Source organism: Brachybacterium avium (assembly GCF_002216795.1).
In the GTDB taxonomy this organism is placed as follows: Bacteria; Actinomycetota; Actinomycetes; order Actinomycetales; family Dermabacteraceae; genus Brachybacterium; species Brachybacterium avium.
On sequence record NZ_CP022316.1, the window covers coordinates 1540548 to 1767394 of the forward strand.

General features: G+C 71.1%; 199 protein-coding genes and 11 pseudogenes (2 of these 210 cut by a window edge). 100 read left to right on the forward strand and 110 right to left on the reverse strand.

Annotation, left to right across the window (positions count from 1 at the left end; translation table 11 throughout):
* Positions 1–679, reverse strand: the 5' portion of a protein-coding gene (locus CFK39_RS06980) for a sulfatase family protein (RefSeq protein ID WP_089064862.1). It extends 773 nt beyond the left edge of the window; the window shows 679 of its 1452 coding nt (coding positions 1–679); it begins with the start codon at positions 677–679; its stop codon lies off the left edge, out of view.
* 222 nt (positions 680–901) lie between these two features.
* Between CFK39_RS06980 and CFK39_RS16540 the strand changes: the two genes are divergently transcribed.
* Both CFK39_RS16540 and CFK39_RS16545 read left to right on the forward strand, forming a co-directional pair.
* On the forward strand, positions 902–1426 hold the full coding sequence (locus tag CFK39_RS16540; RefSeq protein WP_218192271.1) for a Rossmann-fold NAD(P)-binding domain-containing protein: 525 nt from the start codon (positions 902–904) through the stop codon (positions 1424–1426).
* Positions 1399–1890: an NAD(P)-dependent oxidoreductase gene (locus CFK39_RS16545; RefSeq protein WP_245822961.1), complete on the forward strand. Its 492-nt coding sequence runs from the start codon at positions 1399–1401 to the stop codon at positions 1888–1890. Before CFK39_RS16540 ends, CFK39_RS16545 begins: the two co-directional genes overlap by 28 nt.
* Before the next feature lie 11 nt (positions 1891–1901).
* On the opposite strand, the gene CFK39_RS06990 is transcribed toward CFK39_RS16545, so the two are convergent.
* On the reverse strand, positions 1902–3041 hold the full coding sequence (locus CFK39_RS06990) for a GntR family transcriptional regulator (RefSeq protein WP_089064863.1): 1140 nt from the start codon (positions 3039–3041) through the stop codon (positions 1902–1904).
* Positions 3042–3293: 252 nt separating this feature from the next.
* Here CFK39_RS06990 and CFK39_RS06995 point away from each other — a divergent pair, with 252 nt between their 5' ends.
* Genes CFK39_RS06995 through CFK39_RS07015 form a run of 5 tightly spaced genes read left to right on the forward strand, consistent with a single transcriptional unit; the run spans position 3294 to position 9175 of the window.
* Positions 3294–4601 carry an ABC transporter substrate-binding protein gene (locus CFK39_RS06995; protein ID WP_245822962.1) on the forward strand — a complete coding sequence of 436 codons (1308 nt, stop codon included), beginning with the start codon at positions 3294–3296 and terminating at the stop codon, positions 4599–4601.
* 1 nt (position 4602) lies between these two features.
* On the forward strand, positions 4603–5541 hold the full coding sequence (locus CFK39_RS07000; protein ID WP_089064864.1) for a carbohydrate ABC transporter permease: 939 nt from the start codon (positions 4603–4605) through the stop codon (positions 5539–5541).
* A 17-nt stretch (positions 5542–5558) separates the two neighbouring features.
* Positions 5559–6494 (forward strand): carbohydrate ABC transporter permease, encoded by a 936-nt coding sequence (locus tag CFK39_RS07005; protein ID WP_245822963.1) that lies wholly within the window; start codon positions 5559–5561, stop codon positions 6492–6494.
* Positions 6491–7855 carry a sulfatase family protein gene (locus tag CFK39_RS07010; protein WP_089064865.1) on the forward strand — a complete coding sequence of 455 codons (1365 nt, stop codon included), beginning with the start codon at positions 6491–6493 and terminating at the stop codon, positions 7853–7855. The genes CFK39_RS07005 and CFK39_RS07010 overlap by 4 nt, the downstream gene beginning before the upstream one ends.
* A gap of 3 nt (positions 7856–7858) precedes the next feature.
* Positions 7859–9175 carry a sulfatase family protein gene (locus CFK39_RS07015; RefSeq protein ID WP_089064866.1) on the forward strand — a complete coding sequence of 439 codons (1317 nt, stop codon included), beginning with the start codon at positions 7859–7861 and terminating at the stop codon, positions 9173–9175.
* A gap of 6 nt (positions 9176–9181) precedes the next feature.
* Here the strand turns inward: CFK39_RS07015 and CFK39_RS07020 are convergent, their stop codons facing one another.
* On the reverse strand, positions 9182–10669 hold the full coding sequence (locus tag CFK39_RS07020; protein ID WP_089064867.1) for a sulfatase family protein: 1488 nt from the start codon (positions 10667–10669) through the stop codon (positions 9182–9184).
* Between the two features lie 191 nt (positions 10670–10860).
* On the opposite strand from CFK39_RS07020, the gene CFK39_RS07025 reads away from it, so the two are divergent.
* The 5 genes from CFK39_RS07025 (at position 10861) to CFK39_RS16200 (ending at position 16051) form a co-directional block, all read left to right on the forward strand.
* Positions 10861–11643, forward strand: a complete 783-nt coding sequence (locus CFK39_RS07025) for a sugar phosphate isomerase/epimerase family protein (protein WP_089064868.1) — start codon at positions 10861–10863, stop codon at positions 11641–11643.
* On the forward strand, positions 11640–12632 hold the full coding sequence (locus CFK39_RS07030) for a hydroxyacid dehydrogenase (RefSeq protein WP_089064869.1): 993 nt from the start codon (positions 11640–11642) through the stop codon (positions 12630–12632). Before CFK39_RS07025 ends, CFK39_RS07030 begins: the two co-directional genes overlap by 4 nt.
* Before the next feature lie 120 nt (positions 12633–12752).
* Entirely contained in the window at positions 12753–13847 is a 1095-nt protein-coding gene (locus CFK39_RS07035) for a LacI family DNA-binding transcriptional regulator (protein WP_089064870.1), read from the forward strand.
* 344 nt (positions 13848–14191) lie between these two features.
* Entirely contained in the window at positions 14192–15415 is a 1224-nt protein-coding gene (locus CFK39_RS07040; RefSeq protein ID WP_089064871.1) for an IS110 family RNA-guided transposase, read from the forward strand.
* Positions 15416–15592: 177 nt separating this feature from the next.
* Positions 15593–16051 (forward strand): hypothetical protein, encoded by a 459-nt coding sequence (locus CFK39_RS16200; RefSeq protein ID WP_157697096.1) that lies wholly within the window; start codon positions 15593–15595, stop codon positions 16049–16051.
* Between the two features lie 395 nt (positions 16052–16446).
* Here CFK39_RS16200 and CFK39_RS07045 read toward each other — a convergent pair whose 3' ends face one another.
* From CFK39_RS07045 to CFK39_RS07055, 3 genes are read right to left on the reverse strand one after another with little or no spacing between them, the layout of a single operon-like run.
* Entirely contained in the window at positions 16447–17331 is an 885-nt protein-coding gene (locus tag CFK39_RS07045; protein WP_089064872.1) for a sugar phosphate isomerase/epimerase family protein, read from the reverse strand.
* Positions 17328–18620, reverse strand: a complete 1293-nt coding sequence (locus CFK39_RS07050) for a DUF993 family protein (RefSeq protein ID WP_089064873.1) — start codon at positions 18618–18620, stop codon at positions 17328–17330. Before CFK39_RS07050 ends, CFK39_RS07045 begins: the two co-directional genes overlap by 4 nt.
* 2 nt (positions 18621–18622) lie before the next feature.
* The gene (locus tag CFK39_RS07055) at positions 18623–19786 is read right to left on the reverse strand and encodes a Gfo/Idh/MocA family protein (protein WP_089064874.1); all 1164 of its coding nucleotides are present in this window, start codon (positions 19784–19786) and stop codon (positions 18623–18625) included.
* A 267-nt stretch (positions 19787–20053) separates the two neighbouring features.
* Between CFK39_RS07055 and CFK39_RS07060 the strand changes: the two genes are divergently transcribed.
* The 5 genes from CFK39_RS07060 to CFK39_RS07080 all read left to right on the forward strand — a co-directional run bounded on the left by CFK39_RS07060 (position 20054) and on the right by CFK39_RS07080 (position 26776).
* Complete coding sequence (locus tag CFK39_RS07060) at positions 20054–22351, forward strand: glycosyl hydrolase family 95 catalytic domain-containing protein (RefSeq protein ID WP_089064875.1); 2298 nt, start codon at positions 20054–20056, stop codon at positions 22349–22351.
* Positions 22348–23334, forward strand: a complete 987-nt coding sequence (locus CFK39_RS07065; protein WP_089064876.1) for a hydroxyacid dehydrogenase — start codon at positions 22348–22350, stop codon at positions 23332–23334. Before CFK39_RS07060 ends, CFK39_RS07065 begins: the two co-directional genes overlap by 4 nt.
* A gap of 64 nt (positions 23335–23398) precedes the next feature.
* Positions 23399–24583, forward strand: a complete 1185-nt coding sequence (locus tag CFK39_RS07070) for a mandelate racemase/muconate lactonizing enzyme family protein (RefSeq protein WP_089064877.1) — start codon at positions 23399–23401, stop codon at positions 24581–24583.
* A gap of 118 nt (positions 24584–24701) precedes the next feature.
* On the forward strand, positions 24702–26303 hold the full coding sequence (locus tag CFK39_RS07075; RefSeq protein ID WP_245822964.1) for a hypothetical protein: 1602 nt from the start codon (positions 24702–24704) through the stop codon (positions 26301–26303).
* A 20-nt stretch (positions 26304–26323) separates the two neighbouring features.
* Positions 26324–26776 (forward strand): glutaredoxin family protein, encoded by a 453-nt coding sequence (locus CFK39_RS07080; protein ID WP_089064878.1) that lies wholly within the window; start codon positions 26324–26326, stop codon positions 26774–26776.
* On the opposite strand, the gene CFK39_RS07085 is transcribed toward CFK39_RS07080, so the two are convergent.
* Positions 26764–27273 (reverse strand): hypothetical protein, encoded by a 510-nt coding sequence (locus tag CFK39_RS07085; protein WP_089064879.1) that lies wholly within the window; start codon positions 27271–27273, stop codon positions 26764–26766. The two genes, CFK39_RS07080 and CFK39_RS07085, sit on opposite strands and share 13 nt — an antisense overlap.
* A gap of 80 nt (positions 27274–27353) precedes the next feature.
* On the opposite strand from CFK39_RS07085, the gene CFK39_RS07090 reads away from it, so the two are divergent.
* The gene (locus tag CFK39_RS07090; protein WP_089064880.1) at positions 27354–27887 is read left to right on the forward strand and encodes a P-loop NTPase family protein; all 534 of its coding nucleotides are present in this window, start codon (positions 27354–27356) and stop codon (positions 27885–27887) included.
* 106 nt (positions 27888–27993) lie between these two features.
* Here CFK39_RS07090 and CFK39_RS07095 read toward each other — a convergent pair whose 3' ends face one another.
* The 4 genes from CFK39_RS07095 to CFK39_RS16205 all read right to left on the reverse strand — a co-directional run bounded on the left by CFK39_RS07095 (position 27994) and on the right by CFK39_RS16205 (position 31652).
* Entirely contained in the window at positions 27994–28485 is a 492-nt protein-coding gene (locus CFK39_RS07095; protein WP_089064881.1) for a hypothetical protein, read from the reverse strand.
* 166 nt (positions 28486–28651) lie between these two features.
* On the reverse strand, positions 28652–28834 hold the full coding sequence (locus tag CFK39_RS07100; RefSeq protein WP_089064882.1) for a hypothetical protein: 183 nt from the start codon (positions 28832–28834) through the stop codon (positions 28652–28654).
* A 358-nt stretch (positions 28835–29192) separates the two neighbouring features.
* On the reverse strand, positions 29193–30878 hold the full coding sequence (locus tag CFK39_RS07105) for a ribonuclease J (RefSeq protein ID WP_089064883.1): 1686 nt from the start codon (positions 30876–30878) through the stop codon (positions 29193–29195).
* Positions 30879–31157: 279 nt separating this feature from the next.
* Positions 31158–31652 (reverse strand): MarR family transcriptional regulator, encoded by a 495-nt coding sequence (locus CFK39_RS16205; protein WP_157697097.1) that lies wholly within the window; start codon positions 31650–31652, stop codon positions 31158–31160.
* Positions 31653–31776: 124 nt separating this feature from the next.
* On the opposite strand from CFK39_RS16205, the gene CFK39_RS07115 reads away from it, so the two are divergent.
* Positions 31777–33300, forward strand: coding sequence for an MFS transporter (locus CFK39_RS07115; protein ID WP_218192273.1), 1524 nt, complete (start codon positions 31777–31779; stop codon positions 33298–33300).
* 144 nt (positions 33301–33444) lie between these two features.
* Here CFK39_RS07115 and arfA read toward each other — a convergent pair whose 3' ends face one another.
* A complete protein-coding gene (gene arfA / locus CFK39_RS07120) occupies positions 33445–34971 on the reverse strand; it encodes an arabinosylfuranosidase ArfA (protein ID WP_089064885.1) in 1527 nt (508 codons plus the stop codon).
* Between the two features lie 258 nt (positions 34972–35229).
* Here arfA and CFK39_RS07125 point away from each other — a divergent pair, with 258 nt between their 5' ends.
* The 3 genes and pseudogenes from CFK39_RS07125 (at position 35230) to CFK39_RS07135 (ending at position 37850) form a co-directional block, all read left to right on the forward strand.
* On the forward strand, positions 35230–36354 hold the full coding sequence (locus CFK39_RS07125) for a LacI family DNA-binding transcriptional regulator (RefSeq protein ID WP_089064886.1): 1125 nt from the start codon (positions 35230–35232) through the stop codon (positions 36352–36354).
* A 4-nt stretch (positions 36355–36358) separates the two neighbouring features.
* A pseudogene (locus CFK39_RS07130) lies at positions 36359–37161 on the forward strand (thymidylate synthase).
* Positions 37158–37850 (forward strand): dihydrofolate reductase, encoded by a 693-nt coding sequence (locus tag CFK39_RS07135; protein ID WP_089064887.1) that lies wholly within the window; start codon positions 37158–37160, stop codon positions 37848–37850. Before CFK39_RS07130 ends, CFK39_RS07135 begins: the two are co-directional and overlap by 4 nt.
* A gap of 129 nt (positions 37851–37979) precedes the next feature.
* Here CFK39_RS07135 and CFK39_RS07140 read toward each other — a convergent pair whose 3' ends face one another.
* The 6 genes from CFK39_RS07140 to chvE form a co-directional block, all read right to left on the reverse strand.
* Positions 37980–38876, reverse strand: a complete 897-nt coding sequence (locus CFK39_RS07140) for a carbohydrate ABC transporter permease (protein ID WP_089064888.1) — start codon at positions 38874–38876, stop codon at positions 37980–37982.
* A 1-nt stretch (position 38877) separates the two neighbouring features.
* The gene (locus CFK39_RS07145; protein ID WP_089064889.1) at positions 38878–39834 is read right to left on the reverse strand and encodes a carbohydrate ABC transporter permease; all 957 of its coding nucleotides are present in this window, start codon (positions 39832–39834) and stop codon (positions 38878–38880) included.
* A 17-nt stretch (positions 39835–39851) separates the two neighbouring features.
* A complete protein-coding gene (locus tag CFK39_RS07150; RefSeq protein ID WP_089064890.1) occupies positions 39852–41222 on the reverse strand; it encodes an extracellular solute-binding protein in 1371 nt (456 codons plus the stop codon).
* A gap of 347 nt (positions 41223–41569) precedes the next feature.
* Positions 41570–42751: a multiple monosaccharide ABC transporter permease gene (gene mmsB, locus CFK39_RS07155; RefSeq protein ID WP_089064891.1), complete on the reverse strand. Its 1182-nt coding sequence runs from the start codon at positions 42749–42751 to the stop codon at positions 41570–41572.
* Positions 42752–42760: 9 nt separating this feature from the next.
* On the reverse strand, positions 42761–44302 hold the full coding sequence (mmsA, locus tag CFK39_RS07160) for a multiple monosaccharide ABC transporter ATP-binding protein (protein WP_089064892.1): 1542 nt from the start codon (positions 44300–44302) through the stop codon (positions 42761–42763).
* Between the two features lie 80 nt (positions 44303–44382).
* Positions 44383–45534 (reverse strand): multiple monosaccharide ABC transporter substrate-binding protein, encoded by a 1152-nt coding sequence (gene chvE / locus CFK39_RS07165; protein ID WP_089064893.1) that lies wholly within the window; start codon positions 45532–45534, stop codon positions 44383–44385.
* 360 nt (positions 45535–45894) lie between these two features.
* Here chvE and CFK39_RS07170 point away from each other — a divergent pair, with 360 nt between their 5' ends.
* The 5 genes and pseudogenes from CFK39_RS07170 to CFK39_RS17570 all read left to right on the forward strand — a co-directional run bounded on the left by CFK39_RS07170 (position 45895) and on the right by CFK39_RS17570 (position 52737).
* On the forward strand, positions 45895–46917 hold the full coding sequence (locus tag CFK39_RS07170) for a LacI family DNA-binding transcriptional regulator (protein WP_089064894.1): 1023 nt from the start codon (positions 45895–45897) through the stop codon (positions 46915–46917).
* A 154-nt stretch (positions 46918–47071) separates the two neighbouring features.
* Complete coding sequence (locus CFK39_RS07175; RefSeq protein ID WP_089064895.1) at positions 47072–48712, forward strand: xylulokinase; 1641 nt, start codon at positions 47072–47074, stop codon at positions 48710–48712.
* 122 nt (positions 48713–48834) lie between these two features.
* A pseudogene (locus CFK39_RS07180) lies at positions 48835–49553 on the forward strand (L-ribulose-5-phosphate 4-epimerase).
* Between the two features lie 105 nt (positions 49554–49658).
* Positions 49659–51167, forward strand: a complete 1509-nt coding sequence (araA, locus tag CFK39_RS07185; protein ID WP_089064896.1) for an L-arabinose isomerase — start codon at positions 49659–49661, stop codon at positions 51165–51167.
* A 178-nt stretch (positions 51168–51345) separates the two neighbouring features.
* Positions 51346–52737 carry an FAD-binding protein gene (locus CFK39_RS17570; RefSeq protein WP_476727192.1) on the forward strand — a complete coding sequence of 464 codons (1392 nt, stop codon included), beginning with the start codon at positions 51346–51348 and terminating at the stop codon, positions 52735–52737.
* Here the strand turns inward: CFK39_RS17570 and CFK39_RS07195 are convergent.
* On the reverse strand, positions 52730–53575 hold the full coding sequence (locus tag CFK39_RS07195; protein WP_089064897.1) for a DUF1206 domain-containing protein: 846 nt from the start codon (positions 53573–53575) through the stop codon (positions 52730–52732). The two genes, CFK39_RS17570 and CFK39_RS07195, sit on opposite strands and share 8 nt — an antisense overlap.
* A 230-nt stretch (positions 53576–53805) precedes the next feature.
* Here CFK39_RS07195 and mvk point away from each other — a divergent pair, with 230 nt between their 5' ends.
* Genes mvk through CFK39_RS07225 form a run of 6 tightly spaced genes read left to right on the forward strand, consistent with a single transcriptional unit; the run spans position 53806 to position 60241 of the window.
* The gene (mvk, locus tag CFK39_RS07200) at positions 53806–54771 is read left to right on the forward strand and encodes a mevalonate kinase (protein WP_218192274.1); all 966 of its coding nucleotides are present in this window, start codon (positions 53806–53808) and stop codon (positions 54769–54771) included.
* Entirely contained in the window at positions 54768–55739 is a 972-nt protein-coding gene (gene mvaD, locus CFK39_RS07205; protein WP_089066327.1) for a diphosphomevalonate decarboxylase, read from the forward strand. The genes mvk and mvaD overlap by 4 nt, the downstream gene beginning before the upstream one ends.
* The gene (locus CFK39_RS07210) at positions 55736–56878 is read left to right on the forward strand and encodes a phosphomevalonate kinase (RefSeq protein WP_089064899.1); all 1143 of its coding nucleotides are present in this window, start codon (positions 55736–55738) and stop codon (positions 56876–56878) included. The genes mvaD and CFK39_RS07210 overlap by 4 nt, the downstream gene beginning before the upstream one ends.
* Positions 56875–58008, forward strand: coding sequence for a type 2 isopentenyl-diphosphate Delta-isomerase (gene fni / locus CFK39_RS07215; RefSeq protein WP_089064900.1), 1134 nt, complete (start codon positions 56875–56877; stop codon positions 58006–58008). The genes CFK39_RS07210 and fni overlap by 4 nt, the downstream gene beginning before the upstream one ends.
* Positions 58005–59066 (forward strand): hydroxymethylglutaryl-CoA reductase, encoded by a 1062-nt coding sequence (locus CFK39_RS07220; RefSeq protein ID WP_089064901.1) that lies wholly within the window; start codon positions 58005–58007, stop codon positions 59064–59066. Before fni ends, CFK39_RS07220 begins: the two co-directional genes overlap by 4 nt.
* Positions 59063–60241 carry a hydroxymethylglutaryl-CoA synthase gene (locus CFK39_RS07225; RefSeq protein ID WP_089064902.1) on the forward strand — a complete coding sequence of 393 codons (1179 nt, stop codon included), beginning with the start codon at positions 59063–59065 and terminating at the stop codon, positions 60239–60241. Before CFK39_RS07220 ends, CFK39_RS07225 begins: the two co-directional genes overlap by 4 nt.
* An 85-nt stretch (positions 60242–60326) precedes the next feature.
* Here CFK39_RS07225 and CFK39_RS07230 read toward each other — a convergent pair whose 3' ends face one another.
* Positions 60327–60992, reverse strand: coding sequence for a DUF1961 family protein (locus tag CFK39_RS07230; protein ID WP_089064903.1), 666 nt, complete (start codon positions 60990–60992; stop codon positions 60327–60329).
* Positions 60993–61162: 170 nt separating this feature from the next.
* Between CFK39_RS07230 and CFK39_RS07235 the strand changes: the two genes are divergently transcribed.
* The 5 genes and pseudogenes from CFK39_RS07235 (at position 61163) to CFK39_RS07255 (ending at position 66952) form a co-directional block, all read left to right on the forward strand.
* Positions 61163–62161 carry a Sir2 family NAD-dependent protein deacetylase gene (locus CFK39_RS07235; RefSeq protein WP_089064904.1) on the forward strand — a complete coding sequence of 333 codons (999 nt, stop codon included), beginning with the start codon at positions 61163–61165 and terminating at the stop codon, positions 62159–62161.
* A 119-nt stretch (positions 62162–62280) separates the two neighbouring features.
* Positions 62281–63047: pseudogene (locus CFK39_RS07240) on the forward strand (LamB/YcsF family protein).
* On the forward strand, positions 63044–64840 hold the full coding sequence (locus CFK39_RS07245) for a 5-oxoprolinase subunit B/C family protein (protein ID WP_089064905.1): 1797 nt from the start codon (positions 63044–63046) through the stop codon (positions 64838–64840). Before CFK39_RS07240 ends, CFK39_RS07245 begins: the two are co-directional and overlap by 4 nt.
* A 12-nt stretch (positions 64841–64852) precedes the next feature.
* Positions 64853–65344, forward strand: coding sequence for an NUDIX domain-containing protein (locus tag CFK39_RS07250; RefSeq protein WP_089064906.1), 492 nt, complete (start codon positions 64853–64855; stop codon positions 65342–65344).
* Positions 65345–65530: 186 nt separating this feature from the next.
* Positions 65531–66952 (forward strand): MFS transporter, encoded by a 1422-nt coding sequence (locus CFK39_RS07255; RefSeq protein WP_218192275.1) that lies wholly within the window; start codon positions 65531–65533, stop codon positions 66950–66952.
* A gap of 62 nt (positions 66953–67014) precedes the next feature.
* On the opposite strand, the gene CFK39_RS07260 is transcribed toward CFK39_RS07255, so the two are convergent.
* From CFK39_RS07260 to CFK39_RS07285, 6 genes and pseudogenes are all read right to left on the reverse strand, one after another.
* On the reverse strand, positions 67015–67485 hold the full coding sequence (locus CFK39_RS07260) for a ribose-5-phosphate isomerase (protein WP_089064908.1): 471 nt from the start codon (positions 67483–67485) through the stop codon (positions 67015–67017).
* Between the two features lie 87 nt (positions 67486–67572).
* A pseudogene (locus CFK39_RS07265) lies at positions 67573–69308 on the reverse strand (dihydroxyacetone kinase family protein).
* A 63-nt stretch (positions 69309–69371) separates the two neighbouring features.
* A complete protein-coding gene (locus tag CFK39_RS07270) occupies positions 69372–70157 on the reverse strand; it encodes an SDR family oxidoreductase (protein ID WP_089064909.1) in 786 nt (261 codons plus the stop codon).
* 96 nt (positions 70158–70253) lie between these two features.
* Complete coding sequence (locus tag CFK39_RS07275) at positions 70254–71609, reverse strand: RbtT/DalT/CsbX family MFS transporter (RefSeq protein WP_089064910.1); 1356 nt, start codon at positions 71607–71609, stop codon at positions 70254–70256.
* A 141-nt stretch (positions 71610–71750) separates the two neighbouring features.
* A complete protein-coding gene (locus CFK39_RS07280; protein ID WP_089064911.1) occupies positions 71751–72839 on the reverse strand; it encodes a zinc-binding dehydrogenase in 1089 nt (362 codons plus the stop codon).
* A 365-nt stretch (positions 72840–73204) separates the two neighbouring features.
* A complete protein-coding gene (locus tag CFK39_RS07285; RefSeq protein WP_089064912.1) occupies positions 73205–74158 on the reverse strand; it encodes a sugar-binding transcriptional regulator in 954 nt (317 codons plus the stop codon).
* A gap of 331 nt (positions 74159–74489) precedes the next feature.
* Between CFK39_RS07285 and CFK39_RS07290 the strand changes: the two genes are divergently transcribed.
* Positions 74490–75977 carry an FGGY-family carbohydrate kinase gene (locus CFK39_RS07290; protein WP_089064913.1) on the forward strand — a complete coding sequence of 496 codons (1488 nt, stop codon included), beginning with the start codon at positions 74490–74492 and terminating at the stop codon, positions 75975–75977.
* Positions 75978–76130: 153 nt separating this feature from the next.
* Positions 76131–77038, forward strand: a pseudogene (locus CFK39_RS07295) (SMP-30/gluconolactonase/LRE family protein).
* Between the two features lie 102 nt (positions 77039–77140).
* On the opposite strand, the pseudogene putP reads toward CFK39_RS07295, so the two are convergent.
* From putP to CFK39_RS07315, 4 genes and pseudogenes are all read right to left on the reverse strand, one after another.
* Positions 77141–78702 (reverse strand): annotated as a pseudogene (gene putP / locus CFK39_RS07300) (sodium/proline symporter PutP).
* A gap of 878 nt (positions 78703–79580) precedes the next feature.
* Positions 79581–81040, reverse strand: a pseudogene (glpK, locus tag CFK39_RS07305) (glycerol kinase GlpK); the annotation flags it as partial.
* A gap of 51 nt (positions 81041–81091) precedes the next feature.
* A complete protein-coding gene (locus tag CFK39_RS07310) occupies positions 81092–81811 on the reverse strand; it encodes an MIP/aquaporin family protein (RefSeq protein WP_089064914.1) in 720 nt (239 codons plus the stop codon).
* A 152-nt stretch (positions 81812–81963) separates the two neighbouring features.
* Positions 81964–83726 (reverse strand): annotated as a pseudogene (locus CFK39_RS07315) (glycerol-3-phosphate dehydrogenase/oxidase).
* Between the two features lie 135 nt (positions 83727–83861).
* On the opposite strand from CFK39_RS07315, the gene CFK39_RS07320 reads away from it, so the two are divergent.
* Positions 83862–84821, forward strand: a complete 960-nt coding sequence (locus CFK39_RS07320) for a sugar-binding transcriptional regulator (protein WP_089064915.1) — start codon at positions 83862–83864, stop codon at positions 84819–84821.
* A 281-nt stretch (positions 84822–85102) separates the two neighbouring features.
* Here the strand turns inward: CFK39_RS07320 and CFK39_RS07325 are convergent, their stop codons facing one another.
* The 4 genes from CFK39_RS07325 to CFK39_RS07340 form a co-directional block, all read right to left on the reverse strand.
* Complete coding sequence (locus CFK39_RS07325; RefSeq protein WP_089064916.1) at positions 85103–85573, reverse strand: ASCH domain-containing protein; 471 nt, start codon at positions 85571–85573, stop codon at positions 85103–85105.
* Between the two features lie 119 nt (positions 85574–85692).
* Entirely contained in the window at positions 85693–86775 is a 1083-nt protein-coding gene (locus tag CFK39_RS07330; RefSeq protein WP_089064917.1) for a hypothetical protein, read from the reverse strand.
* Between the two features lie 328 nt (positions 86776–87103).
* Entirely contained in the window at positions 87104–87976 is an 873-nt protein-coding gene (fdhD, locus tag CFK39_RS07335) for a formate dehydrogenase accessory sulfurtransferase FdhD (protein WP_089064918.1), read from the reverse strand.
* A 100-nt stretch (positions 87977–88076) separates the two neighbouring features.
* Positions 88077–88559 carry an SRPBCC family protein gene (locus CFK39_RS07340; protein ID WP_089064919.1) on the reverse strand — a complete coding sequence of 161 codons (483 nt, stop codon included), beginning with the start codon at positions 88557–88559 and terminating at the stop codon, positions 88077–88079.
* A 177-nt stretch (positions 88560–88736) separates the two neighbouring features.
* On the opposite strand from CFK39_RS07340, the pseudogene CFK39_RS17155 reads away from it, so the two are divergent.
* Together CFK39_RS17155 and CFK39_RS17160 are read left to right on the forward strand one after the other, a co-directional pair.
* Positions 88737–88913, forward strand: a pseudogene (locus CFK39_RS17155) (dihydrofolate reductase family protein); the annotation flags it as partial.
* Positions 88914–89023: 110 nt separating this feature from the next.
* Entirely contained in the window at positions 89024–89302 is a 279-nt protein-coding gene (locus CFK39_RS17160) for a dihydrofolate reductase family protein (RefSeq protein ID WP_275094139.1), read from the forward strand.
* Between the two features lie 82 nt (positions 89303–89384).
* On the opposite strand, the gene CFK39_RS07350 is transcribed toward CFK39_RS17160, so the two are convergent.
* The 11 genes from CFK39_RS07350 to CFK39_RS07400 form a co-directional block, all read right to left on the reverse strand.
* On the reverse strand, positions 89385–89873 hold the full coding sequence (locus CFK39_RS07350) for an SRPBCC family protein (RefSeq protein WP_089064920.1): 489 nt from the start codon (positions 89871–89873) through the stop codon (positions 89385–89387).
* 137 nt (positions 89874–90010) lie between these two features.
* Positions 90011–90955: an ABC transporter substrate-binding protein gene (locus CFK39_RS07355; protein ID WP_089064921.1), complete on the reverse strand. Its 945-nt coding sequence runs from the start codon at positions 90953–90955 to the stop codon at positions 90011–90013.
* A gap of 40 nt (positions 90956–90995) precedes the next feature.
* Complete coding sequence (locus CFK39_RS07360) at positions 90996–91667, reverse strand: ABC transporter permease (protein WP_089064922.1); 672 nt, start codon at positions 91665–91667, stop codon at positions 90996–90998.
* A complete protein-coding gene (locus tag CFK39_RS07365; RefSeq protein WP_089064923.1) occupies positions 91664–92314 on the reverse strand; it encodes an ABC transporter permease in 651 nt (216 codons plus the stop codon). Before CFK39_RS07365 ends, CFK39_RS07360 begins: the two co-directional genes overlap by 4 nt.
* On the reverse strand, positions 92311–93177 hold the full coding sequence (locus tag CFK39_RS07370) for an ABC transporter ATP-binding protein (protein ID WP_089064924.1): 867 nt from the start codon (positions 93175–93177) through the stop codon (positions 92311–92313). Before CFK39_RS07370 ends, CFK39_RS07365 begins: the two co-directional genes overlap by 4 nt.
* A 144-nt stretch (positions 93178–93321) precedes the next feature.
* Positions 93322–94038 (reverse strand): class II glutamine amidotransferase, encoded by a 717-nt coding sequence (locus CFK39_RS07375; protein ID WP_245822966.1) that lies wholly within the window; start codon positions 94036–94038, stop codon positions 93322–93324.
* Positions 94039–94217: 179 nt separating this feature from the next.
* Complete coding sequence (locus CFK39_RS07380) at positions 94218–95051, reverse strand: amino acid ABC transporter permease (RefSeq protein WP_089064925.1); 834 nt, start codon at positions 95049–95051, stop codon at positions 94218–94220.
* A complete protein-coding gene (locus tag CFK39_RS07385; RefSeq protein ID WP_089064926.1) occupies positions 95048–95746 on the reverse strand; it encodes an amino acid ABC transporter permease in 699 nt (232 codons plus the stop codon). Before CFK39_RS07385 ends, CFK39_RS07380 begins: the two co-directional genes overlap by 4 nt.
* A gap of 85 nt (positions 95747–95831) precedes the next feature.
* Positions 95832–96815, reverse strand: coding sequence for a glutamate ABC transporter substrate-binding protein (locus CFK39_RS07390; protein ID WP_089064927.1), 984 nt, complete (start codon positions 96813–96815; stop codon positions 95832–95834).
* Between the two features lie 117 nt (positions 96816–96932).
* Complete coding sequence (locus tag CFK39_RS07395) at positions 96933–97718, reverse strand: amino acid ABC transporter ATP-binding protein (protein ID WP_089064928.1); 786 nt, start codon at positions 97716–97718, stop codon at positions 96933–96935.
* A 138-nt stretch (positions 97719–97856) separates the two neighbouring features.
* Complete coding sequence (locus tag CFK39_RS07400; protein WP_089064929.1) at positions 97857–98657, reverse strand: hydroxymethylpyrimidine/phosphomethylpyrimidine kinase; 801 nt, start codon at positions 98655–98657, stop codon at positions 97857–97859.
* 236 nt (positions 98658–98893) lie between these two features.
* On the opposite strand from CFK39_RS07400, the gene CFK39_RS07405 reads away from it, so the two are divergent.
* Positions 98894–99415, forward strand: coding sequence for a GtrA family protein (locus CFK39_RS07405; RefSeq protein WP_245822967.1), 522 nt, complete (start codon positions 98894–98896; stop codon positions 99413–99415).
* A gap of 207 nt (positions 99416–99622) precedes the next feature.
* The gene (locus CFK39_RS07410; RefSeq protein ID WP_089064931.1) at positions 99623–100849 is read left to right on the forward strand and encodes an aminotransferase class I/II-fold pyridoxal phosphate-dependent enzyme; all 1227 of its coding nucleotides are present in this window, start codon (positions 99623–99625) and stop codon (positions 100847–100849) included.
* A gap of 91 nt (positions 100850–100940) precedes the next feature.
* Here CFK39_RS07410 and CFK39_RS07415 read toward each other — a convergent pair whose 3' ends face one another.
* From CFK39_RS07415 to CFK39_RS07435, 5 genes are all read right to left on the reverse strand, one after another.
* A complete protein-coding gene (locus CFK39_RS07415) occupies positions 100941–101894 on the reverse strand; it encodes a PT domain-containing protein (protein ID WP_089064932.1) in 954 nt (317 codons plus the stop codon).
* 212 nt (positions 101895–102106) lie between these two features.
* Complete coding sequence (locus CFK39_RS07420) at positions 102107–104308, reverse strand: 3-hydroxyacyl-CoA dehydrogenase NAD-binding domain-containing protein (RefSeq protein WP_089064933.1); 2202 nt, start codon at positions 104306–104308, stop codon at positions 102107–102109.
* Positions 104309–104476: 168 nt separating this feature from the next.
* Positions 104477–105181, reverse strand: coding sequence for a hypothetical protein (locus CFK39_RS07425; RefSeq protein WP_089064934.1), 705 nt, complete (start codon positions 105179–105181; stop codon positions 104477–104479).
* A 123-nt stretch (positions 105182–105304) separates the two neighbouring features.
* Positions 105305–106285 (reverse strand): hypothetical protein, encoded by a 981-nt coding sequence (locus CFK39_RS07430; RefSeq protein WP_089064935.1) that lies wholly within the window; start codon positions 106283–106285, stop codon positions 105305–105307.
* 400 nt (positions 106286–106685) lie between these two features.
* Entirely contained in the window at positions 106686–107138 is a 453-nt protein-coding gene (locus CFK39_RS07435; RefSeq protein WP_157697099.1) for a hypothetical protein, read from the reverse strand.
* Between the two features lie 270 nt (positions 107139–107408).
* Between CFK39_RS07435 and CFK39_RS07440 the strand changes: the two genes are divergently transcribed.
* From CFK39_RS07440 to CFK39_RS07455, 4 genes are all read left to right on the forward strand, one after another.
* Positions 107409–108572 carry a C2 family cysteine protease gene (locus CFK39_RS07440; protein WP_089064936.1) on the forward strand — a complete coding sequence of 388 codons (1164 nt, stop codon included), beginning with the start codon at positions 107409–107411 and terminating at the stop codon, positions 108570–108572.
* Positions 108569–108895: a hypothetical protein gene (locus CFK39_RS07445; protein WP_089064937.1), complete on the forward strand. Its 327-nt coding sequence runs from the start codon at positions 108569–108571 to the stop codon at positions 108893–108895. Before CFK39_RS07440 ends, CFK39_RS07445 begins: the two co-directional genes overlap by 4 nt.
* A 31-nt stretch (positions 108896–108926) precedes the next feature.
* The gene (locus CFK39_RS07450) at positions 108927–110042 is read left to right on the forward strand and encodes a PLP-dependent cysteine synthase family protein (protein WP_089064938.1); all 1116 of its coding nucleotides are present in this window, start codon (positions 108927–108929) and stop codon (positions 110040–110042) included.
* A gap of 120 nt (positions 110043–110162) precedes the next feature.
* Entirely contained in the window at positions 110163–111095 is a 933-nt protein-coding gene (locus CFK39_RS07455; RefSeq protein ID WP_089064939.1) for a hypothetical protein, read from the forward strand.
* A 44-nt stretch (positions 111096–111139) separates the two neighbouring features.
* Here the strand turns inward: CFK39_RS07455 and CFK39_RS07460 are convergent, their stop codons facing one another.
* A complete protein-coding gene (locus tag CFK39_RS07460; protein ID WP_245822968.1) occupies positions 111140–112414 on the reverse strand; it encodes a DUF2254 domain-containing protein in 1275 nt (424 codons plus the stop codon).
* A gap of 265 nt (positions 112415–112679) precedes the next feature.
* On the opposite strand from CFK39_RS07460, the gene CFK39_RS07465 reads away from it, so the two are divergent.
* Entirely contained in the window at positions 112680–113444 is a 765-nt protein-coding gene (locus tag CFK39_RS07465; protein WP_245822969.1) for a CDP-alcohol phosphatidyltransferase family protein, read from the forward strand.
* 83 nt (positions 113445–113527) lie between these two features.
* Here the strand turns inward: CFK39_RS07465 and CFK39_RS07470 are convergent, their stop codons facing one another.
* Positions 113528–114007: a hypothetical protein gene (locus CFK39_RS07470; RefSeq protein ID WP_089064942.1), complete on the reverse strand. Its 480-nt coding sequence runs from the start codon at positions 114005–114007 to the stop codon at positions 113528–113530.
* The gene (locus CFK39_RS07475) at positions 114004–115026 is read right to left on the reverse strand and encodes a DUF6973 domain-containing protein (RefSeq protein ID WP_089064943.1); all 1023 of its coding nucleotides are present in this window, start codon (positions 115024–115026) and stop codon (positions 114004–114006) included. Before CFK39_RS07475 ends, CFK39_RS07470 begins: the two co-directional genes overlap by 4 nt.
* Before the next feature lie 98 nt (positions 115027–115124).
* Between CFK39_RS07475 and CFK39_RS16210 the strand changes: the two genes are divergently transcribed.
* Positions 115125–115559, forward strand: a complete 435-nt coding sequence (locus CFK39_RS16210; RefSeq protein WP_157697100.1) for a hypothetical protein — start codon at positions 115125–115127, stop codon at positions 115557–115559.
* A 315-nt stretch (positions 115560–115874) separates the two neighbouring features.
* Here the strand turns inward: CFK39_RS16210 and CFK39_RS07485 are convergent, their stop codons facing one another.
* A complete protein-coding gene (locus CFK39_RS07485) occupies positions 115875–116282 on the reverse strand; it encodes a hypothetical protein (protein ID WP_157697101.1) in 408 nt (135 codons plus the stop codon).
* Between the two features lie 239 nt (positions 116283–116521).
* Here CFK39_RS07485 and CFK39_RS07490 point away from each other — a divergent pair, with 239 nt between their 5' ends.
* Together CFK39_RS07490 and CFK39_RS07495 are read left to right on the forward strand one after the other, a co-directional pair.
* Positions 116522–117427, forward strand: a complete 906-nt coding sequence (locus CFK39_RS07490) for a C2 family cysteine protease (protein ID WP_089064946.1) — start codon at positions 116522–116524, stop codon at positions 117425–117427.
* 33 nt (positions 117428–117460) lie between these two features.
* Complete coding sequence (locus tag CFK39_RS07495; protein WP_089064947.1) at positions 117461–117652, forward strand: hypothetical protein; 192 nt, start codon at positions 117461–117463, stop codon at positions 117650–117652.
* An 81-nt stretch (positions 117653–117733) separates the two neighbouring features.
* Here the strand turns inward: CFK39_RS07495 and CFK39_RS07500 are convergent, their stop codons facing one another.
* Together CFK39_RS07500 and CFK39_RS07505 are read right to left on the reverse strand one after the other, a co-directional pair.
* Positions 117734–119077, reverse strand: a complete 1344-nt coding sequence (locus CFK39_RS07500) for an acyl-CoA dehydrogenase family protein (protein WP_089064948.1) — start codon at positions 119075–119077, stop codon at positions 117734–117736.
* On the reverse strand, positions 119077–120294 hold the full coding sequence (locus CFK39_RS07505; protein ID WP_089064949.1) for an acetyl-CoA C-acetyltransferase: 1218 nt from the start codon (positions 120292–120294) through the stop codon (positions 119077–119079). The genes CFK39_RS07500 and CFK39_RS07505 overlap by 1 nt, the downstream gene beginning before the upstream one ends.
* Before the next feature lie 145 nt (positions 120295–120439).
* Here CFK39_RS07505 and CFK39_RS07510 point away from each other — a divergent pair, with 145 nt between their 5' ends.
* The 7 genes from CFK39_RS07510 to pdxH all read left to right on the forward strand — a co-directional run bounded on the left by CFK39_RS07510 (position 120440) and on the right by pdxH (position 125106).
* The gene (locus CFK39_RS07510) at positions 120440–121189 is read left to right on the forward strand and encodes a DsbA family protein (protein ID WP_089064950.1); all 750 of its coding nucleotides are present in this window, start codon (positions 120440–120442) and stop codon (positions 121187–121189) included.
* Positions 121190–121280: 91 nt separating this feature from the next.
* Positions 121281–122432, forward strand: a complete 1152-nt coding sequence (locus tag CFK39_RS07515; protein ID WP_089064951.1) for a PucR family transcriptional regulator — start codon at positions 121281–121283, stop codon at positions 122430–122432.
* On the forward strand, positions 122429–122962 hold the full coding sequence (locus CFK39_RS07520; RefSeq protein WP_089064952.1) for a GNAT family N-acetyltransferase: 534 nt from the start codon (positions 122429–122431) through the stop codon (positions 122960–122962). Before CFK39_RS07515 ends, CFK39_RS07520 begins: the two co-directional genes overlap by 4 nt.
* A 122-nt stretch (positions 122963–123084) precedes the next feature.
* Positions 123085–123396, forward strand: a complete 312-nt coding sequence (locus CFK39_RS07525) for a hypothetical protein (RefSeq protein WP_089064953.1) — start codon at positions 123085–123087, stop codon at positions 123394–123396.
* Between the two features lie 22 nt (positions 123397–123418).
* A complete protein-coding gene (locus CFK39_RS07530) occupies positions 123419–123916 on the forward strand; it encodes a hypothetical protein (protein WP_089064954.1) in 498 nt (165 codons plus the stop codon).
* Positions 123913–124263: a transcriptional regulator gene (locus CFK39_RS07535; protein ID WP_089064955.1), complete on the forward strand. Its 351-nt coding sequence runs from the start codon at positions 123913–123915 to the stop codon at positions 124261–124263. Before CFK39_RS07530 ends, CFK39_RS07535 begins: the two co-directional genes overlap by 4 nt.
* A 132-nt stretch (positions 124264–124395) precedes the next feature.
* The gene (pdxH, locus tag CFK39_RS07540) at positions 124396–125106 is read left to right on the forward strand and encodes a pyridoxamine 5'-phosphate oxidase (protein ID WP_245822970.1); all 711 of its coding nucleotides are present in this window, start codon (positions 124396–124398) and stop codon (positions 125104–125106) included.
* A 37-nt stretch (positions 125107–125143) separates the two neighbouring features.
* Here the strand turns inward: pdxH and CFK39_RS07545 are convergent, their stop codons facing one another.
* From CFK39_RS07545 to CFK39_RS07555, 3 genes are all read right to left on the reverse strand, one after another.
* A complete protein-coding gene (locus CFK39_RS07545; RefSeq protein ID WP_089064956.1) occupies positions 125144–126028 on the reverse strand; it encodes a glycoside hydrolase family 25 protein in 885 nt (294 codons plus the stop codon).
* Between the two features lie 72 nt (positions 126029–126100).
* Positions 126101–126838, reverse strand: a complete 738-nt coding sequence (locus CFK39_RS07550; RefSeq protein ID WP_089064957.1) for a glutamine amidotransferase — start codon at positions 126836–126838, stop codon at positions 126101–126103.
* A 54-nt stretch (positions 126839–126892) separates the two neighbouring features.
* Complete coding sequence (locus CFK39_RS07555; RefSeq protein ID WP_089064958.1) at positions 126893–128422, reverse strand: HNH endonuclease; 1530 nt, start codon at positions 128420–128422, stop codon at positions 126893–126895.
* A gap of 134 nt (positions 128423–128556) precedes the next feature.
* Between CFK39_RS07555 and CFK39_RS07560 the strand changes: the two genes are divergently transcribed.
* Entirely contained in the window at positions 128557–129048 is a 492-nt protein-coding gene (locus CFK39_RS07560) for a glutathione peroxidase (RefSeq protein WP_089064959.1), read from the forward strand.
* 23 nt (positions 129049–129071) lie between these two features.
* Here CFK39_RS07560 and CFK39_RS16780 read toward each other — a convergent pair whose 3' ends face one another.
* From CFK39_RS16780 to CFK39_RS07580, 6 genes are all read right to left on the reverse strand, one after another.
* A complete protein-coding gene (locus tag CFK39_RS16780) occupies positions 129072–129665 on the reverse strand; it encodes a M6 family metallopeptidase (RefSeq protein ID WP_245822971.1) in 594 nt (197 codons plus the stop codon).
* A gap of 95 nt (positions 129666–129760) precedes the next feature.
* Positions 129761–130813, reverse strand: a complete 1053-nt coding sequence (locus CFK39_RS16785) for a serine hydrolase domain-containing protein (RefSeq protein WP_245822972.1) — start codon at positions 130811–130813, stop codon at positions 129761–129763.
* Positions 130810–131361: a hypothetical protein gene (locus tag CFK39_RS07570; protein ID WP_089064960.1), complete on the reverse strand. Its 552-nt coding sequence runs from the start codon at positions 131359–131361 to the stop codon at positions 130810–130812. The genes CFK39_RS16785 and CFK39_RS07570 overlap by 4 nt, the downstream gene beginning before the upstream one ends.
* Positions 131362–131405: 44 nt before the next feature.
* Complete coding sequence (locus CFK39_RS07575; protein ID WP_089064961.1) at positions 131406–133523, reverse strand: S9 family peptidase; 2118 nt, start codon at positions 133521–133523, stop codon at positions 131406–131408.
* A gap of 14 nt (positions 133524–133537) precedes the next feature.
* Entirely contained in the window at positions 133538–133915 is a 378-nt protein-coding gene (locus tag CFK39_RS16790; RefSeq protein WP_338027717.1) for a transposase, read from the reverse strand.
* A complete protein-coding gene (locus CFK39_RS07580; protein WP_245823004.1) occupies positions 133798–134628 on the reverse strand; it encodes an IS110 family transposase in 831 nt (276 codons plus the stop codon). Before CFK39_RS07580 ends, CFK39_RS16790 begins: the two co-directional genes overlap by 118 nt.
* Positions 134629–135267: 639 nt before the next feature.
* Here CFK39_RS07580 and CFK39_RS07585 point away from each other — a divergent pair.
* Positions 135268–136701 carry a sodium:proton antiporter gene (locus tag CFK39_RS07585; RefSeq protein ID WP_089064962.1) on the forward strand — a complete coding sequence of 478 codons (1434 nt, stop codon included), beginning with the start codon at positions 135268–135270 and terminating at the stop codon, positions 136699–136701.
* 58 nt (positions 136702–136759) lie between these two features.
* On the forward strand, positions 136760–138082 hold the full coding sequence (gene nhaA, locus CFK39_RS07590; protein WP_089064963.1) for a Na+/H+ antiporter NhaA: 1323 nt from the start codon (positions 136760–136762) through the stop codon (positions 138080–138082).
* Positions 138083–138112: 30 nt separating this feature from the next.
* Here nhaA and CFK39_RS07595 read toward each other — a convergent pair whose 3' ends face one another.
* The 4 genes from CFK39_RS07595 to CFK39_RS07610 all read right to left on the reverse strand — a co-directional run bounded on the left by CFK39_RS07595 (position 138113) and on the right by CFK39_RS07610 (position 143491).
* On the reverse strand, positions 138113–138526 hold the full coding sequence (locus CFK39_RS07595; RefSeq protein ID WP_089064964.1) for a universal stress protein: 414 nt from the start codon (positions 138524–138526) through the stop codon (positions 138113–138115).
* 79 nt (positions 138527–138605) lie between these two features.
* Positions 138606–140063, reverse strand: coding sequence for an APC family permease (locus tag CFK39_RS07600; RefSeq protein ID WP_089064965.1), 1458 nt, complete (start codon positions 140061–140063; stop codon positions 138606–138608).
* A gap of 120 nt (positions 140064–140183) precedes the next feature.
* On the reverse strand, positions 140184–141764 hold the full coding sequence (locus tag CFK39_RS07605; protein WP_089064966.1) for an LssY C-terminal domain-containing protein: 1581 nt from the start codon (positions 141762–141764) through the stop codon (positions 140184–140186).
* A gap of 83 nt (positions 141765–141847) precedes the next feature.
* A complete protein-coding gene (locus CFK39_RS07610; protein ID WP_089064967.1) occupies positions 141848–143491 on the reverse strand; it encodes an MFS transporter in 1644 nt (547 codons plus the stop codon).
* Between the two features lie 114 nt (positions 143492–143605).
* Here CFK39_RS07610 and CFK39_RS07615 point away from each other — a divergent pair, with 114 nt between their 5' ends.
* The 3 genes from CFK39_RS07615 to CFK39_RS16220 all read left to right on the forward strand — a co-directional run bounded on the left by CFK39_RS07615 (position 143606) and on the right by CFK39_RS16220 (position 148136).
* The gene (locus tag CFK39_RS07615) at positions 143606–144454 is read left to right on the forward strand and encodes an aldo/keto reductase (RefSeq protein WP_089064968.1); all 849 of its coding nucleotides are present in this window, start codon (positions 143606–143608) and stop codon (positions 144452–144454) included.
* 368 nt (positions 144455–144822) lie between these two features.
* Entirely contained in the window at positions 144823–146667 is a 1845-nt protein-coding gene (locus tag CFK39_RS16215; RefSeq protein WP_157697103.1) for a hypothetical protein, read from the forward strand.
* Entirely contained in the window at positions 146664–148136 is a 1473-nt protein-coding gene (locus CFK39_RS16220; RefSeq protein ID WP_157697104.1) for a hypothetical protein, read from the forward strand. Before CFK39_RS16215 ends, CFK39_RS16220 begins: the two co-directional genes overlap by 4 nt.
* A gap of 89 nt (positions 148137–148225) precedes the next feature.
* On the opposite strand, the gene CFK39_RS07625 is transcribed toward CFK39_RS16220, so the two are convergent.
* The 7 genes from CFK39_RS07625 to CFK39_RS07655 form a co-directional block, all read right to left on the reverse strand.
* Positions 148226–148981: an iron ABC transporter ATP-binding protein gene (locus CFK39_RS07625; RefSeq protein ID WP_089064969.1), complete on the reverse strand. Its 756-nt coding sequence runs from the start codon at positions 148979–148981 to the stop codon at positions 148226–148228.
* Entirely contained in the window at positions 148978–150165 is a 1188-nt protein-coding gene (locus CFK39_RS07630; protein WP_089064970.1) for an iron chelate uptake ABC transporter family permease subunit, read from the reverse strand. Before CFK39_RS07630 ends, CFK39_RS07625 begins: the two co-directional genes overlap by 4 nt.
* Complete coding sequence (locus CFK39_RS07635; RefSeq protein ID WP_089064971.1) at positions 150158–151159, reverse strand: ABC transporter permease; 1002 nt, start codon at positions 151157–151159, stop codon at positions 150158–150160. Before CFK39_RS07635 ends, CFK39_RS07630 begins: the two co-directional genes overlap by 8 nt.
* Positions 151160–151290: 131 nt before the next feature.
* Positions 151291–152295, reverse strand: a complete 1005-nt coding sequence (locus tag CFK39_RS07640; protein ID WP_089064972.1) for a siderophore ABC transporter substrate-binding protein — start codon at positions 152293–152295, stop codon at positions 151291–151293.
* A gap of 404 nt (positions 152296–152699) precedes the next feature.
* Positions 152700–153011, reverse strand: a complete 312-nt coding sequence (locus tag CFK39_RS07645; protein WP_157697105.1) for a 2TM domain-containing protein — start codon at positions 153009–153011, stop codon at positions 152700–152702.
* A gap of 129 nt (positions 153012–153140) precedes the next feature.
* Positions 153141–153980 (reverse strand): methyltransferase domain-containing protein, encoded by an 840-nt coding sequence (locus tag CFK39_RS07650; RefSeq protein ID WP_089064974.1) that lies wholly within the window; start codon positions 153978–153980, stop codon positions 153141–153143.
* A 66-nt stretch (positions 153981–154046) separates the two neighbouring features.
* Positions 154047–155153, reverse strand: coding sequence for an FUSC family protein (locus CFK39_RS07655; protein WP_089064975.1), 1107 nt, complete (start codon positions 155151–155153; stop codon positions 154047–154049).
* A gap of 161 nt (positions 155154–155314) precedes the next feature.
* Here CFK39_RS07655 and CFK39_RS07660 point away from each other — a divergent pair, with 161 nt between their 5' ends.
* The 5 genes from CFK39_RS07660 to CFK39_RS07685 all read left to right on the forward strand — a co-directional run bounded on the left by CFK39_RS07660 (position 155315) and on the right by CFK39_RS07685 (position 160135).
* Positions 155315–156823, forward strand: a complete 1509-nt coding sequence (locus CFK39_RS07660; RefSeq protein ID WP_089064976.1) for a purine-cytosine permease family protein — start codon at positions 155315–155317, stop codon at positions 156821–156823.
* Positions 156824–156935: 112 nt separating this feature from the next.
* Entirely contained in the window at positions 156936–158504 is a 1569-nt protein-coding gene (locus CFK39_RS17315; protein WP_338027709.1) for an isochorismatase family protein, read from the forward strand.
* Positions 158491–158721: a hypothetical protein gene (locus CFK39_RS07675; RefSeq protein ID WP_089064977.1), complete on the forward strand. Its 231-nt coding sequence runs from the start codon at positions 158491–158493 to the stop codon at positions 158719–158721. The genes CFK39_RS17315 and CFK39_RS07675 overlap by 14 nt, the downstream gene beginning before the upstream one ends.
* The gene (locus CFK39_RS07680; protein ID WP_089064978.1) at positions 158718–159281 is read left to right on the forward strand and encodes a DUF488 domain-containing protein; all 564 of its coding nucleotides are present in this window, start codon (positions 158718–158720) and stop codon (positions 159279–159281) included. Before CFK39_RS07675 ends, CFK39_RS07680 begins: the two co-directional genes overlap by 4 nt.
* Positions 159282–159340: 59 nt before the next feature.
* Positions 159341–160135 (forward strand): SDR family oxidoreductase, encoded by a 795-nt coding sequence (locus CFK39_RS07685; RefSeq protein ID WP_089064979.1) that lies wholly within the window; start codon positions 159341–159343, stop codon positions 160133–160135.
* Positions 160136–160390: 255 nt separating this feature from the next.
* On the opposite strand, the gene CFK39_RS16225 is transcribed toward CFK39_RS07685, so the two are convergent.
* The 9 genes and pseudogenes from CFK39_RS16225 to CFK39_RS07725 form a co-directional block, all read right to left on the reverse strand.
* The gene (locus CFK39_RS16225; protein ID WP_157697106.1) at positions 160391–160564 is read right to left on the reverse strand and encodes a hypothetical protein; all 174 of its coding nucleotides are present in this window, start codon (positions 160562–160564) and stop codon (positions 160391–160393) included.
* A gap of 107 nt (positions 160565–160671) precedes the next feature.
* Complete coding sequence (locus CFK39_RS07690; protein ID WP_089064980.1) at positions 160672–161691, reverse strand: TerC family protein; 1020 nt, start codon at positions 161689–161691, stop codon at positions 160672–160674.
* A 147-nt stretch (positions 161692–161838) separates the two neighbouring features.
* Positions 161839–162975 (reverse strand): M4 family metallopeptidase, encoded by a 1137-nt coding sequence (locus CFK39_RS07695; RefSeq protein WP_157697107.1) that lies wholly within the window; start codon positions 162973–162975, stop codon positions 161839–161841.
* A gap of 99 nt (positions 162976–163074) precedes the next feature.
* Positions 163075–164616, reverse strand: a complete 1542-nt coding sequence (hutH, locus tag CFK39_RS07700; RefSeq protein ID WP_089064981.1) for a histidine ammonia-lyase — start codon at positions 164614–164616, stop codon at positions 163075–163077.
* A gap of 54 nt (positions 164617–164670) precedes the next feature.
* Positions 164671–166044, reverse strand: a complete 1374-nt coding sequence (locus tag CFK39_RS07705; protein WP_089064982.1) for a YjiH family protein — start codon at positions 166042–166044, stop codon at positions 164671–164673.
* A gap of 57 nt (positions 166045–166101) precedes the next feature.
* The gene (locus tag CFK39_RS07710; protein ID WP_089064983.1) at positions 166102–167379 is read right to left on the reverse strand and encodes an amidohydrolase family protein; all 1278 of its coding nucleotides are present in this window, start codon (positions 167377–167379) and stop codon (positions 166102–166104) included.
* Positions 167380–167460: 81 nt separating this feature from the next.
* A pseudogene (hutU, locus tag CFK39_RS07715) lies at positions 167461–169141 on the reverse strand (urocanate hydratase).
* A gap of 148 nt (positions 169142–169289) precedes the next feature.
* On the reverse strand, positions 169290–170252 hold the full coding sequence (locus CFK39_RS07720; protein ID WP_089064984.1) for an aldo/keto reductase: 963 nt from the start codon (positions 170250–170252) through the stop codon (positions 169290–169292).
* A gap of 156 nt (positions 170253–170408) precedes the next feature.
* Entirely contained in the window at positions 170409–171203 is a 795-nt protein-coding gene (locus CFK39_RS07725; protein ID WP_089064985.1) for an IclR family transcriptional regulator, read from the reverse strand.
* Between the two features lie 116 nt (positions 171204–171319).
* Between CFK39_RS07725 and CFK39_RS17320 the strand changes: the two genes are divergently transcribed.
* Positions 171320–171808 carry an arginase family protein gene (locus CFK39_RS17320; RefSeq protein WP_338027710.1) on the forward strand — a complete coding sequence of 163 codons (489 nt, stop codon included), beginning with the start codon at positions 171320–171322 and terminating at the stop codon, positions 171806–171808.
* Positions 171802–172320, forward strand: a complete 519-nt coding sequence (locus CFK39_RS17325) for an arginase family protein (protein WP_338027711.1) — start codon at positions 171802–171804, stop codon at positions 172318–172320. The genes CFK39_RS17320 and CFK39_RS17325 overlap by 7 nt, the downstream gene beginning before the upstream one ends.
* Before the next feature lie 41 nt (positions 172321–172361).
* Here CFK39_RS17325 and CFK39_RS17330 read toward each other — a convergent pair whose 3' ends face one another.
* Together CFK39_RS17330 and CFK39_RS07740 are read right to left on the reverse strand one after the other, a co-directional pair.
* Positions 172362–173387 carry a GNAT family N-acetyltransferase gene (locus CFK39_RS17330; protein WP_338027718.1) on the reverse strand — a complete coding sequence of 342 codons (1026 nt, stop codon included), beginning with the start codon at positions 173385–173387 and terminating at the stop codon, positions 172362–172364.
* Between the two features lies 1 nt (position 173388).
* Positions 173389–174306, reverse strand: a complete 918-nt coding sequence (locus CFK39_RS07740; protein WP_089064987.1) for a sulfite exporter TauE/SafE family protein — start codon at positions 174304–174306, stop codon at positions 173389–173391.
* Between the two features lie 162 nt (positions 174307–174468).
* On the opposite strand from CFK39_RS07740, the gene CFK39_RS07745 reads away from it, so the two are divergent.
* From CFK39_RS07745 to CFK39_RS07760, 4 genes are all read left to right on the forward strand, one after another.
* Positions 174469–175560, forward strand: coding sequence for a phosphotransferase family protein (locus CFK39_RS07745; RefSeq protein WP_089064988.1), 1092 nt, complete (start codon positions 174469–174471; stop codon positions 175558–175560).
* 92 nt (positions 175561–175652) lie between these two features.
* Entirely contained in the window at positions 175653–176441 is a 789-nt protein-coding gene (locus CFK39_RS07750; RefSeq protein WP_089064989.1) for a fructosamine kinase family protein, read from the forward strand.
* Between the two features lie 42 nt (positions 176442–176483).
* Positions 176484–177734, forward strand: coding sequence for a M48 family metalloprotease (locus tag CFK39_RS07755; RefSeq protein WP_089064990.1), 1251 nt, complete (start codon positions 176484–176486; stop codon positions 177732–177734).
* Positions 177735–177970: 236 nt separating this feature from the next.
* Positions 177971–179503 (forward strand): DUF4232 domain-containing protein, encoded by a 1533-nt coding sequence (locus CFK39_RS07760; protein WP_089064991.1) that lies wholly within the window; start codon positions 177971–177973, stop codon positions 179501–179503.
* 11 nt (positions 179504–179514) lie between these two features.
* Here CFK39_RS07760 and CFK39_RS07765 read toward each other — a convergent pair whose 3' ends face one another.
* The 7 genes from CFK39_RS07765 to CFK39_RS07790 form a co-directional block, all read right to left on the reverse strand.
* Positions 179515–180885 (reverse strand): hypothetical protein, encoded by a 1371-nt coding sequence (locus CFK39_RS07765; RefSeq protein ID WP_245822973.1) that lies wholly within the window; start codon positions 180883–180885, stop codon positions 179515–179517.
* Positions 180886–181048: 163 nt separating this feature from the next.
* Positions 181049–182392 (reverse strand): NADP-specific glutamate dehydrogenase, encoded by a 1344-nt coding sequence (gdhA, locus tag CFK39_RS07770; protein ID WP_089064993.1) that lies wholly within the window; start codon positions 182390–182392, stop codon positions 181049–181051.
* A gap of 302 nt (positions 182393–182694) precedes the next feature.
* Positions 182695–182907 (reverse strand): helix-turn-helix transcriptional regulator, encoded by a 213-nt coding sequence (locus tag CFK39_RS07775; RefSeq protein ID WP_089066330.1) that lies wholly within the window; start codon positions 182905–182907, stop codon positions 182695–182697.
* Between the two features lie 12 nt (positions 182908–182919).
* Positions 182920–183306: a hypothetical protein gene (locus CFK39_RS07780; protein ID WP_089064994.1), complete on the reverse strand. Its 387-nt coding sequence runs from the start codon at positions 183304–183306 to the stop codon at positions 182920–182922.
* Between the two features lie 46 nt (positions 183307–183352).
* Positions 183353–184126: a CPBP family intramembrane glutamic endopeptidase gene (locus CFK39_RS07785; protein WP_157697108.1), complete on the reverse strand. Its 774-nt coding sequence runs from the start codon at positions 184124–184126 to the stop codon at positions 183353–183355.
* A 140-nt stretch (positions 184127–184266) separates the two neighbouring features.
* Positions 184267–184455, reverse strand: coding sequence for a glycerophosphodiester phosphodiesterase family protein (locus CFK39_RS17165; RefSeq protein WP_338027712.1), 189 nt, complete (start codon positions 184453–184455; stop codon positions 184267–184269).
* Positions 184392–185006: a glycerophosphodiester phosphodiesterase gene (locus CFK39_RS07790; RefSeq protein ID WP_245822974.1), complete on the reverse strand. Its 615-nt coding sequence runs from the start codon at positions 185004–185006 to the stop codon at positions 184392–184394. The genes CFK39_RS17165 and CFK39_RS07790 overlap by 64 nt, the downstream gene beginning before the upstream one ends.
* A gap of 196 nt (positions 185007–185202) precedes the next feature.
* On the opposite strand from CFK39_RS07790, the gene CFK39_RS07795 reads away from it, so the two are divergent.
* Both CFK39_RS07795 and CFK39_RS07800 read left to right on the forward strand, forming a co-directional pair.
* The gene (locus tag CFK39_RS07795) at positions 185203–185817 is read left to right on the forward strand and encodes a hypothetical protein (protein ID WP_089064996.1); all 615 of its coding nucleotides are present in this window, start codon (positions 185203–185205) and stop codon (positions 185815–185817) included.
* A 140-nt stretch (positions 185818–185957) separates the two neighbouring features.
* A complete protein-coding gene (locus CFK39_RS07800) occupies positions 185958–186479 on the forward strand; it encodes a ferritin (protein ID WP_089064997.1) in 522 nt (173 codons plus the stop codon).
* Between the two features lie 109 nt (positions 186480–186588).
* Here CFK39_RS07800 and CFK39_RS07805 read toward each other — a convergent pair whose 3' ends face one another.
* Positions 186589–188277 (reverse strand): BCCT family transporter, encoded by a 1689-nt coding sequence (locus CFK39_RS07805; protein ID WP_245822975.1) that lies wholly within the window; start codon positions 188275–188277, stop codon positions 186589–186591.
* 276 nt (positions 188278–188553) lie between these two features.
* Here CFK39_RS07805 and CFK39_RS07810 point away from each other — a divergent pair, with 276 nt between their 5' ends.
* The 7 genes and pseudogenes from CFK39_RS07810 to CFK39_RS07835 all read left to right on the forward strand — a co-directional run bounded on the left by CFK39_RS07810 (position 188554) and on the right by CFK39_RS07835 (position 197025).
* Complete coding sequence (locus CFK39_RS07810; protein WP_089064999.1) at positions 188554–189621, forward strand: LLM class flavin-dependent oxidoreductase; 1068 nt, start codon at positions 188554–188556, stop codon at positions 189619–189621.
* A 40-nt stretch (positions 189622–189661) separates the two neighbouring features.
* A pseudogene (locus tag CFK39_RS17460) lies at positions 189662–189970 on the forward strand (endonuclease/exonuclease/phosphatase family protein); the annotation flags it as partial.
* Between the two features lie 182 nt (positions 189971–190152).
* The gene (locus CFK39_RS17465; RefSeq protein ID WP_420836201.1) at positions 190153–190623 is read left to right on the forward strand and encodes an exodeoxyribonuclease III; all 471 of its coding nucleotides are present in this window, start codon (positions 190153–190155) and stop codon (positions 190621–190623) included.
* A gap of 779 nt (positions 190624–191402) precedes the next feature.
* Positions 191403–191669 carry a hypothetical protein gene (locus tag CFK39_RS16795; protein ID WP_245822354.1) on the forward strand — a complete coding sequence of 89 codons (267 nt, stop codon included), beginning with the start codon at positions 191403–191405 and terminating at the stop codon, positions 191667–191669.
* A gap of 40 nt (positions 191670–191709) precedes the next feature.
* Entirely contained in the window at positions 191710–192531 is an 822-nt protein-coding gene (locus CFK39_RS07825; protein ID WP_157697109.1) for an S-layer homology domain-containing protein, read from the forward strand.
* A gap of 61 nt (positions 192532–192592) precedes the next feature.
* Entirely contained in the window at positions 192593–196141 is a 3549-nt protein-coding gene (locus CFK39_RS07830; RefSeq protein ID WP_089065000.1) for a S41 family peptidase, read from the forward strand.
* Positions 196142–196488: 347 nt separating this feature from the next.
* Positions 196489–197025 carry an SRPBCC family protein gene (locus CFK39_RS07835; RefSeq protein ID WP_245822356.1) on the forward strand — a complete coding sequence of 179 codons (537 nt, stop codon included), beginning with the start codon at positions 196489–196491 and terminating at the stop codon, positions 197023–197025.
* Between the two features lie 37 nt (positions 197026–197062).
* Here CFK39_RS07835 and CFK39_RS07840 read toward each other — a convergent pair whose 3' ends face one another.
* On the reverse strand, positions 197063–197353 hold the full coding sequence (locus CFK39_RS07840; protein ID WP_089065001.1) for a DUF1905 domain-containing protein: 291 nt from the start codon (positions 197351–197353) through the stop codon (positions 197063–197065).
* Positions 197354–197605: 252 nt separating this feature from the next.
* Between CFK39_RS07840 and CFK39_RS07845 the strand changes: the two genes are divergently transcribed.
* From CFK39_RS07845 to CFK39_RS07870, 6 genes are all read left to right on the forward strand, one after another.
* Positions 197606–198523 (forward strand): universal stress protein, encoded by a 918-nt coding sequence (locus tag CFK39_RS07845; RefSeq protein ID WP_245822358.1) that lies wholly within the window; start codon positions 197606–197608, stop codon positions 198521–198523.
* Between the two features lie 38 nt (positions 198524–198561).
* Positions 198562–199242 (forward strand): hypothetical protein, encoded by a 681-nt coding sequence (locus tag CFK39_RS07850; protein ID WP_089065002.1) that lies wholly within the window; start codon positions 198562–198564, stop codon positions 199240–199242.
* 236 nt (positions 199243–199478) lie between these two features.
* The gene (locus CFK39_RS07855) at positions 199479–200075 is read left to right on the forward strand and encodes a copper chaperone PCu(A)C (RefSeq protein WP_089065003.1); all 597 of its coding nucleotides are present in this window, start codon (positions 199479–199481) and stop codon (positions 200073–200075) included.
* Positions 200072–201325 carry a Dyp-type peroxidase gene (locus CFK39_RS07860; RefSeq protein WP_089065004.1) on the forward strand — a complete coding sequence of 418 codons (1254 nt, stop codon included), beginning with the start codon at positions 200072–200074 and terminating at the stop codon, positions 201323–201325. Before CFK39_RS07855 ends, CFK39_RS07860 begins: the two co-directional genes overlap by 4 nt.
* A gap of 197 nt (positions 201326–201522) precedes the next feature.
* On the forward strand, positions 201523–203013 hold the full coding sequence (locus tag CFK39_RS07865) for a gluconokinase (RefSeq protein WP_089065005.1): 1491 nt from the start codon (positions 201523–201525) through the stop codon (positions 203011–203013).
* Positions 203014–203560: 547 nt separating this feature from the next.
* Positions 203561–203962, forward strand: a complete 402-nt coding sequence (locus tag CFK39_RS07870) for a hypothetical protein (protein WP_089065006.1) — start codon at positions 203561–203563, stop codon at positions 203960–203962.
* Between the two features lie 171 nt (positions 203963–204133).
* On the opposite strand, the gene CFK39_RS07875 is transcribed toward CFK39_RS07870, so the two are convergent.
* The 6 genes from CFK39_RS07875 to CFK39_RS07900 all read right to left on the reverse strand — a co-directional run bounded on the left by CFK39_RS07875 (position 204134) and on the right by CFK39_RS07900 (position 211127).
* Positions 204134–205405 (reverse strand): mannitol dehydrogenase family protein, encoded by a 1272-nt coding sequence (locus CFK39_RS07875; RefSeq protein ID WP_089065007.1) that lies wholly within the window; start codon positions 205403–205405, stop codon positions 204134–204136.
* Entirely contained in the window at positions 205402–206841 is a 1440-nt protein-coding gene (uxaC, locus tag CFK39_RS07880) for a glucuronate isomerase (protein WP_089065008.1), read from the reverse strand. The genes CFK39_RS07875 and uxaC overlap by 4 nt, the downstream gene beginning before the upstream one ends.
* A gap of 87 nt (positions 206842–206928) precedes the next feature.
* Complete coding sequence (locus CFK39_RS07885; RefSeq protein WP_089065009.1) at positions 206929–207933, reverse strand: LacI family DNA-binding transcriptional regulator; 1005 nt, start codon at positions 207931–207933, stop codon at positions 206929–206931.
* A 182-nt stretch (positions 207934–208115) separates the two neighbouring features.
* On the reverse strand, positions 208116–208832 hold the full coding sequence (gene larB, locus CFK39_RS07890) for a nickel pincer cofactor biosynthesis protein LarB (RefSeq protein ID WP_089065010.1): 717 nt from the start codon (positions 208830–208832) through the stop codon (positions 208116–208118).
* Complete coding sequence (gene larE / locus CFK39_RS07895) at positions 208825–209685, reverse strand: ATP-dependent sacrificial sulfur transferase LarE (RefSeq protein WP_172805698.1); 861 nt, start codon at positions 209683–209685, stop codon at positions 208825–208827. Before larE ends, larB begins: the two co-directional genes overlap by 8 nt.
* A gap of 101 nt (positions 209686–209786) precedes the next feature.
* Positions 209787–211127, reverse strand: coding sequence for a lactate racemase domain-containing protein (locus CFK39_RS07900; protein ID WP_089065012.1), 1341 nt, complete (start codon positions 211125–211127; stop codon positions 209787–209789).
* Positions 211128–211253: 126 nt separating this feature from the next.
* On the opposite strand from CFK39_RS07900, the gene CFK39_RS07905 reads away from it, so the two are divergent.
* The 3 genes from CFK39_RS07905 (at position 211254) to CFK39_RS07915 (ending at position 213972) form a co-directional block, all read left to right on the forward strand.
* On the forward strand, positions 211254–211817 hold the full coding sequence (locus CFK39_RS07905; RefSeq protein ID WP_089065013.1) for a DUF421 domain-containing protein: 564 nt from the start codon (positions 211254–211256) through the stop codon (positions 211815–211817).
* A gap of 41 nt (positions 211818–211858) precedes the next feature.
* Positions 211859–212284 carry a MerR family transcriptional regulator gene (locus CFK39_RS07910; RefSeq protein WP_089065014.1) on the forward strand — a complete coding sequence of 142 codons (426 nt, stop codon included), beginning with the start codon at positions 211859–211861 and terminating at the stop codon, positions 212282–212284.
* A 95-nt stretch (positions 212285–212379) separates the two neighbouring features.
* The gene (locus CFK39_RS07915; RefSeq protein WP_089065015.1) at positions 212380–213972 is read left to right on the forward strand and encodes a SulP family inorganic anion transporter; all 1593 of its coding nucleotides are present in this window, start codon (positions 212380–212382) and stop codon (positions 213970–213972) included.
* 158 nt (positions 213973–214130) lie between these two features.
* Here the strand turns inward: CFK39_RS07915 and CFK39_RS07920 are convergent, their stop codons facing one another.
* The 3 genes from CFK39_RS07920 to CFK39_RS07930 all read right to left on the reverse strand — a co-directional run bounded on the left by CFK39_RS07920 (position 214131) and on the right by CFK39_RS07930 (position 217339).
* Entirely contained in the window at positions 214131–214922 is a 792-nt protein-coding gene (locus tag CFK39_RS07920) for an SDR family oxidoreductase (RefSeq protein ID WP_089065016.1), read from the reverse strand.
* 182 nt (positions 214923–215104) lie between these two features.
* Complete coding sequence (locus tag CFK39_RS07925; RefSeq protein WP_245822360.1) at positions 215105–216277, reverse strand: LCP family protein; 1173 nt, start codon at positions 216275–216277, stop codon at positions 215105–215107.
* A 132-nt stretch (positions 216278–216409) separates the two neighbouring features.
* Positions 216410–217339: a LysR family transcriptional regulator gene (locus CFK39_RS07930; protein WP_089065017.1), complete on the reverse strand. Its 930-nt coding sequence runs from the start codon at positions 217337–217339 to the stop codon at positions 216410–216412.
* A gap of 205 nt (positions 217340–217544) precedes the next feature.
* Between CFK39_RS07930 and CFK39_RS07935 the strand changes: the two genes are divergently transcribed.
* Both CFK39_RS07935 and CFK39_RS07940 read left to right on the forward strand, forming a co-directional pair.
* Positions 217545–218507: an aldo/keto reductase gene (locus CFK39_RS07935; protein ID WP_089065018.1), complete on the forward strand. Its 963-nt coding sequence runs from the start codon at positions 217545–217547 to the stop codon at positions 218505–218507.
* A 108-nt stretch (positions 218508–218615) separates the two neighbouring features.
* Positions 218616–219221, forward strand: a complete 606-nt coding sequence (locus CFK39_RS07940) for a CueP family metal-binding protein (protein ID WP_089065019.1) — start codon at positions 218616–218618, stop codon at positions 219219–219221.
* A gap of 25 nt (positions 219222–219246) precedes the next feature.
* Here the strand turns inward: CFK39_RS07940 and CFK39_RS07945 are convergent, their stop codons facing one another.
* Entirely contained in the window at positions 219247–221322 is a 2076-nt protein-coding gene (locus CFK39_RS07945; RefSeq protein WP_089065020.1) for a heavy metal translocating P-type ATPase, read from the reverse strand.
* Between the two features lie 362 nt (positions 221323–221684).
* Here CFK39_RS07945 and CFK39_RS07950 point away from each other — a divergent pair, with 362 nt between their 5' ends.
* A complete protein-coding gene (locus CFK39_RS07950; RefSeq protein ID WP_089065021.1) occupies positions 221685–222347 on the forward strand; it encodes a carbonic anhydrase in 663 nt (220 codons plus the stop codon).
* Here the strand turns inward: CFK39_RS07950 and CFK39_RS07955 are convergent.
* Entirely contained in the window at positions 222337–223038 is a 702-nt protein-coding gene (locus CFK39_RS07955; protein ID WP_089065022.1) for a helix-turn-helix domain-containing protein, read from the reverse strand. The two genes, CFK39_RS07950 and CFK39_RS07955, sit on opposite strands and share 11 nt — an antisense overlap.
* A 108-nt stretch (positions 223039–223146) precedes the next feature.
* On the opposite strand from CFK39_RS07955, the gene CFK39_RS07960 reads away from it, so the two are divergent.
* Together CFK39_RS07960 and folE are read left to right on the forward strand one after the other, a co-directional pair.
* Complete coding sequence (locus CFK39_RS07960; protein WP_089065023.1) at positions 223147–223587, forward strand: DoxX family membrane protein; 441 nt, start codon at positions 223147–223149, stop codon at positions 223585–223587.
* Positions 223584–224159: a GTP cyclohydrolase I FolE gene (folE, locus tag CFK39_RS07965; RefSeq protein WP_089065024.1), complete on the forward strand. Its 576-nt coding sequence runs from the start codon at positions 223584–223586 to the stop codon at positions 224157–224159. The genes CFK39_RS07960 and folE overlap by 4 nt, the downstream gene beginning before the upstream one ends.
* 11 nt (positions 224160–224170) lie before the next feature.
* Here folE and CFK39_RS07970 read toward each other — a convergent pair whose 3' ends face one another.
* The 3 genes in view from CFK39_RS07970 to CFK39_RS07980 are tightly spaced (at most 38 nt apart) and all read right to left on the reverse strand, a layout consistent with a single transcriptional unit that may run on beyond the window.
* Positions 224171–224995, reverse strand: a complete 825-nt coding sequence (locus CFK39_RS07970; RefSeq protein ID WP_089065025.1) for a sugar phosphate isomerase/epimerase family protein — start codon at positions 224993–224995, stop codon at positions 224171–224173.
* A 29-nt stretch (positions 224996–225024) separates the two neighbouring features.
* The gene (locus CFK39_RS07975) at positions 225025–225459 is read right to left on the reverse strand and encodes a hypothetical protein (RefSeq protein WP_245822361.1); all 435 of its coding nucleotides are present in this window, start codon (positions 225457–225459) and stop codon (positions 225025–225027) included.
* A gap of 38 nt (positions 225460–225497) precedes the next feature.
* Positions 225498–226847, reverse strand: the 3' portion of a protein-coding gene (locus CFK39_RS07980; protein WP_089065027.1) for an alpha/beta hydrolase family protein. It continues 36 nt past the right edge of the window; 1350 of the gene's 1386 nt are visible here — the last part of the coding sequence; its start codon lies beyond the right edge, outside the window — the gene reads right to left on this strand; the stop codon is at positions 225498–225500.

Consider the following 226847-nt stretch of genomic DNA (forward strand, 5'->3'; position numbering starts at 1 on the left):
CGAAGTTGTGCACCGCGTTGAAGGCGACCATGCAGAAGAACGGGTCCTGCGCCTCGTCGGCGTCTCCGCTCGCGGTCTCGTCGGTGTCCCCGCTCGCACCCGTACCCATGAAATCGATCGCGCGATCGGTGAACTCGACCGTCAGGTGCTCCTCGCAGTCCACCTCGCGGCCGTTCTCGTACAGCGGGCTGACCCCGTGCGCGTCGGCGGCCTCCCCGTAGTCCCGGGCCGCCTCGCGGGAGTGGTGGAGGTAGTGCAGGCGGCCCATGCTGAGCCCGGCCAGGCCGTAGAGGCTCTGGTCGAAGCCGTGGTTCTCGGGGCACGCCCGGTCCCCTGGGCGCTCGGGTCCGTAGTGGACCTTCCCGAAGTAGCCGGTGCGGTACCCGGCCTCCCCCAGCACCTCGGGCATGACCTGCCGCGGGGCGGGCGGGAAGGCGGAGGTGTCGAACCAGCGGGCACCCCAGCGCTGCTGATGGGCGCCGGCGATGAGACCGGCCCGGGAGGGGGAGCAGATCGGGGCGGTGACGTAGCCCTGATCGAAGACCGTCCCCTCGGCTGCGAGGCGGTCCAGCTGCGGGGTGCGGGCGTCGGCGCTGCCGCGCGAGGAGCGGTCGGCATACCCGTGATCATCCGAGATGATCAGCAGGATGTTCGGTTGATCTGGGGTCGGGGTGGGCATGGCGGGGTCTCCTCCTGCGGTGGCGGTCGCGACCAGCGTAGCGAGGGCCCCATGGATCACGGGTACTCATTAAGGGTCTTTTCGAGGTGCAGCGCCCCGTAACTCATTGATTGCTTCGCTCGCGTGCTGATTGGCTCCGGAACAAGCCATCTCGCCCCACCGACCGCGCATCCGGGGGCGACTCCCGATGACAAGCATCGCCCCAGTGAAGGACAGCATCCGATGAAGACGATCCTCGCCATGCCGCAGGACCAGCAGCACCTGATGTTCGGACCCGGCCAGCTGCAGGAGCTGAGCGACCTCGTCGAGATCGACGTGGACCGGACCGTCCCGGAACTGCAGGCGGCGGCCGACGAGCAGCTGGCGGACGTCGAGGTGCTGATCACGGGCTGGGGATCACCGCACCTCGATGCCGCGACGCTGCAGCGCCTGCCCGCCCTGCGCGCGGTGGTGCACACCGCGGGGACCTTGCGCCACATCGCGTCACCCGCCCTGTGGGAGCGGGACGACATCCTGGTCACCACCGCCGCCGAGGCCAACGCGGTGCCGGTCGCCGAGTTCAGCGTGGCCCAGATCCTCCTGGCCGGGAAGCAGAGCCTGAGCCGAGAGGCCGCACATCGACGCTGCCGGGGCAGGAGCACACCTCGGCGCTCGCCCACGGAGGCAACTTCGGAGCAGTGGTGGGCCTCATCGGGGCCTCCAGGGTCGGGCGCGCGGTCATGGAGCTGCTGCAGAGCTTCGACCTGACGATCCTGCTCAGCGACCCGTACGTGAGCGAGGAGGAGGCGCGAGCCCTGGGAACGGAGCTCGTGACCCTGGAGGAGCTGTTCCGCCGTAGCGACGTCGTCAGCCTGCACGCCCCGGATGTCCCGTCCACGCAGGGGATGGTGACCGGGGCGCTGCTGGCCTCGATGCGCGAGGGCACCACCTTCATCAACACCGCGCGCCCGGCCCTCGTCGACCTCGACGCCCTGCGGGAGCAGGTGGTCTCCGGGCGCCTCAGCGCAGTCCTCGACGTGAACGACGACCTCGCCCCCGACGATCCCCTGTGGGAGGCGCCGTCGGTCTCGATCACCCCGCACATCGCCGGCTCCCTGGGGAACGAGCTGCACCGGCTCGGCGAGAGCGCCCTCGAGGAGATCCGGCGGCTGTGCGCAGGACGGCCCGCCTTCGCCCCCGTGGACCCCGGCGCCCTGGCGATCATCGCCTGAGGGGCCGGATCTCAGGCCCCGGCGGGCCCGCCGATGCTCGAGGCGCCGCAGGACTCGCGGATGACGAGATGAGGGCGCAGCCTGACCTGGAGCACCGGTGAGCTGGGACCGTTCTCGATCCGGCGCAGCATCACCTCCGCCGCCGTCGAGCCGAGGTGGTACTTCGCCGGGGACATCGCGGTCAGCGGCACCTCGGCCAGCTCGGTGAGCTCATCGTCGTACGAGACCAGGGCGAGGTCGCGGGGGACGACGATGCCCCGGCGCGAGGCCGCACCCTCCAGGAGCGCCGCCTCCCGGTCCCCGAACACCAGCGCGGCGGTGCAGCCGTGCTCGAGCAGCTCGGCGAGAGCACGGTCGGCACGTTCGGCGTTCCACGCCCCCATCTCGTCCGCGATCACGACCTCCTGGAGGCCATCGACTTCGCAGGCGGTACGGTATCCGGCACGTATGCCGGGAGCCGTGTACGGAACGCGGCGAAGCACCAGGCCGATGCGCTCGTGCCCGAGACCGAGAAGGTGCTGCATGGCGTCGAACCCACCTCCCGCATGATCGGAGACCACGTGCTCCGACGGGTCTGCGGCGCCGAGCTCGGGCAGTGAGCGCTCCAACAGCACGACGGGGATCTTGAGATTCTGCAGCGCCTCGATCCTCCGCAGGTTCTCCTGCGCCCGCCCGGCACTGAAGGTCGGCACCACGATGATCCCCCGCACCCCATCGGCAAGGATCGACTGCAGCGCTTCCCTCTCCTGCTCGACCTTGTAGTTGCTGGTCGCGAGGGTGAGGGAGACACGTCGGGCGGCGAGCGTGGTCTCCAGCCCCTGGAGCACCTTCGCGTAGTACAGCGCGGTCTCGGGGATCAGAATCCCGACCCGCCCCTGCCTAGTCTCGCGCTGCGGCCTGCGGTCGCTGACGAAGGTGCCCGCTCCCCGCCGCCGGGTCACCAGCCCCTCGTCCACGAGCGACTCATAGGCGCGTCGCACGGTCGTGAGGGAGAACCCCGATTCCTGGATCAGCTCGTTCTCCGTGGGCAGCTTCGTCCCCGGGGTCCAGGCACCGGAGCGGATCCGACTGCGCAGCTGCGAGGCGAGCTCCTCGAACTTCAGGCTGCGGCGCCCGCTGCGGCTCCACACCGATTCCGTCGGGGTCTCCATCGCCGCATCGCCTCCAGGTGAGTCACCATTACTGTCCTAGCACTATCTTCGCGGAAGATTACCAGGTGACCCACCATCCGCCCGACGGGCCGACGTCACCGCAGGCCAAACGGACAATGAGAGCGCCGTCACCCCCATATTTCGTCGCCTCGAGGTAGGGCGTCCGGGATAAAGGTCCCGAGCACTCATTGATTACTACCTTGTCCCGCTGGTCCGATAGTTGCACTTACTCTGAAAGGCCAGGTGAGTCGCGTGCTGCATTCTGCAACTCCGACACGACGTCAACTCTTCGCACTGGGCGCCGGCGGTGCCGCCGCGGTTTCCCTCGCCGCCTGTGGCGGCTCCTCCTCCGGCTCGGGCTCCGGTGATTCGATCACGTACTGGTCGAACTGGAAGGAGGGAGAATCCCAGCAGGCCGTCATGAAGGAGGCCGTCGCTGCCTTCGAGGAGGAGAGCGGCATCACGGTCAACGTGGAATGGCAGGGCCGCCAGGTCACGCAGAAGATCGTCCCGGCGCTGAACACACCGCAGGTCCCGGACATCATCGACGGCGCCTTCGCCAAGCTCGCTCCGGTCCTCGCCGCGACCGGGCAGGTCCTTCCGCTCGATGACCTGTTCGCCTCCGAGGTGGAGGGTGAGGCGATCACGGACATCATCCCCGAGAAGTTCCGCAACGAGTCGACGATGATCGACGGCAGCCCGTGGCTGCTGCCGACCTTCCTCACCTCCGAGGCGATCTGGTACGACGCGGGAGAGCACCCCGAGATCAGCGAGGCTCCGCCGGCGGACTGGGAGGAGTTCATCGCCCTGCTCGACGACCTGAAGAGCCAGGGCAAGACCCCCCTCGCCGCGGACGGCGACGTCGGTGGCTACAACGTCCTCTGGTTCCAGTCGCTCTACCTGCGCCTGACCGGTGTCGGCGGCCTGAACGAGCTGGTCTCCGACAAGAGCGGGGCTCTCTGGGACGGCGATGCAGCGCTCGAGGCGGCCCGCTGCGTGGAGCAGATCGTCCAGGGCGGCTATCTCATCCCCGGCTATGACGCCTCCAAGTGGCCTGCCCAGCAGCAGGCCTGGGCCACGAACGACGCCGCCCTGCTGCTGAACGGCTCGTGGATCCCGACGGAGACCGCCCCGTACGCCACCAAGGACTTCGAGTACGCTTCCTTCCCGATGCCCTCACCGGACCCGTCGGGGGAGACGATCATGCGGGCGGAGCCCACCGGCTTCGTCATCCCGTTGCAGGCGAAGAACCCCGAGGCCGCAGCCGAGTTCGCGAAGTTCCTGCTGCGTATGGACTTCCAGGAGAAGATCGCCTCCGAGGCCGGTCAGATCCCGATCCGAGAGGGCATCGAGACCATCCCCGAGCTGGCAGACATCTCTGCCGCGATCGACGCGGCGGACAGCACCTACCTGGCCGCGGACGGCATCACCCACTCGGGATATATGGAGACGGTGATGCAGCCGATCAACGACGAGCTGTTCCTCGGCAAGATCAGCGCCGAGGAGTTCATCTCGTCGGCGAAGGAAGCACAGATCTCCTACTGGGAAGCGCAGCTCTGAGATGACGGCCCAGACCGCTCAGCGCCCCGTGCGCCACTCCAAGGGAGTCAGCCTCATCGAGGCCCAGAAGCGGAAGCTCTTCCTCCCCCTGGTCGGCCCCGCCTTCCTGTTCTACACGCTGCTGGTGGTGGTCCCCACGGCCGCCGCCCTCTGGATCAGCTTCCATCGCTGGCCCGGAGCCGGGCCGATGGAGTTCGTCGGGCTGCGCAACTATCCCCGGGTGGCCAAGGACCCGCTGTTCCAGCAGGCGTTCCTCAACACCATGCTGATCCTGGTGGTCGTGGGCGTGACGATCTTCATCCTCGCCTTCGCGATGAGCCTGGTGCTGCGCAACATGTGGGGCAAGGGCACCGTCCGCGCGGTGATCTTCTTCCCCCACCTGGTCAATGCGCTCGTCTTCGGCGCGTTGGCAGGGTTCATCTTCAACCCGGGCGGCCTGGTGAACACACTGCTGCGTCCGTTCGGGGTCACCGAGCCCCCGGCCTGGTTGGCCCAGGACAACATCTTCGTGCTCATCATGGTCACGCTGGTGCTGACGCACACCGGGTACTTCACCACGATCCTGATGGCGGGCGTGGACCGGATCCCGCCGGACTACTTCGAAGTGGCATCGCTGGCCGGATGCAATGCGATCCAGCGCCTGCGGTACGTGATCATCCCGCTGACCTGGGAGGTGTTCGCGACCTGTGCGGTGCTGTGGACGATCAGCTCGGTGAAGATCTTCGAGCTCATCTGGGTCTTCGGCGGGTCCAGCGGTGTCGGCATCCCGCCCACCTCCAGCTGGACCGCCGCCGTGTACACCTACGTCACGGCGTTCTCCGGGCAGTCAGTCCCGGCCTACGGGGCGGCCACCGCCTCCGCGATCATCTCGCTGGTCGCGGTGTCGATCATCGTCCTGCTCATGCGGCGGGTCATGCGTCGCGACGCCATCCAGTACTGAACGACAAGGACAACGACGTGACTTCTCCGATCCCCGCCCTGGCCGCTGCCGAACCGGGCACCGTCCTGCAGAGCCCGCGCCCGCCCCGCCGACGCCGCAGTCGCGGCAGCCCCGCCTCCCGCGCGGAGCGCAACCCGCTGCGCATGGTCCTGGTGGGCGTGCTGTGGCTGGCCGTCGCGCTCGGGATCGCGCTGCTCTTCTGGATCATCGTGCAGTCCCTCCGGGACACCCGCGAGATCCTCGCCGAACCCTTCGGGATGCCGACCTCGCTCGAGTTCGAGAACTGGTCGCGCGCCTGGACCGTCGGCGACTTCGGTCGAGCCGCCTGGAACAGCGCCTGGGTGACCCTGGTGAGCTCCGGGCTCACGGTCGTCGTCGCCGCCCCGGCGGCGTACTATCTCGGCCGGGTCGACACTCCCGTGACCCGATTCCTCAGCAACTACTTCGTGCTCGGGCTCGGCATCCCTGCGCAGGTCATCATGATCCCGCTGTTCGTGATGCTCTCCCGCCTGTACCTCACCAACAGCCTGATCGGGCTAAACCTGGTGTACATCGGGATCTCGATGCCGTTCACGGTGTTCCTGCTGATCTCCTTCTTCCGCACCCTGCCGGTGGAGCTCGAAGAGGCGGCCGCGATCGACGGCACCTCGCCGCTGGGCACGATGATGCGCATCATCATGCCGCTGGCCAAGGGCGGCATCATGACCGCGTTCATCCTGCAGGTGATCTCGCACTGGAACGAGACGCTGATGGCGATGACGCTGCTCAGCTCGACGGACAAGTACACGCTGCCGGTCGCGCTGATCGGCTTCGTGCAGCAGCAGACCTATTCCGGGGCGGACTGGGGCGGTCTCTTCGCCGGCATCTGCATCGTGGTGCTGCCGATGCTGATCATGTTCCTGTTCGTCAGCCGCCGCCTCACCGAGGGGCTCACGGTCGGGATGGGCAAATGACGAACCTGGTGCTGCTGATCGCGGACCAGTTCCGGGCGCAGTGCGTGGAGCCGGACGGCGATCCCGTGCCGACGCCGCACCTCGATGCGCTCGCCTCCCGCGGGGTGCGGTGCGAGTCGGCGCTGAGCTCCTATCCGGTGTGCAGCCCGCACCGCGCGATGCTCATCTCCGGGCAGACCCCGCAGGAGAACGGCGTGCACCTCAACGTCAACTCCGCCACTGCCGCTTCCGGCGTCGGCCTGCGCTCGGACGCCGAGAGCTGGGCCGCGGTGATGGCCGCGCACGGCATGGCCACCGGATGGATCGGCAAGTGGCATCTCGAGCCGCCCACCGCGGAGGACGAGATCTGGGGCGAGGGCCGACGGGACGACGGCAAGGTGTGGGATGCGTTCTCCCCGCCGGAGCGTCGCTTCGGCTTCTCCAGCTGGTACTCCTACGGCTGCTGCGACGACCATCTGCGCCCGCACTACTGGGCGACCGACAGCGGCCGCGAGGACCGGATCGACGTGGAGCAGTGGTCCGCAGAGCACGAGACGGACCGGGCGATCGAGTTCCTCGACGAGCACGGAGAGGGACCCTTCGCGCTCGCGGTCTCCTGGAACCCGCCCCACCCCCCGTTCGAGCAGCTCCCCCACGGCATCCACGAGCAGTTCGCGGGCCGCGGCGAGGAGCTCCTGGTGCGCCCGAACGTCACCGAGGAGATCCGCGCCGAGGCCGCACAGGTCGCACCGCAGTACTTCACCGCAGTCCACGAGATCGATCAGCAGGTGGGGCGGATCGTCGAGGCGCTCTCGCAGCGGGGCCTCACTGAGAACACCCTGGTCGTGTTCACCTCCGACCACGGCACCCAGCTGGGCAGCCACGGCCGGCTCGACAAGAACGTGCCGTTCGAGGAGTCCATGCGCATCCCGCTGATCATCGGCGGACCCTCGCACCTCGCCCCGGGCCGGTGCTCGGCGCTGATCGGCTCCCTCGATATGGCCCCGACCCTGCTGGGCCTGGTGGGCCTGGCGGAGTCGATCCCCGCCCGGATGGTGGGCGAGGACCTCAGCCCGGAGATCCTCTCCCACGCCGCGGCTGATCCGGGCTCCGTGGTCCCGTTCTTCCATGACGAGGCCGCACCGGACGGGCTGCAGCAGCGCGGTCTGCGCACGCCCACCCATCTGTGGGTGCTCTCGGCGCGGCGCGGCGAGGTGTGGTCCACCTGCCACGACCTCGTCGCCGACCCGTTCCAGCTGCATCCGCTCAAGGATCCCGCGCTGGATCGCGCGCTGACCGCCCGGGCTCGTGAGCTCTTCTCACGGCTGGAGATGCCGTGGCCGGTGCTGGACAACTATTCCCCGTCCCCCGTGGAGGTCTGAGACGTGGCCAAGAACCTGCTGTTCCTGATGGCCGACCAGCTCGGGGCGCATGCGCTGGACGGCGAGTCCCAGGAGTTCCTCGCCGCCCCGCACCTGGCCCGGCTGCGCGAGGAGGGCGCCGCCTTCACCCGCGCCTACACCCCGTTCCCGCTGTGCGTCCCGGGTCGCAGCTCCCTGATCTCGGGCAGGGCCCCGCACGAGATAGGCATCGACCGCAACCGTCCGTCGGAGGAGGTCGTCGAGGAGTTCCGTGCCGGCCCGACGCTGCCGCGGACATTGCAGGAGCACGGCTTCCGCACCGAGTGGGGCGGGAAATGGCATGCCCCGCGGGTCGAGGTCTCCGAGGCCGACGGCTTCGCGCTGACCCGCCCGTTCGGTGACGCGGGGCTCGCGGACTGGGCCGCGGAGCGGCTGGACGAGTTGAGCGCCGCCGAGCAGCCCTTCGCCCTCTTCGTCTCCTTCGACGACCCGCACACGATCTGCGAGTACGCCCGCGGCCAGCCGATGCCGTACGGCGATGTCGAGCCGGCGCCCATCGCGAAGACGCCCCCGCTGCCGCTGAACCATGGGCCGCTTCCCTACGAGCCCGAGGCGCTCGCGCATGAGCGGGCGGTGGGACAGAACGTCCACGGCACCGGCACCTGGGGCCCGGACGAGTGGCGGCAGTACCGCTGGACCTATGCACGCCTGGTGGAACGGGTGGATCACCAGATCGGGACCGTGCTCGCGGCGCTCGAGCGCTCCGGAGCGGCGGAGGACACCCTGGTGGTCTTCACCTCCGACCACGGGGACGGGGACGGCGCCCACCAGTGGTCGCAGAAGAGCGCGCTGTACGAGGAGTGCATCCGGGTGCCGCTGCTGCTGCGGGCCCCGGGCAAGCCGGCCGGCCGCACCGTCTCCACGCCGGTCACCACCGCCGAGCTGGTGCCGACCCTGTGCGCCGAGCTCGGCATCGCCCCGCCGCCGGGGGTGCGGCCCGGGAACCTGCTCGAGGACGCCCCTGCCGAAGACGTGGTCGTGGAGACCCGGATCGACCATCCCGCCTCGACGACGGTGGGTCGCTCCCTGCTGCACGGGGACTGGAAGTACACGGTCTACTCGTGGGGGCGGAACCGGGAGCAGCTGCACCACCTGGGCGAGGACCCGCTGGAGATGCGGAACCTGGCGGTTCAGAGCCGCCACGGCGAGATGCTCGCCGCCCTGCGGAGCCGCCTGCTCGAGCGCTGCCTGCGCGACGGGGACCCCTTCGCCCGGCGCATCCCGCTGCCGCCGGACCTGCCGGCGGAGATCCGCGAGCAGATCTTCACCCCGCCCTACTGAGCCGCCTCAGCCGACGGGAGCGGTCTGCCCGTTGCCGTCGACCGTGGAGTCCCAGCCGCTCAGCGCCGGGGTGCTGCGCCGCGCGAACCAGTCCTCCAGCGCGCCGCTGAGCTCGTCGAGGACGGCGGCATGCGCCGGATCCGCCGAGAGGTCGCGCTCCTCACCGGGGTCCTCCTGCAGGTCGTAGAGCTCCGTCGGCCCCTCGCGCCGCAGGACGAGCTTCCATCGCTCGGTGCGCAGCATCCGGTTCGCGCCGTACTCGTCGTGGATCACGACGGCGTCCTCCGGCGCGTCGGCCGCCCCCGCGGCCTCCGGCGACTCCTCCGGGGTCGCCGGTGCACCGCCGAGCAGCCGGGGCGCCAGCGAGCGGCCGGCCCGCAGGGGATCCTCGAGCGGCGTCGCCCCGGTGAGCTCGGCGATCGTCTCGAAGAGGTCGACGGCAGAGGCGGGGCGCTCGTCCACCGCTGCGGCGGCGATCCGCTCGGGCCAGCGCACGATGAACGGGACGGTGATCGACGGCTCCCAGAAGTTCAGCGGGAAGGTCCCGTTGCCCTTGCCCCAGATGCCGTGGTGGCCGCAGGAGAAGCCGTTGTCCGCGGTGAAGACCACGATCGTGTCCTCGAGCAGCCCGCGGCGCTCGAGGTCCTCCAGCAGGGCGGAGATGCTGCGATCCACGCCGCTGATCGCCGCGCAGTAGCCGGCCAGGCCGCTGTGCCGATCGGCCACGGACCGCGCGAAGGCCTCGGCCTTGAACCACGGGTGGAGCTCGGGATCGGGCACGGAGGGGAAGTCGGTGTCGTCGTAGAGGGCCAGGAGGTCCTCCGGATGGTTCCCGTCGAACCAGGGATCGTGCGGCGCGGTCCAATTGACCTGGAGGAAGAACGGGCTGTCCGCATCGTCGGCGCCCACGCGGTCCAGGAAGTCGAGGCTCTGGCGCGTGATCGCGTCGGTCAGGTACTCCGGTTCCGTCGTCGGCTCCGCCGGAACCGCGGGTCGGCCGCTGACCTCGTCGTGCGCCCAGGTCGGCGCTCCGTAGTAGGGGCCGCCGCCGAGCTGATGGGCCCACCAGTAGTCGAAGCCCGGTGCGGGGGTGTCGGAGGAGCCGATATGCCATTTGCCGACCATCCCGCAGCGATACCCGTCCCGCGAGAGCATCTGGGCGATCGAGTCCGCGCCGACGGCCCGCTCGAGGAAGTCGGGGTCGAAGGGCCGCTCCGGCGTGCCCGTGCGGGCCAGCGCCTCGGGACGGATCCAGTCGTGCACCCCGTGGGCGGAGGGCATCCGCCCGGTGGTGAGGCTGGCCCGCGCCGGGGAGCAGACCGGGGAGGCGCAGAAGAAGCGCTCCAGGGTGGTCCCCTCCCGCTGCAGGCGGTCGAGGGTCGGGGTGTGCAGCTCGGGCATCTTCGAGCCGAGCGCCCAGGCTCCCTGATCGTCCGTGACCAGCAGCAGCACATTGGGTCGGCGCTGTGCGGGGGTCGGGCTCGGCGTGGACACGATGGCCTCCTGGGTGCTGCGGCGGGTGTGAGCTTGCGCGCTGAGGGGTCTCTTCGCCGAACTATGCCGGCGCGGCTCGGGCACGGACCCGTCGGCAGGCGGATCGAAGGCCCGCACGCGTACGGGTTCTCACGATACCCTGTGGTAAACGCTTGCCCTCCATGCGGCGTCCCCCGTTCCCAGGAGTTGCCATGATCCGTCCCGGGCTCTGTTCCGTGACCTTCCGTGAGCTCGACGTCGCGCGCATCGTCGAGCTCTCCGCCGACGCCGGCCTGGCCTGCGTGGAATGGGCGGGCGACGCCCATGTCCCGCCGGGCGACGTCGCCGCCGCCGAGCACGCGCGCACCCTCACCGAAGGTGCGGGTCTCGCCGTCGCCTCCTACGGCTCCTACCTCCGCTTCGAGGGCTCCGACGAGGAGTTCGCCGCGCAGGCGGCGGGCGTGCTGACCGCAGCCCGGGCGCTCGGCGCACCACGGATCCGGGTCTGGGCCGGGCGCACCGGCTCGGCCGAGGCCTCCGCCGCCGAGCGGGCACAGATCATCGCGCGGATCCGCCGGTTCGCCGACGACACCGCCGCGCACGGCATCGACCTCGGCCTGGAGTTCCACGGCCGCACGCTCACCGACGAGATCACCTCGACCCTGCGCCTGCTCCAGGAGATCGATCACGACCGCGTGCTCAGCTACTGGCAACCGCACCAGGGCATGTCGGATGGCGACGCGCTGGAGACCCTGCGGCAGGTGCTGCCCCGCACCTCGACGATCCATGTCTTCTCGTGGTGGCCGATGCACGAGCGCCTCCCGCTCGCCGAACGGGCGCCGCTGTGGCGCGAGGCCTTCGGGATCCTCGCCGCTGAGGGCTCGGATCGCGACGCGCTGCTCGAGTTCGTCCCGCAGGACGACCCCGGAATGCTCGCGCGCGAGGCGGAATCCCTGCGCGAGCTGATCGCCGCCGGCGAGGAGAGCGCACTATGAGGGCGCTGCTCGCGATGCCCCCGAGCCTGCCCGGCCGCATGTTCGACGATACCCAGCTCGCCCGGCTGGCCGCGATCGCCGACATCGACACCAGCCGCACCCTCCCCGACCTCACCTCCGCGCAGAACGAGTCACTCGCCGATATAGAGGTGCTCCTGACCGGCTGGGGCTCCCCGCGCGTCGATGCTGCGACGCTCGCGCGGATGCCGCGCCTGCGGGCGATCGTCCACACCGCCGGGACCGTGCGCTTCGTGGTCTCCGAAGCGGTGTGGGACCGCGGCGACATCGTGGTGACCTCCGCGACCGAGGCGAACGCGGTGCCGGTCGCCGAGTTCACCCTCGCCCACATCCTGCTGGCCGGCAAGCGCTCCCTCGCCCAGGAGACGGCCTATCGCCACGACCACCAGGTGGTGCCGGCTGCCGGCGCCGGGGCGGAGATCGGCAACTACGGCAACGTGGTGGGCCTCATCGGCGCGTCCCGGATCGGCACCCTGGTGGCGGAGCACCTGCAGCGCTTCGACGTGGAGGTGCTGGTCACCGACCCCTTCCTCGGGGCGGAAGAGGTCGCGGCCCTCGGCGCGACGAAGGTGGAGCCCGAGGAGCTCTACGCCCGCAGCGACGTGGTGAGCCTGCACGCACCCGACGTCCCCTCGACGCAGGGACTGGTCAGCCGCGAGCTGCTCGCGCTGATGCGCGACGGGACCACGTTCCTCAACACCGCCCGACCCGCCCTCGTCGACATCGATGCGCTGCGCGAGGAGCTGGTCTCCGGGCGCCTCAGCGCCGTGCTCGACGTGCACGACGATCTCGCCGCCGACGACCCCCTGTGGAACGTGCCCACGGTGTCGATCACCCCGCACATCGCCGGCTCCCAGGGCAATGAGCTGCGCCGCATGGGCGAGCAGGCCCTGGAGGAGGTGCGACGCCTCGCCGCCGGGGAGCCGCCGCTCCACCCCGTCGACCCCTCCCGCCGCGAGCTGGAGGCCTGAGGACAATGCGACGCCCAGCGACCTCGGGGATCTTCCGTGCGGCCTCCTCGCTATGCTGACCGGGCCGTGGGCATCGCCGCCCCGATCCGGCAGACCCGCCACCGCTCAGGAGGAACGCTGATGCCCGCCGTCCGACTCAGTGACGTCGCCAAGGACGCCGGGGTCTCCCTGGCCACCGCCTCGCGCGTGCTCAACGGCTCCTCCCGGGTGCCCGGGAAGGCGGTCGCCGAGAAGGTGAAGGCCTCCGCGGCGAAGCTCGGCTACGTCCCGAACGCCCAGGCCCAGGCCCTGGCCCGCTCCCGTTCGGGCCTGATCGGCCTGGTGGTCCACGACATCGCCGACCCCTACTTCGCGACCATCGCCCGCGAGATCCAGCAGCAGGTGTTCGCCTCGCAGTCGCAGGTGCTGCTCACGCAGACCGATCGCGAGATCGACACCGAGATCCGGGCGCTGCGCTCCCTGATCGCCCAGCAGGTCGACGCCCTGGTGCTGGTGGGCTCGCACCGCTACGGCAACGACTCCGACGCCGCCCTGCGCACCCTGCTCGAGGGTTTCGCCCGTCACGGCGGTCGCGTGGTGGGCGTGGGCCAGTCGCTCGGCGTGGGTCGCACGATCGTGCCGGACAACGCAGCGGCCGCCCATGAGCTCGCCACGGCCCTGATCGTGGAGGGCCACCGCCGCTTCGCCGTGGTCCAGGGCATCGCCGGGATCCCCTCGGCCGCGGATCGCACCGGCGGCTACATCGCCGCCCTGACCGAGGCGGGCATCGAGCCCGAGCTCAGCGTGGAGGCGGACCTGACCCGTGCCGGCGGCTACCGGCTGGCCACCCGGATCCAGGAGCACCTCGCCGGTGCTCCGGCCGCCGAGGACCTCCCGCTGTGCGTGTTCGCCCCCGCAGACGTCATGGCGCTCGGCGCTCTCGGCGAGCTGCGCCGCCACGGGATCGAGGTCCCCGGGCAAGTCGCAGTCGCCGGCTTCGGCGGGGTGCCCGACGCGGCCGATGCGAACCCGATCCTCACCACGATCGCGCTGCCGCTGCAGGACATGGCCCGCCAGGCCGTGGAATGGGTGCTCGAGCAGCCCCCGAAGGGCGAGGGCGTCCCGGTCGACGGCTCCTCGAGCGCCGAGGAGCTCGCCGAGGCCGGTCCGTCGGAGATCCATGTGCGCGGGGACGTGCTGCTGCGCGGCTCCACGGCGCTGGGCGACGTCGGCTGACGCGCGGCCCCGGCAGGCTTCCGAGCTGGGAGCGGCTCACCGCCCGTCGATGTGCCGCACCGTCACGGTCGTGACCGCGCTGCCTTTGCCCACCCGGCTCAGCCGACACACCGCCCCGTTACCTTGTGAGCACCCCCGATCGCCGGGGGTCTGGTCGCTCGGCCGGGTATGGCTTTGTTGCCCTGCCTTCAATGGTCCGGGGGTGTTGCCGCCCGGTCGAGAGACACGCGTTGACCGCTGATAGGGACACGGCCCAGCACTGCTGAGGTCTCTTGGTAACGTGGGTGCCGGCACCGGGTGTCAAGACTGCGACCAGCAATGATGCTCCAAGGAAGGACAGCATCATGGACACACGATTCGCGGTCGTCATCGGCCTGGATGTTGGAAAGACCGCCCACCACGCCTGCGCACTCGACCCCTCCGGGAACAAGCTGTTCGACGAGCCCCTCCCGCAGGATGAGACCAAGCTCCGCGAGCTGTTCACCCAGCTGCAGAACCACGGCGAAGTACTGATGGTCGTCGACCAACCCAACACCATCGGAGCGCTACCGATCGCGGTCGCCAGAGACTCGGGCTGCTCCGTCGCCTACCTCCCAGGCCTGGCGATGAGGAAGGACGCAGACCTCTATCCGGGCAGGTCAAAGACAGATGCACGAGACGCGTTCATCATCGCCGACACCGCCCGCACCATGCCGCACACGCTGCGGCAGGTCGACCGCGACAACGATGTCCTCTCGACGCTCAAGGTCCTCGCCGGCTTCGACGAGGACCTCGCCCACGAGACCACCAGGGCACTGAACCGGATCCGATCCCTGCTCACGCAGATCCATCCCGCGCTCGAGCGCGTCTTTCTCGGCGGCAGCCTGGCCACCGGGCTCGTCCTGGACCTACTGGAGAAGTTCGGCGGCCCCACCGGGCTTAAGACTGCAGGCCGAGCCAAGGTTCTTCGATTCGCCCGCGCCCATTCACGCCGGGACCCAGAAACGCTGATCGATCAGATCTTCAAGGCGCTGGGCGAGCAGACCGTGGTCGTCCCCGCGACCGCGGCGGTGGAGCTGGTGATCCCCAGAGTCGCTGGTCAGGTCAAGGAGCTCAAGGAGCAGCGAGCGACCGTGGCGAGGGAGGTCGAGGCCATGCTGGAGGACTTCCCTCTCGCCGGGGTCTTGATGAGCATGCCGGGGATCGGCATCAAGACCGCCGCCCAGATCCTCATGGCCGTGGGCGACGGAACGGGATTCGAGACCCCCGGCCACCTCGCCGCCTATGCCGGGATCGCACCGGTCACGCGAAGATCCGGGACCTCGATCCGTGGAGAGTTCCCGGCTCGCTCGGGCAACAAGCGGTTGAAGAACGCACTGTTCTACTCTGCCTGGGTCGCCTCGAACCACGACCCGGTCTCCAAGGCCTACTACGATCGCAAACGCGCCGAGGGCAAGCGCCACAACGCCGCCGTGATCTGCCTGGCCCGCCGCCGCTGCAACGTCATCTTCGCGATGCTCCGCGACGGCACCTACTACCAGCGACCCACCACCGCCCCTACCACCGAGCCGGCCGCCCTCGCGGCTTGACTCGAAACATAGGGATACCCCCAACCTACGCATACCAGCGCAGACGCAAACGGCCACCGCACCTTCTTGACGAGAACGCCCCTAAGACTGTTATCGTGGCTTAACCACACTGCCATCGATGATGAAGGCCGAGTAATGGGACGCCGATTCCGGAGATTTTTTACTACCCTTGTCGCAGTGGCGGCTTTCGCCAGCATGTCAAATGTGGCACAAGCCGAAACTGCGCCACTCGCTCCCATCACAGTGACCAGCGAGGCTGGAATCACTGCGGAGCAACTTGCCCCGCCCGGTTCAACGAAGAAAGATATCGAGCGAGCCATCGCTCAGCATGAGGCATCCACCCCCACTCCGATGGCAACTGGGCGGTACTACTCCTTCTGCGAAGAGGGTAACAGTGGGCTCATGCCATGGACGAACAACTCTCCTAAATACTGCTATGGCTGGTACTACGAGTATTTGGATGGCAAGCGCATTTCGAAAGTTAACATGATCAAATTGAAGGCGTACGACGCCTCCCTCACCCCGGGGACGGAAGTCGACCTCAAGGTGTGGTGCGACAACAACGGCTTCTACTGCGGCATCGCATTCTCATTGGTCCCATACGTGGGCAAGTATCTCAAGAAGTTGCTGATCTAAGTGGCTCATGAAATTCGAGAGCTAGCGGGCTACCTCGCACTCTCACTGCTCCTTGTCGGATCCGCCGAACTCGCCGTTGCGACACTCGGTGTCCCACGCCTGTGGGCACTGATCGTGACCTTCACGCTTGGGTACGCGATAGTCGCAGTCATGAAGTGGCGCTTACGCGCTGAAAAGGCCTCTCCTGCGGACGCTGCTCGGCCAGAATCCCCGAGCACGAACGATGCGGGCTCAGAGGCGGGTGCACACGACGCCCGACCCTGATGACATACTGCGCCGTCGTTGGCGCCGGTCCCGCGCATCGTCGAGCACTCGGGACAGTGAGGCGGGCAGCGACCTGTCGGCCAGCAGGCCCCACTGTTCGCTGGGGTGATGCGCTCCGAATGCGACCTCCTTCAGGCGTGCGGCAGCACCAGCTGCTCGAAGCGCTCGGCGATGATCCGCGCGGCCTCGTCGGCCGGGGTGGCCCACACGTCCTCGTTGAAGATCTCGACCTCGATGTCGCCGGTGTATCCGGCGTCCTTGACCATGCGGGTGATCGAGGGGAAGTCGATGAAGCCGTCGCCCATGTAGCCGCGGGAGTGCAGAGGCTCCGCCGCGAGCGGGAGGTTCCAGTCGCACACCTGGTAGCTCAGCAGGCGGTCCGTCGCCGCGGCGCGCTGGATGGCGCGCTCGAGGTACGGGTCCCACCACACGTGGTAGGTGTCCACGACGACGCCGGCCGCGGGGCTGCCCGAGGCCTCGGCGATGTCGAGGGCCTGGTCGAGGGTGGAGACCACGGCGCGGTCCGCGGCGAACATCGGGTGCAGCGGTTCGATGGACAGCGTCACCCCGCGCTCCTCGGCGTAGGGAGCGAGCGTCGCGACGCCCTCGGTGACCCGGGAGCGGGCGCCGATGAGGTCCTTGTCCGCCCGGTCCACGCCGCCGACGACGAGCACCAGGGTGGGGGCGCCGAGCGCTGCGGTCTCGTCGATCGCGCGGCGGTTGTCCTCCAGCGCCGCAGCGCGGTCGGCCTCGGCCGAGGCGGTGAGGAACCCTCCGCGACACAGCGAGCTCACCCGCAGTCCGGCGTCGTCGACCCGGCGGCGCAGGGCGTCCAGGCCCACCTCGGCGACGTCCTGGCGCCACAGCCCCACGGCGTCGATGCCCTGCGCCGTGGTGGCCTCGAGGAACTCCTGGAGCGGCGTGGTGCGGAACGTCCAGCGGTTCAGCGACAGGCGCTGCGTGCCGGTCCCGAGACGCTCCGAGGGCGCGGCGGTGCGGGAATGTGAGGTCGTCATGCGGCATCTCCTGCCCCGGCGGTCCGTGCCGCCGCATCGAGGTCGTATCCGGCCAGGGCCAGCATCGCGTGCCAGCGCTCGGCGGCCAGCGCCGGTTGTTCGAGGTTGCCGGTGGTGGCGGCGAGCTCGATGGTGCGCGAGAGGTGGGGAAGGCTGCGGGCGCTGTGCATGCCGCCCACCATGGCGAACGCCTGCTGGTGGCCGTTCAGCCAGGCCAGGAACGCCACCCCGGTCTTGTAATGGAAGGTGGGGGCGGAGAAGATGTGCCGTCCCAGCTCCTCGGAGGCATCGAGGATCCGGGTGGCCTCGGCCGGGTCCCCGGCGTCGAGCGCCTGCACTGCGGCGGAGGCCGCTGGCGCGGTGGCGGCGAAGGCCCCGAGCAGGGCGTCGGAGTACTCCCCGACCACCTGCTCTCCCCCGGCCTCGGTGGTGCAGGTGCCGTCACCCACGATGAGGTGGGAGAAGTGGAAGTCGTCGCCGGTGAGCATGCGGACCCCTTCGGGGAGCCGCTCGCGCACGGCGACCTCCGCCGCGTCGTCCAGCAGGCTCATCTTCACGCCGCGGATCTTCGAGGGGTCCGCCTCGATGATCCGGAGCAGGGTGTCCGCCCCGACAGCGGGATCGTCCGATCCGAAATAGCCTCCCAGCTGCGGGTCGAAGACGGTGCCCAGCCAGTGCAGGACCACCGGCCCGCTCGCGGCGTCGAGCACCCGGCGGTAGACCTCCTCGTACTCGGCGGCCGTGGTCGCCGTGCGGGCGAGGTGGCGGCTGGCCATCAGCACCGCACCGGCGCCGGTGGCCTCGGTGGCCTCCAGCTGCTCGATGTAGGCCTCGGCGATCTCGTCCAGGCTCAGCGAGTGCTCGCTGCGCTGGTCGGTGTTCACCCCGGCGACCATCAGGTCGCTCACCGTCGCGTCGGCCGGGAACACGGCGGCGATCTCCGGGTCGGCGAGCGCCTCGCGGGCGGCGTCGGCCGAGCGGGTGATCAGCTCCCGGGTGGCGGCGGGATCCAGGCCCATGTTGCGCTGGGCGGTGTCCATCGCGTCGGCCACCCCGAGCCCGCGGGACCACATGGTGCGGCGGAAGGCGAGGGTGGCGTCCCAGTCGATGTCGGCCGGGGCGCCGGGGGTGTTGTCCCCCTGCACCTGCGGCACCACGTGCACCGCCGCGTAGACGACGCGGGAGCGCAGAGGCGCGGTGGGGCGGGCGAAGGCGGGGGCCTGGGCGAGCGGGAGGGTGCGCAGGGAGCCGTCCTCGTCCAGCAGGGTCAGCTGCAGAGCGTCCGCCATGCTCACACCTCCGTCAGCGGGTCGAGGGCGATGCGGCGGCCCTCGGCGGAGCTGGTCAGGCCGGCCTCGGCCAGGCGCACGCCGCGCGCGCCGGAGAGGAAGTCGAAGGGGTATTCCCTGCCTTCGATGTAGTGGCGCAGGAAGTCCTCCCACTGCACCTTGAAGCCGTTGTCGAAGCCGTCGGGCCCGGCGTTGTCGGGCACCTCGATCCAGTCCTCGTAGTAGTTGTGCGAGTCCTTGACGTCGGGGTTCCACACCGGCTTCGGGGTGGCCTCGCGCGGCTGGACGCGGGCGCCGTGCAGGCCCACGACGGCGCTGCCCTTGGTGCCGTCGACCTGGAACTCGACCAGCTCGTCGCGGTGGACGCGGACGTCCCAGCTGGAGTTCATCTGCACCACGGTGCCGCCCTCGAGGCGGAAGACGCCGTAGGCCGCGTCATCCGCGGTCGCGGTGTACTCCTGGCCCTTCTCGTCCCAGCGCTGCCCGATGTGGGTGGCGGTCTGGGCGTAGACGTCCTCGATCCGGCCGAACAGCTCCTCGATGACGTAGTTCCAGTGCGGGAACATGTCGGCGACGATGCCGCCGCCGTCCTCGGAGCGGTAGTTCCAGGAGGGACGCTGAGCGGTCTGCCAATCGCCCTCGTAGACCCAGTAGCCGAACTCGCCGCGCACCGAGAGGATCTCGCCGAAGAAGCCGGAGTCGATCAGGCGGCGCAGCTTGAGCAGCCCGGGCAGGTAGAGCTTGTCGTGCACGACGCCGTTGACGGTGCCGTGCTGCTTCGCCAGCTTCGCGAGCTCGAGCGCGTCCTCGAAGGTCTCGGCGGTGGGCTTCTCGGTGTAGATGGCCTTGCCGGCGGCGATGGCCTTCTTGAGGTTCGCGACGCGCAGGTTGGTCACCAGGGCGTCGAAGTAGACCTCGTAGTCGTCGTCGGCGAGGGCCTCGTCGACGTCGGTGGTCCAGTTCGTCAGCCCGTGGCGCGCGGCGACCGCGGCGAGCTTCTCCTCGTTGCGGCCCACCAGCAGCAGATCCGGCACCAGACGATCGCCGTCGGCGAGCTCGACGCCGCCCTGCTCCTGGATCGCGAGCAGCGAGCGCACCAGGTGCTGGCGGTAGCCCATGCGGCCGGTGGCCCCGTTGACGATGATCCCGATCCTGCGTTCTGCCATGTCTGTCTCCTGCGCTTCCTGTGATGCCCGAATGCCGGGCGGCCGACGGGCGGTCCGGGCGCCTGGTGGCGACCGCTGCCGCCCTCAGGACGGCAACCGCTTTCCATGCCTCCAGTCAAACATGTTCCCGCACAGTGGGCAAGCGCTTGTCGATGTGATCGCGCCCTCGACACCGCCCCGGAGCACACATAGGATGATTTTTGACACAAAGCGGCGAACCTGCCCGTGACCACAGGACTCCCTACTCGACTCCCCGGAGGACATCGCATGTCACCGAGCACCACCCTTTCGCGCAGCTGCCCGGCCGAGCGCTGGCTCGAGGCGCTGCCCCTCGGCAATGGTCGGATCGGTGTGATGGCGTGGGGCGATCCGCACCGGGCCCGCTTCAGCCTGAACGACTCCACCCTGTGGTCCGGATCCCCGCAGTCCACCCAGCGGTGGCGCACCTCCGCCGAGGAGGCGACCCGCCTCCGGGAGCGGACGCGCGAGCTGTTCCTGGCCGGAGAGATCACCGCCGCGCAGGACCTGCTCGAGCAGCTCGGCACCGCCTGGTCGCAGGCGTACCAGCCGGTCGGGGAGCTCGTCGTGACCCGCGAGGGCCCCGGCTCCTCCGTCCCACCCGCACCGGACGGCGACTACGAGCGCCTCCTCGACCTCGCCCAGGCCGAGCATGTGGTGCGCGCACCCGGCGGTGAGCACCTCACCCTGGTGAGCGCAGCCGACGAGGTGCTCGTCCATTCCGCCCCCTGCCCGCCCGGCACCCGGGTAGGGCTCGAGCTGACCTCGCCGCTGGTCGAGGAGCAGCGCAGCGAGGACGAGCAGGGGCTGAGCGTGGTGCTGCGCGCACCGTCCGACGCACCACCCCCACGGCATCACGCCAGGGGGGAGCTCGCCTGGGACGAAGAGGGAGCCAGCCGGGTCGCCGTCGTGGTGCGCACCCGCGTCGAGGGCGAGCGCCTCCTCCTCGCCTGCGCGATCGTCACCACCTGGCAGGGACTGGGGAAGCAGCCGGACCGGCCCGTCGCCGAGGCCCTCGCCGAGGCGACCGAACAGGCGGAGGGCGCACTCGCCCGCGGCGAGCAGGAGCTGCGCCGCCGGCACCGGGAGACCCCGCTGCCCGGAGCGGACGCCGTCGGCCTCGAGCTGAGGGGCTCCGCGGAGGCGGAGCTGCTGTCCACGATGTTCGCCTACGGTCGGTACCTGCTCGCCGCCTCCTCGCGGGCCGGCCTGCCGCCCGCGAACCTGCAGGGCATCTGGAACGAGAAGGTGCTCGCCCCCTGGGGCTCGAACTACACGGTCAACATCAACCTGGAGATGAACCACTGGGCCGCTGGGGTCGCCCACCTGCCGGGCGCCGCCGCGGCCCTCGAGGGCTTCGTCGGGATGCTGCGGGAATCGGGCCGGGAGACGGCCCGCCGGCTCTACGGCGCCGACGGCTGGACCATGCACCACAACTCCGACCCCTGGGGGTACACCGATCCGGTGCGCGGGCTGCCGAAGTTCGCGACCTGGCCGATGGGCGGTCTGTGGCTGGAGCGGGAGCTCGATTCGATCGCCGCGTTCAGCGGCGAGGAGCCCACCGAGATCGCCGCCCGTCGGCTGCCCGCGCTGCGCGAGGTCGCGGCCTTCGCACTGGATCTCCTGCACGAGGGCCCGGGCGGCACCCTGGTCAGCTTCCCCTCGACCTCGCCCGAGAACGAGTGGATCACCGCCGAGGGCGAGACGGTCGCCCTCAGCGAGAGCACCGGGATGGATCGCTGGCTGCTGCGGGAGGTGTTCGAATCCCTGATCGCGAAGGCGGAGCTGCTGGGCCGCGGCGACGATGCGATGGTGCGTCGGGCAGCCGATGCTCTGGAGAGGATCCCCGGCCCGCGGATCGGGGCGGACGGCCGCCTGCTGGAGTGGCACCTCGACGGGGTGGGCGAGATCGAGCCGACCCATCGGCACGTCTCCCACCTGGGGGTCGAATACCCCGGCGGGCAGCACCTGCCCCCGGAGGTGTCCGCTGCGGTGGTCACCTCGATGGAGGCCCGCGGCGATGAGGCCACGGGCTGGTCGATCGCCTGGAAGACCTCCCTGTGGGCGCGCCTGCACCGCCCGGACAAGGTCCAGGATCTGCTGGAGCTCTTCCTGCGCCCCGCAGAGACCGCGGACGGCGAGCGCAGCGGGCTGTACCCGAACCTCTTCTCCGCCCATCCCCCGTTCCAGATCGACGGGAACATCGGCATCGTCGCCGCGATCGCTGAATGCCTCGTCCAGAGCCATCGCGGCGAGATCGAGCTGCTCCCGGCCCCTGCCCCGATCCTGGCCGACGGGACCGTGCACGGCCTGCGGGCCCGCCCCGGGATCGAGCTGGATCTGAGCTGGCATGACGGCAGGCCCACCGCCGTGCGCCTGCGAGCCGTCGGCCCGGGGGCGGTGGGGACCCACCGGGTGCGGTGCGGGGAGCATCAGCTCCTGGTCGAGCTGCCTGATGAGCACCCGGTGGAGCTCGACGCCTCCGCTCTCGGCGGGAACCCGCCCGGACCGGCACACCGCAGCAACCTCCAGGGGGTCCAGGGATGAGGCGTCTGCTGATGGCGATGACCCCCGAGCGGGCGCTGGACGTCTGCCACCCCGCGACCCGGGCGCTGATCGAGGAGGAGTTCGCGACGACCTGGGCCTCGGCCGGTCTCGACGAGAGCGAGCTCCGGACCCTGCTCCCGGGCCAGGACATCGTCGTGACCAGCTGGGGCACGCCGCGCTTGCCCACTGATCTGCTCGGGACGGACCGGGGCGGGCCGAGCATCATCGCCCACGCCGCAGGGACCATCAAGAACCTGGTCCCGCCGGAGAGCCTCGAGGACGTCACCGTGTTCTCGGCCGCTCCCAGGATCGCGACCTCCGTGGGCGAGTACTGCCTCTCAGCCGTTCTCACCCTGACGCGGCACCTGATCGAATCCAATGACGACGTGGTCCACGGGCGGTGGAAGTCAGATCGGCCCAGCGGCGGCGAGCTCACCGGCCGACGCGTCGGCATCGTCGGCGCCTCCTCGACGGCGCGAGAGTTCATCCGCCTGCTGGCGCCCTTCCGCACCGAGATCACCGTCCACGACCCGTTCCTCTCCCCCGCGCGAGCCGAGCAGCTCGGGGTGCGCCTGGCATCGCTCGAGGAGGTGATGGACAACGAGATCGTCTCCGTGCACGTCCCGGCGACGCCCGCGACCGAAGGGATGATCACCGCCGAGCTGATCGCGGCGATCCCGGACGGCGCCATCGTCCTGAACTCCTCCCGCGCCGCCGCGGTGGACACCACCGCGCTGCTGGAGGCCGCGGTCTCCGGACGGCTCCTGGTCGGGCTGGACGTGTACGACGTGGAGCCGCCGCAGCTGGCGGAGTCCCTCGCCCAGGTCCCCGGGCTGCTGCTGACCCCTCATATCGCCGGGGACACGTCGGACGGCCACCGCGCCCTGACCGGATATGTCCTGGCCGATGTCAGCGACTACCTCGCCTCCGGGCGCCGCGGGCCGTCCTGGGTGGACCCGACCGCGCTCTCGATCCTGGCGTGAGAGCGATGACCAGCCCAGAGCGCGCAGCGCCGGGACGAGCACTGCAGAAACGAGCACCGCAGAGATGAGCACGACAGATCCGAGCATCGCAGCGACGACGGGGCGCGGAGCGCTCATCGAGTCCGTCCAGGCGTTCCACGTCCCGGTCCCCTTCCGGCGGGACTTCGTGCTGGGATCCGGCCGGGTGGGCGGTGCCGGGGCCCACGGCGATGTCATCTTCGTACGGATCGAGACCACCGACGGGACGGTCGGCTGGGGCGAGCAGCGTGCGCTGCCCAGCTGGAGCTACGAGACCGCTCGCACGATCATGGACGTGATCCACCACGATCTGGCCCCCCTGCTGCACGGGCTGACCCCCTTCGACGTCGAGCTGTTCCATCGCCGTGCGGCGAAGGCGCTGAGCCCGTCGGTCTCCCAGGGCTTCCCCTTTGCCCGCGCCGCGCTCGACGTCGCCCTCCACGACGCGGCCGGGCATCTCGCAGGCCTCCCCGTCCATCAGCTGCTGGGCGGCCGGATCACCGAGAGCATCCCGCTGTGCAGTGCGATCGGCGTGGGACCGACGGAGGTGGTCGCCGAGCACGCCCGGGACAGCAGCGAGTACCACGCCTTCAAGGTGAAGGTCTCGGGCGATCTCGAGGCCGATCACGCCTCGATCCTGGCCGTTGTGGACGAGGTGGGCGGCAAGCCGATCTGGCTGGACGCCAATCAGTCCTACCGGCCCTCCCAGCTGCTGCGCCTGGCCCGCACCCTCGAGGACATCCCGTCCGTCCAGTGCATCGAGCAGCCGGTCCCGTCCACGGACTGGGCCGGGATGCGGCGGCTGCGGCGGGATCTCACACTGCCCCTCGCCATCGACGAGGGCAGCTTCACCGCCACCGACCTCGCCCGCTCGGCGCAGCTCGAGGCCGCCGACATGGTCGTGATCAAGGTCTGCAAGTCCGGGGGGCTGCGCGCGGCGCAGCGCACCGCGGCGGTCGCCCAGGCGCATGGGATCGAGATCCTGGCCAGCGGGCTGACGGACTGCGGCATCGGCTTCGCCGCTGCGCTGCACCTGTTCAGCGCGATGGATCTGGCGCTGCCCGCCGAGCTCAACGGCCCGGAGCTGCTCGCCGAGCTCTACGTGGAGGGCCTGGAGATCACCGGTGCCGTCGCGACCGTGCCCCGGGGTCCCGGTCTCGGGGTGAGGGTCGACGAGGAGCGGATCCGGGGGACCGCACTGGCCACCGCATCGGCGCGAGTGACGGACTAGGCACCGGGGACGGGATCTCCTCAGTGGCGTGCCCGAGTCCGACGGGATCCGTCCCCCGCATGTCCAGCGATGGCCGTGTCGGTTCGACCGATCCGCTCCGGCAGAGGAGTCTGGGTCCGTGACCACGCATCAGGACATCGCCGGGACCCCGGTCCCCCACGCTCGACACCGCATCGCGGCCGCACCGGATGCCGCCGGCGGTGAACACCCCTCCCGGCGCGGCGGCAGCTCCGGGATCCTGCGGAAGATCGCCGCCGTGTCCGCGGCGACCGCCCTGGTCGCGACCCTCGGCGCCTGCCTCACCCAGGAGGACGAGCTCCGCGTGGACCTGGTGGCCACGGCCCCCACCTCGACGGTGCTGGGCGATCAAGACGCCTCACAGACCGCCCTCGCGCTCAGCGCCAGCCTGTTCGCCGCCGCCGACGGGGCGGTGATCGCCACCGAGGACACCGTCGATGGCCTCGCCCCCGTGGCCGCCGATGCCGGCCTCCCCCTGCTGCTCGGCACCGACCGGGCGGTCGCCGACGAGCTCGGTCGCCTCGGCACGAGCACCGTGGTGACCGCCGAGGGCACCGACGTCTCGCCGCTCGGCGAGGATCTCACGGTGATGAAGATCGACCCCGATGCCGAGGACTCCGCCGACGAGCTGCCCGAGATCACGGCGGACGAGCACGTCCCCGCCATCACCCTGTTCGTCGACCCGGCGCAGGAGGGGCCGGCACAGACCATCGCCCGCGCAGAGATCGGCGCCGCCGGCGGCACCGTCGTCGAGGTGCCCGGGGGCGATCCGGGGCTCAGCAGCGCCAGCGTCGAGGCGACCAGGACCGCCGCCGGGGACGATCCGTCGACCGGGGTCCTCGCCCTCGGAGACACCTTCGGTGCGGCCGAGGACTGGGCCTCCTCCCTGCAGCGCACCGTCACCGTCCCCGAGCTGCCCGGTGGCGGGCAGACGCTGTTCCCCGGGCGGCGCATGATCGCCGCCTACGGCTCCCCCGGCATCCCCTCGCTCGGCATCCTCGGCGAGCAGGATCTCGAGGACTCGATCACGCGGGCGCAGGGCCTTGCCGACGAGTATGCGGGCCTCACCGAGGAGCCGGTGGTGCCGGCCTTCGAGATCATCACGACCATCGCCAGCAGCGAGCCGGGATCCGACGGGGACTACTCCACCGAGCGTGACCCCGAGATGCTGCGCGAGTGGGTCGATGCGGCCGGTGAGGCAGGGGTCTACGTCGTGCTGGATCTGCAGCCCGGGACCACCGACTTCCTCACCCAGGCGAAGCTCTACGAGGACCTCCTCAAGGAACCGCATGTGGGCCTGGCGCTCGATGCCGAGTGGCGGCTGAAGCCCGGCCAGAAGCACCTCGCGCAGATCGGATCGGTCACGGCTGCGGAGGTCAATGAGACGGCGCAGTGGCTCGCGGACCTCACCGCGGACAACGACCTGCCGCCGAAGGTGCTCATCCTCCACCAGTTCAGCCTCTCGATGATCACCGATCGGCAGGATCTGGACACCTCCCACCCGGAGCTCGCGATCACGGTGCACGCCGACGGCCACGGCACGCCCGAGGACAAGCTGGGGACCTGGAACGCCCTGCAGCGAGGTCTGCCGGAGGGGGTGTTCATGGCCTGGAAGAACTTCTACGACGAGGACACTCCGACCTTCGACCCGGAGCAGACCTACGAGGTCGAGCCGAGGCCCTGGTTCGTGTCCTACCAGTGACGGGCACGTACGGTGGTGCCATGCCCCGTTCCCTGCGCTGGTCGCTCGTCGTCGTAGCCGTCGCGATCCTCGCGATGGCCGTGGTGACGGGGATCGACGATCTGCGCCGGGGGATCATCTCCGCGGTGGTGGGTGCCCTGGTGCTGGCCGCCGTCGCCATGTGGTCCGGCCGTCGCGGCCGGCACACCGCCTGGGCACGCGCCGAGGCCCGGATCGCGCCCGATCACGCCGTGGTGCTGTGGAAGCCGGGCTGTCTCTACTGCGAGCGGCTGCTGCTGCAGCTCGGGACGGATCCCCGTGTGACCTGGGTGAACGTATGGCGGGACGAGGGGGCGAACGCACAGGTCCGTGCCGTCAACGGCGGTGACGAGCTCACACCGACGGCGTTCCTGGGTACGCAGGTGCTGCGCAACCCGAGCGCGACGGAGCTGCGCGAGCACCTGGCCGCCGCCGGCTCTGCTCATCCCTCCTGACAGACCTGGAGCACCACCGTGGCCTCCGGGGGCCAGCGGTACTCGTCATCGCAGCGGAATCCCCGCAGCCATGACACCCCGTCGACCACCCGCAGGTAGAACCCCTTGGGGTAGTCGTCGTCCTCGCTGAGCGGCACGGAAGGGATGTGCAGCGCACCGCTGGGGATCCGCCCGGCGGAGAGCACCGAGTCCGGCGCCGAGGGCTGAGAGCTCACCGCCAGGCGCAGATACGGACCCGTCTCGGGCGGGCAGAGCTCGAACCCCTGCTGCTGCGCAGCAGCGATGACCTGCCCCAGCGTGCCTCCCTGGGGCAGGTCGAGCTCGGCGACGGTGCGCTGGGTGAGGGTCAGTCTCCGGGCGGAGCCGGGCGCGAAGCAGGGGTGCTCCAGCAGCGTCTCGGCGAAGGCGTTGAGCTCGACGCCCGCCGCAACCAGCTGCTCCCGCAGCATCCGGCGGGAGGAGCCGCCGACCGTCAGGGGGAAGTCGGCAGCAGTCATGCGGTCAGTATCCCTTCTCGGGCCCGACGTCGGCCGTCGCCCCGCGTGCGCACCGTGTCGCGGTTGCGGACAATAGCTCCATGCAGCGCTCCCGCCTCCACCTCACGGGGGCCAGCGGCTCCGGTGCGACGACGCTCGCCCGCGCCCTGGCCGACCGGTGGTCCGTGCCCCACGCCGATTCCGATGACTACTTCTGGATCCCCACAGATCCCCCGTACACCCGCCCCCGCCCGCCCGAAGAGCGGGTCGCCCTGATGAACACGATGTTCGCCCCGCGCGAGGCCTGGGTGCTGTCCGGGTCGATGATCGGCTGGGGGGACGAGATCCTCGCCCGCTGCGAGGCGGTCGTGTTCCTGAGCCTGGAGCCGAGGGAACGGCTGCGCCGGCTCGAGGCCCGCGAGCAGATCCGTGATCCGTGGCAGTCGTTCGACACCGACGCCCGGGACGAGTTCCTGAGCTGGGCCCGCGGCTATGACGACCCGGGATTCTCCGGTCGCAGCCGCGCCTCCCACGAGGCATGGCTGGGGACCCTCGAGGTGCCGGTGCTGCGCCTGGACAGCGCGCAGGGCGTCGACGAACTGGTCGCCGCGGTGCTGCGCTGGGAGCCCCGCTGACGGCAGATCGGAGCCGTCGGGCGGCGCTGGGACGACGGCCCGCGCTGGAGTCCCATGCGGAGTCGGTGTGCTGGGCAGTACCGGCGCCTCGGCAGGTGCTGCGATGTCAGCCGGCGCGGAGATGTGCCAGGACCAGGCCGATCGGGATGCTCACCATGGTCAGCAGCAGCACCGCCCGGTAGGTCCACACCGCCCAGGCCGGCCCCTGCGTGCCCCGGCCCACGGCGCGGATCATCAGCACCATGGTGGCCACCAGCAGCAGACCGCCGAGATCGACCAGCAGAGGCGCCGTGAGCACCGTCCCGCCGATCACCGCGAGACAGCCCAGATTCCAGGTGAGGATCTCGGCCAGCAGCGTCCCGCGGGACACCCGCGGACCGGCGAGCGCGTACTGCGCAATGCCCAGGCCCGCCTGCAGCACGCCGCCGACCAGCACCTGGAACGCGGCAGACCACGAACCGTGCTCGAGACTCAGCGGAGCGGTCACCGCCGCGACCAGGCCACCGGTGATGATCCAGAGGCCCGCCAGTGCGCGGAAGGCGAATATATCGCGGGAGGATGCTGCGGCCGTCGCGGATGCGTCGAGGGGAGGGGCCATAACCTCCATTCTTGCGCGCCGGGGACGCGGCTGAGGAGGGCGGTCCCGGTCTCGTCCCGTGGGGTCGGACACGATCGCGACCGGGGTGCGGCGGCTGTGCGACCCGTCGCGCTCCGTTCCTGTCGACGCGGAGCACGGGCGGGCCGGGGTCGCGAGAGGAGTCCGGTCAGGACCGGATGCTGCGTTCGCGGTCGCCGAGGCGGGCCAGGCTGTCGCGAAGAGTCGCTGCGGCGAGCGGGCCGACGGTCACCTCTGCGTACCCGGCCGTACAGGTGATCCAGATGCCCTCGGTGTCCGTCGTGACAGTGAGAGCATCCCCGTCAGGATCACTCAGCTCGATGGTGCGCATGGGGTCTCCTGGGAGATGGGCGAGCACGGGCGAGCTTTCCGGCGAGAGGACATGGACCTTCCATGGTTCGACACCGATGCCGGTCCGGGTGGGCGATCCGATCCATCGACCCCGTCGCCTCACCGCTCCCACCACTAACGGTGGCGCCCGGAACCGCGCCCACACCCCCGTCCACCAGGGCTTCTGCCAAGTGCGCACGACGTCGCGCCACGCGGGCACGCCCCGTCTACCACTCGGTCGAGCCGAGGCGGGACCGCTCGAGACGGCCCGCCCCGACGACGAAGACCCCTCCGTCCGGGAGCACGGGAGGGAGGGGTCTTCAAGGTCGAGCGCCGATCAGACTGCGCTCACCGGGCGCTCACGCGTCGACCACCACGGCCATGACGGCGGGCTCGCGACGGTAGGTGCGGCGCAGGTAGCTGCCGACGGCCTCGACGATGATCTCCTCGAGCTCGCCGATGTCGTCGATCTTGTCCTGGCGGGCGCGGGCGAGCGCCTTGTTGACCTGGGTCTCGGCGCCCTTGAAGGTCTTGTCATCGTGCACGAAGCCCTTGGTGATGAACTCCAGCGGCTCGACCGGCTGATTGGTCTTCGGATCGATCAGCGCGACCACGGTGACCACACCGCCGCCGGAGAGCATGCGGCGCTCGGCGAGGGTGTCCTCGGTGGCGGTGCCGATGGTCTGGCCGTCCACGTACACCAGACCGGCCTCGACCTTCCCGGAGATCTTCGCCTGGCCGGCCACGAGGTCGACGGTCACGCCGTCCTGTGCGATGACGATGTTCTTCTCCGGCACACCGGTGCGGCGGGCCAGCTCGGCGTTGGCATGCATGTGCTTGGACTCGCCGTGCACCGGCATCACGTTCTTCGGACGCACGATGTTGTAGCAGTACACGAGCTCGCCCGCGCTGGCGTGGCCGGAGACGTGCACCTTCGCATTGCCCTTGTGGACGATGTTCGCGCCGAGATCGGTGAGCTTGTTGATGATCCCGTAGATGGCGTTCTCGTTGCCGGGGATCAGCGAGGAGGCCATCAGCACCGTATCGCCCTCGCCGACCTGGATCTGGTGGTCGCCGTTGGACATGCGGGCCAGCGCCGCCATCGGCTCGCCCTGCGAACCGGTGCAGATCAGGGTGATCTTGTGATCGGGCATCGACTGGATCTTGCGGAAGTCGACGACGAGACCCTTGGGGATGTTCAGGTAGCCGAGATCGCGGGCGATCGCCATGTTGCGCACCATCGAGCGGCCGACGAACGCGACCTTGCGGCCGTTGGCGTGGGCGGCGTTGAGCACCTGCTGGATGCGGTGCACGTGGCTGGCGAAGCTGGAGACGATGATCCGCCGGGGCGAGGAAGTGAACACCTGGTCGATCGCCGGGTTCAGATCCCGCTCGGACATGGTGAAGCCGGGGACCTCGGCGTTCGTGGAGTCGGTGAGGAACAGATCCACGCCTTCCTCGCCGAGGCGGGCGAAGGAGCGCAGGTCGGTGATGCGACCGTCCAGCGGAAACTGGTCCATCTTGAAGTCACCGGTGTGCAGCACCGAGCCGGCCTTGGTGCGGATCATGATGGCGAGCGCATCGGGGATGGAGTGGTTGACCGCGACGAATTCGAGGTCGAACGAGCCCGCCTTGTGCTTCTGGCCCGCCTCGACCTGGATGGTCTTGGGGGTGATGCGATGCTCCTTGAGCTTCGCGGTGATGAAGGCCAGTGTCAGCTCGGAGCCGATGACCGGGATGTCCGCCCGCTCCTTGAGCAGGTACGGGACACCGCCGATGTGGTCCTCGTGGCCGTGCGTGAGCACGATCGCCTCGATGTCGTCCAGGCGGTCCCGGATGGACGTGAAGTCCGGCAGGATCACGTCGATGCCGGGCTGGTGCTCCTCGGGGAAGAGCACGCCGCAGTCGACGATCAGCAGCTTGCCGGCGTGCTCGAACACGGTCATGTTGCGGCCGACCTCGCCGAGGCCGCCGAGCGCGGTGATGCGCAGGCCGTTCTTGGCCAGGCGCGGGGGTGCGGTGAGCTTGGTGCGGGGGGAGGGCATGAGGGGTTTCTCCATCGTCGAAGGGTCAGGGTCTCAAGTCTCGAATGGCGCGCGCGTCTCAGAGGTCGCAGCGACGCCTACACTCAAACGTACGTCAGTCACGCGTCATTTCCGCATCCATGCCGAATTGGCCACGTTCAGATTGTCGAATCCGGGCGAGTTACTCACCGGTATCCGGCCTGAGGTGTCGCCACGAGCATCGCGAAGCGACAGCTGAGGACGCCTGCCCCGGAGGCGCGCCAGGGCGAGGCTGCGGACCGGGCTGAGTCCGGGCCCCACCTACTCCCGCCGCAGCTCCTCGCCCGAGCGCTCCGCCACCGCTCGGTAGGACTCGGTGAAGCGATCCAGCAGATCGACGAATGCCGCGGCGTCCACCGCGCCGAGAGCGGTCAGCGCCTCGTCGTAGCCGGCCAGGCTCGCGGCCACATCCGCCTCGAAGAGTCGGTACCCCTTCGCTGTGCGCTGGAAGAGGTAGGCCTGACCGCCGTGGTCGCGGGACCGCTCGAGGAGAGCTTCCGTGACAGCGGCGTTGACCTGACGGTTCACCGTGGACTGCTCGAGGTGGAGGGCGTCGGCGATTCCCCGCAGCGTCCTGGCGCGCCCGTCGGCGAAGAGCCAGAGGATGCGCAGGTCGGCATCCCCGAGAGCGCGCTGCTGGCGGTGGAGCCGGCGGTGGCGGTCCAGGAGGCTGAGGAGGCGTGCCACCTCGCGCCGCGGCTCCCGCTCCGCGCCATCCTCGGCCGGGGCGCATTCGCCCCCGGTGCGCTCGGCCATCTCCCCTCCGTCCCTTCGATGTCGTCACAATGCTCGGGCCCTGCCCGGTATGCATTTTACACATCCAACCTTGATATGTAGATTACATAGCTCGCCCCTGCCCATGCCCGAACCGAAGGTGCCCGTGAACGAATCCCCCCAGACAGCGAGCCCGGCCAAGGGCAGCGTCCGCCACCCCGCCTTGATCCTGCTCGTCATCGGCTTCTCCAGCCTGTGCGCCTCGCTCATGCAGTCGCTCGTGATCCCGATCCAGCCCGAGCTGCCCTCCATGCTCGGCACCTCGGCCTCGAACGCGGCCTGGGTGGTCACCGCCACCCTGCTGGCCGGCGGTGTCGCGATGCCGGTCGCCGGCAGGCTCGCCGACCTCAAGGGGTGCAAGCCCGTCCTGATCGGATCGGCCGCGCTCATGCTGGCGGGCTCGCTGATCTGCGCCCTCGGGGATTCGCTGGCGCCCGTCCTGGTCGGCCGCGTGCTGCAGGGCCTGGCGATGGGGTACATCCCGGTCGCGATCAGCTTCGTGCGCGAGGTGATGCCGCCGCGGCTGCGCAATACGGCGGTGGCCGGCATCAGCGCCACCCTCGGGGTGGGCGGCGCGCTCGGACTGCCGCTCGCCGCCTGGATCGCGCAGGCCTACGACTGGCACGCCCTGTTCTGGATGGCCTCGGCGCTCGCCGTGATCATGGTGGTCTCCACCGCCGTCGCGCTGCCCCATCGTGCCCCGGCCGGCTCCGGGAAGCTCGACGTGATCGGGGCGATCGGCATGGCCATCGGCGTGGTCGCGGTGCTCGTCGGCGTCTCCAAGGGCAACGACTGGGGCTGGGCCTCCGCCGCCACACTCGGCGTGATCATCGGCGGCGTCGCGGCGCTGCTGCTGTGGGCCTGGTTCGAGCTGCGCCAGGACAGCCCGCTGGTGGATCTGCGCACCATGGCCCGTCGTCCGATCCTGCTGACCAACCTCGCCGCCCTGATGGCGGGCTTCGGCATGATGGCGCAGGCGATCGTGATCCCGCAGCTGCTGCAGGCGCCCGACGCCACCGGATACGGACTCGGCCAGACCATGCTCCAGACGGGCCTGTGGATGGCCCCTGGCGGCCTGATGATGCTGGCCTTCACCCCGATCTCCAGCGGGATGCTCACCCGTTTCGGCGGGCGGGCCACGCTGGCCACCGGCATGGTCGTCCTCTCCAGCGGGTACCTGGTCGCGTTCTTCCTGTCCGCTGCGCCGTGGCAGCTGATGCTCGCCTCCTGCATCTCCTCGGCCGGGGTGGGGATCGCCTATGCCGCGATGCCCACGCTGATCATGGAGAACTCCCCGGCCTCGGAGGCCGGGTCCGGGGTGGGGGTCAACGCCCTGATGCGCTCGATGGGCACCACCAGCGCCGGCGCGGTGATGGCGATCGTGCTGACAGCCGTCACCACGACCGTGGGCGGCGAGTCGCTGCCCACCGTGACCGCCTTCAAGATCTGCTTCCTGCTCGCTGCGGTCGCCGGGCTCGGCGCGGCGGCGACCACGCTGTTCATCAAGCGCGGCCGGCCGGGGACCGACGAGACGGACGAGGACCAGGCGCAGGCCGAAGCGCCCGCCGCCGGGAGCGCGGCCGAGGACTCGCAGGCGCGGGAGACCTCCGAGGAGCCGGCGCTGATCTGAGCGGCGCCCCTCACCCGCCGCGTCACTCCCCGAGGTCCGGCTCCACGGTCGGCGAAGAAGCAGCTTCCGGGCAGGTCAAGGTCGCCCAGCACGCGGGCGGGCCGTCGGTGGAGGCGGCCGAGGGCCCGGTGTCGGCGGGCGACCTCAGGCGGTGCGGGCGAGGCGGACCATGGTCCAGGAGATCGCGGGCAGCTCGCCGGAGAGCCTGCCCCCCTGGAGCGCGACCGAGGAGTTCGGCTGCGGGGTGACGGTCTCCGGCGCGTCGGCCGAGTTCGCCGCATAGGGATCCTCGTGATGCAGCGTGACCGCTTCCACCAGGACGAGCTCGCCGAAGCCGGCCGAGCTCAGGTCCACCCCGAGGTCGAGGGCACCGGAGGCATCGCGGTTCACCACGAACACGGTGAGGTCACCGGAGTCCTCGTCCCAAGTGGCGACCGCGTCGGCCGAGGCGCTGGTGCCGAAGCGCTGGTTCTCGAAGCTCGGGACCTCGATGTTCACCTGCAGCACATCACCCTTCGCATACCGGGAGGTGAGCGCGAAGGGGTGGAAGGTGGTCTGCTTCCAGGCGCGGCCGCCGGGCTCGGTCATGATCGGCGCGATCACGTTGACCAGCTGCGCGAGCGAGGCGGAGGCGACCCGGTCGCTGTGGCGCAGCAGCGAGATCAGCAGATTGCCGAACACCACCGCGTCCATCGCGGAATAGATGTCCTCGAGCAGCACCGGCGCGACGGGCCAGTCCTTCCCGCTCGGCGGGCGGGACTCGGCGCGGTGCTGGTACCAGACGTTCCATTCGTCGAAGCTGATCATGATGCGCTTGTCGCGCTTGAGCTTGGCGCGCACGTGGTCGGCGGTGGCGACGACGGAGTCGATGAAGTGGTCCATGTCGTCGGCGGAGGCGAGGAAGGAGGCCTGGTCGCCGTCCTTCTCCGAGTAGTAGACGTGGGCGGAGACCATGTCGACGTGGTCGTACGCCTCGGTGAGCACAGTGTTCTCCCAGGCCCCGAAGGTGGGCATCTGGGAGTTCGAGGAGCCGCACACGATCAGCTCGAGGTCCGGGTCCTCCATCCGCATCGCGCGGGCGGTCTCGGTCGCCACCCGTGCGTACTCCTCGGCGTTCTTGTGCCCGATCTGCCAGGGGCCGTCCATCTCGTTGCCCAGGCACCACATCCGGATGTCGTGGGACTCCTCGGAGCCGGTGTTGGCCACGCGCTGGTCGGAGAGGCAGGTGCCGGCCGGGGCGTTGGCGTACTCGAGCACGTCCAGCGCCTCCTGCACCCCGCGGGTGCCGAGGTTCACGGCGTACATCGGTTCGACCTCGGCTTTCTTCGCCCAGGCCATGAACTCGTCCAGGCCCACGGTGTTCGGATCCGAGGAGTGCCAGGCCAGGTCGTGGCGCACTGGCCGCTCCTCCACCGGGCCGACGCCGTCCTCCCAGCGGTAGCCGGAGACGAAGTTGCCGCCGGGGTAGCGCACGGAGCTGACGCCGAGCTCGCGGGTCAGGGCCAGGACGTCGGTGCGGAAGCCGTCGGCGTCGGCCTCGGGGTGGTCCGGTTCGAAGATGCCGGTGTAGACGCAGCGGCCGAGGTGCTCGACGAACGCGCCGAAGGTGCGACGGCGCACCGGGGCGATGCGGAAGGCGGAGTTCAGGGTGAGGGTGACCTGGGATGACATCGGTGTCGGGATCCTTCTCGGAGGTGGGGGCACCGGAGTGCTCGGCTGTGCGACAACCAGTTCTTCAACGTTGCAAACAGCTTTCCACAGAGGATCCTCGACGTCAACGCGATTCCCGGCGCCGATACCGGATCCGCGCACCCCAGCCGCCCGCTCGCACAGCCCCGGCAGCAGCGCCGACGACATCGACGGCGCCGACTGGCGCGAGGTCGGTCACGCCGCCCGTGCCGAGCCCCGGTCAATGCGAGAATCGTCTCCATGCCACCTCGTTCCTCCTCCGGTCCGCGGCGCCCGCCGTCCCTGCGCGATGTCGCCGAGATCGCAGGGGTCTCGATCAAGACGGTCTCCAACGTGGTCAACGACTATCCGCACGTCCGCGACTCCACCCGCGAGAAGGTGCGCGAGGCGATCCTGCACGTCGGCTATCGCCCCCAGGTCGCCGCCCGGCAGCTGCGCACCGGCGCCAGCGGGATCGTCACCCTGGCCGTCCCCTCACTGGCCTTCACCTACTTCTCCGACCTCTCCCAGCACTTCATCGACGAGGCCCAGCGCCGCGGCCAGACGGTCGTGCTGCACTCGACCTCTGCCGGGCCAGAGGCCGAGCGCACCGTGCTCGAGGGGTTCCAGCGCGTCTTCGGCGACGGTGTGATCTTCAACCCGCTGTTCCTCGAGGAGGAGCAGTACGCCCGGATGCAGCGCACCACGCAGCCGACGGTGTTCATCGGCGAGCACCTGCGCGAGACCCTCCCCGAGGGCAGCGACTACGTGCGGATCGACAACCGCGCCGCCTCCTTCGATGCGACCTCCCATCTGCTCGCCACCGGCCGACGCCGACCGGCCTTCATCGGCGCCCTCCGCTCCGCGCAGGGCCAGCAGCCGCACAGCTCCGGCATCCTGCGCCGTGACGGCTTCCTCGCCGCACTGCACGAGCACGGACTGCGAGCCGACGACCGCACCGTGCAGTCCGTGGACGACTGGCACCGCCCGGACGGCTTCGCCGGGGCGAACGCCCTGCTCGACCGCTTCCCCGAGGTCGACGGCATCGTCTGCGGCAATGACGACCTGGCCATCGGCGTGCTCGCGGCGCTGCGTCGCCGCGATCGGCGGGTGCCCGAGGACGTCGCCGTGATCGGCTACGACGACACCCCCGACGCACCCTTCGCCTCGCCGCCGCTGAGCACCATCGCCCCGGACAAAGCGGCGATCGCCCGCACCGCGCTGGACCTGCTCAGCGAGCGGATCCAGGGCTACGACGGGCCGCCCCGCGTGCAGGAGGTCCCGTATCGGGTGGTCGTGCGCGAATCCACCGGTGCCGCCTCCCTCGCGTCCGCCACCGCCACCGCCACCGCCACCGCCACCGCCACCGCCACCGAGGAAGGATGACGCGATGAGCATCCCCACCCCCTACGAGGACCTCCTGCGCCAGGTCCTGGAGACCGGCCACGCCAAGGGCGACCGCACCGGGACCGGCACCCGCAGCCTGTTCGGCGCGCAGCTGCGCTACGACCTCTCCCAGGGCTTCCCGCTGATCACCACCAAGCGGGTGCACACCCGCTCGATCATCCTCGAGCTGCTGTGGTTCCTGCGCGGGGACACCAATGCGCGCTGGTTGCAGGAGCGGGGCGTGAGTATCTGGGACGAGTGGGCCGACGCGGACGGCGAGCTCGGCCCGATCTACGGCGCGCAATGGCGCTCCTGGCCCACCCCGATGGCGGCGTGATCGACCAGATCACGGACGTCGTCGAGCAGATCCGCACGAACCCGGATTCGCGCCGGCTGATCGTCTCGGCCTGGAACCCGGCGGACATCCCCGTCATGGCGCTGGCCCCCTGCCATGCCCTGTTCCAGTTCGAGGTGCATGACGGGAAGCTCTCCTGCCAGCTCTACCAGCGCAGCGCCGATCTCTTCCTCGGGGTGCCCTTCAACATCGCCAGCTACGCACTGCTGACCCATCTGGTCGCCCAGCAGACCGATCTCGAGGTCGGGGACTTCGTGTGGACCGGCGGGGACTGCCACATCTACGACAACCACGTCGAGCAGGTCACCCGGCAGCTCTCACGCGACCCCTTCCCCTACCCCACGCTGTCGCTGAACCGCCGCCCGGACTCGATCCTCGGCTACGAGCTCGAGGACATCGAGATCACGGGCTACCAGCACCACCAGGGCATCAAGGCCCCGGTCGCGATATGAGCGGCACCGACGGCACCGCTCCCGCAGCACCCACCCCGCTTGCATCCACACCTGCGGCATCCACACCGGCAGCGTCCTCGACGCCGCGGATCGGCCTGATCTGGGCCCAGGCCCGCGGAGGCGTGATCGGCGCCGACGGCACGATGCCCTGGCGCCTGCCCGAGGACCTCAGGCACTTCTCCCGCACCACGACGGGCTCCCCCGTGGTGATGGGTCGGCGCACCTGGGAGTCCTTCCCGCCGAAGTTCCGACCGCTGCCCGGGCGCACCAACGTCGTCATCACCCGTGACGACGCCTTCGCGGCCGACGGAGCGGTGCGGGCCCGTGACCTGGAGGACGCCCTGGGACTGGCCCGCGCAGCACTCACCGCCGCCGCGCACCGCCTGCCTGACGGACCCGCGGTCGGCGCCGACGACAGCCCGGCCGGTGGGCCTGCCGGCGACGCCGGGGCCGGCCCGGCCGATAGGCCCGCCCGCGACGCGATGATCTGGGTGGTCGGCGGCGGCCGCGTGTACCGGGAGGCGATGGACCGGGCGGATCTGCTGGTGGTCACGGAGATCGACCTCGCGGTCGAGGGGGACACCACGGCCCCCGCCATCCCCGACGGCTTCTCTCCCGAGGACCCGGATCCCGCCTGGTGCGGCTCGCGCACCGGCCTGCGATATCGGATCCTCCGCTACCGGCGCTGACCGGCCCTGCCGATCGAGCCCCGCACCGTATGCGCCACTCCCTTCGCCCGATCTCTAGCGTTCCGGGCACGGCGCGCATCATCCGGCACCGGGCGCCGGCCGCCCGTGCTCGCCGCGGGGTGGCGGTGCTCAGCCCTTCAGGCCCGAGCCGGTCACGCCCTCGACGATCTGGCGCTGGAAGAACATGTACAGCACGACCAGCGGGAGCGCGGCGAGGAGTGCGCCGGCCTGGATGTCGGCGTAGCGCAGTCCGAAGCTGCCCTGGACCGTCGCCAGGCCCACCGGGATGGTCATCAGGTTCGGGTTGGACAGCACGAACAGCGGCAGCAGCAGGTTGTTCCAGGTCCACACGAAGGTCAGGATCGCCACGGCTGCGATCACCGGGCGTGACAGCGGCATGATCACTCTCCAGTAGATGCGCCACAGGCCGGCGCCGTCGACGCGGGCGGCCTCCTCGAGCTCCTTGGGGATTCCGTCGAAGAACTGCTTGAAGATGAACACGGCGATGACCGAGGGGACCTGCGGGAGTATCACGGCCCAGTAGGTGTTCAGCAGCTGCATCACGCGCAGCTCCTGGAACAGCGGCACGATCAGCACCTGACTCGGGATCATCAGGCCCATGATGATCAGCAGGTAGATCAGGGCGCGCCCCCGGAACTGCAGGCGCGAGAGGGCGAAGGCGGCCATGGACGCGAACAGCAGCGTCAGCCCGGCGGTGATCACCGAGGTCAGGAAACTGGAGAGGTACCAGTTCCAGATGTCCCCCTGCTGCAGCAGCCCGACATAGGACTGCATCGTTGGGCTGAGATCAGTGAGGATCTCCTGGGCGCCCAGGGCGGCCACGCCGTTGTCGGTCAGCGAGGTCTTGATCGCGAACAGGCTGGGGATCAGCCAGATGATCGCAGCGATGATCAGGAAGATGCCGCTGACCCTGGTGAAGGTCTGGCCGCTGGCCTTCATGCGCGGGGCCGGGGCGGCGCCGGAGAGGCCGGCGCGAGCGGTGGGTCGGGTCTCGATCGTGGCCATGTCAGGAGGCCTCCTCACGCTTGGTGCCGAGACGGCTGAGGATCTGCTGGAGGATGGCGATCACCAGGATGATCAGGAACAGCAGCACCGAGGCGGCGGATGCCGCTCCGACCCGGTTGTCCGTGAATGCCGTGTTGGTGATCAGGCCGAGGGAGACCTGCGTCGAGATGCCCGGTCCACCCGAGGTCATCAGGTACACCTGGTCGAAGATCTTCAGGCTGGCGATGATCTGCAGGAGGATCACCAGGCCGGTGGTCCGGTTCAGCAGCGGGACGGTGAGCCGGCGGATCTGCTGCCAGGGCGAGGCCCCGTCGACCGCGGCGGCCTCGTACAGCTCGCGCGGGATCTCCTGCAGGCCCGCCAGGTAGAGCACGAAGTTGAATCCGATGGTCCACCAGACCGTCGCGATGGCGATGCCGATCATCGCGGTGCCCGGATCGGACAGGATGCCGGAGCCGGGGTCCAGGCCCAGCAGCGTCGAGGGCAGGGACCACAGCCCGTTGGACGGGGTGAAGATGAAGACCCAGATCAGGGAGATCGTCGCCGAGGGCAGGATGAACGGCAGGAAGAACGCCAGGCGGAAGAACCACTGGCCGCGCGCCATGCGGTTGGTGAGCACCGCCAGCACGAAGGAGAGCACCACCAGGGGCGGCACCGTGTAGAGCGTGAACTGGAGGGTGTGCCACAGCGAGGACCAGAAGTCGTCGCGGCGGAACATCTCCAGGTAGTTGTCCAGGCCCGCGAAGGATCCGAGCCCGGAGTGGACGGTCGAGGTGTTGAAGAAGCTCGCGACGACCATCCAGATCATGGGGCCGACCATGAAGGCCAGGTAGATCACGGCGAAGGGTGCGAGGAACAGCCAGGCCTGTGGGGTGCGGCGCTGGACCTTGCCACCCTTCGGGGGTCGCGCGACCCGCGCCCCGGGGGCCGGGGGTGCGGTGGGAGACATCGTGGTCATGAGGTCTGCCTTCCGGGTCAGAGCGGGCTGGGGGTCGAGGTATAGATCGCGAGCTGGCTGCGGATCGCGGCCAGCGCCTGCTCCGGGGTGAGCGCTCCCTGCTGGACGAGTCCGAGCTGGGCGCCGACCGTGGCCTCGAAGGTCGAGCCGGACCCGCCGTACCAGGCCGGGTCGTCGTAGACCGCGTAGTCGGCGGAGCCGGCGTAGTAGCGCTGCGGCTCCAGGGCGAGGTACTCCTCGCTCTCGGCGGTCGGCAGGTAGGCCGGGATGTGACCGCCCTCGGCCCAGGTCATGCTCTGGTCGAGCATCGCCTTGATGAATCCCATCGCCTGCCTGCGCTGTGCCGGGGAGCGGTCCTTGCGCGGCAGGATGAAGGTGTGGGAGTCGGCCTGGACGGCCGGCTTGTCGAACAGCTGCGGGATCGGGGCCATCCCGAAGTCGAGCCCCTCGATCGACTGGGCGGTGGCGATCTCCCACTCGCCCTGCAGGTAGAAGCCGGCCTTCCCGGTGAACATCTGCGTCTGGGAGGTGGCATAGTCCAGGGCGCTGTTGAGCCATCCCTGTTCCACCCATTCCTGGATCTTCGTCGTCACCTCGACGAACAGCTCCTCGTCCACGCTGATGGTCGCGCCGTCGTCGGAGAGGAAGGGGGTGGCGCCGTCGAGCTGGTTGTACAGCGTCCAGAAGAATCGCCAGGGGGTGGCGGTCTCGGCCACGTTCGCGACGGTGATCGCGGTGCCGCCGGTGACCGCGCTGAGTTCCTTCAGGGCCGCTTCGAAGGCGTCCATGCCGGTGAGGTCCAGGAGCAGCCCGTCGCTGTCCAGCAGTCCGGCCTTCTCGCATACGTCCTTGTTGTAGAACAGGGTGAACGGGTGGGTGTCCAGCGGGATGGCGATGTTCTGGTCATCGGTGCGCTGGGTGGCCCAGGCCTGGGCGTTGAAGTCCTCGGTGCTCAGGCCGACGCCGGCGAGGTCCTCCGCGGTGATCGCTTCCAGCAGCCCGCCGTTCCACAGCGGCTTCGCACGGGTGAGGTGGGCGACGGCGACATCCGGCGGCTGATTGCCGACGGTCGCCAGAGTCAGTTTCGAGTAGTACGGGTTGCCCCAGGTGAGGGTGGTGGCCTGCAGGGAGTCCTGACCGTGGAGGTCGCGGTAGCCCTGCTCCATGTCCTGCATGCGCACGCCGTCCCCACCGCCGAACAGGTTCCAGTAGATCAGCGTCTCGGGGTTCAGCTCGGCGCCGAGGAATCCGGCTCCGAGCGGGGAGGAGCATCCGGCCAGCGGCATCGCTGCGGCGGCCAGTGCTCCGGCGCCCAGCAGCCGTCGTCGGCTGATCCGCGCGTTCTCCGCGGGGTGGGCCGGGGCTGAGCGGGGTGGACGATTGCTCATCTCATCACTCCATCGGGATCGGACTGCCGGGCCGGCCGGGGTGGTGGCGGCTCGAGCTGGACCAGGGCGGTTCACGGCTCCGTGCGCTGCGGTGCGCGCGGCCCGTCGAGGCGGATCTGCGATGAGCCGCACCTGTCCGGCTGGCGGTCACCGCAGGAGTGCGCTGCCTCACACTCCGAGATTACATCGTTGCAAAGATGAGCGCAATGCTTCCGGCACACCAATCTGCGCGGAGGGTCAGACCCGCGCTGACCTGCGCATCAACTGGGCAACACAACATCCCGGGCCCCTCGTGCGGAGGGTGCCCGGGATGAGCGCGGAGCCAGCGGCCGAGCGGCCGCGCCGGCTCAGGCGCCGGACTGCGAGCGCTTCTTGTTCCAGACGTCGAAGGCCACGGCGACCAGCAGCACCACACCGCGCACCACGGACTGGGTGGGCTGGGAGATGCCCATGATCGACATCCCGTTGGACATCACCGCCATGATCAGGCCGCCGATGATCGCGCCCTGGACCTTGCCCACGCCGCCGGTGACCGCCGCGCCGCCGATGAAGGCGGCGGCGATCGCGTCCAGCTCGAACATGTTTCCCGCACCCGGCTGGGCGCTGTTGGACCGCGCCGAGTAGACGATGCCCGCGATCGCCGAGAGCAGACCCATGTTCACGAACAGCCACATGTTCACCCGGCGGGTCTTCACCCCGGAGAGCTGCGCGGCCTGGAGGTTGCCGCCCATGGCGTAGATGTGGCGGCCGAAGATCGTGCGCTGGCTGACGAAGCCGTAGATGAGCACCAGCGCGGCCAGCAGGATCAGCACCACGGGCAGGCCGCGGGAATGCGCCAGCTGCCAGGCGAAGGCCATCACCACGGCGCCGATGAGCGCGACCTTCAGGCAGAACAGGTACAGGGCCTCGACGGGCTGCTTGTACTTCAGCTTCGCCAGGCGCCCGCGGTACTGCTGGACCGCGAAGACCACGATCAGCGCTGCGGCGAGGATCAGGGTGAAGGCGTCGTAGCCGTTGCCGCCCAGCAGGCCGTTGAGGAAGCCGCCGGAGATGTACTGGTACTGCTGCGGGAAGGGCGAGAGCGAGACGCTGCCCAGGACCTGCATGGCCAGGCCGCGGAAGATGAGCATCCCGGCCAGGGTGACGATGAAGGCGGGGATCCCCACATACGCGACCCAGAAGCCCTGCCACAGTCCCACCAGCACACCGGTGCCGAGGGCGGCCAGCACCCCCACCCACCAGGGCAGGCCGTGGCCGATGATCACCACCCCCGCGACGGCGCCGGTCAGGGCGACCACCGAACCCACCGAGAGGTCGATGTGCCCGGCCACGATGATCAGCACCATGCCGATCGCGAGGATCAGGATGTAGGAGTACTGCAGCACCAGGTTGGTGAGGTTGCCCGGGCTGAGGAGGGCGCCATCGGTGAGGATCGCGAACAGCACGATGATGAACACGAAGGCGATGTAGATGCCGCTCTGGCGCAGGTTGCGCGTGAGCAGCTCTTTGATGTCAGAAGTTCCGGCCATGAGGCGCGCTCACTCCCTCTCCATGGTCATGAGCTCCATGAGGTGCTCCTGGGTGGCGTCCTGGGTGATGACCTCGCCGGTGATCCGACCCGCGGACAGTGTGTAGATGCGATCGGCCACGCCCATCACCTCCGGCAGCTCGGAGGAGATGACGATGATGGCCTTGCCCGCCTCGGCGAGCTCGTTGATGATCGAGTAGATCTCGTACTTCGCGCCGACGTCGACGCCGCGGGTCGGCTCATCGAGGATCAGCAGCTCCGGCTCGGTGTACAGCCACTTGCTGAGCACCACCTTCTGCTGATTGCCGCCGGAGAGCTTCCCGACCGTCGCCATCACCGTCGGCGTCTTGATGTTCAGCGAGGACCGGTACTTCTCCGCAACCGCGATCTCCTCGTTGCCGTTGATCCAGCCGCCGCTGGTGATCTTCTTCAGCGCGGCGGCGGTGACGTTGGTGCGCAGATCCTGGATCAGGTTCAGCCCGTACTGCTTGCGGTCCTCGGAGACGTAGGCGATGCCCGCATCGATCGCCTCGGAGACGGTGCGCATCCGCACCGGACGGCCGTGCACGTAGGCGGTGCCGGAGATGTCGCGGCCGTAGGACTGGCCGAACACGCTCATCGCGAGCTCGGTGCGGCCCGCGCCCATCAGCCCGGCGATGCCCACCACCTCGCCGGCCCGCACGTTCAGCGAGGCCCCGTCCACGACGGTGCGGCCGGCCTGGGTGGGGTGGCCGACGTGCCAGTCCTCGATCCGGAAGACCTCCTCGCCGATCTCGGCGGTGCGCTCGGGATAGAGGCTCTCCATGTCCCGGCCCACCATGCCCTTGATGATGCGGGGGATCAGCGTGTGCCGGCGATCCTCCTCGACGCGCATGTCGATCGTCTCGATGGTCGAGCCGTCGCGGATGACGGTGGTGGCATCGGCGACCGCCGCGATCTCACCCAGCTTGTGGGAGATGATGATGCTGGTGACACCCTCGTCCCGCAGGCCGCGGATGAGGGAGAGCAGATGCGCGGAGTCGTTGTCGTTCAGCGCCGCGGTGGGCTCGTCGAGGATCAGCAGGCTGACATTCTTCGAGAGCGCCTTGGCGATCTCGACCAGCTGCTGCTTGCCCACGCCCAGCTGGCCGACGGGCGTGACCGGCTTCTCCTTCAGACCCACGCGGGCGAGCAGCTCGGCGGCTCGGGCGTTGGTCTCGTGCCAGCTGATGACGGGCCCGTGGGCCCGTTCGTTGCCCAGGAAGATGTTCTCGGCGATCGACAGGTGGGGCACCAGGGCGAGCTCCTGGTGGATGATCACGATGCCCTCGGCCTCGGAATCGTTGATGTCCGCGAACGTCACGGGGCGGCCGCGGTAGTGGATCTCGCCCTCGTAGCTGCCAGCCGGCTCCACGCCCGAGAGCACCTTCATGAGCGTCGACTTGCCCGCGCCGTTCTCTCCGCAGATCGCGTGGATCTCGTGTTCGTCGACCGTCAGGGACACGTCCTTGAGCGCGACCACGCCGGGGAATCTCTTGGTGATGGACCGCATCTCGAGGATGTGATCGGTCATGGGGCCCTCCTTCGGGCTGGGGGCCCCGGCGCGACGAGCGCGCGCCGGGACCCCACCGGGATTCTGCGGGGACGGCCTGCTCAGAGCTGGCCGGACTCGACCTGCTCCGGGGTGTAGTAGCCCGAGTCGACCAGGATCTCCTCGTAGTTGTCCTGCAGCACCATCTGGACCTCGAGCAGGTACGAGGGCACGACGGTCACGCCGTTGTCGTAGGTCTCGGTGTCGTTGGCCTCGGGCTCCTCGCCGTTCAGGATCGACTCCGCGGCGACGATCGCCTGGTCAGCGAGGTTGCGGGTGTCCTTGAAGATGGTCGAGGACTGGACGCCGTCGGCGATCAGCTTGATCGAGGCGATCTCGGCGTCCTGCCCGGTGACGATCGGCAGGCCCTCCTCGATGGTCGGCCCCATGCCCCGGTTCTGCAGGGCGTTGATGATGCCGCGCGAGAGCGGATCGGCCGGGGCCAGCACGCCGGCGAGCTCCTCGCCGCTGTTGTAGTGCGTGGTCAGCAGGGTCTCCATGCGCTTCTGCGCCGTCTCCTGCTCCCAGCGCTGGGTGGCGGCCTGGTCGATGTCCATCTGGCCGGAGGGCACCTCGAGCGTGCCGTCGTCGAAGTAGGGCTGGAGGGTGTCGATCGCGCCCTGCCAGAACAGGTGGGCGTTGTTGTCGTCGAGCGAGCCGGCGAACAGCTCCACGTTCAGCGGACCCTCGGGGGCATCCTCCGCCGGCTCGAAGCTCTCGTCGAGCAGACCCAGGCCGAACATCAGGGCATTGGCCTGGTTCACACCCACCTTGTAATTGTCGAAGGTGACGTAGAAGTCGACGTTCGCGTTGTCCGTGAGCAGGCGGTCGTAGGCGATGACGGGGATGCCCGCCGCTTCGGCGGCATCGAGCTGGGAGGAGAGCGAGGCACCGTCGATCGAGGCGATGAGCAGGGCGCTCACGCCCGAGTTGATCATCTGGTCGATCTGCTGCTGCTGGGTGGGGATGTCGTCACCGGCGTACTGCATGTCGACAGTGAAGCCCTTGTCCTCCAGGCCCTGCTTGATGTTGTTGCCGTCGGCGACCCAGCGCTCGTAGGTCTGGGTCGGCATCGCGACACCGACCGTCTGCTCGCTGGGAGCGGCGTCCGTGTCCGGGCCGCCGGATCCGGCGCCCTCGCCGCCGCAGGCGGCCAGTCCGAGCGCGGCCGCGGCGGCCGTCGCTCCCAGCATGAAGGTTCTCCGGTTGTGCATGGGCTTCTCCTCGTCGAAATCGCCGTCTGCTGCGTGCAGCAGTGGTGTCCTCCCGAGCTCCGGGCGGCACCGCCGGCTGCTTCGCCGTGGACGGTGCCGACGGGGCGTCGGCCGAACTGCGGGACCCGGGCGGGTCCGTCAGGGTGGTCCGCACGCCAGCGGTGGCGCGGCACCGCCGGGGACGGCGGGGACTGCTCGAATGGTAACGTTCACATTGGCGCAGATGTCAATAATGTTCCACCCTGGGCGGGTCACAACTCGGCAACGGGGCCGTCCCCCACCAGGATCTGCGCCCCACCCTGCAGCTTTCACGAGCACCGCCCGACCGGCTGCGGCCCGCCCCGACAGGAGACGACAGGCATGAACCCCTCCCTGCGCCGCCCCTCGATGGGCGATGTCGCCTCTCGCGCCGGCGTCTCCTACCAGACCGTCTCCCGGGTGCTCAACGAGCCGGAGATCGTCCGCCCCAGCACCCGCGATCGCGTGCTCGAGGCGATCTCGGAGCTCGGCTACACCCGCAATCGGGCGGCGCGCGCGCTGAAGACCGCCCGCTCCTCGCTGATCGGCGTGCTCACCGACAACCTCTCGCTGTTCGGCCCGGCCGAGACCACCACCGCCGTCGAGACCGCCGCCCGGGAGGCCGGCTACTCGGTGGTGCTGACCTCGATGACCTCGGATCCGCACGGCGCCCGCCAGGTGGGGGCGGAGCTGCTGGGATCCGGGGTCGAGGGGATCCTGGTGATCGCCGCGCACGAGGGGATGACTCCCGCGGTCTCCGCGGTGGCGGGCACCGCTCCGGTGGTCGTGGTCTCCGCGCAGCCGGCCCGCGAGGCCGGGGTCGAGGTGGTCGGCATCGATCAGGCCCACGGGGCACGGGCCGTGGTCGAGCACCTGCAGCGCACCGGCGCCGGTTCGATCGCCCATCTCGCCGGGCCGACGGACTGGTTCGACGCCCGGGCCCGGCGCGGCGGCTTCACTGCGGCGCTCGAGGAGTTCGGCCTCGACGGGGAGGTCGTGGGCCCCGGCGAATGGACCCCGCGCGCCGGCTATGAGCTCACGACGGGCCTGATCGCCTCCGGCCTGCCCGATGCGCTCTTCGCCGCGAACGACATGATCGCCATCGGGGCCCTGCATGCCCTGCACCAGCACGGGCTGCGGGTCCCCGAGGACGTCGCCGTGGTGGGCTTCGACAACACCCTGGGGGCCGAGTTCCTGATCCCCTCGCTGACCACGGTGGCGCAGCCCTTCGCCGAGGTGGGGCGGGAAGCGCTGCGCCACCTGGTGTCCCTGCTGGACGGGGCCTCCTCGTCGGTGGAGGCGCCGCGCGCACTGGAGCCGCGACTGGTGGTGCGCCGCTCCACCCGCCCCGAGCGCACGCACTGACGAGCGCCCCGCACACCTCCGGCTCGGAGCATGCGCAGCCGCGGGCCGCGCAGCCGGCTCAGCGTCCTGCGCCACCGCGAGCACGGCAGCAAGCGCCACCTCACACCCAAATGTGAACGTTGACATTCCTGGGGGCGGGTGATTCAGTGGTGTCATGACGCACGCCGCCGTGACCTCCGCAGGCCGCTCCGAGACGGCCTCCCTGCTCGCCGAGGGCCGCGCCCACCTGGGGCTCGAGCTCGGATCGACCCGCATCAAGGCCGCCCTGATCGATGATCTCGGCACGGTGCTCGCCACCGGTTCGCACGCCTGGGAGAACCAGCTGGTCGACGACAGCTGGACCTACTCCCTCGACGAGATCCGCACCGGCATCCAGGGCTGCTACGCCGCTCTGATGCGCGATGTGCGGGAGCGCCACGGGGTCGAGCTCACGCGACTGGCGAGCCTGGGGATCTCCGCGATGATGCACGGCTACCTCGCCTTCGACGCCGAGGGGACGCAGCTGACGCCCTTCCGCACCTGGCGCAACACCTACACCACCGAGGCCGCCGCTGAGCTCAGCGAGGCGCTGGGCGTGAACATCCCGCTGCGCTGGAGCGTCGCGCACCTGCTGCACGCCCTTCGCGGGGGCGAGGAGCATGTGCAGGACCTCGCCCACCTCACCACGCTCTCCGGCTATGTGCACCGCGAGCTCACCGGGCGCTCCGTGCTCGGGGTGGGCGATGCCAGCGGCATGTTCCCGATCTCCGCCTCCGGCGACGGCTACGACCCGGAGCTGCTGGAGCGCTTCGGGGCGCTCGAGGGGGTGGCCGCTCTGCCCTGGTCGCTCGTCGACGTACTGCCCGAGGTGCTGGTCGCCGGGCAGGATGCCGGCACTCTCACGACCGAGGGGGCAGCCCTGCTGGACCCCTCCGGAGCACTGCAGCCAGGGGCGATCACCGCCGCCCCGGAGGGCGACGCGGGCACCGGCATGGTCGCCACCCAGGCCATCGCGCCCCGCACCGGCAACGTCTCCGCCGGCACCAGCGCCTTCGCGATGGTGGTGCTCGAGGCGCCGCTGTCCGGCCCGCGCGAGGAGATCGACATGGTCACCACGCCCTCGGGCGATCCGGTGGCGATGATCCACACCAACAACTGCGCCGGGGACCTCGACGCCTGGCTGGGTCTGTTCGGCCGCTTCGCCGAGCTGCTGGGCAGCCCGCTGGAGCCCGAGGAGCTGTACAGCCTGCTGTTCGGCGCGGGGGCCGAGGGCGAGGCGGATGCCGGCGGCGTGCTGAGCTTCAACTACCTCTCCGGCGAGCACCAGACCGCTGTGCCCTCGGGCCGCCCGCTGCTGGTGCGGGAGCAGGAGTCCCGCTTCACGCTGGAGAACTTCATGCGTGCCCAGCTCTACGGTGCCTTCGGGGCGCTCGCCGTGGGGATGGAGACGCTGCGACAGGACGAGGACGTGCAGCTGGACGTCATGTATGCCCATGGCGGGATCTTCCGCACCGCGGGCGTCGCCCAGCAGGTGCTGGCCGATGCGCTCGCCACCCCGGTCGCCGTCGGGGACTCCGCCGGCGAGGGCGGGGCCTGGGGCATGGCCCTGCTGGCGGCGTTCACCGCGCACGTCCACCGTCCCACCGGCGACCCCGCCACCTCGCTGCACACCTTCCTGGCCGAGCAGATCTTCACCGCCCAGCAGCTCTCGACCCGCCGACCCGACGAGGCCGGGACGGCGGGCCACGCCCGATGGCTGGCCGGCTACCGCGCTGCGCTGCCCGTCGAGCGCCTGGCCGGCGAGCTGCTCGACTGAACCCTGCGCCCCGGGGCCCCGCCCAGCTGAACCCCGCACCGCTGAACGCCGCACTGCTGAACCCCGCCCAGCGCGTCTCGACCGCCGGCCGCGCCCGACCCGTTCCGATCCAGGAGGTCCTCATGACCCTCGTCCTGTCCGAGCTGCCCCCCTCCACCCAAGAGGCGGTCGCCGCGACCCGCCAGCGCGTCGCCGCCCTGCACGCCGAGCTGCCCCGCAACGGGCTCGTGGTGTGGACCGCCGGCAACGTCTCCGAGCGGGTGCCCGCCACGGCGCCCGAGGTGCCGGGCCTGCTGGTCATCAAGCCCTCCGGCGTCTCCTACGACGAGCTCTCCGCGGAGACCATGGTGGTGTGCACCCTGGACGGCGCGAAGATCAACGACGGTACCGCCGATGAACTGACCCCCTCCTCGGACACCGCCGCCCACGCCTACGTCTACGCGCACCTGGAGGAGGTGGGGGCGTGGTCCACACCCACTCGACCTACGCCACCGCCTGGGCCGCACGCGGGGAGGAGATCCCCTGCGTGCTGACGATGATGGGCGATGAGTTCGGGGGCCCGGTCCCTGTCGGCCCGTTCGCGATCATCGGCGACGACTCGATCGGCCGCGGCATCGTGGAGACCCTGACCGGGCATCGCAGCCCCGCCGTGCTGATGCAGAACCACGGCCCCTTCACGATCGGCAAGGACGGCCGCGCCGCGGTGAAGGCCGCGGTGATGGTCGAGGAGGTCGCCCGCACCGTGCACCTCTCCCGCCAGCTCGGGGAGCCGCTGCCCATCGAGCAGCACCTGGTCGATGCGCTCTACGACCGCTACCAGAACGTGTACGGCCAGCGCTGACGCGGGCCCGCCACCACCGATCCACCGGCCCGCCGGCCCCCGACCCACCAGCCCTGTCGACCCCGCAGACGCGTCGGCCCCACCCCCGAAGGACGAGAACACCCCATGCAGAACCCCTTCGAAGCCCGCGAGATCTGGTTCCTGACCGGCAGCCAGGGCCTGTACGGCCCCGAGACGCTCGACCAGGTCGCCGCGCAGTCCCGCATGATCGCCGAGACCCTCGACGGCGCCGACGGCATCCCGGTGAAGATCATCTGGAAGCCGGTGCTCACCGACCGCGACGCGATCCGTGAGACGGCCCTGGCCGCGAATTCCGATCCCGCCTGCGTGGGCGTCATCGCGTGGATGCACACCTTCTCCCCGGCGAAGATGTGGATCCAGGGCCTGGATGCGCTGCGCACCCCATTGCTGCACCTGCACACGCAGGCGAACATCGAGCTGCCCTGGGCGAGCATCGACATGGACTTCATGAACCTGAACCAGGCCGCGCACGGCGACCGCGAGTTCGGGTACATCGCCACCCGCCTGGGCGTGAACCGCAAGACCGTCGTGGGCCATGCGAGCGATGCCGGAGTGCAGGCGAAGATCGGCCGCTGGGCCCGCGCCGCGACCGGCTGGGCGGAGATGCATTCCCTGAAGCTGGCCCGCTTCGGCGACAACATGCGGGGCGTCGCCGTCACCGAGGGCGACAAGACCGAGGCCGAGCTGCGCCTCGGCGTCTCCGTGAACACCTGGGGCGTCAACGACCTGGTCGCCGTGGTCGATGCCGTCGAGGACAGCGCCATCGACGCCCTGGTCGCCGAGTACGAGGAGCTGTACGAGGTCGTCCCCGAGCTGAGGAAGGGCGGCGAGCGCCACCAGTCGCTCCGCTACGGAGCCCGCCAGGAGCTCGGCCTGCGCACCTTCCTCGAGGAGGGCGGATTCGGTGCCTTCACCACGAACTTCGAGGACCTCGGCGGGCTGCGCCAGCTGCCCGGCCTCGCCGTGCAGCGTCTGATGGCCGACGGCTACGGCTTCGGCGCCGAGGGCGACTGGAAGACCGCGATCCTGGTGCGGGTCGCCGCGGTGATGGGCCACGGCCTGCCCGGCGGCGCCTCCCTGATGGAGGACTACACCTACGAGCTCACCCCCGGCCACGAACAGATCCTCGGCGCCCACATGCTCGAGGTCTCCCCCTCGCTGACCACCGCGAAGCCCTCTCTGGAGATCCACCCGCTGGGCATCGGTGACCGCGAGGACCCGGTGCGGCTGAAGTTCACGGCCGACGCCGGCCCCGCCGTGGTGGTGGCCCTGAGCGACATGCGTGAGCGCTTCCGCCTGGTCGCCAACGTGGTCGAGGTGGTCGAGCCCGCGCAGGAGCTGCCGAAGCTGCCGGTGGCCTGCGCCGTGTGGGAGCCCGCCCCGGACTTCGCGACCTCCGCCGAGTGCTGGCTGACCGCCGGCGCGGCCCATCACACGGTGATGACCACCGCCGTGGGCCTGGAGGTCTGGGAGGACCTGGCGACCATCGGCGATCTCGAGCTCGCGGTCATCGACCAGGACACCACGGTGCGCTCCTTCACCCAGGACCTGCGCACCAACCAGGTCTTCCACCGCCTCGCCCAGGGTTTCTGAGCCCAGGCGCCCTGAGCTCCTGAGCTCCCCGACACCCTGAGCTCCTGAGCTCCTGAGCTCACTCGACAGGAAATGTCCCGGGGCGACTCATCCGGCGCCCCGCATCGGTCGCCCCGGGACATTCCTCGTCCGCCGCCTCCCCCGCCACGCGCCCTGACCGCCTTGAGGAGCTGGAGCCATGAAGCCCACCGAGACCTCCCCCGACCATTCCCTCGAGGCCCCCGGCCGCAGCTGGTCGGGGACCGTGGACTACGGGCCCGGCCCGCTGCACGCCCCGACCTCCGTCGAGGAGCTGCGGGCGCTGGTGGGGCGCAGCGCCCGGCTCCGGGCGCTCGGCACCCGGCACTCCTTCTCGGAGGTCGCGGCGAGCGACGCGGACCTGGTGACCCTCGCGCAGCTGCCCGCGGACCTCGAGATCGACACCGCCTCCCGCACGGTGCGGGTCGCCGCGGGGATCCGCTACGGCGAGCTGGCCCTGGCCGCGCATGCCCGCGGCCTCGCACTGTCGAACATGGGCTCGCTGCCGCACATCTCGGTGGCCGGGGCCAGCGCCACCGGCACCCATGGCTCCGGTGATCGCCGGCGCTCGCTGTCCTCCGCGGTGCGAGCGATCGAGCTGGTCACCGCCGACGGGGACCAGCTCACGCTCTCCCGCGAGGGGGACCCGGAGATCTTCGACGGCGCGGTGCTGGCCCTGGGCACCCTCGGGGTGGTCACCCATCTGACGCTCGACCTGGTCCCCGCCGCGCCGATGCGGCAGAGCGTCCACCTGGACTTCCCGGCCGAGCGCATGGGCGAGACGGATCTGCTGACGATGCTCGCCGGCGGCTCCAGCGTGAGCCTGTTCCACCACTGGGACGGACGCATCGCCCAGGCCTGGGTGAAGCAAGTGGTGGGCGTCGACGAGGAGCTGCCCGAGGTCTGGCTGGGCGGGCACCGGGCGGAGGGTCCGGTGCATCCCCTGCCCGGGATGCCGCCGGATTTCTGCACCGACCAGAGCGGCGATCCCGGTCCTGCGCATGAGCGTCTGCCGCACTTCCGGCTCGAGTTCACCCCGAGCAGCGGCGAGGAGATCCAGTCGGAGTACTTCGTGGCCCGCGAGGACATCGCACTGGCTCTCGCCGCGGTGATGCCGCTCGGGGAGAGGATCCGCCCGCTGCTGCATGCCTCGGAGGTGCGCACCGTCGCGGCCGACGAGCTGTGGCTCTCCCCGCGCACCGGCGCGACAGCGCCTGCGTGCACTTCACCTGGAAGCAACTGCCCGAGCAGGTCGCGACGCTGCTGCCCGAGATCGAGGAGCGGCTGGCCCCCTTCGCGCCCCGCCCGCACTGGGGCAAGGTCTTCGCCACCGCGCCCGAGCAGGTGCGTGCCCAGTACCCCCGGCTCGACGACTTCCTCGCCCTGCGCGAGCGGCTCGATCCGGAGCGTGTCTTCACCAACGCCTACGTCGACCGACTGCTGGGGTCCTGAAGGTCCGGTGCGGCCGATTCAGCTGCCGCAGGCCACGAGCGCCGCGGCACCGGGCCGGGGAGCACGGGAGCGACGGTGTCGCGCCGCGCCGCTCACATGACCGGCGCGTAGCGCGAACGCAGCACCGCGAAGAGGCCGTAGAGGATGAGGCCGGCACCGACCACGGCGAGCGCGACCCCGCCCGCGGGCAGCGCCGCCATCGCCTGCAGGGCGCCGTCGAGCCCGGTCGCCTTCTCCGGATCCGCCCCGAGAGCGGCCCAGCCGAACATCATGCCCACCCCCACGAGCGCGATGCCCTTGGCGATAAAGCCCAGCACCCCGGTGACGACGATCGCGCGCGCGATCTGCTGCCCCTCGGGCACGCGCAGGCGATCCTCGAAGCCACGGCCGGCTCCCGTGTACACGTGGAAGCAGCCGATGCCGAAGACCACCGCAGCCACCACCAGCACCGCGATCCGGCCGGCCACGCTGTCCATCAGCCCTGCGGTGAGCTGGGAGGTCTGCTCGCCGGAGTCGGTGCCGGAACCGGCGGCGAAGCGCAGGGCGGTCACCGCGAGCACCCCGTAGACCACGGCCTTGCCGAGGGTCGCGATGACATAGCGGATCCGCTTCATGGCGCCTCGCTTCCAGCGGGCTCCGAACCAGGCCTCGGCCAGGTGCCAGATCGCCAGTGCCGCCATCGCGACCCCGCCGATCCACAGCACGATGTTCCCGCCCGGCGCGGAGGCGACCGCCTGCAGGGCACCGGACTGGTCGGCCTCCTGCGAAGAGCCGCCGAACGCCATGCGCAGCGTGATCACCCCGATCAGCACGTGCACCAGACCGCTCATCACGAAGCCGGCACGAGCGACGGCCTGGAAGGCCGGATGCTCGGCGACGTCCTCGGCCGCGTCCTCGACGTTCTCCGCGCCGTCACGAGCGCTCTGCAGGGTTCCCATGGCTGAATGGTAGAGCGCCGCCGGAGCGTGGGGACCAGACCGGGGCCATCAGGCGCTCCCCGCGGTCTCCGGCACGGTCACTCCCATGCACGTTTCGTGAGGGTCCCGTGAGAATCGCCCAGGAGACATCGCGTCGCGCACATTCATGCTCCATGCTGGCCATGGCGTTGAGAGCATGGACGCCGACGTTCTGCACGTGACGCACTCCCGAGACAGGTTCACGAGGGCTCTTGACCACACATACCCCCGCCTCGATGCACGTCCCTGCCGTTCTCGGCACGGGGCGCGCTCACGCGAAGGCGATCCTGCTGGGGGAGCATGCGGTGGTCTACGGCGCGCCCGCCGTCGCGGTGCCGGTCAGCAGCCTCACGACGACGGCGACGCTGCGCCCGGCGATCAGCTCGCTGATCTCCTGCGCCCTCTACGAGGGACCCTCCTCGGCCGCGCCCTCCCGTCTCGCCCCCGTGCATGCGGCCTGGCGCGCCGCCGCGGCCCACGTCGGCCTCGGCACCGAGGGTCTCGAGCTCGCCGTCGAGTCCGCGCTGCCCATCGCACGAGGGATGGGATCCAGTGCCGCGATCGCCGCCGCGATCGTGCGCGCGGTGGCCGACGCCGCGGGCGCCGTGCTCGATGTGTCCGCGGAGCACGAGCTCATCCAGGAGGCCGAGCGGGCCGCCCACGTCACCCCCAGCGGGATCGACGCCCGCACGGTGGTGGCCGAGACGCCGATCCGCTTCGAGAGGGGCACCCTGCAGCCCCTGCCCGTCGCGACACCTTTCGCGCTCGTGATCGCGGACACCGGCCGGCCCGGTGCGACCGCCGCGGCCATCGCCTCGGTGCGCTCGCTGCGCGAGCGGGAGCCCGCCGCGACCGACTCCGCGATCGCGCGTCTGGGGGACCTGGCCGACGGATGCGTCACGGATCTGGCCACCGGGGACCACGCGGAGCTGGGCCTCCGACTGCGCGCGGCCCATGAACTGCTCGTCGGGCTCGGCGTGAGCAGCCCTGAACTGGATACCCTGGTGCAGGCGGCACATGCCGCCGGCTCCCCCGGTGCCAAGCTCACCGGCGGCGGTCAGGGCGGGTGCATCATCGCCCTCGCCCCGTCCGTCGCCGAGGCCGGGCCGCTCGCGCGCGAGCTCGAGGAGGCCGGAGCGGCGCAGGTATGGACGACGATCATCGGAGGGACGGCATGAGGACAGCGACTGCGCGCGCGCATCCCAACATCGCGCTCGTGAAGTACTGGGGCAAGCGCGACGAGGAGCTCATCCTGCCCGCCGCCGGCAGCCTCTCGCTCACCCTCGACGGCTTCGCGACCACCACGACGGTCTCGCTCGATCCGTCGGCCGCCGGGGACCTCTTCAGCCTGAACGGCGCCGAGGCCTCCCCCGCGCAGTCCGAGCGCGTCACGCGTTTCCTGGATCTGGTCCGTTCGCGCGCCGGCTCCTCCTCCCCCGCCGTCGTCCGCTCCCGCAACGAGGCACCCACCGGCGCGGGGCTGGCCTCCTCCGCCTCGGGCTTCGCCGCCCTCGCGGTCGCCGCCGCCACCGCCTACGGGCTCGACCTCGACCGCGCGGAGCTCAGCCGCCTCGCGCGCCGCGGCTCCGGCTCGGCGACCCGCTCCCTGGTGGACGGGCTGTCGATCTGGCACGCCGGGGATGACGACGCCTCCTCCTTCGCCGAGCCGATCGACGGCCCGGCGATGCACATGATCATCGTGACGATCGATGCTGCGGAGAAGGCCGTCTCCAGCCGCGAGGCGATGCGCCGCACCGCGGCCACATCCCCCTACTACGCGGGCTGGGTCGACTCCACTGCGCACAGCCTGCGCGAGATGACCGCGGCCTGCCGCGCCGGCGACTTCACCCGCGTCGGCGAGATCACCGAGCTCAACGCCCTGCGCATGCATGCCGCGATCGAGGCCTGCGAGCCGCCGATCCGCTACCTGCGCGCCGGCTCCGTCGCCGTGTTCGATGCGGTCGAGCAGCTGCGCGCCGACGGCATCGAGGCCTTCGCGACCGCCGATGCCGGACCCAACGTCGTGGTGATCTCCCGGCCCGCGGATTCCGCGGCCGTCGCGGAGCGGCTCGGCGGCCTCGGCGCCGTGCGCGTCGTCGGCGCCGGGCCCGGGGCCCGACTGATCCCCGAGGAGGACTGCGCATGATCGTCACCCGCGCGCCGGGCAAGCTCTTCATCGCCGGGGAGTACGCCGTCGTCGAGCCCGGGGAGCCGGCCGTGCTCATCGCCGTCGACCGCTTCCTCACCGTCCGTCTCACCCCCAGCGACGATGCGGGTCGGGTGCACTCGCGCGAGTACGGGCTGGCCCCGGTGGTCTGGACCCGCGCGGAGGGTTCGACGAACCCGGTGAGCATCGTGCTCGAGCGCCATCCCTACGACTATGTGGTCAGCGCGATGACGCTGATGGAGCGCCTGCGCGATGAGCGGGGCCTGCCCGGCCACTACTTCGACCTGCACATCGAGTCCGACCTCGACGACTCCTCGGGCCGCAAGTTCGGCCTGGGCTCCTCGGCCGCGGTGACCGTCGCCGTGGTCTCCGCCCTCGACCGGTTCTACGACATGGGGCTGACGCAGAGCGAGCGGTTCCGCCTCGCCCTGCTGTCCACGATCATGGTCGCCCCCGACGCCTCCGGCGGGGACGTGGCCGCCTCCACCTTCGGCGGCTGGATCCGCTACACCGCGCCCGACCGGGTCACGCTGCGCGACAGCCTCGAGCGCCACGGCGTGACGAGGGCCCTGACCTCCCCCGGCTGGTCCCCGCACCGAGTGGACCGCCTGCCCGATCCCTCCTCGCTCGAGCTGCTGGTGGGCTGGACCGGCTCCCCCGCCTCCACCGAGCGTCTGGTGGGCGGGGTCCGGCCTTCCAAAGGGCGCTCCGCCAGCCCCTACGAGAGCTTCATCGAGGAGAGCCGGGAGTGCGTCGACGCCCTGGTCGAGAGCCTGCGGGCCGACGACGGGCCCCGCGCCCTCGAGGTGATCTCCCGCGCCCGCCGGCTGCTGCAGCACCTCGGCGAGACCCGCGGGATCCGCATCGAGACGGACGAGCTGCGCCTGCTGTGCGACCTCGCCGAGCAGCACAGCACCGCCGGCAAGCCCTCCGGGGCCGGCGGCGGCGACTGCGGCATCGTGCTGGCTCCCGCCGACGCCCCGCTGGGGGCGCTGCTGTCGGCCTGGGAGAGCCACGGCATCCGCCGGCTGGACATGTCGGTGCAGGATCCCGAGGACGCGACCGCGGAGCTCGACGAGGCCGCCGGTCTCCGAGCAGGCGAGGAGGTGCGGCGATGAGCGAGCCGATGAGCCCCAGCGGGCAGCGCAAGGATGATCATCTGCGCCTCGCCCAGGAGCAGCAGACGGCCCCGCCCGTCCGCAACGACTTCGACGAGGTGCAGCTCGTCCATCACGCGCTCGCGGGCCTCGACGCCGATCGGGTGCACCTGGACGTGGAGGTCCTCGGACACGCCTGGAGCGCCCCGCTCTATATCAACGGCATGACCGGTGGCACCGAGCGGACCGCCCGCGTGAACCGGGCGCTGGCGATCGCGGCCCGCGAGACCGGCATCGCGATGGCGTCGGGCTCCGTGAGCATCGCCCTGGACGATCCCTCGGCAGCACCCGGCTTCCGGGTGATCCGCGAGGAGAACCCCGACGGCTTCGTGATGGCCAATCTCGGCATCGGCCGCAGCGGCGACGAGGCACGGCGCGCCGTGGAGCTGCTCGGGGCCGACGCCCTGCAGATCCACCTCAACTCCGTCCAGGAGACGGTGATGCCCGAGGGCACCCGCGACTTCTCCCGCTGGCCGCACGCGCTCGAGGAGGTGGTCGCCGCGTCCCCGGTCCCGGTGCTGGTCAAGGAAGTCGGCTTCGGCCTCAGCCGCCGCACCCTGAGCCGCCTGCACGACATGGGCGTGCAGATCGCCGACGTCAGCGGCGTCGGCGGCACCGATTTCGCGCGGATCGAGAACGCGCGCCGTCCCGGCGAGGACTACTCCTTCCTGGCCGGGCACGGCCAGTCCGCCGTGTGCAGCCTGCTGGACGCCCCCGACCCCGCACCGCTGCTGCTGGCCAGCGGCGGGGTCCGCACCCCGCTGGACGTGGTGAAGTCCCTGGCCCTCGGCGCGCGGGCCGCGGGCGTGGCCGGTGTCTTCCTCCGGGCCGCCTACGACGGCGATCCCGAACATGCCACCACCGTGATCCGGGGGTGGCTGTCCCAGCTCACCGAGCTGCTGGCCCTGTTCGGCGCCGACTCGCCCGCCGCGCTGAGCCGCACCGACCTGCTGCTGCGGGGCCGGGTGCGCGAGTTCTGCGAACTCAGCGGGCTCGATCCCACCTCCTTCGCCCGCCGCGGTGACCTCAGTCCCGCCCCCGACCCCCTCCCCACCACGGCGACCCCGCCGCGATCCAGGACCACCACATGAGCGCACGCCCCGCCCCGCACTCCACGCCGGTGCCCACCCAGTGGGTGGGCCCGATCCGCCTGTCCGGCAACGCCGCCACCGGCGAGGTCGAGGTGCCGCTGGCCACCTACGAGAGTCCGCTGTGGCCCTCCGTCGGCCGCGGCGCCAAGGTCTCCCGCCTGGTCGAGGGCGGCATCACCGCCACCCTCCTCGACGCCCGGATGGCGCGCTCGAGCCTGTTCGTCGCCGCGGATGCCGCCGGCGCGCACGCCGCCGACCAGGTCCTGCACGCACGGCTGCACGACCTGCAGGCGACCGTGGAGGCGACCAGTCGCTTCGCCCGGCTGATCGACCTGCACTCCGAGATCGTCGGGAATCTGCTGTTCGTGCGCTTCGCCCTGACCACCGGCGACGCCTCGGGCCACAACATGGTCACCAAGGCGGCCGAGGCGCTGATGGAGACCGTGCTGTCCTGGGACCTGGGGCTCGAGTACGGCTCGATCTCGGGCAACTGCTGCACCGACAAGAAGCCCAGCGCCGTCAACGGCGATCTGGGCCGGGGCCGCCGCGTCGTCGCCGACATCCTCATCCCCCACGAGGTGCTCGAGACGACCCTGCGCACGAGCGCGAAGCGCATGGTCGACCTGGTGGTGCGCAAGAACCTGGTGGGCGGGACCGTCGCCGGCTCGCTGCGCTCCGCCAACGCCCACTACGCGAACATGCTGCTGGGGATCTACCTGGCCACCGGCCAGGATGCGGCGAACATCGTCGAGGGCTCCCAGGGCATCACCTTCGCCGAGGAGCGCGCGGAGGGGCTGTACTTCTCCTGCTCGCTGCCCCATCTGATCGTGGGCACCGTGGGCAACGGGAAGGACCTCCCCGAGGTGGAGGAGGCGCTGGAGCGCCTGGGCTGCCGCGAGGAGCGCGCCGAGGGCGGGAATGCGAACCGGCTCGCGGCGATCACCGCCGCGACCGTCCTGTGCGGGGAGCTGTCACTGCTCGCGGCGCAGACCAATCCCGGAGAGCTGATGGCGGCGCACGTCGCCCTGGAACGACGAGCCGCAAGGGGTGACGCATGACGTCGATCGGCATCCATGACCTCGCACTGGCGACGACGCACCACGTCGTCGACCTCGCCGAACTCGCCGAGGACGCCGGCGTCGACCCGGCGAAGTACCACATCGGGCTCGGCCAGGACCGCATGAGCGTCCCGACGGCCGACGAGGACATCGTCACCATGGGGGCCGAGGCCGCGCTGCCGCTGCTGCAGCGCCACGGCACCGACGGGATCCGCACGCTCCTGTTCGCCACCGAGTCCGGGGTGGACCAGTCGAAGTCGGCCGGACTGTTCGTGCACGAACTGCTGGGACTGCCCCGCACCATGCGGGTGGTCGAGTTCAAGCAGGCCTGCTACGGAGCCACCGCCGCACTGCAGTCCGCCCTCGGCTTCGTGGCCCGCAATCCGCAGGAGCGGGTGCTGGTGATCTCCAGCGACGTGGCCCGCTACGAGCTGGGATCAGCCGGGGAGCCCACCCAGGGCGCCGGTGCAGTGGCGATGCTGGTCGCCGCTGATCCCGCCCTGCTCGAGATCGAGCCGGTCTCCGGCGTGGCCGCCCGCGACGTCGACGACTTCTGGCGCCCCAACGACTCCACCACCGCGGTCGTGGACGGTCGCCTGTCGCTGACCGCCTACCTCGGCGCGCTGACCACGGCGTGGGACGACTTCACCGCGGCCGGCGGGGTCGGGATCGAGCAGATCGACCGCTTCTGCTTCCACCAGCCCTTCACGAAGATGGCCCGCAAGGCGCTCACGGGGCTCGCCCAGCACACCGGGGCCACCCTCACCGACGAGCTGCAGGAGGCGACCTTCGCCTACAACCGCGAGCTCGGCAACACCTACACCGCCTCGCTCTACGCGGGTCTCGCCTCGCTCCTGGACCACGACGACGACCTGGCCGGCAGGCGCATCGGCCTGTTCAGCTACGGCTCCGGGGCGGTCGGCGAGTTCTTCACCGGCCTCGTCCGGCCCGGGTATCAGCAGCTGCGTCGGCGCGAGAGCACCGAGGCCCAGATCGCCGGGCGCGTCCGCCTGGGACTGCCCGCCTACCGTGAGCTGCACGGTGCCGAGCACCCCAGCGACACCGACTGGGAGGCTCCTTCGGTGACCGAGGGTGCCTTCCGCTTCGCCGGCATCCGCGACCGGGCCCGACGCTACGAGGCCACCCCCGTCGGCACCGCGCAGCCACCGGTCTGAGGGGAGCGGAGGGGCTGTCGGTCGGTCGTCGGTTCCTTCCGGACGTGAGTCAGCCCGCTGGACAGCGCCTGTGCGGCTCGTCCGCTCAGAGCGCCTCGACCCTCAGGTCCGAGTACTCGGCGATCAGCGGCGCCATCTGTCGCAGACCGATCGCTCCGCCGCGATGCGCAGGACCACCCACGGTGCCGTCATCGCACCAGGTGACGCAGGGGATGCCGTCGATCGTGAGGTCGACGGTGCTGCCCTGCCAGGTGAGGGAGAGGCGGTAGTCGCGGTCCGCGTCGAGCACGGCGGGCAGCGGGTCCGCGCCCTGGGCGACGAGATGGGCGCCGTGGCTCTTGCGCACATTGCAGGTGTGCAGGCTGCGCTCGGCCGGCCACCGGCGGTGGAAGTAGGAGAGGTGGTAGGCGTCGATCGCCCCGGAGTGGTACTGCTCGTACTGCCCGGTGCGGGCCGGCAGCTCGGGGGCGTGGAGTGAGCCACCGCCGCGGGCCTGGGCGGCCCAGAAGATCATGGCCAGGCCCGGTTCGCGCAGCGGGCGGAAGCTCCAGCTGACGCGCACGTCCCCGTCGTGCTCCACCGGCAGCCAGGCCACGAAGTTCGCGGCCTGTCCCGAGGCCGGGTCCGCCGCGCTCTCCAGCCGCAGGCGACCGGCGGGGAAGCTCGCCACCAGCGGGCCCTCGATGATCCAGTCGGCGAGGTCCTCGGGGCGGACAGCGGGGAGCTGTACAGCGTCGTCATCCCAGTGCACGTCCTTCGTCCTCGAATCGGTGTCGTCCCCGGATCGGGGCGACGCGGAGACGGCTCGCGCGGTCCGCCGCGGGTCTCCTCATCCCCGCAGAGGATACCCACCGGTCTCCCCCTCGTCGGCACCGACCGCGCCGACGGCACCGGCGGCGCCGCACCGCCTACCCTCGAAGGGTGAGCTCCCACCCCTCCTCCCCCTCCGGGACCGGTCGCGCCGGCCCCGCGGCGGATGTCGGCCGCTGGTTCTCCACCGCCACCTCCCGCCCGCTGGACGGGCCCGGCCCCACCCGCGGCGGTCCCCGACTGCCGGCCTGGGGGCCGATGGAGGGCGCGCACTACGGCCGCCGCAGCTCCCCGCAGGAGATCCGCGCCGCCCTCGACCTGCTGCGGGATCGGCCGGTCGCGGTGCTCACCGGAGCCGGGATGTCCACCGGCTCCGGGCTGCCGGACTATCGCGGCCGTGATGCGGTGCCCCGCTCCCCCATGACCTTTCAGGAGTTCATCGGCCACGACCTCGCCCGGCGCCGCTACTGGGCGCGCTCGACGGCGGGCTGGGAGCAGTTCCGCAGCGCCCGGCCCGGACACGCCCACCGCCTGCTCGCGGCCCTCTCCCCCGACCCCTTCCCGATCACGGCGGTGATCACGCAGAACGTGGACGGGCTGCATGCCGCCGCAGGCTCGGATCCGGTGATCGACCTGCACGGCCGGCTGGATCGGGTGCGCTGCCAGCAGTGCGGGGCAACATCGGCCCGGGCAGCGCTGCACCAGCGGATGCTGATGATGAACCCCGAGCTCGCAGAGCGCCTGCCTGACCTCGCCGCCGATGCCGCCCGGGCGCCCGACGGGGACGCCGAGGTCGATCGCACCAGCTCGTTCCGCTATCCGCCCTGTGCGCTGTGCGGCGGGATCCTCAAGCCCGATGTGGTGTTCTTCGGGGAATCCGCCCGACGAGAGGTCGTGGCCGCAGCCTTCGCGGCGCTCGAGGCGGCCGAGGCGCTGCTGGTGCTCGGCTCGAGCCTGACCGTGCAGTCCGGGCTGCGGTTCGTGCGGGCTGCCGGGCGGCAGGGCAAGCCCGTGGTGATCCTCAACGACGGCCCCACCCGCGCCGATCCGGACGCCGCTGTGCGCCTGCACGGCCGGCTCGAGGAGGTGCTGGAGGACTGGGCGCGGTGAACCCGCGCAGGCGGTGAGCGCTGCGCGGCGCCCGCCGACCGGTCGGAAGCGGCCCGGCCGGACGCGGCAGGGTCGACAATGGAACTCCACGACGACCGTGCGAAGGAGCCGATCCAGAGATGACCGCCCCGCTGCCGCTGCTCGATCTCAACGCCGACCTCGGGGAGGGGTACGGCGACTGGTCGATGGGTGATGACGCCGCGATGCTCGAGGTGGTGACCACCGCGAACATCGCCTGCGGCGGGCACGCCGGTGATGCCGGGACGATGCGCACCGCCACCCGTGCCGCAGCTGCTCACGGCGTGGGGATCACCGCGCACGTGGCCTATCCGGATCCGGGCGGGTTCGGTCGGCGCTTCCTCGACATCGCCCCCGGCGACCTCACGGACCAGGTGATCGTGCAGGTCGGAGCGCTGCAGGCGATGGCCCGGGCCGAAGGCGGCCGGGTGCGGGGGTGAAGCCGCATGGCGCGCTGTACAACGCACTGGCCCATCACGAGACGCAGGCCGCAGCGGTGGTGCGGGCTCTGCGCGAGCTCGGCGATCTGTCCTTGGTCGCCGCGCCCGGCGCCGTGATCGTGCGGGCTGCGCACGAGGCCGGGATCGAGGTGGTGCTCGAGGGCTTCGCCGATCGTGCCTACCTCCCCGACGGCACCCTCGCCCCCCGCAGCAGCCCCGGCGCCGTGCTCACGGATCCGGCGGTCGTGGCGGCACAGGCGCTGTCGATCGCGACCGCGCACGGAGTGCGCACGGCCGACGGCGGCTGGGTGGACCTCCCCGTCCGCTCCCTCTGCCTGCACGGGGACACGCCCGGCGCGGTGCAGCTCGCCCGCACCGTGCGCGCCCGGCTGGAGGCGGCCGGCGTGAGCCTCGGGGCCCCGCTGTGAGCCGAGACCCCGCCCCACGCCCCCTCCGGCTCGACCGCACCGGCCGGGTCGACCCGCCGCTGGCGGTGCATCGGGCCGGGGAGGCCGCGCTGCTGGCCGAGTACCCCGACACCCGTGATGTGCTCGTGGCGGCGGCTGCGGTGAGCGAGCTGGCCCCGCCGCATCTGCTCGACCTGGTCCCGGCCGAGCGCACGCTGCTGCTGGTCGGTGCCGCGGCCCGGGACCTGTCGGCGCTCGCCGCCCTGCTGCACGACCTCCCCCCGGCCACCTCGCAGGATGGCGCAGCTGCCGAGGTCACGGTGGGCGTCATCTACGACGGCGAGGATCTCGCCGAGGTCGCGGAGCTGCTCGGCATGAGCCCCGCGGCGCTGATCGCCGCACACAGCGCGACCACCTGGACCGCAGCCTTCGGCGGCTTCGCCCCCGGGTTCTCCTACCTGCTGCCGGATACCCCCGCCGAACCGGCTCGGCCCGCCGACACCGCCCAGCCCATCGACACCGCTCAGCCCGCCGGCCCGCCCTGGGAGGTGCCGCGCCGGGTCGAGCCGCGCACTGCGGTGCCGGCCGGTGCCGTCGGCCTCGCCGCACGCTACTGCGGGATCTACCCGCGCCCCTCCCCCGGCGGCTGGCAGCTGATCGGGCGCAGCGACGCCGCGCTGTTCGACCCGGAGCGGGAGCCGCCCGCGCTGCTGACCCCGGGCACCCGGGTGCATTTCGCGCCGCAGCGGGCGACGGCCCGCACCTCCCTGCCCGCCTCCACGTTCGCCCAGGTCGCCCGTGAGGCGGTCGCCGTCCCCGGGCGCCTGGGCAGACGACGCTCGGCAGCGATGCCGTCCGATCCCGCGCTCCCGGTCCTGGAGGTCCTCCTGCCCGGGCCGCGGAGCCTGCTCGAGGACACCGGTCGCCCCGGGCGCGCGGCGAGCGGGGTGAGCAGCAGCGGCGCCTTCGACCGCGGGGCGATGCTGCGGGCGAACCTCGCCGTCGGGAATCCCGCCTCGGCCGCCGTGCTCGAGATCATGGCCGGTCCGCTGCAGCTGCGGGCCAGAGCCGCCGTCGTGGTCGCCCTCTCCGGCGCGCGGGCGATCGTGGGACTGCATCGAGCGGACGCGGACAGCGCCGACCTCGAGCTCGACCCGGAGCAGAGCCACGAGCAGCCGCTCGCACTCGATGCCGGGGATCGGCTCGAACTGGGTGCGGTGACGGAGGGGCTGCGCCTGGTCCTCGCCGTCCGCGGCGGGCTGCGCGGGGTGGGCACGACGGGTGCCGTGCTCGGTTCCCTGTCCCACGACACGCTCTCCACGCTCGGACCGGCACCGCTCGCGGCCGGGGACCTGCTGACCGTCGGCCCCCAGCAGGGGTTGGACGCCGTCCCCACCCCGGCGCCGGCCCCGGACCCGGCGGCCGCGCGAGGCTCCGCGGTCATCGCGGTCGACGACGCCGCACCGTCCCTCGAGATCCCGGTGCATGCCGGGCCGCGGGACGCCCTGCTCGGCGCACCCGCCCTCGACCAGCTGCTGAGCACCACCTGGACCGTGCGCCCGGACTCGGACCGGGTCGGGGTGCGGCTGGACGGGGATCCGCTCACCCCGCCGGCGGACTCCGGGTCCCGAGCTAGCGAGCCGATGATGCCCGGCGCGATCCAGGTGCCTCCCTCCGGGCTGCCCGTGGTGTTCGGCCCGGACCATCCCACCACCGGCGGCTACCCGGTGATCGCGGTGGCGACCCGGGTCGGCCTGGATCAGCTGTCCCAGGCCCGCGCCGGGACGACGCTGCGATTCCTGCTCGCGAAGTGACACGATGGCGTCATGCCGCGCCTGCTGCCCGACCCCGCCTACTTCGCCACCCTGCCCAAGGTCATCACCTCCGGAGCCGTGATCCTGCGGGACGAGCACGACCACCTGGTGATCGAGAAGCCGAACTACCGCGACCACTGGCTGCTGCCCGGCGGCGGTGTCGACGCGGGCGAGGACGCCCGGCAGTGCGCCCGACGGGAGGTCCGCGAGGAGCTCGGCCTGGATCTCGAGGTGGGACGGCTGCTGACCGTCGACTGGCTGCCCTCGAACGCGCTGCGCAGCGCCCCGATGGGGGTGCACTTCCTCTTCGACGCCGGCGTGATCCCGCGGGCACAGCTCGAGGCCACGGTGGTGCCCGAGGAAGCCGAGCTCGACGACTGGGCGCTGATCCCCGAGTCCGAGGCGCATCTGCTCTCCCCCTGGGGCGCCGACCGGGTCCAGCGCGCCCTGGCCGTGCTGCGCGGCGAGTCCGAGGTGGACCTGGCGACACCGCCGCGGCTCTGAGCGCCTTCGCGGGCCTCCCCCACGAAACGAGATGCATCCGAGACCTTCCGCTTTTTCTCACACTGACCAGGAGTGGAGCGGCGCAGCACATCCCGGGCCACGGGAAGATGTGATCCGGGCCTCGGGTTGCGAGGCCGGAATGGGCCATGATGTGCCCCATCCCGATCCCCGTCGACGGAGATGAGAATGAGCTCTTCGACCACCTCTCCCCAGGCCCCGAGCGCGACCCGAGGCCCACTGACCAGGTCGCAGCGCCTGGACCGGCTGCCCTTCACCCGCAAGCACGGCAAGCTGCTGGGCGCCTCCGGCATCGGCTGGGCGCTGGACGCGATGGATGTCGGCCTGATCTCCTTCGTGATCGCCGCGCTCAGCATCCACTGGGAGCTGAGCAAGTCCGACGGCTCGCTGATCGCCTCGGCCGGGTTCGCCGGCATGGCGATCGGTGCCAGCGTGGGCGGCCTGCTCGCCGACCGCCTCGGCCGTCGCTCCGTCTTCGCCATGACGCTGCTGATCTACGGGCTGGCCACCGGCGCCTCCGCGCTCGCGATGGGGGTGGGGGTCCTGATCGTGCTGCGCTTCGTGGTGGGACTCGGCCTCGGCGCCGAGCTGCCGGTCGCCTCCACCCTGATGAGCGAGTTCGCCCCGGCCCGGATCCGCGGCCGGGTGATCGTCTGGCTCGAGGCCTTCTGGGCGCTGGGCTGGATACTCGCCGCCGTGATCGGCACCTTCGTGGCCGCCTCCGGGCCGACGGGCTGGCGCTGGGCGCTCGCCGTCGGCCTCGTGCCCGCGATCTATTCACTCGTGATCCGGCTGGGGACGCCCGAATCGGTGCGCTTCCTGGAGAAGCAGGGACGCACCGGGGAGGCGGAGCGCGTGGTGCGCAGCTTCGAGGCCTCCGCCGGGATCGATGCCCCTGCCGGCGCAACACCCACGACCGACCTCGCCGCCGACGCCCCTACCGCCTCCCCGGTCCCCGCCGACCTGGCCGCCGCGATCCCTGCTGCGGACCCGATCGAGACCACCGGCGGGATCTGGTCGAAGCCGCTGCGCGCCCGCACCGCCGGGCTGTGGGCGGTGTGGTTCTGCATCAACCTGTCCTACTACGGCGCCTTCATCTGGATCCCGACACTGCTGGTGGATCGCGGTTTCGACCTCACTCGCTCCTTCACCTTCACCCTCATCATCACCCTCGCCCAGATCCCCGGCTACGCGGTGGCGGCCTGGCTGATCGAGGTGTTCGGGCGACGCTGGACGCTGACCGTCTTCCTCACGGGCTCAGCCGTGGCCGCCTCCTTCTACGGCCTCGCAGATGCGGAATGGACGATCCTCGCGGCCGGCTGCGCGCTGAGCTTCTTCAACCTCGGTGCCTGGGGCGCGCTCTACGCGATCGGGCCCGAGCTCTATCCCACCCGGGTTCGCGGCACCGGCACCGGTGCGGCCGCCGCCTTCGGTCGCATCGCCTCGATGCTCGCCCCGTTCCTGGTGCCGGTGTTCCTGGTCGCCGGCGGGCAGGTGTTCGTCTTCGCCGCCTTCTCGGTGTTCTTCCTGCTGGCCGCGGCCGCCGCCTTCACCCTGCCCGAGCAGCGCGGCAAGGCGCTCGCGGAGTAGCCCCGGCGGGCCGGCGCCCGCCCGGCCCGGCCCAGGGCCGGGCCAGGGCCAGCCTCGCGGCCTCAGCCCTGTTCGCGGGCACCCTCGTAGGCGCAGATCGCCTCGACCTTCGCGGCGGAGGAGGAGGCCGGGTCGAACTCGAGGTCCAGCCACACTTTGACCAGTTCCTGGGCGAGTTCGAGCCCGATCACCCGCTCACCCATGCAGAGGACCTGCGCGTTGTTCGAGAGCACGGAGCGCTGGACGGAGTACAGGTCGTGGGCGGTCACGGCACGGATGCCGGGGACCTTGTTCGCCGCGATCGCGACACCCAGGCCGGTGCCGCAGATCAGCAGGGCCCGATCCGCCTCGCCGGCGGCGACCTGCTCTGCCGCCGCGACCGCGACGTCCGGGTAGTAGGTGCCGTCCCCGCGCCCGGTCACCCCGACATCGAGAACCGACTCGACGCGGGGATCGCTCTCCAGCAGCTCCTTCAGCGCGCTCTTGTGGCCGACGCCGGCGTTGTCAGATCCGGTGATGATCTTCCAGCCCATGATGATGCTCCTTCGTGTCGATGATGGTGGCGGTGACCGTGCGGGCGACCGTCTCGGTGATGGGTGCCGGGCCCGGTGGTCACGGGCTCAGCCGGCCAGCTGCCGGCCCAGCAGGGTGACGATCCGCGAGAACGAGATCGCACCCGGGTCGGGGGTGCCGACGGATTTCTCGCCGTGGTTGCGGGCGCGGCCCATGCTCGCGGAGAAGTCGGCGGTGGCCTCGGCGGCCTCGACCGCCCGGGCGGCGGCCGTCACGATCGACCGGGAGGCCGACTCCGCCGGAGCATCCGCGCTTCCGCCGCGACCGGTCTGCGCAAGGCTGAGCGCCTCTCGGAAGGGCACCGCAGCATCGACCATGGTCTTGTCGCCGGGGGTCGCGCCGCCGAGGCGCTCGATGGCTTCGACCGCCTGCACCAGTGCGGTGACCAGCTGCTCCCCGGTCACCGCGGTGGTGTCCGTCAGGGCGCTGCCGAGGCTGGTCAGCGCCGCGCCCCAGAGGGCACCGGAGGTGCCGCCGGCCTCGGCGGACCAGGCCGCGCCGGCCTGCACGAGCACGGTGCGCGCGCCGCCGCCGCCCTGGGCGGTCCGCTCGGCCGCCGCACGGGCGGCACGGATGCCCAGCACCATGCCCTGGCCGTGGTCGCCGTCTCCGGCGACCTGGTCCATCCGGCCCAGCTCCGGCTCGAGCTCGACCAGCAGCTCCTCGACCTGCCCGAGGAGGTCGACGATGCGGGCGGCGGAGGCCCGGGACTCCTCGACCGCGGCGGGGATCGGGTCCTCGCCGGGGGCGTAGATCTCACCGCGCTCCGGCCCGGGCTCGCCGGGCACGTTGCCGCCGCGGCGGAAGGCGGGGGCGTCGGCCGGGGCCAACCAATGCCGCTCCAGCTCCTCGTCCAGGTGCATCACCGTCAGGGACAGACCCGCCATGTCGAGGCTGGTGACATGCTCGCCGACCTCCGGCCGGACGATTGTCAGGCCCGCCTCGGCCAGGAGCGCCGAGACGTGCTTCCACACCACGAACATCTCCTCGTGCTTCACGGTGCCCAGGCCGTTGAGCACGACTGCGACACGCTCGGAGTGCAGCTCCGGGGTCTCGGCGAGGACGCCGTCGACCAGGATCTTCGCGAGCTCTCGCGCGCTCGGCATCGGCTGCTCCTCGATGCCCGGCTCCCCGTGGATCCCCAGGCCGATCGCCATCGTCCCCTCGGGGACGTGGAAGAGGGCCTCCTCGGCGCCAGGCAGCGTGCAGCCGTCGAAGGCGACCCCGAGGGTGCGCGTGGCGTCGTTCGCCTTCCAGGCCACCCGCTCGGCCTCGTCGAGATCGGCGCCGGCCCGGATCGCGGCCCCGGCGATCTTGAACACGGGCAGGTCTCCGGCGATGCCGCGTCGGTCGCGGTGCTCGCCCGTCCGCCCGGAGGCGATGTCATCGCTGACAGCGACGATGCGAACGTCGATGCCCTCCGCCCGCAGCTTCTCGGCGGCCGCACCGAAGTGCAGCACGTCCCCGGCGTAGTGGCCGAACCCGAGGATCACGCCGCCGCCGTTGTCGGCGTTGCGGGCGACCGAGTGCACCTGGTCGGCCGACGGGGAGGAGAAGATGTTCCCGCAGGGCGCGCCGTGGGCGAAGCCCGGGCCCACCCAGCCGGCGAAGGCCGGGTAGTGGCCGGAGCCGCCGCCGACGACCAGGGCCGGCTGCCCGGCGGGGGTCGCTCGGGCGCGCACCACCCCGCCGTGCACCCGCAGCAGCTCCTCGGGGTGAGCCGCCACGAGCCCTTCGACGGCATCGGCGGGAAGGTCTTCGGATCGTCGAACAGGTAGGTCACAGCGCTCACATCTCTCTGGAGGCGGGGAGGGTCGAGGCGGGTCGGGCGGCAGAGCCGGCCGGCTCAGGCGGCGGTGTAGCCGCCATCGATCGACAGGATCGAGCCGGTGACGAAGCTGCTGGCGTCGGCGGCGAGGTACACCGCGGCACCGGCGAGCTCCTCCGGCTCCCCCGGCCTGCCCATCGGGGTCATCAGGTTCCACTGGTCGATCTGAGGGCCGCCGGCCTCATAGAAGCCACGGGTCAGCTCGGTGCGCATATAGCCGGGAGCGATCGCGTTGACGCGCACACCCCGCTCGGCCCATTCGAGCGCGGCGCTGCGGGTGAGGTTGTGGACCGCCGCCTTGGAGGCGTTGTAGGAGGCCTGGGTCTGGGGGACGTTGGCGATGATCCCGCTCATCGAACCGGTGTTGATGATGCTGCCGCGGCCGCGCTCGAGCATCCCCCGGCCGACGGCCGAGAGCACATGGTAGACGCCATCGAGGTTCAGGCTCATCACCGCACGCCACCTCTCGCCATCGCCGTCCTCGAGGGGGTGGTGGATCGTGCGCCCGGCGTTGTTCAGCAGGATCTCGATCCCGCCGGTCTCGGCGTCGATCTCGGCGACGACCTCCTCGACCATCGCCTGGTCGGTGACGTCCAGGTGGCGGTAGGAGACGGCCACCCCGGTCGCGGACGCGAGCTCCTCGGCCGCTCGGCGGCCAGTCTCGTCGTCGATGTCGGCCAGCACGATCGGGGCGCCGTGCTCGGCCAGGCCGCGCGCCATCGCCAGGCCGAGGCCCTTGGCGCCGCCGGTGACCAGGGCGGTGCGGCCGGCGAGATCGAAGAGGGGGGAGATGCGGGAAGCCATGGGTGGTGTCCTTCGTGGTTCGGGGGCGGTGCAGGTGGGTGGGGTGGGGCGTCCCCGGGGACCGAGCCGGCGGGCCCGGGCCCCGGCGGTGCCCGGTCAGGCCTCGGCGGCAGCGAGCGCCTTCTTCCCGACGCGGGGCTGCTCGACCTTCAGCGCGAAGGTCATCAGGAAGGCCAGGGCATAGAGGACGACGAAAGCCCAGACCACGCCGACGTTGCCGCCCCACGGGCGGACCACGGCGACCACGGCGGAGCCGAGGAAGGTCGCGCCGCCCGCAGCGGTGGTGTACATCGCCATCGCCGCACCCTTGTGGCTGGGTGCCAGCGCCGGCATGATCGCGCCGAGCGGCACGAAGCCGGCCAGCAGGATCCCGAACACGGTGCCCGCGATGACGGAGACGACGAATCCCCAGTCGGATCCGGCCGGCACCCAGTGCGGCACGTACCACCACAGCAGCAGACCGATCGCGGAGCCGACGATGCCGAACCAGCGCACGGTGGTGGTCCAGCCGATGCGATCGCCCAGGGCACCGAAGGCGGCGTTGAACAGGATGTTCCCGGCGAAGATGACCGAAGTCATCAGCAGCCAGCGGGACTGGCCCCAGCCGAGGGTCTCGGCGATCACGGTGGGCAGGATGATGAACATGCCGAACTGCGGTGCGGTGTTGATCAGGCGGGTGAGGAAGCCGTACATGACGCGCTTGTTCTTCAGGGAGAGCACCACACCGGACAGGATGACCTGCGAGGCGGACTCCCCGGCGGGGGCGAGGCGGCGGCTGCCGTGCTCCTCGCGCACGCCGAACCAGGCGATGAGGAAGCCGGCGACCACGATCGCCGTGGAGGCGACCATGGCCCAGCGTTCACCGAACAGGCCGCCGCCGAAGGCGGGGATCATCCCGATCGCGACCAGCGAGCCGATGGTGGGCATGCCGCCGGTGAACATCACGTAGAACCAGCCCACGGCGGCACCGTTGCGCTCCTTGTGCACGACCGCGTTGATCCACACCAGGAACGAGAACGCGAACAGCGGGAAGCCGAAGCCGCGCACCATGTAGGCGGCGAAGATCAGCGGCACGGACTCGGTGGACAGCGCGCCGACGAAGGCCGCCTGGAACACCACCCAGATCAGCACGCCCAGCAGCATCACCCGGCGCGGGCCCCAGAGATCGGACAGCGCTCCGGCGAGGTAGGAGCCGATCAGGGTGGACAGGGCGTAGAAGGTGATGACGGTCGCGGCGAGGTTGATCATCTCGTCGCCGCCGCCGAACACGTTCGCCATATGCGGAGAGACGAAGTTGGTCTCGACCCCGTTGCCGGTCATGAAGACGAGGACCCCGATGAATCCCCAGCGCAGGGGGTGGGGGATGCCCAGCCGGTCCAGGAAGGTCTCCTGCGCCGAGCCGGCGGTGGGGACGGCCGAGCCGTCCGAGGTGGTGGAGGGTGCGGTGCTCATGACACTCCTTTGTGCAGGTGAGGGGGCGGGACGAGGTCATGCCGGGGTGTCGAGGCAGCCGTTGCAGGGGCGGCCGTGGCAGGGGCGGCCGTGGCCGGCCCCGCGGCCGGAGGCCCGGCGGCACGACCCCGTCCCGAGAGGTCAGAGGCCGGGGAGGATGGAGACCTTGACCGAGGAGCCGGCGGAATCCGCGACGGCGTCGAGCGCCTTCTGGAAGTCGGCCAGTCCGAACTGGTGGGTGCAGATCTCCTCGAGCGGGAGGTCGCCCTTCTCGATGATCTTGATGGCGCCGGGCCAGGTGTGGGGGCCCAGGTGGGCGCCGCGCACGTCGAGCTCCTTGTCATCGGAGATGATCGACCAGTCCACCGAGACGTTCTCCTTGAACACGGAGTACTCGACGAAACGGCCGAGCTTGCGCAGCAGGTTCAGGCCCTGCGGGACCGCGCTCGGGTGGCCGGTGCACTCGATGTAGACATCCGCGCCGTAGCCGCCGGTGAGGTTGCGGATCTCTTCGTAGATGTCGACCTTCGAGGGGTTCAGGGTGAGGTCCGCGCCGCACTTCTTCGCGAGCGCCAGCTTGTCGTCGTCGAAGTCGAGGGCGATGACCAGCTTGGGGTTCTTGTGCGCGGCGCCGATGATCGCGCCGAGGCCGATCGGCCCGGCACCGGCGATGACCGCGACATCGTCGAACTGCAGCTCGGCCCGCTCGACGGCATGCATCGAGCAGGACAGCGGCTCGGCATACGCGGCGTGCTGCGGAGCGATGTCCTTGGAGACCCGGTGGGCGCGGGCCAGCGGGGGCACGATCATGTACTCGGCCATGCCGCCGTCGTACTGCTTGAAGCCGAACATGTCGTGCGGCGCGCACATCCAGTACCAGCCGCGCCGGCAGTACATGCACTCCTCGCAGGGGACGATCTGCTCGACGACGATGCGGTCGCCGAGGGCGACGCCGTGCCGCGCGAGCGCCTCCTGCGAGCCGGAGACGACCTCCCCGGTGATCTCATGGCCGGGGATGATGCCGGGCTCGACCCAGCGCTCCCGGTTCTCGTCACCCCAGAACTTGGCGGCGCCGGCATAGGCCTTGAGGTCGCTCGCGCAGACGCCGACGGCCGCCACCTCGATCAGCAGCTCATCGGCCGCCGGCGTCGGCACGGGGCGCTCCTCGAGGCGGTAGTCCTCCGGGCCGTGCATGACGACTGCCTGCATGGTGGTCGGGATATCGGTCATCGCGGCACATCTCCTTCGATACGTTCCGGGATCCTCCCGGCTGCGAGCCGGCAGCTCGCCGGGGGCGGGGCCGGCGGGCGAGCACCGAGGGCCGTGTCGGAACCACTGCGGGGCGCCCGTCGGGAACGACCCTAGGGGAGGTGGCGAACATTCGTCAAGCACAAATGTTCCATCCGTGAACAGGCGGCGCGACTCGCCTGCGGCGAACGCATCGGCGCAGGCGGCGTCGACTCGAAACGGCTCTGTGAGCTGCCTCACGTCGCGGTTACTCGAGGCGGCGGGGAGCCACTCCCGGCCCTGTGGATCGCGGAAAGGGGCGTTCGTCGAAGCCCCCGGCAGGGAGCGGGCGAGGCCCGCGGCAGGCGTCAGGAGGGCAGGTCGACCCCGGCCTCGAGGAGCACCGCCTCCGCCGTCGGCACATCCGTGACCAGCGAGGTGAACAGTCCCGTCTTGGCGCCGGCGCGGATCGACGGAGCCTTCTCGCGCCCCGCGGCCAGGGCGATCGTGGAGGGGATCGCGCGCAGTGTCTCCAGCGGGGGTCTGACCAGGAACTCGGAGCCGGGGAAGGTGAGGGTGACACCGTCGGCGTCGAAGAAATGCAGGCAGATATCGCCCGCGGCGTTCTCCAGAGTCGGCTCATGACGCGGCACCACCGAGGTGAGGCTGGTGCGATCGCGGTAGGGGGCGCCGATGCCGACCACCGCGGCGCGAGCGCCGTCCCACAGGTCCACCACGGAGCGGAACCCGGGGTCGGCCTGCAGTGAGGCCCACAGGCTGGGGCTGGTCAGCGCCGGGGCGAAGAGGAAGCGCGGCTGCGCGCCGGTGCGCTCGGCCAGGCGTCGCACGGTCTCGTTGGTCTGGAAGGAGGGATCCGGCTCCTGCTGCCCGCCGACGGTCGGCACGATGAAGGCACCGGGCATCTGCGGCATCCCACCCATCCCCGTGACTGCATAGATCGTCTCGCCCGAGGAGATCAGGACGACCTCCCCCGCGCCGACCTCGAGCTCACCCAGCTCGGCCGCCAACAGGTCCCCGATCCCCCGGAAGCCGCGCTGGACCTGGTCCCCCGGAGCGATGCGCACGGAGGCGATGCCCAGCACCTCTCGCAGCAGAGAAGCGAGCTCGACGAGGTCGACCGTGGGGACGTCGAGCACCTCGAAGCGGACCATCCCGATCCGCCGCGCCTCGGCCAGCAGCTTGCTGACGGAGGGTCGGGAGACGCCGACCCGATCGGCGACCTCTGCCTGGCGGAGCCCGTCGAGGTAGTACGCGGTGGCGGCGCGATGCAGCAGATGCATGTCCATCGAGGTCTCGAGCACGTCGCTCCTCCTCTTCATCGGGGCCGGCCGCTGTGCGGGGATGGCGCGCGACGCACGAGCCCGACCCCGGGGCCCCGAGGCGGCGGCGTCGCTGCAGGGAAGAATCGTTCCGCACTTCTGTTCCCATTGCAAGATTCGAGCTCCCCTCGGGAGAGGGACCCGCGAACCCTGCACCCGGTTCGCGCGCCCGGTCCGCAGTTCCCCGACGACCCCGCCGGTCGATGGCAGGATGGCTCGGCGCGCATCATCCCGGGCGACCCGGCATGCGGCGCACGCCCGGACGCGGAGAGGCGGCCGGAGCGGACGGCGACAACAGGAGACGAGGCACACCATGGCGGAGACTGCGAGCGCGGTGCTCGGCGTCGATGTGGGCACCGCGAGCACCAAGGGGGTGCTGGTCGCCCTGGACGGGACGATCCTGCGCAGCACCGTCCGGGAGCACTCCGTCCAGCGGCCGGCACCGGGGCACGTGGAGATGGATCCCGAGATCTGGTGGTCCGAGTTCGTCTCGATCGCCCAGGAGCTCACTGCGCCCGGGGACGCGACGGTCACCGCCGTCGGGGTCTCGGGGATGGGGCCCTGCGTCGCGCTGACGGATGCCGATGGCGCCCCCGTGCGGCCCGCGATCCTGTACGGCGTCGACACCCGGGCCGAGGAGCAGATCCATCAGCTCACCAATGTGCTCGGGCGCGAGGAGGTCCTCGCCCACTGCGGCGCCCTGCTGACCTCGCAGTCCGCCGGGCCGAAGATCAGCTGGGTCGCACAGAACGAGCCCGCGGCCTACGCCCGGGCCCGCCGGGTGTTCATGCCCGCCTCCTACCTGGCCTTCCGCCTCACCGGCGAGTACGTGATGGACCACATCAGCGCCAGCCAGTCCCCGCCGCTGTACTGCCTGCGTCGGCAGGACTGGCACACCGACTGGGCCGAGCACGTCGCCCCCGGGCTCGAGCTGCCCGCGCTGCGCTGGGCCGGCGAGGCCGCCGGGACCGTCAGCGCGGAGATCACCGACCTGGTGCCGGGCCTCCCGGCCGGCATACCGGTGATCAGCGGGACCATCGACGCCTGGGCGGAGGCGGTCAGCGCCGGCGCCACCCGCCCGGGCGACCTGATGCTGATGTACGGCACCACGACGTTCCTGGTCGCCACGACCGACGAGCCGGTCGCGAGCCGCACCCTGTGGCCCACCTCCGGGCTCACGGAGGGGGCCTTCAGCCTGGCGGGCGGGATGGCGGCCTCCGGTGCCATCACCGGCTGGCTGCGCGACCTGACCGGCGAGGTCGAGTTCACCGACCTGGTCATCGAGGCCGAGCAGAGCGAACCGGGGGCGAACGGCCTGGTGATGCTCCCCTACTTCTCCGGCGAGCGCTCCCCCATCGCCGACCCGTCGGCCCGCGGCGTAGTAGCGGGGCTGACCCTCTCCCACACCCGCGGCGACCTGTACCGCGCCGCGCTCGAGGCCGCCGCCTACGGGGTGCGCCACCACCTCGAGACGCTCGAGGCCGCGGGCCTGCCGATCAGTCGGGTGACAGCGGTCGGAGGCGGGGCGCAGCATGACCTGTGGCCGCAGATCGTCTCCGACGTCACCGGGCTGACGCAGCAGATCCCGCGCAGCACCGTCGGCGCCTCCTACGGCGGGGCACGGCTCGCCGCCGAACTCGCTCACGGCACCGACACCTCCGGATGGAACCCGAGCGACCACCGCTGCATCCCGAACCCCGCGCACCGCGAGCGCTACGACGAGCTCTACCGGCTCTATCGAGAGCTCTACCCCGCCACCCGCGACATCTCCCACGCCCTGGCGCGGCTGCAGCAGGACTGACGCGCGGCCCACCTGGGCCCGAGGGTCCGGCAACGCCCGTCTCCGACGGCGGTTCCGGCGCTCTGGACGGGCCCGGCCCCGCACCGCGTACGGTGGCCCCACCGACGCTTCGTCGTCGGCCGTCCGCATCCCGTGCCGGAACCGGAGGCTCCCATGCTCGCTGATCGCATCACCGACTCGCTCTGTCATCACGCCGAGGGTCCGTACTGGTCCGATACCTGGGGCGGTCTGCGCTGGGTCGACATGCTCGCCGGCGACCTCATGCAGCTGGACCCGGCGGGCGTCGTCCGCCCTGATGCCACCGCCGGCCGGGCCCTGGCCACCGAGGCACCCCAGGGCACCGTGACCCGGATCCCCACGCCCGGTTCGGTGGTCGCCTGCGTACGTCCCGCCGCCGGCGGCGGCGCGGTGCTCGCGCTCGAGAAGGGGTTCGCACTCGAGGACGCCGACGGCTCGATCACCGAGCTCCCCCGCTGTGGGAGGAGGACGTGCGCATGAACGAGGGCGCGATCGCGCCGGACGGCTCGTTTCTGTGCGGCTCGATGGCGTACGACCAGCGCCCCGGCGCCGCCGCGATGTGGCGGCTGCTGCCCGACGGCACCACCACCCGGCTGTTCGGCGACCTCACGATCTCCAACGGTCTCGCCTTCTCGGCCGACGGCGCCCGGGCTTTCTACGTGGACACCCCCACCGGTCGGGTGGACATCTTCGACTGGTCGGATGCAGACGGTCTCATCGGCCGCCGTCCCTTCGCCGATCTCACCGCCGAGGACGGCCATCCCGACGGGCTCTGCCTCGACGCTGCCGGGAACGTGTGGGTGGCGATGCACTCCGGCGGCCAGGTCCTGGGGCTGGATGAGCACGGGAAGGTCGCCGAGCGGGTCTCCGTCGGCGCCCGGCAGGTCACGGCCTGCACCTTCGGCGGCGAGGACCGCGGCACCCTGTTCATCACCACCAGCCGGGAGAACCTCGCCGAGGGCGAGGACCCGGCGGCCGGCTCGCTGTTCGCGGTGCGGCCCGGGGTGCACGGCCCCGAGGACGAGCTGGTGTTCGGCGACTGACCGCGGCCGGCCCGGTCGCCCTCCCGGCCCCTGTAGAGCCGACGAACCCCCTGCGAGCACCGTGATCACGGGCTCGCAGGGGGTTCGTGCAGCAGGGACGGGTCAGGCCGTGGGGCCGGATCCCGTCGCTGCGGCGTTCTCGGCCGAACGGTCTCGGGCTTCGCCGGAGCGGAACGACTCGAGCATGTCGTCGAACTCCTCCATCGCCTTCGCCGGCGGCTGCGGGGTGATCAGGCTGACCACCACGGCGAGCACGAGGCAGACGAGGAAGCCGGGAACGATCTCGTAGAGATGATCCCCGCCGAACAGGCCCCAGGCCACGTCTGGCTCGAGCTTCCCCAGGTGAACGCGACCGCGGCGCCGGCCACCATGCCCACGGCGGCACCGATCGTGGTGAGGCGACGCCAGAACAGGGACAGGATGACGATCGGTCCGAAGGCGGCACCGAAGCCCGCCCAGGCGAAGGCCACCAGACCCAGTACTGAGCTCTCGGGATTCAGCGCCAGAACCAGCGCGATCACGGAGACCACGAGCACGCCGATGCGGCCGCACCACAGGGCGGCCTTAGCGCTGAGCTTGATCCCGACGCCGCCGACCAGGTCCTCGACCAGGGCGGAGCTGGAGACGATCAGCTGCGAGGAGATCGTGGACATGATCGCCGCGAGCACTGCGGCCAGCAGCACGCCGGCGATCAACGGGTGGAACAGGAGCTGGGAGAGGTCCAGGAACACGGACTCCCCGTTCTCGGCATCGGTGAGGATCGCATCCTGGTTCTGCTGGAAGTAGGCCAGGCCCGCGAGCGCCGTGAACACGGCACCGATGACGCACAGGATCATCCAGCTCATGCCCACCACCAGGCCGTACTTCGCGTCGCGCGAGGAGCGCAGGGCCATGAAGCGCACGATGATGTGGGGCTGGCCGAAGTAGCCCAGGCCCCAGGCGAGCGAGGAGATGATGCCGACGGCAGTAGCGCCGGAGGTCATCGAACCGAAGTCCGCGTTGACCTCGCGCACGGACGCGAACATCGCGGCCGGGCCGCCGACCACGAACATCGCCGTGACCGGCACCACGATGAGCGAGACCAGCATGATCAGGCCCTGGACGACGTCGGTGTAGCTGGCGCCGAGGAACCCGCCGAACAGCGTGTACAGGATCGTCACACAGCCCACCACGAGCATGCCGGTGACGTACGGGCCGCCGAACATCGACTGGAAGAAAACGCCGCCGGCGACCATGCCGGAGGAGACGTAGAAGGTGAAGAACAGCAGGATGATCACACCCGCGGCGATGCGCAGGATGTTCGTGCGGTCATGCAGACGGTTGCCGAAGAAGCTCGGCACGGTGATCGAGTTGCTGGCGATCTGCGTGTACTGACGCAGCCGCGGCGCGACGAAGTACCAGTTCAGGCCGGCGCCTATGACGAGGCCGACGGCGATCCACGCCTCGACCAGACCGCCCATGTACAGCGCGCCGGGCAGCCCCAGCAACAGCCAGCCCGACATGTCGGACGCACCGGCGGAGAGCGCGGCGGTGAACGGGTGCAGCTGACGCCCGCCGAGCATGTAGTCCTCGCCGTCGGTGGTCTTGCGGAAGGCGTAGATGCCGATTCCGACCATGACAGCGAAATAGATGACCAAGGCGATGACCTTGAAGACGAGATCCATGAGGGGGCTCCGATCTCAGGGGGAAGTGGGGGAAGAGAGACGTGAGGGGATGGAAGGGACAGGAGGAAGGGACGTAGAAGGGACGAGGTCGCGACATCGCGCGAGAGGCACCGGACCTCGGGAGGGCCCCGCAGAGCAGACACGCGACGACCCTGGACGGACGACGGCGGCCGAGAGGGTCACCGACGGGGCACCCGAGGGCGCCCGGGGACCAGGGTGGGTCCGACCTTACGCCTCAGTGCCGCCGATCACAGGGCTCTTCGCGGTCTTGTTGCCGGACGGTGACATCAGTCGTGATGATCCGCACCCGTCCGCTGACGCGCACGAGGCCCCGCAGAAGCTTGTCCCATTTGTCCGAAATGGCGGTTGACCTCCGATGATGTCGGATGGCCGCCGATGCACGTCCGGCGATCGCGCACTGACGCCCGGCGGCAGCGCCGGATCCATGGTGACCACAACGTTATGTGCGCGTGAGAACCATTTCTGGCTCTCACGCGCACATGACTGAGGAGTAACCGGCTGAATCAGTCTCAGCGCTCGCTGACCTCCCCCCGCAGGCGCTGCGCCGCCGGCTCGTCCCTCGCCGACCGCTCCGCACCCGCAGTTCGTCGATCACACCCAGCACACCTCGCTGATCTCCTCCCACGGGCGCTGCGCCGCCGGCTCGTCCTTCGCCGACCGCTCCGCACCCGCAGTTCGTCGATCACACCCAGCACACCTCGCTGATCTCCTCCCACGGGCGCTGCGCCGCCGGCTCGTCCCTCGCCGACCGCTCCGCACCCGCAGTTCGTCGATCAGCCGTACAGCGCCTCGGTATCGTCGTCGACCCAGTCCAGGGTGCGCTCGACGGCCTTGCGCCACAGCCGCATGTAGCGGTCGCGGGTCTCCTCGTCCATCGCGGGCTCCCAGCGCTTGTCCTCCGCCCAGTTGTCGATGACGTCCTGCTCGCCGTCCCAGAAGCCCACCGCGATGCCGGCCGCGTAGGCGGCGCCGAGGGCGGTGGTCTCGATGACCTTGGGCCGCACCACCGGCACGCCGAGGATGTCGGCCTGGAACTGCATGAGCGTCTCGTTCATGACCATGCCGCCGTCGACCTTGAGCTCGGTGAGCTTCACGCCTTCGCTCTCGGCATCGGCGATCGCCGCGTCCAGCACCTCACGGGACTGGAAGGCCGTGGCCTCCAGCACCGCACGGGCGATGTGCGATTTGTTGTGGAAGCGGGTCATGCCCACCATCGCGCCGCGGGCGTCGGCGCGCCAGTGCGGGGCGAACAGGCCCGAGAAGGCCGGGACGATGAACAGGCCGCCGTTGTCGTCGACCTCCTTGGCGAGGGTCTCGATCTCCGGGGCGTCCTTGATGAGCCCGAGGTTGTCTCGCACCCACTGCACCAGCGAGCCGGTCACCGCGACCGAGCCCTCGAGGGCGTAGACCGCCTTCTGGTCACCGATCTTGTAGGCGACGGTGGTGAGCAGCCCGTTCTCGCTGTGCACCAGGTCCTCACCGGTGTTGACCAGCATGAAGTTGCCGGTGCCGTAGGTGTTCTTGCCCATGCCGATCTCGAAGCAGGCCTGGCCGAAGGTGGCGGCCTGCTGGTCGCCGAGGATGCCGGCGATCGGGGTGTCGATGAGCAGGTCGTTCTTGCGGCCCTTGGCGTACACCTCGGAGGAGGAGCGGATCTCCGGCAGCATCGACAGCGGGACGGTCATGTCCTTGGCGATGTCCTCGTTCCAGTCGAGGGTGTCGATGTTCATGAGCATCGTGCGCGAGGCGTTGGTGACGTCGGTGACGTGGACGCCGCCGTTCGTGCCGCCGGTCAGGTTCCACAGCAGCCAGGAGTCGGTGTTGCCGAACAGCAGGTCGCCGGCCTCCGCCCGCTCGCGCACGCCGTCGACGTTGTCCAGGATCCACTTGATCTTCGGGCCGGAGAAGTAGGTCGCCAGCGGCAGCCCCACTCGCTCCTTGTACTTGTCCGCACCCTCGTCGCCCCGAGGGCGTCGCAGATCTTCTGGGTGCGGGTGTCCTGCCAGACGATGGCGTTGTGGACCGGCTCGCCGGTGTTCTTGTCCCACACCACCGTGGTCTCGCGCTGGTTGGTGATGCCGACGGCGGCGAGCTGGTGGCGGTTGATGTCTGCGCCGGTGAGGGCCTCACCGACCACGGAGCGGGTGTTGCGCCAGATCTCCAGGGCGTCGTGCTCGACCCATCCAGACTTCGGGAAGATCTGCTCGTGCTCCTTCTGGCCGGTGGAGACGATCTGCCCGCCGTGGTCGAAGACGATCGCGCGGGTGGAGGTGGTGCCCTGGTCGATCGAGAGGATGTACTGCTGCTGGTCTGTCATCGGAACTCCTTCGTGATGATGAACTGGATGCGGGGGTACGTGACGATGGTCTCAGAATGCCGCGGAGACGAGGCCGCCGAGGGCACCGCCGATCAGCGGGCCGACGACCGGGACCCAGGAGTACCCCCAGTCGCTGCCGCCCTTGTTCGGGATCGGCAGGAGGGCGTGCGCGATGCGCGGACCGAGGTCACGAGCGGGGTTGATGGCGTAGCCGGTGGGCCCGCCGAGGGAGGCGCCGATCGAGAGCACCAGGAGCGAGACCGCCAGCGGTCCGAGCTCGTGGGGCGTGCGGCCGAACATGACGATGATGAACACCAGCACGAAGGTCGCGATGATCTCGGTGACCAGGTTCCAGCCGCGGTGGCGGATCTCCGGACCGGTGGAGAAGGTGCCGAGGATGGTGCCGGCGTCCTTCTCCTGGTCGTAATGGTTCTTGTAGGCCAGCCAGGCGAGCACGGCGCCGAGGAAGGCACCGATCATCTGGGCGGCGAAGTAGGCGATGGTGTGGCCGAAGGTGACGGCGATGCCGGGGGCGTACTCCGAGGCACCGTTGGCCAGCAGGCCGATGGTGACCGCCGGGTTGATGTGCGCGCCGGTCTTGTAGGCCGTCCACACGCCGGCGAAGACCGCGAGGCCCCAGCCGAAGTTGATCAGCAGCCAGCCGCCGCCGTTGCCCTTGGTCTTGCCGAGGATCACGTTGGCGACGACGCCGCCGCCGAGCAGGGTCAGCATCGCCGTGCCGGCGATCTCATACAGGAAAATGGTTGCCATGGGGCCTCCTCGTCGAGCGGTCCCGCATCCGTGCGGGACCGGTGGCATCCGGGGATGGGTGCGGACCTCGTCCGCAGTCGTCCCGCAGGCGGTCGCCTGCAGGGTGATGCGACACCCGCTCCGACCGCGTCACGGCCGGGGCGGGCGTTCGATCAGTTCTGGGCGGGCACCTCCGGTGCGCTCGCGATCCGGGCCGCGGCCGCGGAATCCGAGGTCGTGGCCTCGCCGGCCAGTCGCGCCTCGATGAAGGCGCGGTACGTCTCGACCTCGCGCTGGGCGGTGCTCCCGTCCCAGCCGAGCTCGGGGCGAGCAGCGCGGCGATCTCGTCGGCCGCGGCGACTCCGCGGTCGCGGGTCTCGTAGTCCAGGCGGGTGCGGCGCTCGAGCACGTCGGACAGATGCCGGGCGCCCTCCGCCCGCACCGCGTACAGCACCTCGGCGCGCAGGTAGCGCGGCGCATGCTCGAGCGGTGCGGCGAGATCCGGGTCCTCGTCGATCAGGGCGAGCACGTCGCTCAGCAGCGCTCCGTAGCGGTAGAGCAGGCGGTCCATGCGGATCTCGTCGAAGCCGTAGCGACGGCCGATCTCCTGCTTGTCGCGCACCAGGGTGAGATGCCCCTGGGCGCCGATCACCGGGATCGAGCGGGTCAGGCTGGGACGGCCGGGCTGGGAGTCCTTGATCGCGAAGTCGACGACGTCCTCGGCCATCACCCGGTAGGTGGTGTACTTGCCGCCTGCGATCGCGGTCAGGCCGGGCTCGATCTCCATCACGGTGTGCTCGCGCGAGACCTTCGTCGAGCCGCCGTCCTTGCCGCTCTTCTTCACGGGCTGCAGCAGCGGGCGCAGCCCGGAGTAGACGCCGATGACGTCCTCGCGGTGGAGGTCCTCCTGCAGCACCTCGTTGGCGTGCTCGATCACGTACTCGATGTCGTCATCGGTCGCGCCGACGTCGCGCGGGTCCTGGGTCCAGGGGGTGTCGGTGGTGCCGATCACCCAGTACTCGTCCCAGGGGATGATGAACAGGACCGACTTCTCGGTCTGGGTGATGATGCCGGTGTCCGGCACCGCCGGGATCCGCTCACGGGCGATGGTGATGTGGATCCCCTTGGAGGCGAGCACCTCGAGCCCGGCATCCGCCCCGGCCAGCTCCTGCTGGTCCTGGGTCCAGACGCCGCCGGCGAGGATCGTCTGGCGGGCATGGATGTCGAACTCCTCGCCGGTCTCCTCGTCGCGCACCCGCGCCCCGATGACGCGCCCGCCCTCGTGGAGGTAGTCGACGACGGTGGTGTAGTTCGCGACCGCGGCATCGCGCTCCGCAGCGGAGCGCACCAGCATCATCACGAAGCGGGCATCGTCCACCTGGGCGTCGTAGTACTCCAGGGCGCCGACGGCCTTCTCGCCGTCGAGCCCCGGGAAGACCTCGAGCATCTTGCCGTGGAGGAGGTGGCGGTGCATGGGCACGGCGCGTTTGCGGCCCACGGACTGCATCGCGTCGTAGAGCATCACACCGGAGCCGATGAAGGCGCGGTCCACCACCTTCTTGAAGAAGGGGAAGACGAACTTGATCGGCTTCACCAGGTGCGGAGCGGTGTGGGTCAGCAGCAGATCACGCTCGCGCAGCGCCTCGGCGACCAGCGAGAAGTCGAGCATCTGCAGGTAGCGCAGGCCGCCGTGCATCAGCTTGGAGGAGCGCGAGGAGGTCCCCGAGGCCCAGTCGTGGGTCTCGACGAGGCCGACGGAGAGACCGCGGGTGGTGGCGTCGAAGGCGGCACCGGCGCCGTTCACGCCGCCGCCGACGACGAGCACGTCCAGGGGTTCCTCCGCCGTGGCGGCGCGGAGACGGGACAGATGCTCCGCCCGACCCGCCGGGGTGAGTGCAGACCGCTGCTGATCGGACACCTGGCTGCTCCTTCGCATCGTTACCTTCGGTTCGCGTCCTCGTCGTCACGAGCTCTTGGGAGCCGCTCTCCGACCGAACGTGGTGTTCGCCATAGTGGGACGATCGTGCATCCGGCCGCAAGTCGGATGCACGAACGTGCAAGACTGGTGGCCATGACTCGTGAATCCCGGCTCGAAGGCCTCTATGCGGTTGCACGGATGTACTACGGCGAGGAACGGACGATGGAATCCATCGCCGGCGAGCTGCGCGTCTCCCGCTCGACGGTCTCGCGGATGCTGCGGGACGCCCGCGAGGCCGAGCTGGTGACGATCTCCCTGCGCCCGCCGGAGGCGCAACGGGTCGAGGAGCTGGCCCGTCTCATCTCCCGGCAGTACGGGGTGCAGGTGCAGGTGGTGCCCGCCGTCCCCGGAGACGACCAGCGCGAACGCCTCCGGACGGTCACCGAGGCCGGCGGCGCCCTGCTCGATGAGATGCTCGAGCCCGGCACCACGCTCGGCATCGCCTGGGGCACCACCATGGCGGCACTGCTCGGCGCGGTCCGTTCCCGACCGGTGCCCGGGCTGCGGATCGTGCAGCTCAACGGCGCCATCAACACCGAGGGCTCGGGCCTGACCTACATCGCCACGGTGCTCGCCCGCGCCGCCACCCGGTGGGACGCGACCGTGCACCAGTTCCCGGTGCCGGCCTTCTTCGACTACCCCGCCACCCGGGAGGCAATGTGGCGCGAGCGCTCGGTGCAGCGCGTGCTGGCCACGCAGCGCGAGGCCACCGTCGCCGTCTTCAGCGTCGGCGCCTTCGACGCGGAGGTCCCCAGCCACGTCTACACCCACAACTACCTGACCCGTGAGGATCTGAGCTCCCTGCGGGCAGACGGCGCGGTGGGCGACGTCTGCACGGTGTTCCTGCGGGCTGACGGCACCTACCGCGACATCGCGATGAACCAGCGCGGCTCCGGCACCGCCCCGGACCGCCTGCTGCGGATCCCCCGACGCCTGCTGGTGGCCTCGGGCTCCCGCAAGGCACTCCCGCTGCGAGCGGCCCTGCGGGCCGGCGTGGCGACCGACCTGGTGGTCGATGAGGTCACAGCCCGGAGCCTGGTCGCGCTGCGCTGACCCCGCCACACCAGACCAGACCCCACCGCACCGCACCGCACCGGATCACGCCGGATCACGCCGGATCACGCCGGATCACGCCCGACCCGACCACACTGCGCCGCACCGGATCGTCAGGTTCCGTTCCATTTCGCTGCCAGATCTGGAACGAATCCTGACAATCCCTGCCGCCCGAGCCGCGCACGGTCAAGTCACGGGTCGCGCACCGGCCGGGACGCGCATCCCCGGGGCGACCCGGTCGAGCGGGCGCGCGGCCTGCGCAACCCGCGCTCCACGCAGCCTCAGCCGTTCCGGTGCGCCGCCGGGAACACGACCCGGAACGTCTCGCAGACCACCGGCATGTCCGGGGCGAAGCCCCGGGCGGAATGCTCACCCCAGAACTGCTCATGGATGCGACGCCAGGACCGGAGAGTCCTGTCGCCCTCGCCCTCAGCACGCGCATGATCCGCCCCGACCTGGTCGAAGGGCACGATCTGGATCGAGGTCACCTCGAGCACGGCCCGTGGACGGCCCGCCCCGTCGAGGATGATCGAGAGATCACCGGCGGCAGGGAGCGGATCGCCATCCTCCTCGTAGTCACCGAGGGACGACGCGGTCGCCGTCTTCGTTCCCGCGAGCACCAGGGCGAGCAGCTCGTCAGCATGTGCAGGTGTAGCCCCGAAAGCCCAGGCCTCGGGGACGGCGGTCGGCAGATCGGGGACTTCGCGGCGGACATCGGACCAGAAGCTGGCGCACTCAGCAGTGTTCACCATCGGAGGCTACCCGCTGGGTGATCGCGCACGGCGCCGTGACGGCAGCGATGGCAGTGAAGGAAGCGACCGTCCTCCCCGGCGCCCCGTGACGCCGCACCCCGATCTCGAGGCGCGCCCGCTCACGATGGCTGCCCGTCCAGGCGGAGGGAGGGCTGGTCCGCCGCGAGTCGCCGCGCCGCACGTCGCACGCGCCGCTCGGTCGGGACTCGGAGACCGCGCTCCCCCGCCGATCGCTGCAGTCGCAGGAGCATCCGCAGGGGTTGGCGCAGGTCGCCTCCGTGGGACCGCGCCAGGGTCCAGCCCTGCGCGGCGAGCTCGTCCCGACGGGTCTCGTCCTCGCGCCATTGCTCCTTCGTCGTACGGTGGCCATCCCCGTCGTATTCGAGGCCGAACCTGATGGATGCCCAGGCGAGGTCGACGTACCGGATCTTTCCCGTGCGGGGGTCCTCTACCGGGAGGTTCGGTTCCGGTTCCGGGAAGCCGGCGTCCATCAGCATCAGGCGCATCACGGACTCGCCCGGGGAGCGCACGCCCTCCCGCGCCAGCTCGAGCGCTCGCCGGATACGCGCGGTCCCGGCCGCACCCCGTCGGGCTTCGACCTCAGCCCGCAGGGACTCGAGGGTCTCTCCGGGATGGACGGCGTCCGGGCTGATCACCGCCTCGACAGCGGCGACCACGTCCCAGAGAGGGAGCAACGTCGCCAGCTCCCGCAGCGTCTCCGCCTGCGAGGAGACGAGGAGCCTGCCCCGTCGCGCAGTGGCTGCCTCCGGATGTCTGTGCACGATCACCCCTCGGCCGACGCTCGAGCTCGCCCCTGGGAGGACCCGGCAGTGGAGCAGCGGCAGCGACGCCCCGCTACCGAGCGCGGATCCCGGCCGCACGGACGGGATGAGCGGGTCCTCGGCTCCGCCCTCGGGCTCCGGTTGGCGGAGCATCCCCACACCGTCCTCGAGCCGCCAGGGAAGGGGTATGCCCCACAGCAGCGCGGCCGTCGTGTGGCTGAGCACGGATCCTGGGCGTACCGAGTTCTGCAGGGCCCACGCCAGCCCGTTGAACGATGCCGGGTGGTCGGTGAGCGTCAGGTAGCCGGGGAAGGCGGTGATGAACCGGCCCGAGGCGAGGTCCCTCGGGTGCAGGCCGAGGCTGATCCACTCCGAGCGATGGAGCAGCGCACCGTGGAAGCGCGTGAGATCTCGAGCCATGGGCCGACGGTAGGCGCACGCAAGGATCAGCGAGCCGCGCCTCTGGCGCCGGTGGACCAGCAGGTCTTGTGGAGGAACGGTTCCCGGCGTCCGCCCGACCGCCAGCCCGCACGGAGGATTGTCAGCTTCTGAGCCACATCAATGCCCGCATCGGTACAGATCCTGACAATCCGCGCCTCGGCGACGCGCCGACCCCGCTGCGAGGCACGCCGCGGCCGCACTGCGCCCCCCCGACCATGCCTCCGCCGCGTCGCGGCCCACGCGCCGGCCACGCGCGGCCCACCCGCAGCCCACCCGCGGCCCGCGGCGAGGCCCGTGCCCGGCACGGTCAGCCCTCGGCCGCAGCCAGGTCCAGCCGCTCGGGATGGGTGTACACATTCATACGGCCGTCGCCGTCCTCGGCCGTGCGGGTGAAGCCGATGAGGGTCTGCCCGAACTCCTCGGCCGTCTCCACGGCCAGGGAGCTCGCCGCGGAGACGCAGGCCAGCAGCGGGATTCCGGCCATGCATGCTTTCTGGGCGATCTCGAAGCTGGCGCGGGAGGAGACCAGCAGGAAGCAGTCGCGCAGCGGGAGCCGATCCTCGAGCAGGGCCCAGCCGATCACCTTGTCGACGGCGTTGTGCCGCCCCACGTCCTCGCGCACCACCAGCAGCTCCCCCGTGAGGTCCACGAGCGCTGCGGCATGCACGCCGCCGGTGCGGGCGAACACCGCCTGCTGCCGGTCGAGACCGCGGGCTGCGGCCAGGATCGTGCGCGGGTCCACCTGCCAGTCGTGCTCCAGGACGAAGCGGGACCTCTTCCGCACCGCGTCGATGCTCTCGGCCCCGCACACCCCGCAGGCCGAGCCGGCGGAGAAGTTCCTGCCCGCCAGTGGCAGCAGCTGCGGGCGGGAGGTCGTGAAGTCCATGACGTTGTAGGTGTTCTGCGCGAAGCCGGTCCCGTCATCGATCACGGCTCCGTCGCAGTAGCGGGCCTCGCGGATGTCCTCGCGATGGGCGATCAGGCCCTCCCCGTGCAGGAAGCCGTGGATGAGCTCGACGTCGTGGCCGGGGGTACGCATGGTCAGCGAGAGCTGCTGCCCGTTCAGGCGGATGTCCAGCGGTTCCTCGACGGCGACGTGGTCGCCCCTGCGCCCCGCATACAGCCTGCCCTCACGCACCCGGACGGTGCGGATCCGTGTCGCCTCGGTGACCCTGCCCATCCCCCGAGGATAACCTCCTCACCTGCGACGCGGCCGGAGCCGCCGGGCATCTCCGGCATGTGCCCGGCTCGCCCAGAGCGCGAGGGTCACCCGCGGCCGGTCACCGGCCCTCGGCGAGGGTGCGCGCCACCCCGAGCTGCTGCTCCCAGCCGCGGTAGTTCTCCTCGTAGTTGCGTCGGCGCACCGCGTCGTCGAGCCCCAGCTTCGCGAAGCCCCGCTCCCGCACGGTGAGCCGCACCAGGTTGCGCTTCGCGGTCCCGGCGGGGTCGATGATGAACTCGACGGTGTTGTTCGGGGCATCGGAGATCTCGCCCAGGCCTCCGCCCAGCCAGCGGAACCGGACCCGATACGGCGCCTCGCGGACCTCGACCGCGATCTGGAAGCTGCCGTGCACCGGGTCGACCACCTGGGTGACCGCGCCCTGCCGGGTGATGGTGTGCTCGCGGTACTCGCCGTCGTTGATGAACCAGCCCGGTTCGCTGATGATCGCGAAGACCCTCTCGGCGGTGGCGTGGATCAGCGCGCTGCGCACGATCTCGTCGGGGACGGGACGGTCAGCGGGGAGAACGGATGCATCGGCCATGTCTGAGCTCCTCGGGGTCGGGCTGCGGCCTCATCGCCGCCTCGAGGGAATCCTGACAGACTTCGGGCATCCGGGCGAACGCGCGCCGAATGCGCGGCTCGCCACTGTGGCCTGCCCTGAGGAGTCCCCATGACCCGCCAGCTCATCGTCACCGAGTTCCTCACCCTCGACGGCGTGATGGAGGCACCCGGCGGCGGGGACCACCCGCAGGCCGGATGGACGTTCCAGGGCCTCGAGTTCGTGCCCGAGGCCTACGAGATCAAGGGCACCGAGCAGCAGGAGGCGGGGGCGCTGCTGCTGGGCCGGGCGACCTTCGAGGAGTTCGCCCCGGTCTGGCCGGGGATGGACGAGGAGTTCCGGCTCTACAACCGCATGCCCAAGCACATCGTCTCCACGACGCTCTCCGCCGAGCAGGTCGCGGGGCGGGCTGGGAGAACTGCCAGCTGCTGCGCAGCCTGGACGAGGTGCGCGCGCTCAAGGAGTCCGCGGGCGGGCCGCTGCTGGTGCACGGCTCGGCCCGGCTCGTGCAGTCGCTGGTCGCCGCGGATCTGGTGGATCGCTATCACCTGCTCACGTTCCCGGTCCTGCTCGGCGCCGGAAAGCGGCTGTTCGCGGCCGACGCCCCGGCGCAGCGCCTGGAGCTGGTGCGCTCCGCAGACTTCTCCAACGGTGTGCGCATGGCCGTCTACGACGTCCGGCGGGACTCAGCTCCGGCCGACGCCCCAGCCCCGGCCGACGTCTGAGGTCCGGCGGGCGCCCCGCCGTAGGCCGACGCCCCGGCCCCGGCCGACGCTCGAGAGCGCCGTGCCGGGGACGGAAATCTGATCAGGGCTTGGTGACCGCCGCGGCGAGCAGGTTCAACGACTGCTCGAGGTCCTCCTGCGGGATCATCGGGAAGCCGACGTGCTCCAGCAGCTTCGGATCGGTGACCTTGGACCAGTCGTAGGTCAAGGACACCTCGGTGGAGCCCGCGCCCTGGGGCTTGAGCTCGTAGAGCCACTCCCAGCCCAGCGGCTCGGTCGGCGCGGTGCCGTCCTCCGCCTCGTTGCCCGGCTGCCAGCCGATCATCTTGTTCTCGTCGTAGGCGGTGACGAAGTTGTGGGTGCGGTAGTCGTCGCCCCTGCCCTCGTGATGCATGTTCATCACGAACTTCTCGCCGACCTTGTCGATGCGCTCGGTGTCGTCGGAGTTGCGCACCATGCCGGAGCCGTCGAACTCGTGGTGCCGGGCCGGCAGCGTGAGCAGGTCGAAGATGTCCTTCGCGGGGACGTCGACGGTACGGGTGACGGTCAGGTGGGTCTGATTGCTGTTCATGCTCCCCACCCTGCCGCGCCAGCGGCGAGATGTCACCCGCAGCTCGACCGACCGGTCACCGCTGCTGGTCACAGCGGCCGGCCGGCCCGGATCGCCCGGGCCGACCGCCCCGGGTCAGCGAGGCTCGGCGGTCCCGGTCACAGCAGGCCCTTCTCGGTCAGCCAGCCCTCGGCGATGTCCGCGCTGCTGGCCTGGTCCACGACGCTCTGGCGGTTCAGCTCGACCAGGTCGTCGGCGCTGAGCTGGGCGATGACGCCCTCGATCGCTGCGACGGCGGTCTCGTCGATCTTCTCCGAGACCACGGGCACGACGTTCTGCGGGAGGATCATCGACTCCGGGTCCTCGAGCACCACCAGATCGTTCTCGGCGATGGCGGGGTCGGCGGTGTAGATGTCCGCGAGCTGCACGTCGCCGTCGAGGAGGGCCTGCACGGTGAGCGGGCCGCCGGAGTCCTCGACGGGCACCACGGTCACGTCCACGCCGTAGATCTCCTTCGCCCCCTCGGGGCCGTAGGGACGCACATCGAACTCGCTGTTCGCGGCGATCTTCAGGGCCTCGTCGACATCGGCCAGATCCCCGATCGCGGCCAGCGAGTGGGTGGAGGCGAAATCGGAGGTGGTGGTGTAGGAGTCCTGGTCGGAGGCCTCGGCGAAGTCGAGCACCCGCAGCCCCTCGGGCAGGGCCTCGTCGAGCGCGCTGTGGATCTCCTCGGGGCTGGCGGAGGGGGCGTCGGCGTCGTAGTACTGGAGGAGGTTGCCGAGGTACTCGGGCAGCAGGTCCAGCGAGCCGCTCTCGAGCTCGGGCATGTACACCTCGCGCTGACCGATCTGGTACTGCCGGTCCACGGTGAATCCCTCGGCCTCGAGGGCCTGGGCGAACAGCTCGGCGATGATCTCGTTGGAGTAATAGGCCTGGGAGCCGATGGCGAGGGTGCCGGCACCGGAGCCGCCGTCGGAGGCACCGCCGCCCTCCTCGCCGCCCTCCTCGAAGGGATCGGAGCTGCCGCAGGCCGCGGCGCCGAGAGCGAGGGAGCCGGCGCCGAACACGCCGAGCAGGTGGCGGCGGGTGCTGTGAATGGTCATAGGAGGTCTCCTGAAGTGCGAGGGGTGGAGGGGGCGCGGGTCATGAGGCTCGCGCCCCGCGCGGTGTGGACAGTCGCTGCGCGAGCAGCAGGGTCAGGTCCAGGACCAGGGCGAGTGCGATCACCAGCAGTGAGCCGGCGATCATCTGCGGGTAGTTCTGGGAGCCCAGTCCCTGGAAGATGAATCGGCCCAGTCCGCCGCTGCCGACGTAGGCGGCGAGCATGGCGGTGGCCACCACCTGGACGGTCGCCCCGCGGAATCCGCCGACCAGCAGCGGCATGCCCAGCGGGATCTCCACCCGGGTGAGGATCTGCCACTCGGTCATGCCCTGGGCGCGGGCGGCATCGACGGTCGCGGGATCTGCGGATTCGACGGCGGAGTAGGCGCCGGCCAGCAGGGACGGGATCGCGAGGATCACGAAGGACAGCAGCGGGGCGGTGAGGCCGATGCCCACCAGCAGCGCGAACAGGGTCACCAGGCCCAGGGTCGGCAGGGCGCGGGCGGCGCCGGCCGCCGCGACGGCGACGGTCTTGAAGCGGCCCGTATGGCCGACGTACAGGCCGAGGGGCACGGCCAGCAGCGCCGCGACCAGCACGCCGAGGGCGGTGTAGCCGAGGTGCTCGAGGGTGCGCAGCGGGATGCCGTCGGGGCCCGTCCAGTGCGTGGCATCGCCGAGCCAGCGCAGTGAGCCGAGGAAGGGGCTGTCGGTCATGGCGTGCCCACCCCCTGCCGACGGGCCCAGGGCATCACCGCGCGGCCCAGCAGCACCAGCAGGGTGTCGGTGAGCAGGGCGAGCACCACGGTCGCGACGATCCCGGCGGCGATCTCGGCGAGGATCCCGCGCCGCACCCCGTCCACGAACAGCATGCCCAGGCTGGGAACGCCGAGCACGCCGCCGACGGTGACCAGCGAGATGGTGCTCACCGCGACCACTCGCACCCCGGCCAGCAGCACGGGCCCGGCCAGGGGGAGCTCGACCTGGAAGAAGCGCGCCCGGGGCGCGTAGCCCTGGGCGGTGGCGGAGCCGAGCACGTCACGGCTGACGGAGCGGAAGGCGTCGGCGGCGGCGGGGACCATGAGCGCGAGCCCGTACAGCGACAGCGCGACCGCGATGTTCAGCGGGCTGCGCACGCCGGTGCCGATCAGGCCCGGCAGCAGCACGAACAGCGGCAGCGAGGGGATCGCGTACATCAGCGAGGAGGTGGTGGTGACCGAGGTGCGCAGCCAGCCGCGGGAGTTGGCGAGCTTGGCCAGCGGGAGCGAGAGCAGGAAGGCCACCAGGATCGGGGGCAGCGCCTGCAGCAGGTGGGCGCCGGTGTACCCGGCGATGACGTCGAGGTTCTCGAGCACCCAGGTCACGAGGACCCCTGCTGTGTCACAGCGTCGGCTGCGTCGGCAGGTCGGTCGTCGCCCGCGGCGAGCACGCCGGCCGGCCGCCCGTCGGCGTCGACCACCACATCGCGGCCGTCGACCCGTTCGACGTGCAGGGTGCGCGCTCCGCGGTCCGCACCGACGAAGCTGGCCACGAAGTCATCGGCCGGGTCGGCGAGGATCTCCTGCGGGGTGCCGACCTGCGCGATGATCCCGCCGGGTCGGAGGATCACCACCCGGTCGCCGAGCAGGAACGCCTCGTCGATGTCGTGGGTGACGAACACGATCGTCTTGCGCAGGTCGCGCTGCAGGTGCTGCAGCTCCTGCTGGAGCTCACGGCGCACGATCGGATCCACCGCGCCGAAGGGTTCGTCCATCAGCAGGATGTTGGGATCGGCGGCGAGGCCGCGAGCCACCCCGACGCGCTGCTGCTGACCGCCGGAGAGCTGGGAGGGATAGCGCCCGGCGAGCGCGGCGTCCAGGCCGACGATCTCCATCAGTTCGTGGGCGCGGGCGCGGGCCTCGCGCTTGGTGGTGCCGCGCAGCACGGGCACGGTGGTGATGTTGTCCAGCACGGTGCGGTGCGGGAGGAGGCCGGAGGCCTGCATGACGTAGCCGATGCTGCGGCGCAGCTGCACCGGGTCCAGCGCCGCCACGTCGTCGCCGTCGATGTGGACGCGTCCGGAGGTGGGGGCGACCATGCGGTTGATCATCCGCATCAGCGTGGTCTTGCCGGAGCCGGAGGTGCCGACCAGCACCACGGATTCGTGGGAGGCGATCTCGAGGCTGAAGTCCTGCACCGCGAGCGTGCCGCCCGGGTACTCCTTGCGCACGTTCTCGAATCCGATCACGGGGCCTCCCAGCGGGGTCGGTCCGACGAGCGATCACTGCCGGGGCTCCACCCTATCCAGACCGCCGCCCCGATGGACGCTGCCACGGCCCGCGGATCAGCCGGTCCGCGCCCGGTGCGGGGCGTCGGCCCGACCGGGCCGGGCTCAGGCGGGGAGCTCCGCCAGCCGGGGCCGCAGCGTCACGCCCAGGTCGCTGCGGCCCACCACCAGCGCCTGCCCCTCCCCCACCTCGAGGTATGCCGTCTGCGGGATGCCGGTCGAGGCGACGATGACCCGGTCCGCGTCGATCCGGTAGCGCAGCGAGTAGTTGTCGGCGGTGTGGTGGGGGCGGGCCTGTGCCGGATCGGACTGCTGATAGGCGACCAACAGGTCGGGGGTCATGTACAGGCAGTTCAGCGCCTCCGGCACCCGGGTGCCGTACTCCAGGCTCAGCGCGGTGAGCTCCGCAGCGGCACGCTGCACGGCGGTCGCCGCATCGGTGTCCCGGGCGTGCAGCTCGATGAGGGAGAAGAAGAGCTCGGAATCGGTGGTGCCCTCCGGGGTGCGGCCGCCCCGGGCGAGCACGGCCTCGCGCAGCCCGGGCGGCAGGTCGAACTGGCCGTTATGGGCGAAGACTGTCTCCCCCTCGCGGAAGGGGTGGGTGTTGGCGATCTGCAGCGGCGAGCCGGGGCTCGCCTTGCGCAGGTGGATCAGCATCAGCGGGCCGGTCGCCGCATGCACCGCCGCGCGATAGGCGGTCGACTCCCGGGCCACGTCCAGGCGGCGGCGGATCTGCGGACTGCGCGGATTGCCGAGCGCCCCAACGGACCCGCCGGCTCCCGGCCGAGACTGCTCGCCGTCATCCGTCTGGAACCAGGCCACCCCCAGCCGTCGCCGTGCACTTCGGACTGGGCGGTGAACGGCTCGATCTCCTCGGCCACGGCCTGGTCCAGGGAGATGGATTCACGGGAGACGACGCCGAGCAGGCGGCACATGGGCAGGACCAGCTTTCATGGAGAAGCGGAAGTGGAGGGGCGCAGACGCGCCGTGACGGGCGCGGTTCAGCTCGCCGCGGCGCGGGCCTTCATCCGCGCATCGAGCGAGAGCGCGATGCGGGTGAGCAGGAGGTTGATGACGATGTAGATGACAGAGACGACGAGATAGGTCTGCACCAGGTAACGGGTGATGGAGACCAGCGTCTTGCCCTGGAACTGCAGCTCGTTGTAGCTGACCACATAGCCGAGGGTGGAGTCCTTCAACAGGGTGACCAGGGCGAGGATCAGGCTGGGCAGCACCAGACGCACCGCCTGCGGCAGCACCACGTACACCAGCGAGTCGCGGCGGCTGAGGCCGATCGCGTCGGCGGCCTCGTGCTGACCGATGTCGACGGCCCTGATGCCGGCGCGGAACACCTCGGCAGTGGTCGCGCTGGAGACCAGGATCATCGGGATCACCAGCATCCAGAATCGCGGGAAGGTGACGCCGAAGGCCGGCAGCGCCAGCAGGAAGGCGTAGACGACCAGCAGCATCGGGATGCCGCGGAAGAACTCGATCCAGGTCACGGCGACGGAGCGCAGCAGCAGGAAGCGCGACAGCCGCGCCAGCGCCAGCAGCAGCCCGAAGGGGAAGGCGATGACGGCCGCGAGCGCGGTGACCTTCAGCGTCCCCCAGAGCCCGTGGCCCAGGAACGCGAGGTAGTCCGCGCGCAGGTAGACGACCCACTTGTTCGGATCCAGCTGGCCGTTGGCGTGGAACTGCCACAGCGCCCCGGCCAGCAGCGCGGCGATCAGGACCACGCTGAGGATCGACAGCAGCAGGATGCGGCGCCGCCCCTTGGGGCCGGGCGCGTCGAAGAGGACCTGGGTGGCGGTGGACGAACCAGCGGTCGCGCTCATGCCTGTGCCCCCGCCGTGACGTCCAGCGCGGCGCGACCGCTCGAGCGGTCCTTGCCGCCCGGGGCGACGGCCCGCTCGATGACCCCGCCGAGCGCGGCCCCGCCGAGGGAGAGGAGCAGATAGACGGCGCCGGCGATCATGAACATCAGCACCGCCTGGGCGTAGCGGATGTTGAGGGTCTGGGTGACCCAGGTGACCTCCTGCACCGCGATGGCCGAGCACAGCGCAGAGCCGATCACGGTGCCGATGAACACGTTCACCAGCGGCTGGACCATGCTGCGGAAGGCCTGCGGGAGCACCACGAAGCGCAGCGTCCCGAAGAAGCCGAGGCCGATCGAGCGGGCGGCCTCGGCGTGCCCGACCGGGACCGTGTTGATGCCCGAGCGGACGTTCTCGCAGACGAACGCGGCCGAAGAGAGGGTCAGCCCCAGCACCCCGCACCAGAAGTAGGGCAGCAGAAGGCCGACGTCGGGCAGGCCGAAGGCGATCAGGATCAGCAGGCTCAGCAGCGGAATGTTGCGGAAGATCTCGACGTACACCGTGGCGGCACCGCGCAGCGGCGGAATCGGGCTCACCCTCGCCACCGCCAGGACGGTGCCCAGGATCAGCGCGAACGCGTAGCCGAGCACGGTCAGCGCGATCGTGGTCCCGATGCCCTGCGCCAGCAGGGGGAGGTTCTCGCGGATGGCGTCCATCAGGTGCCTCTCGGTGCGGTCGGCGGTGGCCGACGGGGAGCGCGCAGCCGCCCGCTCCCCGTCGGCGTCGGTCGCGTGCTGGGGATCAGACGGGCAGGTCGCCGGGCACGGGCGGTTCGGGGGCCTCGCCGTCGATGACCTCGCCGACGGTGGCGGTCCACAGCGACTCCCAGGAGCCGGAGTCGATGATCTCCTGCAGGAAGGTGTTGCAGAAGTCGAGGGCGTCCTCGTTCTCCTGCGACAGACCGATGCCGTAGGGGTCGTCGACGAAGGGCTCGCCGACCACGACCACGTCGGGATCCGCCGCGGAGTTGCCCAGCAGCACGCCCTGGTCCAGGACGTACGCATCGGCACGGCCCTGCTTCAGCGCGGCCACGCAGGACTCGTTGTCGGGGAGGGTCTGCACGTCAGCGGGGTCGGTGACGTTCTCCTCGATAGCCTGGATACCGGTGGAATTCGCCTGGGTGACCAGCTTCAGCCCGGTGAGGTCCTCGGGGCCGGAGATGGTGTCCTTGTCCTCGGCGCGCACCTGGATCGAGGTGCCCGAGAGGTAGTACGGGCCGGCGAAGTCGATGACCTCGAGGCGTTCGGCAGTGATCGAGTAGGTCGCGATCACGCAGTCCACGGTGTCGTTCTGGACCATGGTCTCGCGGGTCTCGACGGTGGTGTCGATGTACTCGACCTTCTCCTCGCCGCCCTCGCCGAGGATGTACTTGGCCAGCAGCTGGGTGATCCCGGCGTCGAAGCCGGTGGGCATCCCGCCGGTGGTCGAGGCCAGGGAGAACACCTGGTTGGCGACGGTGCCGCCGCGGACCAGCTGGCCCTTCTCCTTGATGGCGGTGGCCCAGGCGCTCGCGGCGATCACGTCGTCGGCGGCGACGGGGCCGGAGGCGAGGGCGTCGGCCTGGGGCACCGAGTCACCGTCGCCCTCGTCCCCGCCCTCACCACCGCCGAGATCGGGGCCGTCGCCGGTGTCGGAGGAGCAGGCGGCGAGGCCGAGCAGCGGGAGCGCGGTGGCAGCGGCGGCGACGACGGCGCGCCGGCCGGGTCGGAAGGTGGTGGGGGTCATGGGGTCTCTCCAGTTTCTCGAGCCGCTCCGGGAGGGGCGGCGGATCAGGTTCGGCGGGTGCCGGGCAGGTCGGTGGCGGAGCAGGTCGGTAGCGGGCGGTGCACGGAAGCAGCCACGTCAGTGGGCGAGGATCTTGGACAGGAAGGCTCGGGCCCGGTCGGTGCGCGGAGCGGTGAAGAACTCCTCGGGCTCGCCCTGCTCCACGATCTCCCCCTGATCCAGGTAGACCACGCGGTCGCAGACATGCCGGGCGAAGCCCATCTCGTGGGTGACCACGAGCATCGTCATCCCCTGCTCAGCGAGCTCGGTCATGACGTCGAGGACCTCGTTGATCACCTCGGGGTCCAGCGCCGAGGTGGGTTCGTCGAAGAGCATCGCCTTGGGTCTCATCGCCAGTGCCCGAGCGATCGCGACGCGCTGCTGCTGGCCACCGGACAGCGCGGTGGGCAGGGAGTTCGCCTTGTCGGCCAGGCCCACCCGCTCGAGCAGCTCCCTCGCCTGCTGGTCGGCCTCCGGTTTGGAGATGCCGCGCACCCGCCGCGGACCGAGCGTGACGTTGTCGATCGCCTTCAGGTGCGGGAAGAGGTTGAAGCTCTGGAACACCATGCCGACGTCGGCCCGCAGGCGGGTGAGGTCCCGGCCCTCCTCGGGCAGCCGTTCACCGTCGATGGTGATCTCTCCGGAGGTGATGGTCTCCAGCCGGTTCAGGCACCGGCACAGGGTGGATTTGCCCGACCCGGAGGCACCGATCAGCGCGACCACCTCACCCCGGTGGATATCCAGGTCGATGTTCTTCAGGGCCTGGAAGTCGCCGAAGAACTTGTCGACGCCACGGGCGGAGATGAGAGCTTCCCCGATGCTCTTGGCCGGGCGCGGCTCCCGGGGCGGACTGGTGTCGGTCATCCCCCGAGAATGCGGTGCGACGCGCCATCTGTCCACATCGCGGCACCATTGACCGCATGTCGGAACGCTTTCGTGATCAGGGTTCACACTGCCGGGCGGGGCGCATGGCTCGCTGCCCGCCCCGCCCGGCACACACGGTCAGGCGCGGTAGGCACCCTGGTACACCGCGTCGAAGGGTGTCGCACCCTCCTGGCGGTGCTCGATCGAGCTGGTGACGACGGCCTTCGCGGTCCGGGCGGCCTCCAGCGGGGTGGCGCCCTTGGCGAGCTCGGCGGTCACCGCGGCGGCGAGGGTGCAGCCGGCGCCGGAGACGCGGTGCTCCCCGATCTTGGGGCTGCGCAGCTCGACGGTCTGCTCACCGTCGTAGAAGACGTCCACCGCGTCCTCGCCCTCCAGCACCACCCCGCCCTTGGCGAGCACGATCACGCCATAGGTGTCGTGGATGCGCCGCGCGGCCTCGGTGAGGTCCTCGACGGAGTCGATCCGCTCCATCCCGGAGAGGGTCAGCGCCTCGAAGTGGTTCGGGGTGACGAAGGTGGCCAGCGGCAGGATCTTCTCCTTGAGCGCGGTATCGGTGTCCAGCGCGGCGCCGGGCTCCTGCCCCTTGCAGATCAGCACCGGGTCGAGGACCACGTTGGTGAACGAGCGTTCACCGAGCGAGGCGGCGACGGTGTCGATGGTGGCGGGGGTGCCGAGCATGCCGATCTTCACGGTGTCGATGTCGTGGACGGCAGTGGTCGTCTCGATCTGGTCGGCGATCACCTGCGGGTCCAGGGGTACGAAGCGGTGGCCCCAGTCGTTCTTCGGGTCGAAGGACACGATGCAGGTCAGCGCCGCGGTGCCGAAGGTTCCGAGCTGGTGGAACGTCTTCAGATCGGTCTGGGCCCCGGCGCCTCCGGTGGTCTCGGAGCCGGCGATGGTGAGGGCGACGTGGGTCATGAGGGCCTTCCGTGGAGATGTCGTCGTCGGTGCCGCGCGCTCCCGGTCCCCTCGGGCGGTGCCGTCGGGGCCGTCGCAGCGGCGATGACCGGACGCTCCCAGGGCCGGGATCCTCGAGGGACCCGCCTGCCCGTCGCCGCGGTCCGGCCGCGCGCTCCCAGGATCCGGTGCCGAGAGGCACCGATCCGTCACAGCGGCCGAGGCCCGATCCTATCGCCTCCGGTACAGTGCCGGGCGTGCTGACGCCGGACCAGACGAAGCAGGAATCCCCTGTCGCCCCCTCCCCGAAGGGCACCTCCCTGCGCGCGCGCACCTCCGCGATGACGAAGGAGCATCTGCGGCCGACGACGCTGTTCCTGCTGGTCGGCGGAGTCGTGTTCCTGCTGGATACCGCGATGTACAACCTGCTGGTGTTCTGGAGCCCGAGCCAGGGCTGGGGCGCGGGGCTGATGCACGGCAATCCGCTGACCGCGAAGCTGCTCACCATCGCCGTCGCCTCCTGCCTGACCTATCTGGGCAACCGACTGTGGACCTTCAGCGACCGGCCGCGACCGGACACCCGCCGCTCGATCATGCTGTTCATCCTGCTGAACCTCATCGCCGCCGGACTGCAGCTGTGCTGCCTCGCCTTCTCCCGCTACGTGCTGGGCCTGGACTCCGTGCTGGCGGACAACATCTCCGGCACCCTCATCGGGCAGATCGTCTCGACCTCCTTCCGGTACGTCACCTACGGCCGTCTCGTCTTCCCGAAGCGCTGATACCCGACGCGCTGGGCCGCGCCGCCCCGTCCGCCGATCGTCAGATTTCGTTCCGGATCCACCCCGGAAGTGGTTCATTTCCTGACAGTTTCGCGCTGCGCGGCGCGGGGTGCGGCTGCGCGGCTCTGCGCCGTGCGGCTACGCACCGCACGACCCCCTGCCACGGTAGACCTCCCAGCCTCGCCCGTCTCTGACAGACTCGATGCCATGGAGACCACCGGCCCCTGGACCCGTGCCGCCGCCGCTGCCGGCCTGCTGAAGGGCGGGCGGGCGCGCCCCAGCGTGTTCGCGCAGATGTCCGCGCGCGCCCTCGCGCACGACGCGCTGAACCTCGGGCAGGGCTTCCCCGATGATCCCCCGCCCGTCGCGGTCGCCGAGGCGGCGATCGAGGCGATACGGCAGGGCCGCAACCAGTACCCGCCCGGCATCGGGGAGGCGGGGCTGCGGGAGGCGATCGCCGAGCACCAGTCCCGCTTCTACGGGCTGAGTTGGGATCCGGCGGACGAGGTGCTGGTGACCACGGGCGCGACCGAGGCGCTGGCGGCGACGATCCTGGCCCTGGTCGAACCTGGTGATGAGGTGATCACCCTCGAGCCGTTCTACGACCAGTACGCGGCGATCATCGCCCTGGCCGGCGGGATCCACCGCACGGTGCCGGTCACCTCCAGCACCGACGCCGGATCGGGGGACCTGGTGCTGGACGTCTCCCCGGAGGCGCTGCGCGGCGCCTTCTCCGAGCGCACTCGCCTGGTGCTGGTGAACACCCCGCACAACCCCACCGGGATGATGCTGCCCGCGGAATCGCTGCAGGCGATCGTCGACGAGGCGGTGCGCCACGACGCCCTGATCGCCACCGACGAGGTCTACGAGCACCTCACCTTCGGCGCCGCCCACCAGCCGATCGCCGCCCTGCCCGGTGCGCAGGACCGCACCGTCTCGATCTCTTCGGCCGGGAAGACCTTCTCGGTCACCGGCTGGAAGATCGGCTGGATCACCGCCCGGGCGGAGCTGATCACGGCGATCACCGGGGTGAAGCAGTGGCTGACCTACTCCTCCGGGGCACCCTTCCAGCCCGCCGTGGCGGTGGGGCTGGGCATGCCGCGATCAGCCTTCCAGGAGCTGGCCGCGGATCTGCGCGAACGCCGGGACCTGCTCACCGACGGGCTGCGCGAGATCGGCTTCCGGGTGAGCGTGCCCGCGGCCGGCTACTTCACGGTCGCCGATGCCGGGCCGCTCGGGGAGCCCGCCGCCGACGCCCTGGCGGAGCGGCTGCCGACGGAGGCCGGGGTGGTGGCGATCCCGCTATCCGCCTTCTACCGCGACGGCGACGCCGGGGAGGCGAGCGCCTATCTGCGCATGGCGTTCTGCAAGAGCCGCGCGACCATCGAGCAGGCGCTCGAGCAGCTCGACGCCTGGGCGACGCCGCGGCGCTGAGCAAGCGCCTCCCCGCCGGATGCGCTCACGGCCCGCCCTCCTCCTGGACAGGAGTGGGGGCGGGCCATGAGCGCGGGGCGGGGCGAGGGCCTCAGGTGGCGCTGACCCAGGACTCCTCCCCGCCGAAGTCGAACAGGGCACCCACGGTGAAGTGTCCGGACTCGATCTCGGCGGAGGGCACGATGATCCCGTAATCCCAGGTGGCGCTGTCGCCGTCGTAGAGGGTGTCGGTGTAGATGACGCTCTGCGGGGTCAGGGCGCCCTCATCGGTGTAGGTCCCCCCGGCCTCGGAGCGGTAGTCCAGGGTGAGCAGCAGGATCGGCTCCGCCGTATCCTCGCCGTGGTAGGTGACCGTGACCGGGACCAGGATGTAGGTCTGGTTCTCGGAGACCTCGGTGTTGCCGGAGCTGGCGTCCATGACCACCTCGGTCGCATCCCAGTCGATCTCGCCGATCGTCACGTCGAGGGTCCCGCCCTCGCCGTCGTCGATGGTGAACTCCTGGCCGAGGGCGTAGGGGTCGTCCTCGGTTCCGGAGCCATCACCCGCCGGCTCCTCGCTCGGCTCATCCGTCGGCTCGTCGCTCGGCTCATCCGTCGGCTCGTCGCTCGGCTCGTCGCTCGGCTCATCCGTCGGCTCATCGGTCGGTTCGTCGGTCGGGTCCTCGCCGCCCTCGGTGGTGGTGGTCTCCCCGCCGCCGGTGGGTTCCCCGCCGCTGCGCGCGAACAGGAAGATCCCTCCTCCCACGACGATCAGCAGCAGTGCGAGCAGCGCACAGCCGGCGCAGATGAGGATCGGGACCTTGTACGACTTCTTCGGCGCACCGCCCTGGGGCGTGAAGCCCTGCCCTCCCCCGTCGCCGAAGCTCGGTGCGAAGGCTCCGCCCTGACCGTAGTCGCCGTTCGCGGAGCTCGGCCCGGTCCCCGGCGCGCCGAAACCGTGCGGGGACTGTCCCTGTGCGCCGTACCCTCCGTTCGCCGACGACTGGCCGTAGGGATCTCCGGAGGGCGGCTGCTGGCCCCATCCGTTCTGCGGTGGCTGCGACATGTTCTGTTCCGGCGCCGAGTGCGACGCCGTCCCCTCTCTCTCCTGACACGACCTGCTGCGGTCGAGCCCCCTGGGCCCGTGCGCCACATCGTACGGGGCACCCAGCCGGCATTCAGGGATCTCGCCTCCCCTTCCGGTCACGTCCGGTCAGGAAGCATCCCGCCCCGGGACCCGAGGGAGGTCGGGGACCGGGACGGGAGCAGCCCGACCCCTCAGCCGCGGCCGGTGAACATCTCGCCGTGGAAGGTGCGGCCGGCCGCCCGCTGCGAGGCGCCGGAGGAGTCGAGGTACGGGGTGACGCCGCCGCGGTGGCGGGGGAACCCGGCACCCAGGATCAGCGCGAGGTCCACCTGCTCGGGGCGCTCGACCACACCCGACGCGAGCATCAGCGCGATCTCCTCGGCCAGCCCGTCCTGGACCTTCTCCAGCAGCGCATCGCCGACCGGGGCCGTCGCGGCGGCGGGATCCGTCCCGAACACCTCGGCGACCGCAGGCGAGACCGTCGGGTGCACGGAGGTCTTGCTGCGCTCGGTGAAGCGGGCCTGCTTCTCGACCATGGCGCTCAGCCCCGCAGAGGCGTGGAAGCGGTCGCCGAGCTCCGCGGCGAGCACCTGGCCCACGTGATCGGCGACGGCGAGGCCCACCAGGTCCAGCAGTGCGAAGGGGCGCATCGGCAGGCCGAGGGCGTCGAGGGAGGCATCGACCTCCGCCGGATCCGCTCCGGCGTCGACGGAGGCCAGGACCGCGCCGAGCACCCGGAACAGCAGGCGGTTGACGATGAAGCCGGGAGCGTCCGCGCTGCGCACGGCGAACTTCTTCAGGCGGCGCACCACCTCGAGGCCGGTGGCGAGGGTCGCCTCGTCGGTGGCCGCGGTGTGGATCACCTCCACCAGCGGCATCTTGGCGACCGGATTGAAGAAGTGCAGGCCCACGACACGCTCGGGGTGGGCGAGCTCCTCCGCCATCCGCGCCACCGACAGCGAGGAGGTGTTGGTGACCAGCAGGGCGTCCTCGGCCAGGACGCTCTCGAGCTCGGCGAAGACGGACTGCTTGATCGCGAGCACCTCGGGGACCGCCTCGAGCACGAGGTCGCAGCCCGCGAGGTCCTGCAGGTCCGTGGTGGCCGAGAGGTTCTCGGCGATCTGCGTCGCCGCGGCCTCGTCGAGCATCCCTCGGGCAGCGGTCTGGGAGATCACCTCGCGCGCGGCGGCCAGCCCCTTGGAAGCAGTCGCCGTGTCGAGGTCGCGCATCACCACGGGGACCTGCAGGCCCAGTGCCAGCTGCGCGGCGATCTGCGAGGCCATCAGGCCCGCGCCGGCCACGCCCACGCGCCGGATCTCACGAGCTCCCTCGACGGGGGCACGGCCGGGCTTGCCGCGGCGCAGCAGCTCGGCGGAGTACATCGAGGCGGCGGCCGCATCGCTGCGCACCAGCTCCTCCAGCGCGGCGCCCTCCCGGGCGAGGGCCTCGGAGAGGGTGGAGCCGGGCAGCGCCTGCAGCAGCGCGAGCGCACGGCCGACGGCAGGTGCTCCCTGCACCTCGAGCCGGGAGGCCCAGGTACGGCGGGTCTCCGCGCTGCCATGGGCGGCGTCCAGGGCGTCGAGCAGTGCCTCGGCCTCGGGGGTGTCGACCCCGGGCAGCGGCGCCTCGCGCCCGGCCCAGGCGCCCGGGGCGTCGGCCGGGGCACCGGCGACGGTCGCGGCGAGCGCGGGATCGACCACGTCGGCGTCGGTCTCCTCGAGGTCGACATGGGCGGCGACCAGGGCTGCGAACTGGTCCAGCGCCTCCTCGAGGTCGTCGGCGAGCTCGTCGACCAGGCCCTCCTCGAGGGCCTGCTCGGCGCGCAGCTGCTTGTCACGCGCCGGGTCCTCGAGGATCATCCGCACGGCGGTCTCCGCACCGACGACGGACTGCAGCAGGGTGGTGCCGCCCCAGCCGGGCAGGATGCCGAGGCTGGTCTCCGGCACGCCGACGCCGCGCACGTCGGGGGCGGCGGTGCGGACATCGGCCATCAGCGCGACCTCGAGCCCGCCGCCGAGGGCGACCCCGTTGAGGTGGGCGAGCACCGGCACGGGGCTGGTGCGCACGCGGATCTGCAGGTCGTGGGCGGCGCGGGTCATGCCCTCGACGTGGGCTGCCGCGGTGGGGTCGGCGAACATCGACAGGTCGGCACCGGCGAGGAAGACCCGCCCGGTGCCGGTCATGGCGATGGCCTGGATCTCTCCGGCCTCGGCCCGGTCCAGGGCGGTCGCGATCGCGCCGGTGACGGCCTCGATCGAGCGGGGCCCGAGGGTCGCGGGGCGGCGCTCCTCCCCCTCCGGCGGTGCGAAGGTCAGCACGGCCACGGTCCCCAGGCCCGGATGCTCGCGGTCCTCGGTGAGGACTCGGGTGACGTGCTCGGTGTAGCTGCTCATCAGTGACCTTTCGCGATCTCTTCGTCGAGGGTGGGCGCCGCCCCACAGTTGCCTGATACTGCGGGTTTCATATAGATCATGCCTCAGACCGGGCTCGGGTGTCCACCGGGCTCGGGCATCCTCGGGATCGGCCGTCGCGGCGCGGGCGCGGAGATCCGCACCTCGCCCTCAGACCGCGTCGACCCAGGCGCCGGCGTCGACGTCCCGCACGACGTCATCGAACACGAAATGGCCTCCCGCCTCGAGGCCCGCCGGGACCTCGAAGCAGAACTCCGCGAGGAAGCCGCCGTCCTCGGCGACGCCCCGCTGCCCGATCAACTCGTCGTGGCCCGGGGTGACGCGGTAGCTCCGTGCGTACTCGGTGCCGTCCTGCGCCACGTACGTCACGTTCGCCCAGTTGCCGGCGCCGATGCCGTCGAAGCCGTCCCCGTGGTAGGCCCCCTCCACCGTGAGCAGGAGGTATCTGTTCCCCTCCCGCGGCTCCTCGTTGAAGGAGTTCGCCTCATGGATCTCCTCGGTCGCGTCCCAGTCCACCTCCGTGACCGTCACCTCCACCTCGCCCCCGAGAGCGGTGGAGCGGAGCGGGAAGGTGCTGCCGAGGGGGACGGCGGAATCCGCACCCGCCGGCGTCTTGTCGAGGACCGTCGGCTCCTCGGCGGGAGGCGTGCCGTCGGTGCTCTCCGCCCTGCCCTCGCCGTCGACGACCGGGGTGCTCCCGCCGTCCTGCAGCGCGCGCACGCCGAAGAAGCCACCGACGCCGAGCAGCAGGCCCGCGATCACGGAGAGGCAGCCGACGGCGGCATAGAAGGAGGTGCGCGGGCGGCGCGGCACGGCGGGCCCCGGCAGCGGGACCGTGGGCGGCGTCTGGTGCATGGCTGTGCGCGGCGCGGCGGCCTGTCGGCCCCTCGCGCCGGACCCCCCTTCTCGGACGAAGCTGCGGCGCGGCTCCCCCGCGCCTGCGATCACGCTAGCCCACGCAGGTGCCGGCGCCGGGGCTCAGGCGGCCGCGAAGTAGAGGATCTCGCCACTGAAGGTCTCCACGCCCAGCCGGAAGTCGTCGACCTCGCCCTCAGGGACCACGAAGGCGCTGTGGAAGCGAGCGGTCTCCCCGTCCTGCAGCGGGCTGATGGCCTTCATCGGGTCGGCGACCAGGCCATCGGCGACATCCGGGAAGTAGGTGAGGTCGGATTCCCCGGTCAGCCACAGCTCCTCGGCGGGGGCGAGCTGTCCAGGCCCGTCGTAGCGCACCTCGTAGGTCGCCAGCACCAGCCGGTAGCCGTCCTGGACCACATCCCGCCCGTCGGCCCTCGGGACGGTCGCCTCGAGGTCGACCTCGAGCGCGGTGACGCTGAGGGTCCCCTCGGTCCAGGCCGTCCAGCTCACGGTGTGCTCGCCGACGGTCGCCGGGTCGTCGTAGCCGCCGGTCCCATCGGTCACCTCCCGTCCCGTGGAGTCGGTGACGGTTCCCGGCTCGCGCTCCGGGGAGGTCGACGAGGCCGGTCCGTCGGAGCTCTCCTCCTCGGTGGACGGCTCGGCGAGGGGTGCCGCGGGGTCTCGTGAGGTCATCCGTTCGATCCCGCCGAGCACGAGCGCGATCGAGGCCACCAGCGCCGCCGCCTGCACGATGACGATCGCGACGATGGCCCAGGCGGGCAGGGCACCGCGGCGCGGGCCGGGAGTGGTCTGCTCCGGCTGCGGGTCATAGGTGAAGGCCGGGGCGCCGTACGGGCCGGCACCCTCGAAGGCCCCGAACGGCGACCCCTGCGCCTCGGGCCCGCGAGCGTCCCGGTCCGTGGCGAGCACTCCCGGATCGGGCCCGGCGGCGGTCGGATCGCCGTCGCGACCCGTGGGCCCGTCGGCCGCGGCGCGGCGGTGGTCGGGCAGGCGGTGATCGGGCAATGCGAGCGGCTCCGGCTCGGACGGGGCGGAGCTGTCCTCCCAGTCATAGCCGGAGGGTGCCTGCCGTCCCCGCGTCATGGGGCGAGCATACGGCGCGCAGTCGCGCCGGGATCCTCACCCCGGTACGGCAACAGCAGGGAAGCCCCCGCCCGTGGGGCCACCCATGACTTCGACGAGGGACGCACCGGCATCAGCGCCCAGGTATGCACGAGTCCCGAAGAACGCACCGAGGGCGAGCAGGAGCACGAGCACCAGCAGTGCGACGCCCACGACCGCCGGTCGGGGCCTGCGAACATTCCGCGGCGCATCCGGCGCGGGGTGCTGATGATCCTGCGATCGTCGCCGGTCGGAGGGCTGTGAAGGCTGGGTCATGAGCGTCCGGCACGCAGGGCCGGGTCCTTTCACACGGGGACGCGCACGCCGGGGTCCGGCGCACGAGGCCACGTTATCGGAGTACGCCGCCGAGCACCGCTGCGGCTCAGAGACCCAGTGCGCTCTCCGTGCAGGTCTCCGTGTCGATCAGCGTTCCGCGGAGCGAGAGGCGGCCCTGCTCGTCGAGCACCAGCTCGGTGCCATGCCCGTCGTGGGTGGAGACGCTGTAGAGCGCGCCGGAGCGCGACGGCGCCCCGAGATCCTCGAAGCCGTGCTCGGCCAGCACCGGGTCCAGCCGTGCCGCGATCTCGTCCCAGCCCCCATCGCCGGAGACTCCCGCGAGGGTCCCCTCCGCCTCCCACACACCCGGCGAGTAGCGGCAGCGGCCGTCCTCCTCCCGGACGGTCCGCTGCGTCGGGTTCAGGACCCACTCCTGTGCCGAGAGCTCGGCGGTGAGATCCTCGGCCACCGCGTCGTAGTGGGCGACCGCACCCTCCGCCGGAAGCGGCTCACCTGCCGCGGTGCAGCCGACGGCGCACAGTGCGAGCGCCGTGAACACTGTGACGCGTCCTGTGACGCGTCCGGTCCTGTGCGACGCGCGCCTCGCGCGCTCCCGGGGCGCGGTGCTCCGTCCCATGCCCTCTGCCCCCTCGTCTCCAGTTCGTACTCCCGCGGACCGGTGCCCGCCGCCCGCGGGCCCGCAAGCCCTGTTCGATGGCCGCGTTCGACGGCGGCGTTCGATGGCCCCGTTCGATGGCGGCGCGGGTGCCCGCCTCGGTAGTGTGCATGATAGGGGTCACCGGGGGAGGTGACGGAGAGGGGTGCACCTATGACCGGATTTCTCGGGGCCGATCCGGAGCAGCTCATCGCGCTCGGCCGCACGATGGAGCGCCACGGCGAGCGCCTGCAGGATCTCGGCGGAAGTCTCGATGCCGCGGCGCGGGCCATGATCTGGAGGGGTGCGGATGCCGAGGCATTCCGGGACGCTCTGGCACCACGGGTCGTCTCGTCGCTGGCCGACGAGGCGATCCGGTTGGGCAGCGGTGCGCGAGACCTGTTCCGCCATGCGGCCCAGCAGGATGCGGTCTCGAGCATCGACGGCCGCGGGGACAGCGCGCGCTACTCCGAGCTGCTCGGCGGAGAATCCTGGTCCGACGTCATCAACTGGGCGCAGGACGTCTGGGAGAAGACGCCCTTCGACGACCCGATGGCGATCGAGGACCTCGGCGGCCGGTACATCGACAGTCCGGAAGGGGCAGGTTTCGTCCCCGGGGACGTCGACCTCTCCGCGGAGGCGATCGGCGAGCAGCGCATGCGGCAGGGAAGCCTCGGCGACTGCTGGCTGCTCGCCGCACTGATGGCCACCGCGCAGTCGGACCCGCAGTTCCTCGCCGACAACATCACGCTGCGGGACGACGGGACGTGGGACGTCACGCTGTACGAGGACGGCCAGCCCGTCGTGGTCAATGTGTCGCCGGAGCAGATCGCCCGTGACGGGGCCCGGGTGGAGACGATGGGCGACCGCGAGGAGAACGACGGGTCGAACGACTGGGACAACGACGAGCTCGGGTTCATGTCGATCTACGAACAGGCGGCGATCAACCACCTGGGACCGGACTACGAATCGGTGGTCGCCGACACCCCTGCTGCCGGCCTCGAGCTCGTCACGGGCGCCGATGCCGGCAGCTCGGACATCCTCTCCTGGGGTGGGCAGCCGTCGATCGAGCAGCTCGGGGCCGCCCTCGACGAGGGTCGGCCGATCACCGTGATGACCGATCCGCTCATGCCGTTCCGCGGTGACCTGTCCAGTGCGCACGTCTACCAGGTGACCGGCGTCGATGCCGCGAACGGTGAGGTCATCCTCGCCAATCCCTGGGGCGACGGGGCGAGCATGCCGGGCGAGGTCCGGGTGCCGCTGGACGTCTTCTACGGCAACAACATCGTGATGACCGGGGTCGGCGCCCCGAGTGAGCAGTTCGGAGGGAACGGATGAACGACGAGGCTCTCCCCACCGCGGACGCGACGACGCGCCGGGTACGGCTGACCGCACGGGTGCCGCTCGGGCAGGCCGTGGTGGGCTGCACCGGGGCGAAGATCGACCCGACGACCGGGCGACCCCATGCCGCGCTCGACATCACCGACGGTGACGGCACGCAGCGCCTGCTGGAGGTGACGTCGGCGGACGAGATCGCCCTGAGCACGGGCACGCTGCACGTCGTGCAGATCCATCCGTGGGATCCGCCTCGCTCCGCCGGCGTGGTCCTGCGGTGGGTGCCCCACCAGCAGACTGACGGCGCGGCGGCGGCCTCGGGCTGAACGCCTCGTCGAGTCCCGGTACCGTCATGGCATGGACGACGAGGCGAAGCTCCTGAACCAGCTCGAGGACGTGGACCGCAGCGATGACGCGCTGCGGGCCTGGGTGTCCGAGCGGATCCACCGGCTGGAGGCCGACGGCAGGCGCAGCGCCGACACCCACCTGGTGCGCGTGGACCTGCCGTCGAGCTGGGACATCCAGCTCTACCTCAAGGACGAGTCGACGCACGCCTCGGGCAGCCTGAAGCATCGACTGGCCCGCTCGCTGTTCCTGTTCGCCCTGGTCAACGGCCAGCTGCGACCGGGGATGCCGGTGATCGAGGCGTCCTCGGGCTCGACCGCGGTGAGCGAGGCGCATGTGGCAAGGATGCTCGGCATCCCCTTCGTCGCGGTGATCCCGCGCGGCACCAGCACCCGCAAGATCGCGCTGATCGAGGCGGCCGGCGGGCACTGCCATGTGGTCGAGGGCGCGGAGTCGATGAGCCGGGAGGCGCAGCGGCTGGCCGATGAACAGGGCGGGCTGTTCATGGACCAGTTCACCCACGCCGAGCGGGCCACCGACTGGCGGGGCAACAACTCGATCGCCGTCAGCGCGCTGACACAGCTGGAGCTGGAACCGCATCCGGTGCCGCGCTGGATCGTGGTGGGGGCCGGTACCGGCGGGACCAGCGCGACCTTCGGACGGCTGCTGCGCTACCGCAACCTGCCCACCTCGCTGTGCGTGGCCGACGTCGAGAACTCCGCCTTCTTCGAGGGCTGGGTGCAGCAGGATCCGACGATCACCACCGACCAGGGCTCGCGCATCGAGGGGATCGGCCGCCCGCAGGTCGAGCCGAGCTTCGTTCCCGGCGTGGTGGACCGGATGATCCGGGTGCCCGATGCGGCCTCGATCGCCGCGACCCGATACCTCTCGGAGCACCTGGGCCGGCGCGTCGGCGCCTCGACCGGCACGAACCTGGTCGCCGTCGCCCGTCTGATCACGCAGATGCGCGAGCGCGGCGAGACGGGCTCGGTGCTGACCCTGCTGTGCGATCCCGGGGATCGCTACTCCGACACCTACTTCGACGACGACTGGGTCGCCGCTCAGGGCTGGGAGCTGGGCCCGTGGCAGGATGCGCTCGCCCGGATGCTGCCGTTGGGGAGCCGCTGACCGCGCTCGGTCGCGGATGCCACGGCGGCCGGTGGGGACCACTCCCCATCGCCCCCTCGCCCCACCCTCCGTACGCTGACCACACGCGGCTCGGGGGAGCCGGATCTGAGGAGTGGACCCATGCCACGCACGAAACGGACGGGCGCAGCAGCGCTGCTCGCCGCACTCACGTTGGCGGTGGGTGCATGCACCGGGGCGGAGGTCGTTCCCGTCACGAGCCCGACGACCCCGGGACCGACGGCGGCCTCGACACCCGGCGCGCTCTCGAATTCGGAGCAGGCGGAGATCGATCTCGCGACGACGGATGTCATCACCATGATCGTTCCAGCCGTGGACCCCGGTGGCAGCTACGGCGAGATCCTTTTCGTGGTGACCGAGGACTCGTTGACGAGCAGCTACACCCTGCGCGACGGCACCGTCCTCTACTCGGTCCCGAGAACGATCTCGGCGGCAGACCGGGAGCACCTCGAAGGGGCCGTCGAGGCCTATGTGGCCACCGCCCCCAGGCAGCGGGGTCCGCAATGCCCCCACGGAGCCGCCGGCACGGTCGAGATCTCCGGATCGGTCTCCCACCTGTCCGAGGCCTCACCCTGCACCTCCGAGAGCCCGATGAACGCGCTCTGGAACGCCGCGCATGAGCTGCAGGACGACGACGTGGCGCAGCTGGGCCACCCGTATCAGCACTCATCGGTCGAGATCCGCCCCTGGGAGGGGGACGGTCCCGACGAGTCAGTCCCGGCCGAGAGCTACTCGCTGAGTCCATCCGGCCACCAGGACGAGATGACCATCCGGGCTGAGAACACCCCGCCCGGATGGGGGCGGACCCTCGTTCCCGGCCCCGGGGACGAGGAGACCAGCCTCGCCGCCGGAGGGGCGGGCACCGTGCTGACCGCCCTCAACGACGTGCTCCTGGACGAGGACCCGGTGCGCTGCGAGGACCCGGCCGGGGAGGTCCGGATCCTCGGCAGCGGCACCCCGGAGCTGGTGCGGACCGTCCGCCTCTGCCCCAGGAACGAGCCCGAGGTGCTGGTCGACGCGCTGCGCGCTCTCTGAGTCATATCGTCAGCGCCAGGTCAGCGGTGGCAGCTCCAGTCCGTTCATGCCCTCGCCCGCACGTCTCGGGACCCTGGAAGGTCACCACCCTGCTCAGGGCCCTCCCCTCCCCTGTGGTCCGCCCCCGCGTCGGAGTCGGAGACCGCGTGGCCCGTCGGCTCCGCCAGGCGCTCGAGAGCCTGACCGAGTCGGGGTCGGTAGCGGTCCAGGGCCACGTCCTGGAGGTCCTCCAGCATCGCTCTCAGGCGGCGGGGGACCTGCACGGAGCCCTCCCCGTAGTGGCTGATCTCGTCGACCGCGAGGGACAGGTGGCCCTCGATCGACTGCGGTCGGTGCACGACCCGCACCCGGCCATCCTCGTCGGCGATGTATGGGCTGGGAGACTGGCGGCGCACCAGGTGCCTCAGCACCCGGTGCAGCTCGTCGATGACCTTCACCGCCGTGGTGGGGTCGTTGATGCCGGGCGACAGCGCCCGCTCGGCGATGTCGACCAGCTGACGGATCCCGAATCCGACGTCCTGGTGCATCTGTCGCTCATGGCCGAGGGTGATCGTGCTCCACAGCCTCGCGCGGTCGGCCTCCTCGAGCTGCTCGGTCCCCCAGACACGGAACAGGTGCTGTCCCTCGGCGAGGAACTGCCCCACCTCGCGGTCGATCAGCACCACCACGTCGAGCCCGCGGGCCAGCTCCACCAGCCGCTCGTAATCCACCTGAGTGATGACCCCGTGCACGTCCTCGGTGGAGACCGCCACCCGGGGCGTTCCCGGATCGGGCGACCAGGTGGGTCCGAGGCCCGTCCCCTCATCCTCCTCGGTCCCCGGGTACAGCGCTTCGGCGAGCTCCAGCGAACGGTCACCGATACGGGAGATCACGTGGGAGACCTGGATGGACGTGGTGATGTGGTGGATGAACGCGAGGAAGCAGCCCACACTCGCCAGCACCAGCAGGAACGCCAGCGTCACGGAGGTCTTGGGGACGAATTCGCCGGTGTTCCCGTACTCTCCGCGCACCGAGCGCGTGACGGCCAGCGCGAACACGAAGCTCGCGATGAACACACCCAGCGTGAACTGAGTGATGCGGCTCTCCAGGAAACCTCCCAGCACGCGCGGGGTGAACTGGCTGCTGGCCAGCTGCAGGATCACCATCGTGATCGAGAAGACCAGACCGGTCATCGAGATCATCCCGGTGGCGATGGTGCCGAGAAGTCCGCGGGCGCCGTCGGGACCGCCCTGGAACACATAGGGGAGGTTCACATCGAGCGCCTCCTCCAGCTGGGGGAGCCCCACTCCCAGCACCACGGCCGCGATTGAGCACGCCACGGGGATCGCCCAGAACGGGCTCCATAGCCGACCCCACCAGGACTGCCTCGTCACGTTCGGTGTGCGGCCGCGTGCACGGGCGGTAGACCGGCCCTGTTCCATACGCTCTCCCGGTGCATCCGGCGACCACTCAGGGCGTGCCGCCCACGTCGGAGTCGATCGTAGACGGTCCGGACGGTGTCGTCCGCCATCCTGATCAGTGGCCGCGCAGACGGCGGGGACGCGGTGCGGCGTGCCACGATCCTCCTCGCACTACGCTCGCCCGATGACGACGACGCCGCCCCATAGCACTCCCTCGCGACGCCTGCGACGGGTGGTGCCGGTGCTGGCGATGCTCGTCCTCGGCCAGCTGGCCGCCGCGATCGTGATCCTCCTGCTCGCCGCCCCCGTCTCCGTGCCGCTCGCCGCCGTCGCACTCCTGTGCGCGCCGGCCCCGGCCCTGGTCGCGGCCTCGACCCTGCGGCCGCGCGCCCCCGGCGAGGTGACCCTCGCGGATCTGTTGACTCTGCTGCGACACCTGGCGACCGGCGCGTTCGCCGCCGCGACCGTGCTCGTCCTCGGCGAGGTGCTGACCGCGCGGTCCTGGCCGCTCGCGATCCTCATCGCGGCTGCGCTCGCCTCCGACGCGCTCGACGGCCCGGTCGCGCGGCGCACGGGCACGGCAGGTGTGGTCGGCGCCCGGATCGACATGGAGGCCGACGCCGCGCTGATCCTGGTGCTCTCGGTGCTCGCGGCCACCGTGGTGGGTCCCTGGACGCTCGCGATCGGGCTGATGCGCTATGCCTACGTCGCGGCGTCCTTCGTACGGCCTGCGCTGCGCCGCCCGCTGGACTTCAGTCAGTTCCGGCGGGTGACCGGCGGGTTCCAGGGCGTCGCCCTGCTCACCGCCATGGTGCCGGCGATCCCCCGAGAGGTGGCCGCGGGCATCGTGGCCACCGCGCTCGCACTGCTGATCGTCTCGTTCGGCCGGGACGTCATCGCGCTCGAACGTGCCGAGGCGGCCGAACGGGAGGATTCCTACCACCGGTGAGCGGCACGCCGCCGTGGCGCACCACGCGGTTCTCGAGCAGGATCCCAGGCCGAGAGGTCGCTCGAGTCCGAGCCGACCCGTCCTCAGCTCTCGAGGGTGACCAGCTGCTGATCGCCGTGGGCGACGATCCGCACCTCGGGACCGAAGGTCGCATTCTGGATCTCGTGCTCGAACACGTCGGAGGAGATCATCGCCGCCAGCACCGCACTCCCACCGGCCCGGAACAGGAAGAGCTGGGTGGAGGACTGGTAGTACTTGCCGCCCAGCAGCTCTCCCCCGGCCGCCTCGTTCACCCTCTCCGCCGGAGTGCCTTCGGGAAACACCAGGAGGTCGTCGAACTCGACACCGACGATGCCGGACAGCGCAGCCTCGCCCCCGTCCTTCCACAGCTCGACGACAACGTCGTCGATCTCACGTCCTGATGTCAGCTCCATCGGGCCTGCCTCCTCGTCGTCGTGCTCGCCCTCAGGTGTCCTCGTCCCGCACGCCGCCACGCCCAGCACCGCAAGAGCGAGGAGAGTGCGGCGCGCGAGGACCTGCGGCCCGTTCCGGGGACTCGTCAACTCGTCTGCCTCTCCTGCGGATGACCGGGCATCGGCGCCGCGTCCGGGTCGGGGTGACCTGCCTGATCCGGCGTGATCGAGTTCGACGGCACCAGGTTCCCGGACTGATCGATGACCACCATCTCACCATCCGCGACGGCCTGCTCGACGAGGTCCGCGATCTTCTCATTCGTCGCGAAGGGATGCTCCCGCGCGATGCGGCGCCCGACCTCGTTGTTGTACAGATCCATCGCCTCACGCGCCGGGTCATTGCCCTCGAGCCGCTCGTGGCCGGTCCAGAAGTCCGTGGCCCAGTCATCGCCGAAGAGCCGGGCGTTCCTCGCGTTGATGTACGCGTGCCGGAAGGCATCGGCCTGGTCGTCGTTGAACGGCGCGTCACCAGGATGAGGATCGTCGCCGTTCTCGTCGCCGTAGCGCGCAGAGACCTCGTCGAGCGCCTGATCCTTGACATCATTGAAGAGCTTCATCTCCAGCGGGTTGAGGTCGTCCAGCAGCTCGGCCTCCGTCTGCGTGACCTCCATGGGATCCGGGATATCCACGCCTGCCTTCTCGGCGAGCCAGCGCTTGTACCCGGTGAGCTTCCACATCGTGGTCTCGTCGTCCTCGACCTGGTACTCCTCGAAGATCCTGTCCGCGTCCTCCTGCGTGAGGGTATGGTCGGTCTGCTTGCCCGTCGGCGAAGACCCGCCGTTGTCGTTCCCGAGCCCGTCATCGCCGTCAGGGTCCCCGGAGAAGAAGCCCGCGGCGAGACCCGGTGCGAACCCGGCGCCGAGGCCGACGGCTCCGAGCCCCATCCCCACCTCCGCGCCCGGTCCGAGACCGCCGCTGTCACCCGCGGAGCTGGCGCTGTCCTGCTCCTCGGCATGGTTCTCGAGCTCGCGCGAGAGAGTCCTGAGGTCGGCGAGGATCTTGTCCACGTCGTGCAGGACGCCCCTCCGCCACGCGTTGCGCAGCTGGTCCGCGTCCTGCCCGCGCCACATCGATTCATCCATCACCCGCGGCGTGACCTCGGCCACCATCTGAGCGATCGCGGAACCCCCGCGCGAGAACGAGTCCGCGCACGTCCTCACAGCCTCCGTGTCCTGCCCGAGAAAGCCCATCCCTGCTCCCCCTCACCGTGCCCGATCGCACGGTGCCGCCGCTGTCATGGTCGGGCGCCCGCATCCTGCGGGGCCGCCGGGCCCTGGTGGTCGCCGATGCTATCCGCGCCTCGTCGTCACGGCGATGGGGACAACTGCCCATCCTGCGCCGACGGCAGCTCAGCGCTTCCGCCGGAGCCGATACGGGCAGCGCTCCTTCCGAGGAGCTGCCCACCGGGACCACGCCGCCGAACGACGCCACCCAGGACGAGAAGACGGGCGAGAAGACGGACTCCGACCTCGCACGCACGGGCGTCTCGCTGTTGGTTCCGGCCTCGATCGCCCCGCCCACGGTCATCCCTGGCGTCGCCCAGAGCATGACGAAGGTCGCGAGGGGGCCCGGCCACACCACCGACAGGACGGCGCCGACGAGGATCGTGGCCATGCCGGTCACCATGATCGCCAGTCCGTGACGACGCCGCTGACTCACGGAGGCGAGCCCACCCGCTCGGGCCCCGGGGGCCCTGGAGAGCCCGAGGACGAGCATGCACACGCTCGCGGAGAGCCCGACGAACGCCGCAGCCAGGAACCGACTCGTCCCCGCCATGAACAGCACGACGGCCACCGACGTCGCAGCGACGACCCAGAAGGCCGCCGTCGTCATCGCCGCTCTGCTCATGACCACCCCTGAAGATCTGGACTCACCGCGTCCCGGGCGTCCGAGGCGATCTCACGGGCGGTGCGTGAGTTGTGCACCTTGGCGGGCGAGGCCTGCTCGGCCCTGACCGTCAGTGGATGTCCGCGCAAGCCTGGGCCACGTCGACGTGCACCGTCAGCTCGGAGAAACCCTTGGCGCGGAAGCTCAGGGTGATCCCGTCGCCGGTGCTCGAGGTGGTGAGCCAGCCGCCGGTGCCCCCTGTGGGGGTCGGGGCGGCCGGTAGGGCATGGGATTCGAGCGCCTCGGAGAGCGCGATCGCGATCCGCTCGTGGTCAGCGGACTCGCGCCCCAGATAGACATCGCATCGGCGCGTGGGAAGGGTGATCCGGCAACCGGCATCGCTCGGCTTCTCCCCCGCTGGGGTCGAGTCCTCCCAGCTGAGGTCACCAAAGGCGCCCTCGAGGGAGGCCTGGGCGTCCTCCAGCAGAGCAGCCGCCGTCTCGCGGGCCTCCTCGGGCTCCATGGGGCTCGTGGTCACGGTGGTCTCCTCATCGGTCGGTTCATCACCTGAGCAACCGGTCAGAACCATGAGACCGGCGAGAGCTCCCGACAGCACCACAGTCCGTCGGTCACGCACGGTCGTTGCCATGCGGGGCATCGTGTACTCCTCGTACTGTCGTCCGACGAGAGCGTCAGGAACACTTTCACCCCGTCGACAGGACAGTGCAATCGAGCTCCGTGGGGACTTCTCCCCATCGACCTCGGATCGCGTCGAGGATGGCGTTCCTGCTCATCGGTGATCTGTCGGGGGTGGTGATGACTTTCCTGAGTGCAGAGGCGAACATGCTGGCAGCCTGGGCCGACTGTGCAGAGCGAATGCAGTCGCAGCTCGATTCGCTCCTGCAGGCGATGCGGGGTGCGGTGCGGCCCGCAGGCTGGGTCGGTCCGGATTGCGAAGCATTCCTCAGCGCCTTCTCGGCCCAGGTCGAGCACCCCGGCGCACACGCAGTCGAGCTCCTCGGCACGCTGGGCCGGCGAGCACGGTCTGACGCGGAGGAGCAGGTCGCGGCGAGCGCCGCGGACGGCTCGGCGGCCGTCGGGCCGGGCGGGGGCGGCGATCGCTCGCCGCCGAAGACGACCGAAGACAGTGGGGGCCCCGTCGCCGTCCCGGCCGGCGTGCAGGACGACGTCGGCGATCCGGCAGCGATTCGGCGAGATGCCGAGGGCATCACTCAGGGTGGGATGGGCGATTGCTTCTTCCTCGCGCCCTTGGCCGCGGTGGCACGGACGAACCCCGCTTTCCTCGAGGAGAACGTCTGGTTCGAGGACGGCCAGTACCACGTGCGCTTCTACGAGAAGGACTTCCTGGGACGCGTGCAGGAGAGGATCGTGACAGCCGACCCGGAGGTCGCCGGGAACGGAGTCCGTGACAGCAACAGCGACATCTCGACCATGTCGATCTTCGAGACCGCCTACGCATCACACCGCGGAGGGTACGGAGAGATCGAGAATGGCGGACACGCGGCAGATCCGATGTTCACCCTTACCGGCCAGGACGCGAGAACGTACGACGACGAGTCCTCGATCGACCAGCTCCGGGATGAGCTCGCCGCCGGGCATGTGGTGGTCGCGGACACCGGGCCCCGCGACGGTGAGGGCGGGCTGTTCGACGCGGAGTCCTGAAGCGATAGAGATGGCGCGGTACCCCGAGACACCGTGAGCACCCATGTGTACGTGGTCACCGACGTGACGGAGGACGGCCATGTCGTGCTGCAGAACCCGTGGGGCCCGGACGGAGGCTTCCAATCGGACGACGACGTGCACAAGCCCGGAGAGCTGGTCCTGACCGAGGAGGAGTACCGGGAGCGGTTCCAGAACGTCACGATCACAGAGGATCCCGAGAGCTGATCGACGCCGAAGCGGCTCCAGCACCCCCTCCCGGCCGAGGCCGCCGAGGACCGGCGTCCTCGGCCGGAGATGCCCGGCTCGTCACGCGAAGGCGCTGACCCCCGTGATCGACCGGCCCACGATGAGCGACTGCATGGTGTCGGTGCCCTCGTAGGTGTGCAGGGCCTCGATATCGCTGCGGTGACGCACCACGCGGTTCTCCAGCAGGATTCCGGAGCCGCCGAGCATGTCGCGGGCGTCGGTGGCGATCTCCCGGGCGGCACGGGTGTTGTGCACCTTGGCCAGCGAGGCCTGCTCGGGGCGGATGGTGCCGGCGGCCTCGAGCTCGGCGAGGCGCACGCAGTGCAGCTGCATCGAGGTCAGGGTCTGCAGCATCGATGCCAGTCGCACCTGGATGTTCTGCGCCTTGGCCAGCGGGCGGCCGAACTGGATGCGGTGCTGGGCATGCTCGAGCGCAGCCTCGTAGCAGGCCAGGGCGTGGCCGAGCGCGCCCCAGGCGACCCCCGCGCGGGTGGCGAAGAGGATGATCGAGGTGTCCTTGAAGGAGCGGGCGCCGGGCAGGCGCTGATCCAGCGGGATCCGCACGTCGTTCAGCGTGATGTGGGCCTGGTTGATGGCGCGCAGGGCGACCTTGCCGCGGATCACCTCGCCCTCGTAGCCGGGCAGCGACTGGTCCACGAGGAACCCGCTGACCTGGCCGTGCAGCTCGGGCTGGGACTCGTCCTCGACCCGTGCCCACACCACCGAGACGTGGCAGCCGACGCCGTTGCCGATCCAGCGCTTCTGACCCGAGAGCACCCAGTCCTCACCGTCGCGGCGGGCGACGGTCTCCAGCGAGACGGAGTCGGAGCCGTGATCAGGTTCGGTGAGGGCGAAGGCGCCGTGCTCGGCGCCGGTGGCCAGCGGCTCGGCCCAGCGCTGCTTCTGCTCCGCCGAGCCCAGCAGCATGATCGAGCGCAGGGCGAGACCGCCCTGGACGCCCACCATGGTGCCGACGCTCCCGTCGATGCGGGAGAGCTCCATGTTCACCAGCCCGGTCGCGAGCGGGGTGAGGGTGCGGTGACCGGGCACGTCGAGGCCGTCGGTGAGCAGGTCCAGCTCGCCCAGCCGGGCGATCAGCTCGATCGGGTACTCGCCGCGGTCCCACCAGTCGTTGATCTGCGGCAGCACCTCGGTGGCCAGCGAGCGGGCGTCCGCCCAGGCGCGCAGATCCTCACCGGCGACGTCCTGGAACAGGGAGTAGTGGTCGGCGGCTGCGGGGAGCAGCTCCGCGGGGGTCGCGGCGGCGGCGTCGGGCGCGGAGACGACGGCGCGGTCGGTGACGACGGAGTCGGGGCGCGCGCCAGCGGGGCTGCCGGGGTTGCCGCCGAGCGAGATATGGCCGGGAGCGGGGGCATCCCACCCGCTGGTGTCATTGCTGGTCATCAGGAGATCCTTTCGATGATGAGGGCCATGCCCTGGCCGCCGCCGACGCACAGGGTCGCCAGGCCGAAGCGGCCCTCGCGCTCCTGCAGGCCGTGCAGCAGGGTGGTGGTCATGCGGGCGCCGGTGGAGCCCCAGGGGTGGCCGAGCGCGATCGCCCCGCCGTGGACGTTGAGCTTCTCGTGGTCGATGCCGAGGTCCTCGGCAGCGGGGATCACCTGGGCGGCGAAGGCCTCGTTGAACTCGACCAGGTCGATGTCCGCCATCGTCATCTCGGCCAGCGCGAGCGCCCTGCGGGTGGCCTCGACGGGGCCGAGCCCCATGATCTCGGGGCTGAGCCCGGAGACGCCGGTCGCGATCACGCGGGCCAGCGGGGTGATCCCGAGCTCCTTCGCGTACTCCGCCTCCATGATCACCAGCGCTGCGGCGCCGTCGTTGAGCGGGCAGCAGTTGCCGGCGGTGATGGTTCCCTCGGGCCGGAAGACGGGGTCCAGCCCGCCCACGGCATCCAGGGTGACGCCCGCACGGGGGGAGTCGTCGGCGCCGACCACGGTGCCGTCGGGCAAGGTGACGGGGGTGATATCCCGCTGGTAGAAGCCGGAGGCGATGGCGGCCTCGGCACGGTTCTGGGAGCGCACCGCGTACTCGTCCTGCGCCTGGCGGCTCACGCCGCGCAGCTCGGCGACGTTCTCGGCGGTCTGGCCCATGGCGATGTAGGCGTCCGGCAGCTCGCCGTCCTCGCGCGGATCGTGCCAGGGGGCGGGGATCTCGCGGGTGGCGCGCTGCCCGGTGCGCTCCCAGGCCTCCCGGAACAGCGGGTCGCGGGCGTCCTCCTCCATGAGCTTGCCGGTGCTGGCCGAGATCGACTCGACCCCCGCGGAGATCACTGCACGGGCCTCACCGGAGGCGATCGCGTGGAAGGCGGCGCGGGTGGTCTGGATCGAGGAGGCGCAGAAGCGGGTCACGGTCGCGCCGGGCACGGTGTCCAGGCCGAGGCGGACGGCGACGGTGCGAGCGAGGTTCCCACCCTGCTGCCCCTCGGGGATCGCGCAGCCCAGCTGCAGATCGTCGATCGTGGTGGGGTCCAGCTGCGGCACCTGGTCCAGGGCCGACCGGATCATCTGGGCGACGAGGTCGTCGGGGCGGATGTCCTTCAGCGATCCCTTGCGGGCACGGCCGATGGGTGAGCGGGCGGTGGCGACGATGACGGCCTCGGGCACGAGGGTTCTCCTTCGACGGCGGTGTCTGGGCGGTTGCCGGCCGGGGACGGTGGGATGCGCGGCACCCGGCGTTACTGATACTACGGGTTGCAGGTACCTTTGGGGAAGCGGGATCGTCGGCGGAGCCCGCCGATAGGCTGAGCGCATGGCCGCACCCCGCTCTCGCACCCCGCTCGTCATCGGCATCGCCGTCGGCGTCACCTGCCTGGTGGCGCTGCTGGTGATCGTGCTGGTGGTCGTCGTCGGCGGTGTCACGTTCTGGAGATCCGCCGCCCCCGGCACCAGCTCCGACACGACCCCCGGGGCACATTCCGAGCAGACGCCCGGCAGCGGCGAGCTCGTGCTCCCGCCCGGGGTCGCGGCGGACCAGCCGTATCTCGAGGTGAGCACCAGCGATGACGGTCCCGTCGTCGACGTGTACCTCGACTTCCTGTGCCCGCACTGCGCCACCTTCCACGACGCCCAGGGCGAGGACCTGGCCCGGCTGGCGCAGGATGGCGAGATCACGCTGCGCATGCACCCGCGGCCGATGCTCGATGCGAGCTCGACACCGGCGGGCTACTCCGGGCGCGCCGCGAACGCCGCCGTCTGCGCCTACGCCGAGGACGAGGACCCGGCGCAGTGGGCCGCCGCGGAGTCGGCCCTGTTCACGGACCAGCCCGACGCCGCCGGCCTGAGCGATGCCGAGCTGAGCACCCGGATCTCGCAGGCCACCGGCCTGGACGTCGACGAGTGCATCACCGAGGGCACCTATCTCCCCTGGCTCCGGGAGGTCGTGGAGCCCGCGGCGCAGGCGACCGGGCAGGGCACCCCCGCGGTGTTCATCGACGACGAGCAGTTCACCGGGGACATCACCGCCCCCGGCTCCCTCGAGGAGGCCATCGCCGCGGCGTGACGGCCCGGCAGCTGCGGGACGACGCCGCGCCGCACCGCTCCACAGCAGACGCCCCACCGCAGATACTCACCACCGACGAGCGAGGAGCCCGATGACGCAGCCGATCGCCGCCGGCGAGCCCCTGCACCGGATCCTCGACGCCCTCGAGGGCGATGCGGCACTGGTCCCGGAGACCACGCGGGTGATCCGCGAGACCCTGCCCGGCTACGACGAGGTCCCCGCCGCCTCGCTCGAGGCGTCGATCCACCGGAACATCGGGCTCAGCATCCGCACCCTCCGTCGCGGAGCCGCCCCCGATGCCGCCCAGATCGACGAGGCCGAGGAGCTCGCACTGGAACGGAGGGGGCAGGGGGTGCCGCTGGGCAGCGTGCTGGCGGGGTTCCGGCTGTGCATGACGGTGATCCTGGGGCATCTGCAGCGGCTCGCCCCGGAGCACGGGATGCCCGCCGAGGAGGTGCTCGCGGGGGCGAACCTGCTGTGGGCCCTGGGCGACGCCTTCTCCACCCGCGCGGTGATCGTCCACCAGGAGCAGTCCCTGGCCGAGGCCGTCGCCGATTCCGGCCGACGCTCCCGCTGGATCATCGACGCGGTGCTGACCGGCCTGCCCCGCACCGAGCTGCGCAGCGGTGCGGCCGCCTACGGTCTCACCGACCGGGAGGCGCGGGCGCTGAAGGCGCCGCGGCCCGATCACCGCGTCGACGTCGGCCGACGACTCCGGGACTGGGCGACCCGCGCCGGCGTGTCGGTGCTGACCACACCGCACGGCACCGCCGAGGTGGGGATGGTGATCGGCGCCCCGGCACCCGGTGTGGAGCCCGAGGGGATGACCCTCGCACTGGGACCGGCCGGCACCCTGGAATCCCTGCCAGAGTCCTTCGCGGCCGCGACGCGGGTGCTGGAGACCGCGCTGGCGGTGGGCCACCGCGGCATCGCCGACCTCGAGACGCTCTCCTGGAGGATGGGCATCACCGCGAGTCCCGAGGCCACGGCGCTGCTGCAGCGACGCCACCTGGCGCCGCTGGAGGCCGAGGGCGAGTTCGGCCAGTTCCTGCTCGAGACGGTCCGCGCCTATCTCGCGCATGGGCTGAGCATCCCGCGGGCCGCGGCATCGATCCCCGTGCACGCGAACACGCTGCGCTACCGGCTCAAGCGGTTCCAGGAGCTGACCGGTGCGGACCTGCGCGATCCGGAGGACCTGATCGAGGTGAGCTGGGCTCTGGCGGCACCTAGGGTGGGCCTGTGACCGCTCCCGACCCCGCCCTTCCGAGCGACCGCGCCTTCGCGATCGATGTCCCCACCCTCGCCGATGTACCGACCCTGGCGCGGGTCCACGTGCGCGGCTGGGAGATCGCCTACTCGCATCTGCTCCAGGGGGAGCAGTGGTTCGGGCAGGAGGCGATCGACCGCCGGATCGCGCACTGGACCAGCTGGCTGACGCCCGGCACCCGGGAGGCCGACGAGGGCGTGTTCAGGGTGGGCCGCGACGGAGACGGCACCGTGATCGGGCTGGCCGCCTCCTGGCCCCCGCACGAGGCGCAGCCGGCACGATCCCGCGAGCTGTCCCTGCTCTATCTCGATGAGAACTGGCTGGGCACCGGCCTCGCCCGGGAGCTGACCGAGGCGATCCTCGAGGGCGGGCCCGCGAGCGTCTGGGTCACCGAGGACAACCCCCGTGCCCGTCGCTTCTACGAGAAGGCCGGCTTCGCGCCCGACGGCGCCGGCCGGGTGGAGGAGCATCTCGGCAGCCTGCGGGATATCCGCATGGTGCGGTGAACGGCTACCGACTGCGCGACACCCCGGGCGGAGAGCGGGCTCCCGCGGATCACCCCACGGTCTGACCGCGCCGCTCCCGCCGAGGGCTGTGTCGCCGGTGCGCCGCGGCGGAGGCTGGGGCCATGAGAGACGCGACCATCTCCACCAGCCGCACCCGAGCCACCTCCGACCACCTCATCGACTACCGCCCGCTGCCCGCCTCCTACGGCGACCGCGAGGCCCTGCACTCCCTGCGCGTCGCGAAGGTCCGCGCCACCGAGCGCGGCGAAGATCCCAGCACGCTGCAGCTGCCGACACCGCCCGAGGAGCCGGACCGGCGCCCGGCGGAGCGTCCCCGCGGGCGCGCTCGCCTCTCCGCCCTGCTGCGGGCTGATGGAGCCGACCGTCGAGGGCGTCACGGCCTCTCTCCGATCAGATCGCTTGCCAGTTCGTGAAGTGACTTGTAGTCTCCGCCCCATGCAGATCGATCAGCCTGGCCCACCCGGCCCTCCACCCACCTCGGACGAGGCGCGCGCCGCGCTGGGGGCACTGGACGCCGACGCCTCGCAGCTCGCCGAACGGCTGGTCTCGCCATGGTGGTACCACCTCATCCTCGGTGGGCTGGTGGCTGCGGCCATCGGCGCCCAGGCCCTGCCCGGCGTCCCCGCGATCTCCGTGATCGTCCTGGTGATCATCTGGATCCCGTTCATGATGCAGTCCTACACCAGCCGTTACCGCATCTCCATGACACGGCCCGCGGGCCCCCGCAGCCGACGCATGCTGCTGCTGATCCTGGCGCTGCTCGCGCTGCTGATGGGCTCCGTCGCGCTGCTGAAGGTCGCCTCGCTCCTGCAGCGGTGGGTACTGCTTCCCGCCGCCGTCGGCTTCCTCGTGACTGTGGTGCTGGGTCGCCGGTACGACGCGGTGCTGCGCTCCGAGGTCGCCCACCCCTACCGCCCTTCCGGACCGCGATGAGCCGACCCTCCTCCTCCCGCCCCGGGGCTGAGCCCGCCCCGGCTTTCCACGAGCTCATCCACGCCCCGGTCCGGCTGCGGATCTGCGGTCTGCTGCGCCCGGTGGACGAGGTCGAGTTCGCGGTGCTGCGCGACACCCTGGCACTGAAGGACGCGAACCTCTCGAAGAACCTCAGGCTGCTGGCTGATGCGGACCTGGTGACGCTGCGCAAAGAGTTCTCCCCGGTCCGGAACGATGCTCGGCGGCTGACCTGGGTCTCGCTCACCGCCGCCGGGCGCACGGCGCTCTCCGGGCACCTGGCAGCGCTGCGCGCGATCGCGGAGGGCGATCCGACGCTGTCCGGATGATCGCTGCCGGGAAGATCGGTGCCCGTTCGCTGCTCACGCTCCCGCTGCCCTGGCCCGGCTGCTCGGCACCCGACCCCTCACCCCGGCCAGGACCTGCTGCACGGGCCCGAGAGGGGCTCTAGGATCAGCGCTATGACGAGGATGTCCCCTGCTCCGATCGGCGACGGCGCCGCCTCCGTGCGGCGGCTGGCCGGCGAGCGCACCGATTACCTCGCCGGGTCGCTGCCCGATGACGCCCCGACGGATCCGCTGGCGCTGTTCGACGTGTGGCTGGCAGAGGCCTTCGCGCACCGGGACGAGCACGCGGACCCGCCGGAGCCGTCAGCCGTGGTCCTCTCCACCGTCGCGCTCGACGCCGGCGGTGCGGCCCGGCCCCGCTCCCGCACCGTGCTGCTGAAGGACCACGACCCGGACGGCTTCGTGGTCTTCACGAACCTGGACTCGGACAAGGGCCGCGAGGTCGGGACGACTCCACGTGCAGCCCTGCTGCTGCCCTGGTATCCGTTGCAGCGCCAGGTGCGGATCGAGGGCACGGTGGAACCCGTCACCGCTGCGGAGTCCGACGCCTACTGGGCGCAGCGTCCGCGCGGCTCCCAGCTGGGGGCCTGGGCCTCGCACCAGTCCCGCCCGATCGCCTCACGCGAGGCGCTGGAGGCGCAGTACGCAGAGGTCGAGGCACGATTCATGGACGTCCCGGTGCCGCGCCCGCCGTTCTGGGGCGGGCTGCGGGTGCGCCCGGAGACCCTGGAGTTCTGGCAGGGACGCCCGCATCGGTTCCACGACCGGATCCTCTACACGGCCCGCGCCGACGGCGGCTGGGAGCGGCACCGGCTGCAGCCCTGAAGCACGCACATCCCTGCTGGCACGGGACCTGCCGCGCTCACTGCTCTTCGAGGGGATGCGCGAGCGCGCCCTCGCCCTCGGGGATGGTGGACTGCTCCCGCAGCGTCTCGATCCGGGCCACGTCGATGTCGACCGGGCTGTCGATCCCGGCGACGGTGCCGTCGAAGCGCAGCTGCCACACCGCCCAGTCCTCCTGGGCCGGTCGCTTCCCGGCGGCGAAGAGCCAGTCCGGGCGGGGGTCGGTGACCGGGAGTCCGTAGTGGCGTCGCCACTCGGAGGAGGAGTAGATGAGCAGGCGTCGGCCCCAGGCCTCCTCGACGACGGCGGTGAAGGCGTCGATCTCGGCCTGGACCGCGCTCGCCTCCGGCAGCTCCTCGCAGGCGCCGTCGAACTCGAGGTCCAGTGCCGGGGGCAGCGCGGAATCGTCCGGCGCGGCGGCAGCCAGGAAGTCCTCGGCCTGCTCCGCGCCGGAGGAGCACAGCGTGAAGTAGTGGTAGGCGCCGGGCGTGATGCCGGCGGCTCGGGCACCGTCCCAGTTCTCGCGGAAGTGGGTGTCGGTGAAGCCGGCACCCTCGGTGGCCTTGAGGTAGGCGAAGCCGACCCCGGCTCCTCCGACCTCTTCCCAGTCGATGTCGCCCTGATGGCTGGAGACGTCGATGCCCATCACCTCACCGGGCATGAGCCGGCTCCCGTCGGGCAGATTCGCGAGCACTGCGGCGTCGTCCGGCGTGGCGGTCACCGACATCGCGGCGTCGTCGGCCGCGAAGGGCGCCTTCTCGGTGAGCGCCCGCCCGTCGCCCCCGCCGCGCAGCGCATTGATCACGGTGGCGGTGCACCCGCCGACCAACAGCAGCAGCACGAGTGCGAGCGTGCCCGCGACGATCTGACGTCGACGGACCTGCTCAGCTGTGAATCGGGGCACGCTGGGACGGTACCCGAGCCGGCGGTGCCGACGGGGGATGCCGTGCCGGACACGGGCGAGCGTTTACCGGGCTCAGCGGGCGAACAGGGTCGCGAAGGCGCGCAGCAGGCGGGGCGGATGGTCGGCGCTCTCCCCGCGCAGCGCGGCGAAGACGTCCTCCATCTCGTCGGGGGAGAAATAGCCGTGGTCGCGATAGGCGCGGGCCCGCTCGATGATCGAGGGGATGTCCAGCTCAGGGTGGAACTGGGTGGCGTACTGCCGCGTACCCACGCGGAACATCTGCACCGGCGAGCTGGACCCGGTGGCGAGCACCGTGGCGTGCTCGGGCAGGGTGTTGACCGCTTCCTTGTGCCCGACCAGGCCGGTGAAGGTCCCCGGCAGCGAGGCCTCCCGGATCAGCGGATCCTGCCGCCCGGCCTCGGTCAGCGTGACCTGCACGGCGCCCAGCGGTTCGCCGTTGACCCTGTCGATCCGGGCGCCCTGATGGGTGCCGAGGGTGCCGATCCCGTAGCAGGCACCGAGGAAGGGGATGTCTTCGGCGATCACCTGGTCCAGCACGCGGAAGATCTCCGCCTCGGCCCGCGCCTGCGCCGCGGTCTTCCCGTCGGCCGGGTCCGAGACGGTAAAGGGGCTGCCGCACAGGATGATCCCGGAGATGTCCTCGGCCCCGAGAGCGGGGAAAGGGTCGCGGTCCAGGCGGGCCCAGAGCAGCTCGTCCTCGGCGAGTCCGGTGAAGTCGAGCACCGCGGAGCGCTCGGTGAGGGCGACGTCGTCCTCGGGACGGGTGGCGATCTGCACGAACGGTTTCACGAGGCTGATGCTAACGACCTTCGCCGGGAGGTCCTGGACGGAGACCGCAGGTGGTCAAGGATCCGGATCGTCCACGGGCGGCTCCTCGGCGAGCGTGTCGCCCCTCGGGGCGTCCTCGGGCTCGGATCGGCGCGGCCAGTGCAGCGGGGTCGGGGTGGTGATCCGGCTGGTGCCGGAGTGGCCGGTCCATTCCACGCGGTGGCCGGACCTGCCGGGGTCCTCGATCCGTTCGACGTGCGCGGCGCTGGTCTCCTTCTTGTTGCAGTGCCCGCACAGTCCCTGTCCGTTGTCCAGGGTGGTGGGCCCGCCACGGGAGACCGGGTCGATGTGGTCGCTCTGGCGGATGGCGGCGTTGCAGTGCGGGCCGCGGCACGTGGTGTCGCGCCAGGTCAGGAAGCGTCGCATGGCGGGCGGGAAGGCACGCGCGGTCGAGTCCATCGCCACCAGCTCCCCGGTGGCCGGATGCGTATACAGGCGCCGGAGCTCGGCGCGGACTGCGGGGCCGGCGGCGCCGTAGGGGTCCTCGGCCGGGTCCGCGGGGTCGGAGGTGGCGGCGCGCAGCTGCTGGCGGACGGCCTCTGCGGGGACGGCCCCGTACCCCTCGAGATGAGCGGTGTCTCCCGCATCGGGACGGAACAGAGCGCGATCCGTGATGATCACCCCGATGTCGAGGATCCCGGGGGCGGCGCCGTCGTCTCGCCCGAGCAGGGTGTCGGTGAGGGAGTCGGCCATGGCGGCGCCGTGGCCCTCTCGTGCCCCGTCAGCACGGCGGCGCTCGGCCTCGAGCGAGAGGCGCTTGTGGATCCGGGCGGCATCGATCGCAGAGAGCCGGGCGGACAGCGTGGCCATGCCGTGCTGGCCGGGCCGCATCGTCACGTGACGCTCCCGGAGCGCCCGGCGATGGCGCAGGGTGTCCCCCTCGGGGTCGAGCTCACCGGCGATGGTCGCGACCGCATCCGCCCAACGCCGGGTGCCCGCACCGTCGAGCTCGGGAAGCCGCTCGTGGAGCCTGCGGTCCACCTCGCGGGCGAGATCCGGGCTGAGGGCCGAGGCGGCCCCGGCCACCGCATAGGCGGCATCGCTGCTGATCTTCCCCAGCCGCAGCGCATCCATCATCCGGGGCAGCACCTCGAGCAGCCGCTGTGCGGAGGCCAAGGTGCGACCTGCCATGTGCGGTGAGCGCCGGGTGATGAGCGAGAGGTCATCTCGGGTGGCGCCGTCGGCCGCCTTCTCGACCGCTGTCCGCGACGGCTCCGCACCGACCTCGTGCGCCCCGTGGTCGCGGGCGGAGGCGTATCGATCACGGCGGGTGATGTCTCGCAGCGCGAGCATCGAGCGCGCCTCGAGCACATCCATCGCCGAGGCGCAGGCCTGCAGGTTGCCGAGCAGGACCGCGAACTCCCCGCGGGCCCTGCCCTCGAGCGTGAACGCCTCCCCGGGATCCCCGGCGATCTCCTGCAGGAGATGAGCGAGGTCTCCGAGCGCCTCGGAGAGCGCGGCCGGGCCCAGTGCCCGCAGGCCGTCCAGGAGCGCCTGCGGGGAGAACTCCCCCTCAGTGCCGACAACGTGCTGCGAGCTGGTCATGACTCCATCGTCACCGCAGGTGGGAGCCGGCGAAAGGGGCGTCACGGGATTGTGGATGAAGGGATGCTGGGGAGGAACGGTCGGCGGACGGGTATCGCCCGGGGACGACCTGGCCCAGGGACCACAATGGAGCCATGACGACTCTCGCCGACTTCACCGCCACCACCATCACCGGTCGGGAGCAGCGGCTCGCGGACCATCTCGGTTCCCTCGTGCTGGTGGTCAACACCGCCAGCAGGTGCGGTCTCACACCGCAATACGCCGGTCTGCAGGCGCTGCACGACCGCTTCGGCGAACAGGGGCTGACGGTGCTCGGCTTCCCCTGTGACCAGTTCATGCATCAGGAGCCCGGCACCGAGGCGGAGATCTCCGAGTTCTGCCGGGTGAACTACGGCGTCACCTTCTCGATGTTCGCGAAGGTCGAGGTCAACGGGGAGGACGCCCATCCGCTGTTCCAGTGGCTCACCGGTGCGCACGGCGAGGAGATCCCGGCCGGTGACATCGAGTGGAACTTCACGAAGTTCCTGCTCGGTCCCGACGGCACGGTGCAGCGCCGCTACGCACCCGCGGTCGAGCCTGCGGACCTCGCCGACGACGTCGAGGCCCTGCTCGCCGCTCGGGGCTGACCCGCGCCGCACAGGCCGTTCGCTCAGCCCTCGCGCACCCAACCGTCGCGCACCCAGCCGTCGGCGACGACGTCCCGGCGGTCATCGGAACGGTCGGAGTCGAACAGCTCCTGACCGTCATCGAGCACGCGGAGCCGCCCCACGAAGGCGCCGAGCCCGCGCATGGGGCCGTCCGTCCTCAGGCGCAGGCGGATCCGCACCACGCCGACGAGCGGGGCGCCGTCGTCGGTGAGCGCGAACGCGCCGTCCCAGACCACCCGCCGCCCCCAGCCGGTGATCTGCCCGTCCGCCACCTCGACGCCGTCCTCGCGCTCCGCCTCGAGGCGGCCAGGGAGCGGCAGCCAGCTCTCACCCCGGTCGGCGGATGCCTCGACGATGAGGACATCGGCGGCGGTCTCGAGGTGGAAGAACAGGTCCAGGCGCAGCTCCGCGGCGCTCCCTTTTCGGCCCGCCTCGAGGCCCACGGAGAGGCCCAGCGTCGCGCTGCTCGCCTCCGCCTCTCCGGCATGCCAGCCCCCGCGGATCCGTGGCGGGACCACTCCCAGCGCCTGCGCGACGCAGGTGGAGACCTCGCGCCGGGTGACCGAGGTGGTGGACCATTCCCGGGTGGGGTGCACCGAGTTCGTCAGCAGGATGACGATCGTGTCGGTGAGGGGGTCGATGACCAGCGACGTGCCGGTGAAGCCGGTGTGCGCGCCGCTGTACGGGCTGGTCAGACCGGCCTGGTAGGACCAGGCGGCGAGCTCCGGGCCCAGGCCGCGGCGGGCACTTCCTCCCCGGTCACCCCGGCGATGCGATCGGTGAACATGTCCTGGACGGTGTCGGCCTCGAGGATCCGGGCCTCGCCGCAGCGGCCCCCGTCCAGGAACATCTGGGCGAACACCGCGAGGTCCCGGGCGGTGGAGAACATCCCGGCATGCCCGGCCACCCCGCCGAGCGAGAAGGCGTTCTCGTCATGGACATGGCCGTGCACGGGGTATCCAAAGCAGTCCATGTGCTCGGTCGCCGCGATCCTGCCGGCGAGCTCCGCGGGCGGGTTGAACATGGTCTCCGTCATCCCCAGCGGAGCGGTGATGTGCTCACGCACGTACTCGTCCAGTCCCTGCCCCGAGAGGGTCTCGACGATCAGCCCCAGCGCGATCAGGCCCAGGTCGGAGTACACGTACGCGGTGCCGGGCGGGGAGCTCGGCCGGACCGTGAGCACGGCATCGAGGCGGGAGGGGAGGTCCGGATGGGCGGAGACGAGGTCGATGAAGGGCGGGAGCCCGCCGACGTGCGAGAGCAGCTGCTGCACGGTGACCTCGCCCTTCCCGTTCTCGGCGAAGCGCGGCAGGTGATCGGCGACGCGGTCCTCCAGCCGCAGCAGACCCTGTTCGACGTGCTGCATCACGGCGGTCGCGGTGAAGATCTTCGTGATCGACGCGAGGTCGAAGATCGTGTCGGTGCGCGCGGGGATCCACTGGTCCCGGGGCAGCTCGGTCCGGGCGTCCTGCCAGCGCAGCGCATGCCCGTCGGCGTGCTCGTAGGCGATCCCCGCCCGGGAGGCGACCAGCAGCGCTGCTCCTGCGAAGCGGGGCGGATCATTCTCGAGGCCGGCCCGGATGATCGCCGGCAGCCCGTCCAGCACCTCGGGGTCGAGGCCGACGGCGTCCGGGGTCGCCTCGCGAAGCGACCTCCCGGAGCTCCTGCGGGCCCAGGGATGGGGGTGCGGCTCGTGGCGGCCCTGGTCCCGTCCGGTCCGTGCCGCGCGGGCGGGAGGCGTCATGGCAGACCGGTTCCGCGCGGGGTCCGCGGTCGCCGTGCCCGCTCCCGGCGGACCTCGCTGACCCCGAGCGCCAGGATCACGATGCCCGCGACCATCACGCACCATCGGGCCACCTCGGCCAGCGTCGCGAGGAGGGAGATGAGGTCCTGGAACGTCCCGGAGAGCAGCGAGCCGTCCACCGAGAAGGAGAAGAACAGTCCGAACAGTGCCGTGGCGAGCAGCAGGCTCGCCCCGATCCGCAGCTTCCCCTCGCCCCTGATCACCACGAGGATCCCGAGGACGGCCGAGGCCAGCTTCATCGCGGCCGCGAGCGCGATGAGGCCCATGCTCACGAGCGTGATCAGGACGAAGCGTATCGGGAAGCCCTCCCCTCCCAGCAGCTCCTGATCCTGCGCCAGGTCGTCGAGGAATCCTGTCGCGGCGAAGCCGTACACCGCCGCGGCACCGATCACCGACATCAGCACCGTCAGCAGCGAGATGATCGCCAGCGCGATGGCGGGCTTCAGCGGCTGCTTCTCGGGCGGGACCCGCCTCACCGTGCTCGTCATCGTCTCTCCTTCCTGCTCCGACCTGTCCCCGGTGCCACGGCCGGTCAGTCCCGCTGCAGCTCCAGCACCGGCACGCAGGCCGGGCTGAAGCCCAGCACCTGCCCGTAGAACGAGAGAGACGCCTCGACCGCCCGGATGATCGATTCGGCCTTCCGGAACCCGTGCTGCTCCCCCTCGAACAGCAGGTAGGCGTGCGGGATGCCCTTGGCGGCGAGCGCGTCGCGGAACAGCTCGGACTGGCTGGGCGGGACGATCCGGTCCTCATCGCCCTGCAGCAGCAGCACCGGGACCTCGAGCTCGGCGACATGGCTCAGCGGCGCGCGTTCGACATAGAGGTCACGCCGCTGCGGATAGGGGCCGACGAGCCCATCGATGTACCGGGACTCGAAGTCATGGGTGTCCTGCCGGAACTTCTCGAGCTCGGCGACCCCGAAGCTGGATGCGCCGGCGGCGAAGGTGTCGGTGCGGGTCAGGCAGGCGAGCGTGGTCCAGCCGCCGGCGCTGCCGCCCTCGATCGCCAGCCGGTCCCCGTCGGCGATGCCCTCGGCGACCAGGTGCTCCATCACGGCGACGGTGTCCTGCACGTCGACCACACCCCATTGGCCGCGCAGACGGTTGCGGTAGGCGCGGCCGTAGCCGGAGGAGCCGCCGTAGTTCACCACCACCACGCCGAGGCCGCGGGAGGTGTAGTAGGCGATCGGCAGCGAGAGCACCGGCGAGACGTGGGCGGTGGGCCCGCCGTGGACCTGCGCGATGAAGGGCGGCAGCTCGCCGTCTCGGCCGGCGAAGCCCTCGTGTCGGGGGCGGTGGACGATCGCGTGGACGACGCCGCCGTCCGGCAGCGGCACCTCGATGCTCTCCCCCTCGGGCAGCAGGCCGGGGTCCGGCGCATCGCTGCGCGAGGAGCGCAGCAGGGTCAGCGGCGACAGCGCGGGGGGCAGCGGGGCAGCATCGTCCCCGAGGTCGAGGCGGGCGAGGTGGATCGCCGCGAACTGCGTGGGGGACGCACCCGCGAGCACCAGCAGACCGTCCTCACGCAGCTGGGCGGTGCCGATGTCGGTGAGCGGGCAGTCCAGCGGAGCGAGTTCCCCGGTGCTGATCCGCAGCACCGACAGCGAGGTCGCGGCACGGCCGTGCTGCATCAGCGCCCGGTCGGCATCCAGCACCTGGAACCAGCTGCTGCCCAGCGCCCACATCGGGCCGGCGAACTCCTGGTCCCGCTCAAGGAGCTGGCGGGCGCCGTCGCCCGTCGACCAGACCCAGGGGTTCCACCAGCCGGAGGCATCGGAGAGGAACAGCAGACGCTCGTCATCGAGCCATTCGGGCTGCAGGACCGACTCGTCCTCCCCGCCGGCGAGGATCTCGCCCTCCCCCGCGCTGCCGTTCATCAGCGGCGCCAGGTGCAGCTGCGTGCCGTCCCAGGGCATCTGCGGATGCTCCCAGCTGAGCCACGCCAGCCGGGTGCCGTCGGTGCTGAGCCGCGGATGCGCGACGAAGCGGGCAGACGGGGTGACCCGGCGCAGGGCGGCGGGATCCTCGGCGGCCGAGCCGTCCAGCGGCACCGCGACCACGTACCGCTCGATATGCGGTGCGCCATCGGCCTCTGTGCGGGGCCCGTCCTCGCCGCCGGTGTGGTCCTCGCAGATCCACCACACCTCCGCGGTGCCGTCGGCGAGGGTGACCGGGGTCGGGTCCGCCCAGCGCAACGAGGGCCCGTGCGCGGACTCGACCTCGCGGCCGACGGGGGTCAGCGGGAGCGGCTGCTCCCCCTCGCGCAGGGCGTGCACGCGCTGGTCCTCGAAGTTCACGAAGACGACCAGCGGCGGCCGGCCGGTCGCCTCGTCCGCCGTCCCGGGCACGACGGTCCAGCTGGCGCCCCCGTACTCGTGCACGCGGGAGCGGGCGTTGTAGGGGGCGGGCAGCACGGTGACCGGTTCCGCGGAGGCGTCCGCGCCGTCGGCCGCATCGGCATCGGCTCCCGGCACGGCGACCGGTCCGGCGGTGCGGAGGATCGCCTGGCGTCCCCCCTCGGTGGAGATGCCCTCCGTCCACCACACGGCGTCCCCGACCAGGCGCGGGGCGCCGAGCCGGATGCCGCCCGTCGCGAGCAGCTCGGCGGTCAGGGGCGAGGGCCAGGAACCGTACGGTAGCAGTGTCACCATGGGTATCTCCTATGTCAAGCGGCTTGCGGTACGCAAGTCGTTGAGGTGGGGTTCAGTGGGATCGGGGTGGTGGCGAGGGCTTCGGCGTGGGCACGGGTGAGAGCGCGCCAGATGCGGCGGGCGATCGCGCTCTTCAAGCAGCGGAGGGCTTCCATCACGGTCTTGCCCTGTTCGCGGAGCCGGTCGTAGTACTCCTTACCGGGTCCTTCGAGACGGACTTGAGTGAGGGCGATGCGGTGGATCGCGCAATTCAACTGACGATTCCCGCCCCTGTTCAGACGGACTCTCCCCTCGGTCTTGCCTGACCAGACCGGGATCGGAGCGCAGCCGGCGAACATCGCGTACTTCCCCTCGTTCGCGAACCGTTCGATCCCGGCGGTCTCGGCGAGGATCTTCGCGGCCGACAGCTCCGCGCAGCCGGGATCTCCAACAGCACCGGCTCCACCTCCCGGACCATGACACGCAGCCGCGCATCCAGCTCGCTGATCGAGGAGCAGAGCCGTTCGAGGTCGGCCAGGACCATGCCCGCGATCTCCGCGACGATCCCCTCGCTCGCCTCGACCAGCTCCCGCACTCGTTCCTGAGCCGGTCGATGGGTCAGCGCGCGTGGTGCCGGGTCGACTTCGGGGTCGAGCTCGTGCAGGTGCCAGCGCAGGCGGTTGATCACCCGGGTCCGCTCCGCGACCAGGTCCTCACGACGCGCCAGGACCAGCTTGACCTCTCGTGCCTGCTCATCGGTGAACGCGGTCGGCAGATCGTCCTCGCGGGCCATCGCCCGCGCGACGGCGAGAGCATCGATCGGGTCGGACTTCCCGCGAGTGCGCGCTGTGGCGCGTTGGCGTGCCATCAGCTTCGCCGGCACCCTGACCACGGGCTCTCCATGGGCAAGGAGATCGCGTTCGAGCAGACCGGTGAGGTGGCGACAGTCCTCCACCCCCCACTGGCGGTCCTGCTCGATGAAGGACTTCCTGGCCCATCGGTAGGCCTTCTCGTGACCGCTATGAGTCGCGCGGACAGTGATCTGCCCGATCTGCTTGCCCGCCGCGTCGACCGCGACGAAGGTGTGCGAGTTCTTGTGGACGTCAGCGCCGATCAGGACCACCATGGTCACTGCCTCCCTTGAATTCGAGTGGGGGTCGAACGGTCGGGCCGGTCGGCGGACAAACCTCAGTGGGGCAGCTGCACGCTCCTATCAAGTCACGCCGGCCGGTCCTTCCCACCCGGCGACGGCAATACCCATGAAGGCCAGCTCAACGAAGAACGGCAGCCAGCGTAAGAGCCAATCACCGGATGGAAAGGATCCAACCACCGCGACATCCGCGGCACCAGCAAGCCTCACACTGAGGACAGCGTATGCACGGAGGTGCTCGCGCAGCGCGAGAACGGCCGGAATCCGCAGGGGGACCGGGGTCCTGCTCCGGATCGGAAGTGCGCCACCACCGACGATCGCGGTGAGGAGGTTGCCGCAGAGCACGTCACCGGGCCACCGGGCCCGTCGCCCGGACAACCGTGCCCGGTGCATCCCCCGCCGTGAGACACTTGCCGCGGAGAGCCGGGAAGTCTGGTCGGCACGGGAGCGTGATGCTCCCGTACCCGTGTCAACGATGCCGTGAAGGGACCAGCATGGCTCTCCCGTTCCCCACCCCGCGTGTCGGTGTGCGGGTCGGCCCCTCCACCGGGCGACCTCGGTGCCAGGGCGTGACTGATCCTCACCGTCCTGACCTCGAAGGTGAAGTGATCCGAGATGGACTTCCCCGTCTGGACTCTGATCCCGTTCGTGCTGATGCTGCTGGCCATCGCGATCTTCCCACTGGTCCCCGCCATCTCTCATCACTGGGATCGACCCCGCAACCAGCTGCTCTATGCGCTGGCGCTCGGTGTTCCGGTGGGGATCGGTCTGCTGGTCACCGCGCACCCCGAACTGGTCGCCCATGCGCTGATCGAATACGTCCAGTTCATCGTGCTGCTGCTGGCGCTGTTCACGGTCTCAGGCGGGATCGTCCTGCGCGGGGACCTGGCCGCCACTCCACGCACGAACACCGCCTTCCTCGCCGTCGGCGGCGTGCTGGCGAGCTTCATCGGCACCACCGGGGCGGCGATGCTGCTGATCCGCCCCATCCTGGCCACCAACTCCGAGCGGCGCTACCGGGCGCACACCGTGGTGTTCACGATCTTCATCGTCGCCAACTGCGGCGGTCTGCTGACTCCGCTCGGCGACCCGCCGCTGTTCCTGGGCATGCTCCGCGGAGTGCCCTTCACCTGGACCTTCTCCCTGATCCCGGAGTGGTTCTTCGTCAACGCCCTGCTGCTGCTGAGCTACTGGGCGCTGGATCGTCGGTTCCACGCCCGCGAGAAGCCGGAGGCGCTCGCGATGGACATGGACAACCGCAGGCCGCTGCGGCTGGCCGGGGCGGCGAACCTGATCTGGTTCGCGGTGATCATCCTCGCCGTGGCCAAGGTCCCGTCGCTGGACATCGACGCCGTCGCCCACGGCCACATCGAGGGGCTGAACTGGGTGCCCTGGCGCGAGCTGGTGATGCTCACCGCCGCCACCTGCTCCTTCCTCATCGGTTCGAAGAAGATCCGCTTCGAGGAGAACCAGTTCAGCTGGGGCCCGATCCAGGAGGTCGGCGCCCTGTTCATCGGCATCTTCCTGACCATGGTCCCGGCCCTGCAGGTGCTGCGTGTCGCCGCCCCGAACCTGCCGCTGAACGAGATCACGCTGTTCCTGTTCACCGGCGGGCTCTCCGCCGTGCTGGACAACGCCCCCACCTATGTGACGTTCTTCGAGATGGCCACGCAGCTGCCGGGCGATCCCCGGGTGGCGGACGTCCCCGAGATGCTGCTGGTCTCGATCTCGCTGGGTGCCGTGCTCTGCGGGGCCATGACCTATATCGGCAACGGACCGAACTTCATGGTGAAGTCGGTGGCCGAGGACGGCGGCGTGAAGATGCCGACCTTCCTGGGCTACATCCGCTCCGCGCTCATCTACCTCGCACCGGTCCTGCTGGCCATGCTGCTGCTGTTCATCGCCGACCCGCTGTGGGCGAAAGCGCTCGGCGGTGCCGTGGTCATCCTGATCCTGGTGCGCGTCGTCCGGCACGCCACCGCCCCACCTCCGCAGGTGCTCGGCCGCAGCGCCCGCGCTGCCGAGCCGGAGGCCCCGCCGCAGATCTGATCGCTGCGAACGGGGCGCCCTACCAACCCACTGCCCCCGATCCGCAGGAGACCTCTTCATGACCGCACCGTCGAACGCCGTCCGCGAGCACGGCACCTATCGCACCCTCCGGCCCGCCGAGGCATGGGTCACGCGGGCCATCCCCGGCGGGGCGCTCCTGCTGCTGGCCACCGTGCTCGCGCTGCTCTTCGCCAACACCCCGCTGTCGGACCTGTACTTCACCGTGCGCGATACACACATCGGCTTCACCGCCGGTCCGCTCGATCTGGACCTCTCGATCGGGCACTGGGCCGCCGACGGCCTGCTGGCGATCTTCTTCTTCCTCGCGGGGCTCGAGCTCAAGCAGGAGTTCGTGGTCGGCGACCTGCACTCCCCCTCCAAGGCCCTGGTGCCTATCGCCGCGGCGTTCGGCGGCGTGGCCATCCCCGCGCTCCTGTACACCGTGATCAACCTCAGCGGGCCCGCAGGCTCCGGCCACGGCTGGGCGATCCCCGCAGCCACCGACATCGCCTTCGCGGTCGCGATCCTGGCGCTGCTGGGCTCGAGCCTGCCACCGGCGCTGCGCACCTTCTTGCTGACCCTCGCGATCGTCGACGACCTGATCGCGATCACGATCATCGCGATCTTCTACACCTCGGACCTGCGTCTGTGGTTCCTCGCCCTCGCAGTGATCCCGATCGGACTGTTCTGGTGGCTGACGAACAAGCGCGAGGCCTGGTTCAAGAAGCACTACTGGACGGCCTGGGCGCTGCTGGGCCCGCTCGCGCTGATCACCTGGGTGCTGTTCCTGAACTCCGGTGTGCACGCCACCATCGCCGGTGTCGTGCTCGCGTTCATGGTGCCGGTGCGGGGCATCTCCGACTACGGGAAGCAGCACTCCCTCTCCCACACCCTCGAGCACCGGCTGCGCCCCTTCTCCAGCGCCCTGGCCGTGCCGCTCTTCGCCTTCTTCAGCGCCGGCGTCGCCGTGGGCGGGGTGAGCGGGCTGCTGAACGCCTGGCAGTCCACCGTCGCGCTCGGCATCATCGTCGGCCTCGTGATCGGCAAGATCCTCGGCATCGTGGGCACGTCGTACCTGCTGACCACCTTCACCAAGGCCCGGCTCGACCCCTCCCTGAAGTGGGCCGACATGATCGGGATGGCCGCCGTCGCCGGCATCGGCTTCACCGTCTCGCTGCTGGTCTCCGAACTCAGCTTCCAGGTGGGCGACGACATGTACGACTGGGCGAAGGTGGGCGTGCTGACCGCCTCCGCACTGGCCGCGGTGCTCGGTGCGGTGATCCTCGTCCCCCGCAACCGGATGTACGCCCGGCAGCAGCGGGAGTCCGGGGCGACGCCCGACGAGTACGACCGCGGCGCCAACTGGGGCGCCGACGGGTGACCCGCGCCCGGTGCCGGGTTCCGGGTGGCGTCAGAAGCGGGCTGGTGCCACGAAGCCGTCGGGCTTGACCAGCACCACCGGCACCGGCGACTCGATCGCGACCCGCTGCGAGGTCGAACCCAGCAGGATCTTCCCGATCGGGGTGCGCTTGCGGATCCCGAGAACCACCAGGATGACGTCATCATGCTCGACGGCGTCGAGGATGTCGTCGGCGGGATCATCCCGCCTGGGGACGGTGCGCAGCTCGAAATCGAGGCCGGTCTCCGCCAGCCGCTCCTCGAGCGGGCGCCGATCGGCCACTCCCCGCGCCTTGCGCGGATCGGGCGCCCTTTCGGAGGCGAGCACGAGCAGGGAGGCGCCGCGCCGCTCCGCCTCGTCGACCGCGTACGCGAGGGCCGCCTCGCTGGTGGCGCTGGGGACATAGGCCAGCAGGATGGTGGACATGAGACTCCCTCGGGGTGCGGGGTGGCGACCGCCGCGGCGGTCCCGACCGGGGCGGTCCCGGCCGGATGCTGGGGAAGCGTCAGTGCTTGCCCAGGTCGTCGGGATGATGGAAGCGGGTGCGACGGGCCCGCACCGCACGGTTGTAGAACCAGGTGATGACGAACAGCAGCAGCCCGATCCCCAACAGTCCGCCGGCGATCACGTAGTTCTGCGGCGGCTGTGCGATCGGGGTGACCAGGGCGAACGATGTGATCGCGCCGATCACCGGCAGCACCGTCGGGGTGTGGAAGTGCCGTACGTCGACCTTGTCCTTGCGCAGCACCAGCACCGAGACGTTCACCAGGCCGAACACGGCCAGCAGGAGCAGTGCGGTGGTGCCGCCGAGGGCGGAGATCGTCTCCTCGGCGAGCACATAACGCACCGTGAGCACCAGGGCGAAGGCCAGCGCGGTGGAGAAGACGATCCCGGCCCACGGGGTGCGGCGGCCCCGCAGGACCCCCTTGAGGAAGCCGGGCAGCACGCCCTGCTTGGCCATGCCGTAGAGCAGGCGCGAGGCCATCATCATGTTGATCAGCACGGTGTTGGCCACGGCGAAGATCGAGATGAACGCGAAGATCGTATCGATCGGGATGCCCGGCGCCCCGACCTTGACCACCTCGAGCAGCGGGGTGCTGGACTCGGTGAGCTGCCCGATCGGCACCACCGCGACGGCGAGGAGCGAGATCAACACATAGATCACGCCCGTGATCGACAGGCCCCCGATGAGCGCACGGGGGAAGTTCTTGACCGGGTCGACCGTCTCCTCGGCCATGTTCACCGAGTCCTCGAAGCCCACCATCGAGAAGAAGGCGAGGGCGGTCGCGCCGATCACCGCCATGAAGAGGCTCTTGTCGTCCTGGGTCTCGAAGAGGATCACCCGGGAGAGATCCGCCTGCCCGCGACCGAGCGCGATGAAGCCCACCACGATCACGAGCGAGAGGCCGGACAGCTCGATGAACGTGAGCACCACGTTCGCCTTGACGGATTCGGCGACACCGCGCAGGTTGATCAGGGCCACCAGGGCGAGGAAGGCCAGGGCGATGCCGGTGGCCAGCGGCTGTGCCGCATCGCCCAGCGGCTCCTCCAGCGCGAAGGCCTTCAGCACGTTCTCCGAGAGGAAGATCGCGCTGGTCGAGGCCGAGGTGATGCCAGAGGAGAGCACCGCGAAGGTGACCATGAAGGTCAGGAAGTGGACGCCGAAGGCCTTGTGCACGTACAGCGCCGCCCCCGCGGCCTGCGGGTACTTGGTGACCATCTCGACGTACGACAGCGCGGACACCATCGCGATGGCGAAGGCGACGATGATCGGGAGCCAGCCCGCCCCGCCCACCTCACCGGCGACCTTGCCGGTCAGGGCGTAGACGCCGGTGCCGAGGATGTCGCCGACGATGAACAGCAGCAGCAGCTTGGGTGTGATCGCCTGCTTCAGCTCCGGCTGGTCGTCGCTCGACAGCTCCGGATCGCCGACGACGGGCTCTGCATCAGGGGATTCGCTCATGGGATCCTCCCAGAGAAGGGGCGGGAACGCGTCGGCGGCGGCGCAGCGGCCTGTCACCAGGCCACCGAACGCGAGGAGTCGGCGCGATGGTGGGGGAACTCTACCCCGCGGTGACCGCCCTCACACCACGGGACGGGCCGCGGCGTCCCGCTCCTCGGCCGACGTCTCCGCATGCGCCTCGTCCTCCGCGCTGCGGACGTCCAGGCGCAGCGTCTGCACCCACTGGCGCGAGGCATCGGAGCTGATCGCCATCACGCCGAGCGCAGAGGCTCCCGCGCCCACCAGCAGCGAATGGGCGACATCACCGGACATGGAGGTGGCGAGCGCGAGCGCGGCGAAGGCGTCGAGGGTGAACAGCGCCATCAGCGCGATCCGTGCCCACCGGCTGCGGCGGATCACCCCGGTCTGCAGCAGCAGCGCTGCCACCGCGAAGGCGGTCGGCCCGAGCATCCCCTCACCGCTGGGCAGCACCAGCGCGGCCTCGGGGACCAGGGAGGTCGGGTCCACCCCGCCCAGCCGGGTGATCCACTGCAGGACGACCAGGACGGCCTGCACCAGCACCAGGATCCCGGTGAAGATCACCGTGGGCGGCGGCAGGTGGTGGTCTGCGGCGCGTGCGACGAGCTGGTGGAAGTCGTCGACCGTCTCCTGCCAGTGAGCGCTCAGCTCGCCCGTGACGTCCGCCTGTGAGGTCGCCGTGCCGCTGCGCCGTGCGACCGCCAGCGCCGCCCGGGCCCGTGACTTCATCACCGAGGTCCCCGTCGGACGGTGCCGGGGGAGCATCAGCGCGGTGGCGCCCGCGGAGCGGCTCCTCGCCCCGGCCACGTCCAGCACCGGCAGGTCCCCGTCGGTGCGGATCCGATCGCCCTGGCCGTTGCGGTGGTGGTAGGAGGTGGAGAACTCCCGGATCACCTCCGCATCGATCTGCGGATCGGCGAAGCGGACGGTGTCGATCACGAAGTCCCGCTCGGCGTCGATGTTCTCGTCGATCCGGTGGGTGACCTGCAGGGTGAAGAAGGAGAAGCCGACGGCCCGGTCATAGGAACCGGCCGCCAGCCAGTCGGCGCGATATCCGCCCGGCAGCACGAAATCCGGGGCGGTCCGCCAGAACCGCACGTGGTGGCGCTTGGTGGTGGTACCGCCCACCTCCTGCTGGTAGGTGAAGTCGTGGCGCCGGCCCATCAGGTACAGGTCCGAGACGGGGGCCGCCGGATAGGAGCGGCGCAGCAGCGTCGAGCGCACCATCGACCAGGCCGAGGAGAGGGTCCGCTCCTCGGCGAGCACCCAGCCCGCCCGGCGCATCGTCACGTGCAGATCCCGCTCGGAGCCGTCGAAGGCGAGGTTGATCGGGTCCGAGAGCACCCCCTCGGTGGTGCGGGTGCGGCCGAAGAAGTAGTCCGGCAGGTAGATCCGCGTCATCAGCTGATGCAGGCGCGGCAGGGTGATGTAGGTCAGCAGCACCCAGAAGCCCAGCAGGTACAGCAGCCGGATCGGCGTGAGCGAGAAGCCCTCGACCAGGTAGAGCAGAGCCAGCCAGATCGAGATCACCACGCCTGCGGCGATGAACAGGTTGTCCAGCAGCGAGTAGAGCTCGAACGTCGGCCCCGCCGCGGTGCGCCCCCGCGCATGGTCGTAGGCGGGCGGCTGCTGCGGGACGGGACGGCGCAGCGGCACCAGGTGCGCCTGGCGTTCCGGCATCATCGAGCGCGCTCCGTGCTCCGCATTCTCATGGGGCAATCGTAGGTGCCGCGGGGAACGGGCCGGTCACCGGTCCGGGGGCGTGCTCAGGACCGTCGAGCGGCTCGACGCACGGCGATCGCCCCGAGCAGACCCAGCAGCAGGAACCCGGCAGAGCCCGCCATGGCGAGGCGGGAGCCGTCGGCGAAGACGGTGCCGAGCTGGTCGAGCGTGCCCGGGGCGGTCTGCTGGGCCCGCAGCTGCGGGAGGATCGAACCGGCCGAATCGGTCAGCGCCTGCCCGTACCGGGCGGCCTCCCCGGTGAGGGAGTCGCTGCGGGAGGCGAGCCCGGCGGCCAGCAGGGCCCCGGAGATCGCCGTGCCCAGCGCCGTGCCCAGCTGGCGGACGGTGGACTGCGTGGCCGAGCCTTGCCCCGACTGCTCCGGCGGCACGGGGGCGAGCACGGTCGAAGTCAGCTGCGCGGAGGCGAGCCCGAGGCCCAGGCCGTAGACGACCAGGGTCACCACGAGCAGAGCGATGGAGGTGGCAGGGCCGAGCAGCGCGGCGAGCACCCCGACCCCGATGACCTCCATCCCGAGTCCCACCAGCACCGTGCCCGGGGCCCCGATCGCGGCGGCCAGGTGGCGGGCCGCGGTGCCCGAGAGGAATGCTCCGCCGGCCATCGCGGCGAGCACCAGGCCGGCCTGGAGCGTGCCCAGGCCGAGCACGTTCACCAGGTAGAGCGGCAGCACGAACAGCAGCCCGAACTCCCCGATGGCGACGGTGCCGGCGGTGATGTTCCCCCAGGCGAAGGCGCGCAGCCGGAACAGCGTCAGGTCCAGCAGCACCTCGCGGCCGGCCGCGCCCCGACGCCGTTCGACGAGCAGGAAGGCCGTCAGCGCGGCGACGCCGACCAGCAGCAGCACGGGGACGAGGGAGAGCGGACCGGGGCCGTGGAGCGTGAGCGCCCCGAGCTCCAGCGCGGACTGCTCCGTCCACCAGCCCAGCGTGGACGCCTCGATGATCGCGAACACCAGGGAGCCGAGGGCCAGCGCGCTGAGCAGGGCGCCGAGGACGTCGAGATCCCGTCGGCCGCCCGTCACCCGCGGTGCGTCCCGGGTCTCCCTCACCCATGCCAGGGTGCCGGCGAGGACCAGGATGCCGATCGGCACGTTGACCAGGAAGATCCACGGCCAGGAGAACGAGCTGGTCAGCCAGCCGCCGAGCAGCGGGCCGAGGGCGGCGGCACCGGCCATCACCGCGCCCCAGACCCCGAAGGCGGCAGCCCGCTCCGTCCCGCGGAAGGTCGCGTTGACGGTGGAGAGGGTGGAGGGCAGGATCAGCGCTCCGCCGACGCCCTGCAGCAGGCGGGCTCCGATCAGGGAGCCCGCTCCCTGGGCCATGGCCGCGAGCACGGAGGCGACCACGAACAGCCCGACGCCGGCCAGGAACAGCCGTCGCCGCCCGATGCGGTCCCCGACGCGCCCGCTGACCAGCAGCAGAGCGGAGAGGACCACGGCATAGCTGGTGGAGACCCACTGGGCGTTGGTGAGGTCGAGACCGAGGTCGGAGATGATCGTGGGCAGCGAGACCGCGACGATCGACCCGTCGATGACGATCAGGGCGAGACCGGTCGCCAGGACGGCCAGCGCCTTCCACCGTCGGGGGTCGGTGGAGGGGTCGGTCGGGGTGGAGGGCGCGGACGCGGCCGGGTTCGTCGCTCCGCTGTGCGAGGGACGTGACATCTTCATGCACCCATTTTATGACGTCGCGTCATCATCTGCATCCACCGAACGGAGGATGCATGCGAGCCGTCGGCCGTCGGGCCTAGGGTGGCGGTCCCACCCCCTCCAGGAAGGTCCTCCATGTCCTCAGAGTCTCCTGCCGTCCCGCGCCTGTCGTTCCGCGACGGCGGCACCATCCCCCAGCTCGGCTACGGCGTCTTCAAGGTGGCGGACGAGATCGCCGCCGACGTCACGGCCCAGGCCCTCCGGGCCGGCTACCGGCACATCGATACCGCGAAGATCTACGGCAACGAGGCCGGGGTGGGTCGGGCGATCGCCGCCTCCGGCATCGCCCGGGAGGACCTCTTCGTCACCACCAAGCTGTGGAACGACGCCCACGGCACGGACGACGCGATCGCCGCCTGCGAGGCTTCCCTCGCACGGCTCGGCCTGGACTACGTGGACCTGTTCCTGGTGCACTGGGCGGTGCCCGCCCAGGGGCAGTACGTCGAGGCCTGGAAGGCCCTGATCGCGCTGCAGGAGCGCGGTCTGGTCCGCGCGATCGGCGTCTCCAACCACCCCGCGGCCCAGCTGGAGGAGATCATCGAGGCGACCGGCGTGGTCCCCGCGATCCACCAGATCGAGCTGCACCCCTACTTCCAGCAGCGTGAGCTGCGCGAGGTCCACGAGCGTCACGGCATCCTCACCGAGTCCTGGGGCCCGCTGGGCCAGGGCAAGTCTGATCTGCTGGAGAACGCCGCGGTCACCGACATCGCCGCGGCGCATGGCGCGAGCCCTGCCCAGGTGGTGCTGGCCTGGCACCTCGCCCACGGCATCGTCACCATCCCGAAGTCGGTGACGCCCTCGCGGATCGTGGAGAACCTCGCCGCCGTCGAGCTGCGCCTCACGGCCGAGGAGGTCGCGGCGATCGACGCGCTGGACCGGCCCGACGGCCGCGGCGGCGCGGACCCGGCGACCAAGACCGCCTGACCACCGTGCTGCCCCGGACACCCGCGCGACCGGAGTCCGAGCAGCCCCTCCCCCGGTCCGGTCCCGGACGAGACGACGAAAAGGCCGGGACGCCGAAGTACTGTGTGCCTCATGGGGTGGGAAGGGGACCAAAGGGTGCATGACATCGCAGTGGGTGGGGCCGACGCAGAAGCCGGTGGTGCCCCACTATCGGTGATGCCATGAACGCCGCGCGGAGCCCGTCCCGACAGCGCTCTCGGCGCCTGTTCGTCATTGCCGCTGCGACTGTCGCAACGATCGCGATCGTGGTCGGCGTGATCACGTCCGGGTTTCCCGGGCCGAGTCCCTCACCGGCGGCAGCGGACATGGGCAGCACGGAGATCTCTGGGGTGGATCCCGTGGAGTCCGACGGCTCCGCCGGTCTCGACGTGGAGCTGGAGGCCGGGACCACTGACGTGGAGGTCGCGGCAGCACACGTACAAGGCACCGCACTGGCCCGCGTCACCGTTGATCCGACGGCCGATGTCGAGCTCTCGGAGGGAGGCTCCACCTTCCTCACCGCAGCAGCCGGCACCGGCACGGTCTCTGCCACGTCCTTCTTCCCTGTCCGGGACGGCGTCATCGCTGTGGGCTCGTCTTCGCCCTCCTCGGTCCATCTCGAGATCCTGGCTCTCTTCGATGGAGATTCTCGGACTGCGGGATCGCTTCGGCTGCTCCCCGCTCCGGTACAGGTCGTCGACACGGCGAGCGGGATCGGCTCGGACGACCTCACGGCGACGACGGACGTCTACGTCAACGGCTACGCCACCCCCCAGGGCACGCCGCACGTGCTGGTCCGTGTCACGGGCACGTTCGAAGCGCCCACCTCCGTGACCATGTCCGAGCAGGCGGTGCGCTTCCCCGCAGGATCGTCGACCACCACCACGGTGCTCAGCACCGACCACGATGCCATCACCCTCTCCGCGAAGGAGCACGGCGACCTGCGGATCGACGTCATCGGCTATGTGACGGCCTCCGACGGCACCACCCCACCCGAATCCCAGGGTGACTCCACGACTGCCGGTGCCGTCATGGGACTGTCCGAGCAGACCTCCCAGAGCCTCACCCTCACGGAGGACTCGCCCGCCGAGGTGGACCTCGGCGCTCTGCGGGCCACCGCCGTGATCGGCCTTCTCTCCCCCGAATCCGGCACCCCCGGGTCGATCACCAGCAGCTTCGACGCGAATGCCCACCACCTAGGAACCGCCGTGACAGCCGGAGCCGAGCGTGCCGGCGAGCTGGTGGTCGTCGCCGGGGACGCACCACAGCTCTTCGCCGACGTGGATGTACAGGCGGGCTTCCTGCCCGTGGCGGTCGTGCAGCCGAACGAGATCGGCATCGACGAGGACGTCTCCGTCACGATCGATTCCTTCCCCGAGCTGGACGCGGATGCCGCTCACGGAGTTCTCCGCTTCTCTGGCACGTTCCGTGCGCCCAATCGGATCGCTGCGATCAGCATCGCCGTCGACGGCCGGCAGGTCGCACCCAGTGCACCGCTGAGCCTCGCCGGCAACGGCGGCACGTGGCACCAGGACATCATCCCTGCGAAGAGCGGTCCCCTGGAGGTCACGGTCACCGCCGTGGATGTCGGCGGAGGTACGGCCACCACCTCCTGGAACGGCACCGTGACCGTTCCTGCTGACGATGATGTGGTGATCTCTCCGCAGGCGAAGATCCTCACCCCGGCGGAGATGGCCGGCATGACAGAGGAGAGCGCAGCTGTCCTCTCCTCCGAAGACGCTCCGCACTACACGATCGGCGACGTCATTGTCGCGGGTGCCTCAGACGGCCTTCCCGACGGAGCGCTCGGACAGGTGCTCGCGATCCGGTACGAGCAGGGACGCTGGCTCACCGTCCTCGGTCCCGCCACCCTGGGCAACGTGATCCTCCAGGGCGAATTCGACGTCGTGCTCGACCGCACGGACTCCGACGACATCGTGCAGCGGGACCTTGACGGCGACGAGCAGGAGCTGACCACGGCCTCCGCCGGCGCCGGCCCGATCGGGGGCATCGTCGGCGGTGCGCCCGCACTCCCGCTCCTGCCACCTATGGATGGATCTGCGGGGAGCCTCGTGAGCTCTCCACCGACAGTACGTACGACCTCGTGTCGCACACCTGCGACGACAAGCTCGCCTCGATACCGCTGGCTTCCCAGGAGACAGAGACGACGTCGGCCGACGGACTGTGGACGATGAGCGGGTCCGCACGGCTCGAGGCCTCGGTGACCTGCGAAGCGAAGCTGGGCGTGCGGATCGCGTACAGCGCCGAGTACAAGCCCGAGGGGGTGATCGCCGTGGGCCTCGACGCGGTCCAGTTCATGAACACCGTCCGGATCCTCGAGGACGACACGGCGCAGACGCTGGAGGGTGTGCTGACCACCGCCGGATCCCTGTACGAGAGCGACTGGACCATGAGCACCTCGCTCCTGGGCACCGCGGAGGTGGCGGTCGCGCTCAGCGGGAGCGCGAAGGGCGAGCTCGCGACTGTCGACGAAGAGCTCGAGAGGCACGTCCCGCTGGCGCGGGCCACGTTCTTCCTCGGACCGGTCCCGGTCACGCTGGATGGGGACGTGACGCTCACCCCGAGCATCGCACTGGATGTGGAAGGCGAATTCGAGCTCTCCACCGAGTTCTCCGGCTCCTTGGAGGCAGGTCTGACGCTCGTGCGGAGCACCGGCATCACCCCGCTCTCCTCACTGAGCACCGAGCTGTCGACAGGAGCCTCCGGGGTGGCGAGCGCGACAGCTACCGCAGCCCTGGCCGTGGAACCGACGCTGACCCTGTACAAGACGATCTCCCTCTCGCTCACTGCTCGCCCTACGGCGGAGGCGATGGCCAAGGGGGAATTCTCCGCTGCAGACGGGACCCCCTTCGTCCTCACCGAGGAGGAAGCCGTAGCCGAGCGGGCCAGCGCCGACTCCCTCTCGCTGACCACTCGCGGACGGCGCTTCCTCGACCTCGAGGGCGCGTTCGCGATCGGGCTGGATCTCGAGCGCGAACTGGCGGCGTTCCCCCGTATCCTCGCGGTCCTCGACGGCGCAGGGGTCCCGCTCGAGGTCACCCTGCTCGACACGACCTTCGCGGCCAGCACCTTCGCGGAGGAGATCCTGTGGGAGTACTCCTATCCGGCAGATGTCGACCCCGAGAACTTCGAGCCCGAGATGCCCGAGCTCGACTTCAGCGATGACGGCGCCGAGATCCTGGCGGAGCTCGAAGGGAAGAGCTTCGCGTTCTCCTCCGGCGCCGGAGCATGGCGAACGTTCTACGAGATGGGCCCTGACGGCACCTTCACCGGCACCTACTCGGACTCCGACACGGGGGCAGGCGTCAGGTACACCGCACAGTTCGAAGGACGGTTCGAGGTCGAGGAGCAGATCGATGAGACCACCTACGCACTGAGACTGGCGGAGCTCACGTTGACCACGCCATCGAGCGGTCAGGTGGAGGAGGACGGCTACGACATCGTGTACGTGCCGGAGGTATACGGGTTCGACCAGTGCCGTGACTTCCGCCTGTTGCTCCCGGACACCCCCACGAGCAGCCTCAACGACGACCAGCGGATGTGGTCGTACACGGCCCGCGAAGGTCCCACGCTGACGATCTTCTCCCTCACCTGCTTCGAGGAGGACCGGCAGGAGGACATCATGCACGACGAGATGCTCTGATGGGCACCGCTCACCGCGGCGCAGGTCTGCCCGGGCCACCTCCGGTGGGCCCGCGCGATCACGACGACTCCCACCCCGCCGCCGCGCGCTCAGTAGTAGACCGCGAGCGGTCCCGTCGGCCCGTCGATGACCTGCACCGGGGTGTCGAAGACCCGTGTGAGCACCTCGCCGTTCATCATCTCGCCGACCGGCCCGGCCTCGACCACGCCGCCGTTCTTCATGGCGATGATGTGGTCCGCGTAGTGCGCCGCGAAGTTGATGTCGTGCAGCACCACCACGATGGTGCGGTCCAGCTGACGGGCGGCATCACGCAGCCGCCCCATCATCTGCACGCTGTGGCGCATGTCGAGGTTGTTCAGCGGCTCGTCCAGCAGCACGTACTCGGTGTCCTGGGCCAGCACCATCGCCACATAGGCGCGCTGGCGCTGGCCGCCCGAGAGCTGGTCGAGGTAGCGGTCCTCGAGCTCGTCGAGGTTCAGGAAGTCGATGGCCTCTGAGATCTTGTGCTCGTCCAGCGTGGTCAGGCGCCCTTTGGAGTAGGGGAAGCGCCCGAAGCCCACCAGCTGCCGCACGGTGAGGCGGGTGATGAAGTGGTTCTCCTGGCGCAGCACCGAGAGGATCTTCGCGAGATCCTTCGAGGCGGTCGAGGAGATGTCGTAGCCGGCCACCTCGATGGCGCCCTCGTCGATCCCCAGCAGGCGCCCCGCCATGGTCAGCAAGGTCGATTTCCCGGCCCCGTTGGGGCCCACCAGGGCGGTCACTCCCCCGGAGGGGATGTCGACGGTGACCGGGCCGATCGCGACCGTCTCCGAATACTGCTTCCGCACTGCGTCGATGGTGATCACAGACGCCCCCTCCGCATGATGACGATGAGGAACACGGTTCCTCCGACGAGTTCGATGATGATGGACACGACGCCCTGCGCGGCGAAGAGATGGTTCATGACGAAGTAGGCACCGGCCAGGACCACGAAGCCGGTCAGCACCCCGACCGGGAGCAGCAGGCGGTGGTCGTGGGTGCCGGCGAGCTGGAAGGTCAGCGTCGCGACCAGGAAGCCGAAGAAGGTCATCGGGCCGACGAGGGCGGTGGAGACCGCCATCAGGATCGAGACCAGCACGAGCATGTAGATGGTCTGGCGCCCATGGTCGACGCCGACGTTGATGCACACGTCGCGGCCCAGTGAGATGACGTTGAGGCGGTGGGCGTTCGACCAGATCAGCGTGCCCGCGATGAGGATCAGCGGGATCGCGTAGGGCAGGTATTCGGCGCTCGCGTTCTGCACCGATCCGAACAGGCGGGCGGTGAGGACGTCGAACTCGCTCGGCGTGAGCAGGCGCTGCATGAAGGTGGAGACCGCGCCCATGCCGCCGCCGATGATGATGCCCACCAGCAGCATCACCTGGATGTTCGCGTACCGGCCGCGCAGCAGCCAGCCGTACAGCAGCACCGAGAGCCCTACCATCACCGCGACCTGCAGCAGGAACTGGCCGGTGCCCTGCAGCGCGACCACCCCGGCCACGCCGAGCAGGTAGACGGCCCCGGTCTGGATCACGGTGTAGAGCGATTCGAAGCCCATGATCGAGGGCGTGATGATGCGGTTGTTGGTGACGGTCATGAAGGTGATCGTCGCGACCGCCTGGCAGAACGCGACCACCGCCATCACCACCAGCGAGGTGGCGCGCATCTCGGCGATCAGCCAGAAGCCGCGCGAGCCGGTGGGCATCGGGTTGTCGACCGCGAGCAGCCCGGCGGCGAACCCGAGGGCCAGCACGATCAGGACGGCGAGCATGATCCGGTAGCGCCGACGGGCGCGGGCGTCGGGGAAGGCGCCGGAGCTGCTGCGGGTGCGGCGAGGAGCTCCGATGACCTCGAGGTCCTCGACCAGGTCGGCGGGGGCGGTGCTGATGCTGGGGCTGATCGGCTCCTCGGCGACGGCCTCCAGCCGGCGCTCGGTGAGCTGGCCGGCGAGGGGATGCGCCTCAGCGGGGCGGCGCACCGCGGAGGAGGGGACGGGGGTGCGCTCAGCCATGTCGACGCTGCCTCAGCAGGAGCGCGATGAACACGACGGCCCCGACGATCCCGAGGATCAGGGAGACCGGCACCTCGAAGGGCATGATGACGGTGCGGCCGATGAGGTCGCAGACGGTGACGATCGCGATCCCCAGCAGGCACACCCAGGGCAGGTTCGAGCGCAGGTCGTCGCCGCGGATCATCGAGATCACGTTGGGGACGATCAGCCCCAGGAACGGCAGGTTGCCGACCACCACGGTGACCACGCCGGTGGCGATGGCGACCAGCCCAGTGCCCAGCAGCAGCACCCGCTGGTAGTTCACGCCGACATTGGTGGCGATGTCCTCGCCCAGGCCGATGACGGTGAGCCGGTCGGCGACCCAGAACACGGCGATCCCGACCAGCAGCACGATCCACAGCACCTCGTAGCTGCCGCGCAGCACCGAGGTGAAGGAGCCGGCGAACCAGACGCCGAGGTTCTGCAGGGCATCGAACTGGAGCGCCACGAAGGTGGAGACGGCGCCGACGACGGCGCCGAGCATGATGCCGATGATCGGCACGATGAGGGAGCTGCGCAGGGTGACCTTCCGCAGGAACAGGAAGAACACCAGGGTGCCGACGAAGGAGAAGACGATCGCGACCGTCATCCGGGTCAGCAGCCCGGCGTCCGGGATCATCACCATCACCAGGATCAGCCCCAGCCCCGCCCATTCGGTGGTGCCGGTGGTGGTCGGCTCCACGAAGCGGTTCTGGGTCATCAGCTGCATGATCAGCCCGCACATCGCCATCGCGGCGCCGGAGAGGACCAGGGCCACGGTGCGCGGGATGCGGGTGATCGCGAACATCTCGGCCCCGTCATCGGCGCCGAAGATGTCATAGACCCCGGTGAACAGGGACGCGACCAGCAGCAGTGCGACCACCACGATGCCGATCACGAGTTTGCCGTCGATCAGGTGCTCGCGCCCGCGGCGCCGCAGCGGCGGCGCCCCGGTGGTGAGGGAAGGACTGGGCATCAGATCTCCTGGGGGAAGCGGGCACCCGGCGCGGGCGCGGGCCCGGCGGGAGCTGCGGCGACGCGCGGCACGGCGGGCCGGACCGGAGAGGTCCCGCCCGCCGTGCGGAGGTCAGCGACGGCCTGCGTGGCTCAGGCCTTGGCCTCGAGGGCGTCGGCGAAGGCGGTGAAGAACTCGGTATAGGTCTGGATCGACTCGTTGGTGTACGTGTCCGCCGGCATGTACACGATGTTGTCCTCCGCGACCGCCGTGACCCCGGAGAGCGCCTCGGAGGCGTCCAGGACCTCGTTGGCGGGGGTGTACTCCGGGTCGTCGGCGGAGATCGCCGCGTCGCGGTCCATGACCAGGATCCAGTCGGGGTTCGCATCGGCGATGGCCTCGACGGAGATGTCGTCGCCCTGGTGGTCGTCGCTGGCCCCTTCGATCTCGAGCGCGGGGGCCAGCCCGAGCGCCTCGAAGGTCCAGCCCAGGGTGCGGCCCATGCCAGGCGCGATGTAGCCGATGTCCCCGCCGGAAGTGGTAACGGCCATGACGGTGGAGGCGCCGTCATAGGCGGAGCGCACGCGCTCCATGGCGGCGTCGAGGTCGGTGCCGAGCTGCTCGGCCTCGGTCTCCTTGCCGAAGACCTGGCCCAGCACGCCCACCTGGCGCTTGAGCTCGTCGGCGAAGGGCTCATCCTCGCGCGGGTCCAGCTCGAGGATGGTGGCCTCGGGGGCGAGCTTCACGAAGTCGTCGTGGTACTGGGCGAACCGCTGGCCGTTGACGATCAGGGTGGGCTCGGCGGCGACCACGGCCTCGAGGTCGGGCTCGCGGTGGAGGCCCAGGTCGATGATCGACTCGTCATCCTTGAGCGGGTTGGTCGTCGGCATCAGCGCACGCGCGGCGGCGGTGAGGGTGACGCCCCAGTCGGAGAGCGTCTCGAAGGTGCGGTTGTCGGTCGCGACCACGGAGGCCGGCGGGATCTCGACGGTCTGGGTGCCGTTGTTGTCCTCGACCTCGACGGTGCCCTCGGCCGCGACCTCGTCGGCCGCGCCGGCGCCGGTCTCGTCGGCGGAGGTGCCGCAGGCGGTCAGGACGAGCCCGAGGGCGCCGGCGGTGGACAGGGCGCCGAAGTGGCGGCGGGTGAAGGAAGTCATGGAATGGCTTTCTCGGGAAGGCTCCGGGCGCCGCTGTGCGGGCTGCCCTGCAGGGTCTTTACTGAGGCTAGCCTTCCCTGATCGGTTTTCGCCAGTCCGAACTTGCTTTAATAGCCTGATTCCACCCTTCGGACGCTGTGGACCTGGTCACAGACGTCGGGCGCCGAGAGAACTGCGGGGACTGTCGATCTGGGCCCGGTTCGTACGTCATAGAGGAGCACAGCCGTCTGCTGGCCACTCTCGTGCGCCGCTGGAACAGCTGGTCGAGGAGCCGGTGCTGCGGCGTCACCACCCCTTCCACGTCGCCCTGGCGCTGTTCCATGAGGAGCTGGGGCAGACCGAGGCGGCCACGACCGCCTGGCACCGGGCGCTCGACCTGGTCGGCAGCGCGGCCGAGCGGCGGTTCAGCGCCCTCCGCGCAGCCGGTCCATCTCCTTGCGGACCCGATCCTCGCTCTCGCCGGGGCCGAACAGCGACCAGGCCTGCCAGAACAGACCGATCCCCCAGAAGACCAGCACGAACAGCGGCCAGGGGAAGCCGAAGCCATTGCTCCCCCAGGTCCAGAACAGGATCCCGTTGATGAGCAGATAGACGGCCAGCTGGACCACGAAACCACGCCGTGCCTGCAGGTTCCCCATGGCGCGGCGGCGCAGCTCGGCCTCGGGGTCGGGGCTGCTCCCCTGAGACATCTCTGTGTTCTCGAACGATGACTGCATCGCGGATCCTCCGGTGGCTGCGGCCCCGCTGGCTGCGGTTCCTGGTGCACTCACGACACTAGAAGCCCCCTGGTGAGCGCACCCGTGACGACTGTCATCGTTCCCTCGGACCCACGTCATGCTCTCCTCTCAGGCGCGGGCGAGGATCTCTCCGTGCAGCAGGCAGAACCAGCCGTCGGGATCCTCGGCCCAGGCCAGGAAGTCCTCCGCCAGCATCGCGCGCTCCTCCGCCTCTGCCCAGCCCTCCCGCTCGAGCTGTGCCGCGAAAGGGCCTGCGGTGAGCCGGCCGGCGCAGGTCTCGGCCCAGGCGCGGCGGGACTCGGAGGTCGCATAGAGCCAGGTGGAGGCTCCGGGGGTGACGTCCTCGAAGCCGGCTGCGTGCGCCCAGGCCAGCAGGCGTCGGCCGGCGTCGGGGGTGCCGCCGTTGGCGCGGGCGGCGCGCAGGTACAGCTCACGCCAGCGGTCGATTCCCGGGGCCTCGGGGAACCAGCGGAAGCCTTCGTAATCGCTATCGCGGGCGGCGACGATCCCGCCGGGGCGGGTGACGCGGCGGAGCTCGGCGAGCGCGGTCACGGGCTCGGGCAGGTGCTGGAGGACCTGATGGGCGTGGACCACGTCGAAGGACTCTGCGGGGAAGGGCAGCTCCTGGGCGTCGCCCACCACGACCTGGGCATCCCGGATCCCCTGGTGCTCCAGCTCGGAGCGGGTGAGTGCGGCGGCCTGCTCGCTCACCTCCAGCGCGGTGAGATTCTCCGGGCCGACGCTCCGGGCGAGGCCGGCCGTGATGGTGCCGGCGCCGCTGCCCACGTCCAGCAGACGCTGCCCCGTGCGCAGGTGGGGCAGCAGGTGCGCCGCAGAGTTCGCGGCGGTGCGGGTGCGGTGGCTGTCCAGCACGGCGGCGCCGTAGCCGTGGGTGTACGCAGGAGCGGAGGGGGCCGTGGGGGCAGAGTGCGCTGTGTTCTCCGGCATGGCACGACGCTATGCGTGGCCGCGCCCGTCGGACCAGGAGCGACCGCAGCGTGGTCGCCCTCGGCCTCAGCGCGGCGGCGTGACTCCGGTGGCGTCCCTCGCCGCGCCGATCGCCCGGTCCCGCAGCGCCGCCCGCCGGTCCCAGAGCGCCGCGGCGCTCACCACCGCAATGCCCACCACCGCGCCGATCGCGGTCTCCAGCACCCGGGCCTCGAGCAGCGCGCCGACCGGCTGCGGATGGGCGAGCTGGACCATCAGCAGGGCCAGCGGGGTGATGAACAGCAGTGCGACGGAGTAGTTGCGCAGCACGTACATCTCGGCGAGGAACTGCATGACCACCACCCACACCACCAGCTGCCACGGCTCGACGGGGAAGGACAGCAGGAAGGCGGTGGTGACGATGCCGAGGGTGGTGCCGACGATGCGGTGCAGCCCGCGCTCGAGCTGCAGCGTGCGGCCCGGGGCCGACAGCGGCGCGATCGCCGCGATCTGCGCCCAGTACGGGAAGGGCAGCCCGGAGGCCAGCCCCAGCATTCCGGCGATCGCGGCGGCGACCGCGAAGCGGCTGAACTCCGTGCCCAGCTGCGCGCGCGACCAGGTCTCCGTCGCGGTGCGCACGCCCGCGCCGGGGTGCCGCTCCCCCGCCCAGTGGCCGAGGAGGCCCAGCGCCACGCACAGCGATGCGCACGCCCCGGCGATGAGGAAGGCGGCCCAGATCGGTGCGGCCGGAGGGGCGGAGGCGACGGCGGCGACCGCGAACAGCGGGAAGATCGCCCCTCCCGGCTTCAGGCCGAGCCGCAGCACCACCACGGCGACCAGGCCCGCCACGATCGACCCTGCCACCAGGACGGTCCAGGACTCCGCGAGGTCGCTCATCGACTCCCCGAGCTGCGCGAGGGTCGCGCCGAGGGTCACGCACGCCGTCAGCAGCGTCCCGGCGATCGCCTGGCGCCTGAAGCGCATCCGCGTCGGCTCGTACCGCGAGTAGATCCCGGTGAAGGCCCCGAAGCCGACGTACATCGCCCACTGCACATGCCCTGTGACCAGCAGCAGGGACAGCGGGATCTCGAGGCCGAGCGCGATGCGGAAGGCCGGTATGTGGTCCACGCGACGGGGCCCGAGGCTGATCAGGCGCTTCGCGGTGGCCTGGATCCGGGTGGGTGCTGCGGGCACGGGGCTCCTTCCGGGACGTGCGCCTCCCGGACGCACCGGTCCAGGGTAGGACTGCCGGCGCGGCAGGTCACCTCCTGATCCGCTCACACCCGTGGGAGACTGCAGAGCACCCTTGCCCCTGCCCTCGGCCGGCGCCGCCGGCCCTCCTCCCCGGAGCAGCCATGACATCCCCCGACCGCCCTGTCCCCTCGCCCGCTGCGCCCGTGGGCGGCGCCGGCGTCATCGAGACCACCGGCATCGAGATCATCGCCGAGACCGAGCGGACCGCGAAGCCCCGGGATCTGGTCTGGCCCTGGTTCGCCGCGAACGTCTCCGTGTTCGGTATGAGCTACGGCTCCTACCTGCTCGGCTTCGGCATCAGCTTCGTGCAGGCGACGGTGGTGGCGATCATCGGCATCATCATCAGCTTCCTGCTGTGCGGGCTGGTCGCCATCGCGGGGAAGCGCGGCAGCGCCCCCACCATGGTGCTCTCGCGCGCGGCCTTCGGCGTGCATGGGCAGAAGGTGCCCGGGATCGTCTCCTGGCTGACCTCGATCGGCTGGGAGACCTCGCTGGCGATCTCCGCGGTGCTCGCCACCGCGACCGTCTTCGATGTGCTGGGGCTCGCCTCGGGCCAGGCGGTGACCGTGATCGCCACGATCGTCATCGCGGCCCTGATCGTCGGCGCCAGCGTGCTCGGGTATCACACCATCATGAAGCTCCAGTCGATCCTGACCTGGGCGACCGGTGCGATGACGATCCTGTTCATGGTCCTGACGATCCCCCACATCGACTGGGCCGCGGTGGTCTCGATGCCGCACGGCTCCCCGCAGGCGATGGTCGGCGCGCTGGTGATGGTGATGACCGGTTTCGGGCTGGGCTGGATCAACATCGCGGCGGACTGGTCGCGGTATCAGAAGCGCACGGCCTCCGACGGCTCGATCGTGCTGTGGAACACCGTCGGCGGGGCCGCCGCCCCGGTGGTGCTGGTGATCTTCGGCCTGCTGCTGGCCGGCTCCGACACGGGCCTCGCCGGCGCCATCGAGGACGACCCCATCGGCGCGCTGATCACGATCCTGCCGCTGTGGGCGCTGATCCCCTTCTGGATCGTCGCGGTGCTGACCCTGGTCTCCGGCGCCGTGCTGGGCATCTACTCCTCGGGGCTCACCCTGATCAGCCTCGGCATCAACATCCCGCGCCCGGCGGCCGCCGCGGTCGACGGGCTGATCCTCACCGCCGGCACGATCTGGGTGGCGTTCTTCGCCACCAGCTTCATCGGCCCCTTCCAGAGCTTCCTGATCACCCTGGGCGTGCCGATCGCGGCCTGGGCCGGCATCCTCATCGCCGACATCCTCAGCCGCCGCGCCGACTACGACGAGCAGGCGCTGTTCGATCCGGCCGGCCGCTACGGCGCCTTCGACTGGACCTCGATCATCACCATGGTGGTCGCCTCGGTCCTGGGCTGGGGGCTGGTGGTCAACTCCTTCACCGAGGCCGCTCCCTGGAACAACTGGCAGGGCTACCTGCTCCAGCCGCTGGGCCTGGGCACCTTCGTGGACGACCCGGCCGGGTCCTACTGGGAGGGCAACTGGGCGTACTCCAACATCGGGGTGCTGCTGGCGCTGGTGCTGGGCTTCGCGGTGACCTGGTTCGCCCGGCGCGGGAAGATCCGGGCGCAGGAACAGCGGTGAGGATCCTCAGGCGGGGCTGAGGCACCGGGCGTCGACCTCCGGGCAGCAGTGGCGGACCGCCCGGGGCACACAGGAGACGCCGCACCCGGCCGGCAGGCCTCATGATGTCCTCATGCGTCCCCCGCCGCCCCACCCGGCCCTGCCCTGGCTCGCAACACTCGGGGTGATGCTCATGTGGGCTTCGTCCTTCCTGGTCATCCGGGTCGCCGGCAATGACTTCTCCCCCGGGGCGATGACGCTCCTGCGGGTGAGCGCCGCCTCGATCGCGCTGCTGCCCCTCCTCGTCCTGGGCCGGGTGCGAGCACCCCGGAGCCCGCGGCTGTGGGCGGCGGTGGCCGGCTGGGGGATCGCCTGGTTCGCGGCCTATCTCGTGGTGCTCAACGCCGCCGAGCTCTTCCTCGATGCGGCCACGGCGGCGATGCTGGTGAACCTGGCCCCGCTGATCGTGGCGGTCGCGTCGGGCCTGCTGCTCGGGGAGGGGTTCTCCGTGCGGTTGCTGGCCGGGGTGCTGGTCGCCTTCAGCGGCATCGTGCTGATCTCCGTCGGGGCCTCCACCGGGGGTCTGTCGGGCGTGGGCGTCATGCTGGGGCTGGTCGCGGCGCTGCTCTACGCCGGCAGCGTGCTCGTGCAGAAGCTCCTGCTCGCCCACGTCGACTCCACCTCGATGACGGTGATCGGAGTGCTGGCCGGTGCCCTGGCCTGCCTGCCCTTCGCCCCGACCCTCGTAGCTGAGGTGGGAGCCGCTCCGCTCGGCGCGGTCCTCGGCGTCGTCTACCTCGGCCTGTTCCCCACCGCCTTCGCGTTCCTGCTGTGGGGATATGCCCTGACCCACACCGGGGCCGGACTGCTCAGCTCCTCCTCCCTCCTGGTGCCCGCCCTCACCGTGGTGATGGCCTGGCTGCTGCTGGGCGAGGTGCCACCGCCGCTCGCGGCGCTCGGTGGGGTGCTGTGCCTGGCCGGAGCCGGGTCCGCGGTGGCTCCCGCGGTGCTCGGGGCCCTGCGGCCACGACGACGGGCCGACTACCCTGGCCCCACATCGATCTCGTCGCGCATCGAGCACCACCCGGAGAGGATCCCGTCCATGCCCCCTGTGCCCGCGTCCCGCGAGGCGCCCTGGCTGCTGATCATCGACCCGCAGCGGATCTTCGCCGCCCCGGAATCAGACTGGGCCTCGCCGTTCTGGGAGCAGAGCTGGCCGCGGATCCAGCAGCTCGCCGCACAGGTCGGCCCCGAGCGGACCCTGCTCAGCCGCTGGCTGCCCACCGCCGACCGCAGCACCGCCTGGGGTGAGTACTTCCGGGCCTGGCCGTTCGCGGATGTCTCCGCCGCGGACCCGCTCTACCAGCTGGTCGACGGCGCCGCCGCGCTCTCCGCCCACCCCACCGTGGACGAACCGACGTTCGGGAAGTGGGGACCGCAGCTCGAGGGGATCGTCGGCCCTGCCCCGCAGCTGCTGGTCGCGGGGGTCTCGACCGACTGCTGCGTGCTCACCACCGTGCTCGCCGCTGCCGACGCCGGGGCGCACCTCACCGTGGTCACCGATGCCTGCGCGGCCTCGAGCCCGGAGAACGGCGCCGCGGCCCTGCACACCATGGGCCTGTTCCCGCCGCAGGTCGAGCTGCGAACGAGCGCGGATGTCCTGACGAGGATGACCGAGAGGAGCGACGATGGCGACCAGTGAGCCCGTCTGGGCGGTCGCGGGCGAGCGCACCGTGACCTGTGACCACTGCGGCCAGGGATGGTTCTGGAGCCGGCACGTGGTGATGAGCAGCAGCACCGCGACCATGTTCGGGGTCGATGCGTTCAGCCCGGAGGCCGCAGTGCTCTCGTGCACGAGCTGCGGGAGGCTCGCCCTGTTCGAGCCCCGGGCCCTGCAGCTGTTCACCTCCACGTCATGACCACCACCGAGGCGCCCGGCGCGCTGCTCACCGTCGGCCACGGCCGGCTGGAGCGGGAGGAGCTCGCCGCGCTGCTCACCGGGGCCGGGATCACCCAGCTGGTGGATGTGCGCCGCTTCCCCGGCTCCCGCACCAACGACGCGGCGGCGCGCGGCGTCGTCGAGGAGATCTGCACCACGGCCGGGATCGACTACCGCTGGGACGAGCGGCTGGGCGGGCGGCGCCGTCTCACCAAGGAGGAGGATGCCGCCTCCCCCGACACCTGGTGGCGGGTCGCGCAGTTCCGCGCCTACGCCGGGTGGACGCGCAGCGAGGAGTTCCGCGCCGGGATCGCCGAGCTGCGGGACGATCTCTCGCGCGGGCGCACCGCCGTGATGTGCTCGGAGGCCGTGTGGTGGCGCTGTCATCGCCGGCTGATCGCGGACGTGATGCTGCTCGAGCACGGGGCGGACGTCGCCGACCTCATGCACTCGGGGCAGCAGCGGCCGCATGAGCCCAGCGGGGGCGCACGCCTCGGCGGGGACGGGCACGTCGTGTGGGACCTGCCCGATGAGTCCTGACCGGCGGTGCCCGCGAAAACCGCTTGCCGCCGCGAGGGCGCGACTCTAGCGTCGCTCTCATGGCCTCCCCCGCTCCGCCTCCCGCTGCCGCCCAGCCCCGCACCGCCCTGCTCACCGGCGTCGGCCGTCGGCGCGGGATCGGCGCCGCGATCGCGCGCGGCCTCGCCGCAGACGGCTATGACCTGGCGCTGAACTTCCATGCCCCCTACGACCGCCGGGTGCTCGGCGAGGACGCCGACGTCGAGCTGCTCGCCGAGGAGCTGCGCGCCGATGGGCGCCGGGTGGAGCTGCTGCCCGGCGACCTCGAGGACCCCGCCGTGCCGCCCTCGCTCGTCACCGCCGCCCGGGAGGCGCTGGGCCCGCTGGGTGCGGTCGTGACCTGCCACTGCGAATCGGTGGACTCCTCGATCCTGGACACCACAGTGGAGAGCTTCGACCGGCACTATGCGGTCAACGTGCGGGCCACCTGGCTGCTGCTGCAGGCCTTCGCGCAGCAGGTCGAGCCGGGCACGGACACCCCGGGTGGCGTGATGATCGCGCTGACCAGCGACCACACCGCGCACAACCTGCCCTACGGCGCGACCAAGGGAGCACTGGACCGTCTGGTGCTGGCCGGCACCCATGAGCTCGCGGACCGCGGTATCCGCACCAACGTGATCAACCCCGGCCCGATCGACACCGGCTGGATGGATGACGAGGTGCGTCGCGCCTGCGCCGCGCAGACGCCCGGCGGGCAGCTCGGCGGCCCGGACACGGTCGCGGACCTGACGCGGTTCCTGCTCTCAGCGCAGGGCGCCTGGATCCGCGGGCAGCTGCTGCTGTCCAACGGCGGCTTCGCGACTCCCGCGGGCTGAGGCGAGGACCGACGCGACGACCGGCATCGCGCCGAGGTGGACGCTCAGTTCTGCACCCGAGCGCCGACGGTGCTCGCCGGAACCGGCAGGCACGAGCCACGACTATCCTGAGTCGATGAGCGTGGTGATCGAGGTCCTGGTGAGCTTCCTAGCGGACTTCCTGATCCCCGGCAGGCGCCGACGAAAGCGCGATCGGGAATAGCGGGAGCGGCGCAGCGGCGGTGCTGTCGGCTCCGAGCTCACCTGCGCTCCCGCTCACGCGGAGCCGCCGTCCTCGCCCTCGGGATCCTGCGCGCGCACGGCCCCGCAGCGCCAGCAGGGCACGCTCGGATCCCGTGCACCCTCCCCCTCGGGCATGGCACCGCACTCCGGGCACAGCAGCCCCAGCCAGCACACGTCCTCGCCGGCCGGATCGGAGGCCTCGTCCACCGCTGACTCCTTCGTGCAGGATCACCTGCGGGCCGGTCCACCCGGCCCCGTGCTCACGACTGTACGCCGCGCGGGCAGCGCCGCACCGGCGGCGTCCTGCGCCGGGCTCAGTGCTCCGCGTCGTCGTGCTCCGGCTCCTCGCCGGACCCGCCCTCGACCTGCCGGGACGCCTTCGGCGCGAACAGCAGCGAGGCCACGACCGCTCCGCCCATCGAGATCACGATGACCGTCAGCGACAGCCAGATCGGCACCTCGGGGACCTTCTGCAGCACCGAGAAGCCGGGGATGAACTCGAGCGGGGCCTCGTGGATCGCGTGGATCATCAGCTTGATGCCGATGAAGCCGAGGATCGCGGCGATGCCGTAGTGCAGGTAGGCCAGGCGCTCCAGGAGGCCGCCGAGGAGGAAGTACAGCTGGCGCAGGCCCATCAGGGCGAACAGGTTGGCGGTGAAGACCAGGAACGGGTTGCGGGTGACCGCGAAGATCGCCGGGATCGAGTCCAGCGCGAACATGACGTCGGTCAGCCCGATGGTGATGAACACCAGCAGCATCGGGGTGAAGAGCTTCTTCCCGTCCACGAGGGTGCGCAGCTTGTTGCCGTCGTAGTTCTCGGAGACGGGGAGCAGTCGGCGCACGGTCCGCATGATGAAGGAGTCGGAGCCGTCGTCCTCCTCCTCGGTGGTCTGCTTCCACGCGGTCCACAGCAGGAAGATCCCGAAGATGTAGAAGACCCAGGCGAAGTTCTCGATGAGCACCGAACCGGCCACGATGAACAGCGCCCGGGCGATCAGCGCGATGATGATGCCCACCATCAGCACTTCCTGCTGGTACTTCTTCGGCACGGCGAACTTCGTCATGATCACGATGAAGACGAACAGGTTGTCGATGCTCAGCGAATACTCGAGCAGCCACCCGGTGACGAACTCGGAGGACGGCTCGATGCCGCCCACGAAGAACAGCACCACCGCGAACACCAGTGCGAGGCCGACGTAGAAGGCGATCCACCCCGCGCACTCCTTCAGCGACGGCAGATGCGGCCGCTTGAGGACCATCAGGAGGTCGACGAGGAGGATGACGACGAGCACGGCCAGTGCCGCGATCTCGAAGCCGAGGTGGAGCTGGCCCATGCGGATTCCTTCAGGTGGGGCGGACGAACTTCCCGTGCTGTCGGGACGGGCCGGCTCGGAGCGGTCCGGTCTCAGGGTACAAGGGCGGACATCGGGGAATCCTGGGGAGCGGGCACTGTCACACCGAGCAGCACCGGTTCCCCTCGCTCAGTCGCCGGCGGCGAGCACGCCGACGCTCCGCCAGGCGTCCGCGACGGCGGCGTGCTCGGGCGAGCCCTCCCCGTGGGCCCGGGCGGCGGCCTCGAGGGTCGCGGTCGCGAAGGTCGCGAAGTCGGCGTCCTTGGGAAGTCCGGGGCGGGTCAGCGCCTCGTACCAGAGCGGGCCGGCGCCCTCCCACGAGGTCCCGCCGATCCCGGTCGCGGCGAGGTAGAACGCCCGGTTGGGGATGCCGGAGTTGATATGCACCCCGCCGTTGTCGTTCTGCTCGTCGTGCGGGAGATCGGCGTAGTCCGCCATCGAGGCGGGCTGCGGGTCCGTCCCCAGCACCGGGTCGTCGTAGGCGGTGCCGGGCGCCTTCATCGAGCGCAGCGCGACGCCCTGGACCCGGCCGGTGAACAGGCCCTCGCCGATCAGCCAGTCGGCCTCCTCCGCGCTCTGACCCTGCTGGCGCTGCTTCACCATCGCCCCGAAGCAGTCCGCGATCGACTCGTGCAGCGCCCCGGGCTGGGCGACATAGATGAGCCCGGCGGTGAACTGGACGACCCCGTGGGTGAGCTCGTGACCGATCACGTCCACGGCGTTGGTGAAGGACTGGAAGTACACCCCGTCGCCGTCGCCGAAGATCATCTGCTCGCCGTCCCAGAAGGCGTTCTGGAAGTCCTGGCCGTAGTGCACCGTGGCGATCAGCGCCATCCCCTCGTCGTCGAGGGAGTTGCGGGAGAAGGCCTGGTGGAACAGCTCCCAGGTGGCGCCGAGCCCGTCGTAGGCCTCGTCCACGGACTCGTCCCCGCCGGAGGCCTGCCCCTCCTCGCGCACCAGGACGCCCGGCAGGGTGGTGCCCTGCTGGGCATCGTGGATGCGGCGCCGGAGGGCGGTCTCGGGGGCCGCTGCCGTCCGGGCCGTGCCGGTATCGCTCGGGATCCCGTCCAGGCGCTGTCGCAGGTGCGGCGGGACCAGCCCGGTGCCCGCGCCGGGAGGGCCGGTGCGGCGGGAGCGCGCCGCCCGGACCTCCCGGTTCCCCGCGACGCGCAGCCCTGCCGCGAGGGTCCGCGCGGCGGCGGCGGCCGGCGGGTCCTCACCGGCGCGGGCGATCTGCTGCAGCAGGTGCGGGGGATGATCCCGCACCCCAGGTGCGGGGTCTCGTCGTCGAGGATGCGTGCGCCGTTGCTCATGGCTCCAGCATGGCCCCGGGCACCGACGAGCGGAAGGCTCCGCACCCCGCTCTCAGGCGAGGGGGCCGGTGACCTCCTGGACCGCCGCCAGCATCGTCCCGTCCAGCAGCCGCGCCTCGGCCTCGGCGATGTCCGGGGCCAGGAAGCGGTCCGGGCCGGGGCCCTCGACGGTGCGGCGCATCACGGCGATCGCGGCGGCGCTCGGGGCCGACGGGGCCAGCGGGCCCCGCAGGTCGATCGCGCGGGCGGCGGTGAGCAGCTCGATCGCGAGCACGCGGCGCAGGTTCTCGACGCTGGTGCGCAGCTTGCGAGCGGCGTGCCAGCCCATCGAGACGTGGTCCTCCTGCATCGCGGAGGAGGGGATGGAGTCCACGCTCGCCGGCACGGCCAGGCGCTTCATCTCCGAGACCAGGGCGGCCTGGGTGTACTGGGCGATCATGAAGCCGGAGTCCACGCCCGGGTCGTCGGCCAGGAACGGCGGCAGGCCGTGGGAGCGGGTCTTGTCCAGCATCCGGTCGGTGCGGCGCTCGGCGATCGAGGCGAGATCCGCGGAGACCACGGCCAGGAAGTCGAGCACGTAGGCGACGGGCGCGCCGTGGAAGTTGCCGTTGGAGGTGACGGTGCCGTCCTCGAGCACGACGGGGTTGTCGATCGCGGCGGCGAGCTCCCGCTCGGCGACGGTGCGGGCGTGCTCGATGGTGTCGCGCACCCCGCCGGCGACCTGCGGGGCGCAGCGCAGCGAGTAGGCGTCCTGCACGCGGGAGCCCTCGGCGGCGACGTCGGCGACGATCGGGGAGTCCGCGAGCAGGGCGAAGATGTTCGCGGCCGAGGCCTCCTGGCCGGGGTGCGGGCGCAGCGGGGCGTGCAGCTCGGGCCGGAACACGCTGTCGCGGCCGCGCAGGCCCTGCACGGACAGGGCGGTGGTGAGATCGGCGGTGCGCACCAGGTCGTCGAGGTCGGCGATCGCCATCAGCAGCATGCCGAGCATGCCGTCGGTGCCGTTGATCAGCGCGAGCCCCTCCTTCTCCTCGAGCAGCACGGGCTCGATCCCGGCCTCGGCGAGCAGCTCGGGCACGGGGCGCTCCTGCCCGTCGCGGTCGCGGGCGCGGCCCTCGCCCATCAGCACGATCGCGCAGTGCGAGAGCGGGGCGAGGTCGCCGGAGCAGCCCAGGGAGCCGTACTCGTGGACGATCGGGGTGATCTGCGCGTTCAGCAGCGCGAGGATCGTCTCGACCACGACGGGTCGAACGCCGGTGCGTCCGGAGGCGAGGGTGCGGGCGCGCAGCAGCATCAGGGCGCGCACCACCTCGGTCTCCACCTCCGGGCCGGCCCCGGCCGCGTGCGAGCGGATCAGCGAGCGCTGCAGGGCATGGCGCATGCTCGGCGGGATCGCGGTGTCCGCGAGGGCGCCGAAGCCGGTGGAGACGCCGTAGACGGGGGTGTCCCCGGCGGCGAGCGCATCGATGTGCGCGCGGACCGCGGCGACCTGCTCCCGGGCGGCGGGGTCGAGCTCGACGTGTGCCCGATGGCGGGCGACGGCGAGGACGTCGGCGGGGGTCAGGCCGGAGGTGGAGAGGGTGACGGGACTGGTCATGAGGGACCTTTCTGGGGTTCGGGGTCGTTGGGGAGGGGCGGTGCCGATGGTCGGCTACAGCAGCAGGTGCGCCAGCGGAGCGGCGATCAGGATGGTCAGCACCACCCGGAGGAACCACACCACCACCATGTGCACCACGGAGACCGGGATGCGGGTGGCCAGGATCGAGGGCACCAGCGCGGAGAAGAACACGATCTGGGAGACGGCGGTGACGCCCACGGTGAAGCGCAGCACCTCGGACTCGTGGCCGGCGACCACGGTGGCGGGCAGGAACATCTCCGCGATGCCCACCGAGACCGCCTTGCCGGCCAGGGCCGGGTCCGGCAGCTGCACGAGGTACGCGAACGGCACGAACAGCCAGCCGAGCACGTCGAAGACCGGCGTATAGGTGGCCAGCAGCAGACCGATGAGACCGACGGAGAGGATCGAGGGGACGATCGCCGCGGCCATCAGCACACCGTCCTTGAAGGTGGCCCAGGTGCCGCGCCCGATCCCGGGGGCGTTCGCCAGCGCCCGCATCGCCTCGTCCCAGGCCTGCCGGAGACGGTTCCCGCGGGAGGCCGGCTCCGGCGAGTGCTCGATGCCTTCGAAGGGCACATCCGGCACCCGGCTCAGCGGCGGGATCCGCACCGTGATCGCGGTGACCGCGAAGGTGACCGCCAGGGTGAGGAAGAAGTACAGCGTCCAGTGGTGCATCAGGTCCAGGGTGCTGGCCACGATCACCATGAAGGTCGCCGAGACGGTGGAGAAGCCGGTCGCGATGATCGCGGCCTCCTTGCCGGTGTAGCGGCCCTCGCGGTAGACGCGGTCGGTGATCAGCAGCGCCAGCGAGTAGGAGCCGACGAAGGAGGCGACGGCGTCGACCGCAGCCCGGCCGGGCACCTTCCACACCGGACGCATGATCGGCTGGACCAGCACGCCGATGAACTCCATCAGCCCGTAGTTGATCAGCAGCGCCAGGAACACGGCGCCGACGGGGACGAGCATCCCGACGGGGATCCCCAGCTTCTCCCACAGGAACGGGCCGATGTCCGGGTTGCCGAGCGGGCCCGGATAGAAGCCGGCCGCCGCGCAGACCGCGACCACCAGGCCCACGATGTTCAGCAGTGCGAAGACGGTGCGCAGCGTGGACCGCTTCCAGCTGCCGGTGGCGAAGGGGCGCACGGTCCCCAGCAGCACCAGGGCGACCACCACCCAGGGCACGGCCGGTCCCAGCACCCACATCACGAAGGTCAGCGCGTGGTCCACCAGGATGGTGGACTCCCCGCCGATCTCGACGGAGCCGAAGAACATCGCCAGACCGATCGCGCTGTAGACGAAGAATCGCCAGCGGTTCTCGGGCATCGGGCGGATCTCGATGCCGGTGGTGTTGCGGCGCGCGGCGGCGCCGTCGAATCCGGGGTCATGCGCAGCGTCGGACGTCGTCATCGACGGTCTCCTCTGGTCAGGACTGCGGGGGCGGGACGAGGTGGCGGCGGAAGAGGGTCAGGCCCTCGCTGTCGAGGGCTGCTCGATGCCGCGGCGCCACACCCGGTGGGTGAGCGGCATGCCGGGGCGATAGGCGAGGTGGATCGCGGCGGGCGCGTCGAGCACGTGCAGATCGGCGCGGGCACCGATCCCGAGGTGGCCGACGTCGGTGCGGCGCAGGGCGAGCGCCCCGCCGCGGGTGGCGGCGCGGAGCGCCTCGGCCAGCGAGAGGTGCATCTGCAGCACGGCGGTCGTGACGCAGAAGCTCATCGCGCTGGTATAGCTGGTGCCGGGGTTGCAGTTGGAGGCGATCGCGACGGCCGCGCCGGCGTCCAGCAGCTCCCGGGCCGGTGCGAACGGGGCCCGGGTGGAGAGGTCGCAGGCCGGCAGCACGGTGGCGACCGTCGGTCCGGCGTCGACGGCGAGTCGGCCCGGCCGGCCCCCGGGCGCGGTGTCGCGGGCGGTGGTGGCCGCGAGCGCCTCGATGTCGGCGGCGGCGAGATGGTTGACGTGGTCGACGCTCGCGGCCCCGAGCTCGGTAGCCAGCGCGACACCCCCGGAGCGGCCCAGCTGATTGCCGTGCACGCGCAGTCCGAGGCCGGCAGCGGCGCCGGCGCGCAGCACCTGCTCCGACTGCCCGGGGTCGAAGGCGCCCGCCTCGCAGAAGACGTCGATCCAGCGCACGTGCGGGGCCACGGCGGTGAGCATCTCGCCGCTGACGAGGTCCACGTACTCCTGGGCCCGATCAGCGAACTCGCGCGGCACCAGGTGGGCACCGAGGAAGGTCGCCTCGTCGAGCTGTCCTTCCTGCACCAGTGCGGAGGCGAGCTCGGCGGCGCGGAGCTCGTCCGCGACGGTGAGCCCGTACCCGGTCTTCGTCTCCAGGCAGGTGGTGCCGCCGGCGACCGCCTCCGCGATCCGACCGAGGACCAGTTCGCGCAGGTGCTCGTCGGAGGCGGAGCGGGTGGCGTCGGTGGTGACGCCAATGCCGCCGGCCGAGTACGACTGCCCGGCCATCCGGGCCTCGAACTCGGCGGCGCGGTCGCCGTCGAACACCAGATGGGAGTGGGAGTCGACCCAGCCCGGCAGCACCGCTCTGCCGCCGAGGTCGACGGCGGCGTCGGCCGGGGGCGCCTCGGCGGCGGGGCCGGTCCAGGCGATCCGCCCGTCCTCGATGACCAGGGCGGCGTCGCGCCGCACCTGCTCATCGGTCGTCTCGCCGGGGCGTGCCGGGTCGTCCAGAGCGGGATCGAGGGTCCACAGCTCGCTGATGCCGGAGATCAGGGTGCTCGTCATTCCAGGGGCTCCTGCAGGTCGGGGTGGAGAGGGCGGAGATCCGCAGCCGGAGCACGCCTCCGCAGCGGCTGCGGGGCGGGGTCAGTCCCGGCGCACCGGGGTCATCGGCACGCGCACGCCGCGCTCGTGGGCGACCTCGTCGGCGCGGGAGTAGCCGGCATCGACGTGGCGGATCACGCCCATGGCGGGGTCGTTGGTCAGCAGACGCTCGAGCTTCTGCCGCGCGAGGTCGGTGCCGTCGGCGACACCCACCTGGCCGGCGTGGATCGAGCGGCCGATGCCCACGCCGCCGCCGTGGTGGATCGAGACCCAGGTAGCGCCCGAGCTGGTGGAGGTCAGCGCGTTCAGCAGCGGCCAGTCGGCGATCGCGTCGGAGCCGTCGAGCATCGACTCGGTCTCCCGGTACGGGGAGGCGACGGAGCCGGAGTCGAGGTGGTCGCGGCCGATGACGATCGGGGCCTTGACCTTCCCGTCGCGCACGAGGTCGTTGAAGAGCATCCCCGCCTTGTGGCGCTCGCCGTAGCCGAGCCAGCAGATGCGGGCCGGCAGGCCCTCGAACTCGACGAACTCGTCCGCGGCGTCGAGCCAGCGGTGCAGGTGCTCGTTCTCGGGAACAGCTCCTTCAGCGCCGCGTCGGTGACCTTGATGTCCTCGGGATCACCGGAGAGAGCCACCCAGCGGAACGGGCCGAGGCCCTCGCAGAACAGGGGCGGATGTAGGCGGGCACGAAGCCGGGGAACTCGAAGGCGCGGTCGTAACCGGCGTGGCGGGCCTCGTCGCGGATCGAGTTGCCGTAGTCGAACACCTCGGCGCCGGCGTCCTGGAATTCGACCATGGCCTGGACCTGGCGGGCCATCGCCTCGCGGGACTTCTTGGTGAAGCCCTCGGCGTCGGCCTCGGCCTCGCGCTGCCAGTCCTCGACGGTGATCTCGGTGGGCAGGTAGCTCAGCGGGTCGTGGGCGCTGGTCTGGTCGGTGACCACGTCGATCTGCAGGTCACCGGCCTTGTGGCGCTCGAGCAGGGCGGGGAAGACGTCCGCCGCGTTGCCGACGATCCCGATGGAGAGGCCCTTCTTCTCGGCCTGGGCGGCGTTCGCGCGGGCGATCGCGTCATCGAGGTCGTCGGCGATCTCGTGGCAGTAGCGCTTGGCGACGCGGCGCTCGAGGCGGGCGCGGTCCACCTCCACGATCAGGCAGACGCCGCCGTTGAGTGTGACGGCCAGCGGCTGGGCGCCGCCCATGCCGCCGCAGCCGCCGGTGAGGGTGATGGTGCCGGCGAGGGTGCCCCCGAAGCGCTTGGCGGCGACGGCCGCGAAGGTCTCGTAGGTGCCCTGGAGGATGCCCTGGGTGGCGATGTAGATCCAGGAGCCGGCGGTCATCTGCCCGTACATCATCAGGCCCTCGGCCTCGAGCCGGCGGAACTCGGGCCAGTTCGCCCAGTCGCCGACGAGGTTGGAGTTGGCCAGCAGCACGCGGGGGGCCCATTCGTGGGTGCGCAGCACGCCGACGGGCTTGCCGGACTGGACCAGGAGGGTCTCGTCGTCCTCGAGGTCCTGCAGGGTCTCCACGATCGCGTCGAAGGCCTCCCAGGAGCGGGCGGCGCGGCCGGTGCCGCCGTAGACGACGAGGTCGTCGGGGCGCTCGGCGACCTCGGGGTCGAGGTTGTTCATCAGCATGCGCAGCGGCGCCTCGGTCTGCCAGGACTTCGCGCTGAGGGTGGTGCCGCGGGCGGCGCGGACGGGGCGGGCTCCGGGGAGGGACATCTCTGGCTCCTGGGGTCGGGGGCTGCTCGGGTACCCCCAGCACACCACCGCCGACGAGGCCGGTCGAGGGCCTCGCGACCGCTTGTGTCCGGTATCCCGGACACGTGGTGCCGGCGTCGGCGCGGGCGCCGACGCGGACGGCGGCGGGTCAGACGAACGTCGCGGATGCCTCGTCGAGCCGCGCCACCTGCTCGTCGGTCAGCTGCAGGGCGGCTGCGGCGAAGAGCTGATCCAGCTGTGCGAGGGACGTCGCGGCCGTGATCGGCGCTGTGATCGTGGCGTGTGCGGACGCCCAGGCCAGCGCCACCGAGGCGGGATCGGTGCCGTGTGCGGCCGCGATGTCGTCCAGCACGTCCAGGACTCCCAGGCCGGCCGGAGTGAGGTAGCCCTTCACGGTCCCGCCGCGGGCGCGACCCTCGGTGTCGGCCTCGGTGCGGTACTTGCCGCTGAGGAACCCGCCGGCGAGCACCTGGTAGGGGAAGACGGACATGCCGTGCCGCTCTGCGGTGGCGGCGAGCTCCTGCTCGTACCGGCGAGCGACGAGGGAGTACTGCGGCTGGAGGGCGACGGGCGCGGCGAAGCCGTTCTCCTCCGCGACGCGGAACCACTCGTCGATGGCCTGCGGGGAGAAGTTGGACAGCGCGACAGCGCGCACCTTGCCCTCGGTCACGAGCCGGTCGAAGGCGGCCGCGCTCTCCACGATCGGCGTCCGGTCATCCTGGAAGTGCGCGTAGTACAGGTCGATGTGATCGGTCTGCAGCCGGCGCAGCGACTCCTCGGCGCCGCGGGCGATCGTCTCCGGTGCGAGGCCCTGCAGGTCCGGCTTCCCGGAGACCTTGGTCGCGATGATGACGTCCTCGCGGTTCCGCCGCGCGGTGAGCCACTGTCCGATCACCGACTCCGATTCACCGCCGGAATTGCCCGGCATCCAGAAGGAATACTGGTCCGCGGTGTCCAGGAGGGTGCCGCCGCGCTCGAGGAAACCGTCCAGGACGGTGTGGAACTCCTCCGGTGCGGCCGGGTCGTTGAACGTGTTGGTCCCCAGGACCAGCGGATGGATGCTCAGCTCCGAGTCCCCGAGGCGGACGGTGGTGGTCGACGGCGCAGACATGCAGCCCTTTCCTCGTCGTGGTGGACGGCAGCCCGTGCGGGCGTCCATCCTGGTCAACGACGAACGCTCCTCGAAAATTCCTTCCTCAGCACTGCTGGCGACCACGGGAGTCACCGAGCGAACGGATCCGGCACGGCTCTCGTCGTGTCGGAGCGGTCACCCGCCCGTCACCGGAGTCTCCGGGCGGCGCCCGCCGAGCCTGCGGGCGATCTCCTCGGCCGCGGCGCGCACCGCGGACGTGCAGCGCTCCTGCACCGCCTGGGAGGTCCGTGCCTCCTCGAAGGTGAGGGCCACCGCGGCGACGGGCCAGCCGGCGTGGTCGTGCACCACGGCCGCGACCGAGGCCAGCTCCTCGGTGACCTCCCCGCTCTCGTGCGCGACCCCGTCGGCCCGCACCCGAGTGAGGAGCTCACGCAGATCCTTCGGGCTCTCCGGGCCGGGGGTGGCGGTGCGGCTCGTGAAGTCCTCGCGGGTGCCGAACAGGGCGCGCAGCTGGGCAGGTGGGAGCTCGGCGAGGATCGCTCGACCGCTCGCGGTGAGGTGGGCGGAGATCCGCACGCCGACGTCGGTGACCAGGCTGGGCCGGTTCCGGGCCCGCTCCTCGATCACGTAGAGCACGTCCCGACCGTGCAGCACCGCGAGATGGCCCGATTCGCCGACCTCGTCGACCATCGCCTCGATCACGCGCCGACCGATCCGGGCCAGCGGCTCCTGGCGCAGGTAGGCGCCGGAGAGCTCCTGCGCCGCGGGGCCCAGCCCGTACAGCCGCTCCTGCTCCAGGTGCATCACGTACCCGTGCTGCACGAGCGTGGTCAGCAGGTCATAGGTGCGCGAGCGCGGCAGCGCCAGCTGCTCGGCGATCCGGGCGGCGGGCACCGGGGAGCGGCGCGAGGCGAGGAAGGTGAGCAGGCGCAGCGTCGCGTCGGCTGCCGGGGCCTTCGGGGTCGTCATAGCGGACAAGGATGCCATCGCCGCGGGTGCAGCGGTCGGCCCCCGGATGCCGGGTGCCATGATGGACGGAACCGGCCGAATCACATGCACGGATCACGCACCGACGAGGAGTCCCGATGCCGATCTCTTCCCACAGCGACACCGCCTGGACCGGGCGGCACGACGGCGACGGCCCCGAGCACGCGCGCTGGCACCAGGCGGTGCAGGTGGTCGCCGGTCCGCGCGACGCGGCGGCGGACCCGGCCTCCGACCATGTGGCCCTGCTCGGCTTCCGCTCCGAGGAGGGCGTGCGTCGCAATCGGGGTCGGGTCGGGGCGGCCGACGGTCCTGCGGCGCTGCGCCGGGCGCTGGCCCCGCTGGCGCTGCACGGTCCGCTGGCCGAGGGGACGGTGGGCCTGCACGATCTCGGCGACGCCGAGACCGTCGGAGAGGATCTCGAGGCCGGGCAGGCCGCAGCCGCGGCGCTGACCTCCGCCGCCCTGGACCGGGCCGGCTCCCGCTTGGCCGTGGTGCTCGGCGGCGGGCACGGGACGGCCTGGTCCTCCTACCTCGGGCTGGTCGGCTCCGGGCTCGGGCCGCGCGCGGGACAGCGCTGGGGGTGCTGAACCTCGATGCCCACTTCGACCTGCGCGAGGAGTCGCGGCCCACCTCCGGCACGCCCTTCGCCCAGATGGCCGCGGCGGAGCAGAAGGTGGGCCGGGACCTGCATTACGCGGTGCTCGGGATCGCGGAGCCCTCGAACACGGGGGTGCTGTTCGCGAAGGCCGAGGAGCTCGGGGTGCGGTGGTGGACCGATGAGCAGTGCCTGGCCGCGGGGGCCGAGGGGATCACCCGCTTCGTCGAGGAGTTCACCGCCGAGCTGGACCTGCTGTACCTGACCATCGACCTCGACGTGCTGCCCGCCGCGACCGCGCCGGGTGTCTCGGCCCCGGCCGCCTACGGGGTGCCGCTGCCCTTGATCGCCGCCGCCGTGCGCGCCGCGGCCGGCAGCGGGAAGCTTGCCCTGCTGGACGTGGTGGAGCTGAACCCGGCGCTGGACATCGACGGCCGCACCGCCCGGGCCGCCGCCCGCCTCATCGACGACGCAGTCCGCCAGGTGGCCGGCCCCGCCCGCTGATCCGCTGCTCCGCAGCTCGGTCGGGCGATGCCTGCGCGGCCTCAGCGCAGGCGCACGAAGGAGCGCAGATCTGCCTCGTGGTCATGGGCCTCGACGAAGCCCAACGATTCGTAGAACGCCCGCTGGCCGGGCTCGGCATCGGTGAGCAGCACCTGCTGGCGCACCTCGCCGAAGGGGGCGAAGGCCGCCTCGACCAGGCGCCGGCCGAGCCCGGTGCGGTGCGCCTCCGGGGCCACCAGCACGTCCTGCAGGTAGGCGATGGTGACGCCGTCCCCGACCACCCGGGCCAGTCCCAGCAGCCGCCCGTCGCGGCGAGCAGTGACCACCCGCAGGCTGCCGGCGAGCGCGCGCTCCAGGGTGGCGGGCTCGGCGGTGTAGGCGCCCCAGCCCACCGCGTCGTACAGGTCCAGCGTCTCCTCCAGCGCCGGCACCTCGGGGCCCACGACGGTCTGCCCGGGCACCGTCGCGGGGGCGGGCTCCTCGGCCTGCCAGTGTGCGTCGACCAGCTGGAACAGACGGCAGTCGGCCCAGTCCCCGCCGAGTCGCAGATAGGAGGGGGCGAGCCCGAACTCCGCGAAGCCGCAGCGTTCGAGGACACGGGCCGACGCCTCGTTGCCGAGCCGCACCTCGGCCTGGAGCCGGTGCAGCGCGAGCCCGCCGAAGGCCACCGCGATCGCGGCTCGCACCGCGTGCGTCGCGATGCCGCGCCCGGTGACCGCATGATCCACCCAGTACCCGAGCGTGGCCGATTGGAACGCTCCGCGGGTGAGGCCGGAGAGCGTCAGGCGCCCCACCAGCCGCTGCACGCCGTCCTCCTCGAGCCGGATCGCGAGCGGCAGGCTGCGGCCGGCCTCCCGGTCGGCGACGGCCTGGGCGACCGCGGTGCTCTGGCCGGCCTCGGTGAACCACGACTCCTCCCGGGCGGGGCACCGACCAGCAGGTGCTCTCGGTTGCGCAGCTCGAGGTCCAGCAGTTCCGGGGCATCCGCCGGGACCAGGAGCGTCAGCGTGACCTGCAGGGGACCCACAGGACGGTGATGGTCGGGGAGCGCAGTCATGATCCGGCAGCTCAGAGCACCAGCGTCTGGACCAGGGTCACCGCGGCCACTCCCCCGAGCAGCGCCGAGAATGCCAGGGTGAGCGTGGAGGGTCGGGCCTTCGCCGAGAGGGGGCCGCCGAGGATCCCGCCCGCCGCGGAGCCGGCCGCGAAGATCAGCGTGGTCACCCAGTCGATCTGCACGTCGGTGCCCAGGCGCGCCAGCAGGCTGGTGGCCGTGGCGACCACCATCACCAGCAGGCTGGTGCCGGAGGCGCGGCGCATCGCCAGGCCCAGGGCGATCACCAGCATCGGCACCACGATGAAGCCGCCGCCCACCCCGAAGAAACCGGTGAGGAACCCGGTGAGGGTGGCTGCGGCGATCACCAGCGAGAGCCGGGGCGAGGCGGGAGGGGTCGGGGTCAGGGGCAGCTCCGGCTCGCCGTGATGACTGCGCAGCCCGTCGGCCGTATCGACCATGTCGGGGCCGGGCTGGTCGAGCACCGGATCGTCGTAGGTGGCCACGGGCTCCTCGGTGGCGGCCTCGGCCGGGCTGGTGTGCTCCGCCACCCGCTCCTCGGCGCGGGCGCGCAGGGCGCGGCGCAGCATCGAGATCGCGACCAGCGCCAGCATCGCCCCGAACAGCGTGAGCAGGATCTGCGCGGGCACGAGGGCGGAGAGCCGGGAGCCGACCACCGCCCCGACCACGGAGACCCCCGCGAACACCAGGCCGTTGCGCCAGTCCACGTTCCGGTGCCGGGCATGGTGCGGCAGGCTCGCCAGCGCGGTGATCAGCACGATGATCAGGCTCGACGCGGTCGCGGAATGGGCGGGCATGCCGAGCAGGAACACCAGCACCGGCACCGCGAGGATGCCGCCGCCGGCGCCGAGCGCCCCCACCACGATCCCCACGCACACCCCGACGACGACAGCGAGCAGTGCGAGATCCATGGAGCGGTGTCCTTCGTCGGAGAGGCTGGGGAGCGAGGGCGAGCAACGTGCGGCCGGGCGTCCCCCGGGGACCGGCAGGACGCCCGGGACATCGTATCGACCGCTCCCCCGGTCCGCGCCGCCGCCTCGATAGGATCGAGGGCCCCATGGACAGGAGCGGCGATGCCCACCGACGAGCCCCAGCATCCTCCGGCGCTGCTGGATCCCGTCTCGCCCGCGATGGGCGAACTGCTGGTCGAGGCCTGGCGCAGCGACGCCCTGGCACCGCCCGCGATGCTCTCCGGTCCGGTCCAGGTCGCGCTCGCGGGGGTGGGTGAGCGCTTCGCCGCCTGGAGGGTCCTTCCGGCCCACCATGCACCGCTGATCGTGCGGATCCCGCATGTCGCTCCGGAGGAGCTGCACCAGGACCTCGACCGGGAGATCGCCGCGCTGACCCTGCTCCCGCCGGGGGTGGGCCCGCAGCCGATCGCCGTCCATGCCGAGGCGGGGACCAGCCCGCTGGGGCACCCCTACGTGGTGACCACGGAGATCCCCGGCGCGGCCCTCGCGCCGAGAGCCTGGACCGCGACGCATCTGCGCTCCCACGCCGAACTCCTGGCGCGGCTGCATACGGTCGCCGCCCCCGGCCGCGGCCCGGTGAGCCCCGGCACGCAGCCCTGGACGGCGGTGCCCGCCAGCCCGCCGAGCCTGCTGTCCGAGGTCGAGGGCGAGATCGCGTCCTGGCAGACGCTGCACGGCGCCGCGATCCGGGAGCACGGCCTGTCCCCGCTGCTGGAGGCCGCGCTCGAGGCGGTGGCGGCCGTGGAGGGGCAGATCCAGCACCTGGACGGCTTCGTGCTCGCCCACGGGGACCTGTGCGCGACCAACATCATGTGGGACGGCCGGGACGAGCCGGCCGCCCTCCCGCGTGTGCAGTACATCGACTTCGAGTGGGCCCAGGGGGACGACCCCGCCCGCGACCTCGCCTCCCTCGGCGGCACCGTCCACGGCGGGCCCTGGTACGTGCCGATGAGCGAGGTGCGGGTCGCGGAGTTCGTCGACGCCTACGTGCAGGCACGCACCGTCCACGGCCCGGTGCCCGCCTCGGTCACCGACGTCCACTCGCTGCGGGAGCGGCTGCGGGCGTGGACCGCCTACGAGCGCACCGCGATGCTGGTGCACGTCGCCTCCCGCGCAGCCACCCGTGCCTCGCATCGGCGGGTGCTGCCGGTGCTGCGGGGCACCCTGGCCGAAACCCTCGGCATCGACCGCTGAGAGGCCGCGCCGACACCCCGTCCGGACCCCCGACCGTGCCCCAGGACACGGCAAGTGGCACCGCCCGCACAGACTCTGCGTACGGTAGGCCCATGAACGACTTCGTGAAGAATGCCGACAGCGCCCCCACCGGGTACATCGCGGCCGAGGCCGCCGGGCTGCGCTGGCTCGCGGAACCCCAGGTCATCCCTGTGGTCGAGGTGCTCGACGAGGAGAAGAAGACGCTGCGCCTGGCGCGCCTGGAGACGGTGCCGCCGACGGCGGAGGCCGCCTTCGAGCTGGGACGCGGCCTGGCTCGGCTGCACGATTCCGGCGCGCCCTCCTTCGGCTGGACCCCGGCCGACGGCGCCTGGTTCGGACCGTTCGAGAGCCCCTTCGCCGTGGCGAACACGCCGAACGCGGACTTCGCCGGGTACTGGGCCGATGATCGGCTGCGGCCCCTGGCCGACGCCGTCACCCGCACGCTCGGCGCCGACGGCCACGACACCGTGGACGAGGCGATCGACATCGTCGCCGACGGCGTCTTCGACGGGGTCAGCGGGCAGGGCGAGGAGGAGCCGGCCCGGGTCCACGGAGATCTGTGGTCCGGCAACGTGATGTGGACCGCGCAGGGTGCGACCCTCATCGACCCGGCCGCCCACGGCGGGCACCGGCTCGAGGATCTCGCGATGCTCTCGCTGTTCGGAGCCCCGTTCCTCGAGGAGATCTTCGAGGGCTACGAGGCCGAGCACCCCCTGCCCGGGGACTGGCAGCAGGATCTGCCCGCACACCTGCTCTTCGGTCTGCTCGGGCACGTGCGCCTGTTCGGCGAGGCCTACGTGGACCAGACCATCGCCACCGCGGAGGCGATCATCGACCGCGCCGACCAGCTGGGGTTCTGAGCCGCGCTGGCGCACGGCGAACGAGCACCCGGGAGAGCGGCAATGTGGAGGTTGAAGAACTCCCGCGGCACGTTCCTGGACGTATACGGATTCCGCCACGACCGAAGCTTTTGGTGGCACTGTGCATCCCTGCTCGCCGAGTCGGCACCGGACGCGGACGCGCAAGCGGAAATGTTGGCCTGGCGGGACGCCCCAAAGAACCGTCCAGCAGTGGAATGGGAACCGACGAACTCGAACTGCCCCGCCATCAGCGCGTTGGTCGATCGTCTCGTCGTTCTCCTGCCCGCGGAGTGGCGAGGACTCGGTCGGAACATCTTCGTCGGGATCACGCCGCTGGGTGAAGCAAACGCCGTGGCGTGGAACCACGACCGGCGCGGCATCGTGGAGCTCAATCTCCAGTACCTCTGGGTGCTCGATGAGTACGGTGCGGCCTTCGACGAGTTCCGGTACGCCGTCGCACTTCGGATCACCCGTGAAGCTGAGGCCCCGATCCAGCGTCATTCCGACGCCGACTACGGTGCTCTCCTGTCCAGCTGGCGACATCTCCAGGACGCGGCCGAGTTGTGGCGTGACACCTCGGTGGTCCATCCAGGGGACCAGCGACTCACCCGCCTCGCGCCCGGACGGCTACCGGAGGAGCGAGACCGCCTCCGCTCGTCGGCGGAGACCTTCATCGTCGGCCATGAACTCGCGCACCACGTCCTCGCCCACACCTCCCGCGGCGCCCACCAGCGACGGCGTGAGGCCGAGAAGATCCTCGACGGTGTCAGGACCCGCCGGCATTCGAGGGAGGGCGACGAGATCCCTGGACGCTGGCAGCAGGAGCTCGACGCCGATGTCACCAGCATGGCGATCATCGCCCGCCGCTTCGGGCACGACGGCTCTGTCGGGGATGCCTACGCAGCGCTTTTCGGCGCCGTGATCGCTCTTGTCGCAGCTGCACACATCAACGTCGGCTGGGCCGCCGGGGACCGGTCCTCGACGCATCCTCCGCTCTCGGTGAGGCTCAGCAACCTGGGCGCGGCGGTCGAGGAGTGGTATTCGGACACCCCGCGAGGTCCGCACGGGGACCACCCGCTGGACCTCTGGCAGCAGCTGGAGCTCTTTACCGAAATGGCTCGGCTGTGCATCGAAGAGCCGCAGTGGGTGGAGAGCATAGGGGAAGAGGACTTCATCACCAGACTCACCGCGGCGCACGTGCTCCGATGGGAATCGCTCGAGGCGCAAATACCTCTCCCTGAGGATTTCACGGCTCAGCAGCTCCCAGAACGACGACCCCCTCGCGATACCTGAGCCCGCCCCTCACTCGGTCCGACGCCAGCACCGCGCGAGCTCGGCGAGGTCATCGTCGCCGCGGAGGCCGTCGGCCGCCGCATGGAGACGGCGCCGACTGATCAGCCATGGCGGTGCAGGCCGTGTGGACCGCTCGGTGGACCGGCCGTCTCGTCGCCGTGGAGAGTTCGTGCGCGGAAGGGACAGGTCCTGCTGTGGCGCCGGGAAGTGCGTGGGCGATCGGCTAGGTTGCCAGCATGCCCCGCCGTGCCCCGCTGCGACACCTCCCGGCCCCCGGTATCGTCGCGGCCGCGCTGGTCTTCGCGGGATTCGCCGTGCTGCTGGTGGTAGGGGTCTGGGCGAGCCGGCTCGGGGCTCCCCCGGAGTGGTCCTTCGACTGCAACGACACGACCTGCACCGACCTGTGGGCTGATGCGCGGCGCCGCTATCTGAGGGTCACTGTCCTCGCGGGAATCGTGGTGCTGCTCGGTGCCGTGCTCGGCTCCCTGGTGGTGCCGCGGTCACCCGTGCTGCGACGGAGCGCTCCCGGCCCGGGAGCACCCCTCATCTGCCGGGCTCGGGCAGCGTCCCCGGCGCTCCTGCGCCCGGCCGCCCAGATGCTCATGGCCGCCGCCCTGCTGTGGGTCGCGGGCTGGACCGCTCTCGCGCTCTCCCGCCCGTCCGCTCTGGCAGTGGCCCTGGCCGCGCTGCTGATCGCGGTGTTCGCGGCGTGGCGGTGGCTGCGGCCCGGTGCGGAGAGCGACCGCGCGGCCTGCTGGGTCGCGGCGGTGGGGATCCTGGCCCCAGTGGCCGCAGGCGCCCTGATGCTGACGAATCCGGTGCTCCTGCTGGGCATGGTGCTGCTGATCGGCTCGCCGCTGCTGGGGGCACCGGCGATCGCCGGAGTGCTCCTGGGTGGGACGGCGCTGATGGGCTGGCTCCTCCCCCGCACCGAAGAGCCGGGCGACGCCGATCCCGTCGCGTTCCTACCCACGGTCCCGGCACGCGGCACCCGGGACGACACTACCGAGTGCGGGCCCGCGCCTCGGCGGGCGAGCCGCCCCATGACCATCGCCGCCGTCGTGGTCATCACGGTGCTCGCTGCGGTGATCGCTCGCCCTGTCCAGGCTCCACCCGCCGATGCCTGGCTGTACATGGACACCGCCGAGGGCGGGGGCACGGGGGCCGCCGCCACGGCCCCGGAGCACCCATCGGCGGATCCGGCGCCGGAGGCCGGCTCCGGCCGGACGGGCGGCGCCGTGCCACCTTTCGAGGAGGACAGCGCCCCGGCTGCCCCCGTTCTCGAGGCCGCTGGCCTGCCGACCTGCTCGCCGACGTCGCTGCAGCTCGTCGCCGCGGGCTGGGACAGCATCAGCGGCGACTCGGCGGTCACGCTGCGGGCGACCAACGTCGGCACCGTCCCCTGCGCTCTGCACGACGCGCCGCGCCTGATGCTGGAACAGGGCGGCGAGGAGATCGCGCTGCAGCCCGAACCTCTCACCCATCTCGACCCCGCGGTGCAGGCGGCCGACGGGATCGGGCTCGCCCCGGGGGACTCCGCTCGCTCACGCCTGTACTGGCCGGGCTACCGGACCGCCGCCGATCAGCGGACCCCTCAGCAGCTGACGGTGCGGATCGGTGCGGCCGAGGGGGCATCGCCCGTCGCATTCTCCCCGACACCATCCGGGGACGACCCCGGCCCCGCCCCCTTCGACCTGAAGGCCGGGGTGGAGGGCGGGGCCGTGATCGAGGTGGGCCTGTGGGAGCCGGACCCGGGATCAGCAGGCTGAGGGGTGCCGGTTCAGTGGTCGTGGCCCTCGTGGTCGCCGCCCCCGTCGGAGGGCTCTGCGTCGTGCTCGTCCTCATCGAACCCGGGGGCGATCTCGTACTCACCGGAGGCGATGCCGGTGGTCACCTGGATCTCGTGGGGCACGACGGGCAGCTCGAGCTCGCGGTAGATCTCGCCGCTGGCGACATCCACCATGGACAGCGTCCTCGCCTGCGGGTCGACGACGAAGGCGGTCCCGTCTGCGACGGCCATCATCGGCGCGGCCTGCTGCCACTGCTCGGGCTCGGTCCACTCCTCTGTCACCGGGACCTCGTGGAGCATCTCGCCGGTCTCGGGGTCCAGGATGTTCAGCTCGCCGTCGGTGGTCAGCACCAGGGCCTCGCCGTCCGGGCCGCGGTCCAGGAAGCGGAACCAGTACGCCGAGCCGAGATCGACGATCTGCGTCGAATCGTCCCGGGTGTCGAGCAGGGCGATCTCGGTGGGTCGCTCCTTCCCGTCGGCGGGATCGGCCTGGACCTTGTGGTCGGCCAGCACGATCGTGGAGTCCTCGTCCCCGTGCTGGTTGCCGGAGCGCTGGTAGTCGCCCTCGATCGGGACCTTGTGGAACTCTCCGTCGCGGTAGATCACGGAACCGTTCTCGCAGCCCAGGCTGATCACATCCCCGGACTCGGTGGGTCGGGCGGCGGCCTCGCCGTGGACGCCGGGGCAGTCGGTGGTCTCAGCGGTGAGGTTCCCCTCGGCGTCGAGCACCTGGACGGTGCTGCGCATCCCCTCGGTGCCCTGGGTGAGGAGCAGGCCGCCATCGGTGAGCGGCACCGCCACCCCGTGGTGCGGGGCCTCGGTCGCGGTCTCCTCGAGCACTTCGAGCTCGCCCTCCGCGAGGGCGGCGGGGTCGATGATCGTGATCGCGCCGGTGCCGTCCGCGAACAGGGCGGTGCGGTCGCCGTGAGGGACCACGTGCCCGGGCTGCGGGGCGGGGACGGAGAGGTCGGTGAGAGCGGGATCCTGCACGTAGTAGTGGAAGTGATCGCCGTGTCCCTGGGCGAGCAGGCCGGTGTCGTACATGGTGATCGCGTCCGCGGCGCTGACGGCGACGTGGCGGCCGTCGCCCGCGGGGTTCAGGCGCACATATCCCTCGAGCTCGGCGCTGCCGAGCACCGCCCCGTCGGCCGAGTCGAGCGTGGTCACCCCACCCTCATGAGCGAGCACGATGCGCGGCGTCAGCGCGCCGACCTCGGTGCGATCGGAGGCCGGGGCGGCCTCACCACCGCGGTCCGAGGACTCGCCGAGGGCGCCGTCCGTCGAGCCGCCGCAGCCCGTGAGTGCGAGCAGGCCCGCGCCGAGGAGCACGGCGGCGCGCCGCTTCATGATAATGGTTCTCATCTGATTCATCCGGACAGAGTAGCAGTTGTCGAGAACTCTTCTCACCAAGGGTTGGGTGCACATGACGAGGGCCCCTCCGGCCCGTCCTCGCCCGACGGGCGGAACCGAGACCCGGAAGGGCCCTCGTGGATGCACCGGTCGTCACCGGCGCGACGTCATCGGCTCAGATCACGCCGAAGGCGATCATCGCGTCGGCGACCTTGCGGAAGCCCGCCACGTTGGCGCCGACGACGTAGTCACCGGGGCGGCCGACCTCCTCGGCGGTCTCCAGGCACCGGGCGTGGATGCCCTTCATGATCTCGGTGAGGCGCTGCTCGGTGTGCTCGAAGCTCCAGGCGTCGCGGCTGGCGTTCTGCTGCATCTCGAGCGCGCTGGTGGCGACGCCGCCGGCGTTCGCCGCCTTGCCGGGGCCGAAGGGGATGTCGGCGGCGCGGAAGACGGAGACGGCCTCCGGGGTGCAGGGCATGTTCGCGCCCTCGGAGATGGCCAGCACCCCGTTCTTGACCAGAGTGCGCGCGGCCTCGAGGTCGAGCTCGTTCTGGGTGGCGCCGGGCAGCGCGATATCCGCCGGGACGTCCCAGACGCTGCCGCCCTTGACGAAGCGGGCACCGCTTCCGCGACGCTCGGCGTACTCGTGGATGCGGCCGCGCTCGACCTCCTTGATCTGCTGCAGCAGGGCGAGGTCGATCCCGTTCTCGTCCACGACGTAGCCGGAGGAGTCCGAGGCCGTCACCGGGATGCCGCCGAGCTGCGCGACCTTCTCGATCGCGTACAGGGCGACATTGCCGGAGCCGGAGACAGCGACGCGGCGGCCGTCGACGGAGGAGCCGCGAGCCTTGAGCATCTCGTCGGCGAAGATGGCCGCGCCGTAGCCGGTGGCCTCCTTGCGCACCAGGGAGCCGCCCCAGTCCAGACCCTTGCCGGTGAGCACACCGGCCTCGTAGCGGTTGGTCAGGCGCTTGTACTGGCCGAAGAGGTAGCCGATCTCGCGGGCGCCCACACCGATGTCACCGGCGGGGACGTCGGTGTACTCACCCATGTGGCGGTGCAGCTCGGTCATGAAGGACTGGCAGAAGCGCATGACCTCGCCGTCGCTGCGGCCGTGCGGATCGAAGTCCGAGCCTCCCTTGCCGCCACCGATGGGCAGGCCGGTGAGGGAGTTCTTGAAGATCTGCTCGAAGCCGAGGAACTTCACGATGCCGACGTTGACCGAGGGGTGGAACCGCAGGCCGCCCTTGTAGGGGCCGAGCGCGGAGTTGTACTCGACGCGGTAGCCGCGGTTGATCTGCACGGTGCCCTGGTCGTCGACCCACGGAACACGGAAGATGATCTGGCGCTCCGGTTCGCACAGACGCATCAGGATGCTGTGGTCCTGGTATTCGGGATGAAGGTTCTGGATGGCCTCCAGCGACTCGAACACCTCCCGGACAGCCTGATGGAACTCGGGTTCTCCGGGGTTGCGCCGTAGAACCTGGTCATAGGTCGCCTGGAGCGTCGAGTCGAGCATCGCGGTCCTTTCAGGGGGCCCGGGGCCCCGAGTCACGGGGGCTCCGCGGAAACGGAGGTCATGGCGCGGACCAGAGTACGCGGGGCGCTCCCGCCGGAGCACGGAACGTTCGATGCGTGAGCATGCAGGGCGATGTCCAGCCATGCACCTGCGGCGATGTCCACGACGGGCCTGTCGCGCAGGTCACAGCAGTGGCGTCGGCGAACCGTCCTCGCACCCGCACAGCACCGCCCGCGCTCATGCATATACAGCCGATGCATAGCCATGAGCGCGGGCGACGGGAGGGGACCTCGACGGGGCGATCAGGGGGCGGCGGGCCCCTCCTCGTCCGGTGTGAAGATCTCCTCGATCGGGCACTCGAAGAGGGCGGCGATCCGGAAGGCGAGCGGGAGGGACGGATCGTACTTGTCGTTCTCGAGCGCGATCACGGTCTGGCGGGAGACGCCGAGGGCCGTGCCGAGCTCCGCCTGGGACCAGCGGCGCTCGGCGCGGCGGGCCTTGAGGTCGTTGCGCATCATCGACCTCTTTCAGCGGTAGCGGATGGCGGAGACGATGGTGCCGAGGATCCAGGAGAGCATCAGGATCGAGAAGGCGAAGATCCAGTTCATCTCGGGGAGCAGGAAGTTCTGCAGGACGCCAACGGCGAGGATGAGGGCGGTGGAGACCACGAAGGCGAGCATCACCGCCTCGGCGACCTTGCGGCGCTGGAACTCGTCGCCGCTGCGGTACATCTCGATGTTCGCCCACGCCATGAGGGCCACGGCGGGCAGCACCAGCAGGGCCGGGATCCAGGCGGGGAAGGAGGTCCCCTCGGCGGCGCCGGCGAGGCCGAGCGCGAGGCCGTAGAACACCAGGCCCGACAGGAAGCGGATGGTGAACGCGCGGTTGGCGCGGGTGCGCGGGGTGATGGTCATGACGGACTCCTGACGTCGGATGGTGAAAGGCGGTCGAGGGCGCGGATCAGAGGACGGCGAGGGCGAGGGTGGGCAGGCCCAGCAGCAGCAGATCCAGTCCCCAATGGGCGAGCACGAGCGGCATCAGGCGGCGCATCCAGAGCCAGAGGGCGCCGAGGATCAGGCCCGCGAAGAACGTCGTGAGCACCTTCGCAGCGATGTCGAGCCCCGAGGTGAGGGCGAATCCGATGTGCTGGATGCCGAAGACGATCGCGACAGCGACCAGGGCGCCGAGGCGTCCGAGCCGGTGCTCCAGACGGGGTTGGGCGTATCCGCGATAGACGGCCTCCTCGCTGAGCGCGATGCTGAGCGGAGCGATGAGGACGGCGACGAGACCCACCCACAGCGGCACCGAGGGCGGGGCATCGGTCGACACCGGCGGGGCCCCGCCATACACCAGCAGATTCGCTGCGAAGTTCGACGCCAGGAAGCCGACGACGAGGATCACCAGGAGCAGCACACCCCAGGCGAGGTCGGCCCAGCGGAAGGGACCGAAGAGGTCCCGGAGCCGCCGGCCCTCGGCGTGCATCGCGAGGGCCACCACGCCCAGCGCCGCGAGGTCGACCAGGACGACGAGTGCGTTGGCGTGCAGGAGCGAGAGGTTCGCGGCCAGCAGGCCGACGCCGAGCAGGAGGATCAGCACGGGGCGGACGGCGAGGACCCCGATCACCCGCGGGAGCGGAGCCCGGGCCATGCTGGAATCCGTCTGCTCAGGGACCTGAACAGCGACGGAACGATCGGCGGGGGTGGGATTGGCCGAGCGGCGGGGTGTGGTGCTCATGCCTCAAATGTAAGGGTGACTTGACATTGAAGTCAAGGGCCCTTGACATCAAATGTCAAAGGTGCTTGACATGGCGATCGTTGCAGCGGCACCGGCGTCCGCCTCGCGAGGGTTCGCGACGGACGTGCCGCAGGACGACGTCACCCCAGGCGCACGTCCAGCTCGCGCTGCAGCCAGGCGGGCTCGTCGGTGGTGATCGTGTCGACGCCGCAGGCGAGGGCCACCTCGAGCTGCGCCGCGCTGTTGACCGTCCAGGGGTTCACCGTCATCCCGGCCTCATGCACGCCGCGCGCCGCACCCAGGCTGAGCCCGTCGATCGAGGGGCCCATCCCTGCCGCCCGAGCTCGCGGGCGGTGGCGATCGCCTGCTCATCGACCTGTTCGACCAGGTAGGAGACCGGGGTGTCAGTGGCGCGGCGGATCTCGGCGAGCGCATCGACATGGAAGGAGATGACCGTGGAGTCCGCGGCCGGGGTGCCGGCGGGCAGCCCCTGCAGCAGTTCGGCGACGGCCTTCGCGGCGGCGGCGACCTTGACCTCGATGAACACCGGGGCCGTGGTCATCTCGAGCAGCTCGGCCAGCGAAGGGATGCGCTCGCCACCCTCCAACAGCACCGTGTCGAGCTCGGCCCGGGTGAGGTCGCCGATCGCCCCGCTGCGCAGCGGAGAATCCGCCGCCGCGGTGCGGTCGATGGTCTCGTCGTGCATCACCACCACCTCGCCGTCCGCACTCAGGTGCACATCGCACTCCAGCAGCTGCGCGCCGTCCTCGAGGGCCCGACGGAACGCGCTGAGCGTGTTCTCCGGCGCATGGGCGGAGGCGCCGCGGTGGCCGACGATGGCAGGGCGCGGCGAAGGGGACGGGCGGGACTGCTGGGTCATGGCTCTCCTCGGGGCTGGGGTGGATGACGCCGACGGGACCCAGTCAACCGGACCGGGGAGCGGAGCGACGGGCGTCGGGGCTCACTGGACCGCAGACGTGATCCACACCACACTGAACATCTGGGCTCCTCCACCAGAGACAGCGTCGCCTCCAGGGGTGGCGGGGCCGGGCCCAGCGCCCGGGAAGGGGACCTCGATGACCGCGCACAGCATGGACAGCAGCTCGCTCACGCAGAGCAGCGGGCCGCGAGCGCCGGGGGACGGTGACCTCGCACCGCATCACCACGGGACGCGCGCCCGCAGGGGCCGACGGCTCGTCCCCGCCCTGGCGGTCGCCGCCTTCGCCACGGCGCTCCTCACCGGTTGCGGCGCCGCCGATACCGAGGAGCCCGAGGAGGAACCCGGCACCGGCACAGAACAGGCCGAGCAGAGCGCCGTGGCGGACGACGGCGCAGAGACGTCCGCGCCGGAGGAGCCCACCGAGAGCAGCGCCGCCGCCGACGCCGGCGACGGCACCGCGGAGGGCAGCACAGGCGGCGAGAACCTCTTCGAGGACACCTGGGGACTCGGCCACGACACGCAGGTGCTCAGCGCCGAGGAGCTCGCCACCCTGCTCGAAGCGGAGGCCGAGTCCCGCGGGCCCGAGGAGATGAGCCTGGACGTCGAATGCGCCGACGGCGTCGACACCGGCGCGGCGGACTACGCAGCCGAGTGCACCGCCTACGCCGATGAAGGGGTCGAGCATCCCTGGGCCGTCACCGTCGGTCCGGCGGATGCCGGGCTCGAGATCGAGGTCGAGAACGCCGGCTGAGTACGCCGAACCCTCGATGGGCCTCTGGCCACAGCCGCTCCCAGCGCCGGTCAGGTAAGCCTGCCCGAACTTCATAATCGCTGGTCAGGCCAGCCTTTCCATACGTGACAAGGGCGCTCGAGAGGGCTACCGTCAAGGCCATGAAGATGAGCAATGACCTTGAGAAGAAGTTCCAGGAGCAGATCACGCTCGAGTTCGCCGCGTCGATCACCTACCGCCAGCTGGCCATCGAGGCCGACGAGCAGGATCTCCCCGGCATCGCCGGATGGCTCCGCCACCAGGCCGACGAGGAGATCGTCCACGCCAACAAGTTCATCCAGCACACCGCCGACCGCGGCAACCACGCCACGATCGGCGCGATCGAGGCCCCCGGTGTGAAGCCCGGCCTCTCCGTGCTGGAGATCTTCGAGGCGGCGCTCGCCCACGAGGAGAAGGTCTCCGAGTCGATCCGCGAGCTGTACCGCAGCGCCGACAAGGAGGGCGACTACGACTCCCGGCCGCTGCTGAACTGGTTCGTGGACGAGCAGATCGAGGAGGAGGCGACCGTCTCGGAGATCATCGGCCGCGTGAAGCTGGTCGGTGATGACGGTGCGGGCCTGCTGCGCCTGGACTCCGAGCTGGGCTCGCGCCCGGCGGAGACCACCGAGGCCGACGGGAGCTGACGCTCGGCGGCGGGCGGCATCCGACCGCTTCACGCAGAGGCACGCGCCACCCGATCCGGGCGGCGCGTGCCTCTTTCCGTGCGGAGCCGGGCCGCTCAGACCCCGGTGCTCACCGTTCGAGGCTGGGCTGCGGGGCCGTATCGGCCCGGTCGGTCGCACCGGCGCCCTCGGCAGCGGGCACGGACCGTCGCTGCGGCGCTCCTTCCCGGAGCAACGGGTCGCGGCGCAGCATCATCACCAGCGAGATCGCCAGCGCGAGGATGACGAAGATGAACGGTGCCGCGGAGAGCATCACGGCCGTCTGCAGCGCCTCCAGGCCGCCGGCGTACAGCAGCACGGCGGCCGTCGCACCGGTGAGCAGACCCCACATGCCCATCAGCGGGCGGGCGGGGTCGAGGCGCCCATCCGAGGAGATCACCGAGAGCACGTAGGTGTTCGAATCCGCGCTGGTCACGAAGTACATGATCACCAGTGCCACGGCCACCGCCGAGGTGAGTCCGCTCAGCGGCAGCTGATCGAGCAGGGCGAAGAACGCAGTGTTGACGTTCTCGCTCGCGGCCGCACCGATCCCGGCCTCGCGCTCGCGATCCATGAACATCGCCGAGCCGCCGAACACGGTGAACCAGGCGGAGAAGATCAGGCTCGGCACGCCGAGCACGACCAGCACGAACTGCCGGAGGGTGCGGCCGCGGGAGATGCGGGCCAGGAAGATCCCCACGAAGGCGCCCCAGGAGATCCACCAGGCCATCATGAAGTAGGTCCAGGCCTGCATCCATTCCACGTCCGCGCCATCGGTGGGCAGCATCAGGCTGATCTCGAGGAATCCGCCGGCATATCCGCCGAGCGAGCGGAGGAAGAGGTTGATCAGCCAGCTGGTGGGGCCGGTGGCCAGGACGAACAGCAGCAGGGCTGCGGCGATCACCATCGTGGTCTGGCTCAGGTAACGGATCCCGCGGCCGATCCCGCTCATCGCCGAGGCGGTGAACAGCACGGTGACCAGCGCGATGACGAGGAGCTGCACCCCGGTGGTGGTGAGGTCCAGGCCGGTCAGCCGGCTCATCCCCTGGCTGATCTGGGCGGCCCCGAGACCCAGCGAGGTGGTGGTGCCGAACAGGGTGGAGAGGATGACCAGGACGTCGATCGACTTGCCCACCAGGCCGTCGGCGTGTGCACCGATCAGCGGCCGCAGGATCGGCGAGACCAGGCCCTTGTTCCCGAGGCGGTGGGTGGAATAGCCGATCGCCAGGCCGAAGGTGGCGAACACGGCCCAGGCGTGCAGCCCCCAGTCCAGGAACGTGAAGCGCAGGGCATCGACCACCGCGTCCTCGCTGCCGGGCTCGGCGAGGCCGTGCGGCGGGGTGAGCAGGTGGGCCACCGGCTCGGCCACGCCATAGGTGACCATCCCGATCCCCATCACGGCGCCCAGCAGCATCGCGATCCAGGCGAAGGTGGAGTACTCGGGCCGCGAATCATCGGGGCCGAGGCGGATGGCGCCGAAGCGGGTGCAGGCCAGCACCAGGAGCAGTCCGATCAGGCACAGCGGGATCAGCAGCAGCGACCAGCCGCCGATGGTGGTCACCCAGCGCATCGCCGCGCCGGCGGCGGAGCTCATCTGCGCCGGCCAGAACCCGGCGGCGAGGAGGAAGGCGAGGATGAGCGCCACCGCCACCTGGAAGACCCCGCCCGCAGAGCTGCCCGGCAGCTGCGGGTCGCTCGGGAAGCGCTCGCTCTCGCGCCGGCTGCGGCGCGATCGGGGGGTGCCGACGGGATCGGCAGGCAGGGGGGCGTCCGGCGGCATGGCGCGGTCCGTTCCGTGGAGGGGGCTGCGAGGCATGGGGGCAGGCAGCAGCGAGAGAAGAGGGGGTCTGTGACGGTCAGCGAGCCGAAGCGAGAGCGGCGAGGGTCCGCGCACAGAGCGCTCCACCCTACGGGGTGGAGGGACCCGCGCCGGGTGTTCTGCGCGGAGGTGGGGCGCAGATCTCGCCCCGGGTCGCTGAGCGGCCGCGCTCGGGCGCTGTCGGAGCGGAGCAGCGCACCCATAGTGGAATATTCAATCAAGGGGTAGGGTGGGCCCATGCGTGCCTTCGGATTCCTCAGCTTCGGCCACTACGGCGGCGACCCCGCACAGGGCGGTCTCAGCGCCCGCCAGATGCTCCACGATGCGATCGACATCTCCGTCGGCGCCGACGAGCTGGGCGTGAACGGCGCTTACTTCCGCGTGCACCACTACGCCCGGCAATCCGCTTCCCCGATGCCGCTGCTCGCGGCGGTGGCTGCGCGCACCCAGCGCATCGAGGTGGGGACCGGCGTGATCGACATGCGCTACGAGAATCCCCTGTATCTCGCAGAGGAGGCTGCCGCCCTGGATCTGATCGCCGACGGCCGGGTGGCGCTCGGCATCTCCCGCGGTGCTCCCGAAGCAGCGGACCGCGGCTGGGAGTCCTTCGGGTACACCGGCTCCACGGATCCGCGCGGTGCGGATATCGCCATGTCGAAGTTCGAGGTGTTCCTGCAGGCCATCCAGGCAGAGCCGATGACTCGTGCGGCCGCGCAGCCCTATATGTCCGACGCCGCCCCGCACGCCCCGCTGCGCATCGAGCCGCAGTCCCCGGGCCTCGCCCGGCGCATCTGGTGGGGCGCAGGCTCCCGTGGGACCGCCGAGCGCACCGGCGCTCAGGGGCTGAACCTCATGAGCTCGACGCTGCTGACCGAAGCCACGGGCGCCGCCTTCGGCGATCTCCAGGCCGAGCAGATCGACACCTTCCGGGAAGCATTCCGCGGGGCCGGCCATGAGCACACTCCGCGCGTCTCCGTCTCCCGCAGCGTCTTCCCGATCGTCACCGAGCAGGATCAGCGCCTGTTCGGCGTGGGATCGGGCCAGGACTCCGACCAGATCGGCATCATCGACGGCACGCGCTCGACCTTCGGCCGCTCCTACACGGGCGCGCCGGACCAGCTGATCGAGCAGCTGAAGGCTGACGCCGCGGTGCAGTCCGCCGACACCCTGCTGCTGACCATCCCCTCACAGGCCGGTGTCGAGCTGAACCTCCACATCCTCGAGAGCTTCGCGACGCATGTCGCCCCGTCGCTCGGCTGGCAGCCGAACACGGAGGGACCGGTGCAGGGCGACCCGCTCGCCTGAGAGCGCGCGGCGGGCCTGACCAGCACGTAGCCTCGAGCTCATGCTCCGCATCGCGACCGCCAACATCAATGGGATCCGTGCCACGCAGCGACGCGGTTTCGATAACTGGCTCGCCGGCCGGGGATGTGACGTCGTCGCCCTGCAGGAGGTCCGCGCGCAGGCCGACAAGATCCCCGCAGATGCCTTCGGTGGGTATCACCTCGCCCTCGACACCGGCACCCTGCCCGGCCGCAACGGCGTCGCCGTGCTCACCCGGCACGCGCCGGCGGCGGTCAGGACCTGGAGCGGGGCCGCGCTCGTGGGCGGGCCTGCGGTGACCCCGGGGCCCACCGACGACGATGTCTCGACGGGCCCGCCGACCGCCCTCGCCGAGGTCCCCGCCCCGATCGCATCCCGCTCGCCCGCGGGCTGGGCCGCTTCGCCGCGGAGGGCCGCTATCTCGAGGTCGACCTCGCCGAGGCTCCGCTCACGGTCGCCTGCCTGTATCTGCCCAAAGGGGGACTGCCAGCCCATCTGCAGCGACCGGAGCGGATGCGCGAGGCGCCCGACGGGGGTGCCCGCTACGCCCGGAAGATGGGTTTCATGGCGGCGTTCTCGCGCTACCTCACCAAGGCGCGCCGTGCCGCCCTCGCCGAGGGGCGGGAGTTCCTGCTGATGGGGGATCTGAACATCGCCCACACCCGGCAGGATCTCGCCGCCTGGCGCCGCAATCAGCACCACGACGGCTTCCTCCCCGAAGAGCGCGACTGGTTCGGGCAGCAGTTGTCCCCGCGCACGCTCGTCGACGTGGTGCGGCGCCTGCACCCCGACGAGGACGGCCCGTACTCCTGGTGGTCGTGGCTCGGGCAGTCGTTCGCGAACGACGCCGGCTGGCGCCTCGACTACCACCTCGCCACGCCCCGCCTGGCCCGCACCGCACAGCAGGCCGACGTCGATCGGGAGTTCCGCGGTCGGCGGTTGTCGGACCACGCTCCGGTGGTCGTGGACTACGCCTGGCCGTGACCGCCGAGGCCCCGGAGCGCCTCTGCAGATCACGCCGCGACCCCTGGCCCGCACCACCGGGTTCCCGTAGAGTAAGAAGTCGTGGGCGCCGGACGGTGCGCTCGTTCAGCACCACCGTGAAGGATCACGATGCCCTCGCCGCAGCTCGCCGCCGCCCCGGCCGCGCCTGCCGCACCCCTTCCTGCGGGTGGGACCCGATCCCCGACCGGCACCGACGCGTCTCGTCGGCTGCTCGGCCCCGAGCGTGACGCCCGCCCGCTGACGCTGTGGGGCTCGTCCTCGATGAGCTCGGAGGGCGGTGCCGCTGCGACGCCGGTCGCGGTGCGGATCCATGAGCATCTCGCGCTGTCCGCCGCTCCGGCCGTGGTGCACGGCTACGGCGTCGGTGCCACCGGCTCCCGACACACCCTGCTGATGCGCGGCCTGGACACCCCCGGGCTGCGATGCCTCGGCGAGCCCGCCCCCGGGACCGGGGCGGTGCCGGTCGCCCTCGACTCCGGCCTCACCCCCGTGGGCACCCTCCGGATCCCCGGGGACCTGTCCGGGGTGCCCGGCGTGCTCGACGCCGCCGGCGGCTGGACGTTCATCCCCGACGACACCGCGCGGCCGCTCACGGACGGCATCTTCCGCTCGGCGCTCGCCGGAGTCGCGGAGGGGTCCCGTCAGGTGCTGTGGATGGGCAAGAACAACATCCTCGACACCTCCGGCGTGCTGGAGGACACCCAGCGGATGTGGGACGCCGCCGCAGATCCGGCACAGGACACGCTGGTGCTCGGGCAGTGGCCCACCCGCACGACCCCGTCGGCTCCGCGACGGCGGAGGCCGTCGACGCCGTCAACGAGGAGCAGCAGCGCCGCTACGGCGACCACTTCCTGGACCTGGCCGGTCTGCTCACCACCGAGGACGGCCTCTGCTGCCCGCCGCTCGCACCGCTGCGCCTGCTCGAACAGGCCACCACCCAGGAGGCGCTGGCACAGCGGATCGTCCCGGCCGGTCTGCGGGCCCCGGACGACATCCACCTCAACGGCTGGGGAACCTGGCTGTGAGCTGGGCGATCGTGCGGCGGATGCGGGAGCTGAGGTGGCTATGAGGCGACCCGCCGCACCGCACCTGCACCCCGGCCGGCCCGGTGCCCCGCTCCGGGTCGCGCCCCCGGCTGCTCCACCCGCGCCGGCACCGGAGCCCGCGGCGAAGCCCGCGCCGGCCCGCACGGGCCGCCGTGCCGTGCTGCTGGGCGGTGCCGCAGCGGCTGTCAGCGGTGCCGTCGGCGCCGGTGCCCTGCTGCGCGTCGGCGGCCCCGCCGCCCCGTCGGCCGCCTCCGCCGGGAGCTCGGCGCCCGGTGGCGGGAGCCTCCCCGGTCCCTTCGAGGACGTCACCGCGGATCATCCCGGCGCCGAGGCGATCCGCTGGGCGGACGACACCGGTGTGCAGCCCGCCCTCACCGCGACCGGCTACTCCCCCGATGCCGTGGTGACCCGCGGCGAGGCGGCCGTTGCCCTGCACCGTCTGGCAGGCACCCCGCCCGTGGACCTCGGGGACCTCCCGGTCCTGTTCACGGACCTGGGCGAGGATCCCGCCCAGGTCTCCGCCGTGCTGTGGCTGCACGGCCGCGGTGCGCTGTGGGGCGATGCCGAGCTGCGGGTGCGCCCGGACGAACCCGCCACCGGGGAGTGCACGGCGATGATGCTCACGGCCCTGCTGCGACCGGCCCTGGCCGGGGTCGGCGTCACCTGGGACGCCGCGGCCGAGGCCCCGGGCTCCGCCCTGGCCGACATCGCCTGGCTGGAGGCCGCCGGGATGGCGAGCTCGGAGCCGGCCGGCCGGGCCGGGGACGTGGCGGTGACGCGCGCCGACCTCGCCGTATCCCTCTACCGGGCGGACGCGGTCGTCACCAGCGCGCTGAGCTGACCTGCCCCGGGCGCCGGCGAATCGGTGCAGGGCGTCCGATGCCGCGCGTAGGGTTGGACGCATGCCGATGACGCCCGCACATGCCGCATATCTCCGCCATCCCGATGTCCACGGAGACCTCCTGACCTTCACCGCCGCGAACGATGTCTGGCTGGCCCCGCTGGCCGGCGGGCGCGCCTGGCGGCTCACCGATGAGGGCGCCCCCGTCGCCTACCCGCGCTTCTCCCCCGACGGCACGCACGTCGCGTACACCTCCCGCACCTCCGGCGGCCCCGAGGTGTGGGTGATCCCCACCGAGGGCGACACCGCCCCGCGCCGGCTCACCGCCTGGGGCCGGCCCTCCACGAAGGTCGCCGGCTGGCTGCCGGACGGCCGGATCCTCGCCACCAGCAGCGTCGGCGCCCCGATCGCACGGGATGCCCAGCTGTGGGCGATCGACCTCGAGGGCACCGCCGAGCTGCTGCCCCTGGGGCGCAGCGGTGAGGTGGCGATCCATCCCTCGGGCACCACCGTGGTCTCCACCCCGTGGCGCCGCGACCAGGCCGGGTGGAAGCACTACCAGGGCGGCACCGCGGTGAAGCTGTGGATCTCCCGCCAGGACGTGCCGCTGGACGCTCCCACCGAGACCCATGCCGGGCGCTCCTGGGAGCCGCTGCTGGACGAGCTCCTCGCCTCGAAGCTGCGGATCGCCTGGTACGGGGACCGGCTGCTGTTCGCCGCGGACACCCCCGGACCCGGCGCGGCCCTGAACGATCGCGCCTCCGCGAACCTCTGGTCGGTGGCGCTGGACGGCTCCGACCTGCGCGCGCACACCTCGCTGACCTCCGCCCAGGGCTATCTGCGCGAGCCGGCCACCGACGGCTCCACCATCGTCTTCAGCTCCCGCGGCCGCGTGTTCGCGATGGACTCCCTGGAGGCGAGGCCGCGCGAGGTCGAGATCCTGGTCTCCGGGGTCGGCGCCGCACGGCTGCCGCGCCCGGCGTCGCCGACCAAGAACGTGCTGGCCATGCGCCCGCTGCATGATGCCCGGGCGAGCGTCGTCGAATGGCGGGGCAGCGTGCACGCCCTCACCCACCGCGGCGGGCCGTCCCGCCTGCTCGCCGGGGCCTGCGGGCTGCGGCTGCGGGAGGCGCACCCGCTGGGCCGCACCCCCTTCGCCCTGTTCGTCTCCGACGTGGAGGCGCTCAGCGACCGCGAGTCCGGCGGTGTCGGCTCCGATGTGCTGGCACTGGCGAGGCTGGACGGCGGCGGCGAGGAGATCCGGCTCGACCTCGGCGAGCTGGGCCGCATCCTGCACGCGATCCCCTCCCCCGACGGCTCCAAGGTCGCGATCTCCACGCACGACAACGTGGTGCACCTGGTGACCCTGCGGGGCCTCGAGGACCCCGCGAAGATCTCCCACCAGGCGTCGGCGAAGGAGACCGCCGCCTCCGCCTGGGAGCAGGACGCCGAGCACGCGGTCCCCGCGCCGCGGCTCGACCACGTGCGCGAGGTGGGCCGCTCCACCGGCGGCGAGGTGCGGGACCTCGCCTGGTCGCCGGACGGCCGCTGGCTGGTGTGGGCCGAGCCCAACTCCTGGCAGCTCAGCCGCCTGATGATCTCGGATACCGAGGACCACGAGCCCACCGGCCGCGCCCTGACCACCGGGAAGTACCAGGACTCCGCCCCGGCCTTCAGCGCCGACGGCAAGCACCTGGCCCTGCTGAGCCTGCGCACCTTCGAGACGGTCTACGACGACATGGTCTTCGACCTCGGCTTCGTCAACGCCGAGCGCCCGTTCCTGATCCCGCTGGAGCGCACCACCCCCGATCCCTTCGGCCCGCACCCCGACGGCTGGGGCGCCGACGCGACGAGCAAGGACGCCGAGGGCGACGCCGGCGGTCCGGGCGGGAAGGACGCCGCCAGCACCGCGGGGACCGACGACTCCGCCCGCCCGGCCGGTCCGGGCCCGGAGACGGCGGCCTCGGCCTCGGGCTCGACCCAGCCGGCCAGCTCGCACAGCGCCGCCGGGGCCGACGAGGCTCACCGCCCGCCCACCACCCGGATCGATCTCGAGTCGGTGGAGTCGCGCCTGGTGCCCTTCCCGGTGGTCTCGGGCTACTACTCGCACCTCACCGCCGTCAGCGGCGGCTTCGTCTGGCTGCGCCATCCGCAGCAGGGGGTGCTGGGCAGCGCCCGCGCCGGGGTGGAGGGGGAAGCCCCGACGCCGACCCTGGAGCACTGGAACCTCGCGGACCGCAAGCTCACCGTCCTCGCCGAGGGCGTCACCGACCTCTCCGCCTCCGGTGACGGGCAGTCGCTGGTGATCCGGCAGGGCGAGAAGTGGGTGCAGGTGCCCGCGACCCGCAAGGTCGAGGACGAGGACCCGGCACGGATCGTCATCGACACCTCCCGGATGCGGCTCACGGTCGACCCGGTCGCGGAGCGTCGCGGCATGCTCTGGGACAACTACCGGATCATGGCCCAGCAGTACTGGCGCGCGGACATGGACGGCATGGACTGGCACGCGATGACCTCCTGGTACGACCCCGTCGTCGAGCGTCTGGTCACCGAGGACGACTTCCAGGACATGATGTGGGAGGTCCAGGGCGAGCTGGGCACCTCGCACGCCTACGTGCAGGGCCCGGTCTACCACGCCGATCCGCCGATGCTCCCCGCTCATCTGGGGGCCGACCTCGAGCTCCGCGACGGGCGCTGGGTGATCACCCGGATCCTGCCCGGCGACTCCTCCGACCCCGACGCCCGCTCGCCGCTGCTCGCCCCCGGGGTGGGGGCGCAGGTCGGCGATGCGGTGATCCGCGTCGACGGCCGGCCGGTGCACCGCGAGGGCATCGAGGCCGCGCTGATCGGCGCCGCGGACAAGCCCACCGAGCTGGTGCTGCTGCGCGACGGCGCCGAGCACCGGGTGGCGGTCACCCCGATCGCCGATGACTCCGCTCTGCGCTACCAGGCCTGGGTCGCCGCCCGGCGGGCGCTGGTCGAGGACCTCTCGGGCGGTCGGCTCGGCTACCTGCACATCCCCGACATGGTCTCCTCCGGCTGGGCGCAGATGCACCGTGACCTGCGCGAGGCCTCCACCAAGGAGGGTCTGGTGGTGGACGTGCGCTACAACAGCGGCGGCCACACCTCGCAGCTGGTCACCGATCGGATCGCCCGCCGGGTGCTCTCCTGGGGCTACCCGCGCCACGAGCGCCCCGGCACCTACCCGTCCTTCGCGCCGCGCGGTGCGGTGGTGCTGGTGACCAACCAGGAGGCGGGCTCCGACGGCGACATCGTGAACGCCGTCTCCCGCGCCCTGGAGATCGGTCCGATCATCGGCACCCGCACCTGGGGCGGCGTGATCGGCATCGACGGCCGCTACGACCTGGTCGACGGCACCGGCGTCACCCAGCCGAAGTACGCCAGCTGGTTCGAGGGCGAGGACTGGGCGATCGAGAACTACGGCGTGGAGCCCGATATCGAGGTGCCGCTGCCGCCGAACGCCTGGGTCTCGGGCGAGGACCCGCAGCTCACGCGCGGGGTCACCGAGGCGCTCGCGCTGCTGGAGCAGCAGCCCGCCGCCGTCGCGCCCCCGCTGCCGGCACCGCGCTTCGGTCCCGGCAAGGGCTGAGCCCTACCCGGCGCCCGCTGCCCACCGCCCGCCGCCCGGCGGCACTGGCGGCACCGGCGGCCGGCGTCGGCGACTCGCACCCGGGATTGTCAGGATCTATACCATTCTCGAGCAGATTCTGGTTCGGATCCTGACAATCCACCCCCGCCCGCACACGGACCGGCCACTCACGGACCGCCCGCCCGCGGAGCGCCCGCCCACAGGCCGGTCGCAAGCGGCCGCGGGCGACGGTCCCGGCCACGCCAGCGGTCCCGGCCGTGCCGACGGTCCCGGCCATGGCGCGGGGTTCGGGTGGACAATGGCGGGAGATGTCAGTGCCGCACAGGGCGGCGCAGGGAAGGAGCTTCGTGAACTCGTCCGGGAACGATCCGACCATCGATCAGCGCATCGCCGACCTCCCCGTCGCCGTCGACCTCACCGAGGACGCCGTGATCCTCGAGGTGGACCTCTCCGGCACCGGCGCGCAGATCTGGGAGCACCTCACGGACCCTGCGCTGCTGGCGACCTGGTCACCGATCGTGCCCGAGCGGCCTTTGACCGAGCCCGGGCCCGTCCTGTCCCGGGAGACCCCGGACGCGGACCCGGTGGCCGTCGACGTGCTGGCCACCGCCGGCGATCATGCGCTGACCCACCGCTTCGGCGACGACCTCCTGGAATGGCTGATCGACGAGGCGCGCCTGACCCTGCTGATGAAGCTGTCGGACCCGCAGCAGGCACCCACCACCTTGGCCGGCTGGCAGGTGTGCCTCGGCGTGCTCGACGCCCGCCTCGAGGGCCTGGACCAGGAACGGATCGTGGGGCGCGACGCCCTGGAGCACGGCTGGCGCGAGCTGCGCGACCGGTACGCACAGGAGCTCGATCTGCCCGATCAGCCCGAGGTGTGAGGGCGGGGCATCTGCGCGCACGGCAGGAGCGGCTCCCTCAGCGCGCCTCGATGTGCAGGCTCACCTCGACCCGGTCCCCCACCTCGATCTGCTCGGCCCGCTGGACCGCGACCTTCACGGGCACCAGGTAGCCGCCATCGCGGGGGAAGAGCGAGGTGGTGAAGTCCGTGTCCCCGATGCGGACGACCGCCGGGATGCAGCCCCAGCCGTAGGTGGCCGCAGGCGCGATCGCCGCGATCGCGTCCGCCTCCTCCTCGGGCACGGGGGCGAAGACGAAGGGCGCCGGCCCGCGCCACTCCACGGTGTTCGCGCTGAAGGACAGGTCCATGCCCCGAGCGTAGACCCGTGCGGGGCACAGCGCCCGTGATGCCCGACGCCCCGCGCCCACGGGGCGAACGGGCAGGACGAACGGTCCATGCAGAACGATGCGTCCGGCCTACGATGGGTGCACCGACGACTGAATCGACCGGGGCGGCGTCGTCGGCCCCGCAGCGCCCCCGATGCAGGAGGTCGAGATGCACGACGACGACTCCACCCCTCAGTCCCCGATCCCGCGGATCCGGACGCGAGACCGCTCGGCGTGCTCGTCGGCTTCGACGGCTCCGACCAGTCCGTCCGGGCACTGTTCTACGCGGCGCGCGCCGCGCGGCGGCTCGACAGCCTGCTCACCGTCGTCACCGCCTTCACGGTGCCGAGCCTCGCCTACGCCGATGCTTCGCTGACCCCTACCGTCCCTGCGGAGGTGGCCCGCCTGGCCGCGGCCCAGGAGCAGCTCGAGGAAGCGCGCGAGCACCTGCGCGGATTCCCCGGCGAGACGGATCTGCGCACCGCACAGGGTGACGCCGCCGGCGTGCTGGTGGAGATGTCCGCACGGGCCCAGCTCGCGGTGGTCGGAGCCCGCGGCCGAGGCGGCTTCTTCGGCCGCCTGCTCGGTTCGGTCTCGACCGCGCTGCCGGCGCACGCGCACTGCCCCACCATCGTCGTGCCGCGCCAGTACGAGGTGGGCACCGACACCGGGGTCGCGCGCTTCACCCCGCGGGACGAGCGCACCCCGGTGGTGGTCGGGGTGGACGGCTCCCCGCACAGCCGCCTCGTCGTGCGCCACGCCGTCGTCGCCGCCCGCACCCGGAACGCGCCGCTGCACCTGCTGATGGTCATGTCCTCGCTCGAGGACTGGGGCGGTGCCTCCATGGCCTGGCTCCCCGATCCGGATCTGCTGGAGCGCCACCGGCACGATCTCGGGGACCAGCTCGAGGCCGACGCGGAGGCCCTGCGGACCGAGCATCCCGATCTCACGATCACCAGCCGCGCGGTGCTGGCCGAACCGGTCGCCGCTCTGCTCGAGCAGACCGCGGGAGCCCAGCTCACGGTGCTCGGGACCCGGGGCCACGGCCGGGTGGCCAGCACCCTGCTCGGCTCGGTCTCCCAGGCGGTGCTCCAGCGCGCCGAGGGTCCCGTGATGGTGGTCCCACCGCGCGGCGCGGAGACCGGGATCTGATCCCCGCACGGCCCGTCGGCAGGGGCACAATGGACGACATGCCCTCGAGTCGCTCGCCGCTGCGCCTGCTGCGCGGCGTCACCGCCGCGACGCTGGTGACCCTGACCGCCCTCGGAGGGCACCTGATCGGTGGCGGCGCCATGCCCTCGTGGCTGGGGGTGGCGCTTCCCTGGTGGCTGTCGGTGACCGCCTGCACGGTGCTGGCGGGAGCTCGTTTCTCGCTGCCGCGGATGGGTGCCGCCGTGCTCAGCAGCCAGGCCCTCTTCCACGGCCTGTTCATCGCCGGCACGCCGGGCGACCCGAGCATCGCCCTGGTCGCGCCTCCGGGCTCCCACCTCGACCACGGCACGCACGGGGCAGGTGGGGCCCTGACAGGCGCGGCGCACTCCGGCCACGGGACCGGTGGGGCGGGCACAGCTGCGGAGCATGCCCTGCACGGCAGCCATTCCGATCCGCAGATGCTGCTGTGGCACCTCGTGGCCGGACTGATCACCACCCTGGTGCTGTATCGCGGGGAGAGCTTCCTGCTGCGCTGCACCGGTCTGGTGGCCGCGGTCCTCGAGGTGCTCTCCCGACCGCCGCGCCCCCTGACGCTCCCGACGCTCGTGCTGCCCCGAGCGTCCCGGCCGGTGCCGGCGCGCGCCTCGCTGCGGCACATCCGCCGCGCGGTGCTCGCTCCTCAGCTGCGACGGGGTCCGCCCCTGGTCCTGGCCGCCTGAGCACCGCCGACGCCCCGCCTCGGCAGCACGGCCCCTGCGCCGGCCCAGGCAGCCCTTCGGACGACTCCCGCCCGGCACCGCCGTGCGGAACTCCCTCACGCCCGCTGCCGGATGAGCACCTCGCCGCCGGCCCGCGGAGCGTCTCCGAAAGGACCACGCATGTTCCGAACGACCCCTTCGAGCCCCGTGCCCTCCCCCGCGGAGGTTCAGCCCCCGCCTCCGCCGCCCGTCCGCTGATGGGTGCCCGCCTCCCCCGGCGGGCGGCGCTCGCCGCACTGCTGCTGCCCCTGGCCGCCTGCGCCGCGGACCCGGGCAGCGGCGCCGAGGCCGACGCCGACGCCCCTGCCACCGGTGCCGGCAACGCCGCCGAGGGTGACGCCCTCGCGATCACCGAGGCCTGGGTCAAGGCCGCCGAGGAGCACATGACCTCGGCCTTCGGCATCATCCGCAACGACACCGACACGGACCTCGTGCTGAGCGGGGCGCGGACCGATGCCAGCGCCCAGGTGGAGCTCCACGAGACCGCCTCCGACGGTTCGGGCGGCATGAGCATGCAGGAGAAGGAGGGCGGCTTCCCGCTGCCCGCCGGTGAGGAGCTGCTCCTCGAACCCGGAGGGAACCACCTCATGCTCATCGATCTCGCCGCACCGCTGCTCCCCGGGGACGAGGTGGAGCTGACACTGGAGTTCGAGGACGGGACCGAGCTCCCGTTCACGGCCACCGTGAAGGACTTCGCGGGCGCTCAGGAGCACTATGAGCCCGAGGGCTCGATGGGCTCCGGTGCCTCCGACGGAGGCGGCGAGCACGAGGCCGGGCACGGGGACGACAAGTGACCTCCGAGGACTCCTCCCCCGCCAGGCCCGGCCGGCGCCAGCTGCTGCGGGCGGGATCCCTCGGCGCGGGCGCCCTCGGCGTGGGCGCCGCGTCCATCGGCCTGGACCGCACGCTGAGCGGTCGCGGCGCGTCCGGGGCGTCCGCCTCGGCCTCCGCGGCCGCGCCTCCCCTGCACGGGGGCGAGACCGTCCCCTTCCATGGCGAGCACCAGGCGGGGATCGAGACCCCCGCCCCGGCGGCGGCGACGTTCGTGGGCCTGGACCTGCGGGAGGAGGTGGACCGTGAGGGGGTGCTGCGGATGCTGCGGCTGCTCACCGATGATGCGGCCCGCCTCACCCGCGGCGAGCCGCCGCTCGCGGACACGGAACCGGAGATGGCGACGCAACCTGCCGCGCTCACCGTGACCGTCGGCTTCGGGCGCGGTCTCATGGAGCGTGCCGAGCGGGCGGCCCCGTCGTGGCTGGATCCGCTGCCGCCCTTCGGGATCGACGAGCTGCAGGACGAGTTCACCGGCGGCGACCTCATGCTGCAGGTCGCGGCGGAGGACCCGGTCACCGTCTCGCATGCGCTGCGGATGCTGCTCAAGGACGCCCGGGCCTTCACCCGGGTGCGCTGGGTGCAGCCGGGGTTCCGGCGCTCACCGGGGATCGTGGCACCCGGCTCCACCATGCGGAATCTCTTCGGACAGCTCGACGGCAGCGCGAACCCCGCGACCGGGACCCCGCACTTCTCACACGTGGTGTGGATCGAGGAGGGGCCCTTCGCGGGCGGCACCTCGATGGTGATCCGCCGGATCCGGATGGACATGGACGGGTGGGACGAGGTGGACCGCACCGCGCGGGAGCAGTCCACCGGCACCCGGCTCGACGACGGCGCACCGCTGAGCGGGGGGACGGAGACCTCCGCCGCCGACTTCGAGCAGGTCTCCGCCAACGGGTTCCCGGTGATCGGGGAGTTCTCCCATATGCGGCGGGCCCGCGGCGTCGACGACGGCGAGCACCAGGAGATCTTTCGTCGGCCGTACAACTACGATCTCGCTCCGCCGCCGGGCGGCGGTGCGCTCTCCGAGTCCGGTCAGATCTTCGTGTCCTTCCAGGCTGATCTGCTCGGCCAGTTCCTGCCGATCCAGCAGCGGCTGGACACGCTGGACCTGCTGAACCGGTGGACCACCCCGATCGGCTCGGCGGTGTTCGCGATACCGCCCGGCTGCGCGGAGGGCGAGCACATCGGGGAGACGGTGCTGCGGTGAGCCGGCGCGTGAGCTGACCGGGCGCCGTCCCGCCGCGGGCCCGCCACGGGGCGCGGGGCGGGACGGCACCGGTCCCGCACCCGTGGCAACCCGTGGCGAGGCCCCTGACGGCGCTCTGCCCGCCTCGTATGCTGGCCGGAAGACCTGTGTCGACGCCATGCCGGCGCAGGTGCCCCGACACGTGCAGGAGACCTCCCATGCCCCGATTCCACGTCCCGGCCGAGGATGCACAGGGACCGCTCGTGGTCGGGATCGACATCGGCTCCGGCGGCACCCGCACCGCGGTCTACGACGTCTCCGGCCGCGAGTTCGGCTCACTCCATCACAAGGAGGCCCACTCGTTCACCGTCGACGACGACGGCACCAGCACCCTCGACGCCGATCAGGTCGTCGAGGAGATCCGCACCTCGCTGGGCGCGGTGCTGACCGGCTCCCCGCTGCCCGGGCAGGTGCGCGCGATCGGCGTCGACACCTTCGCCTCCTCGCTGGTCGCGGTCGACGCGGCGGGGGATGCGCTGACCCCCTGCATCACCTACGCGGACACCCGCTGCCAGGCTCAGGTGGATCGCCTTCGGACGGACCTCGACGTCGACGAGCTCCACGAGCGCACCGGCGCCCGCCTGCACTCCTCCTACACCGCGCCGCGCCTGGCATGGCTGCGCGAGACCCGACCCGAGGTCTTCGCACGCACCGAACGCTTCATGGCCCTCGGCGAGTACGTGGCCTCCAAGCTGCTGGGCACCCCGGCGCTGGGGACCGCCTCGGCCGCCTGGTCCGGCATGATCGACCGCCGCACCGGGCAGTACGTGCCCGAGCTGCTCGAGGCCGTCGGGGTGGACGTCTCCGCGATGGGCCCGGCGCTGGATCCCTCCGACGCCCTGCCCGTCGAGGGCACCCCGCTGGCCGCGGAGTTCCCCCAGCTGAAGGACGCCGTGTGGGTGCCGGTGATCGGCGACGGCCTGGCCGCGAACCTCGGCATCGGTGCGCTCGGCGCGGACACCTGGGGCATCTCCACCGCCACCTCCGGGGCGATCCGGCAGCTGCTCTCCACCGAGATCCCCACCCTGCCCAGCGGGCTATGGGCCTACCGCGTGGACCAGCAGCGCACCCTCGTCGGCTCCGCGATGAGCGACTGCGGGCGCGTGCTGGACTGGTGCCGCAACGAGCTGGCGATGCCCTTCGACGTCGCGAAGACGGACACCACCGCCCTCTTCTCTGCCCCGGTCTCCGCCGCCACCCCGCTGGTCGTCCCCTTCTTCTCCGGGGAGCGCGGCACCAAGTGGCGGGGCAGCTCGCGGGCCCTGTTCGCGAACGTCGGTGCCTCCACCACCTGGGAAGACATGCTGCGCGGAGCGATGGAGGGCGTGGCCCTGTCGTTCCTGCGGATCGCCGATCAGCTGCGTGAGGCCGGCGGCGAGCCGGAGCGGATCGTGCTCTCGGGCGGCATGACGGGCGCGGTCCCCGGCTGGCTGCACCTGCTCTCCGATGCGCTCGGCATGCCGATCGACCATGTCGCGGTCTCCCGCTCGACCATGCGCGGCGCCGCCGTGCTGGCCCTCGAGCAGGCGGCTCCGGGCGTCCCCGTCGCCGAGGCGCCGGTGCTCACCCATGTCGAGCCTGTCGCCGCCCATCAGGGCTACTACCGCGAGCGCCTCGAGCGCTTCGAGAAGCTCGCCGACCTGGCCTGAGGACTTACCCGGGCTCTCGATACCCCAGCCCTGTTACGCTCAATTCCCACACGCCGACGGGGGCCGATGAGAGGAATTCAATGCAGAAAAGACTCATCTCAGCAGCTAAAACACTCGCCTGCGTTACCGTGAATTGGCAGAACCCGGACGCCAACAAAATTCATTCAAAGTTCGGGATGGCCCCTTCCAAGAAATACGTGAATGGAAAACTGGCAGAGACGCGCCACGCATCGCCCTCCGGAATCAAACTGGTGAACCCCGGAGCTTCTTCCAATCTCGCAGAGTTTCGGATCTCCCACGACGTTCCGAATCCGTTCTGCACTGCTGGCTCCATTCGCTACGACGAACAGGTTCGCATATACCGAACCTCTGGACCGGTTGAGTCGATCGGCTGGAGGAGGCCAGTCCCAGCCCATGAGTCCTACGCCCGACGTGACATCGCGGGTGGGAGTCAGGAATGGACAACGATGTCACGACGCTCGAACGAAGGGTTCATGTGCCTCGTAGAGGTTCTCTGCGATCTTGATGAGTACGCACTTAGCCAAACATGACCTCGATTCTGCGTCACTACTTCGCACTTCTCGCCGTCTCAACCCTGACGACATGGGCAGTCTACGGATCGATCGTTGCCGGAACTCCACTACTTTTCATCGGCTTCTGGCCGAACGCGGTGTTGGGGGCATGCCTCGCTGTGGCCACATCGGCGCTGTTCGCCATCACGACAAAACTCACCCACCGACCGGTGCTCTCCTCATGGATCACCGCTACCGTTGCCGTGACCATCTCGGTCATCTTCCTGCTTTCAGGAGATAGCCCGGCCTTTGGGCGCAGCTGGTGGGGCGAGCTCGCCTACTACGCGGTCCTCCTCGGCATCCCTCAGTGCTCAACAGCGGCGATCATGACGGGGACAGAGATGTTTCTGCGACCGAAGACGATACGCTCAGATTAGAGTGCTCGCACTTCAGCAGCGTCGAACACCTGAGCCACCTGACTCGCCCAAGTCGCAGGTCTGCCCTGCGGTCTTCTCGGGACGGGGCCTGCCCGCGGTGCCTCCCCCGCCCTCGAGCTCGTGCGTCAGGGGCAAAGTCCGGTAGCCCCGCCTCCGGCACCATGGACGGCCTCAGGGACGCGGCAGGCGCGTCTCCTCGGCGACGACCGCAGCGACCAGGGGGTCGCCGGCGGGCACATTGATCAGTGCCAGCAGTGCGGTGACCCGCTCGGTCGCGTCCTCGATCGCCGCAGCGGTCGCGATCTCGGCCGCCTTCGGATCCTGGACCTCGTTCCCGCCGCGCACCCGGTCGGTGACCCAGACGGTCCAGGCGGCGATGGCCGCGACCTCGCCGGGAGCCTTGTCCGGACCGCCGCGCTCGGCGATCACGGGCAGGGCACGCACGGGCAGCTTCACGGAGCCGTCGGCCGCGATGCGGATCAGGTTGTCCGCGAGGCGCGGGTTGCGGAACCGCTCCTCGAGGGCGGAGGTGTAGGCATCGAGCTCATGATCCGGCAGCGGCAGAGTCGAACGGGCCTCGGCCCACAGCTGCTCGACCAAAGCGCGCACCTCACGGTGCGAGATGGCCTCGTCCACGCGCTGGACGCCGGCGACCTGGCCGGCGTAGGCCATCAGGGTGTGCGCACCGTTGAGCAGGCGCAGCTTGCGCAGCTCGTGCACCTCGATGTCGTCGGTGAACTGCACGCCGGCCTTCTCCCACTCGGGGCGGCGGCCGCGGAAGCGGTCCTCCACGACCCACTCGGAGAAGGGCTCGGTGACCACCGGGACGGTGTCGGCGAGCCCGGTCCGTGCCAGGACGATGTCACCGGCCTCATCGTCCGCAGACGGGGTGATCCGGTCGACCATGGAGGAGATGACGTCGACGTGGTCCGCAGACCAGGCGGTGGTCTCCTCGTCGAGCTCGGCGAGGACGGCCTGGCGCAGCACCTCGCCGTTGCCGGTGAGGTTGTCGCAGGAGACCAGCGCGATCGGTTCGGTGACCCCGGCCTCGCGGCGGGCCTTCAGCCCGAGCGCGATGCGGGCGGGGGCGGAGACCGCGGGGTCGCTGCCGGCGGCGTAGCCCTTCTCGGTGATGGTCAGGGTGACCACGGCGGTGAAGGGGTCGGCGAGCAGGCGCACCAGGGCGTCGATGTCGGAGGCGGGGAACACCTCGTCGATGACGTCGACGAGGCTGACCTCGTCCTGCTCCGGGCCGCGGACGATCAGGCCGTACTTGCCGCCCTGGGCGTTCAGCGCATCGGCCATCGCGGCGGAGCGGCCGGTGAAGGCCACCACGGACCAGCCGCCGGCCACCTCGGTGTTGTACAGAGTGTGGGAGCGGGCGAAGTTGCCGATGCCGAGGTGGACCAGACGGCCTACGTCCGAGGGGCTGGGGGTGCTCATGAGTTCTTCTCTCCTGCAGCGCCGAGGCGGAAGACCTCGCGCGGCTGCTGATCGGGCAGGGTGACCACGAGCTCCTGCGCGTCCTCGAGACGCATCCGGTGCTCGGCGACCAGCCCAGCGAGGTGCGAGGCGTCCAGGCGTCGGGACATGTCGTGCCGCGCCGGGATGGAGCAGAAGGCGCGCGTGTCGTCGATGAAACCGCTGGTCCGGCTGTAGCCGATGGTCTCGGAGACCGCACGGCGGTAGCGGAGGATCGCATCGGGGGCGTCGATGAACCACCAGGGTGCACCGGCGTACACCGAGGGGTACACACCGGCCAGCGGCGCGATCTCGCGCGAGAGCACCGTCTCGTCGATCGTGAACAGCACGGTGCGGAAGTTCGGGTGATGGCCGACATCGTTGAGCATCGGGCGGAGGTGGTGGACGTAGTCCACCGCGACCGGGATGTCGAAGCCGACGTCGGGGCCGAACTTCTTGAAGACAGCATCGCTGTGATTCCGGTCGACGGCCGGGTGGATGGTCATGACCAGGCCGTCCTCGGCGGCCAAGCGTGCCTGGTCGGCCAGCAGGTGGCGGCGCAGGGCCACGGCCTCGTCGGCCCCGATCGCACCGTCGCGGGCGGCGGTGTAGAGCCGGCGGGCGTCCTCGTCGCTGAGACGGGCGGTGCCCGGGTCGATGTGCGCGTGGTCGGAGGAGACGGCGCCGTGATCGCGGAAGTAGAGGCGGCGGGCGCGCATGGCCTCGTGGTAGCCGTCGTAGGTGCCGGTGTCGATCCCGGCGGCCTCGCCGAGAGCATCGGTGAGCGCAGAGAAGTCGGGGCGGCCGGCCTCGAGGTACTTGTCCGGACGGAAGGTCGGGATCACGCGGCCGCCGAAGGACTCGTCCGCGGCGAGCGCGTCATGGGGCGCGAGATCGTCGACCGGGTCATCGGTCGTCGCCATGACCTCGATCTTGAACTGGTCGAACAGGGCGCGGGGGCGGAACTCGGGCTGGGCGAGCTTCTCGGCGAGCGCGTCGTACATCGCATCGGCCGTTCGCGGGTTCAGGACGGTCTCGAGGCCGAAGACCTCGGCGAACTCGTGCTCCATCCAGTAGCGGGACGGGGTGCCGGCGTAGGCGTGCCAGTGCTCGGCCAGCAGGTGCCAGGCCCGGCGGGAGGCCTTCTCGTCCAAGGGTCCCTGGCCCACGCCCAGCTCCGCGAGGTCCACGCCTCGGGCATGCATCAGGCGGTTGACGTAGTGGTCGGGGGTGATGAACAGCGAGGTCGGGTCGCGGAAGGGCTCGTCCTCGAGCAGCAGTCGGGGGTCGACATGCCCGTGGGGCGAGACGATCGGCTGGTCCTTCGCCAGCGTGTACAGGTCGCGGGCGATGTCGCGCACGGCCGGGTCCGCGGGCAGGAGTCGATCGGGATGCGGGACGAAGGCGTCGTTGCTCATGCGGCCATCCTCGCAAGGCCGGGCCGCCCCCGCCGGTCGTTGTCACCGGTTGCCGGTGCCGGAGGTCGGCGCCGGGTGCGGGGTGGCTCAGCTGCCGGGGTCCCGGAGGCCCGTGGTGCCGCGCGGGACCAGCCGCACCGGCAGCGTGCCCTCGACCGGGCTGCGGTGCGCGGAGGGGTTCTCGATCCGGCGCACCAGGCGCTCGACGGCGGCCCGGCCCTGGGCCCGCTTGGGGCTGACCACGGTGGTCAGCCCCCCGCCGACCAGTCGTGAGAGCTGGATGTCGTCGTGCCCCATCACCGACAGCTCCCCCGGCACCCGGATCCCGGCACGCAGCGCGGAGATCAGGAAGCCGAAGGCGACCAGGTCGTTGTAGCAGACCACGGCGTGCGGGAGGGAGTCGCGCAGCTCCTCGAAGGCCTCTTCGCCGCCCGCGGTGGTGGGGGCGAAGGGGCCGTGCCGCTGGACCTGCAGGCCGTGCTGCCGGGCGGCGACGCGGGCCGCGCGCCAGCGCTCCCCGTCGGACCACGAGTTGACCGGGCCGGCGACGTAGGTGACGGTGCGGATGCCGTTCCCGGCGAGGTGCTCGAGCGCCTGGCCCATCCCGTTCTCGAAATCCGGGGTCACCGAGTCCAGGCCCGCGACGCGACGGTTCAGGACCACCACCGGGATGCGTTTGGTGAGGTGGTTCAGGGTGGCGTCGGAGAGGCGGGTGCCGGCCAGCACGATCCCGTCGACGACGTTGATGGCGCTCTCCAGGCTGGAGCGCTCCCGGGCCTCGTCCTCGACGGTGTCCAGCAGGAGCAGCAGGAAGCCCTGTTCGTGCGCGGCCTCCTGCATGCCGGAGACGAGCTCGGCGAAATAGGGGTTGGTGAGGTCGGGGACCTCGATGCCGAGGCGGTGGTGGCGTTCCCCGCGCTCCTGGGCCGCGGGGGCGGTGGTGCGGTAGTCCAGCGCCTTGGCGGCATCCATCACCGTGGCGTGCGTCGCCGCGCTGACCCGTCCGGGGCGGGAGAAGGCGCGGGAGACTGTCGACGGGGCGACGCCGGCGGCCTTGGCCACGTCGTAGATCGTCACGCGCTTCTGGGTCATCCTGCGGCTCCGTCCTCGCCGGTGTCGGCGCTGTCTCCGGGGCGGCCCCGGCCGAGGGAAGGCAGGGCGGGATGCGTCCGGATCTCCAGCCGGCATCCTACAACGATGCAGGGCAACCAGCGGCAACCGTCCATCTGCCAGCGGAGCGACCGTGCACGACGGGCGGGATCGAGGCGGGCCGGCTACTCCTTCGCCGTCGGTGCCCAGCGGGTGATCTGCGCGGCGAGATGGCCGGCGCCGTAGCCGTTGTCGATGTTGACCACGCCGATGCCGGGCGCGCAGGCGGAGAGCATGGTGAGCGCTGCGGTGACACCGCCCGCCGCGACCCCGTAGCCGACGGAGGTGGGCAAGGCGACGACGGGAGCGCTGATCTGGCCGGCGACGACGGTGGGCAGGGCTCCGTCCATCCCGGCGGCGACCACCACGCAGGCCGCCTCCCGCAGCTCGGGCAGGCGGGACTGGAGGCGGTGCAGCCCGGCGATGCCGATATCCGCGATCAGCCGTGCGGGCCGGCCGAGGTAGCGGGCGGTGAGCTCGGCCTCGCGGGCCGCCGGTAGGTCGCTGGTGCCGGCGCAGGCGACGATGACCAGCCCTCCCGTCGGCTCCGGGGGTGCGGGCGGCCAGGCGAGCAGGCGGGCGTCGGCGGCGTGGAGCGCCTCGGGCAGCGCGTTCAGGATCGCCTCGGCGCGGGCGGCGTCGGCCCGCGTGAACAGGACCGGGCCGAGGTCGGTCCGGCCCTCGGCGCACAGCCGGGCGTACTCCGCGGCGATCGCGGCGACCTGCGGGACGGTCTTGGCGTCGCAGAGCACGGCCTCGGGGGCGCCGCGGCGGCGGGCACGATCGAGGTCGAGGTCGAGGAAGCCCTCGATCCTCCCGTCGGCCGAACCCGGCTCAGCCATGCGCCCGGCCGCTCGTGCCCACGATCTGCAGCGAGAACAGCCCCGAGCGGATCCCGTCGAGATCGATCGTGACGTGCTGGAACCCGGTCTCCTTCCCCGCGGCGACCAGGGCCGTGCGGACCTCCGGCTCCATGGCGCGCGCGAGCTCGTCGGTGGGCAGCTCGATGCGGCCGACGGCGCCGTGGTGGCGCACCCGGCAGTCGCTGAAGCCCTGCTCGTAGACGGCGTCCTCGAGATCGTCGATCTGGCGCAGCTTCTCGGGCGTGACCTGCTGGCCGAAGGGGATCCGGGAGGCGAGGCAGGGTGCGGCGGGCTTATCCGCCACCGGCAGCGAGAAGCCGCGCGCAACGGATCTGACCTGCTGCTTGGTCATCCCGACGAGGGAGAGCGGGCGCAGCACCCGATGGCGGGTGGCCGCGCCGGCGCCGGGGCGGTCGTGGCGGGCGGCGTCGTCGGCGTTCTCGCCGTAGGCGACCGCGTCCAGCTGCTGCGCGCCGACGACGTCATCGCCGATCCGGGTGAACAGCTCGTCCTTGCAGTGGAAGCACCGAGTGCCGTCGTTCTTCTGGTAGTCGGGGTTCTCCCCCTCATGGGTGGGCACCTCGACCACCTCGGCGCCGATCACGGCCGCGACCTGGTGGGCCAGGCGCCGCTCCCGGCGGGCCAGGGACGGGGAGACGCCGAGCAGGGCGACGACGTTCTCGGCCCCGAGCGCCCGCACCGCGAGCGCGAGCAGAGTCGCGGAGTCCACGCCGCCGGAGAAGGCGACGCCGAGCCGGCCCACGCCCTGGAGCTGGGCAGAGACCGCATCGGCCAGCGCGAGCGCCTCGCCCGTGAGCGCCTGCGGAGTCATCTCGGTGACGGTGAAGCCGGGGTGGCCGGGCGAGAACAGCGAGGTCGGGGCCGACGGCTCGGCGCCGGGTCGCAAGGGGATGAGGCGGTTATCGGTGGTGGTCACAGGGAGCTCCGCTCCGCGGCGAGGCGGAAGAGCACCTCGCCGGCGTGGTCGATGACGAGGGTGTCGGGATCGTTGCGCAGCGCCTCGAGGTCGAGCGAGGTGGGATCCATGTAGTGGACGTTGTACTCCTCGCACTCCTGCTTCGAGATCGAGGTGGCGAAATAGCGGTTCACGCGCTGCTTCTCCTCCCCCGTCTCGGGGTCGTAGGTGCCCAGCCCGGTGACATGCGTGGAGTGGGCGAGCTCGCCCCAGGCGTGGTCCTTGAACCGGTCCCACTGCTTGGTGAAGTACTCGATGTTGTGGTAGCCGATGTCGCGGATCCCGGGGTGCATCGCGGCGACCTCGGTGATGTGGGGGGCGTAGATGATCACGTCGCCGCCGTCGGCGCAGACGGGCTCGGACTTGTAGAAGCCCTTCGCCCCGGTCCACATGTCGTCGTACATCTCCGGCACCAGCGCGACGATCCGCTGGAACGGCTTGTCGACGTAGGTGATGTGGGTCTGTGCGGAGATCTTCGCCATCGCCGCCCAGGCGGCCTGCGGGTCGCCGAAGGCGATCGCGTTCAGCTCCTCGCCTCCGGAGAGGACATCCATGGTGAAGGCGAGCTTCTCGGCGTCGATGAGGTCGCTCGCAGCATCGATCAGCTGGCGCACGGGGGTGATGCCGAGGGTGCCGATGATGCGGCTGGCGGTGATCAGCGCGCCCACCCAGTGGGAGACGTCGATGACGTCATGCACCGAGCAGCCGGGGAAGAAGTACTTGTTGCCGCCGGAGAAGCCGACCACCTCGTGCGGGAACACGGGGCCGACGATCAGGTTGACGTCGGATTCGACGACGAGCCGGTTGATCTGCACGCGCATGGGGATGTCGGTCAGCAGCCCGCCGGTGAGCTCGGCGATCTGCTCGGCGGGGATCTCGCCGAGGTCGGCGATCTGGTCCGGGTCGTCCCAGGCGTGGTTGAGAACGGTCCACTCGGGGTAGGTCGCCGCAGCACCCTTCTCCGTGGTGCCGAGCAGGGTGTCGATCGCGCTCTCGCTCATCGCGGCGTGGGTGCCGAGTGCGATCAGCACGGTGACCGAAGATGCCCTGCCGGCGAGCGCCTCGTGGACCGCGGGCAGCACCTTGGGCAGCGGCACCGAGCGGGTGCCGTCGGGGATGATCAGGCAGACGCTCTTGCCGTCCATGTCCTGCCCGGCGAGCTGCTCGGCGACGAAGCCGGCGATCTGCTCGTCGCTGAGCACCCCCTCGGGACCGCCGAGGAGGGCGGCCCGTTCGGCGAGGCCCTCGGGGATCGGCTGGATCGTCGGGCCCGGAGTCTGCGTCTGCGTCTGGCTCATCGCTCCACTATGCGCTGTCGGCCTGACCAGGACAAGCATGGTTCGGCTGTTGCCATGAGGCGCCGGTGCGCACTCATCGCCGCATCCCGATTCGGTCCCCGAGCGCGCGCGTGCCAGGCTGACGGCATGGATCTGAGCTACTTCTGGACCGGCTGGGCCCCCATCTGGCACACCCTGCTGATCGGCATCGTCGGCTATCTGACCCTGGTCATCCTGCTGCGGGGGACGGGGCCGCGCACGATGGCGAAGATGACCCCGCTGGACTTCGTGATCGCGGTGAGCCTCGGCTCGGTGTTCGGCCGCGTGGTCACCGCGGAGAAGGTGAGCCTCGCGCAGGCGGTCGTGGCACTGGTGCTGCTGGTGGTCGTGCAGTGGGTCCTGGCGATCGCCCGCGCCCGATGGCGGTTCATGCGCCGGCTCCTGGACTCGCCCCCCGTCCTGCTCTACTACGCCGGTCAGCTGCAGCACCGGGCGCTGCGCAAGCACCGGCTCACCGAGGTCGACGTCCATACCGCGGCTCGTCAGTCCGGGCACGGCTCCCTGGCGGGCGTCCAGGCGGTGGTGCTGCATCAGGACGGTTCCCTCGGGGTGATCGGGGAGGACTCGATGGGCGACGGCTCCAGCCTGCTGCCGTTCATCGAGCGCCATCGGGGCGAGGAGGGCCATCCCGGCATCCCGCACGGCGACTGATCGTCTCGGGGCCCGCGGCCAGGGTGAGGCACACTGGCGCCATGGACGAGACGGGCGAGGGACGCAGGCTGTGGCACATCGGTGCGGTCGCCGACCGCACCGAGCTCAGCCTGCGGACGCTGCGGCACTATGACGAGATCGGGCTCGTCCGCCCGTTCCAGCGGAGCGAGGGCGGTTTCCGCCTCTACTCGGAGCAGGACATCGAACGGATCCTGCTGATCCGCCGCATGAAGCCCCTGGACTTCACCCTCGAGCAGATGCGCGAGCTGCTCGACATCACCCACGACGTCTCCCAACCGGATCCGCCGACGGAGGCCCAGGAGAAGCTGCGCGAGCTCGAGGCGATCGCGATCGAACGTCGCACCGCGCTGGAGCGGAAGGTCGCCATGGCCGATGAGTTCCTCGCCCGTCTGCGCTCGCTGACCTCCGCGGGCCCTCGGGACGAGGACGGCGGACGGACGGGCTGATCCGGGCATGCGAGCTGGATCACGAGTCGCCCACCGGGAGCCCGACCCTCACGTAACGTGAGGTTCGCTTCATGTGGCCCCCGCGCACACCTTCCATGCCGGTCGGCCACCGCCCTTCCTCGACGTCAGGACGATCCGTGACCTCCTCCGCCCCTGCGCCGGTCGACAGCTCCCCCCAGCACTCCCAGCAGCAGCCCGCCACCGTGCGCAGCGTCCTGCGCAGCCCCCGTCGGCTGAAGACCGAGATCCTCGGCGGCCTGGTGGTCGCCCTCGCCCTGATCCCCGAGGCGATCTCCTTCTCGATCATCGCCGGGGTCCCGCCGCAGGTGGGCCTGTTCGCCTCCTTCACCATGGCGGTGACGATCGCGGTGGTCGGCGGTCGTCCGGCGATGATCTCCGCCGCGACCGGGGCCGTCGCCCTGGTCATCGCCCCGGTGGCCCGCGAGCACGGCATGGACTACCTCGTCGCGACCGTGCTCCTGGCCGGGCTGCTGCAGATCGTGCTCGCCCTGCTCGGGGTGGCGAAGCTGATGCGCTTCATCCCGCGCAGCGTGATGACCGGCTTCGTCAACGCGCTGGCGATCCTCATCTTCGTCGCCCAGCTGCCCCACCTCATCGGTGAGGACATTCCCTTCATCGTCTACCCGCTGGTCGCGGTGGGCATCGCGATCATGGTGCTCCTGCCGCGCGTGACCACTGCGGTCCCGGCCCCGCTGATCGCGATCGTCCTGATCACGCTCGCCGTCGTCGCCGCCGGGTGGACGATGCCGAACGTCTCCGATCAGGGCGAGCTGCCCGACTCGCTGCCGGAGCTGTTCTTCCCGGACGTCCCGCTGACGCTCGAGACGCTCCAGATCATCGCCCCCTACGCGCTGGCGATGGCGCTGGTGGGGATCATGGAGTCCCTGATGACGGCGAAGCTGGTCGACGACATCACCGACACCCACTCCGACAAGACCCGCGAGACCTGGGGCCAGGGCATCGCGAACCTGGTCACCGGGTTCTTCGGCGGCATGGGCGGCTGCGCCATGATCGGCCAGACCATGATCAACGTGAAGCAGTCGGGGTCCCGCACCCGCCTGTCCACCTTCCTGGCCGGCGTCTTCCTGCTGATCCTGGTCGTCGCGCTCGGCGACACCGTGGGCCCGATCCCGATGGCGGCCCTGGTCGCGGTGATGATCATGGTCTCCGTCGGCACCTTCGACTGGCACAGCATCCGCCCCTCCACCCTGCGCCTGATGCCCTGGTCCGAGACCGCCGTCATGCTGGTGACCGTCGTCGCCACCGTGATCACCTCCAACCTCGCCATCGGCGTGGTCCTCGGCGTCCTCACCGCGATGGTCCTGTTCGCCCGACGGGTCGCCCATCTGGTCGGGATCGAGAAGGTCTGGGAGACCGACGTGGACGACGACGGCATCATCGACATCCGTCGCTACGCCGTGACGGGCCAGCTCTTCTGGGCCTCCAGCAACGATCTGGTCTACCAGTTCGACTACGCCGGTGACCCCGGGACCGTGATCATCGACCTCACCGCCGCCGACGTCTGGGACGCCTCCACGGTCGCCACCCTCGACGCCGTGCAGTCCAAGTACGCCGCCCGCGGCAAGGAGGTGCGCATCATCGGCCTCGACGGGGCGAGCCTCCAGCGGCTCGAGCGACTTTCGGGCAATCTCGGCGAGGGCCACTGAGCCGCGACGCCCCGTCATCCTCGATCACCGTCATGCCCCGCCACCACAAGACTGACCCCGGTGAGGTCTGAACGCTCCTAGGGCGCCCCGATCCCTCACAGAGGTCAGTTCTCCGGTGGCGTCGACCGGCAGGCCTCCGGCGCCTGATCAGGCTCCGCTCAGACGCTCTGCCAGATGTCGTCCCCGCGGCGCAGGGCGTCGAAGCCGCCGTCGACGAAGAGCACCTGACCGGTCATGCGGGCGTTCGCCTCCGAGACCAGGAAGGCGTGGACGGCTGCGACGTGCGCCGCTTCGGCGACCCCGTTGTAGGGGGCGGGCATCGCGTCGTCGGCCATCTTGCGGCCCTCCTCGCTCGCGAAGAGCTCCGTGGTCATCCCGGTGCGCACCTGGCCGGGGCCCACACCGTTCAGGCCGATGCCGGCGCCCGCGTACTCGGCGCTCGGGGCCGCGCGGCGGATCCAGCGGGAGATCGCCCGCTTGGAGCTGGAGTAGTTCGCGTACCCGGCCTCCGGGCCCTGCGCGGCCAGCGCGGCGCCTCGGGCGATCGCCGCCTCGGCGTCTCCGGCCAGGAGCAGGTCCACGAGCTCGGGGTCATTGCCCTGCAGGGTCGCGGCGGAGGTGGTCACGCTCACTCGCGGGGCCTCGGCCGCGGCGAGCTGCGGGCGCAGCGCCTCGATCAGCTGAACGGTGCCGAGGTAGTTGATCTTCACGGACAGCTCGGAGTTGGCGGAGACCCCTGCGTTGGCGACCAGGCCGTCCAGCACCCCGCCGGTGCGCTCGGCGATCTCGGCGGCGACCCGCTCGATCTGCGCCGGATCGGAGAGGTCTCCGATCACATCGCCCTCGCGCAGGTCGACGCGGAGCACCCGGTCAACCCCGGCCTCCAGGAGTTCGGCGGTGGCCTTCCCGATCCCTGAGGCGGATCCGGTGACGACGATCGTGCGTGCCATGAGGTGTTCCCTTCGATGATGGCGAGAGCGTCCACTGCCTGCCGGACGCTGCTGTTGCTCCAGCGTACGTCGGGGATCTCCGGCCCCCTGGGCCGGAGGTCCCTCCCCGGTGTACCTGCTGGGCGGCGCGGTCGTCCATTTCATGCTGCGGGCGCGGGGTGCGGCGTGAACCGTCCCCCGGGTCAGCCCGTGCAGAGGTCGGTATCCGCCGTCCTGACCGTCGCATCCAGCGACGGCGGGGCGGGGGCGGTCGCCTCCGGGGACGACTCGGGCGCCCCGTGCCCGGTGTCCTCCTCCGGCTCGGCGCCCCCGGGGTCGGCCAGGACCGGTACGTCGTCCGCGAGAGCCTCGAAGACCGCCCCCGCCTCCGCCGACGGCACCACCCGGTTGCGATCCGTGGGTGCCGGCTCCCACGGCATGGTCACGAACGTGATGTCCTCCGGAGCCACCCGGGAGACTCGGGCGCCCAGACCTGCCAGGTCCGAGACCCTGCTCAGACCCGAGTCGACGGTGAGCGAGGACGTGGCGGCGTCCAGGAAGGGATAGAGGCGGTCAGGGCGGGAGACGATGCGCGAGCTGGTCGCCTCCTGCACCACGGCCGACATCACCATCTGCTGATGCCCCAGGCGCGCGATGTCGCTGCCGTCGCCCACGGCATGGCGGGTGCGGGCGAGCGCGAGTGCGTCCTTCCCGTCCACCACCTGCTCGCCGGCCGGCAGGTCGAGATCCGCGTACGGGTCCCGGAGCGCCTCGGGGAGGCAGACGGCCACTCCGTCCAGCGCCTCCACGATCGCGATGAAGCCCTCGAAGTCGAGCTCCACGAAATGGTCGATCCTCACGCCGGTCAGCTCCTCGACCGCGCTCACCGAGCACGCCGGTCCGAAGTTCAGGGCCGAGTTGAGCATCCCCGGTCCGCCGGGGAACGCTCCGTCCCCGGTGTCCTCGCACCGGGGCAGATCCATGAGGGTGTCCCGGGGCAATTGCACGGCATCGATCCGATCATCGTCCCCGGAGAGGTGGGCGAGCACCATCGCGTCACTGCGTCGGGATCCATCGCCCGTACCGAAAGAGCTCCCCGCCAGGTCGCGGCTGTCCGAGCCCAGCAGCAGGATGTCCATCGCTCCGCCGCTCTCCCGGGGGGCATGCTCGGTCGCGGCGCGCAGCGGAGCGGTGGTGAGGTTGCCCCGCAGGTGGGCCAGGGTGCCGGCGATGCCGCCGGTCACGACCATGACGGCCGCCACGGCGAGGATCGCGGCGATCCGGCCCCGTCGGTGCACCAGCGCCCGCCTCTCGCGGTGAGCGCGGTGCACCGGTGCCCTGCGCAGCGGGCGACGGCTCGTCGGGGCATGCTCCATGTCCGCTCCTCCTGGCTGCAGCTCGTCGATCCTGGCCCACGGGTCAGACCACCACGAGCGAGGCGCTGCGTTCCAATAGCGCTCGGACCGGGAGCCATGCGCACCGCCTATGGAAGAGGTCGTCTGCGCAGGTCAGCGTGTCGAGGCGGTGTCCACGAGGGCGAGGAACTCGTGCAGGGCGGGATTCGGGAAGGCGTCGGGCCGATGGATGATGCCGATGGCACGTCGCACCGGGGTGCGCAGCGGCACCAGCAGCCCGTCGAAGGCAGGGGCCGTTCGCGCGAGCACCTCGGGCACGATGGTGAGGCCGTCGACCGCGACCGCGAGCGCGACCAGGCTGTCGCGCTGGGTGGTGGTGATCCTCTGCGGGGGTGCGCTGCCGAGCTCGTGCAGGACGGCGTCGGTGTGGTGACGGATCGAGGTGCCGCGGGGCAGGGTGACCAGCGTCCTGCCGGCCACGTCCTGGGCCGACAGCGGCCCGAGGGCTCCTCTCTCGCGCACACGACGCGACAGCACGGCGGCGAACTCCTGAGCGGGCAGCGCCAGCGCCGCGAGGTCCTCGGGCACCTGGTCGATGACTCCGAGCGCGGCATCCGCACGGCCCACGCGAAGCGCCTCGACCAGCTCCTCCGCGCCGTCGACGGTGGAGACCTCCACCCTGACCCCGGGATGCGCGCGATGGAAGATCCCCAGCTGTGCGGGGAGCGCGGTGGCCACGAGCGAGGGCAGCCCGGTCACGCGCAGCGATCCCGTGGTCAGCGCCTGCGCGGCACCGGCCATCGCTTCGATGGACCCCATCTCCGCCAGCGCCCGGCGCCCGGCGGCCACGAGGCCGCGCCCCGCCTCGGTGAGCTCCATCCGTCGGCCAACGGGAAGGAACAGGCGAGTCCGCAACGCCGACTCGAGGGTGTGGATGCGCCGCGAGAGGGAGGGCTGGGAGATCTGCAGCACATCGGCCGCGGCGGTGAAGGAGCCGTAGTCGATCACGGCGATGAGCGCCTCCACCTGGCCGAGGGTCGGCGTGCCCCGGGTGCCGGCCCGGTCAGGGCGCTGCTCAGCCATCTCGTCCCACTCCCTGCTCATCCCGGCCGGGTGCCGAGGGCACCCTGCGCCGAGCATACCGAGGCGGCCGCGAGACGGTCAGGGGGAGCCCCGCGCGGGGGACGCCGAGCTGCTCGGCGACGTCGATCCAGGGCGGACGTAGGCTTTCCCAGGACAGGCCCCGCTCCTCTGACGCGGGGTCGCCACGGCACGAGGAGCCCACCCCATGCAGTACACCCAGCTCGGACGCACCGGTGCGACCGTCTCCCGGCTCGTCCTCGGGACGATGAACTTCGGCCCGCACACCGCCGAGGAGGATGCCTTCGCAATCATGGATCGCGCCCTCGACGCGGGCGTGACCTTCTTCGACACCGCCAACGGCTACGGCGGCACGGACCGTCGCGGCTGGACCGAGGAGATCATCGGCCGCTGGCTCGCCTCCCGCGGCCGGCGCGAGGAGATCGTGCTCGCCACCAAGGTGTTCGGCGAGATGGGGCCCGGCAAGAACGACCGCGGGCTCTCCGCGCTGAACATCCGCCGCGCCGTCGATGCCTCGCTGCGCCGCCTGCAGACCGACCACATCGACCTCTACCAGATGCACCACGTGGACCGCTCCGCGCCCTGGGAGGAGATCTGGCAGGCGATGGATCTGCTGGTCGCGCAGGGGAAGATCAGCTATGTCGGCTCCTCCAACTTCGCCGGCTGGCATCTGGCGCAGGCCAGCGAGACCGCCCGCGCCCGGCACAGCCTGGGGCTGGTCTCCGAGCAGTCGCTGTACAACCTGCTGACCCGCGATATCGAGCTCGAGGTGCTGCCCGCCGCCGAGCACTACGGCATGGGCGTGATCGCCTGGTCCCCGCTCGCGGGAGGGAATCTCGGCGGCCGCTCGAGCACGGGCGTCCGACGCCGGAACTCCGGTGGCGGCTCGGGCTCCGATGCCCGTTCCGCCCAGCTGGACCGCTGGGAGGCCTTCTGCGCAGAGCGCGCTCTGGCACCCGGCCAGGCGGCACTGGCCTGGCTGCTGCACCGCCCCGGCGTGCTCGGCCCGATCATCGGCCCCCGCACGATCGACCAGCTGGACTCGGCGATCGGCGCGGTGGACGTCGCACTGAGCGAGGACGATCTCGCCGCGCTGGATGAGATCTTCCCGGGCCCGGGCGGCCCGGCCCCGGAGGCCTACGCCTGGTGAGCCCGCCGCGACCGAGGTGACGGTCGCCGGGTAATGCCTCCCGGCCCGCACACATCTGTGCCCGGTACCGTCGAGACCGACCGATCGCTGCGCCTGGAGGACCCTGCCGTGCTCATCCCCCGCCCCACCCCCGCGATTCCGCGCCGCGCCCTGCTCGGCGGTCTCGCACTGTCCCCCCTGGCCCTCGCGGGCTGTGGCCCCGACCGCAAGCCTGCTGCACCGGCAGCTCCCGCGCAGGAGCTGCTGAGCGCGCACGGCTTCGCCGGCCGCGAGTCACGGGAGATCATCGATCTGCTCGAGGCGCTGCCCCTCGCGGAGCGACCGACGGATCTCCTCGCCTCGGTGCTGCCGGACCGCGTGGATCTCTCCGATGACGCGGGCCGGGAGGCCTCGCTGCCCCTCCCGGACGGGGAGGCCTACGTCTCGGTCGCACCGTTCGTGGACGCCACGCACGAATGCTTCTTCCACAGCCTCACCACATGCCTGGGCGAACTGCAGGAGCAGAGCCTCGAGGTCCACCTGACCACGTCCGCCGGGGAGGTGCTGCTCGACGAGACGCTCACCACGGCGCCGAACGGCTTCCTCGGCCTCTGGCTGCCCCGGGACCAGCAGTTCACGCTGACCCTCACGCACGACGGCGCGAGCGCCTCGACATCGCTGGCCACCGGCTCCGAGGCCCCCACCTGTCTCACCACGATGCAGCTGGGGACCTGAGCACCCAGGGTGGCACGGCGCGGGCTCAGTCCGTGGTCGTCCGCCCGAGCATGCGGACGCCGCTGGCCTGCGGCCGCAGATCCAGTCGGCGCAGCAGCTGCGCGTTCAGCGCCACCACGATCGTCGACAGGGACATCAGCAGCGCCCCCACGCTCACCGGGAGCACGAAGCCGATCGGAGCGAGCACCCCCGCCGCGAGCGGCACGGCCAACAGGTTGTACCCGGCGGCCCACCAGAGGTTCTGGCGCATCTTGCGATAGGCGGCACGAGAGAGCTCGAGCACGGAGAGCACCGAGCGAGGGTCGGACGAGGCGAGCACCACCCCGGCGGAGCCGATCGCGACATCGGTCCCCGCGCCGATCGCGAGGCCGACGTCGGCCTGGGCGAGCGCCGGGGCGTCGTTGACGCCGTCGCCGACCATCGCGACCGTGCGTCCCTCCTGCTGGAGCTCGGCGACCGTCCCGGCCTTGTCCTCCGGGCGCACGCCGGCGAACACCCGGTCGATGCCGAGCTCGCCCCCGACGGACTCGGCCACGGCCTGTGCATCCCCGGTGATCATCACGACCTGCACCTCCTGGGCGTGCAGCGCGTCCACGGCGTCGCGGGATTCGGGCCGGATCTCGTCGACGAGCCGCAGCGCGCCGACGACCTCGCCGTCCGCGAGGACATGGAGGATGGTGGCGCCCTGCCCGTGCCACGCCTCCGCACCGGGCAGCTCCGCGGCCTCGTGCCGCTCGAGCAGGTACGGCCCACCCACTTCGACGACGGCACCATCCACGACGGCGCGCACTCCGACCGCCGGCGAAGAGGTGAAGTCCTCTCCGGCGCGGTAGACGATATCTCGCTCCTCGGCGGCGCGCACGATGGCACGTGCCAGCGGGTGCTCGCTGGGAGCCTCCGCGGCGGCGGCGAGGACGAGCAGCTCCTCCTCGGTACTACCGGCGCCGGGCTCGATCCCGGTCACTGCCGGTTCACCCTTGGTGAGGGTGCCGGTCTTGTCGAACAGGACGGTGTCCACGGTGCGCATCTGCTCGAGCGCCAGGCGGTCCTTGACCAGCACGCCGCCGCGCGCGGCGCGCTCGGTCGCGATCGAGACGACCAGCGGGATGGCGAGACCCAGGGCATGGGGGCAGGCGATGACCAGCACGGTGATCGCCCTGATCACGGCCTGGTCGGGGCTGCCCAGCAGCAACCACACCAGTGTGGTGAGGATCGCGGCGCCGAGTGCGAACCAGAACAGCCAGCCCGCGGCGGTGTCGGCGAGGCGCTGGGCACGGGAGCTGGACCCCTGGGCGTCGGAGACGAGCTTCCGGATGCCCGCGAGCGCGGTGTCCTCCCCGATGGCGGTGACCTCGAGGCGCAGCCCGGAGTCGGTGGCGACGGTACCGGCGACGACCTGGTCCCCCACCTCCCGGTGGACGGTCGAGGATTCCCCGGTGATCATGGATTCGTCCATGCTGGCGGCGCCGTCGGCGATCCTTCCGTCGGCCGGGACGGAGGCGCCGGGGCGCACGAGGACGGTGTCGCCCACGGCGAGCTCGGACGGCGAGACGGTGACGGCCTCGTCGCCCTCCAGCCTCTCCGCCTCATCGGGCAGCAGCGCGGCGAGGGAGTCCAGGGCTGAGCTGGTCTGCGCCAGCGAGCGCATCTCGATCCAGTGCCCCAGCAGCATGATCACGATCAGGAGCGCGAGCTCCCACCAGAAATTCAGCTGCGGATCGAGCACGCCGAGGGTCGAGCCCCAGGAGGCGAGGAAGGCGACCGTGATCGCGAGTCCGATCAGCAGCATCATCCCGGGCTGTCGGGAACGGATCTCCGCGACGCCTCCGGTGAGGAAGGGTCTGCCGCCCCAGACGTACAGGACGGTGCCGAGCACCGGGGCGATCCAGGGGACCCATCCGGTCTCCGGCACCTGGAGGCCGACGAGCCCCGCGATCATCGGGTTCAGGGCGACGACCGGGATAGCCAGCACGAGCATGATCCAGAACAGCTGCCGGAACTGCGCGACATGATCGCCGTGACCGGAGTGTGCGGAGTGGTCATGGCCGCCTTCGGCCGTGTCGTGGCCATGCGGAACGTTGACAGTCTGCTCGTGGCTCATACCTGCCTCCTCCTCGCGAGTGATGGAACACGTCGAGCCTATACCCCCTGGGGGTACTGTTCCAGGGATGTGGCGCGATCCTCCTGCGCTGGCCTCCCGACCCGATCAGGCACGGTTCGCTCGAGACCTCGGACCTCATCGAGCTCTGCGCCTCCGACGTCACCGACGGCATGGCGCCATGTGTCCGCGGCACCGATGTGACGTTCCCGCTGAGGGGCGATGTCCGCGGCACCGTCACCGATCGCTTCGGGATCGTGCGGCAGGTGAGCATCTCCGCCCCCCGAGGCGGGCCGAGGGCAGGAGTATTCTGCGACGGGGTCGGCAGCCGCCGGCCCGCCGGCTCTCCCGAAGGAATCTCCGCCATGACCTCTCCCCGCGTGACCGTCCAGCAGGCCTGGGATGCACTCGTCGAAGGCAACGAACGCTTCATGGCAGGGGATCTGAACCATCCGCAGCAGAATGCGGCCCGGCGCAGCGAGCTGCGCGGCAGCCAGGCGCCGAATGCGGCGTTCCTGGGCTGCTCGGATTCCCGGGTGGCGGCGGAGATCCTCTTCGACTGCGGGCTGGGTGACCTGTTCGTGGTGCGCAACATCGGCCAGATCGCGAACGCGAACACCACCGCGACCATGGAGTTCGCGGTGGCAGAGCTGGGCGTCGCGGTGATCGTGGTGCTCGCCCATGCCTCCTGCGGCGCTGTCGCCGCGGCGATCGACCAGACCACGGCCGCGCCGAGCGAGGTCACCCCGGCGATCCGCAAGGAGCTCGAATCGATCCAGCCTGCGGTGCAGCAGGAGTGGTTCGCCTCCCAGCAGCTCAGCCCCTACGTGGACCCCGAGCTGATCGATGCGGATGCGGTGGGGCGGCGCCATCTCGACGAGACCATCAACGCCCTGATGCGGCAGTCGAAGGTCATCTCCGACGCGGTCGCCGCCGGTGAGCTCGGCATCGTCGGCTGCCAGTACCAGCTGGAGGAGGGCCGGGTCTCCCCGATCTCCTGGGTGGGCCGGGTCGACATCACCCGCTGAGACCGGCTAGGCCCTTCTGTGCGGCCGACGCCTCGGTCCGGATCACCACGCAGCACCGGCCCTCATGGGGGCACAGCTCCGCTCGTGCGGGATCCTCTCCCCTGGTCTCCAGGGTGCTGCCCAGCAGGGCCTGGTTCAGCGTGCACACCAGCTCGGTGTGGGTGCGGCTGAGCCGATGGAAGGGGCAGTTGCGCAGGACGATGTCCCCCTCCGCATCCACAGCCGGCTCATAGCCCCGCTCGGCGAGCACCTCCATCAGTTCGCGGCCCCCGGCGCCGGCGGCGCGCCCCTCCGCCTCGGCGGCCTGCATGAGGGCGCGGCGCAGCGCACCACTGCCGTCCCCGTCGATCGCGGTCGCGAGCAGGTCGGCCAGCAGCGCGTAGTCGCGCGGTGGCACGGAGACCGTGCGCTCCTCCCGGACCCGGTGATAGCGCTTGGCGGGCCGTCCCGCTCCAGGACCGCCGACGCCGGGCGGGCGGGCATAGGTGGTGGTCAGCAGACCCGCCTCGACGAGCCGGTCGAGGTGGTAGGCCGCGAGATTCCGCGCCATCCCCACCTCTCGTGCGGCGTCGTCGCGGGTGAGCGGTTCGTCGTGGGCTGCGATCGCGTCGTACAGCCGTCGCCGCACCGGGTCCGCGAGCGCGCTCAGTCCTTGGAGGCCGTCAGTCCCGGCCCCAGCCTCACTGTTCATGACTCTCCTCGTCCATGCCCGAAACTCTATCACCAAGCGTTCTTGACAAACAGGGTGGGACGGTGGATTCTAAAACTAGATTCATCTGGTTCTAGAAGGAGTTCCGTCATGTCTGTCCTCTCCCCCTCCCCCTCCACGTCCCTCCTCACCCGTGCCCGCCAGGAGCCCGCCTTCGCGGCGTTCTGGGTGCTGCGACTGGGCTTCGTCGTGCTCCCCCTGCTGATGGGGCTGGACAAGTTCACCAACCTGCTCACCGACTGGCCCGGGTACCTCGCGCCGTGGATGGTCGCCCTCCTGCCCGTCAGCGCGCAGACGGCCATGTATGTCATCGGCGTGATCGAGATCGTTGCCGGGATCGCCGTCGCTCTCCGGCCCCGCCTGGCCGCCTGGGTGGTCGCCGCATGGCTCGCCGGCATCATCGTGAACCTCCTGACCTACTCCGGGTTCTACGACGTCGCCCTGCGCGATGTCGGCCTGCTGGTCGCGGCCATCGCCCTGGGCCTGCTCTCCCGCACCTACGACCGCCCGCAGGTCGAGGCGGGGGCGTGACCGCCCACGTGGCCGACGAGACCTCACGGGATCTGGCGGCGGCGGAGGACGCCGCCGCCAGCTTCCTGCGAGCGCTGGGCATCGAGACCGAGACCGAGAATCTGCGTGCCACCCCCGGCCGAATGGCCAAGGCCTGGGCGGAAATGCTCACCCCGCGCGAGTTCGACGCCACCACCTTCCCCAACGACGAGGGATATGACGAGCTGGTCCTCGCCCGGGACATCCCCTTTCGTTCGGTGTGCGAGCATCATCTGCTGCCCTTCGTCGGCACCGCCTGCGTCGCCTACCTGCCCGGTGAGCGGATCTTGGGCTTGTCGAAGCTCGCCCGGGTGGTCGAGCACTTCGCCTGCCGTCCGCAGACCCAGGAACGGCTGACCCGCCAGGTGGCCCTGTGGTTGCAGGAGCAGCTGGATCCCACCGCGGTGGGTGTGGTGCTGCGTGCGGAGCATTCCTGCATGACGCTGCGCGGCGTGCAGGCGACCGGCTCCTCGACAGTCACGTCCTCGCTGCTGGGGACGCTGCGCAGCGACCCCCGCTCACGCCAGGAGTTCCTCACCCTCGCCGGCAGCTAGCCGGGTGCTCCTCAGCCGGTGACGGTGCGCACGATCTCGTGCATCTGCTCGAGCCGGCCCCATTCGTCATCGTCCGTGCCGGCGTAGACGAGCGAGAGCCGACCGGCATAGCCGGCCTCGCGCAGCGTCACCAGCGAGCGGGCGAGGTCCTCGGCGTCGAGCACGCCCGGAGCTAATTCGCGGGCCTTGATCTGGGAGCATTCCGCCTGCCCGGCGACCGCCGCGAGCTGGTCGTATTTGTCTGCACCGTCCCAGTTGCCGGTGTCGATGAGCAGGCCCGCCTCGCCCTCGAGCAGGTCCAGCAGCGTCCGGGTGGTGGGGGCGTCGCGCAGCAGCGACTTCCAGTTCTCGGTGAGCATCCGGATGTCCGGATGCGCTGCAGCGAGGGCGCGCAGCCGATGCGCGCTGAGCGCGAGCGTCTCCGGCGTCGGTGCCTGATCCCCTGCGGGGACCCGCACCCGGGCGGCGCCCAGCTGCTCGGCGACCTCGATCCAGCCCGAGACCCACCGCTGCTGGTCCTCGCCGTGCTCTGGATGGACCACGTCCCCGTCGTCCACCAAGAAGCACTCGAGATCCACTCCGGCCGTCGCGAACCCGTCGCGCAGCTCGGCGAGGTAAGCGGGCTCGGTGCGGGGCAGGTAGAAGTGGCACAGCTGGGCGCTGGTGAACCCGTGGGCGGCGAGCTGCCCGGGCAGCTCGAGCAGGTCCAGTCCGCCTGCGGCGTCGTTCTCGACGAGCACTCCCGACGGGGCGGACCCGGGGGCGACGAAGCGGCCCATGGTCCGGAACAGGGACCAGGTGTGCAGGGCCTTGGTGGGGTCGAGGGCGTGGGCCATGGGGTCTCCCGTGGTCGGTGGGGCGGGGCTCATTCCGCGAAGTATGCGGTGAGGTCCTCGGTGGTGGTGTTCGCGCCGGAGCTCGGTGCGACCGCGTCGGCGCTCATCACCCGGGTAGCGCGATCCCCCTCGGGATGCGCCTCGATCCGCACGAAGGCCGTCCGCACCCCCGGCTGCTGGTCGTAGGTGTCGCTCACCGCCTCCAGGACCACGAGCAGCGACTGCTCGATCTGCGCGCGATCCCGCCCGGCCAGCACCAGCACCCCGCTGATGGTGGTGCCGGCGGAGTTCGAGTCCTGGAACTGCACCTTCCCGGTGCGGTGCTCCGGCAGCGCCTCCACGGCGACCCGCAATGCCTCCTGGACGGCGGCGGCGTCGCTGCGCCCACCCAGCCCGCAGGCGGTGAGCAGGCTGGCGATGATCCCCACGAGCACTCCTCTGCGACCGATGGCACTGCCTGTCATCGGTCCATCATTCACCATCTGAGCACTCGCCTGCGAGGTCAGTTATCGCGGTGCAGGCCAGAGGTGTAGTGCTGGACGTTCTCCGGGTCCCCGGTGAGGAAGGGCTGCAGGCTCGCATCCTGCGAGTACTGCGAGAGCTGGGAGTTCGGGTCCTGCAGCGAGGTCTCCACCGAGTTCTGGTATTCGGAGCTGCTGTGGTTGGTGCCGATGTCGAAGGGGTGCGCGCCAGGGCTGTCCAGGGTGACGTTGGTGGCAGCCTCGGACCCGCCTCCGCCCGGGCCCAGCGCGAACCCCCCGGCATCGATCTTCGGCACCAGGTCACCGCCATGCTGGATGTTCAGCTGGTTCACGCTGCCGGACACGTCATAGTTGTCCACCGGGGAGCCATAGGTCATCACGTTGGTGACGTTGAACTGTGAGGAGAAGGCCTGGTCCGCAGCGAGGCTGGAGGCGATCATGCCGCCCTGGGAGTGGCCGTTGAGCATCAGCGGGATCTTCCGCGGGATGCCGCTTTGCTGGTAGAGCTGCGCGATCGCGTCGGCGGTGGCCTGCGATCCGGCGGAGGAACCGTGGGAACCGGCCTGCTCGGCGTTGCCGGTGAGGTCCAGGGGGTTGTCGCCGGCATCGGGCATCCAGTGCTCGGTGCCGGGGATGTTCACGATGACCCCGGTGGGCGGGTTGCCGACCACGGACATCGAGACCTCTCCGGTCTCCTCGGGCCCATAGGTCTGATTGGTGTTGGCGATGATCTGGGCGAGGTCGCTGGGCGGGACCAGTCCTGACTCCTCGGGAGTCACGGCCACCGGGGCGTCGGCGTAGCCGGTGCCGTCGTCTGCCCATTTGAGGTCGGTGCCGGTGAGCCGCTCGATGGCGTCCCCGGTGCCGCGAACCAGCCCCGTCAGGCCGTCGACCACCACCTCGGTCAGGCGCGGCCAGCGGAACTCCCGAATCGCATCGAGAGCGTTGCTGACCAGGTCACGGCCGTCCTGCACCCGATCACCGAGCCAGCCGATCCCGTCGGAGATGCGGTTCCCGAGCCAGTCCTTGCCGTCCGAGACCCGGTCCCCGAGCCAGCCGATCCCGTCACGGATCCCGTCGACGAGGTCCCCTCCGGTGTCGCGCAGCCAGTCCATTGCGTCCTGGAACCAGCCGTCTTCTCCCGCGGAGGAGGCGTCGTCCTGCTCCTCGACGTGCTGTTGCAGCTCTCGGGAGCGCTCCCCCAGTCCCGGCAGCACGATGCTCTCACCGCGGCGGTGGGTGGCGTCCCACTGCTCACGGAACGCCTCGGCGTCGGGCCCTGCCCAGGCCACGCCGTGCACGCTGGACTCCAGCCCGCCGAGCACCTCCTCGAGGCGGCGCGCGGCCTGCTCGAGGGCGTCGGATTCGCC

Coding starts and splice junctions, on each gene's coding strand:
- CFK39_RS16540 (WP_218192271.1), top strand. CDS start 902: ATGAAGACGATCCTCGCCATGCCGCAGGACCAGCAGCACCTGATGTTC.
- CFK39_RS16545 (WP_245822961.1), top strand. CDS start 1,399: ATGGAGCTGCTGCAGAGCTTCGACCTGACGATCCTGCTCAGCGACCCG.
- CFK39_RS06990 (WP_089064863.1), bottom strand. CDS start 3,041: ATGGAGACCCCGACGGAATCGGTGTGGAGCCGCAGCGGGCGCCGCAGC.
- CFK39_RS07000 (WP_089064864.1), top strand. CDS start 4,603: ATGACGGCCCAGACCGCTCAGCGCCCCGTGCGCCACTCCAAGGGAGTC.
- CFK39_RS07010 (WP_089064865.1), top strand. CDS start 6,491: ATGACGAACCTGGTGCTGCTGATCGCGGACCAGTTCCGGGCGCAGTGC.
- CFK39_RS07025 (WP_089064868.1), top strand. CDS start 10,861: ATGATCCGTCCCGGGCTCTGTTCCGTGACCTTCCGTGAGCTCGACGTC.
- CFK39_RS07030 (WP_089064869.1), top strand. CDS start 11,640: ATGAGGGCGCTGCTCGCGATGCCCCCGAGCCTGCCCGGCCGCATGTTC.
- CFK39_RS07035 (WP_089064870.1), top strand. CDS start 12,753: ATGCCCGCCGTCCGACTCAGTGACGTCGCCAAGGACGCCGGGGTCTCC.
- CFK39_RS07040 (WP_089064871.1), top strand. CDS start 14,192: ATGGACACACGATTCGCGGTCGTCATCGGCCTGGATGTTGGAAAGACC.
- CFK39_RS07045 (WP_089064872.1), bottom strand. CDS start 17,331: ATGACGACCTCACATTCCCGCACCGCCGCGCCCTCGGAGCGTCTCGGG.
- CFK39_RS07050 (WP_089064873.1), bottom strand. CDS start 18,620: ATGGCGGACGCTCTGCAGCTGACCCTGCTGGACGAGGACGGCTCCCTG.
- CFK39_RS07055 (WP_089064874.1), bottom strand. CDS start 19,786: ATGGCAGAACGCAGGATCGGGATCATCGTCAACGGGGCCACCGGCCGC.
- CFK39_RS07060 (WP_089064875.1), top strand. CDS start 20,054: ATGTCACCGAGCACCACCCTTTCGCGCAGCTGCCCGGCCGAGCGCTGG.
- CFK39_RS07065 (WP_089064876.1), top strand. CDS start 22,348: ATGAGGCGTCTGCTGATGGCGATGACCCCCGAGCGGGCGCTGGACGTC.
- CFK39_RS07070 (WP_089064877.1), top strand. CDS start 23,399: ATGAGCACGACAGATCCGAGCATCGCAGCGACGACGGGGCGCGGAGCG.
- CFK39_RS07080 (WP_089064878.1), top strand. CDS start 26,324: ATGCCCCGTTCCCTGCGCTGGTCGCTCGTCGTCGTAGCCGTCGCGATC.
- CFK39_RS07085 (WP_089064879.1), bottom strand. CDS start 27,273: ATGACTGCTGCCGACTTCCCCCTGACGGTCGGCGGCTCCTCCCGCCGG.
- CFK39_RS07090 (WP_089064880.1), top strand. CDS start 27,354: ATGCAGCGCTCCCGCCTCCACCTCACGGGGGCCAGCGGCTCCGGTGCG.
- CFK39_RS07095 (WP_089064881.1), bottom strand. CDS start 28,485: ATGGCCCCTCCCCTCGACGCATCCGCGACGGCCGCAGCATCCTCCCGC.
- CFK39_RS07100 (WP_089064882.1), bottom strand. CDS start 28,834: ATGCGCACCATCGAGCTGAGTGATCCTGACGGGGATGCTCTCACTGTC.
- CFK39_RS07105 (WP_089064883.1), bottom strand. CDS start 30,878: ATGCCCTCCCCCCGCACCAAGCTCACCGCACCCCCGCGCCTGGCCAAG.
- CFK39_RS16205 (WP_157697097.1), bottom strand. CDS start 31,652: ATGGCCGAGCGCACCGGGGGCGAATGCGCCCCGGCCGAGGATGGCGCG.
- arfA (WP_089064885.1), bottom strand. CDS start 34,971: ATGTCATCCCAGGTCACCCTCACCCTGAACTCCGCCTTCCGCATCGCC.
- CFK39_RS07125 (WP_089064886.1), top strand. CDS start 35,230: ATGCCACCTCGTTCCTCCTCCGGTCCGCGGCGCCCGCCGTCCCTGCGC.
- CFK39_RS07135 (WP_089064887.1), top strand. CDS start 37,158: ATGAGCGGCACCGACGGCACCGCTCCCGCAGCACCCACCCCGCTTGCA.
- CFK39_RS07140 (WP_089064888.1), bottom strand. CDS start 38,876: ATGGCCACGATCGAGACCCGACCCACCGCTCGCGCCGGCCTCTCCGGC.
- CFK39_RS07145 (WP_089064889.1), bottom strand. CDS start 39,834: ATGACCACGATGTCTCCCACCGCACCCCCGGCCCCCGGGGCGCGGGTC.
- CFK39_RS07150 (WP_089064890.1), bottom strand. CDS start 41,222: ATGAGCAATCGTCCACCCCGCTCAGCCCCGGCCCACCCCGCGGAGAAC.
- mmsB (WP_089064891.1), bottom strand. CDS start 42,751: ATGGCCGGAACTTCTGACATCAAAGAGCTGCTCACGCGCAACCTGCGC.
- mmsA (WP_089064892.1), bottom strand. CDS start 44,302: ATGACCGATCACATCCTCGAGATGCGGTCCATCACCAAGAGATTCCCC.
- chvE (WP_089064893.1), bottom strand. CDS start 45,534: ATGCACAACCGGAGAACCTTCATGCTGGGAGCGACGGCCGCCGCGGCC.
- CFK39_RS07170 (WP_089064894.1), top strand. CDS start 45,895: ATGAACCCCTCCCTGCGCCGCCCCTCGATGGGCGATGTCGCCTCTCGC.
- CFK39_RS07175 (WP_089064895.1), top strand. CDS start 47,072: ATGACGCACGCCGCCGTGACCTCCGCAGGCCGCTCCGAGACGGCCTCC.
- araA (WP_089064896.1), top strand. CDS start 49,659: ATGCAGAACCCCTTCGAAGCCCGCGAGATCTGGTTCCTGACCGGCAGC.
- CFK39_RS17570 (WP_476727192.1), top strand. CDS start 51,346: ATGAAGCCCACCGAGACCTCCCCCGACCATTCCCTCGAGGCCCCCGGC.
- CFK39_RS07195 (WP_089064897.1), bottom strand. CDS start 53,575: ATGGGAACCCTGCAGAGCGCTCGTGACGGCGCGGAGAACGTCGAGGAC.
- mvaD (WP_089066327.1), top strand. CDS start 54,768: ATGAGGACAGCGACTGCGCGCGCGCATCCCAACATCGCGCTCGTGAAG.
- CFK39_RS07210 (WP_089064899.1), top strand. CDS start 55,736: ATGATCGTCACCCGCGCGCCGGGCAAGCTCTTCATCGCCGGGGAGTAC.
- fni (WP_089064900.1), top strand. CDS start 56,875: ATGAGCGAGCCGATGAGCCCCAGCGGGCAGCGCAAGGATGATCATCTG.
- CFK39_RS07220 (WP_089064901.1), top strand. CDS start 58,005: ATGAGCGCACGCCCCGCCCCGCACTCCACGCCGGTGCCCACCCAGTGG.
- CFK39_RS07225 (WP_089064902.1), top strand. CDS start 59,063: ATGACGTCGATCGGCATCCATGACCTCGCACTGGCGACGACGCACCAC.
- CFK39_RS07250 (WP_089064906.1), top strand. CDS start 64,853: ATGCCGCGCCTGCTGCCCGACCCCGCCTACTTCGCCACCCTGCCCAAG.
- CFK39_RS07255 (WP_218192275.1), top strand. CDS start 65,531: ATGAGCTCTTCGACCACCTCTCCCCAGGCCCCGAGCGCGACCCGAGGC.
- CFK39_RS07260 (WP_089064908.1), bottom strand. CDS start 67,485: ATGGGCTGGAAGATCATCACCGGATCTGACAACGCCGGCGTCGGCCAC.
- CFK39_RS07270 (WP_089064909.1), bottom strand. CDS start 70,157: ATGGCTTCCCGCATCTCCCCCCTCTTCGATCTCGCCGGCCGCACCGCC.
- CFK39_RS07275 (WP_089064910.1), bottom strand. CDS start 71,609: ATGAGCACCGCACCCTCCACCACCTCGGACGGCTCGGCCGTCCCCACC.
- CFK39_RS07280 (WP_089064911.1), bottom strand. CDS start 72,839: ATGACCGATATCCCGACCACCATGCAGGCAGTCGTCATGCACGGCCCG.
- CFK39_RS07290 (WP_089064913.1), top strand. CDS start 74,490: ATGGCGGAGACTGCGAGCGCGGTGCTCGGCGTCGATGTGGGCACCGCG.
- CFK39_RS07310 (WP_089064914.1), bottom strand. CDS start 81,811: ATGGCAACCATTTTCCTGTATGAGATCGCCGGCACGGCGATGCTGACC.
- CFK39_RS07320 (WP_089064915.1), top strand. CDS start 83,862: ATGACTCGTGAATCCCGGCTCGAAGGCCTCTATGCGGTTGCACGGATG.
- CFK39_RS07325 (WP_089064916.1), bottom strand. CDS start 85,573: ATGGTGAACACTGCTGAGTGCGCCAGCTTCTGGTCCGATGTCCGCCGC.
- CFK39_RS07330 (WP_089064917.1), bottom strand. CDS start 86,775: ATGGCTCGAGATCTCACGCGCTTCCACGGTGCGCTGCTCCATCGCTCG.
- fdhD (WP_089064918.1), bottom strand. CDS start 87,976: ATGGGCAGGGTCACCGAGGCGACACGGATCCGCACCGTCCGGGTGCGT.
- CFK39_RS07340 (WP_089064919.1), bottom strand. CDS start 88,559: ATGGCCGATGCATCCGTTCTCCCCGCTGACCGTCCCGTCCCCGACGAG.
- CFK39_RS07350 (WP_089064920.1), bottom strand. CDS start 89,873: ATGAACAGCAATCAGACCCACCTGACCGTCACCCGTACCGTCGACGTC.
- CFK39_RS07355 (WP_089064921.1), bottom strand. CDS start 90,955: ATGACCATTCACAGCACCCGCCGCCACCTGCTCGGCGTGTTCGGCGCC.
- CFK39_RS07360 (WP_089064922.1), bottom strand. CDS start 91,667: ATGACCGACAGCCCCTTCCTCGGCTCACTGCGCTGGCTCGGCGATGCC.
- CFK39_RS07380 (WP_089064925.1), bottom strand. CDS start 95,051: ATGAGCGCGACCGCTGGTTCGTCCACCGCCACCCAGGTCCTCTTCGAC.
- CFK39_RS07385 (WP_089064926.1), bottom strand. CDS start 95,746: ATGGACGCCATCCGCGAGAACCTCCCCCTGCTGGCGCAGGGCATCGGG.
- CFK39_RS07390 (WP_089064927.1), bottom strand. CDS start 96,815: ATGACCCCCACCACCTTCCGACCCGGCCGGCGCGCCGTCGTCGCCGCC.
- CFK39_RS07395 (WP_089064928.1), bottom strand. CDS start 97,718: ATGACCGACACCAGTCCGCCCCGGGAGCCGCGCCCGGCCAAGAGCATC.
- CFK39_RS07400 (WP_089064929.1), bottom strand. CDS start 98,657: ATGACCCACGTCGCCCTCACCATCGCCGGCTCCGAGACCACCGGAGGC.
- CFK39_RS07410 (WP_089064931.1), top strand. CDS start 99,623: ATGGAGACCACCGGCCCCTGGACCCGTGCCGCCGCCGCTGCCGGCCTG.
- CFK39_RS07415 (WP_089064932.1), bottom strand. CDS start 101,894: ATGTCGCAGCCACCGCAGAACGGATGGGGCCAGCAGCCGCCCTCCGGA.
- CFK39_RS07420 (WP_089064933.1), bottom strand. CDS start 104,308: ATGAGCAGCTACACCGAGCACGTCACCCGAGTCCTCACCGAGGACCGC.
- CFK39_RS07425 (WP_089064934.1), bottom strand. CDS start 105,181: ATGCACCAGACGCCGCCCACGGTCCCGCTGCCGGGGCCCGCCGTGCCG.
- CFK39_RS07430 (WP_089064935.1), bottom strand. CDS start 106,285: ATGACGCGGGGACGGCAGGCACCCTCCGGCTATGACTGGGAGGACAGC.
- CFK39_RS07440 (WP_089064936.1), top strand. CDS start 107,409: ATGACCGGATTTCTCGGGGCCGATCCGGAGCAGCTCATCGCGCTCGGC.
- CFK39_RS07445 (WP_089064937.1), top strand. CDS start 108,569: ATGAACGACGAGGCTCTCCCCACCGCGGACGCGACGACGCGCCGGGTA.
- CFK39_RS07450 (WP_089064938.1), top strand. CDS start 108,927: ATGGACGACGAGGCGAAGCTCCTGAACCAGCTCGAGGACGTGGACCGC.
- CFK39_RS07455 (WP_089064939.1), top strand. CDS start 110,163: ATGCCACGCACGAAACGGACGGGCGCAGCAGCGCTGCTCGCCGCACTC.
- CFK39_RS07465 (WP_245822969.1), top strand. CDS start 112,680: ATGACGACGACGCCGCCCCATAGCACTCCCTCGCGACGCCTGCGACGG.
- CFK39_RS07475 (WP_089064943.1), bottom strand. CDS start 115,026: ATGGTGGCCGAGGTCACGCCGCGGGTGATGGATGAATCGATGTGGCGC.
- CFK39_RS07490 (WP_089064946.1), top strand. CDS start 116,522: ATGGCGTTCCTGCTCATCGGTGATCTGTCGGGGGTGGTGATGACTTTC.
- CFK39_RS07500 (WP_089064948.1), bottom strand. CDS start 119,077: ATGACCAGCAATGACACCAGCGGGTGGGATGCCCCCGCTCCCGGCCAT.
- CFK39_RS07510 (WP_089064950.1), top strand. CDS start 120,440: ATGGCCGCACCCCGCTCTCGCACCCCGCTCGTCATCGGCATCGCCGTC.
- CFK39_RS07515 (WP_089064951.1), top strand. CDS start 121,281: ATGACGCAGCCGATCGCCGCCGGCGAGCCCCTGCACCGGATCCTCGAC.
- CFK39_RS07525 (WP_089064953.1), top strand. CDS start 123,085: ATGAGAGACGCGACCATCTCCACCAGCCGCACCCGAGCCACCTCCGAC.
- CFK39_RS07530 (WP_089064954.1), top strand. CDS start 123,419: ATGCAGATCGATCAGCCTGGCCCACCCGGCCCTCCACCCACCTCGGAC.
- CFK39_RS07535 (WP_089064955.1), top strand. CDS start 123,913: ATGAGCCGACCCTCCTCCTCCCGCCCCGGGGCTGAGCCCGCCCCGGCT.
- pdxH (WP_245822970.1), top strand. CDS start 124,396: ATGACGAGGATGTCCCCTGCTCCGATCGGCGACGGCGCCGCCTCCGTG.
- CFK39_RS07555 (WP_089064958.1), bottom strand. CDS start 128,422: ATGACCAGCTCGCAGCACGTTGTCGGCACTGAGGGGGAGTTCTCCCCG.
- CFK39_RS07560 (WP_089064959.1), top strand. CDS start 128,557: ATGACGACTCTCGCCGACTTCACCGCCACCACCATCACCGGTCGGGAG.
- CFK39_RS16785 (WP_245822972.1), bottom strand. CDS start 130,813: ATGACGCCTCCCGCCCGCGCGGCACGGACCGGACGGGACCAGGGCCGC.
- CFK39_RS07570 (WP_089064960.1), bottom strand. CDS start 131,361: ATGACGAGCACGGTGAGGCGGGTCCCGCCCGAGAAGCAGCCGCTGAAG.
- CFK39_RS07575 (WP_089064961.1), bottom strand. CDS start 133,523: ATGGTGACACTGCTACCGTACGGTTCCTGGCCCTCGCCCCTGACCGCC.
- CFK39_RS07580 (WP_245823004.1), bottom strand. CDS start 134,628: ATGGTGGTCCTGATCGGCGCTGACGTCCACAAGAACTCGCACACCTTC.
- CFK39_RS07585 (WP_089064962.1), top strand. CDS start 135,268: ATGGACTTCCCCGTCTGGACTCTGATCCCGTTCGTGCTGATGCTGCTG.
- nhaA (WP_089064963.1), top strand. CDS start 136,760: ATGACCGCACCGTCGAACGCCGTCCGCGAGCACGGCACCTATCGCACC.
- CFK39_RS07595 (WP_089064964.1), bottom strand. CDS start 138,526: ATGTCCACCATCCTGCTGGCCTATGTCCCCAGCGCCACCAGCGAGGCG.
- CFK39_RS07600 (WP_089064965.1), bottom strand. CDS start 140,063: ATGAGCGAATCCCCTGATGCAGAGCCCGTCGTCGGCGATCCGGAGCTG.
- CFK39_RS07605 (WP_089064966.1), bottom strand. CDS start 141,764: ATGATGCCGGAACGCCAGGCGCACCTGGTGCCGCTGCGCCGTCCCGTC.
- CFK39_RS07610 (WP_089064967.1), bottom strand. CDS start 143,491: ATGAAGATGTCACGTCCCTCGCACAGCGGAGCGACGAACCCGGCCGCG.
- CFK39_RS07615 (WP_089064968.1), top strand. CDS start 143,606: ATGTCCTCAGAGTCTCCTGCCGTCCCGCGCCTGTCGTTCCGCGACGGC.
- CFK39_RS16220 (WP_157697104.1), top strand. CDS start 146,664: ATGAGCGGGTCCGCACGGCTCGAGGCCTCGGTGACCTGCGAAGCGAAG.
- CFK39_RS07630 (WP_089064970.1), bottom strand. CDS start 150,165: ATGGCTGAGCGCACCCCCGTCCCCTCCTCCGCGGTGCGCCGCCCCGCT.
- CFK39_RS07635 (WP_089064971.1), bottom strand. CDS start 151,159: ATGCCCAGTCCTTCCCTCACCACCGGGGCGCCGCCGCTGCGGCGCCGC.
- CFK39_RS07640 (WP_089064972.1), bottom strand. CDS start 152,295: ATGACTTCCTTCACCCGCCGCCACTTCGGCGCCCTGTCCACCGCCGGC.
- CFK39_RS07645 (WP_157697105.1), bottom strand. CDS start 153,011: ATGCAGTCATCGTTCGAGAACACAGAGATGTCTCAGGGGAGCAGCCCC.
- CFK39_RS07650 (WP_089064974.1), bottom strand. CDS start 153,980: ATGCCGGAGAACACAGCGCACTCTGCCCCCACGGCCCCCTCCGCTCCT.
- CFK39_RS07660 (WP_089064976.1), top strand. CDS start 155,315: ATGACATCCCCCGACCGCCCTGTCCCCTCGCCCGCTGCGCCCGTGGGC.
- CFK39_RS17315 (WP_338027709.1), top strand. CDS start 156,936: ATGCGTCCCCCGCCGCCCCACCCGGCCCTGCCCTGGCTCGCAACACTC.
- CFK39_RS07675 (WP_089064977.1), top strand. CDS start 158,491: ATGGCGACCAGTGAGCCCGTCTGGGCGGTCGCGGGCGAGCGCACCGTG.
- CFK39_RS07680 (WP_089064978.1), top strand. CDS start 158,718: ATGACCACCACCGAGGCGCCCGGCGCGCTGCTCACCGTCGGCCACGGC.
- CFK39_RS07685 (WP_089064979.1), top strand. CDS start 159,341: ATGGCCTCCCCCGCTCCGCCTCCCGCTGCCGCCCAGCCCCGCACCGCC.
- CFK39_RS07690 (WP_089064980.1), bottom strand. CDS start 161,691: ATGGGCCAGCTCCACCTCGGCTTCGAGATCGCGGCACTGGCCGTGCTC.
- hutH (WP_089064981.1), bottom strand. CDS start 164,616: ATGACCAGTCCCGTCACCCTCTCCACCTCCGGCCTGACCCCCGCCGAC.
- CFK39_RS07705 (WP_089064982.1), bottom strand. CDS start 166,044: ATGACGACGTCCGACGCTGCGCATGACCCCGGATTCGACGGCGCCGCC.
- CFK39_RS07710 (WP_089064983.1), bottom strand. CDS start 167,379: ATGACGAGCACCCTGATCTCCGGCATCAGCGAGCTGTGGACCCTCGAT.
- CFK39_RS07720 (WP_089064984.1), bottom strand. CDS start 170,252: ATGTCTGCGCCGTCGACCACCACCGTCCGCCTCGGGGACTCGGAGCTG.
- CFK39_RS07725 (WP_089064985.1), bottom strand. CDS start 171,203: ATGACGACCCCGAAGGCCCCGGCAGCCGACGCGACGCTGCGCCTGCTC.
- CFK39_RS17320 (WP_338027710.1), top strand. CDS start 171,320: ATGCCGATCTCTTCCCACAGCGACACCGCCTGGACCGGGCGGCACGAC.
- CFK39_RS07740 (WP_089064987.1), bottom strand. CDS start 174,306: ATGGATCTCGCACTGCTCGCTGTCGTCGTCGGGGTGTGCGTGGGGATC.
- CFK39_RS07745 (WP_089064988.1), top strand. CDS start 174,469: ATGCCCACCGACGAGCCCCAGCATCCTCCGGCGCTGCTGGATCCCGTC.
- CFK39_RS07750 (WP_089064989.1), top strand. CDS start 175,653: ATGAACGACTTCGTGAAGAATGCCGACAGCGCCCCCACCGGGTACATC.
- CFK39_RS07755 (WP_089064990.1), top strand. CDS start 176,484: ATGTGGAGGTTGAAGAACTCCCGCGGCACGTTCCTGGACGTATACGGA.
- CFK39_RS07760 (WP_089064991.1), top strand. CDS start 177,971: ATGCCCCGCCGTGCCCCGCTGCGACACCTCCCGGCCCCCGGTATCGTC.
- CFK39_RS07765 (WP_245822973.1), bottom strand. CDS start 180,885: ATGAGAACCATTATCATGAAGCGGCGCGCCGCCGTGCTCCTCGGCGCG.
- gdhA (WP_089064993.1), bottom strand. CDS start 182,392: ATGCTCGACTCGACGCTCCAGGCGACCTATGACCAGGTTCTACGGCGC.
- CFK39_RS07775 (WP_089066330.1), bottom strand. CDS start 182,907: ATGCGCAACGACCTCAAGGCCCGCCGCGCCGAGCGCCGCTGGTCCCAG.
- CFK39_RS07780 (WP_089064994.1), bottom strand. CDS start 183,306: ATGACCATCACCCCGCGCACCCGCGCCAACCGCGCGTTCACCATCCGC.
- CFK39_RS07785 (WP_157697108.1), bottom strand. CDS start 184,126: ATGAGCACCACACCCCGCCGCTCGGCCAATCCCACCCCCGCCGATCGT.
- CFK39_RS17165 (WP_338027712.1), bottom strand. CDS start 184,455: ATGGGCCCCTCGATCGACGGGCTCAGCCTGGGTGCGGCGCGCGGCGTG.
- CFK39_RS07790 (WP_245822974.1), bottom strand. CDS start 185,006: ATGACCCAGCAGTCCCGCCCGTCCCCTTCGCCGCGCCCTGCCATCGTC.
- CFK39_RS07795 (WP_089064996.1), top strand. CDS start 185,203: ATGACCGCGCACAGCATGGACAGCAGCTCGCTCACGCAGAGCAGCGGG.
- CFK39_RS07800 (WP_089064997.1), top strand. CDS start 185,958: ATGAAGATGAGCAATGACCTTGAGAAGAAGTTCCAGGAGCAGATCACG.
- CFK39_RS07805 (WP_245822975.1), bottom strand. CDS start 188,277: ATGCCGCCGGACGCCCCCCTGCCTGCCGATCCCGTCGGCACCCCCCGA.
- CFK39_RS07810 (WP_089064999.1), top strand. CDS start 188,554: ATGCGTGCCTTCGGATTCCTCAGCTTCGGCCACTACGGCGGCGACCCC.
- CFK39_RS17465 (WP_420836201.1), top strand. CDS start 190,153: ATGCGCGAGGCGCCCGACGGGGGTGCCCGCTACGCCCGGAAGATGGGT.
- CFK39_RS07825 (WP_157697109.1), top strand. CDS start 191,710: ATGAGGCGACCCGCCGCACCGCACCTGCACCCCGGCCGGCCCGGTGCC.
- CFK39_RS07830 (WP_089065000.1), top strand. CDS start 192,593: ATGCCGATGACGCCCGCACATGCCGCATATCTCCGCCATCCCGATGTC.
- CFK39_RS07840 (WP_089065001.1), bottom strand. CDS start 197,353: ATGGACCTGTCCTTCAGCGCGAACACCGTGGAGTGGCGCGGGCCGGCG.
- CFK39_RS07850 (WP_089065002.1), top strand. CDS start 198,562: ATGCCCTCGAGTCGCTCGCCGCTGCGCCTGCTGCGCGGCGTCACCGCC.
- CFK39_RS07855 (WP_089065003.1), top strand. CDS start 199,479: ATGGGTGCCCGCCTCCCCCGGCGGGCGGCGCTCGCCGCACTGCTGCTG.
- CFK39_RS07865 (WP_089065005.1), top strand. CDS start 201,523: ATGCCCCGATTCCACGTCCCGGCCGAGGATGCACAGGGACCGCTCGTG.
- CFK39_RS07870 (WP_089065006.1), top strand. CDS start 203,561: ATGACCTCGATTCTGCGTCACTACTTCGCACTTCTCGCCGTCTCAACC.
- CFK39_RS07875 (WP_089065007.1), bottom strand. CDS start 205,405: ATGAGCACCCCCAGCCCCTCGGACGTAGGCCGTCTGGTCCACCTCGGC.
- uxaC (WP_089065008.1), bottom strand. CDS start 206,841: ATGAGCAACGACGCCTTCGTCCCGCATCCCGATCGACTCCTGCCCGCG.
- CFK39_RS07885 (WP_089065009.1), bottom strand. CDS start 207,933: ATGACCCAGAAGCGCGTGACGATCTACGACGTGGCCAAGGCCGCCGGC.
- larB (WP_089065010.1), bottom strand. CDS start 208,832: ATGGCTGAGCCGGGTTCGGCCGACGGGAGGATCGAGGGCTTCCTCGAC.
- larE (WP_172805698.1), bottom strand. CDS start 209,685: ATGACTCCGCAGGCGCTCACGGGCGAGGCGCTCGCGCTGGCCGATGCG.
- CFK39_RS07900 (WP_089065012.1), bottom strand. CDS start 211,127: ATGAGCCAGACGCAGACGCAGACTCCGGGCCCGACGATCCAGCCGATC.
- CFK39_RS07905 (WP_089065013.1), top strand. CDS start 211,254: ATGGATCTGAGCTACTTCTGGACCGGCTGGGCCCCCATCTGGCACACC.
- CFK39_RS07910 (WP_089065014.1), top strand. CDS start 211,859: ATGGACGAGACGGGCGAGGGACGCAGGCTGTGGCACATCGGTGCGGTC.
- CFK39_RS07915 (WP_089065015.1), top strand. CDS start 212,380: ATGCCGGTCGGCCACCGCCCTTCCTCGACGTCAGGACGATCCGTGACC.
- CFK39_RS07920 (WP_089065016.1), bottom strand. CDS start 214,922: ATGGCACGCACGATCGTCGTCACCGGATCCGCCTCAGGGATCGGGAAG.
- CFK39_RS07925 (WP_245822360.1), bottom strand. CDS start 216,277: ATGGAGCATGCCCCGACGAGCCGTCGCCCGCTGCGCAGGGCACCGGTG.
- CFK39_RS07930 (WP_089065017.1), bottom strand. CDS start 217,339: ATGGCTGAGCAGCGCCCTGACCGGGCCGGCACCCGGGGCACGCCGACC.
- CFK39_RS07935 (WP_089065018.1), top strand. CDS start 217,545: ATGCAGTACACCCAGCTCGGACGCACCGGTGCGACCGTCTCCCGGCTC.
- CFK39_RS07945 (WP_089065020.1), bottom strand. CDS start 221,322: ATGAGCCACGAGCAGACTGTCAACGTTCCGCATGGCCACGACACGGCC.
- CFK39_RS07950 (WP_089065021.1), top strand. CDS start 221,685: ATGACCTCTCCCCGCGTGACCGTCCAGCAGGCCTGGGATGCACTCGTC.
- CFK39_RS07955 (WP_089065022.1), bottom strand. CDS start 223,038: ATGAACAGTGAGGCTGGGGCCGGGACTGACGGCCTCCAAGGACTGAGC.
- CFK39_RS07960 (WP_089065023.1), top strand. CDS start 223,147: ATGTCTGTCCTCTCCCCCTCCCCCTCCACGTCCCTCCTCACCCGTGCC.
- CFK39_RS07970 (WP_089065025.1), bottom strand. CDS start 224,995: ATGGCCCACGCCCTCGACCCCACCAAGGCCCTGCACACCTGGTCCCTG.
- CFK39_RS07975 (WP_245822361.1), bottom strand. CDS start 225,459: ATGACAGGCAGTGCCATCGGTCGCAGAGGAGTGCTCGTGGGGATCATC.